Annotated in this window: 195 protein-coding genes and 2 pseudogenes (2 of these 197 running past the window's edge); 114 read left to right on the top strand and 83 right to left on the bottom strand. The window is 37.0% G+C overall.

Annotation, left to right across the window (positions count from 1 at the left end):
* The 3 genes from WJM97_RS06990 to WJM97_RS06980 all read left to right on the top strand — a co-directional run.
* Positions 1-1,033, top strand: partial view of a class I fructose-bisphosphate aldolase gene (locus tag WJM97_RS06990; protein ID WP_353932320.1) — the 3' portion only. It extends 50 nt beyond the left edge of the window; only the last 1,033 of its 1,083 coding nucleotides appear in the window; its start codon lies off the left edge, out of view; the stop codon is at positions 1,031-1,033.
* A gap of 255 nt (positions 1,034-1,288) precedes the next feature.
* The gene (locus WJM97_RS06985) at positions 1,289-2,902 is read left to right on the top strand and encodes a hypothetical protein (protein WP_353932319.1); all 1,614 of its coding nucleotides are present in this window, start codon (positions 1,289-1,291) and stop codon (positions 2,900-2,902) included.
* A 216-nt stretch (positions 2,903-3,118) separates the two neighbouring features.
* Positions 3,119-3,418: an RNA-binding protein gene (locus tag WJM97_RS06980; protein ID WP_353932318.1), complete on the top strand. Its 300-nt coding sequence runs from the start codon at positions 3,119-3,121 to the stop codon at positions 3,416-3,418.
* A gap of 72 nt (positions 3,419-3,490) precedes the next feature.
* Here the strand turns inward: WJM97_RS06980 and WJM97_RS06975 are convergent, their stop codons facing one another.
* Positions 3,491-3,892 carry a hypothetical protein gene (locus tag WJM97_RS06975; RefSeq protein ID WP_353933122.1) on the bottom strand — a complete coding sequence of 134 codons (402 nt, stop codon included), beginning with the start codon at positions 3,890-3,892 and terminating at the stop codon, positions 3,491-3,493.
* A gap of 672 nt (positions 3,893-4,564) precedes the next feature.
* Between WJM97_RS06975 and WJM97_RS06970 the strand changes: the two genes are divergently transcribed.
* The gene (locus WJM97_RS06970; RefSeq protein WP_353932317.1) at positions 4,565-5,407 is read left to right on the top strand and encodes a tetratricopeptide repeat protein; all 843 of its coding nucleotides are present in this window, start codon (positions 4,565-4,567) and stop codon (positions 5,405-5,407) included.
* A gap of 26 nt (positions 5,408-5,433) precedes the next feature.
* Here the strand turns inward: WJM97_RS06970 and WJM97_RS06965 are convergent, their stop codons facing one another.
* A complete protein-coding gene (locus WJM97_RS06965) occupies positions 5,434-7,092 on the bottom strand; it encodes a sodium:solute symporter family protein (protein ID WP_353932316.1) in 1,659 nt (552 codons plus the stop codon).
* 9 nt (positions 7,093-7,101) lie between these two features.
* Entirely contained in the window at positions 7,102-7,356 is a 255-nt protein-coding gene (locus tag WJM97_RS06960; protein WP_353932315.1) for a sodium/substrate symporter small subunit, read from the bottom strand.
* A 226-nt stretch (positions 7,357-7,582) separates the two neighbouring features.
* Between WJM97_RS06960 and WJM97_RS06955 the strand changes: the two genes are divergently transcribed.
* Positions 7,583-8,242 carry a DUF2301 domain-containing membrane protein gene (locus WJM97_RS06955; protein WP_353932314.1) on the top strand — a complete coding sequence of 220 codons (660 nt, stop codon included), beginning with the start codon at positions 7,583-7,585 and terminating at the stop codon, positions 8,240-8,242.
* A gap of 44 nt (positions 8,243-8,286) precedes the next feature.
* Positions 8,287-9,432, top strand: coding sequence for a DNA-processing protein DprA (dprA, locus tag WJM97_RS06950; RefSeq protein ID WP_353932313.1), 1,146 nt, complete (start codon positions 8,287-8,289; stop codon positions 9,430-9,432).
* 97 nt (positions 9,433-9,529) lie between these two features.
* Here the strand turns inward: dprA and WJM97_RS06945 are convergent, their stop codons facing one another.
* The 5 genes from WJM97_RS06945 to WJM97_RS06925 all read right to left on the bottom strand — a co-directional run bounded on the left by WJM97_RS06945 (position 9,530) and on the right by WJM97_RS06925 (position 14,695).
* A complete protein-coding gene (locus tag WJM97_RS06945; RefSeq protein WP_353932312.1) occupies positions 9,530-11,026 on the bottom strand; it encodes a serine hydrolase in 1,497 nt (498 codons plus the stop codon).
* A 362-nt stretch (positions 11,027-11,388) separates the two neighbouring features.
* On the bottom strand, positions 11,389-12,120 hold the full coding sequence (locus tag WJM97_RS06940) for an RNA methyltransferase (RefSeq protein ID WP_353932311.1): 732 nt from the start codon (positions 12,118-12,120) through the stop codon (positions 11,389-11,391).
* Positions 12,121-12,145: 25 nt separating this feature from the next.
* Positions 12,146-12,994: an S-formylglutathione hydrolase gene (fghA, locus tag WJM97_RS06935; RefSeq protein ID WP_353932310.1), complete on the bottom strand. Its 849-nt coding sequence runs from the start codon at positions 12,992-12,994 to the stop codon at positions 12,146-12,148.
* A gap of 73 nt (positions 12,995-13,067) precedes the next feature.
* Positions 13,068-13,502 carry a DUF29 domain-containing protein gene (locus WJM97_RS06930; RefSeq protein ID WP_353932309.1) on the bottom strand — a complete coding sequence of 145 codons (435 nt, stop codon included), beginning with the start codon at positions 13,500-13,502 and terminating at the stop codon, positions 13,068-13,070.
* Between the two features lie 83 nt (positions 13,503-13,585).
* The gene (locus WJM97_RS06925) at positions 13,586-14,695 is read right to left on the bottom strand and encodes an S-(hydroxymethyl)glutathione dehydrogenase/class III alcohol dehydrogenase (protein WP_353932308.1); all 1,110 of its coding nucleotides are present in this window, start codon (positions 14,693-14,695) and stop codon (positions 13,586-13,588) included.
* A 341-nt stretch (positions 14,696-15,036) separates the two neighbouring features.
* On the opposite strand from WJM97_RS06925, the gene WJM97_RS06920 reads away from it, so the two are divergent.
* The 3 genes from WJM97_RS06920 (at position 15,037) to WJM97_RS06910 (ending at position 17,230) form a co-directional block, all read left to right on the top strand.
* Positions 15,037-16,320, top strand: coding sequence for a valine--pyruvate transaminase (locus WJM97_RS06920; RefSeq protein ID WP_353933121.1), 1,284 nt, complete (start codon positions 15,037-15,039; stop codon positions 16,318-16,320).
* Positions 16,321-16,325: 5 nt separating this feature from the next.
* Positions 16,326-16,979, top strand: a complete 654-nt coding sequence (gene rimM, locus WJM97_RS06915) for a ribosome maturation factor RimM (protein WP_353932307.1) — start codon at positions 16,326-16,328, stop codon at positions 16,977-16,979.
* 110 nt (positions 16,980-17,089) lie between these two features.
* Positions 17,090-17,230 carry a hypothetical protein gene (locus tag WJM97_RS06910; RefSeq protein WP_353932306.1) on the top strand — a complete coding sequence of 47 codons (141 nt, stop codon included), beginning with the start codon at positions 17,090-17,092 and terminating at the stop codon, positions 17,228-17,230.
* 20 nt (positions 17,231-17,250) lie between these two features.
* On the opposite strand, the gene WJM97_RS06905 is transcribed toward WJM97_RS06910, so the two are convergent.
* A complete protein-coding gene (locus tag WJM97_RS06905; RefSeq protein ID WP_353932305.1) occupies positions 17,251-17,991 on the bottom strand; it encodes a dienelactone hydrolase family protein in 741 nt (246 codons plus the stop codon).
* A gap of 264 nt (positions 17,992-18,255) precedes the next feature.
* Here WJM97_RS06905 and WJM97_RS06900 point away from each other — a divergent pair, with 264 nt between their 5' ends.
* The 5 genes from WJM97_RS06900 (at position 18,256) to cysH (ending at position 22,689) form a co-directional block, all read left to right on the top strand.
* Positions 18,256-18,525: a hypothetical protein gene (locus WJM97_RS06900; RefSeq protein ID WP_353932304.1), complete on the top strand. Its 270-nt coding sequence runs from the start codon at positions 18,256-18,258 to the stop codon at positions 18,523-18,525.
* The gene (locus WJM97_RS06895; RefSeq protein ID WP_353932303.1) at positions 18,522-18,701 is read left to right on the top strand and encodes a type II toxin-antitoxin system HicA family toxin; all 180 of its coding nucleotides are present in this window, start codon (positions 18,522-18,524) and stop codon (positions 18,699-18,701) included. The genes WJM97_RS06900 and WJM97_RS06895 overlap by 4 nt, the downstream gene beginning before the upstream one ends.
* Before the next feature lie 142 nt (positions 18,702-18,843).
* Positions 18,844-21,225, top strand: a complete 2,382-nt coding sequence (locus tag WJM97_RS06890; RefSeq protein ID WP_353932302.1) for a phosphoketolase family protein — start codon at positions 18,844-18,846, stop codon at positions 21,223-21,225.
* Between the two features lie 114 nt (positions 21,226-21,339).
* Positions 21,340-21,858: a DUF29 family protein gene (locus WJM97_RS06885; protein WP_353932301.1), complete on the top strand. Its 519-nt coding sequence runs from the start codon at positions 21,340-21,342 to the stop codon at positions 21,856-21,858.
* A 126-nt stretch (positions 21,859-21,984) separates the two neighbouring features.
* On the top strand, positions 21,985-22,689 hold the full coding sequence (gene cysH / locus WJM97_RS06880; RefSeq protein ID WP_353932300.1) for a phosphoadenosine phosphosulfate reductase: 705 nt from the start codon (positions 21,985-21,987) through the stop codon (positions 22,687-22,689).
* A 440-nt stretch (positions 22,690-23,129) separates the two neighbouring features.
* Here the strand turns inward: cysH and WJM97_RS06875 are convergent, their stop codons facing one another.
* A complete protein-coding gene (locus WJM97_RS06875; RefSeq protein ID WP_353932299.1) occupies positions 23,130-23,372 on the bottom strand; it encodes a GUN4 domain-containing protein in 243 nt (80 codons plus the stop codon).
* A gap of 249 nt (positions 23,373-23,621) precedes the next feature.
* On the opposite strand from WJM97_RS06875, the gene WJM97_RS06870 reads away from it, so the two are divergent.
* Together WJM97_RS06870 and WJM97_RS06865 are read left to right on the top strand one after the other, a co-directional pair.
* Positions 23,622-24,857 carry an exonuclease SbcCD subunit D gene (locus WJM97_RS06870; RefSeq protein ID WP_353932298.1) on the top strand — a complete coding sequence of 412 codons (1,236 nt, stop codon included), beginning with the start codon at positions 23,622-23,624 and terminating at the stop codon, positions 24,855-24,857.
* Between the two features lie 109 nt (positions 24,858-24,966).
* Positions 24,967-25,392, top strand: a complete 426-nt coding sequence (locus tag WJM97_RS06865) for a hypothetical protein (protein ID WP_353932297.1) — start codon at positions 24,967-24,969, stop codon at positions 25,390-25,392.
* 142 nt (positions 25,393-25,534) lie between these two features.
* Here WJM97_RS06865 and fabD read toward each other — a convergent pair whose 3' ends face one another.
* From fabD to WJM97_RS06825, 8 genes are all read right to left on the bottom strand, one after another.
* Entirely contained in the window at positions 25,535-26,416 is an 882-nt protein-coding gene (gene fabD, locus WJM97_RS06860) for an ACP S-malonyltransferase (RefSeq protein ID WP_353932296.1), read from the bottom strand.
* An 81-nt stretch (positions 26,417-26,497) separates the two neighbouring features.
* Complete coding sequence (locus WJM97_RS06855) at positions 26,498-27,499, bottom strand: beta-ketoacyl-ACP synthase III (RefSeq protein ID WP_353932295.1); 1,002 nt, start codon at positions 27,497-27,499, stop codon at positions 26,498-26,500.
* Between the two features lie 126 nt (positions 27,500-27,625).
* Positions 27,626-28,651, bottom strand: coding sequence for a phosphate acyltransferase PlsX (plsX, locus tag WJM97_RS06850; RefSeq protein ID WP_353932294.1), 1,026 nt, complete (start codon positions 28,649-28,651; stop codon positions 27,626-27,628).
* A 131-nt stretch (positions 28,652-28,782) separates the two neighbouring features.
* The gene (gene sppA / locus WJM97_RS06845) at positions 28,783-30,618 is read right to left on the bottom strand and encodes a signal peptide peptidase SppA (protein WP_353932293.1); all 1,836 of its coding nucleotides are present in this window, start codon (positions 30,616-30,618) and stop codon (positions 28,783-28,785) included.
* Between the two features lie 70 nt (positions 30,619-30,688).
* On the bottom strand, positions 30,689-31,738 hold the full coding sequence (gene fni, locus WJM97_RS06840; RefSeq protein ID WP_353932292.1) for a type 2 isopentenyl-diphosphate Delta-isomerase: 1,050 nt from the start codon (positions 31,736-31,738) through the stop codon (positions 30,689-30,691).
* An 86-nt stretch (positions 31,739-31,824) separates the two neighbouring features.
* Complete coding sequence (locus tag WJM97_RS06835; RefSeq protein ID WP_353932291.1) at positions 31,825-32,289, bottom strand: GUN4 domain-containing protein; 465 nt, start codon at positions 32,287-32,289, stop codon at positions 31,825-31,827.
* Between the two features lie 137 nt (positions 32,290-32,426).
* The gene (locus WJM97_RS06830) at positions 32,427-32,924 is read right to left on the bottom strand and encodes a DUF937 domain-containing protein (RefSeq protein WP_353932290.1); all 498 of its coding nucleotides are present in this window, start codon (positions 32,922-32,924) and stop codon (positions 32,427-32,429) included.
* Positions 32,924-34,639: an ATP-binding protein gene (locus WJM97_RS06825; RefSeq protein ID WP_353932289.1), complete on the bottom strand. Its 1,716-nt coding sequence runs from the start codon at positions 34,637-34,639 to the stop codon at positions 32,924-32,926. The genes WJM97_RS06830 and WJM97_RS06825 overlap by 1 nt, the downstream gene beginning before the upstream one ends.
* A gap of 279 nt (positions 34,640-34,918) precedes the next feature.
* Here WJM97_RS06825 and WJM97_RS06820 point away from each other — a divergent pair, with 279 nt between their 5' ends.
* Positions 34,919-36,439: a GTP-binding protein gene (locus WJM97_RS06820; RefSeq protein WP_353932288.1), complete on the top strand. Its 1,521-nt coding sequence runs from the start codon at positions 34,919-34,921 to the stop codon at positions 36,437-36,439.
* Positions 36,440-37,158: 719 nt separating this feature from the next.
* Positions 37,159-38,946, top strand: coding sequence for a serine/threonine-protein kinase (locus tag WJM97_RS06815; RefSeq protein WP_353932287.1), 1,788 nt, complete (start codon positions 37,159-37,161; stop codon positions 38,944-38,946).
* Between the two features lie 21 nt (positions 38,947-38,967).
* Here the strand turns inward: WJM97_RS06815 and WJM97_RS06810 are convergent, their stop codons facing one another.
* Complete coding sequence (locus tag WJM97_RS06810; protein ID WP_353932286.1) at positions 38,968-41,070, bottom strand: tetratricopeptide repeat protein; 2,103 nt, start codon at positions 41,068-41,070, stop codon at positions 38,968-38,970.
* A gap of 102 nt (positions 41,071-41,172) precedes the next feature.
* Here WJM97_RS06810 and WJM97_RS06805 point away from each other — a divergent pair, with 102 nt between their 5' ends.
* Positions 41,173-41,865 carry a rhomboid family intramembrane serine protease gene (locus WJM97_RS06805; protein WP_353932285.1) on the top strand — a complete coding sequence of 231 codons (693 nt, stop codon included), beginning with the start codon at positions 41,173-41,175 and terminating at the stop codon, positions 41,863-41,865.
* Between the two features lie 67 nt (positions 41,866-41,932).
* Positions 41,933-42,718 carry a Uma2 family endonuclease gene (locus WJM97_RS06800; protein ID WP_353932284.1) on the top strand — a complete coding sequence of 262 codons (786 nt, stop codon included), beginning with the start codon at positions 41,933-41,935 and terminating at the stop codon, positions 42,716-42,718.
* 47 nt (positions 42,719-42,765) lie between these two features.
* Here the strand turns inward: WJM97_RS06800 and WJM97_RS06795 are convergent, their stop codons facing one another.
* The 3 genes from WJM97_RS06795 to WJM97_RS06785 form a co-directional block, all read right to left on the bottom strand.
* Positions 42,766-44,646 carry an ABC transporter ATP-binding protein gene (locus WJM97_RS06795; RefSeq protein WP_353932283.1) on the bottom strand — a complete coding sequence of 627 codons (1,881 nt, stop codon included), beginning with the start codon at positions 44,644-44,646 and terminating at the stop codon, positions 42,766-42,768.
* A 28-nt stretch (positions 44,647-44,674) separates the two neighbouring features.
* Entirely contained in the window at positions 44,675-46,027 is a 1,353-nt protein-coding gene (gor, locus tag WJM97_RS06790; protein ID WP_353932282.1) for a glutathione-disulfide reductase, read from the bottom strand.
* 151 nt (positions 46,028-46,178) lie between these two features.
* Positions 46,179-46,709, bottom strand: a complete 531-nt coding sequence (locus WJM97_RS06785; RefSeq protein WP_353932281.1) for a peroxiredoxin — start codon at positions 46,707-46,709, stop codon at positions 46,179-46,181.
* Between the two features lie 165 nt (positions 46,710-46,874).
* Here WJM97_RS06785 and WJM97_RS06780 point away from each other — a divergent pair, with 165 nt between their 5' ends.
* Positions 46,875-47,309: a Fur family transcriptional regulator gene (locus WJM97_RS06780; RefSeq protein ID WP_353932280.1), complete on the top strand. Its 435-nt coding sequence runs from the start codon at positions 46,875-46,877 to the stop codon at positions 47,307-47,309.
* A 176-nt stretch (positions 47,310-47,485) separates the two neighbouring features.
* The gene (locus tag WJM97_RS06775; RefSeq protein WP_353932279.1) at positions 47,486-47,719 is read left to right on the top strand and encodes a hypothetical protein; all 234 of its coding nucleotides are present in this window, start codon (positions 47,486-47,488) and stop codon (positions 47,717-47,719) included.
* A gap of 231 nt (positions 47,720-47,950) precedes the next feature.
* Here WJM97_RS06775 and WJM97_RS06770 read toward each other — a convergent pair whose 3' ends face one another.
* On the bottom strand, positions 47,951-48,358 hold the full coding sequence (locus tag WJM97_RS06770) for a DCC1-like thiol-disulfide oxidoreductase family protein (RefSeq protein WP_353932278.1): 408 nt from the start codon (positions 48,356-48,358) through the stop codon (positions 47,951-47,953).
* A 108-nt stretch (positions 48,359-48,466) separates the two neighbouring features.
* Positions 48,467-49,099, bottom strand: coding sequence for an ATP phosphoribosyltransferase (gene hisG / locus WJM97_RS06765; RefSeq protein ID WP_353932277.1), 633 nt, complete (start codon positions 49,097-49,099; stop codon positions 48,467-48,469).
* A 56-nt stretch (positions 49,100-49,155) separates the two neighbouring features.
* Between hisG and rppA the strand changes: the two genes are divergently transcribed.
* The 3 genes from rppA (at position 49,156) to dusB (ending at position 55,648) form a co-directional block, all read left to right on the top strand.
* A complete protein-coding gene (gene rppA / locus WJM97_RS06760; protein WP_353932276.1) occupies positions 49,156-49,848 on the top strand; it encodes a two-component system response regulator RppA in 693 nt (230 codons plus the stop codon).
* A gap of 531 nt (positions 49,849-50,379) precedes the next feature.
* Positions 50,380-54,561: a response regulator gene (locus tag WJM97_RS06755; protein WP_353932275.1), complete on the top strand. Its 4,182-nt coding sequence runs from the start codon at positions 50,380-50,382 to the stop codon at positions 54,559-54,561.
* 31 nt (positions 54,562-54,592) lie between these two features.
* Complete coding sequence (gene dusB, locus WJM97_RS06750; RefSeq protein WP_353932274.1) at positions 54,593-55,648, top strand: tRNA dihydrouridine synthase DusB; 1,056 nt, start codon at positions 54,593-54,595, stop codon at positions 55,646-55,648.
* A gap of 149 nt (positions 55,649-55,797) precedes the next feature.
* Here dusB and dnaK read toward each other — a convergent pair whose 3' ends face one another.
* Positions 55,798-57,714, bottom strand: coding sequence for a molecular chaperone DnaK (gene dnaK, locus WJM97_RS06745; RefSeq protein WP_353932273.1), 1,917 nt, complete (start codon positions 57,712-57,714; stop codon positions 55,798-55,800).
* 559 nt (positions 57,715-58,273) lie between these two features.
* Here dnaK and WJM97_RS06740 point away from each other — a divergent pair.
* Together WJM97_RS06740 and WJM97_RS06735 are read left to right on the top strand one after the other, a co-directional pair.
* Positions 58,274-58,918, top strand: a complete 645-nt coding sequence (locus tag WJM97_RS06740; RefSeq protein ID WP_353932272.1) for a Uma2 family endonuclease — start codon at positions 58,274-58,276, stop codon at positions 58,916-58,918.
* Positions 58,919-59,116: 198 nt separating this feature from the next.
* Positions 59,117-59,314 carry a hypothetical protein gene (locus WJM97_RS06735; protein WP_353932271.1) on the top strand — a complete coding sequence of 66 codons (198 nt, stop codon included), beginning with the start codon at positions 59,117-59,119 and terminating at the stop codon, positions 59,312-59,314.
* Between the two features lie 139 nt (positions 59,315-59,453).
* Here the strand turns inward: WJM97_RS06735 and WJM97_RS06730 are convergent, their stop codons facing one another.
* Both WJM97_RS06730 and WJM97_RS06725 read right to left on the bottom strand, forming a co-directional pair.
* Entirely contained in the window at positions 59,454-59,672 is a 219-nt protein-coding gene (locus WJM97_RS06730) for a type II toxin-antitoxin system HicA family toxin (RefSeq protein WP_353932270.1), read from the bottom strand.
* A 1-nt stretch (position 59,673) separates the two neighbouring features.
* Positions 59,674-59,919: a type II toxin-antitoxin system HicB family antitoxin gene (locus tag WJM97_RS06725; protein ID WP_096570731.1), complete on the bottom strand. Its 246-nt coding sequence runs from the start codon at positions 59,917-59,919 to the stop codon at positions 59,674-59,676.
* Positions 59,920-60,174: 255 nt separating this feature from the next.
* On the opposite strand from WJM97_RS06725, the gene WJM97_RS06720 reads away from it, so the two are divergent.
* The 3 genes from WJM97_RS06720 (at position 60,175) to WJM97_RS06710 (ending at position 65,708) form a co-directional block, all read left to right on the top strand.
* Positions 60,175-62,580, top strand: coding sequence for a GH116 family glycosyl hydrolase (locus tag WJM97_RS06720; protein WP_353932269.1), 2,406 nt, complete (start codon positions 60,175-60,177; stop codon positions 62,578-62,580).
* A 1,920-nt stretch (positions 62,581-64,500) separates the two neighbouring features.
* Positions 64,501-65,058: a hypothetical protein gene (locus tag WJM97_RS06715; RefSeq protein ID WP_353932268.1), complete on the top strand. Its 558-nt coding sequence runs from the start codon at positions 64,501-64,503 to the stop codon at positions 65,056-65,058.
* A 263-nt stretch (positions 65,059-65,321) separates the two neighbouring features.
* Positions 65,322-65,708, top strand: coding sequence for a HetP family heterocyst commitment protein (locus WJM97_RS06710; protein WP_353932267.1), 387 nt, complete (start codon positions 65,322-65,324; stop codon positions 65,706-65,708).
* A 101-nt stretch (positions 65,709-65,809) separates the two neighbouring features.
* Here WJM97_RS06710 and WJM97_RS06705 read toward each other — a convergent pair whose 3' ends face one another.
* Both WJM97_RS06705 and WJM97_RS06700 read right to left on the bottom strand, forming a co-directional pair.
* Positions 65,810-67,108, bottom strand: coding sequence for an ABC transporter ATP-binding protein (locus WJM97_RS06705; protein ID WP_353932266.1), 1,299 nt, complete (start codon positions 67,106-67,108; stop codon positions 65,810-65,812).
* 96 nt (positions 67,109-67,204) lie between these two features.
* Entirely contained in the window at positions 67,205-68,569 is a 1,365-nt protein-coding gene (locus WJM97_RS06700) for a response regulator (RefSeq protein WP_353932265.1), read from the bottom strand.
* 618 nt (positions 68,570-69,187) lie between these two features.
* On the opposite strand from WJM97_RS06700, the gene WJM97_RS06695 reads away from it, so the two are divergent.
* The 20 genes from WJM97_RS06695 (at position 69,188) to WJM97_RS06600 (ending at position 96,331) form a co-directional block, all read left to right on the top strand.
* Positions 69,188-69,862: a VWA domain-containing protein gene (locus tag WJM97_RS06695; RefSeq protein ID WP_353932264.1), complete on the top strand. Its 675-nt coding sequence runs from the start codon at positions 69,188-69,190 to the stop codon at positions 69,860-69,862.
* Between the two features lie 236 nt (positions 69,863-70,098).
* The gene (locus tag WJM97_RS06690; protein ID WP_353932263.1) at positions 70,099-70,881 is read left to right on the top strand and encodes a PP2C family serine/threonine-protein phosphatase; all 783 of its coding nucleotides are present in this window, start codon (positions 70,099-70,101) and stop codon (positions 70,879-70,881) included.
* Between the two features lie 278 nt (positions 70,882-71,159).
* A complete protein-coding gene (locus tag WJM97_RS06685; protein WP_353932262.1) occupies positions 71,160-73,355 on the top strand; it encodes a tetratricopeptide repeat protein in 2,196 nt (731 codons plus the stop codon).
* 887 nt (positions 73,356-74,242) lie between these two features.
* Entirely contained in the window at positions 74,243-75,019 is a 777-nt protein-coding gene (gene rfbF / locus WJM97_RS06680) for a glucose-1-phosphate cytidylyltransferase (protein WP_353932261.1), read from the top strand.
* Between the two features lie 124 nt (positions 75,020-75,143).
* Positions 75,144-76,355 (top strand): L-2-hydroxyglutarate oxidase, encoded by a 1,212-nt coding sequence (lhgO, locus tag WJM97_RS06675; protein ID WP_353932260.1) that lies wholly within the window; start codon positions 75,144-75,146, stop codon positions 76,353-76,355.
* A gap of 124 nt (positions 76,356-76,479) precedes the next feature.
* Positions 76,480-77,505, top strand: coding sequence for an SDR family oxidoreductase (locus WJM97_RS06670; RefSeq protein ID WP_353932259.1), 1,026 nt, complete (start codon positions 76,480-76,482; stop codon positions 77,503-77,505).
* 144 nt (positions 77,506-77,649) lie between these two features.
* Positions 77,650-78,657, top strand: a complete 1,008-nt coding sequence (locus WJM97_RS06665; RefSeq protein WP_353932258.1) for a glycosyltransferase family 2 protein — start codon at positions 77,650-77,652, stop codon at positions 78,655-78,657.
* 252 nt (positions 78,658-78,909) lie between these two features.
* Complete coding sequence (gene rfbC / locus WJM97_RS06660; RefSeq protein WP_353932257.1) at positions 78,910-79,455, top strand: dTDP-4-dehydrorhamnose 3,5-epimerase; 546 nt, start codon at positions 78,910-78,912, stop codon at positions 79,453-79,455.
* 3 nt (positions 79,456-79,458) lie between these two features.
* Positions 79,459-80,772 carry an SAF domain-containing protein gene (locus WJM97_RS06655; RefSeq protein WP_353932256.1) on the top strand — a complete coding sequence of 438 codons (1,314 nt, stop codon included), beginning with the start codon at positions 79,459-79,461 and terminating at the stop codon, positions 80,770-80,772.
* Positions 80,773-81,144: 372 nt separating this feature from the next.
* Complete coding sequence (locus WJM97_RS06650) at positions 81,145-82,245, top strand: glycosyltransferase (protein ID WP_353932255.1); 1,101 nt, start codon at positions 81,145-81,147, stop codon at positions 82,243-82,245.
* A gap of 234 nt (positions 82,246-82,479) precedes the next feature.
* Positions 82,480-84,702, top strand: a complete 2,223-nt coding sequence (locus WJM97_RS06645; protein ID WP_353932254.1) for a polysaccharide biosynthesis tyrosine autokinase — start codon at positions 82,480-82,482, stop codon at positions 84,700-84,702.
* Between the two features lie 727 nt (positions 84,703-85,429).
* Positions 85,430-86,170, top strand: a complete 741-nt coding sequence (gene hepC, locus WJM97_RS06640) for a heterocyst development glycosyltransferase HepC (protein WP_353932253.1) — start codon at positions 85,430-85,432, stop codon at positions 86,168-86,170.
* A 131-nt stretch (positions 86,171-86,301) separates the two neighbouring features.
* Positions 86,302-87,246, top strand: a complete 945-nt coding sequence (locus WJM97_RS06635; protein ID WP_353932252.1) for a hypothetical protein — start codon at positions 86,302-86,304, stop codon at positions 87,244-87,246.
* 153 nt (positions 87,247-87,399) lie between these two features.
* Positions 87,400-89,229 carry a heterocyst formation ABC transporter subunit HepA gene (gene hepA / locus WJM97_RS06630; RefSeq protein ID WP_353932251.1) on the top strand — a complete coding sequence of 610 codons (1,830 nt, stop codon included), beginning with the start codon at positions 87,400-87,402 and terminating at the stop codon, positions 89,227-89,229.
* 54 nt (positions 89,230-89,283) lie between these two features.
* A complete protein-coding gene (locus WJM97_RS06625) occupies positions 89,284-90,450 on the top strand; it encodes a glycosyltransferase (protein WP_353932250.1) in 1,167 nt (388 codons plus the stop codon).
* 97 nt (positions 90,451-90,547) lie between these two features.
* A complete protein-coding gene (locus tag WJM97_RS06620; RefSeq protein WP_353933120.1) occupies positions 90,548-91,534 on the top strand; it encodes a glycosyltransferase family 2 protein in 987 nt (328 codons plus the stop codon).
* Between the two features lie 51 nt (positions 91,535-91,585).
* Positions 91,586-92,788: a glycosyltransferase family 4 protein gene (locus WJM97_RS06615; protein ID WP_353932249.1), complete on the top strand. Its 1,203-nt coding sequence runs from the start codon at positions 91,586-91,588 to the stop codon at positions 92,786-92,788.
* Positions 92,706-93,653, top strand: a complete 948-nt coding sequence (locus WJM97_RS06610) for a glycosyltransferase (RefSeq protein ID WP_353932248.1) — start codon at positions 92,706-92,708, stop codon at positions 93,651-93,653. The genes WJM97_RS06615 and WJM97_RS06610 overlap by 83 nt, the downstream gene beginning before the upstream one ends.
* Positions 93,654-93,712: 59 nt before the next feature.
* Positions 93,713-95,146, top strand: coding sequence for an O-antigen ligase domain-containing protein (locus tag WJM97_RS06605; protein ID WP_353932247.1), 1,434 nt, complete (start codon positions 93,713-93,715; stop codon positions 95,144-95,146).
* Positions 95,147-95,452: 306 nt separating this feature from the next.
* Positions 95,453-96,331 (top strand): aspartoacylase, encoded by an 879-nt coding sequence (locus WJM97_RS06600; protein WP_353932246.1) that lies wholly within the window; start codon positions 95,453-95,455, stop codon positions 96,329-96,331.
* A 41-nt stretch (positions 96,332-96,372) separates the two neighbouring features.
* On the opposite strand, the gene WJM97_RS06595 is transcribed toward WJM97_RS06600, so the two are convergent.
* From WJM97_RS06595 to WJM97_RS06585, 3 genes are all read right to left on the bottom strand, one after another.
* Entirely contained in the window at positions 96,373-97,485 is a 1,113-nt protein-coding gene (locus WJM97_RS06595; protein WP_353932245.1) for a glycosyltransferase family 4 protein, read from the bottom strand.
* 80 nt (positions 97,486-97,565) lie between these two features.
* The gene (locus WJM97_RS06590; protein ID WP_353932244.1) at positions 97,566-98,345 is read right to left on the bottom strand and encodes a PIG-L family deacetylase; all 780 of its coding nucleotides are present in this window, start codon (positions 98,343-98,345) and stop codon (positions 97,566-97,568) included.
* Between the two features lie 308 nt (positions 98,346-98,653).
* Complete coding sequence (locus WJM97_RS06585; protein ID WP_353932243.1) at positions 98,654-100,864, bottom strand: hypothetical protein; 2,211 nt, start codon at positions 100,862-100,864, stop codon at positions 98,654-98,656.
* Between the two features lie 520 nt (positions 100,865-101,384).
* Between WJM97_RS06585 and WJM97_RS06580 the strand changes: the two genes are divergently transcribed.
* Positions 101,385-102,560 (top strand): glycosyltransferase family 4 protein, encoded by a 1,176-nt coding sequence (locus tag WJM97_RS06580; RefSeq protein WP_353932242.1) that lies wholly within the window; start codon positions 101,385-101,387, stop codon positions 102,558-102,560.
* Between the two features lie 53 nt (positions 102,561-102,613).
* A complete protein-coding gene (locus WJM97_RS06575) occupies positions 102,614-103,762 on the top strand; it encodes a glycosyltransferase (RefSeq protein WP_353932241.1) in 1,149 nt (382 codons plus the stop codon).
* A gap of 5 nt (positions 103,763-103,767) precedes the next feature.
* Here the strand turns inward: WJM97_RS06575 and WJM97_RS06570 are convergent, their stop codons facing one another.
* A complete protein-coding gene (locus WJM97_RS06570) occupies positions 103,768-104,373 on the bottom strand; it encodes a Uma2 family endonuclease (RefSeq protein ID WP_353932240.1) in 606 nt (201 codons plus the stop codon).
* A gap of 86 nt (positions 104,374-104,459) precedes the next feature.
* The gene (gene ileS / locus WJM97_RS06565) at positions 104,460-107,342 is read right to left on the bottom strand and encodes an isoleucine--tRNA ligase (protein ID WP_353932239.1); all 2,883 of its coding nucleotides are present in this window, start codon (positions 107,340-107,342) and stop codon (positions 104,460-104,462) included.
* Positions 107,343-107,507: 165 nt separating this feature from the next.
* On the opposite strand from ileS, the gene WJM97_RS06560 reads away from it, so the two are divergent.
* Together WJM97_RS06560 and WJM97_RS06555 are read left to right on the top strand one after the other, a co-directional pair.
* Positions 107,508-107,762 (top strand): hypothetical protein, encoded by a 255-nt coding sequence (locus WJM97_RS06560; protein ID WP_353932238.1) that lies wholly within the window; start codon positions 107,508-107,510, stop codon positions 107,760-107,762.
* Positions 107,752-108,129, top strand: coding sequence for a type II toxin-antitoxin system RelE/ParE family toxin (locus WJM97_RS06555; protein WP_353932237.1), 378 nt, complete (start codon positions 107,752-107,754; stop codon positions 108,127-108,129). The genes WJM97_RS06560 and WJM97_RS06555 overlap by 11 nt, the downstream gene beginning before the upstream one ends.
* On the opposite strand, the gene WJM97_RS06550 is transcribed toward WJM97_RS06555, so the two are convergent.
* From WJM97_RS06550 to WJM97_RS06525, 6 genes are all read right to left on the bottom strand, one after another.
* Positions 108,041-108,646 (bottom strand): hypothetical protein, encoded by a 606-nt coding sequence (locus tag WJM97_RS06550; protein WP_353932236.1) that lies wholly within the window; start codon positions 108,644-108,646, stop codon positions 108,041-108,043. The two genes, WJM97_RS06555 and WJM97_RS06550, sit on opposite strands and share 89 nt — an antisense overlap.
* A gap of 16 nt (positions 108,647-108,662) precedes the next feature.
* Complete coding sequence (locus WJM97_RS06545; RefSeq protein WP_353932235.1) at positions 108,663-109,586, bottom strand: AAA family ATPase; 924 nt, start codon at positions 109,584-109,586, stop codon at positions 108,663-108,665.
* Between the two features lie 197 nt (positions 109,587-109,783).
* Positions 109,784-110,326: a transposase gene (locus WJM97_RS06540; protein WP_353932234.1), complete on the bottom strand. Its 543-nt coding sequence runs from the start codon at positions 110,324-110,326 to the stop codon at positions 109,784-109,786.
* A gap of 286 nt (positions 110,327-110,612) precedes the next feature.
* Positions 110,613-111,974 carry an NAD(P)/FAD-dependent oxidoreductase gene (locus WJM97_RS06535; RefSeq protein ID WP_353932233.1) on the bottom strand — a complete coding sequence of 454 codons (1,362 nt, stop codon included), beginning with the start codon at positions 111,972-111,974 and terminating at the stop codon, positions 110,613-110,615.
* A gap of 268 nt (positions 111,975-112,242) precedes the next feature.
* Positions 112,243-113,337: a hypothetical protein gene (locus tag WJM97_RS06530; protein WP_353932232.1), complete on the bottom strand. Its 1,095-nt coding sequence runs from the start codon at positions 113,335-113,337 to the stop codon at positions 112,243-112,245.
* Between the two features lie 163 nt (positions 113,338-113,500).
* Positions 113,501-114,262, bottom strand: coding sequence for a Ycf66 family protein (locus WJM97_RS06525; RefSeq protein ID WP_353932231.1), 762 nt, complete (start codon positions 114,260-114,262; stop codon positions 113,501-113,503).
* A 217-nt stretch (positions 114,263-114,479) separates the two neighbouring features.
* Here WJM97_RS06525 and gndA point away from each other — a divergent pair, with 217 nt between their 5' ends.
* A complete protein-coding gene (gndA, locus tag WJM97_RS06520; protein WP_353932230.1) occupies positions 114,480-115,910 on the top strand; it encodes an NADP-dependent phosphogluconate dehydrogenase in 1,431 nt (476 codons plus the stop codon).
* A gap of 232 nt (positions 115,911-116,142) precedes the next feature.
* Here gndA and WJM97_RS06515 read toward each other — a convergent pair whose 3' ends face one another.
* A complete protein-coding gene (locus WJM97_RS06515; protein ID WP_353932229.1) occupies positions 116,143-116,532 on the bottom strand; it encodes an SET domain-containing protein-lysine N-methyltransferase in 390 nt (129 codons plus the stop codon).
* Positions 116,533-116,700: 168 nt separating this feature from the next.
* Here WJM97_RS06515 and WJM97_RS06510 point away from each other — a divergent pair, with 168 nt between their 5' ends.
* Positions 116,701-117,276, top strand: a complete 576-nt coding sequence (locus tag WJM97_RS06510; protein ID WP_353932228.1) for a GNAT family N-acetyltransferase — start codon at positions 116,701-116,703, stop codon at positions 117,274-117,276.
* A gap of 219 nt (positions 117,277-117,495) precedes the next feature.
* On the opposite strand, the gene WJM97_RS06505 is transcribed toward WJM97_RS06510, so the two are convergent.
* Together WJM97_RS06505 and WJM97_RS06500 are read right to left on the bottom strand one after the other, a co-directional pair.
* A complete protein-coding gene (locus WJM97_RS06505; RefSeq protein WP_353932227.1) occupies positions 117,496-118,629 on the bottom strand; it encodes a serine/threonine-protein kinase in 1,134 nt (377 codons plus the stop codon).
* Between the two features lie 144 nt (positions 118,630-118,773).
* Positions 118,774-119,724, bottom strand: a complete 951-nt coding sequence (locus WJM97_RS06500; RefSeq protein WP_353932226.1) for a class I SAM-dependent methyltransferase — start codon at positions 119,722-119,724, stop codon at positions 118,774-118,776.
* A 164-nt stretch (positions 119,725-119,888) separates the two neighbouring features.
* Between WJM97_RS06500 and WJM97_RS06495 the strand changes: the two genes are divergently transcribed.
* Entirely contained in the window at positions 119,889-120,149 is a 261-nt protein-coding gene (locus WJM97_RS06495) for a hypothetical protein (protein ID WP_353932225.1), read from the top strand.
* On the top strand, positions 120,146-120,547 hold the full coding sequence (locus WJM97_RS06490) for a type II toxin-antitoxin system VapC family toxin (protein ID WP_353932224.1): 402 nt from the start codon (positions 120,146-120,148) through the stop codon (positions 120,545-120,547). Before WJM97_RS06495 ends, WJM97_RS06490 begins: the two co-directional genes overlap by 4 nt.
* Positions 120,548-120,634: 87 nt before the next feature.
* Here the strand turns inward: WJM97_RS06490 and WJM97_RS06485 are convergent, their stop codons facing one another.
* The 5 genes from WJM97_RS06485 to WJM97_RS06465 form a co-directional block, all read right to left on the bottom strand.
* On the bottom strand, positions 120,635-121,243 hold the full coding sequence (locus tag WJM97_RS06485; RefSeq protein ID WP_353932223.1) for a transposase: 609 nt from the start codon (positions 121,241-121,243) through the stop codon (positions 120,635-120,637).
* An 88-nt stretch (positions 121,244-121,331) separates the two neighbouring features.
* A complete protein-coding gene (locus WJM97_RS06480; protein WP_353932222.1) occupies positions 121,332-121,793 on the bottom strand; it encodes a hypothetical protein in 462 nt (153 codons plus the stop codon).
* Between the two features lie 3 nt (positions 121,794-121,796).
* Positions 121,797-122,141, bottom strand: coding sequence for a hypothetical protein (locus tag WJM97_RS06475; protein WP_353932221.1), 345 nt, complete (start codon positions 122,139-122,141; stop codon positions 121,797-121,799).
* Between the two features lie 38 nt (positions 122,142-122,179).
* Positions 122,180-122,536: a hypothetical protein gene (locus tag WJM97_RS06470; RefSeq protein WP_353932220.1), complete on the bottom strand. Its 357-nt coding sequence runs from the start codon at positions 122,534-122,536 to the stop codon at positions 122,180-122,182.
* A 232-nt stretch (positions 122,537-122,768) separates the two neighbouring features.
* Complete coding sequence (locus WJM97_RS06465; protein WP_353932219.1) at positions 122,769-122,963, bottom strand: DUF433 domain-containing protein; 195 nt, start codon at positions 122,961-122,963, stop codon at positions 122,769-122,771.
* Positions 122,964-123,129: 166 nt separating this feature from the next.
* Between WJM97_RS06465 and acnB the strand changes: the two genes are divergently transcribed.
* Positions 123,130-125,760: a bifunctional aconitate hydratase 2/2-methylisocitrate dehydratase gene (acnB, locus tag WJM97_RS06460; protein WP_353932218.1), complete on the top strand. Its 2,631-nt coding sequence runs from the start codon at positions 123,130-123,132 to the stop codon at positions 125,758-125,760.
* A 197-nt stretch (positions 125,761-125,957) separates the two neighbouring features.
* Here the strand turns inward: acnB and WJM97_RS06455 are convergent.
* From WJM97_RS06455 to WJM97_RS06440, 4 genes and pseudogenes are all read right to left on the bottom strand, one after another.
* A pseudogene (locus tag WJM97_RS06455) lies at positions 125,958-126,407 on the bottom strand (WD40 repeat domain-containing protein); the annotation flags it as partial.
* Positions 126,408-126,603: 196 nt separating this feature from the next.
* The gene (locus tag WJM97_RS06450) at positions 126,604-127,005 is read right to left on the bottom strand and encodes a hypothetical protein (protein ID WP_353932217.1); all 402 of its coding nucleotides are present in this window, start codon (positions 127,003-127,005) and stop codon (positions 126,604-126,606) included.
* 13 nt (positions 127,006-127,018) lie between these two features.
* A complete protein-coding gene (locus WJM97_RS06445; protein ID WP_353932216.1) occupies positions 127,019-127,213 on the bottom strand; it encodes a hypothetical protein in 195 nt (64 codons plus the stop codon).
* A 107-nt stretch (positions 127,214-127,320) separates the two neighbouring features.
* Positions 127,321-127,476, bottom strand: coding sequence for a hypothetical protein (locus WJM97_RS06440; protein ID WP_353932215.1), 156 nt, complete (start codon positions 127,474-127,476; stop codon positions 127,321-127,323).
* A gap of 45 nt (positions 127,477-127,521) precedes the next feature.
* On the opposite strand from WJM97_RS06440, the gene WJM97_RS06435 reads away from it, so the two are divergent.
* On the top strand, positions 127,522-127,779 hold the full coding sequence (locus WJM97_RS06435) for a hypothetical protein (RefSeq protein ID WP_353932214.1): 258 nt from the start codon (positions 127,522-127,524) through the stop codon (positions 127,777-127,779).
* Positions 127,780-127,927: 148 nt separating this feature from the next.
* Here WJM97_RS06435 and WJM97_RS06430 read toward each other — a convergent pair whose 3' ends face one another.
* From WJM97_RS06430 to WJM97_RS06400, 7 genes are all read right to left on the bottom strand, one after another.
* Positions 127,928-128,320: a hypothetical protein gene (locus WJM97_RS06430; protein WP_353932213.1), complete on the bottom strand. Its 393-nt coding sequence runs from the start codon at positions 128,318-128,320 to the stop codon at positions 127,928-127,930.
* Between the two features lie 173 nt (positions 128,321-128,493).
* Positions 128,494-129,801: an NF041680 family putative transposase gene (locus WJM97_RS06425; RefSeq protein ID WP_353932184.1), complete on the bottom strand. Its 1,308-nt coding sequence runs from the start codon at positions 129,799-129,801 to the stop codon at positions 128,494-128,496.
* A gap of 217 nt (positions 129,802-130,018) precedes the next feature.
* The gene (locus WJM97_RS06420; RefSeq protein WP_353932212.1) at positions 130,019-130,381 is read right to left on the bottom strand and encodes a type II toxin-antitoxin system RelE/ParE family toxin; all 363 of its coding nucleotides are present in this window, start codon (positions 130,379-130,381) and stop codon (positions 130,019-130,021) included.
* On the bottom strand, positions 130,371-130,616 hold the full coding sequence (locus tag WJM97_RS06415) for a hypothetical protein (protein ID WP_353932211.1): 246 nt from the start codon (positions 130,614-130,616) through the stop codon (positions 130,371-130,373). Before WJM97_RS06415 ends, WJM97_RS06420 begins: the two co-directional genes overlap by 11 nt.
* A 154-nt stretch (positions 130,617-130,770) precedes the next feature.
* The gene (locus WJM97_RS06410) at positions 130,771-131,286 is read right to left on the bottom strand and encodes a hypothetical protein (protein ID WP_353932210.1); all 516 of its coding nucleotides are present in this window, start codon (positions 131,284-131,286) and stop codon (positions 130,771-130,773) included.
* Positions 131,287-131,323: 37 nt separating this feature from the next.
* Positions 131,324-131,752 carry a hypothetical protein gene (locus WJM97_RS06405; RefSeq protein ID WP_353932209.1) on the bottom strand — a complete coding sequence of 143 codons (429 nt, stop codon included), beginning with the start codon at positions 131,750-131,752 and terminating at the stop codon, positions 131,324-131,326.
* Positions 131,753-132,050: 298 nt separating this feature from the next.
* Positions 132,051-132,998 (bottom strand): IS630 family transposase, encoded by a 948-nt coding sequence (locus WJM97_RS06400; protein WP_353932208.1) that lies wholly within the window; start codon positions 132,996-132,998, stop codon positions 132,051-132,053.
* 47 nt (positions 132,999-133,045) lie between these two features.
* Between WJM97_RS06400 and WJM97_RS06395 the strand changes: the two genes are divergently transcribed.
* From WJM97_RS06395 to WJM97_RS06275, 25 genes and pseudogenes are all read left to right on the top strand, one after another.
* Positions 133,046-133,357: a transposase gene (locus tag WJM97_RS06395; RefSeq protein WP_353932207.1), complete on the top strand. Its 312-nt coding sequence runs from the start codon at positions 133,046-133,048 to the stop codon at positions 133,355-133,357.
* Positions 133,358-133,596: 239 nt separating this feature from the next.
* The gene (locus WJM97_RS06390; protein WP_353932206.1) at positions 133,597-134,082 is read left to right on the top strand and encodes a WYL domain-containing protein; all 486 of its coding nucleotides are present in this window, start codon (positions 133,597-133,599) and stop codon (positions 134,080-134,082) included.
* 345 nt (positions 134,083-134,427) lie between these two features.
* Positions 134,428-134,511 (top strand): DUF6527 family protein, encoded by an 84-nt coding sequence (locus WJM97_RS06385; RefSeq protein WP_353933119.1) that lies wholly within the window; start codon positions 134,428-134,430, stop codon positions 134,509-134,511.
* A 446-nt stretch (positions 134,512-134,957) separates the two neighbouring features.
* Complete coding sequence (locus WJM97_RS06380; RefSeq protein ID WP_353932205.1) at positions 134,958-136,046, top strand: nucleotidyltransferase; 1,089 nt, start codon at positions 134,958-134,960, stop codon at positions 136,044-136,046.
* 286 nt (positions 136,047-136,332) lie between these two features.
* Positions 136,333-136,521: a hypothetical protein gene (locus WJM97_RS06375; protein WP_353932204.1), complete on the top strand. Its 189-nt coding sequence runs from the start codon at positions 136,333-136,335 to the stop codon at positions 136,519-136,521.
* A complete protein-coding gene (locus WJM97_RS06370; protein WP_353932203.1) occupies positions 136,518-137,972 on the top strand; it encodes an SAVED domain-containing protein in 1,455 nt (484 codons plus the stop codon). The genes WJM97_RS06375 and WJM97_RS06370 overlap by 4 nt, the downstream gene beginning before the upstream one ends.
* Positions 137,973-138,212: 240 nt before the next feature.
* Complete coding sequence (locus WJM97_RS06365) at positions 138,213-138,806, top strand: CHAT domain-containing protein (RefSeq protein ID WP_353932202.1); 594 nt, start codon at positions 138,213-138,215, stop codon at positions 138,804-138,806.
* 2 nt (positions 138,807-138,808) lie between these two features.
* Complete coding sequence (locus WJM97_RS06360; protein WP_353932201.1) at positions 138,809-141,979, top strand: CHAT domain-containing tetratricopeptide repeat protein; 3,171 nt, start codon at positions 138,809-138,811, stop codon at positions 141,977-141,979.
* A 147-nt stretch (positions 141,980-142,126) separates the two neighbouring features.
* Entirely contained in the window at positions 142,127-143,263 is a 1,137-nt protein-coding gene (locus tag WJM97_RS06355) for a GTPase domain-containing protein (RefSeq protein ID WP_353932200.1), read from the top strand.
* A gap of 13 nt (positions 143,264-143,276) precedes the next feature.
* Positions 143,277-146,714, top strand: coding sequence for a CHAT domain-containing protein (locus WJM97_RS06350; protein WP_353932199.1), 3,438 nt, complete (start codon positions 143,277-143,279; stop codon positions 146,712-146,714).
* Positions 146,714-149,812: a CHAT domain-containing tetratricopeptide repeat protein gene (locus tag WJM97_RS06345; RefSeq protein WP_353932198.1), complete on the top strand. Its 3,099-nt coding sequence runs from the start codon at positions 146,714-146,716 to the stop codon at positions 149,810-149,812. Before WJM97_RS06350 ends, WJM97_RS06345 begins: the two co-directional genes overlap by 1 nt.
* Before the next feature lie 276 nt (positions 149,813-150,088).
* Positions 150,089-150,622, top strand: coding sequence for a hypothetical protein (locus WJM97_RS06340; protein ID WP_353932197.1), 534 nt, complete (start codon positions 150,089-150,091; stop codon positions 150,620-150,622).
* A gap of 31 nt (positions 150,623-150,653) precedes the next feature.
* Positions 150,654-152,624, top strand: coding sequence for a CHAT domain-containing protein (locus WJM97_RS06335; protein ID WP_353932196.1), 1,971 nt, complete (start codon positions 150,654-150,656; stop codon positions 152,622-152,624).
* 239 nt (positions 152,625-152,863) lie between these two features.
* Positions 152,864-155,257 carry a serine protease gene (locus tag WJM97_RS06330; protein ID WP_353932195.1) on the top strand — a complete coding sequence of 798 codons (2,394 nt, stop codon included), beginning with the start codon at positions 152,864-152,866 and terminating at the stop codon, positions 155,255-155,257.
* 3 nt (positions 155,258-155,260) lie between these two features.
* The gene (locus WJM97_RS06325) at positions 155,261-156,352 is read left to right on the top strand and encodes a hypothetical protein (protein ID WP_353932194.1); all 1,092 of its coding nucleotides are present in this window, start codon (positions 155,261-155,263) and stop codon (positions 156,350-156,352) included.
* Positions 156,353-156,517: 165 nt separating this feature from the next.
* Positions 156,518-157,480, top strand: a complete 963-nt coding sequence (locus tag WJM97_RS06320) for a hypothetical protein (RefSeq protein ID WP_353932193.1) — start codon at positions 156,518-156,520, stop codon at positions 157,478-157,480.
* Positions 157,481-157,501: 21 nt separating this feature from the next.
* Positions 157,502-158,500, top strand: a complete 999-nt coding sequence (locus WJM97_RS06315; RefSeq protein ID WP_353932192.1) for a MoxR family ATPase — start codon at positions 157,502-157,504, stop codon at positions 158,498-158,500.
* Complete coding sequence (locus tag WJM97_RS06310; RefSeq protein WP_353932191.1) at positions 158,497-159,726, top strand: hypothetical protein; 1,230 nt, start codon at positions 158,497-158,499, stop codon at positions 159,724-159,726. The genes WJM97_RS06315 and WJM97_RS06310 overlap by 4 nt, the downstream gene beginning before the upstream one ends.
* A gap of 11 nt (positions 159,727-159,737) precedes the next feature.
* On the top strand, positions 159,738-162,317 hold the full coding sequence (locus WJM97_RS06305) for a tetratricopeptide repeat protein (RefSeq protein WP_353932190.1): 2,580 nt from the start codon (positions 159,738-159,740) through the stop codon (positions 162,315-162,317).
* A 47-nt stretch (positions 162,318-162,364) separates the two neighbouring features.
* Positions 162,365-163,723, top strand: a complete 1,359-nt coding sequence (locus WJM97_RS06300) for a CHAT domain-containing protein (RefSeq protein ID WP_353932189.1) — start codon at positions 162,365-162,367, stop codon at positions 163,721-163,723.
* 14 nt (positions 163,724-163,737) lie between these two features.
* On the top strand, positions 163,738-164,091 hold the full coding sequence (locus WJM97_RS06295) for a hypothetical protein (RefSeq protein WP_353932188.1): 354 nt from the start codon (positions 163,738-163,740) through the stop codon (positions 164,089-164,091).
* A gap of 228 nt (positions 164,092-164,319) precedes the next feature.
* Positions 164,320-167,376, top strand: coding sequence for a CHAT domain-containing tetratricopeptide repeat protein (locus tag WJM97_RS06290; RefSeq protein WP_353932187.1), 3,057 nt, complete (start codon positions 164,320-164,322; stop codon positions 167,374-167,376).
* Positions 167,377-167,938: 562 nt separating this feature from the next.
* A pseudogene (locus WJM97_RS06285) lies at positions 167,939-168,127 on the top strand (ISNCY family transposase); the annotation flags it as partial.
* 427 nt (positions 168,128-168,554) lie between these two features.
* Positions 168,555-169,367, top strand: coding sequence for a chromosome partitioning protein ParA (locus WJM97_RS06280; RefSeq protein WP_353932186.1), 813 nt, complete (start codon positions 168,555-168,557; stop codon positions 169,365-169,367).
* On the top strand, positions 169,339-169,989 hold the full coding sequence (locus tag WJM97_RS06275) for a hypothetical protein (protein WP_353932185.1): 651 nt from the start codon (positions 169,339-169,341) through the stop codon (positions 169,987-169,989). The genes WJM97_RS06280 and WJM97_RS06275 overlap by 29 nt, the downstream gene beginning before the upstream one ends.
* A 69-nt stretch (positions 169,990-170,058) precedes the next feature.
* Here the strand turns inward: WJM97_RS06275 and WJM97_RS06270 are convergent, their stop codons facing one another.
* Positions 170,059-171,366, bottom strand: a complete 1,308-nt coding sequence (locus WJM97_RS06270; RefSeq protein WP_353932184.1) for an NF041680 family putative transposase — start codon at positions 171,364-171,366, stop codon at positions 170,059-170,061.
* Between the two features lie 138 nt (positions 171,367-171,504).
* On the opposite strand from WJM97_RS06270, the gene WJM97_RS06265 reads away from it, so the two are divergent.
* From WJM97_RS06265 to WJM97_RS06245, 5 genes are all read left to right on the top strand, one after another.
* On the top strand, positions 171,505-172,359 hold the full coding sequence (locus WJM97_RS06265; protein ID WP_353932183.1) for an IS630 family transposase: 855 nt from the start codon (positions 171,505-171,507) through the stop codon (positions 172,357-172,359).
* A 51-nt stretch (positions 172,360-172,410) separates the two neighbouring features.
* Complete coding sequence (locus WJM97_RS06260; RefSeq protein WP_353932182.1) at positions 172,411-172,647, top strand: DUF433 domain-containing protein; 237 nt, start codon at positions 172,411-172,413, stop codon at positions 172,645-172,647.
* The gene (locus tag WJM97_RS06255; protein ID WP_353932181.1) at positions 172,644-172,889 is read left to right on the top strand and encodes a DUF5615 family PIN-like protein; all 246 of its coding nucleotides are present in this window, start codon (positions 172,644-172,646) and stop codon (positions 172,887-172,889) included. Before WJM97_RS06260 ends, WJM97_RS06255 begins: the two co-directional genes overlap by 4 nt.
* Before the next feature lie 71 nt (positions 172,890-172,960).
* Positions 172,961-174,009, top strand: a protein-coding gene (locus WJM97_RS06250) for an IS630 family transposase (RefSeq protein WP_353930221.1) whose coding sequence is annotated in 2 segments (ribosomal slippage) — positions 172,961-173,353 and positions 173,356-174,009 — 1,047 coding nt in all. Because the reading frame shifts where the segments join, the coding sequence is not laid out codon by codon here.
* Between the two features lie 181 nt (positions 174,010-174,190).
* Complete coding sequence (locus WJM97_RS06245) at positions 174,191-174,322, top strand: hypothetical protein (RefSeq protein ID WP_353932180.1); 132 nt, start codon at positions 174,191-174,193, stop codon at positions 174,320-174,322.
* Between the two features lie 69 nt (positions 174,323-174,391).
* Here WJM97_RS06245 and WJM97_RS06240 read toward each other — a convergent pair whose 3' ends face one another.
* The 3 genes from WJM97_RS06240 to WJM97_RS06230 all read right to left on the bottom strand — a co-directional run bounded on the left by WJM97_RS06240 (position 174,392) and on the right by WJM97_RS06230 (position 175,770).
* Entirely contained in the window at positions 174,392-175,027 is a 636-nt protein-coding gene (locus WJM97_RS06240) for a class I SAM-dependent methyltransferase (RefSeq protein ID WP_353932179.1), read from the bottom strand.
* 1 nt (position 175,028) lies between these two features.
* Entirely contained in the window at positions 175,029-175,409 is a 381-nt protein-coding gene (locus tag WJM97_RS06235; protein WP_353932178.1) for a VanZ family protein, read from the bottom strand.
* Positions 175,410-175,509: 100 nt separating this feature from the next.
* On the bottom strand, positions 175,510-175,770 hold the full coding sequence (locus WJM97_RS06230; protein WP_353932177.1) for a hypothetical protein: 261 nt from the start codon (positions 175,768-175,770) through the stop codon (positions 175,510-175,512).
* Positions 175,771-176,018: 248 nt separating this feature from the next.
* Between WJM97_RS06230 and WJM97_RS06225 the strand changes: the two genes are divergently transcribed.
* Complete coding sequence (locus tag WJM97_RS06225; protein WP_353932176.1) at positions 176,019-177,617, top strand: Hsp70 family protein; 1,599 nt, start codon at positions 176,019-176,021, stop codon at positions 177,615-177,617.
* 74 nt (positions 177,618-177,691) lie between these two features.
* On the opposite strand, the gene WJM97_RS06220 is transcribed toward WJM97_RS06225, so the two are convergent.
* From WJM97_RS06220 to WJM97_RS06205, 4 genes are all read right to left on the bottom strand, one after another.
* On the bottom strand, positions 177,692-178,207 hold the full coding sequence (locus tag WJM97_RS06220; protein ID WP_353932175.1) for a L,D-transpeptidase: 516 nt from the start codon (positions 178,205-178,207) through the stop codon (positions 177,692-177,694).
* Between the two features lie 188 nt (positions 178,208-178,395).
* On the bottom strand, positions 178,396-179,028 hold the full coding sequence (locus WJM97_RS06215) for a bifunctional 4-hydroxy-2-oxoglutarate aldolase/2-dehydro-3-deoxy-phosphogluconate aldolase (RefSeq protein WP_353932174.1): 633 nt from the start codon (positions 179,026-179,028) through the stop codon (positions 178,396-178,398).
* 175 nt (positions 179,029-179,203) lie between these two features.
* Complete coding sequence (gene psaI / locus WJM97_RS06210) at positions 179,204-179,344, bottom strand: photosystem I reaction center subunit VIII (RefSeq protein WP_353932173.1); 141 nt, start codon at positions 179,342-179,344, stop codon at positions 179,204-179,206.
* A 97-nt stretch (positions 179,345-179,441) separates the two neighbouring features.
* A complete protein-coding gene (locus tag WJM97_RS06205) occupies positions 179,442-181,850 on the bottom strand; it encodes a hypothetical protein (protein ID WP_353932172.1) in 2,409 nt (802 codons plus the stop codon).
* 526 nt (positions 181,851-182,376) lie between these two features.
* Here WJM97_RS06205 and WJM97_RS06200 point away from each other — a divergent pair.
* The 8 genes from WJM97_RS06200 to WJM97_RS06165 all read left to right on the top strand — a co-directional run bounded on the left by WJM97_RS06200 (position 182,377) and on the right by WJM97_RS06165 (position 188,026).
* On the top strand, positions 182,377-182,856 hold the full coding sequence (locus WJM97_RS06200) for a hypothetical protein (RefSeq protein ID WP_353932171.1): 480 nt from the start codon (positions 182,377-182,379) through the stop codon (positions 182,854-182,856).
* Between the two features lie 129 nt (positions 182,857-182,985).
* On the top strand, positions 182,986-183,651 hold the full coding sequence (locus WJM97_RS06195) for a pentapeptide repeat-containing protein (protein WP_353932170.1): 666 nt from the start codon (positions 182,986-182,988) through the stop codon (positions 183,649-183,651).
* 302 nt (positions 183,652-183,953) lie between these two features.
* Positions 183,954-184,775 (top strand): NAD-dependent epimerase/dehydratase family protein, encoded by an 822-nt coding sequence (locus WJM97_RS06190; RefSeq protein WP_353932169.1) that lies wholly within the window; start codon positions 183,954-183,956, stop codon positions 184,773-184,775.
* Between the two features lie 21 nt (positions 184,776-184,796).
* Complete coding sequence (locus WJM97_RS06185; RefSeq protein WP_353932168.1) at positions 184,797-185,729, top strand: alpha/beta hydrolase; 933 nt, start codon at positions 184,797-184,799, stop codon at positions 185,727-185,729.
* Between the two features lie 61 nt (positions 185,730-185,790).
* Positions 185,791-186,354 carry a Uma2 family endonuclease gene (locus WJM97_RS06180; protein ID WP_353932167.1) on the top strand — a complete coding sequence of 188 codons (564 nt, stop codon included), beginning with the start codon at positions 185,791-185,793 and terminating at the stop codon, positions 186,352-186,354.
* A 37-nt stretch (positions 186,355-186,391) separates the two neighbouring features.
* The gene (locus WJM97_RS06175; RefSeq protein ID WP_353932166.1) at positions 186,392-187,600 is read left to right on the top strand and encodes a DUF4365 domain-containing protein; all 1,209 of its coding nucleotides are present in this window, start codon (positions 186,392-186,394) and stop codon (positions 187,598-187,600) included.
* A gap of 14 nt (positions 187,601-187,614) precedes the next feature.
* Positions 187,615-187,743 carry a hypothetical protein gene (locus WJM97_RS06170; RefSeq protein WP_353932165.1) on the top strand — a complete coding sequence of 43 codons (129 nt, stop codon included), beginning with the start codon at positions 187,615-187,617 and terminating at the stop codon, positions 187,741-187,743.
* Positions 187,718-188,026, top strand: a complete 309-nt coding sequence (locus WJM97_RS06165; RefSeq protein ID WP_353932164.1) for a hypothetical protein — start codon at positions 187,718-187,720, stop codon at positions 188,024-188,026. The genes WJM97_RS06170 and WJM97_RS06165 overlap by 26 nt, the downstream gene beginning before the upstream one ends.
* Before the next feature lie 8 nt (positions 188,027-188,034).
* Here the strand turns inward: WJM97_RS06165 and WJM97_RS06160 are convergent, their stop codons facing one another.
* Both WJM97_RS06160 and WJM97_RS06155 read right to left on the bottom strand, forming a co-directional pair.
* On the bottom strand, positions 188,035-188,325 hold the full coding sequence (locus WJM97_RS06160) for a type II toxin-antitoxin system RelE/ParE family toxin (protein ID WP_353932163.1): 291 nt from the start codon (positions 188,323-188,325) through the stop codon (positions 188,035-188,037).
* Positions 188,322-188,588: a type II toxin-antitoxin system ParD family antitoxin gene (locus WJM97_RS06155; protein ID WP_353932162.1), complete on the bottom strand. Its 267-nt coding sequence runs from the start codon at positions 188,586-188,588 to the stop codon at positions 188,322-188,324. Before WJM97_RS06155 ends, WJM97_RS06160 begins: the two co-directional genes overlap by 4 nt.
* Positions 188,589-188,699: 111 nt before the next feature.
* On the opposite strand from WJM97_RS06155, the gene trmFO reads away from it, so the two are divergent.
* Positions 188,700-190,022 carry an FADH(2)-oxidizing methylenetetrahydrofolate--tRNA-(uracil(54)-C(5))-methyltransferase TrmFO gene (gene trmFO, locus WJM97_RS06150; protein ID WP_353932161.1) on the top strand — a complete coding sequence of 441 codons (1,323 nt, stop codon included), beginning with the start codon at positions 188,700-188,702 and terminating at the stop codon, positions 190,020-190,022.
* Between the two features lie 56 nt (positions 190,023-190,078).
* Here the strand turns inward: trmFO and WJM97_RS06145 are convergent, their stop codons facing one another.
* Positions 190,079-192,556, bottom strand: coding sequence for a vWA domain-containing protein (locus tag WJM97_RS06145; RefSeq protein WP_353932160.1), 2,478 nt, complete (start codon positions 192,554-192,556; stop codon positions 190,079-190,081).
* A gap of 363 nt (positions 192,557-192,919) precedes the next feature.
* Here WJM97_RS06145 and WJM97_RS06140 point away from each other — a divergent pair, with 363 nt between their 5' ends.
* Positions 192,920-193,612 (top strand): hypothetical protein, encoded by a 693-nt coding sequence (locus tag WJM97_RS06140; protein ID WP_353932159.1) that lies wholly within the window; start codon positions 192,920-192,922, stop codon positions 193,610-193,612.
* Between the two features lie 19 nt (positions 193,613-193,631).
* Here the strand turns inward: WJM97_RS06140 and WJM97_RS06135 are convergent, their stop codons facing one another.
* The 5 genes from WJM97_RS06135 to WJM97_RS06115 all read right to left on the bottom strand — a co-directional run bounded on the left by WJM97_RS06135 (position 193,632) and on the right by WJM97_RS06115 (position 207,006).
* Positions 193,632-194,450: a type 1 glutamine amidotransferase gene (locus WJM97_RS06135; RefSeq protein WP_353932158.1), complete on the bottom strand. Its 819-nt coding sequence runs from the start codon at positions 194,448-194,450 to the stop codon at positions 193,632-193,634.
* Between the two features lie 65 nt (positions 194,451-194,515).
* Entirely contained in the window at positions 194,516-197,980 is a 3,465-nt protein-coding gene (locus WJM97_RS06130) for a PAS domain S-box protein (protein WP_353932157.1), read from the bottom strand.
* Positions 197,981-198,401: 421 nt separating this feature from the next.
* Positions 198,402-203,174 carry a diguanylate cyclase gene (locus tag WJM97_RS06125; RefSeq protein WP_353932156.1) on the bottom strand — a complete coding sequence of 1,591 codons (4,773 nt, stop codon included), beginning with the start codon at positions 203,172-203,174 and terminating at the stop codon, positions 198,402-198,404.
* 353 nt (positions 203,175-203,527) lie between these two features.
* On the bottom strand, positions 203,528-204,505 hold the full coding sequence (locus tag WJM97_RS06120) for a hypothetical protein (RefSeq protein WP_353932155.1): 978 nt from the start codon (positions 204,503-204,505) through the stop codon (positions 203,528-203,530).
* 155 nt (positions 204,506-204,660) lie between these two features.
* Entirely contained in the window at positions 204,661-207,006 is a 2,346-nt protein-coding gene (locus WJM97_RS06115) for an ATP-dependent helicase (RefSeq protein ID WP_353932154.1), read from the bottom strand.
* A 247-nt stretch (positions 207,007-207,253) separates the two neighbouring features.
* Here WJM97_RS06115 and WJM97_RS06110 point away from each other — a divergent pair, with 247 nt between their 5' ends.
* Positions 207,254-208,900 (top strand): glycosyltransferase family 39 protein, encoded by a 1,647-nt coding sequence (locus tag WJM97_RS06110; protein ID WP_353932153.1) that lies wholly within the window; start codon positions 207,254-207,256, stop codon positions 208,898-208,900.
* A gap of 45 nt (positions 208,901-208,945) precedes the next feature.
* Here WJM97_RS06110 and WJM97_RS06105 read toward each other — a convergent pair whose 3' ends face one another.
* Complete coding sequence (locus WJM97_RS06105) at positions 208,946-210,031, bottom strand: RuBisCO accumulation factor 1 (RefSeq protein ID WP_353932152.1); 1,086 nt, start codon at positions 210,029-210,031, stop codon at positions 208,946-208,948.
* Positions 210,032-210,296: 265 nt separating this feature from the next.
* Here WJM97_RS06105 and WJM97_RS06100 point away from each other — a divergent pair, with 265 nt between their 5' ends.
* The 3 genes from WJM97_RS06100 (at position 210,297) to WJM97_RS06090 (ending at position 213,261) form a co-directional block, all read left to right on the top strand.
* Complete coding sequence (locus WJM97_RS06100; protein ID WP_353932151.1) at positions 210,297-211,250, top strand: response regulator; 954 nt, start codon at positions 210,297-210,299, stop codon at positions 211,248-211,250.
* Positions 211,251-211,313: 63 nt separating this feature from the next.
* Complete coding sequence (gene ubiE, locus WJM97_RS06095) at positions 211,314-212,006, top strand: bifunctional demethylmenaquinone methyltransferase/2-methoxy-6-polyprenyl-1,4-benzoquinol methylase UbiE (RefSeq protein WP_353933118.1); 693 nt, start codon at positions 211,314-211,316, stop codon at positions 212,004-212,006.
* 19 nt (positions 212,007-212,025) lie between these two features.
* Entirely contained in the window at positions 212,026-213,261 is a 1,236-nt protein-coding gene (locus WJM97_RS06090; RefSeq protein ID WP_353932150.1) for a DUF445 family protein, read from the top strand.
* Positions 213,262-213,637: 376 nt separating this feature from the next.
* Here the strand turns inward: WJM97_RS06090 and WJM97_RS06085 are convergent, their stop codons facing one another.
* Positions 213,638-213,850 (bottom strand): hypothetical protein, encoded by a 213-nt coding sequence (locus tag WJM97_RS06085; RefSeq protein ID WP_353932149.1) that lies wholly within the window; start codon positions 213,848-213,850, stop codon positions 213,638-213,640.
* A 224-nt stretch (positions 213,851-214,074) separates the two neighbouring features.
* Between WJM97_RS06085 and WJM97_RS06080 the strand changes: the two genes are divergently transcribed.
* On the top strand, positions 214,075-215,208 hold the full coding sequence (locus tag WJM97_RS06080; protein ID WP_353932148.1) for an SGNH/GDSL hydrolase family protein: 1,134 nt from the start codon (positions 214,075-214,077) through the stop codon (positions 215,206-215,208).
* A 105-nt stretch (positions 215,209-215,313) separates the two neighbouring features.
* Here WJM97_RS06080 and larE read toward each other — a convergent pair whose 3' ends face one another.
* Both larE and hrmK read right to left on the bottom strand, forming a co-directional pair.
* Positions 215,314-216,144 carry an ATP-dependent sacrificial sulfur transferase LarE gene (gene larE / locus WJM97_RS06075; RefSeq protein ID WP_353932147.1) on the bottom strand — a complete coding sequence of 277 codons (831 nt, stop codon included), beginning with the start codon at positions 216,142-216,144 and terminating at the stop codon, positions 215,314-215,316.
* 130 nt (positions 216,145-216,274) lie between these two features.
* The gene (hrmK, locus tag WJM97_RS06070) at positions 216,275-218,116 is read right to left on the bottom strand and encodes a hybrid histidine kinase/response regulator HrmK (RefSeq protein ID WP_353932146.1); all 1,842 of its coding nucleotides are present in this window, start codon (positions 218,114-218,116) and stop codon (positions 216,275-216,277) included.
* 183 nt (positions 218,117-218,299) lie between these two features.
* Between hrmK and WJM97_RS06065 the strand changes: the two genes are divergently transcribed.
* Positions 218,300-219,166, top strand: a complete 867-nt coding sequence (locus WJM97_RS06065; RefSeq protein WP_353932145.1) for a branched-chain amino acid ABC transporter permease — start codon at positions 218,300-218,302, stop codon at positions 219,164-219,166.
* Between the two features lie 72 nt (positions 219,167-219,238).
* Here WJM97_RS06065 and psaX read toward each other — a convergent pair whose 3' ends face one another.
* Together psaX and lipA are read right to left on the bottom strand one after the other, a co-directional pair.
* On the bottom strand, positions 219,239-219,355 hold the full coding sequence (psaX, locus tag WJM97_RS06060; RefSeq protein ID WP_353932144.1) for a photosystem I protein PsaX: 117 nt from the start codon (positions 219,353-219,355) through the stop codon (positions 219,239-219,241).
* A 123-nt stretch (positions 219,356-219,478) separates the two neighbouring features.
* Positions 219,479-220,375 carry a lipoyl synthase gene (gene lipA / locus WJM97_RS06055; protein WP_353932143.1) on the bottom strand — a complete coding sequence of 299 codons (897 nt, stop codon included), beginning with the start codon at positions 220,373-220,375 and terminating at the stop codon, positions 219,479-219,481.
* A gap of 413 nt (positions 220,376-220,788) precedes the next feature.
* Between lipA and WJM97_RS06050 the strand changes: the two genes are divergently transcribed.
* The 3 genes from WJM97_RS06050 (at position 220,789) to WJM97_RS06040 (ending at position 223,650) form a co-directional block, all read left to right on the top strand.
* Positions 220,789-221,361, top strand: a complete 573-nt coding sequence (locus tag WJM97_RS06050; RefSeq protein ID WP_353932142.1) for a response regulator — start codon at positions 220,789-220,791, stop codon at positions 221,359-221,361.
* A gap of 288 nt (positions 221,362-221,649) precedes the next feature.
* Positions 221,650-222,183, top strand: a complete 534-nt coding sequence (locus tag WJM97_RS06045; RefSeq protein ID WP_353932141.1) for a methanogen output domain 1-containing protein — start codon at positions 221,650-221,652, stop codon at positions 222,181-222,183.
* A gap of 75 nt (positions 222,184-222,258) precedes the next feature.
* Complete coding sequence (locus WJM97_RS06040; protein WP_353932140.1) at positions 222,259-223,650, top strand: ATP-binding protein; 1,392 nt, start codon at positions 222,259-222,261, stop codon at positions 223,648-223,650.
* 55 nt (positions 223,651-223,705) lie between these two features.
* On the opposite strand, the gene WJM97_RS06035 is transcribed toward WJM97_RS06040, so the two are convergent.
* The gene (locus WJM97_RS06035; protein ID WP_353932139.1) at positions 223,706-225,268 is read right to left on the bottom strand and encodes an NAD(P)H-quinone oxidoreductase subunit N; all 1,563 of its coding nucleotides are present in this window, start codon (positions 225,266-225,268) and stop codon (positions 223,706-223,708) included.
* A 241-nt stretch (positions 225,269-225,509) separates the two neighbouring features.
* Positions 225,510-225,806: an RNA-binding protein gene (locus tag WJM97_RS06030; RefSeq protein WP_353932138.1), complete on the bottom strand. Its 297-nt coding sequence runs from the start codon at positions 225,804-225,806 to the stop codon at positions 225,510-225,512.
* Between the two features lie 619 nt (positions 225,807-226,425).
* Between WJM97_RS06030 and topA the strand changes: the two genes are divergently transcribed.
* From topA to WJM97_RS06010, 4 genes are all read left to right on the top strand, one after another.
* Positions 226,426-229,071, top strand: a complete 2,646-nt coding sequence (gene topA, locus WJM97_RS06025) for a type I DNA topoisomerase (protein WP_353932137.1) — start codon at positions 226,426-226,428, stop codon at positions 229,069-229,071.
* A gap of 226 nt (positions 229,072-229,297) precedes the next feature.
* On the top strand, positions 229,298-229,435 hold the full coding sequence (locus WJM97_RS06020; protein WP_353932136.1) for a hypothetical protein: 138 nt from the start codon (positions 229,298-229,300) through the stop codon (positions 229,433-229,435).
* Between the two features lie 26 nt (positions 229,436-229,461).
* Complete coding sequence (gene aroQ, locus WJM97_RS06015; RefSeq protein WP_353932135.1) at positions 229,462-229,914, top strand: type II 3-dehydroquinate dehydratase; 453 nt, start codon at positions 229,462-229,464, stop codon at positions 229,912-229,914.
* Between the two features lie 68 nt (positions 229,915-229,982).
* On the top strand, positions 229,983-230,686 hold the 5' portion of the coding sequence (locus WJM97_RS06010; RefSeq protein WP_353932134.1) for an ADP-ribosylglycohydrolase family protein. Its footprint extends 226 nt past the window's final position; 704 of the gene's 930 nt are visible here — the first part of the coding sequence; its start codon is at positions 229,983-229,985; the stop codon falls past the right edge of the window.

The following is a 230,686-nucleotide window of genomic DNA, read 5'->3' as shown; positions in this document are numbered from 1 at the left end:
AGATGCGGAAGATTTACTGACATACAAAGCTAAAGTATCTGCAAATTTGCTACATTTACCAGGGGCAGATTTTATTGATCGAGTATGGATAAATAGCGATCGCTCTCCGCGTGTAATCAGAAATTTACAACAAATCTATTCTACGGGTAGATTAGCTAACACTGGCTATCTTTCTATTTTGCCAGTTGATCAAGGTGTAGAACATTCCGCTGGTGCATCTTTTGCCACAAATCCGATGTATTTTGACCCAGAAAATATTGTCAAATTAGCAATAGAATCTGGTTGTAATGCTGTGGCGACAACGTTAGGAGTTTTAGGTAGTGTTTCCCGCAAATATGCCCACAAAATCCCCTTAATTGTCAAACTAAATCATAATCAATTATTGACCTATCCCAACTATTTTGATCAGGTGATGTTTGCCGATGTTTGGCAAGCTTGGCATTTGGGTGCAACTGCGGTAGGTGCAACTATTTATTTTGGTTCACCGGCGGCTGATAGACAAATTCAAGAAGTAAGTCAAGCCTTTAAACACGCCCATGAATTAGGTATGGCTACGGTACTTTGGTGTTATTTAAGAAATAGCAATTTTCAGCAAGATCAAGATTATCATTTAGCGGCAGATTTAACTGGACAAGCTAATCATTTAGGGGTGACAATTGAGGCAGATATTATTAAACAGAAGTTACCAAAATGTAATCATGGATATCCAGCCATGAGCAAAATTGCAGAAAATGGTTATGGTAAAACCGATGAGCGAGTTTACAGTGAATTAACAACTCAACACCCCATAGATTTAACCCGTTATCAAGTTTTAAATTGTTATGCTGGTAGAGTAGGATTAATTAATTCTGGTGGTGCTGCTGGTGATAATGATTTTGCAGAAGCGGTGCGAACTGCGGTAATTAATAAACGTGCTGGTGGTAGTGGTTTAATTTCAGGCAGGAAGACTTTTCAGCGTCCTTTTGAAGAAGGTGTAAAATTATTTCATGCTATTCAAGATGTGTATTTATCATCTGATGTGACGGTAGCATAAGTGATATAAGTCAAAACCTAATCCTAAATATCCAAAAGAAGATTATGAAGATTTTGTTGTCAGAATGATAAATTTGAAAAAATCAGTTATCGAATCAATAATAAAATCGGATAAATTTTTCAGATAATAAAAAATAAGTTTTCATGTATGTTTTTGCAATCAATATCATACCCTATAAATTTAAACTTATCTTAACAAGATAAATTAGCCATCATGATAAACTGTTACAGTTTACACTGATAGTCTCATAAAACAATGCTAAACAGAAACACCAGTTTTCTAGTAGGTAACACCAGAGGAGATAATGTCCTCCGCTTCGATGCTGCTACAGGTAACTATTTAGGTGAGTTTATTACCCCTGGAATGGGTGGACTAGATGACCCTGACACCTTACTATTTGGACCCGATGGAAACGGTGACGGTAAAAGCGACCTGTATATAGCTAGTGGTTCAGGAACAGGAATTCCTTTTGTGCTAAGATTTGATGGTCAAACTGGGGAATTTATTGATGTATTTGTGGGAGATGATGCAAATACAGATGAGGATGAAACCGGGGGTTTAATTCGTCCTTATGGTATAGCTTTTGGACCCGATGGAAATTTTTACGTTTCTAGTTTTTTGAGTGATCAAATTCTCAGATATAACGGTGAAACAGGAGAATTTATTGATGTTTTTGCTCAAGGAAATAGTTTACCAGGAGGTTTAAATGGACCGAATGGTTTACTTTTTATTAATGAAGATTTATATGTTACCACCCAAGGTAGTGTAGCTACAGTTAATCCTGATACTGGAGAGGCTGCCGCTGATTTTAGCGCAGGTTTACCCAGTCAAATATTACGGTATGACTCGCTAATAGCAGAAAGTACACCCACAGTTTTTGCAACTCCTGAACCTTCACCAGATAGTTTTGGGTTTGTAAGTTTGCTGGGTTTAGCTATTGGTAAAGATAATGACTTATATGTAAGTGATTTTGCTAATGATATTCGTCGCTATGACTTAGCAACAGCAGAATTAGTAGATACTATTTCTACAAATTATACAACTGATACACCACCCAGTAATAATTTCATAGGTAGTTTAGCTTTTGCACCTAATGGTGATTTATTAACTGTTGGTTTTGATGTCGTTACTGAAGAAGGTGCGGTTCTCAGATATGAGACAGAGGATAGTTCACCTGTTAATCCATTTGAAGTATTAGTTCCTACAGATCCAATTTTAGAACGTACCGTGGGAATAACGTTTTTCCCCACGGAAAGTAAGTTAGTTTTGGGAACTCCGGGAAATGATGAATTAGTTGCTGGTCTTGATTTAGAAGCCGTTGCCGATAAAATATTTACTGGTGCTGGTGATGATGAAGTTGATTTAGCTATTAAGAACTATGCTAGTGATAACCGAGCATTTTTAGGTAGTGGTAATGACATTATATATGTCAATGATAGCGATCGCGTTTTTGGTGGTTCAGGTAATGACACTTTAGATGCTACCGATGCAAAAGGTGGTAGTCGGATGTCAGGTGGTAATGGAAATGATACCTTTTACCTGGGTAGTAATGACCGGGCTTTAGGTGGCGATGGTGATGATACATTCATTGTTCAAACTGGTGGTGGTAATTTAATTGCTGGTGGTGCGGGTGCTGACGAGTTCCAAATAGTCACCGTGGAATTACCAAATGCAGCTAATACAATTTTAGATTTTCAGATGGGTATTGATGTAATTAGTATCGCTGGTGCTGCGGGACTTGGTATTTCTGAGGAAACTTTGGTTTTAAATCAAGTTGGAGGAAATACAGAAATTAGATTTGCAGATACAACCCTAGCCATTCTCAATGGTGTAACTGGTTTAGATGTGAATATGATTAGTCTAAACTAAATTAAGCGAACCAACGGAATTAATTGTTAACATAACTTTATGTAACAGTTTTAGTAACTTTTGTTCGGAAATTTGATTTTTGTGCCATCATGTGAGGTGAGAAGTAATTCGGCGACGGCGTTTGTTTTTAACATTGATAGGTTTTTCCCTTTTTGTATTTACAGACTTTTCTCCGAAATCTAAATCTCTACACTCTTACGATTTTGGAGAAAATCTATGTCAATTTATGTAGGCAACCTCTCTTATGAAGTTACCCAAGATACTCTAACTGCTGTTTTTGCAGAATACGGTACTGTAAAGCGCGTTCAACTACCTACTGACCGTGAAACAGGAAGACTGCGTGGTTTTGGTTTTGTGGAAATGAGTACAGATGATGAAGAAACATCCGCTATTGAGGCACTTGATGGTGCTGAGTGGATGGGACGGGACTTGAAAGTCAACAAGGCTAAACCCAGAGAAGAAAGAAGTGGTGGTGGTGGTAATCGTGGTGGTGGTTTTAATCGTAACCGCTACTAATCTATAAATCCAAGCTTATTTTGAGATCCCCAGCTTTTTCAGGAAGTTGGGGATCTTTGTATTGAGTTCTGATTATGGTTCTTCTGAAACCTGGACAATTAATTTACCTATTTTGTCACCATCAAAAAGTTTGAGAATTGCTGTGGGTGAATTTTCCAAACCTGTAACAATTTCCTGGTGATATTTAATTTTTCTCTCTTGTATCCACGCACTAATATCTTTAAAAGCAAGATCAAATTTCTGCACATAATCAGTGATAATAAAACCCTGTAATAACACTCGCTGCATCAAAATCTGACTAAAATTATAAGGGCCGGTTACGGGTTCTTGAGCATTATAAGTATAAATCAAACCACATAAAGGAATACGTGCATTTAAGTTAACTTGTGTTAAAACAGCATCGAGAACTTTACCACCCACATTTTCAAAATAGATATCAATTCCTTGGGGACAGGATGCAGCTAAAGCGGGAATTAAATCAGTGGTTTTATAATTAATAGCAGCATCAAAACCAAGTTCTTCTGTTAAAAAGAATTAGGTGAAAATTTGGAATTATTAAATGTGGATATTGAAACCACTCAGGTTGTTAGACTGATTGCTAAAAGTCAAGATGATGATGATTAAATAAGCAATTTTTTCTATTTCATTTTTATAATTGTAGCGGGCAAGATGCCCGCACTACAGAATTTACAGCATATTTAATTCTTATGAGGTACAAATCATAATAATGAAACTCTTGTGGGGTGGGCATCTTGCCCGCCAATAGTGTACCTCATTACACCGGAAAGTGCTGTATGTATAGGAGAATTATAAAAATTATCTGATAGATGAAAATAAAGAAGTCAGATTTAAAAATATTGGTAATTTTGCATTTTATAAAAATGTATTTTATGAACATCTGATGATTAAAAAAATGAAGGTGTTGATACATTAGATTTTTAATAACCTAGATAAAATCATAGAAATATTTACGTTAGACATAGAAGCTATGATCACAGGGTGTTGATTTTATTAAACCTGATGCTGGAACTTATAAGGTGAAATAAGTAAAGGTGAATGTTTCAGCAATTAGACAGGTTTGTATTTGACTAAATGTTGATTTTTACCATCATTTACTGTGAGTATAGAAGTAATTTATTATAACCCATGAAAAAGCAGTTATTGACACACCAAAAACAGTTGTTAGGCAGAATAATTCCCGTAGTTGTAATTGCTAGTTTCACTGGAATTTTAACAGTTGGTTGCAATCGCAGTCAGGATGTTTTAGTTACAGAAGTAGGGGTCAGTCCTCCTAATAGAATTACACCTAGAACATCCAAGGCTGGTGAATTTTATATTCAAGGACAAAATCAACACGCTAAGGGTAATTCTCAGGCTGCTATTGCTGCTTATAGTCGTTCAATTAGTCTTAATTCTGAGTATGCACCGGCGTTTAAAAGTCGGGGTTTAGCTTATTTTGATACGGGTAATAAACAGGGAGCGATCGCAGATTATAATCAAGCTTTACGTCTCAATGCTAATGATGCGGAAACTTATAATAATCGGGGTAATGCTTTTGCATCTTTGGGAGATCAACAGGCTGCAATCACAGATTATAATGAGGCTATTCGTTTAGCACCAAGTTATGCGGAAGCGTATAATAATCGCGGAAATGCTCGTTCAGCCCAAGGCGATAAAAACGGGGCGTTAGAGGATTATACTGAGGCGATTAGAATAGATCAAAATTATTCTGTAGCCTATAATAATCGGGGAAATGCTTATTCTGCCCAAGGAGATCAACAAAAGGCGATCGCCGATTATAATCAAGCTATTCGTCTAAATCCAAACTTTGGCCCTGCTTTTAATAACCGAGGAAATGCCTTTGCTGCTGCGGGAGATAAACGCAGTGCGTTACAAGATTTACAAAAGGCAGCAGCTATTTTTGATCGGGAAGGCAATAAAGAATTGTATCAACAAGTTATGAAGAATATTGAGGAACTGGGTAATTAGGTAATTCTTAATTACCCGATTACCTATTAAGATTCTTCTAAATTAGGAGTGCGTAAATCTTCAACTAAAGCTTGAATTTTCGCCGATGGGGGAGGAGTTAAACGGGAAACTGTCAGGGTGAAAATAAAATTAATAATCATCCCTAAAGTACCGATACCTTCAGCGGAAACACCAAAAAACCAAGGTGTCATTCCCATAAATTTGACACCGATAATGTAGAAACTTGTGAAGATTAAACCTGATAACATTCCCGCAATTGCACCTTGGGAATTTGTGCGTTTATCAAAAATTCCTAATACTATGACTGGGAAAAAACTAGCGGCGGCTAAACCAAAGGCAAAAGCTACCACCTGAGATACAAAACCGGGGGGGTTTACACCAAAATAACCAGCGATAACTAAGCCAAATCCAATAACAACTCTTCCTACAAATACGCGTTTTTCTTCTGAAGCCGTTTCATCAAAAATGCGATAATAAAGGTCATGGGCTACAGAACTGGATATTACCAATAATAAACCGGAAGCTGTTGATAATGCGGCGGCTAAACCTCCCGCAGCAACCAAAGCTACTACCCAAGGTGCAAGTTTAGCAACTTCTGGAGTGGAAAGAACAATAATATCTTTGTCAATGTCAATTTCATTCGTATCTTTATTTGGAGTTAACTGCAATTTACCATCATTATTTTTATCTTCAAAAACCAGAAGTTTAGTTTTTTCCCATTTATTTGCCCAGTCTAATTGTCTAACTTCTTCAATTGTACGATTGTGGAGAGAATCAATTAAATTATAACGGGCAAACATGGAAACAGCAGGAGCAGTAGTGTAAAGAATGGCGATAAATAATAATGCCCAACCTGCGGAAAATCGCGCTGCCCGGACATTTTTTACAGTGTAAAAACGGACAATTACATGGGGTAAACCAGCAGTTCCTACCATCAAGGCAATGGTGATGAATAGGACATCCAACATGGTTTTGTTAGCAAAAGGTTTAGTATATTCGGCAAATCCTAAATCTGTTTGAATTAGGTTTAATTTATCTGCGACATCACTAAAGGTAAATGCTAATTGAGGGAAAGGATTGCCGGTGAGAATAAAAGCAATGGCAATGGCAGGAATTAGATAAGCTAAAATTAAAATACAATATTGGGCAGCTTGTGTCCAAGTAATGCCTTTCATCCCTCCCAAGATGGCAAAAAAGCCGACAATAATAATACCAATCCCTACACCAGTATTAATATCAACTTGTAAAAATCGGCTAAATACAATTCCTACACCGCGCATTTGCCCAGCAACGTAAGTTAAAGAAACGAAAATAGCTGCAATTACTGCTACTACACGAGCTATATTTGATTCATAGCGATCTCCTACAAAATCGGGAACTGTATATTTACCAAACTTCCGCAAATATGGGGCTAATAATAAAGCCAATAAAACATAGCCACCAGTCCATCCCATCAAATAAATTGAACCATCATAACCCAAGGTAGAAATTAACCCAGCCATGGAAATAAACGAAGCCGCAGACATCCAATCTGCTGCGGTTGCTGCACCATTAGCAATGGAAGGAATACCCTGGCCAGCAACAAAAAAATCCTTTGTATCCTTTACCCGTGATTGCCAACCAATGTAGATATAAAGTGCAAAAGAAAGCCCTACTATTAAAATTGTCCAAAGTTCAACTGACACAGTTTATCCTCACTTTTTATTATTATATTTTTGGTCTAATTTATCCATTTGGAAAGCATAGATAAAAATTAAAACCACAAACACTAAAATTGATCCTTGTTGCGCCATCCAAAAACCAAAAGGAACACCAAAAAACTGGATTTTATTTAATGTTTCTACCAACAAAATACTAAAAACTAGGGAGACTAAAGCCCAAACAATTAACAGATTTCTGATTAAAGCTGTATTAGCACGCCAATAAGCAAGGCGTTGTTGTTCATCCATTTTTCTGCTCCGGGGTAAACTATAGATAATATCAATCAGTCGTTATTATCTAACCTGACTCTATAGTTTTTTATGTTAAGTTTTTTTAAACCTATTTATTTTAGTGATATTAATACTACTAATAAACCAGGTATAACAACACTGGTTAAGAGAATACCCTGTTTTGTATGCATATATTTATGATTGTTGTATAATATTGATGCAAGTCTATTATCTATTCTTGAATATGACTACACAAACAATACCGGCACCAGAAGTATATCAAGGTCAGTTTGGCGAATTTACCATTACTAAAGATGATCGCACAGGTGTAATTATCTACCGCACAAGTTTAATTATAGCCGCAATTAGCTTTGCCATTGGTAGTAATTTAGCTTTATTTTATGGAGATAACCCCTTAGCAATTCAAGCAATTACCCCTCTTTATACCTGTTTTAGTTTAGCTTTAGGAGTGAGTTTATTCACAATTCACATCTACATGAAAATCCTCCACCAAATCCTCCAACTTTTCTGGATAATTGGTAGTATTTCCGCTTTTATATTTGGACATTTTGACAGTCAACCCTTTGCAATTACCATCTATAACCAACCCCTAACAATATTTGGTATTGGTTTTACCTTTGCAGCATTAACAGGGATTTTCTTTAAAGAAGGTTTTTGTTTTAATCGCTTAGAAACTAAAATTTTAACACCTTTAGTTCCCCTACTTTTATTAGGACATTTAGCAGGAATTTTATCACTGCAAGCAGAACAAGTATTATTAGGAATTTGGGTAATTGCTTTTTTAGTGTTTGCATTACGGAAGACTGTCCAGAATATTCCCGCAGATATTGGTGATAAATCTGTGTTTGATTATTTGGAAAATCAAAGATTGGTACAAGGATAGAAAGCTCACGCAAAGACGCAAAGACGCAAAGGTTTATTTTTTCAATGTCTACAGTAGAAGATCGCAAATACTGGTTATCATGGTCGCAAATTTCAGGAATTGGTCCGATATTACTACAAAGATTACACCAGCATTTTGATAATTTAGAAACAGCTTGGAAAGCTAGTCCTGCGGAATTACGCAAAGTTGAAGGTTTTGGTTTTCAAACTTTAGAAAAGGTAGTACAACAAAGAAGTAAAATAAACCCAGAACAACTACTTGTTCAACATCAACAAATAAACTCACATTTTTGGACACCAGCAGATTCAGAATACCCACAATTATTAAAAGAAATTCCTACACCTCCCCCAATTTTATATTATCGGGGTGAAGTTGACTTACAGGAAAATTCAGGACAAAAACCCTTAGTAGGAATTGTGGGAACTCGTAAACCAACAGAATATGGGATTAAATGGACTCGTCAAATTAGCACTGCTTTAGCAAAAAATGGTTTTACTGTTGTTTCCGGAATGGCCGATGGAATAGATGCAGAAAGTCATACAGCAGCAATGGAAGCAGGAGGTAGAACTATAGCAGTTGTGGGAACAGGTGTAGATGTAATTTATCCCCATAAAAATAAAGATTTATATCAAAAAATTTTAAAATCTGGCATTGTAATTAGTGAATATCCTGCTAAAACTGCACCAAACCGCACCCATTTTCCTCGTCGAAATCGGATTATTGCTGGTTTAAGTCGCGCAATATTAGTCATGGAAGCGGGAACAAAATCAGGTGCTTTAATTACTGCAACCTATGCAAATGAATTTTGTCGGGATGTTTACGCTTTACCCGGAAGAGTTGATGATGAACCATCACAAGGATGTTTAAAATTAATTAGTCAAGGTGCAGGTTTAATTAATCAACAATTAAGTGAATTATTAATTATGTTGGGTGCAATTCCCCAAATAGATGTAGATACTCCAATCGTTAAATCAGTAGTAAAATCTGATCCAGTCCCGCAACCAATTCAACCTAATTTAGAACCAGAATTACAACAGGTAATAAATACTTTAGCTGTTGATGCTTTACCCTTTGATTTTATTGTCCAAAAAACGGGTATGGATGCTGGTTTAGTTTCTAGTTCTTTATTACAGTTAGAATTAATGGGTTTAGTGTCCCAACTCCCTGGAATGAGATATCAGCGGGTATAGGTGACAGGTGACAGGGAACAGGTGACAGGGAAGCGGTTTGATATTCTGTAACTTGTGCGTAAGTCCTAGAGTATTTATTAATTACGAATTACGAATTTTATTGTGGCCGATAGTATTGAGGAGTAACAGGAGTTTGATTAGTACCTATGGGGAGATTTTGCACCAAACCATTTGGTGCTGTGGGGTTCATGACTTGAGGTTGAATAAAAGGTTGAACAGGTGGTTGCAAATTATTTGTTGGTTGACTATTTGTAGGAATACGAGGTGTGACAGCGGTTTGACTAAAGAATTGATAAGCTAATTTAGAAATAGAACTAATTAAAGTTGCTGCTGCGGGATCATTATGGGGACGTTGTACCATGACAGCAGCTATATAACGCTTACCTGTGGGGATATCAACTAAACCTGCATCTGCTAACATTGTGCCAATATCACCAGTTTTGTGGTATGCACGGCCACCTTCTCCTAAACCAGAAGGAAGAAGATTATCTCTCTCTGTACGACGCATAATATCTAACATTAAATCACGCGATCGCATACTCACTAAATTACCTTGATTTACCTTAGCAATTAATTCTCCTAACTCTTTGGGGGATGTGGTGTTTGTACCTTGTAAATCTGGTAAAGGGTTACGAATGGCTGTGTTTATTAATCCCCAACTGCGAAAACGGGTATTCAAAACTTCCTGGCCTCCCAGTCGCTGAATCAGCATATTTGTGGCGGTATTATCACTGATGGTAATCATTTTTGTTGCCACATCTAAGGCTGTGTATTGACTACCTACTTGTTGAGTGCGTAAATTTCCTGAACCCCCTGCCACCATGTCTTGTTCCATAGTCAGCATTTCATCCAGGCGAATTTTACCTGCGTCTACATCCTGGAAGAAAGCAATGAGAATGGGGATTTTAATGGTACTAGCGGCCGGAAAAATAGTGTTACTATTAACATCTACATAAGCTCCTGTATCTAAATCTACCATAAACACCCCTGGGATTAAAGTAGGGTTAGATGTGGCTAAATTTTGAATAGATGTTTTTAACTGTAAAATTTCTTGGGATAGATACAAGCTACCTGGGTTGACGGAACTATTAGCATTAGATTGGCTTATATTAGTCTGAGATGGGGAGGTACTTGTGATGCGACTAGCAGGATCTAAGATTGACAACAGCGTACCCACAATTGCACCTAGTCCAACTCCGACAATTAACATCCTCAGAATATACAATACAGTTCTGGCCATTGGCTTTAACCGTGTTTTCCGGGATGCTTTCCTATTGGTTTTTAAGATTCCCTGTTTGGGAACACGTACGGTTCTTATCCCTGTACCGGGTTTTGATACTGCTGTCCTGGCTTTAGGAATAGGTTTAACTGCTTTGGGTACAACTACTTGAGAATATGATTTTTGTTTGCCAGAGGGGACGGTGGCAGGATTATTACTCAGCTTTGTTAGAGCTACGTTGTCGGGTTTTTTCGCGCTCTGTTGCTGTCTCTGAACGGGTTTTTGTCTTTCCTTGGGAACTTGACGCATCCGGCGACGAAGCTGTACAGGTTGCTGCTTTGAGACAGCTATTAGTTTGTCACTTGATTCTGACACTGCTACTCCTTGTGACCAACTCGACTGTGTTTTTTGTAAGTGTTTAAACTGAAAATTAACTATCAAATCTTAACTATATTATTAATCTTGATGCTTGGTTTTGTTGAACTTTGTTAAATCTATAGATAGTTTTTTTTAAACTCAAATAGGATTCATATACAGCATATTGCAGGTAAATGATTAGTAAATCACAAAGCCTTGTACTTCAAGCGTTCTACCGCTGAAAGCTGTTATAAGCAAGTATTCTAACACGACAGATCAAGAAAAGATGTCCGTAAATTCTTTGTGTTTATGATTTTTATTACTAACCGTGAGGAATTTATGACATAAAAAAGCAACAAAGTCAATTCACAAACAGGATCTTATTTTTGATGATGATTTTCTATTGCCCATTGTACTTGTTTTAAAATCCCTCTGAGCATTCCCACTTCTCCAGTTTTTAGGTGAGCGCGATTATACAAATGGCGGAACTTTTCCATGCGACTTGCTGCTGTGTGGGGATAAAGATAACCTATGGATAATAAAAGAGATTCTAATTCTTGATAATAAGGTTCAATCATATCTAAGGAAGCGGTTTCTGATGTTTGTATATCTTGATTTATGAAATTTTCCGCTATTTGTGATAATTCGTAACAACAAATTGATACGGCTGTGGCTAAATTTAAAGATGAATATTGGGGGTTTGTGGGGATAAATACTAATTTTTGGGCATAGTTGATTTCTTGATTTGTTAATCCTCGATCTTCTCTACCAAATATTAAGGCTACGGGTTTTTCTGGTTCTGCTAATAACCAGGGAAATACTTGACGAGGATTTTCTACAGGTAGTTCTCCATCATAGTCACGGCCAATGGTAGCAATGGCGCGGACGCATCCCTGTAATGCTTGTGGTAATGTATCTACTATCACGGCAGATGCTAATATTTTTTTAGCGCGAACGGCCATGTTTAAGGCTTCAGTAGATGAGCGATCGCATTGAGGATTCACTAATACTAAATCAGATAAGCCAAAGTTTTTCATAACTCTAGCAATAGAGCCTAAATTTAATGGTCCTGCTGGTTCGACTAAGATAATTCTGATGCCAGCTAAACCCATGTTTTTACTCCTGATGATTTAGTAACTATTCTAATCCAAAAGCGATCGCATGATGACGAATATGATCAGCAACAAAGGTAGCAATAAAATAATAACTATGGTCATATCCTGGTTGATAACGGAAGTTTAAAGGTTGATTTACCTTAGCACAGGCGTTGATAAATTCTTCTGGTAATAATTGATGGTTTAAAAATTCATCGGCTGTTCCCTGATCAATGAGAATTGAACTATGATATCCCACTTTTTGCACTAATTCACAGGCATCATAATCACGCCAAGTTTCCTGATTATTACCCAAATACAGACTAAATGCTTTTTTTCCCCAAGCACAATTCATCGGTGTAACAATAGGTGCAAAGGCAGATACTGATTTATAAATATCTGGATTTCTCATTGCACAAATTAATGCCCCATGTCCACCCATTGAATGACCAAAAATGCTTTGTTGATCTGGTTGAGTTGGGAAATTACTGTTAATGACTGTGGGTAATTCTTGGACTATATAACTATACATTTGATAGTGCGATTTCCAAGGTTCTGCTGTTGCATCTACATAAAAACCTGCACCTGTACCAATATCCCATTCATCATTTTCACCAGGAGTACCAGTCAGTCGTGGACTTGTATCTGGTGCAACTATAATTATGCCATATTTAGCTGCCCAATATTGCGCCCCTGCTTTAATCATAAACACATCTTCTCTGCAAGTTAAACCAGAGAGAAAATACAAAACTGGTAATGGTTTTTGTGTAGCTTGTGGTGGTTGATAAACGGAAAACCGCATCTCACATTTACAGAGATTTGAGACATGAGAATAAAAGCCAAGTTTACCATCAAAGGATTTATATTCAGCAATCAAATTAATATCAGTCATGGGCAGTTAATTATGTCATTAAATCATCGTTGGCAGGTTCACCAGGAAAAAAGCGATCGCTGATAATTTCCTCTCAAATATAATTACATTTTTCAGGAAAAGTTGAAAGGGGTAAGTTTGTTTCTCCTGATGCTAAATCCTGACCATTTTCATAAGCTTCATTAATCAATATTTCTATCTGAGATTTTAGACTGGGATTTTCATGTAATAATTTGACAATATCCCGTCTTTGAATCCGAATTGCTGCTAACCAACTACGACTACGTTTACTTGGTTGATATTCCCATTTTAATAAATGTCCAATTAAGATACTTAATCTATTTCTTATTTCTTGTCTTTCCTTTCTCCCCAAAGATTCAATTTCCTCAATTATATTAGATAAATCAAGCTGATTCCATTGTTGATTTTTGAGCAGGTTAGCTTGTTGTTGAGTCCACCCATAAAAATCACTTTCATAGATGTTTTCTCTCAAGTTTGCTGCGTTTGATTGAATTTTAGGTGTTTGCATAATCAAAACCTGCTGTTTAATTCAATTATAATATAGGGTGAGAAGCTGTTGCTAAATTTGCATTGCTTCTCATTTACACAAAATTAAAATGTCACCACACTACGAATTGATTCTCCTTTGTGCATTAAATCCATAGCATCATTAATTTTTTCAATCGGCATGACATGAGTAATTAAATCATCAATATTTATTTTTCCATCCATATACCAATCTACTATTTTTGGGACATCAGTTCGTCCTCTTGCACCACCAAAGGCTGAACCTTTCCAAACTCTCCCAGTCACCAATTGAAAGGGACGAGTGCTAATTTCTTGACCTGCACCAGCGACACCAATGATTACACTTACACCCCAACCTTTATGACAACATTCTAATGCTTGACGCATAACTTTAACATTGCCAATACATTCAAAAGAATAGTCAGCACCACCTTTAGTTAAATCTACTAAATAAGGCACTAAATCACCTGCAATTTCATTGGGATTGACAAAATGTGTCATCCCAAATTTCTCAGCTAAGGCGCGTTTTTTGGGATTAATATCAACTCCTACAATCATATTTGCTCCCACCATTTGTGACCCTTGGATCACATTTAGACCAATGCCACCCAAACCGAAAACTACGACATTTGCACCAGGTTCAACTTTGGCGGTATTAATAACAGCACCGATACCAGTGGTCACGCCACAACCGATGTAGCAAACTTTATCAAATGGGGCATCTTCCCGAATTTTAGCTACAGCAATTTCTGGTAATACCGTATAATTAGCGAAAGTGGAAGTACCCATGTAATGGTGTATCATCTCACCACCGATACTAAATCTACTCGTACCATCGGGCATTACACCTTTGCCTTGGGTAGCGCGAATTGCTTGACAGAGGTTAGTTTTAAAACTTAAACAATAATCACACTGGCGACATTCTGGTGTGTATAAAGGAATTACATGATCTCCGGGTTTAAGGCTTTTGACATCTTTGCCTACTTCCACCACTACCCCAGCACCTTCATGACCTAAAATAGCGGGAAATAAACCTTCTGGGTCTGCACCGGAAAGGGTATAAGCATCTGTATGACAAACCCCACTGGCTTTGATTTCTATTAATACTTCTCCTGCTTGTGGTGCTTGGAGTTGCACTGTTTCAATAGTTAGGGGTTTACCTGCACTATGAGCTACTGCGGCTTTTACTTCCAAAATTTCTCTCTCCTAAGTGAAAGTTATCACCATGAGTTTATCAAAATTCCCATTTTCAAGTTTTCTAATTATGATGAACTCCCATAGTTTTTTTGAGCCATCCCTTGTCAAATTTTTATCTGCATGGTACATTAGTACCAATTACAAGAGAAATCCCCCACCCTCACAAGTGGGGCTTTTATTTATCAGCTTTTATAATTTTTGCAGTTTTAGAAGTCAGAGATTTTGTTAAAATTTCATTCACTGGTTTAAATTGGATAAAAGCGTCAAAAATTATAAATGACGCAACTATCTAGTAATACATCTCTCGATAACTATTTATTTAATTTTTCACAACCATGATGAAACCTGCCCTTACGAAAATCGGCGCTCAAATGTCCAACTTAACTGGAGTGAGAGCGATTATGAAAGATATTAACGAAACACTGAAAGCTAATCAGGGGCAGGAATTATATAATTTAAGTGCCGGCAATCCGCTGATTTTACCAGAGGTAGAACAGTTATGGCGGGACTGTACCGCAGATTTGTTAGCTAGTTCTGAATATGGTGAGGTTGTTTGTCGTTACGGTTCTTCTCAAGGTTATGCACCATTTATTTCGGTGATGGTGAAGGATTTTAATCAGCGTTACGGCTTAAATTTAACGGAACGGAATATTTTAGTTACTGCTGGTAGTCAAACTATTTATTTTTATGCGGCTAATGCTTACGGTGGATATACTGAAGATGGTGATTTAAAGCAAATTGTTTTACCTTTAAGTCCAGATTATACTGGCTATGGCGGGGTAAGTTTATGCCCAGAGGCGTTAATTGCTTATAAACCTACTCTTGATATTGACAGTAATAACCATAGGTTTAAATATCGTCCAGATTTTAGTCAACTGGCTATTAATGACAATACTGGTTGTGTGATTTTCTCTCGTCCTTGTAACCCCACAGGTAATGTTTTAAGTAATGATGAGGTGGAGAAAATCGCGGCTTTAGCTGCACCATTTAATGTCCCTGTGTTGATAGATTCAGCTTATGCACCTCCTTTCCCAGCGTTGAATTTTACGGATATGACACCTGTGTTTGGTGAAAATATTCTCCATTGTATGAGTTTATCAAAGGCGGGATTACCGGGTGAAAGACTGGGAATAGCCATTGGGGATGAAAAACTATTGCAGGTTTTAGAGTGTTTCCAAACTAATTCAGGGATACATTCTTCTCGATATGGTCAGGCGATCGCTGCCCGTGCGATAGAATCAGGTGCATTAGGCAATATCGCTGAAAATGTGATTCGTCCTTTCTACAAGAATAAGTTTGATGTGTTGGAAAGTACATTAGATGCAGCGATGCCTCAGAATGTACCTTGGTTTTTACATCGTGGTGAAGGTGCTATTTTTGGTTGGTTATGGTTGCAAGATTTACCCATGACTGACCGGGAATTTTATCAGGAATTGAAAAAAGTGGGTGTAATTGTTGTCCCTGGTAGTAGTTTCTTCCCTGGTTTGAAAGAAGATTGGGAACATAAACATCAATGTCTGCGTATCAGTTTAACTGGTAGTGATGAGGAAATTACTATCGGTATGCAGCGTTTAGCTCAGGTAGCTGAACGGGTTTATCAAGATGCAGCGGTGAGTGTGTAAGAGAAATGAACAACGAAGTCACAAAGGAAGCGAAGAAGAAGAAGAGGAAGGGTAAGGTGAGTAAAAAATCTTCCCCAGTCACCAGTTCCCAGTCACCAATCACTAATCTTGACGATTGGATGGAGATTGGTAAAATTGTTGCACCTCAAGGTTTGGGTGGGGAGTTGCGGGTTTATCCGAATACGGATTTCCCGGAACGGTTTGTGGAAGCGGGGACTCGGTGGATATTGCGGCCTGGGGAGAAAGAACCGCAACCAGTGGAGTTACTGGGGGGAAGATATCTTGAGGGTAAGAATTTATATGTGATTAGATTGGAGGGAGTTAGCGATCGCACATCTGCGGAAAATATGCGTGATTGTCTGTTGTTTGTACCGATTGGCGATCGCCTACAATTAGCACCAGGTGAATTTCATGTGATGGATTTGATCGGTTTATCAGTCTTTATCCAAGCATCTGGGCAATTAATCGGAACTGTTGTGGATTTAATGCCTTCTGGACATGATTTATTAGAAGTGAAATTGGATGATAATTTTGCTGAAGATAAAGCCGGAAAAACAATTTTAATTCCCTTTGTCATGGAAATTGTGCCAGTTGTGGATTTAGAAAATCGGCGAATTGAAATTACTCCTCCCCCTGGTTTGTTATCTATTAATGATTAAAATCATGTAATCAAAAGTCTTGTGGGGTGGGCATCTTGCCCGCCCAATAATATTTGAATTTATAAGGTGCTAAAATATTGATAAAGTAAACAATTAACTAATTTAAAGTTATGGTTACTCAACCTCTACAAACAACTTCATCAGAGGTCATTTACCCAGACTGCGACGGAAAACCAATGGCTAATAATATAGAACAATTCCGTTGGATATTAGTAATTCAAAAAACAAAAAACAAAATCCCCGATTTTTAATACTTCGGGGATCTATAAAATTAATGCTTAAACTTCCGTTCCAAGAAATCAATTATCTGTTCCCAAGCAGAAGTAGCAGCAACGGGATCATAACGATAACCATCATCTCTCATAAAAGTATGTTCTGCTTCATAAGAGAAAAATTGATGATGGATATGAGAACTTTCCAAAGCATGAATAATAGTGTGTCTATCATGTTCAGAAATATGGGGATCTTGAGTACCAAAAATTAATAACATCTCTCCTTTAATTTCCTCAACTCTGTGAATTGTATCTGCTGTACCTTTACCTAATTTACCGATAGGAATACCTGTAGGATAACAACATACAGAGGCTTCAATTTCACTTTCAAAAGCTGCCCGAAAAGCTAAATGTCCACCGATACAAAAACCTAAAGCACCGATTTTTTCAGCAATAACAGAATCTTCATTTTTTAGCCAATTAATGACAGCGCGAGTATCATTGTCGTATTCAGAAATTAACGTTCTGCGTGCATCATCATTACCGCGCATTCTCCCCAAATCATTAGGTTCAATTACAGCACCAACAGGTTCTATCCGGTGAAAAATTTCCGGTGCTGCAACGACAAAACCAAACCCAGCTAAATAATTAACTAAGCGAATTATCGCATCACCTAATTGATAGATGTCGCTGTAAAAAACAATGCCCGGATATTTACCTTCTCGTTGAGGAGATGCGACATAAACCCGCATTAAACTATCATCAACTCTTAATTCAATATTGCGTTTAATGATTTTCATTTTTCGTTTTTTAATACAGTGTTATTTTGTAATTCTTCAGGTTTGGTAATAATCAGTAAAGTTTGATAAAATCAGAGGATGAGGAATTGGATTTAGATGTAATTTATTTTTCAAAAACAATAATTATTTTAGAGTGTCTGATAATCAACTCTGTAAAACAGCATTATCAATAGTTTGCTAAATTACTCTATGGTTAATACACCATACATATCCTATCTTAATGGAATTACAAGAATTCATTAAGTATCATGAGCATAAATTATCATGAATAGCTTATACTATATAATTAAGTTGTGCATTCTTAAACAAACTATTGATGAGGTAAAAACCATCATGGAAACAATTAAAAAGAAAAAATATACTTATTGGCAAGATGAAGATATGTTTATCGGTTATTTAGAAGAATATCCCGATTATTGGACACAAGGAACTTCACTAGAAGAACTCCAAAACAACTTAGTAGATTTGTATCAGGAATTTAGCAGTAATAATATTCCTGCTATCAGAAAAGTTGCAGAGTTAGAATTATTGTGAAAAGAAAAGACTTAATTAAACAAATAGAAGAAATGGGTTGTATTTTTATTAGACATGGTGGAAAACATGACTGGTATCAAAATCCTATGACTAAAGTATCACAACCCATTCCCAGACATCGAGAAATTAATGAGAACTTAGTTAAACATATTCTGAAAATGCTGCAAAACACTTAACTCCTAGCCTTCTCCCCCTTTCTGCGTGAAATAAAAAAAATCTATAACTTCCCACCCAAAAAACCAATCACAGGTAAGATGACACCAAAACAACAACCCAATACACTGATATTGGTGTAAATACCTCTTACCGGAGTTGAAAATGACCTTAGCCAGCACTCCAAAACAAAAACCTTTAACAGACACAGAATTACAACAGATTAACGCATATTGGCGTGCAGCCAACTATCTCTCAGTTGGACAAATATACCTCCTTGACAACCCCCTACTGAAAGAACCCCTTAAACAAGAACACGTTAAACCAAGACTTTTGGGACATTGGGGAACAACACCAGGACTGAATTTAATTTACGCGCACCTCAACCGGGTGATTAAAAAATACGACCTCAACACCATTTACATTGCAGGCCCCGGACATGGTGGCCCCGGACTTGTAGCTAATACTTACTTAGAAGGAACATATAGCGAATATTACCCCAATATCTCCCAAGATGCCGAAGGGATGCAAAAACTATTTAAGCAATTTTCCTTTCCTGGTGGTATCCCTAGTCACGTAGCCCCAGAAACACCCGGTTCTATCCATGAAGGGGGAGAACTTGGTTATGCTTTAGTTCACGCTTACGGTGCTGTATTTGATAACCCTGACTTAATTGTCGCTGCGGTTGTGGGTGACGGGGAAGCGGAAACCGGACCCCTAGCGACAAGTTGGCATTCTAACAAGTTCCTTAACCCTGTGACAGACGGTGCAGTTTTACCAATTCTGCATTTGAATGGTTATAAAATTGCTAACCCCACCGTATTAGCACGGATACCAGAGGATGAATTAGAAAGTCTATTTATCGGCTATGGTTACAAACCTTACTTTGTGGAAGGTGCTGACCCTGCGGATGTTCACCAACAAATGGCAGCAACTTTAGATACTATCATTGCGGAAATTCAAGGTATCCAACGGGAAGCGCGGGTACATGGGTTTACGAAACGTCCCCAATGGCCAATGATTATTTTACGCACTCCTAAAGGTTGGACTGGCCCCAAGGAAGTAGACGGGAAGAAAACAGAAGACTATTGGCGATCGCACCAAGTCCCCTTTAGTGATATAGCTGGTAAACCGGAACATCTTCGTTTATTAGAAGACTGGTTAAAAAGCTACAAACCCGAAGAACTCTTTGACGAAACCGGAAAACTCATCCCCGAACTTGCAGAACTCGCACCCACAGGTCAGCGTCGGATGGGAGACAACCCCCACGCTAACGGTGGTATTTTGCTGCGGGATTTAATCATGCCAGATTTTTGCAACTATGCAGTAGAAGTACCCAAACCAGGAACAGTCAACGCTGAAGCTACAAGAGTAACTGGTAATTTCCTCCGGGATGTGATGCAAGAAAACCTGGAAAGTAGCAACTTCCGAGTTTTCGGCCCCGATGAAACCGCCTCCAACCGCCTTGGTTCTGTATTAGAAGTCACAGACCGTACCTGGGTAGCAGAAACTCTCCCCGAAGATGACCATTTATCAGTCAATGGTCGGGTGATGGAAATCCTCAGTGAAACCAATTGTCAAGGATGGTTAGAAGGATATTTGCTAACAGGAAGACATGGTTTCTTCTCCTGTTATGAAGCATTTATTCATATCGTTGACTCCATGTTTAACCAACACGCTAAATGGTTAAAAACAACCCGTCATATTCCTTGGAGAAGACCAATAGCATCATTAAATTATCTTCTCACTTCTCATGTTTGGCGACAAGATCATAACGGTTTCTCACACCAAGATCCCGGTTTTATTGATCATGTAATTAACAAAAAAGCTGATGTGATTCGGGTTTATCTTCCACCCGATGCGAACACTTTATTATCTGTCACCGACCACTGTTTAAGAAGTCGCAACTATGTAAATGTGATCGTAGCTGGAAAACAACCAGCATTACAATATTTAGACATGGATGCAGCTATAAAACACTGTACTAAAGGTTTAGGAATTTGGGAATGGGCAAGTAATGATCAAGACGGTGAACCAGATGTGGTTATGGCTTGTGCTGGAGATGTTCCAACTTTGGAAACATTAGCAGCAGTAGATATTTTACGGCAAAATTTCCCAGAATTAAAAGTGCGGGTAGTGAACGTTGTAGACTTGATGACACTACAACCAAAAAGTGAACATCCCCACGGTTTAAGTAGCAAAGATTTTGATATTATCTTCACCGCAGATAAACCAATTATCTTTGCTTTTCATGGTTATCCTTGGTTAATTCACCGTCTCACCTATCGTCATACAAATCACCAAAATCTCCATGTTCGTGGTTATAAAGAAGAAGGTACAACAACCACACCTTTTGATATGGTAGTGATGAATGATTTAGATAGATTCCATTTAGTAATGGATGTAATAGATCGTGTACCAAAATTAGGTTCTAAAGCAGCTTATGTGAAACAAAAATTACAAGATAAATTGATTGAACATAAGCAATACATCCAGAAACACGGTGAAGATATGCCGGAAATTCGAGACTGGAAATGGCCTTATTAAACCATAACAACTAAATAACTTTTAGATTCCCCAATTTGTTGAAAATTAGGGGATCTTTTTTTGAGTTTTTTGTTATATTAATAATAATGAATTTGCAAATTGAGGTTAATAGAGATGACACAGGAATTAGTAGACCTCAGAAATAGTATTTTACAAGGACGTTATCACGATGCTTTAGCAATTGTTGATGAATTAGAGGGGATGAGTAAAAAAGCGATACTACGACAAATTAAATCTTTTCTCAAGGTATTGTTAATACATCTGATTAAAAATCAAATCGAACAAAGATTAACAAATTCTTGGGTTGCTTCCATTCGTAATTCTCTGGTGGAAATTCAAGATATCAATTTAAAAGAAAACAAAAAATCACATTATATAAATCAAAATGAATGGAATAGTTGGTTAACAGAAGAAATTGAATTAGCAATTGCTGACGCTGCTTTAGAAGTTATGAATGGTAAATTTTCCAGAAAGCAACTTTCGCAACTTCTAGATAACCAAAAGTTGATATTAATAGCTACAGAGTTACTTGATTTTACCTATATTTATCAAATCAGAGAATTGCCTGATATGATAGATGAATATGTTGGTAAATTACCCGGTGGTGAAGATTGGAAACTAGGTAAAAAATAAACTCAGTATCTATCAGTGTAGTGATACCCGTACATCACAATTACCTAATTATCGAGAGGAATAGGTGTCTTTATAAGGTAGGATGAATCTTAAAATAAAGTAAACATATTTTATTAGGGAATCATCATGACAGTCGCCGCAGCTTTTGATTTAGATAGCTTAAATAAGCAGTTTGACACCGCTACCCCTACAGAAATTCTCACGTGGTCTGTTGAAAACATACCCACAGGTTTAGTACAAACCAGCGCTTTTAACGTTGATGACATCATCATCACCCATATTCTTTATACTATTCTCAAGCGTTCAGTTCCCGTTATCTTCCTTGATACCTTATATCACTTCCCGGAAACCCTCGAATTAGTTGCTAAAGCTAAAGAAATTTATAACCTAGACTTAAAAACTTACAAAACTCCAGATGTAGACACCCGTGAAGCTTTTACTGCTAAGTATGGGGAAGCATTATGGGATGCAGATATTACCAAATTCCACCAAGTTACCAAAATTGAACCACTCACACGCGGTTTAGATGAACTAAACACAATCGCTTGGATTACAGGTCGTCGTCGTGACCAAGCTGTTACCCGTGCAAATATGCCTGTTTTTGAATTAGATAACCAAGGACGTTTAAAGGTTAATCCTTTAGCAGCTTGGACTCGCAAACAAAGCTGGGCTTATGTTGCAGAACACAAAGTGATTTACAATCCACTACATGACCAAGGATATCCTAGCATTGGTGACGAACCTATTACTACAAAAGTAGGTGAAGGTGAAGACGAACGCGCTGGACGTTGGAGAGGAACCGGTAAAACTGAGTGTGGTATTCACATTTAGTTATCAAAGTAGGGTGTGTTAGCAACAGCGTAACGCACCTTAATTTTATGTCTTATGTCTAATTTTGCATTTGTCTGAATCAGGATGTCCAGGATTATAGGATTTTCAGGATGTGATTGATAAGTTATTTGTGGGGATTTTTGAAATTTAAGTTTCGCGCAAAGACGCTAAGAAGCAAAGACGCTAAGAAGAAATTGTCTGAATCAGGATGTCCAGGATTTGAGGATTTTTAGGATGTTTTTGAATGATGAGTTTCAATGATTATTAACTATCTATAAATTACCATCCTGTTAATCCTTTAATCCTGGTTATCCTGATTCAGACAAAGTAAAACCCAATATCACATTTTTTAAGCGTTGGGTTTCGTTCCTCAACCCAACCTACATTTACTTTAAATGTTACAATCTACAAGTCTCGACGCGAGAGAAGAGCTTCAAACCTTATTTACCATCACTGTATTTTACCCACAATTGGTCAATGGTACGGAAGTCTGCACAGGGAAAATTATCAATACTCTTAACATCTAAATCACCTTTTATTTCCCGCTTCGCAACTGCTAACATGACCCTGTATGTTTCCATATCCGCTTCTTTCCAGTTTTCAGCTTTGAGGTAGTTTTGCAGTTGTCTGTAATCCATTCCGACATCTGATTTTAATTCTATCTCTTGGTTAAAAAAATCCATCTTTCTCTGTGTCCTCTGTAGATGTATGCTTAAATATGTCCGTGATTTTAACATAACCCAAGCATCAAAAATAATGGAACGCAGATAAACGCAGATAAACACAGATAAAAATTAAAACATCTTCCCTCCGTGTCCTCTGTGCCTCTGTGATTCGTTATCATAAAACCTATGTAAAATCTCTCTCAAACTCTCCCCTCTCTGCGTCCTCTGCGTCTCTGCGGTTCGTTAAAAAAAATCCCACTCACCAACATGATTAAAATTCTCCATCTTTCAGATATCCACATAGGAAGCGGTTTCTCCCACGGCCGCATTAACCCCATAACAGGCTTAAATACACGATTAGAGGATTTTGTCAATACCCTATCTTTGTGTATAGATCGCGCCCTATCAGAACCAGTAGATATGGTGATATTTGGTGGTGATGCTTTTCCCGATGCTACCCCACCGCCCTACGTACAAGAAGCCTTTGCTAGTCAATTTCGTCGCCTTGTAGATGCAGATATACCAACGGTTTTGTTAGTTGGTAATCATGATTTACATTCCCAAGGAGTCGGCGGTGCAAGTCTTAATATTTACCGCACTCTCGGCGTTCCTGGTTTTGTCGTCGGTGACACTTTAACTACCCATAGTATTCAAACCCGTAACGGTAAGGTACAAGTAATTACCCTTCCTTGGTTAACTCGTTCCGCGTTGATGACTCGGAAGGAAACCGCAGGTTTATCTATGGGGGAAGTCAACCAAATGTTAACAGAACGCTTAGAAGTAGTATTAGAAGGGGAAATTAGAAAACTTGACCCCGATGTACCTACTATACTTTTAGCCCATTTGATGGCGGATAATGCTATGTTGGGGGCGGAACGTTTGTTAGCTGTGGGTAAGGGTTTTACGTTGCCTTTGTCTTTGTTAACGCGACCTTGTTTTGATTATGTGGCTTTAGGTCATGTTCACTGTCATCAAAATTTGAATAAGTCTAATGACCCACCGGTGATTTATCCTGGGAGTATTGAACGGGTAGATTTTAGTGAGGAGAAGGAAGATAAGGGTTATGTGATGGTGGAGTTGGAGAAAGGTAACGCAGAGTGGGAATTTTGTCCTTTACCTGTGCGTACATTTGGCACTATTGAGGTAGATTTATCTAAGAGTGATGATCCGCAAGGGGTTTTGTTAAAGGCGATAGCCAAGTATAATTTAGAAGATACTGTAGTTCGGTTAATTTATAAATTGCGTTCTGAACAGTTAGATTTAATTGAAAATTCTGTAATTCATAAAGCTTTAAGCACAGCACATACCTATACAATTCAACCAGAATTAGTTAGTCAATTAGCTAAACCCCGAATTCCCGAATTAAATGCTAGTAGTAGTATAGATCCGATGGAAGCGTTAAAGACATACTTAAATAATCGGGACGATTTAAAAGACCTTGCTACACCTATGTTAGAAGCTGCACAAAATTTATTAGCAGATGATGGCATATTACTGAGTTAGAAAATTAGTTAGTAAAGAAGTTCAAAAGTCAGTTATATTTAACATTGCTAACCCCCCACTTTTAGGTGTATAAAAAAATCACACTTGATAATTATTTCAGGGGTTTACTATGTCGAAGTTAATATCTGCAACACTGATAACTGCTGCTTTATTATTCACACCTACTAATAATGCTGATGTGACATTAGCTGGAACTTGTGCATCTCGTTGTGGTCCGCGTCCATTGGAATTTAAACCTGGTCAATACATTCGTGTACAAGTGGTAAACCGCACACCAAGAGTTTTGCAACTGGAGAAATTTCCAGAAATGCGACGGATGTTTTTACATCCAGGGAAAGAATACACTATAGATCAAGCAAATGCTACAGAACCTAATTTTTCAATCATTTTTTGGGATGATACGGGTAGGTCTTTAGACGCAAGTGTTTCTAAACCTAATTTTGGTACTCTGCGTTTAGAATTGCGTCCTAGTGAGAAGTTTCCAGGTTATCGTTCTCTTTATCTTCTCAATGATGGGAAGGTGAATGTATTTTAAACTCAAAGACTTTTTAATACAGCAGTTTTCAAAAATTATGAGGTACACATCTAGGGGACTGTTCGGCCAGCACTATAACGGTTTTATCATTCCAGTTTGTATCCTTCATGAATGAAATCTGCTGTATATCAGAATCTACTTCCTAAGTTGGTAACTCTTCAGTTTTCCTAATATTCTGCAACTCCACATCTTTAACTGTCCGTTTAATTAAACCAGTTAAAACATTACCGGGTCCAATTTCTACTACTTTTGTAATCCCATTTTCTGGTAATTGTAAAGCAATTTCTCGCCAACGGACAGAACCAGTCATTTGTTGAGTTAAACGCTGTTTTAAAATCTCTCCATCAGTAGCAGGAATTGGGTCAACGTTGGAAGCAACAGGTACATTTGCAGTTTGAAAAACCGTAGCATTTAAAATTTCTTGAAATTCCTGAGACGCAGTTTTCATTAAATGGGAATGAAATGCACCAGAAACTTTCAAGGGTACAGCGCGTTTTGCTTTCACTTGTGACATCACAGCTTGTACAGCTTCTGGACTCCCAGAAATTACAACTTGTCCAGGACTATTATCATTAGCTAAAACTACATCAGGAGTGTCAGAAATTACTTGATCTAACTGTTGCCGATCAAAATTCATTAATGCCGCCATCATCCCTCCAGCAGCATTATCCATAATTTCGGCCCGGCGTTTAACTAAGTGTAAACCAGCAGACCATTCAAACACACCTGCTACATACAAAGCAATGTATTCTCCCAAGCTGTGACCAGCAACTAAATCTGGTTTTTCTCCCTTCTCCCGCAATAAGTCGGCGAGAATACTTTCAATTACATATAAACAAGGTTGAGTATAAAGTGTGCGAAATAATCTTTCTTCGTCATTTTGACAAATTTCGCTCACAGACCACCCTAAAATTTCCTCAGCTTGGTCAAATTTGGCTTTGGCAGATGCAATTTCTAATAAATCAATTCCCATGTTTAAGGCCTGAGAACCTTGTCCGGGAAATACCCATGCAGTTTTTGTCATTTGGTAATTGGTAATTGGTAATTGGTAATTGGTGATTAGGGATTGATAAAAATATTTCACCCCCTCTCCCCCTCTCTCCATCTATTTCCCCCATTGAAAAATTGCTGCACCCCAGCTTAGTCCAGCGCCAAAACCGGAGGTGGCAATGATATCATCGGGTTTGATTTTTCCTTGTTTAATTGCCTCATCTAATGCTAGGGGAATGGAAGCTGCGGAGGTGTTGCCGTAATGGGCTACATTACTAATTACTTTATGTTCAGGAATCTTTAACCGATCTGCTACGGCGTTGATAATCCGTTGGTTTGCTTGGTGTAAAATTAACCAGTCTATTTTGTCTACGGTGAGATTTGCCTGAAATAAAGCTTTATCTATAATTTCTGGGACTTTCTGAACGGCAAAGCGATATACTTCTTTTCCATTCATGGAAATGGGGTGATATTTACCTGTAGGTACTTGAATCTCTGGTGTGATCTGTTCTGTTGTGCCTTGATATCCCAGGTTGAGGAAGTGGTTTTGTGTACCATCGCTTTTCAGGGCAAATCCTAACAGGCGATCGCTGCTATTGGCTTGTAAAACTACTGCCCCAGCACCATCACCAAATAATATACAAGTCCGTCTATCTTGCCAATCTACCCAACGAGAGAGGATATCTGCACCGATGAGCAGTACATTCTGATAAGCTCCCGTTCTCAGAAATTGGGCTGCTGTCACTAAACCAAAGACAAATCCAGAACAAGCTGCTGTTAAGTCAAAGGCAACAGCTTTGTATGCACCTATTTCAGCTTGGACTCGACAGGCATTTCCAAATAAGTCATCTGGTGTGGAAGTTGCCAGCAATATTAAGTCTATGTCTTCTGCTTGAATACCAGCAGCAGCGATCGCCTGTTTACTCGCTTCTGTGGCTAATGTAGTCAATGATTCCGGCGGTAATGCTAACTGCCGTTGACTAATTCCTGTTCTTGTGCTAATCCATTCGTCTGATGTTTCTACCAGTTGAGTCAAGGTCTGGTTATCCAGGGCAGTAGCTGGTACTGCCGAACCACTGCCTGTAATTGCTACGCCATGATTAAATAAATTCTGCACTCCTTATCTCCCCAGGTGTCAGTTGTCAGTTTTCAAGAAGCAGTCAGCAGTCAGCAGTCAGCAGTCAGCAAACCTAATTCATGAATGACTAATGACAAATGACTGTGGACTATCCCTTGGAGAAGGCTAATCACTTTCGCTTTGTAGAATTTGATATTGTGACTGTAGTCTTTGTAATACCTGATTGTCTACAGCTTCTTTGGCCATGCGAATAGCACTAAAAATAGAAGGTGCTTGGGAACTACCATGACCGATAAAACAGATTCCGTTTACCCCTAATAATAAAGCTCCTCCATGTTCTGCGTGATCCATACGCTGTTTAACGCGTTTGAGGTTGGGTTTTAAAATTGCTGTCCCAATTTGACCTCGTACACCTTGGGGTAGTTCTTCCCGCAGTATTTGTAGAATTACTCCTCCTACGGCTTCGGCAAATTTTAATAACACGTTACCTACAAAACCATCGCAGACAATCACATCAAAGTCACCTGATAAGACATCACGGCCTTCGGCATTACCGCTAAAGTTAATTTGGGTATTTTCCCTTAGTAATTGGTAGGCTCGCAGGGCTGCTTCGTTACCTTTGGTGTCTTCTTCACCGATATTCAATAATCCTATTTTGGGTTCAGGCATTCCCAATACATATTGACTATAAATTGACCCCATGACCGCAAACTGTTCTAAAAATTTGGGGCGACAGTCTACATTAGCACCAACATCAAGTATTAATACTGGTTGACCTGCTTTAATGGTGGGAAATACTGTCCCAATGGCAGGGCGGTCAATTCCTGGTAGTCTGCCTAAACGTAGCAAAGCTGATGCCATTACCGCCCCGGAATGACCAGCAGAAAATATAGCATCTGCTTGATTATTCTTAACTAAATCCATGGCTATGTTAATGGAAGCCTTACGCTTTTTCCTGACAGCGTTTAAAGGCTCTTCATCCATGGCGATCGCTTCCTCGGCAGGAACAATCTCTAATCCCAACCTATTGATTTTTGGCGGCATAGCAGCTTCAATTTGTTGAGGATCACCTACCAACAGGATTTTGACACCCAATTCTTCTTTCGCTCGCAGTGCGCCAGCGACGATTTCAGCGGGTGCGTAATCCCCTCCCATAGCATCTATTGCTATCCTTACATCAGTCGATCCCATTGCTCCTAGCTCAAAGAAACCTTACAAATTTTATCAGATTGCCATACTCAACAATTAAAATTTATCAAAAAAGCTCTAAAAAAATATTTTCACCTGCTTGATTGAGCCTATACAAGCTTGCTTGTACAAAATTAATCAATCATCAAATTAAAAGGTAAGCGAGCATAAATACCTTGGGGGTCGTCCATTTTCTGTAAGATATCTAGTTCTTGTTGGAATTTATGGAACTCTAGCAGCAATGGGTTAGCTGGTTTAATGGCGGTTTTTTCCACACCTAGCTGGGCTTGAATTTCTTGGAGTTTGCGCCCAAATAAACGTTCTTCTAAGGTTGTCACTTCTGGATATTCTTGTACTTCCCAATCATTACCTAATTTTGCAGCTTTGGCTGCATATTCGATCGCAGCATCAAGACCACCAATTTCATCAACTAAACCGATTTGTTTGGCTGCTGTGCCTGACCATACTCTCCCTTGGGCAATTTCTGCTACCTTTTGTTGTGGTATTTTTCTACCTTGAGCAACTTTACTCAAAAACAGATTGTAGATACGATTAACACTACGTTGATAAAGTGCTAATTCTTGGGGAGATTTGGGACGAGAAACGGTTTGAGTATCTGCAAATTGGGCTGTTTTGACGGTGTCCCAGGTAATGCCATTATTATTGCCTAATTTTTGACCATTGAATAAGATGCCAAATACACCGATAGAACCTGTAATTGTGTTCGGTTCTGCAAAAATGCGGTTAGAGTCACTGGCGATCCAATAACCACCGGAAGCGGCGACATCACCCATGGAAACAATTACTGGTTTACTCTGTTGAGTTAATTTAATTTCCCGTTGCATGATTTCCGAGGCTGTAGCGCTGCCACCGGGGCTATTAATTCTTAAAACTACAGATTTAATGTCTTTATCTTGGCGAATTTTACTAAAGATTGAGGCAAAGCGATCGCCTCCTATTTCTCCATTATCGCCTCTACCATTAACTATTTCTCCTTCGGCATAAACAACGGCAATTTTATTTTCTGAATTACGTTCTACTCCCATTGATTTACCGGAGACTTCTGCATAGTCGGTAATGTCAATTTGTCGAAAGGTTTTGTCGTCTTTGCTGCTATTAGTGATTTTTTTCAGATCGGCAATTACTTGATCTTGATAAGCGACTTTATCCACTAACCCACTAGCTTTAGCTGCGTTGGCTTCTAAAATAGCTTGATTATTGGCGATCGCTTGGATTTTTTGGGGTTGAATTTTCCGGCTTTTACCTACAGATGTACGCCATTCTCCCCAAATATCATCTAATACTTTTTGTGTTTGTTGACGATTTTCTGGGCTAAATTTTTCTAAGGTAAATGTTTCTACTGCTCCCTTAAATTTCCCTACCCGCACCACTTGTACACCAATACCGTATTTTTCTAATGCTCCTGTTAAAAAAAGCGGTTGTGAACTCAAACCATTAATTTCCATCATTCCCACGGGGTTGAGTATCACCTGATCTGCGACGGAACTGAGATAATATTCCCGTTCACTCCAGTCTGTACTATACGCAACTATTTTTTTGCCTGAAGCATGGAATTTATCTAAAGCGCGACGAATTTCTCTCAGGGAAGCATAACCTAAACCGCCAGCTGTTCCTGATTTACTAGCATCTATATAAATACCCACAATCCGGGGATCTCTTTGGGCTTTTTCTATAGTTTCAATGACTTTGCGGAGTGTAATTGTTTCTTCATCTACGCCTGTCAGGGCTTTTTGCAGGAATTCGCTAGAATTAGGTTGACTGTCGGTAATTTTCACGGATAGATCAAAAACCAACATGGATTTATTTTTTACCTGTGAACTGGTATCGCTGGAAGTGGCCGCAGCTATCACTAAAAATAATAAACCCAGAGTGCCAGCACCTGCAAAAATTGTCAGTCCCAATAGGCTACCAATTAAACTAGCAGCAGTTTGTTTAAGAAAGTTAGTCATTAGTAATTAATCATTAGTAATTAGTCATTAGTAAAAAAACTAATGACTAGGAAAAACAATCTATGTTATTTCATTCTATACGCTGTAAGCTGTTAGAGTGCTGTAACTGATCCAAAGTTCTGTTACCAGTACAGAATAATACGGTAGTGATTTCAGCAATTAAGACTTCTGCTAATTGTTGCAGCGCAGTTTCAGATATATCTGCTGCTTTGAGAAAAGGCATGGCTAAACCTGCGATATTTGCACCCAAGGCGATCGCTTTGGCTACATCTAAACCATGACGTAACCCCCCAGAGGCTATTAATGGGACTTCTGGAAACTGGTTTCTGATACTGGTAATACAGTCTGCTGTGGGTATTCCCCAATCAGCAAATGTTCTTCCTAAACGTCTTTGTAAAGGTGTTTCTGCTCTTTCACTTTCCACCAATGCCCAAGATGTCCCACCAGCACCTGCTACATCAATAGCCTGTATTCCTACTGATAGTAGTTTTTCTGCCATTGTCCCAGAAATACCATTACCAACTTCTTTGGCAATTACGGGTACTGGTAATTTACTACATAATTTTTCTATTTTGGCAAATAATCCCCGAAAATTAGTATCACCTCTGGGTTGAATAAATTCTTGTAAGGGGTTGATGTGTAATATCAAAGCATCAGCTTCTAAAATATCAATAATTCGCAGACATTCATCAACCCCACATTGATAATTAAGTTGTACTGCACCTAAATTAGCAAATAAAAGTACATCTGGGGCATATTTACGAATAGCAAAGGTATCAGCAACTTGGGGTTTTTCTAAAGCTACACGCTGAGAACCGACACCCATTGCTAGTTGATATTGTTGGGCAATTTCTGCTAGACGACGGTTAATAATTCCTGCTGGTTCTGTTCCTCCTGTCATGGAAGAAATTAACACAGGTGCATTGAGGTTTTTTCCTAAAAATTTGGTGCTGATATCAATATCAGAGCGATCGCATTCTGGTAAACAACAATGAAGAAAACGATACTTTTCTAATCCTGTTGTTACTTGCTGAAATTGGACATCTTCCTCTAAACAGATGCGGATATGATCAGCTTTACGATCTTGGGTTTGTGTTGGGTTAGTAATAGGAGGTTTCACGAGCAATAACTCCAAGTTGTTATTTTCATTATTGTTGCAAACACGAGAAAAGGAAAGCGATCGCATTTTCAAAAACTAATAAACTATCAACATTCACATTCAATAATTCTTTTTAAAAGTACCCTCCATCCAGCACTAGCAAAACGAGCTAACCAATATCCAGAAAATGTACTAGGAACAAGCCAAGTTATCGGTAAATGACCCACAGGAGCATCATTAGTAAAATTTATTTGCTCACATTTTATCCAATTACCATCATTGCACCAGCCAACTTGTTTAGCTAATAACAAATAGTCTTGATCTAATTCTTTGTAGATATCTGCAATTACATGAAATCCAAACCGTTCATTACTAGCTTCTCTCCACAGCTTATCTATAATTTTTAACTCTGAACAAGGAAATTTTTGTAAATCAGTTGCAGTCATTAACAATTCTTCTCGCTGGTTTGCTCCTGTAATTTCCAGCATGATTTTTCTGGTTTCAATATCTGCTTTCTTCCAAGCTGATTGAGAAAGTAAGTAATCTAGTTTAGTATAGTTGATTTTATACATGATTTTTATATTCCTACAGGATAATACACCCCAATTAAATACTAATATTTTAAATAGATATTTGTAAACATCATAGTTGAAAATTCAGTAGGGGTTTAGCAGTGCTAAACCCTGAAAACTGATCAAGAATTAATTATTTACTTTCCTAAAAAGCGACTAGCTAATTTAATTGCATCAGCAATATCAACATCACCATCACCGTCAGCATCAAGGAATTTATTCAATAATGGATTTCCACCAGATTGTAAGAAATTGAGAACCAAAGGTACTAAACTAGGTAATAATTGTTGAATTAATGCCGGATCTAAACCTGTGCGGTCAGCCGCAATTTGTGCTACTTGTTGTTGAATAACTGGAGAAAACAAAGAGTCTACCGCTTGAGAGTCGGGAGAAGTTCCTGCAAATTGATTTACTAAATTTTCTACCGCTTCAGTTCCTTCATTCGCTTGTTTTGTTTGCAAAGATGAATGTACTTGTTTACCCACCACTGATAAAATAGACTGCATAGTTGAACTATCTGTACCTGTACTATCACTAATCTGCTGAATAGTATTAGCAATACTTACCAGTTTACCTAAACCACCTGGTTGATTAGAATTAGTAACCGAACCGAGAATTTGATCAAAAAGTCCCATTATTTTTTTCCTCCATTAATTGGTAGATAGATGACGAATTCTGTTCCTTGATTTAATTCAGAATTACAACTAATTTTACCTCTATGTTTTTCTACTACAATTTGATGAGTAATTGCTAAACCTAAACCTGTACCAATTTCTCTGGGTTTAGTAGTAAAAAAAGTTTCAAATATCTTAGTTTGATGTTCTGGACTAATTCCCGATCCATTATCTGTAATTCTGATTAATACCCATTTATCCTCAGCGCATTCGGTAATAATGGTGAGTTGTGGTAGAAATTTTGGCTCAGTTTTAGTTTTTTCCTCTAAGGCATCAATAGCATTACTAATGATATTCATAAATACTTGATAGAGTAAACCCATATAGCCATAAATTAAGGGAATCTCTCCATATTTACGAATAACTATAATACTATTTTTAATCCGATTATTTAAAATCAATAATGTACTTTCAATACATGGATGTAAATCTACTAAGTTAATTGTACCTTCATCTAAACGAGAGAAGTTTTTCAAACTGCGGACTATTTCTTTTGTTCTTTCTGTTCCTACTGTCATGGAGTTTAGGATTTTTGGTAAGTCAGTTTCTAGAAATTCTAAGTCAATTTCTTCGGCTACACATTGGACTTTTTCTGGTGGTTCAGGAATTAATTCTTGGTAGGTCTTTAATAAAATTAATAAGTCTTCTACATAGGTTTTTGCGTGTACAATGTTGCCAGAAATAAAGTTAACAGGATTATTAATTTCATGGGCTACACCAGCCAACATTCTGCCTAAGCTGGACATTTTTTCACTTTGAATTAGTTTTGCTTGGGCATCATTTTTTTGTATTTCTAATAATTGTTTTACTTGTTGAATAAGTTGGTTTAAGGCTCTGGCTAATGTCCCTATTTCATCTTCAGTAGTCAGAGGTACTTGCAGTTCAAAGTTAGCTTCCTTGGTAACTCGTTGAGCAATATCTGTAACTGCATTAATAGGGCGAGTAATAATTGTGCTAGTATATACTGATAGAATACTGGCAATTATTACGGATAAACCAATACTGGTAAGAATAATTAACGTTCCTAGTTTTCTAGCTGAATAGTAGTTTAGATCATTTTGCTGTTGAAGTTTATGAATTTTTTCGGTTATTTTCGTGAGAACATGGGAATATTGATAAAAATTTTGTGTAGATTTACTTTGACTAAATTTCCAGATTAATTGTTGAGATATCTTTATATTTTCTGGAGTTGAGTTAAGTAAGGCGATTTGTGTAAGTAGCTGTGTCAGGTCTTGAAAATATGACTTTATTTCTGTATCGTATCTTGTTAATAAAATCTGCAAATTATTATCAGTAGTAACTTCACTCAATTCTTGTAATTGAGAAAATAAAATTCCAATTTTTTGCAAATGTTCTTGCCACTCAGCATTAATGGTGGATGGTAAAGCCTGTTGTTGGGAAAAAATGGAGAATATTTCTTGCTGATGGACTTGAATTTCTAGAATTTCACCTTGTAAACTGCTGAGGATATATGCTTTTTGATTAGTCGAAAGCATTTTTTCTTTAGAAGATTGAAAGTAGAGATCGCCCACTATTAAACCACCCGTTGTTCCCAAAACAGCGATGCCCAAAGATAGTGCATATCCACAAACAATTTTTTGCCGAATACTCAGCCGTTGAAATAAGTTTTGCACCCGCTGTAAATTAGCAGCAATGACATTAGATTTTAAATTCATCGTATAACTCGCCGTTGAACTTTTCCCTGTAGTCAGGTTGAAATTAAAAACAAAGAATTCACCAGCCAGTCATTAACAGTTATCAGTTATCGGTTAACAATTAAAAATTAACAATTGTAATCTTGTTACCGTTAGCTTTTACTGATTCAAGGGAAACATTTTATACAATATCAGTCTGAGTTGATTAAAATCTGTCTATTTGTATTCTAGACAAAAACTCTGGACAGATTAAGATCGAAAAACACCGACCTACTTAATATTCTCTTATTTTTGCTATTTATGCCTTTGTCGCGCATAGTCACACTCATTGTTGGTCTAATTATAATCTTGGGATTAGCCCTGTGGCTGATTGATTCCCTAAATCGGCTGTACTGGCAACTATCCTATTCTCCCCTATTAGGTAATCTGCTGTTGTTACTGTTGATTGTACTTTTAGGAGGATTGATTGCGGCCTTTGTCTATTATGTGTTAGTTCTGCGATCTAGTGAAAGTAAATCTCGTCGCCAACGCCAAAGATTTACTGCTGCCCAAATTCCAGCAGCTAAGTCTGACGCGGCTTCCAGCACTCTCCAAGCTGTACGTCAACAGGTGGCGCAAATTCAAGATGAAGTTACCCGTCAAGCTTTACTCAGTCGCACCAGGGAAATTGAAACCAATTTAGCACGAGGAGAAATTCAAGTGGTGGTGTTTGGTACGGGTAGCGCGGGTAAAACCTCTCTAGTGAATGGGATTATGGGCAGAATTGTCGGCGAGGTAAACGCGCCTATGGGAACAACCCAGGTAGGTGAAACCTATTGTTTACGCTTAAAAGGATTAGAGAGGAAAATTTTAATTACTGATACTCCCGGAATTTTAGAAGCGGGAGTGGCCGGAACAGAAAGAGAACAGTTGGCTAGGGCTTTGGCCACAGAAGCAGATTTATTATTATTTGTTGTAGATAATGATTTACGCAAATCTGAGTATGAACCACTTAAAGGTTTAGCAGAAATTGGTAAGCGATCGCTATTAGTTCTTAATAAAACTGATTTATATACAGAAGATGATCAAGAAGTAATCTTGTCTAAGTTGCGGCAACGGGTACGGGATTTTATTCCTAGTAGTGATGTAATTGCGATCGCTGCCAACCCTCAACCCGCACAATTAGAAACCGGAGAAATTTTCCATCCAGAACCAGAAATTGTCCCCCTATTAAGACGTGTGGCTTCTGTATTAAGGGCTGAAGGTGAAGATTTAGTCGCAGATAATATTCTTTTACAATCTCTCCGTTTAGGAGAAGAGGCTCGTAAATTAATTGATTCCCAACGTCGTCGTCAAGCTGATAAAATAGTGGATAGATATCAATGGATTGGGGCTGGTGTGGTGTCAGTAACCCCTTTACCAGTTGTAGATTTACTAGCCACAGCCGCAGTTAATGCCCAAATGGTAGTCGAGATTGGCAAAGTTTATGGTTGTGATTTGAATATGGAACGGGGGCGGGAGTTAGCCCTATCTTTAGGAAAAACTATTGCTGGTTTAGGTATTGTTAAAGGTGCAGTTGAATTACTCTCCACGGCTTTGCAACTTCATATAGCTACGTTTGTCATCGGCCGTGCTATCCAAGGAGTGACAGCAGCTTATTTAACTCGCATTGCAGGTAAAAGCTTTATTGAATATTTTCGCCATGATCAAGATTGGGGTGATGGGGGAATGACCGAAGTAGTACAGCAACAATTTCAAATCAACCGCCGCGACGAGTTTATGAAAGGATTCATCCAGGAAGCGATCGCCAAAGTCGTTAAACCTCTGACAGATAAAGAATAGTTAAGCTCATCTCCCAAAAGACAGCAATAGTGGATTTTGCAAGCATTGTCACAGTCAGAATAGAGCTTTGTTTTTCCCCATAGCCAAGGACTATCCCTCTGGCTTGTCTCTCATGTATCCTGACGACCACCCAACAATAATTAAACTATCACCAAAGGTACAAGCCGTTAGACCTGATAAATTCTAGATTGGTTAGTGAAATTCATCAGAATTAGTCTATTAAAATTCCTAAATGCATAAAAACCTTGATGTATTTAAATCAGTGCGTATTCTACTAGCAGCACTCGCACAAGATCAAAGACTTTTCACCTTTCCTGAGATCAATAGAATGACTCTAGGTTGTTAACTGAGTAGTTTTACTTACACTCCTAACACCTAAAAATTTTGAGCTTCTAGGACAAAAGCGTTCTTTAAGATACTACTTCTATCCGTGTAAACCTTGAGCCAGAAAACCTTAATATTTAACTAAGTATTCTCTAGTAAATGTATTAAATAGGACTGCTACCTTAACAGACTTGACAGACCAATCAAGCCACAAATCCTTGTGTTTACTGGATTTTATCCTTGCAATTCAACAAAATGATCTGAAAAATTAGAGATTTATTTAACACCTAATAATTTAAAGCCACTAATAATTGTTGCTCGGTATTCCGGAAAATGTCTATGAATCTAGAAAAAGTAGGTAACAACTTATGTAATCTTCTCTCAGTAGGTGACTTATGAATAAACAAACCATCAGACCACTGTTAAATGGACGTTACCAAATTATTCAAAGTCTTGGTGCAGGTGTATTTGGACAAACATACATAGCTGAAGACACTAAAGATGTAGACTATCCAGAAAAACCCAGATATGTTGTTAAACAGCTAAAAATTAATAACTTTCAATCTAATGCTTACTTTGACTATCTGAGACTCCGATTTCTCACAGAAACTGAAACCCTCAAACATCTGGGACAGCATGACCAAATTCCTGAACTCATTAGTTGTTTTGAAGAAAATGAACAATTTTACTTAGTGCAGGAATATATTTCCGGAAAACCCTTATCTTCAGAATTAAAAACTAATCAACAGCAGGGTTATAAATGGAATACCTCCGAAGCAATGAAATTTTTGGAAGATGCTTTAGGTATTCTAGAATTTGTTCATTCTCAAGGTTTTATTCACTGTGATGTCAAACCAGAAAACTTAATCAGACGCAGTTACGATGGGAAATTAGCACTAATTGACTTTGGTTCTATTCAACCAGTTGACTTTAGCACTGATGCGGAACTGCCTATTTCCCAAATTCCTGTGACTTCATTGGGTTACATTCCACCAGAACAATTTTTAGGTCAAACACAACCTAATAGTGATATTTATGCTTTGGGAATGATTGCACTCCAGGGTTTAACAGGTTTAACACCCTTGCAATTAAAAATTGACCCTGGCAATCATGAAATTCCCTGGACTTATGAAAATACACAAATAGATGAATATCTGGCTGTATTTATCAGTCAAATGATTCGCTATAACTACCAAGAAAGATTTCAATCTGCCAGCGAAGCTTTATGGGTATTTAAACACATTACATGGAAACATCAAGCAGTAGGACTATTAACATCAAATATACCTATTAGTGCTAGAAAAACTCCTAAAGATCAAAATAAAAAACTAGACCCATTATTAGCAGGAATGCGATGGGGAATAGCCATAAATTCTGTAGTAGTTGGTTTGGGAGTTTATTCTCTAGTAACTAATTCTCAATCCTATTCAGAAACTGAAAAGCTATCTCAAGCAATTACAGAATATCAAGCGGGAAATCTAGAACAAGCTATTAACTTAGCTAAATCAGTTCCTTCCTACAGTAATGTATATCCAGAAGCACAAGAAACCATCGCCGAATGGCAGAAACAATGGCACGCTGAGACTAAAAATTATTTGGTAGCAGAACAAGCTTTAAAAGAAGGTAATTTGTCGGATGCTGTAAGTGCTGTGGAAAAACTTCCTTTTACTTCCTATTGGCGTGCGAAAAGAGAGAAACTAATCGAAAAAACCATCGAAAAAACACAAGCTCAATTAGCAGCAGAAACAGAAACTTTATTAAATCAAGCCTATGAAAGTGCTGCGAATCAAGACTTTGCTACAGCTTTAAAACACCTGCGTCAAATTCCGCCAGAAACTTCTGCTGGTGCTATTATTCAACAAAAATTGGCTGAATATAATCAAAAAATGCAAATCAGATCCAATTATTTGTTAAACAAGGCTTACCAAAAAGCTTCGGTTAATGACTTTGGCAGTGCAATTAAATTTTTAGAAAAAATCCCTGCAAGTAGTGAGATTTATCCTCAAGTAAAGGTTAAATTACAGGAATACAAAGAAAAACAGCAAATCCGTAATAGTTTAAAAAATAAGCTCAAAGCTATGGTTAAAGTCAATAAATCTATGATTGTTGGTCAAATAGAGTCAAATATGAAATTTTCATATTCGCCTGATTCATTTGATGGAGAAGTAAATATCTCAACCTAATTAATGCTTGATTAAACTTGATTAAAATTTAATACTAGGTAAAATAATCCAGCCCACTTTTTTTGGGTTTAATTTATTTTCTATCTGTTCGCGGGCTTTAATTGCTTGTTGGTAATCGGGATTATATTTAATGGCCTGATTATAGGATTCTAGTGCTTCTTGATATCGTTCTAAACTAACTAAAGCATTGCCTCTACTATACCAACTTTCATAGTGATTTTTCTGATAATTGACTGCTTGGTCATAGGCGGCGATCGCATCTTGATACTTTTTAAGTATATACTGGGAATTACCTAAATTATACCATGCTTGATAGTTATTTTTACTAAAAGAAAGAGATTTTTTGTAAGCCTCAATGGCTTCTACATAACGTTGACTTTGATGTAGTGACCATCCCAAACTATACCAAGCTTGATAATTACGAGAATTATATTTAATCACTTCTTTAAAAGCATCCACAGCTTCAGGATATCTTCTAAATGTTACTAAGATATTACCTCTAGCAAACCAAGATTGATAATGACTAGGTTGATATTGTACTACTTGATTGTATGCTCTTAAAGCATCTTGATAGCGGTTTAAATTGATCAGAGAATTACCTAAATTATATGCGGCTGATATATGATCTGGTTTTAATTCTAAAACTCTTGCATAAGCCACAGCTGCATCATCATACTGTTGAATACTTTGTAAGGATAAACCTTTCTTATACCAATATTCATCATTATCTGGTTGCCATTCAATAGCTTCTTCATAGGATTTGATGGCATTATCATATTGTTTTAAACTTCTAAAAGCATCACCTCTGGCATTCCATACAGAAGTATAATCATCGTGAACTTTGAGGACTTTATCAAAAGCAGAAATTGCTTCTGAATATCGCTCTAATTCAGATAAAGTCAAACCTCTACCTGTCCAGGCTTCTAAATAATCTGGTTGGATTTGAATTGCTTTATCATAGGCTGCTAATGCTTCTTGGTATTTTTTTAATGCAAATAACGCTCTACCTTGTCCATACCAACCTTGAATATAATCTGGTTTAATATTGACCGCTTTTTGATAAATTGCCAGTGCATCTTCGTAGCGATTGAGTTGTAAAAGTGTGTTACCTTGACTATATAAATCTACAGCGTTATTGTTATTAATTTGATTAAAAATATATATTGATGCTGTTGTACCTATAGCTAATAAAAACATTCCTAAAGTTAATTTAATAAATATAGATTTTTTAAATTGTTTTGGTTGTGGTTGAAATTGATTTACTGGGGAGTTGGGACTAACAACTAATGTTCCGCTAGATGGTTTATTTAACTCTTGCAATGCTGTTAATGCTACTGTTGCCGAAGCATATCTTTGTCGAAAATCATAACAAATCATCTGATCTAAAAAGTCGGCAAACTTAGGAGTAATTTTGGCATGATTACGCCAGATAATTTCATTAGTGTCAGCATCTTTATCTAGTTCTAAAGGTGATAAACCAGTAATTGCTTGCATGGCAATAATTCCTAAAGCATAGATATCACTGCTGAATTTTGGACTGCCTTGGGCTTGTTCTCCAGGAATAAAACCGGGTGTACCAATAGCTACAGTAGCTTGAGTTTGTCCTGGAGTCATAATTACTTGGGTAGTAATTTCTTTAACTGCTCCAAAATCAATTAAAATTAATTTATGATCCTGTTTACGCCTTAAAATATTCCGGGGATTTACATCACGATGGATCACCTTTTGTTTATGTACAAAGTCTAATATTTCTAAAATTTCTGTTAATAAATTAATTACTTGTTCTTCACTAAAGATTTTTCCCTCTGAAAGTTCTTGGGATAAATCATGACTAGGAATATATTCTTGGACAAGATAAAATTCGGCTTGTTCTTCAAAGTAAGCTAATAATTGGGGAATACGATCATGTGTCCCTAATTTGTATAATACCTGGGCTTCGGTATCAAATAACCGTCTAGCTATTTCCAAGGTTGCAGCATGATTAGACTGAGGCTTGAGTTTTTTGACAACACACTGAGGAGAACCAGGTAAATGAGTATCAGAAGCAACATAAGTTTCCCCAAAGCCCCCTCCTCCCAAGCGGCTGATAATCTGGTATCTTCCAACAAGTGTATTTCCTATCATCTCGGTTGCTAATTTGAGTGCAATATTAGATTATTACAATCTTGCCACAGGAAACTGAATAATGGTGCAAGATGAGTAAATGATAATTACAAATAAATTCAGATGATTCCTATTAGTGATAACTTTTATAGTTGGAAAAAGCCAATTGTTACTTATTGGTTGATTGGCATTAATATTGCTATATTTTGCGGGGAACTTAATTTAGATATTCATGGTCAATTAGGTAATTTCGTTAATAGTTGGGGGATAATTCCCTTACAAACTAAGATAGCTATAACAAATGCCGTTTTTTATAATTCAGCAGCTTGGATAGTGGTTTTCTGGCGTTTACTTGCCTTACCAATTTCTTTGTTTTTACATAGTAGTTTTAGTCAAATTTTGGGCAATTTACTATTTTTATGGGTGTTTGGTAAAACTGTAGAAAGAAGTTTGGGAAGACAAAGATATTTAATGTTATATTTTGCGGCGGGAATTTTTGCAGGTATGATCCAGATTTTTATGGAATCAAAATTAGCTATACCAGTAGTGGGAGCAAATGGGGCAATCTCGGCAATTTTAGGAGCTTATATTATCAAGTTTCCTAAAGTTAAAATAGATTCAGTTTTACCCTTGATTATCATTTTTATTCCTGTGGAAATTCCTGCTTTTTTATATTTGTTTTGGTGGTTTATCCAGCAGTTATTTTATAGTATTGGCGGTTTAAATATTCCTGGTGGTATAGCTAATCTTGGTTACTGGGGACAGTTTGCAGGTTTAGTAACAGGTGCGGCTTTTATGCGAATGGTAAAAAGGTAATTCGTCATTCCTGAACTCCTTAATTTTGCAGTAATATAAAAGTATTAACAATTCCCACACTAAAGTTATGTCAGAAATTATCATTGCTGAACCTAGTGTGAAACTGCCACCAACTCAGGTAGAACTTCCTTGTGATGATGGTATTCCCATGGAAACACAACGGCATAAATTCCAAATGGATATGCTGATTGATACCCTATGGCCTTGGTTAGAAGCCAGGTCTGATGGTTATGTCAGTGGCAATATGTTTGTTTATTTTAGTTTGGCACAGTTGAAAAACCAAGACTTTAGAGGTCCAGATTTTTTTGCTGTTTTAGGAGTCCCAAAAAAAGAACGTTTATCATGGGTGGTTTGGGAAGAAGGAAAACCACCTGATGTGGTAATTGAGTTACTTTCTGAAACTACCGCATCCGAAGATAAAAACGAGAAAAAGCTGATTTATCAAAATTTGTTGCGTGTTCCTGAATATTTTTGGTTTGACCCTTTTAATCCCGAAGATTGGGCAGGATTCTATCTCAATCGCGGTGTTTATGAACCTATTCAACTTAATTCTAAAAATCAATTAATCAGTCAATCTTTGGGTTTAGCATTAGTGCGTTGGCAAGGCAGTTATAGAGGTGTTGAAACTACCTGGTTACGTTGGATAACTTTAGAAGGGGAATTATTACCTACAGGTCAAGAAATAGCAGATTTAGAACGACAAAAAGCAGAACAGGAAAAGCAACGCGCCGAACAAGCAGAATCACAATTAAGACAAGTTGCCATTAATTTATTAGCGACTGGAATGTCTTTAGAACAGGTTGTTAATTTAACAGGTTTAGCAACTTTTGAAGTAGAAAAACTGATGAATTAAAAGATGTGATTTCCAAAACTGGGAGAAATTTATATTTCTCCCTACTGCTAGATTCCCAACATTTGTAAATTATGCAGTGTTGAATAAAAACCACCTTCTGCTATTAATTGTTCATGACTGCCCTGTTCAATTAATTCGCCCCGCTTTAACACAAAAATTCTGTCTACATTACGAATAGTTGATAAACGGTGAGCGATAATAATGGCTGTTCTTCTAGTTAAAAGTTGATTTAATGCCTGTTGAACTAATGCCTCTGTACCAACATCTAAATTAGCCGTAGCTTCATCTAAAATTAAAATTTGTGGGTTACGAATTGCGGCCCGTGCAAAGGCTAAAAGCTGCTTTTGTCCACTAGAAATATTTGTTCCCCTTGCTCTTAATTCAGTATCATAACCTTGAGGTAATTGATTAATAAAATCAGCTACATTAGTTTTTTCTGCTGCCTGTTCAATTTCTTCCCAACTGTAGCTATCTCCTAGAGTAATATTGCTTTTAACATCACCAGCAAACAGAAAAGCCTCTTGTAAAATTACTGCCATGTAGCGTCTTAGTTCTGCCTGTGCTATCTCTCGAATATCTACACCATCAATTAAAATACGTCCTTGGGTGGGTTCATATAGGCGACATAAAAGGCGAATAACTGAACTTTTACCCGCGCCAGTCGGTCCGACTAAGGCGATTTTTTCCCCTGGATGAATGGTAAAGTCTAAGTCTTTGATTACATAGTCATCATCTTTGTAGGCAAACCAAACATTTTCAAATTTGATTTCTCCTAGTTCTGGTGTCTGGGTGAAATTCTGTGTTTCTAACCCATTGATTATTTCATCTATATACCCAAATTTATTATCTAAAATTGAGAAGCGAGGATTAGCTTTATCCCTGATTTCTATTGGTTCATCTAAAACACCATTTACCCTTTCAATGGCAGTAAAACCAGATTGAATAGTAGTAAATTTCTCAGCGAAATTTTGGAGAGGAATAAATAGTCTCTGGGCGTATAAAACAAATGCTGATAAAATTCCGAAGGTGAGATTGTCTTCTAATAATAATAAACCACCCGCCCACAACACCCCAGCAATGGCAATTAAACCAACCCATTCTAAGGTGGCAGAAACAGCGGAATCATACCAAATGCTAGTATCAAGTTCTTTAATATATTTTTTATTGGTGTTTCTAAATAACTCACTATTAAAATTTTCGCGGCGAAATAGTTGCACTACATCAATACCAACAATGTTTTCTTGTAGTTGGGAATTAATTCGTGATAGTTCTTCTCTAGATTTGTAATTAGCTTTTCTATATTGTTTTTGAAAATAAATTATTAACCAGGCAATCGGTAGTAGGACGGATATTAATAGTAAAGCTATTTGCCATTGGATCGAAAACATAAAACCAATGATGACTAGCATGGAGAATAGATCAGAAAAAATGCCAACAGCCCCAGTTGCAAATACATCTCCTAAACTTTCAACGTCATTTATTAATCTAGTGATTAGTTTACCTATAGGTGTACGTTCAAAAAAATTAACTGCTAAAGATGTGACGTGATGAAATAAATCCACACGAATTGCCGCTGTAATTCTTTGTCCCAATTTTTGGACTAGATAACCTTGATATCCCGTAAGTGCCAATTTAATGATAATTGTCACCAGAAATAATCCCTGAATAATATTTAAACCTTCTATTAAAGAACGATTTTTCAGGAATTCATAAACACCAGGTTCTTGCCGAATTAAAGATACTGCTTGGCCAATTAATAAGGGTTGAACGGAATTAGCTACACCAATAGGTACAAGTAAAAACATTGATAACGCCAGTAATTTACCACTACGACGAGCATAGGGTAATAGGCGTAAAAATAACCGCCAGTCATTACTATTTTGACGGTTGTTTTCTGGGGCTTTTTTTGGTTTTGGATAGATGCTCATGTTATCAGTTATGAGTGATAACTGATTATTATCTCATGGTAACGAACTCTTCGGCTGAACTAGGATGAATACCAACAGTGGCATCAAAGTTAGCTTTTGTTGCACCCATTTTAATGGCGATCGCCACCCCTTGAATAATCTCCGCTGCATTTGTACCTACCATGTGCGCTCCTAACACCTGATCGGTATTTTGATCAACCACTAATTTCATCATGGTTTTTTCTTCTTTCCCCGCTAAAGTGTAATACATAGGGCGGAAACGAGTCCGGTAAATTTTCACCCTATCACCATATTTTTCCTGAGCTTCTGCTTCAGTTAAACCCACGGTTGCCGCTTCTGGCATGGTAAAAATGGCTGTGGGGATATTTTCATAACTCATGGTTCGAGATTTACCACCAAATACAGTATCTGCAAAGGCTCGTCCTTCATTAATTGCTACAGGTGTTAAATTAATATTGTTGGTACAATCTCCCACCGCATAGATATTTTCTTCATCTGTACGGCTGTATTCATTAACAACTATTGATCCATCATGTAGTTTTATTTTGGTATTTTCTAACCCCAAGTTTTGCGTATTTGGTTTACGTCCAAGGGCCGCTAAACTAATCACATCAACCACAACAGTCTCTTCTGTTTCTCCATCTTTGCGGACTGTAACTTTAATCCCTTCTGCATCTTTTTCAATGGCAATTAATTCCACATTATTAATGACATTGATACCATGATTAATCATTCCTTGTTGGATTTCTTTTCGCAAATCATCATCAAAACCACGCAAAATCATATCAGAACGGGTGATTTGGGTAACTTCTGTCCCCAGTCCATTCATAATACAAGCAAATTCTGAACCAATATAACCACCACCCAAAATTACCATCCGCTCTGGTTGTTTTTTGAGGTTAAAAATATCATCAGAAGTGATAGCGTGTTCAATTCCTAAAATATTTGGTTTAATGGGATGACCACCAACGGCAATTAATATTTTATCTGCTGTAACTTGTTTATCACCAACTAAAACAGTATGGGAATCAACTAATGTTCCATAACCACGTAATACTTCTACTTTGGAATTATCAAGCATTTTTTGATAAATTCCATTCAGACGATCTACTTCATTATTAACTGCGGTAATCATCTTTTCCCAATCAAAGGAACTCTCCATACCACTCCAGCCATATCCTTGAGCATCAGTAAATAACTCAGGAAAATTAGCTGCATAAACCATTAATTTTTTAGGAACACAACCACGATTTACGCAAGTTCCACCTAGTCTATCAAATTCTGCAACTCCTACCTTAGCACTATATTGTGCTGCTCTTCTAGCTGTAGCAATTCCACCAGAACCAGCACCAATTACAAATAAGTCGAAATCGTAGGTCATAACAATTTTAGATTTTAGGTTTGGGACTTTAGATATTGTCTTATCTACAAATTATCAAATATTTTGGATGATCAGGATCAGAATTGGAGATGGTAATAGAGATGAAAAAATTAGTCATCTCATCACCTTTTCCCCAATCACCAATTACCAATCACGCACCCTTGAGGTACTTTAACATGGTGTCTGCATCTGATACTTCAAAAGGATCAGTGGGGCAATTATCGCTGTAACCAGGTTCAGTAAAGATTTTTTCGATTTTACCGTTATTTACTACCATTGAGTAACGCCAAGAACGCATTCCAAAGCCCAAGTTAGATTTATCTACTAACATTCCCATTTTACGGGTAAATTCGCCGTTACCATCGGGTAGTAGGAATACGTTCTGAGCGCCTTGTTGTTTACCCCATTGGTACATTACAAAAGCATCATTTACAGAAACGCAAATTACTTCATCAATCCCTAATGCTTTAAATTCTTTATATAGTTCTTCATAGCGGGGTAGGTGGGAAGTCGAACAGGTGGGAGTAAAAGCACCTGGTAATGAAAACACAACTACGCGCTTACCAGCAAATAAATCTACGGTCGTACGATCTTCCCAACGGAATGGGTTTGGTCCACCTATGGACTCATCACGGACACGGGTTTTAAAAACAACGTCAGGTACAGTTTCGATTACAGCCATGTTAACCTCTTTTATTGAATTTCTCATATCTAAGAATAATTCTGATTTAGGAAAAATTCAATAGTTATAAATACTTAAATTTTATAGAAAGATAAAGATACTACTAATTACTGAATAGGATAGAATATAATTAAGAGTAAAAACTCTATAAATACGGAAACAGCTATGCAAAAAGAAGCAAACGCAATTGTTGAAACCTTGAAGTCCAAGGGTTTACGGGTAACACCTCAGCGGTTTGCTGTATATGCCAATTTATTATCACGTACCGATCATCCCACCGTTGAGCAACTATTAACTGACTTAAATAAAGATTTCCCTGTTTCATCACAGGCAACTATATATAGTTCTTTACAAGCACTTAGAGAAGTAGGGCTGGTACGTGAAGTCTTATTACAGGAAGGTGTATCGCGTTATGATGCTAACGTTCAACCCCATCATCATTTTTGTTGTCATCAATGTGGTGCGATTGAAGATATTGCTTGGGAAACATTCCGGTGTGTGGAACTAAAAAATCTGCGTCCTGGTTTACGAGGTGAAACCTATGAGGTGACAGTTCAAGGTTTATGCAATACCTGTGGAGAGGTGACAGGGGAATATTAATAAATCAATACCAGATAGCATATATTTGTGATTTACATCACATATTTACTGCTACTGCTATCAACATAATAGTTGATGACTCTCACAGGTTATAGATTAAGTCAATCACTCAAAAGATATGGATTTCGGGGGATATTAAAGTTATCAAGTTTTGATAAAGTTCAAGGATTACTACCATGCGTCAACTTCAAAATCTTCCCGGAGCTATTTCCGAAATCATTGCTTCTTCTGCTGATGATGGAATTTTAACTTTAGCAGATCGCTATGGGTTAATGGCAGCTATTTTAGATGATTTATTAGAACAAGAAGAAGAAGAAGCAATTAATAGACTGTTAAGACGCGTGGTTAGAGGTCGTATTCAGATGACAGATAAAATTTCTGGCGATCGCTTATCTTCTGATAATTTATGATTATCTCCTATTGTTGTGACATAAAAACAGATCAAACAAAATAATCGAGATAAATTTATAAAGTTTATTATTTAGAGATTATTCAAACAAACCATGAATCAAGACTTAGCTGTAAAATTGGGGGAACTACAAGCGGAAATTTATTGGCTACATGATGATGCCGACAAATTGATAGGATTAGCAATGGTGCCGAGCGCAATGACAAAGGCAATTGCCGCGTCAAAATCTCGACTAAGATTGAGTTTTTGTATTGCAACTACCATCAACACAATAAACAGACTGATAAATTTCCCGTTTACCAAACAGTGTATAACGATGATCGCGGATTTGTTCATAAAATCTATCCCCTAACCACTTCACACCAGGCAAACCACGATAGATATCAACAAAACCCGTAGTTGGTAATAAACGTCCTACTTCCTCAATAGCATCACTACCTTGCCAACGTTGTCTAAAATTCTCATCGCCCAAAATCATACCCTGTTCACAATCTTGGGCAGTAATTCCCCACTTAGACAAAGTTTGCTCATCTTGCATGGGAACATAACTAAATATTTTTCCCTGATCTAAATTTTCTAATAAACGGACTGCATTTACACAAAGATTACATTGACCATCATAAATTATGTAATATCTCATTTTTATCTAATTTAAGAAAGCTAAATTAATTATCAAGGAAATTTTAATAATGACAAGGGTTAAAACTAGAAAAAATTGCCTTTTGTCCCTTGTCTTTTGCCATAACTGCTAAACTTCTGACCTAAGTTTCTCTACCAAACCTTGCAAATTACCCATATTCAAACGATAACTCAAAGGATGGACAATCAACCGCGCCGTACTTTCATACAAAGTGGCAATTTCCACCAAACCATTTTCCCGTAGAGTTTTACCCGTAGAAACTATATCCACAATAGCCTCAGACATCCCCGTAATTGGGCCTAGTTCCACCGAACCATACAAAGGAACTATTTCCACAGGTAAATCTAGACCTTGAAAATATTCTCGCGCACAATTGACATATTTAGAAGCAACTCGGCCATGTGCAGGTAAATCCAACGGTGATTTATAAGCACTAGCAGCCTTCACAGCTACAGACATTCGACAATAGCCAAATTGCAAATCTACTACTTGTGCAACCTGTGGTTTTTTCTCTTTAAGTACATCATAGCCGACCATGCCCAACTGTGCCTGACCATATTCCACATAAACAGGTACATCTTGCGCTCGTACTAATAAACCCTTCGCTTGCCCACGAGCATCAGGAATTTGTAATTGGCGGTTTCCAGAATCTAAAAAGCCGCTAAAATCTAATCCCACCGATTGTAGTAAGCGGATGCTATTTTTAAGTAATTCCCCTTTTGGTAGTGCAACAGTCAGCATTATTTTTTTTGTTATCTTGGTCTTTGCGGTTAATTATATGCTTAGTTATTATCACTATGAGAATTTTATTAGTTGATGACGAAATTGAACTGACGGATCCCCTTGGTCGTGTTTTAACTCGTCAGGGTTACATCGTTGATTTAGCTTATGATGGTAAAAGCGGCAATCAGTTAGCACAAAGCAAAAATTATGACTTGCTAATTTTAGATTGGATGCTACCAGAAAAAACTGGGTTAGAAATTTGTCAGCAAATACGCACCCAAGGCAAAACAACCCCCGTATTGTTTCTGACAGCAAAAGACACTCTAGATGATCGTGTACAGGGTTTAGATGCTGGTGCAGATGATTATTTAGTTAAACCCTTTGAACTGCGAGAGTTACTAGCCAGGGTGCGTGCTTTATTACGTCGTGCAGGTATTGATCATCATAGTAATACTACAGGGCGTTTAGTAGTAGCAGACTTAGAACTAGATGTCGAAAATCAGATAGCCTATCGTCAGGGAAAAATGATTGAGTTATCCCAAAAAGAAAGTAGCTTACTGCAATATTTTATGGAAAACTCTGGACAGTTATTAACACATCATCAAATTATGCAGAATTTGTGGACAAATAGCGAACAGCCAGAAAGTAATGTTATTGCTGCCTTAATTCGCTTATTACGTCGTAAAATCGAAGCTGATAGCCAATCTCAACTTATTCATACAGTTTACGGTAAAGGATATCGTTTCGGATCAACCGTGATTGAGTAATACAAAACTTAACTATCATATTATGTGATATAAATTACAAATTTGGTATATTTTATATAAAGTTAGATACAAAGCCTATCAGCAATTTTTAAAAATTCATTAAAAATTCAGGAGTCGAGAAATTTTAACACTTGCTAGTTTAGCAAGTAGTGATTTTTAGCTTAATCATTAAAAATCTTAATAATAAAAGCAAATAAGCAGTTTATTAATAGTCTTTTCGTAGAGGATTATAAACACGCATAATTTGCTCTTGTAGGATTTCAAGATAAGTTGTAGCAAGTAATCAGGTTAGTTAAGACAGTGACGGATGCTAAAACTCATACAAATAAAAAGGACTTTCAACTCTGTTATCTGCCACAACATAAAAATCATATTATATTAATGATTAATAAATCTAATAAATCTAATAAATCTAATAAATTATATTTTTTTATCTCAACCCAGCACTATCAATAAAATAGTTACAAATAATTACCTTAGATATTAAATCTATGACTTCTGATCAATACCACATCATTGTTTGTTAAATACATGAATATCCAATTTCTTAACAAATTATCTAACTTAGCGGGATTAGCTTTAAAGCAAAAATCTGTGATCCCATTGATAATGTTAATTATTGCTGGCTATCTTGGTAACTATTTTAAAATCACACTATTTTTTGGTGTAGATTTTCTATTTGGTAGTATAGCTGCTTTGATAATTATAGCTATCTATGGATGTTTTTGGGGTACTGTTGCAGCCACTATCATCAGCTTTCATACTTACACACTCTGGACACATCCTTATGCAATTATTATATTTACCTGTGAAGCATTATTTGTAGGCTTACTTTTTAGGAAAAAAAGTCAGAATTTACTTTTACTAGATGGTATTTACTGGATGATATTAGGTACACCATTGGTAATAGTATTTTATGGTGGCATATTAAAAGTAAGTGCTGTCGGGACATTACTGATTTTAGTAAAACAAGCCGTTAATGGTTTTTTTAATGCCTTAGTATGTAGTTTGATCATCAACTATTTACCAGTTAATAAATGGCTGCACATCAACCAACATAAACCAAGAATTTCTTGGCAACAATCCCTATTTAATTTATTGGTTGCCTTTGTGTTTTTTCCGGTATTATTTCTGAATATTAATAACGCCATTCGTTCTGCTAATGCCATTGAAATGGAAGTAGCTAGAGATTTGAATTCCGTATCTCTAGCATTCCAAGACAAAATTAATATCTGGCAAGAAGCCAATATAGCGGTTTTAAAAAATGTTGCCGAAAATGTATCATTAGAAGCTATAAATATCAATAATATCAAGAATGATCAGCTAATAGAAAATACTCAAAGAGTCTTTCCCTTAATTAGTAGACTTTATGTAGTTAATAACAGTGGTAAAGTAGTTTCAGAATATCCGAGAAAAGAAGAAAATCAGTATCTCAACATTTCTCAAAGGTCAGATTTTCAGAAACTCACAAGAGGAGCAAAAACCAGCTATAATATTGTTGATAATCTCAATAACAAAGAGCAGTTATTTTCTACATTAGGTGTACCAATTATTAACAATAATCAATTTATAGGTGCTGTTTTTGGGGAAATCAAATTAGAAGCATTGAGTCAGTTAATTCAAATAAATAATACTAATAATAATAGTAGTAGTAGAAATATCGAAATTAATACTACACTCATAGATGATAAAAATCGGATCATTGCCACTGATAATAATACAGTAGGAAACTCCATTATCTTACAAGAATTTCTCACATATAAAGATAATAAAATTAGAAAAATTGACAATCAAGTAGTTCATTTAATATCTAATAAAACCAATATACCTCAAATTAAAAGATGGGACGCATCTTTATATGCAAAAATAATAGATTTAGATCATATTTTTTATTATCCACTTAAATTAGTAATTGAAACACCAACAAAACCTAATATAGATTATATTCGTAATATTTATATTAAAAATTTATCTCTCCTCGTAATGATAGCAATTATAGCCTTTATTGTTGCTGTTGTTGTTAGTAAAAAACTTGTAGCACCGCTGTTAAATTTAACTCAGGTGACAACTGATATACCAGGAAAGATTTTAGCCAAGCAGGATATTAAAATCAATAATAGTAATATTGCGGAAATAGACTCACTTAGTCATAATTTCAAGTCTATGTTATTGGCATTACAAGAAATGTTTGCAGAAATTAAAACTGCTAATGATTTACTTGAAGAAAGAGTAGAAACCCGGACACAAGAATTATTACTAATTAATAATGAACTAGCATTAGAAGTCAAGCAAAGAAAGAAAGTTGAAGAAACCTTGAGAGAAAGAGAAGAACGTTATGAATTAGCAATTTCTGGTACAAATGATGGTATTTGGGATTGGAACTTAATCACCAATGAAGTTTATTTTTCCCCTGCATGGATGAGAATACTAGGATATGAAAAAGAACCATTACCTGAACATTATTCTACTTGGGCTGATAATGTACATCCAGATGAAAGACAACAAGCACTTAGTGATATTAACAATCACCTAGAAGGAAAAACAGAAGTTTATCAAAATACCCATCGCATGAAACATCATGATGGGTATTATATTTGGATAGCTGCCAAGGGAAAATGTATTTCTGATGAACAAGGGAATCCTTGTCGGTTAGTAGGAACAATTACAGATATTACTGATAAGAAACTAGCAGAAGAACAATTGCAATTAGCCAAAGAACAGGCGGAAATTGCCAATCAAACTAAAAGCGAATTTTTAGCGACTATGAGCCATGAAATTCGCACTCCTATGAATGCAGTTATTGGGATGACAGGATTATTACTAGATACTCCACTCACAGCACAACAGCAAGAATTTGTAGAAATTGTTCGCAATAGTGGAGATTCTATGCTAACTTTAATTAATGATATTCTTGATTTTTCTAAAATTGAATCTGGTAACTTAGAAATAGAAGAGCAAGTATTTAACTTGAGACATTGTATTGAAGAATCCATAGATTTAGTAGCTCCAAAAGCTAGTGAAAAAAGCTTAGAAATAGCTTATTTAATGGATACAAAAATACCAGAATTTATCAGAGGAGATGTCACCAGACTCAGGCAAATTTTAGTTAACTTACTCAGTAATGCAATTAAGTTTACTAATGTTGGTGAAGTTAGTCTTGCTTTGAGCAGTCAAATGACAACATTAGTAGACGTAGAACATATTTCTCAAACTAAATCCCAATTACAGGAAATTAAATTTAGTATCAAAGATACGGGAATAGGTATTCCTGAAAATAAAATGTACAGACTATTTCAACCCTTTAGTCAAGTTGATGCTTCCACAACTCGTCATTATGGTGGTACAGGTTTAGGATTAGTAATTAGTAAGCGACTGACTGAACTAATGGGTGGACACATGTGGGTAGAAAGCAAAGTCGGTCACGGTTCAACTTTTTCATTTACTATTGTTACTACATTTGTTAATAGAAACGAAGATTATCATCAGAATGACTTAATTAATCCACAGGAAATTCTTAGGGAAAAACGATTACTTATAGTTGATGATAACATTATCAATCGCCAAGCATTAATGTTGCAATGTCAGTCTGTGGGCATCAATACCGTATTAGCTGAATCTGGAAAAGAAGCACTTAAATATATTCAGGAACAAAAATTTGATCTGGCTATTCTAGATATGCAAATGCCAGAAATGGATGGTTTGACATTAGCTTCTGAAATTTGCAAACTGCCTCATTGTCAACAATTACCTTTAGTAATGTTAGCGTCAATATGTAACAACCAAAGTCTAGAAAATTTGCATGAATCTAATATAAATGTGGTGGCATTATTAACTAAACCTATTAAAACATCTCATTTAGTAAGTAGTTTGATTAATATTTTTAGTAATCAGGGTGTTTCTAAAACAGATAATACCGCTGATTCCAAACCTTCAAAATTTGATTCCCAAATGGCGGACAAGATACCCTTAAAAATTCTCGTAGCAGAAGATAATGTTGTCAATCAGAAAGTTGCCATTAATATTCTACAACGTCTGGGATACCGTGCTGATATAGCTGCCAATGGTTTAGAAGTATTAACTGCGTTGCGGAGGCAACCCTATGATGTTATATTAATGGACTTACAAATGCCAGAAATGGATGGTTTAACAGCTACCCGTAAAATATGCCAAGAATGGCCATTATCTTCCCGTCCTTGGATTATTGCTATGACAGCTAATGCAATGCAAGGAGATAGAGAAAAATGCCTAGAAGCAGGAATGAATGACTATGCAACAAAGCCAATTCGGATAGAAGAATTAACCAAGGCTTTAAGTAATTGTCAAAAAAATAATAAAATTCATTATGAACTTGTCGAAACCATGTCTAATAATATTCTTGATATAGCAGCTTTGGCAGAACTAAAAGAAATAATTTGTGATAATGATATAGAACAATATAGAGAAATTATTCAATCATATTTAGAAGATACACCAGAACGGTTACAGGTAATTCATAATGCTATTACTCAAGGAAATGCCAAAACTGTACACATAGAAGCTCATGCACTTAAATCTAGTAGTGCCATTGTGGGTGCGAAAACCTTGTCGGAAATTTGCAAACAATTAGAATTTTTGGGACGTGATGAAAATTTAGCAGATGCCACATCATTACTATCCCAAGCTATGACAGAATATAAACAAGTAGATGCAGCCCTACAATTAGAATGTAAGTAATTTACTTGATTGAATTTATTAAAATATTCCTATGATTTCCCTGTCCCCCACACTACAAGCTAGACTTTCCCAACCTTTAAAAATCGGCTCATTGGAAATCAAAAGCCGGGTGTTACAATCACCTTTATCGGGGGTGACAGATTTGGTATTTCGGCGTTTAGTACGTCGTTATGCACCAGAATCAATGATGTATACAGAAATGGTAAATGCGACGGGGTTACATTATGTCAAACAACTACCAAAAATTATGGAGGTAGACCCCAATGAGCGCCCTATTAGTATTCAATTATTTGATTGTCGTCCTGATTTTTTAGCATCAGCAGCAGTAAAAGCAGTGGCAGAAGGTGCAGATACTGTTGATATTAATATGGGTTGTCCAGTTAATAAAATTACTAAAAATGGTGGCGGTTCTTCATTATTAAGACAACCGGAAATAGCAGAAGCAATAGTGCGGGAAGTTGTTAAAGCTGTGGATGTTCCTGTCACAGTCAAAACCCGTATTGGTTGGAGTGATAAAGAAATTACAATTCTTGATTTTGCTAAACGCATGGAAGATGCGGGAGCAAAAATGATTACAGTTCATGGTAGAACCCGCGCTCAAGGTTACAACGGTAACGCTCGGTGGGAATGGATAGCGAAGGTAAAAGAAGTTCTTTCTATCCCTGTAATTGGTAACGGAGATATATTTTCAGTAGAAGCAGCGGTGAGATGTTTAGAAGAAACCGGTGCAGATGGAGTAATGTGTTCTCGCGGAACTTTAGGTTATCCGTTTTTAGTCGGTGAAGTTGACCATTTCTTAAAAACTGGGGAATTATTACCTACACCTACTCCAATGCAAAGAATGGAATGTGCAAGGGAACATCTTTATGCTTTATGGGAATATAAAGGTGATAGAGGTGTACGTCAAGCTCGTAAACACATGACCTGGTATGCAAAAGGTTTCATGGGTGCTGCGGAACTGCGGGGACAATTAAGCGTAGTGGAAACCGTACAACAAGGTTTAGATTTAATTGATAAAGCTATAGAAAAATTATCCTCCGGTTATGAACCAGAGGACGAGGGAGAAAAACAATTTGTAGTAGTCTGAAGCAGGGGGAGCAGGGGGAGCAGGGGGAGCAGGGGGAGCAGGGGAAGAATATTAACTATTGTCTTTTGCCTCTTACCTTATTTCTGTCACCTGTCACCTGTCACCTGTCACCTGTCAACTGTCACCTGTCACCTGTCACCAATCACCTCTTACTTACTTTCAGTTTCAGTGAAATCTGCATCAATTACATCATCACCACCACCGGAAGGAGGTGTAGAACCACCACCAGGAGCTTCAGCACCAGGAGCAGCACCAGCATCACCACCGGCTTGTTGATAGATATTGCTACCTACTGCAAATAAAGCTTGTTGTAATTCAGGTGTGAGTTTTTGGATTTGCTCATCATCTTCCTTAGCAACTGCTTCTTTCAGGTCTTTTACCAAACCTTCAACCTTGGTTTTGTCAGCTTCAGGAACTTTATCACCCAATTCTTCGAGTTGTTTCTCAGCTTGATATGCTAAAGAATCAGCTTGGTTTTTGCGTTCAATTTTTTCCCGCTTTTCTTTATCACTAGAAGCGTTTTTCTCAGCTTCCTGTACCATGCGTTCCACATCATTTTTATCTAAGGTGGAAGCACCAGTAATACTGATTGATTGTTCCTTACCAGTTCCTTTGTCTTTCGCAGTGACGTTGAGAATACCGTTAGCGTCAATATCAAAGGTAACTTCAATTTGAGGTACACCACGAGGTGCGGGAGGAATACCATCTAAACGGAAAGTTCCCAAACTCTTGTTATCGTTACCAAATTCCCGTTCCCCTTGCAGAACATGAATTTCTACATTGGTTTGACCATCAACAGCAGTTGAAAATACTTCTGATTTTTTGGTAGGAATGGTGGTGTTACGAGGAATAATCTTAGTCATCACTCCACCCAAGGTTTCTACACCCAAGGACAGAGGAGTTACGTCTAACAACAAGATACCGGTCACGTCACCAGCAAGTACACCAGCTTGAATAGCAGCACCAACAGCTACCACTTCATCAGGGTTAACGCTTTGGTTAGGGTCTTTACCTAGTACCTTTTTAACTACTTCCTGAACTGCGGGAATACGAGTAGAACCACCAACTAATACGACTTCGTCAATATTGCTCTTGTTTAACTTCGCATCTTTAAGAGCATTTTCTACAGGAATGCGACAACGGTCAATTAAGTCTGAGCAAAGTTCCTCAAACTTAGCACGGGTGAGGGTTGTATCCAGGTGTTTTGGGCCATCCTGGGTAGCAGTGATGAAGGGAAGGTTAATTTCTGCTTGAGTAACGCTAGAAAGTTCGATTTTCGCTTTTTCTGCTGCTTCTGTCAGACGTTGTAAAGCTTGTTTATCTTTGCGGAGGTCAATACCTTCAGTTTGTTTGAATTGTTCTGCTAAAAAGTCAACTATTTTTTTATCAAAGTCATCTCCACCAAGGTGGGTATCACCTGATGTCGCTAATACTTCAAATACACCGTCACCAACTTCTAGTACGGATACGTCGAATGTACCACCACCAAGGTCAAATACGAGGATGGTTTCGTTACTTTTTTTATCAAAACCGTAAGCTAGGGATGCTGCGGTAGGTTCGTTGATAATTCGTAATACTTCAACACCTGCAATTTTACCAGCGTCTTTGGTTGCTTGACGTTGGGAGTCATTGAAGTAAGCAGGAACGGTAATTACTGCTTGGGTAACTGTTTCACCCAGATATTTACTTGCGTCTTCTACTAATTTGCGGAGAACTTTTGCAGATATTTCTTCTGGTGCAAATTGCTTACCAGCACCGGGAGAGTCTAATTTAACGTTTCCACCACTACTGAGAACTTTGTAAGATACTTCAGTGGTTTCCTTGGTAACTTCGTCGTGACGACGACCAATGAAACGTTTTACTGAATAAAAAGTATTTTCTGGGTTCATCACCGCTTGACGTTTAGCGATTTGACCAACTAGGTTATCGCCGTTTTTCGCAAACGCTACTACAGATGGTGTGGTTCTAAAACCTTCAGCGTTAGCAATAACGATGGGTTTACCACCTTCCATTACTGCTACACAGGAGTTAGTTGTACCTAAATCAATTCCTACTACTTTTGCCATTTTCGCTGCTGCTTCCGTATAACTACAAATGAATGGGATTATAAAGGGCTAAATGTTTAAACCAACTAATTTAGATTAAACAGTCAGTCCAGCATGGTTTTGCTGGTTTGGGAGTGAACCTGCAAGCTATGCTGATATATATACTGAACTTGTGTAGTCAGTCCATGAAGGGTGGTTTCCCGAACCTGGGATGGGACGGTTTATTTTAAACTTTGTTTTTAGTTGGTTCATGGATTGAACTATTGTCACTCTGACTAATGTATGAGAATTAATACTTTCAGGAATTGGGGTGAACCGTAATCTCTAAGTCGTATTTGCCGTCAAAGTGGGAAAATATGGATGAGGCTGGGTGATTGGTGGTTGGTAATTTTTAACTTTGAAAGTTACAGCAGAATTCAGGAGTCAGGAGTCAGAAGTAAAACTGGCTTTGTGTATAGGTTTCAATTTTAATTCTGTACCTCATTGATCTGCAATCTGCTGTATATGCAAGTATATAGAATTATGCAAATTATTTTGTATGAATGATATAATCAATCAATAAAACATGAGGTTAATTTATATGCTAACTATCACACCTAACCACACTAATAGTATTGTACTTAATCATATTTCTTGGCATACTTTTGAACAGATTTTATTAGAAACTGGTGATTCTCGTAATAACAGGTTTACTTATAATCAGGGAATTTTAGAAATTATGACTCCATTAATGCCTCATGAACATAATAACCGTTTGTTACAAAATCTCATTATTGTTTTAGTTGAAGCGTTAAATCTCAATGTTAAAAGCACTGGTTCTTTAACTTGTAAACGGGAAGATTTAGCTAGAGGTGTAGAACCTGATTCTAGTTTCTATATTCAAAATGAACCAATTATGAGAAATAAAACCAGTTTAGATTTAACTCAAGACCCCCCACCTGATTTGGTGATAGAAGTTGATTATGCTAGTTCTTCTATTGATAAGTTACCGATTTATTTAGCTTTGGGTGTTCCCGAAGTGTGGCGTTATGATCAACCTGTAATGCAAATTTATAGTTTAGTTGATGGTAAATATATTCCTTGTAATGGTTCACCTACTTTTGCTAATTTACCTTTAAATACAGAAGTTCCTCGGTTTTTAGCTGCTAGTTTAGAAGTGGGTGAAATGGCGATGATTAAGAGTTTTCGTAGTTGGTTAAAAACACAAATATCAGAGAATGTCTGAATCAGGATGTCCAGGGTTTAAGGATTTACAGGATGGTTATTTATAAATTGTCTGTGAATATTTAGATTTTCCCCTCGTTGCCATATAGAGGCTCTGCCTCATGATATTAATATGATATTAAAATAACATCAACACACTACCCAAATCACCCCTGACTGTGCCAAAATGAACATAACTATTTTTAGGCATCTGTAACCGATGGTTTGGCAAAAAGGTGATAAATTACAGGGTGGGAAATACATTATACAGGAAGTCCTGGGACAAGGGGGTTTTGGGATTACTTATAAAGTAGGGAAGCAGTTTTTCATTGTTGCAGGTACATCATTATTAGGAGTATTTTTAGGTTGGTTAGGTTATCAATTCTTCCCCCAATTACATCCTGATATTTGGTTATAGTTACACCTGTATTTAGATTCCCGCATTCTTTGATAAATTAACATTATTCACATTACCTGGGAATAAATTCCCAGTCTAAAAGCCCAAGTCAGTTAAAACTGACTACAATTATTTTTTAGTTCTAATTAACGATATTATTCTATCCTTCTAACCATTCTTCTCTAGAAACTCCAGCTTGTCGTAACAACCGAGATAACAAACCAACACTAATATCACCCTCATGAGGGTTAGGAATAATAACAGTTAAATCACCCCGTCGCATTTGTGGATGTTTACCACCAGCATAAGGTCCTTCAAAACCCAACTCACGCAAACGCTGTACTAACTCATTCCCAGAAACAGGTGTTAATCTAGGCATTTTATACAGATTGTGTAATTTGATTTAAATTAATATCCTCAATCACAGGAATATCTAAACCCAAACGTAAACGCAAAGCCAACCAATCACTTAACGCCTCTCTTAACTCACGCCGACAACCTTCTAAAGTTTTATAATTTGCCCATACACCCTGTAAACCTGGAATTTCACCCCAATAAGTACCATCATCTTCAATAATTTCATAAACCGCCAATTCCATTGCTTTATCAATATAACTTGCCAGCATTATTTACCATTTCCTTTAAATAACAAATATACCTAATTGTATCATAGCCAATAAATAATATTACCATCCATAACCCAACCTAAAAATTATAAATTAACCTTTGCGCCTTAGCGACTTTGCGCGAAACAAAAAACCTGCAACTAAAACCTTAAACCCCTTAGCGACTCTGCGTGAGAAAAAACCAAATCAAACTACTTGAGAAAAACCACATAAACAGCTACCCTAAATTAGCATCAAATCCTCATCCCCAAACCCATGAAACCCCAACCCCAAATACCCCCCTATACCTGGAAACGTCCCATCGGTTTAGGTTGGGAAAAACCCTACACCGTCCGCTATCCCAGCAACCTCGATGATGGTCCATTTCACGGAATGCCATTAGGTGGTTTTGGTGCAGGTTGTATCGGCCGTTCCTCTCGCGGAGACTTCAATTTATGGCACATTGACGGTGGAGAACATATTTTTAAAAACGTTCCCGCTTGTCAATTTAGCATTTTTACATCAGACAAAACCTACGCATTATCTACCCAACCTCCTGAAGATAACACATTACAAACTTGGGCATTTTATCCTACTAATTCCAATGTATCAGAAGAGGCGGGCAAGATGCCCACTCCACAAGAAACAGGAACATATCATGCACTTTATCCCCGCAGTTGGTTTGTATATGAAAATGTTTTTAAACCCCAATTAACCTGTGAACAATTTTCTCCGATTTGGGCTAAGAATTACCAAGAAAGCAGTTACCCAGTAGCCGTTTTTCTCTGGACTGCACATAACCCAACTAACCAACCAATTACTATTAGCATTATGCTAACTTGGGAAAATATGACAGGTTGGTTTACCAATGCTGCAAAATCTCCCGAAGTCAAAATTAGAGATGATGGCAGTCCTGTTTATGAATATCAACCAAAATGGGGAGAAAGTAAAAATAACTATAATTGGTTAGCTGAAGATGATAATTATTTAGGTTGTGTTTTAGGTAGAGTTACTAATAACGAAACTCCCCAAGAAGGTGATGGAACTTGGTGTATTGCAACCACAAAAAATCCCCAAGTTGAATTATTTTATCATTCCCGTTTTAATACTATTGGAAATGGTGAGGAAATTTGGCAGACTTTTAGTAAAGATGGTTCTTTAACTAATTATTTAGATGAAACTCCCGCAGATGAAAATTCTCGTTTAGGTGCTGCGGTTGCGGTACGTTTCACTTTGCAACCAGGGGAAACTTTAGAAATTCCTTTTGTGTTAAGTTGGGATTTTCCGGTCACAGAATTTGCAGAGGGTGTAAACTACTATCGCAGATATACAGACTTTTTTGGTTGTAGTGGTGATAATGCTTGGCAAATTGCGACTAATGCACTGAAAGAATATCATAATTGGCGATCGCAAATTCAAAACTGGCAACAACCAATTTTAGACAGACAAGACTTACCCGACTGGTTGAAAATGTCCTTATTTAACGAACTCTACGACTTAACCAGCGGGGGAACTCTCTGGAGTGCAGCCACCGAAAAAGACCCCATCGGTCAATTTGCAGTGTTAGAATGTCTAGACTACCGTTGGTATGAAAGTTTAGATGTGCGATTATACGGTTCTTTCGGGTTATTAATGTTATACCCAGAACTAGAAAAAGCCGTAATACGTGCATTCGCTAGGGCAATTCCCCAAAGTGATGATAGAACTAGAATTATCGGTTATTATCTCACCATCAATGCCGAAAGTCCCCAAGCTATCCGTAAGGTAGCAGGTGCTACACCCCATGACTTAGGCGCACCCAATGAACACGTTTGGGAAAAAACCAACTATACTGCTTATCAAGATTGCAATTTGTGGAAAGATTTAGGTTGTGATTTTGTATTGCAGGTATACCGCGACTACCTTTTTACTGGTGCAAATGATATTGAATTTCTCGCAAATTGTTGGGACGCAATCGTGCAAACTTTGGATTATGTGAAAGAATTTGATTTAGATGGAGATGGAATACCAGAAAATTCTGGTGCTCCTGATCAAACTTTTGACGATTGGCGGTTAAATGGTGTTAGTGCTTACTGTGGTGGTTTGTGGTTAGCAGCTTTGGAAAGTGCGATCGCAATTTGTGATATTATCAAAGACTACAAAAACACAACCCCGCAAAAATCAATCTATCAAACTTGGTTAAGTCAAGCCAAACCAATCTATCAAGAAAAGCTTTGGAATGGGAAATATTACCGCTTAGATAGTGAAAGTGGTTCTGATGTCGTCATGGCTGACCAACTATGTGGGCAGTTTTACGCTCGCTTACTCAGTTTACCAGATATTGTACCGAGCAATCGCGCCCTTTCTGCTCTCACAACTATATATAATGCTTGTTTTTTGAAATTCCAGGATGGGAAATTTGGTGCTGCGAATGGTGTGCTTCCCGACGGTTCACCGGAAAACCCTAACGCTACTCATCCTCTGGAAGTTTGGACGGGTATTAATTTTGGGTTAGCTGCATTTTTGTTACAGATGGGAATGAAGGATGAAGGTATGCGTTTAACTGAAGCAGTAGTTAGGCAAATTTATGACAACGGTTTACAGTTCCGCACCCCTGAAGCTATCACTGCTACTGGAACTTTCCGCGCTAGTACCTATCTGCGTGCAATGGCTATCTGGGCAGTTTACCTATGTGTTGAATAACATATAAAGGAAAATTACCAGTGGGGAGTCTGTCAGGAATTTCCCCACCTTTTCCCTGGCTGTATTTAATTTTACCAACTGATAGCACATCACAGCTTCAAGAACTTTATTGAAAAATACTTATTTTCTTAATATTTTATGTATAAATATCTTTTATAGTTAACAAATGCATCCATATAAATGTGACTTTATTTTCCGGTTATGTCCGGAATCCTCAGAAAAAATAAGTAATAGTAATAGTTGAAAGTTTCAAACTTCTATACCCATGTCTAAAAATATTCCCTGATTAACCGTTTTAACCAACGAATAATCTATAATCGTAAAATTTTTATCCAAACATGGTTATATGACCAGTGTTTAATAAAACATTAATACCGAAACACCTTATTTTAAATACCTTTTGTCAACTACTCAAGGAGCATAACAAATGAAAATTACGTACATCAGCCCAAAAAATCAAGTTTCTTACCATAGTTTCCTTGATGCTGTTTTCACAAAATTCACTCTCAGGCTTATTACTACAGATTTTTGTAATTGATTTAGTTTCTTAAAACTCAAGCAGCAGAAATGCACTGAATAAAAAAATAAACAACTTAGGTCTATGAAGGGGAAGCAGCAGTAGTTGTGATTGATAGTGTCAGGTTCAAAAGCAGTCGTTTCACTCTTCGATAAATCAGGTTAAATGAGTTTGATTGCTAGGGAACTACATTTTAACGCCTTTGCCGATAAATGGCAAGTAAAAAGTCCAAGAAAAATTTTGATCAATTACTGGTAAAACCTTAAACCCAGTTTACCCATAGACTTACTGATATAATTACTGAATCCTACAAGTATTAATTTTTTTGAACTATCTGCCCAGAGCATATTGATTATGGCAGCTTTAAATTCGTATTTAAGAAGTTGGAGATGATAATTAAATAAATTAGTATCTTCTACAATGGCTTCATAAAAACCACAAAATACCTTTAGGTAATTTTCAAAATAATCTATCAACTTCGATGAAAATCTGAAACACCTGATTATGGTGTTTTTTGGTATCTTAATGTGTGTAAATGATGTGAATAAGACTCTAGAGATAACATAGCATGAAAGAGTATTCACAACCAACTAATAAAACACTCAAATATCCAAAAAAATGCTGTAAAATTATTGCTATGTATTTCCAGTGTCCATGAATATGGTACATTTATAATGATAGGTTAATCAGATATACCAAAATAACATATAACAATATATAATCACTGAACTTTTTTAGAAAAATTGCTTAAAAACAAATATTTATGTTTGATAAAAAGCAATAAAATTTTTACTGCAAAGGAGTTTCAGGGATTAGTTAATAATAGTAAATGCCAATAAAATAAAGATAATATATTTTTTATTCCTTCAAAATAGGGGGTAAGACCCCTCATTCAATTAACAAAAATGGGACAAAAATAAAAGTTGCACAATGCTCAAATGAACATTCTGAGATATTCAGTAAATTTAACTTATAAGACTACCAAAGTGGCAGATGACATTGGCGAAAAAAAATAGTATAAATACGAATGTAGCTTTTGAGATGCCAATGATGAATCATCTTCTTTGTTGAATTGCCAATTATCAAACTTTACGGAAAAGCCCTATTAAATTTAGGCGGAAAGTTATACAATAGTAACCAGGGAAGATCAATAGAGTTAGAGCTTGTGAAATTTTTAGAGGACACAATTGCATCTACTCAACTCGCTAGATTATAGAAAGAAGGTAAGGCATTACCATCCATTCACTAATCAGCAAAAGTCACAGCACAGAAGTAACTAATAGCAGTTGTCTTTACCAGCAGCCAAAGCTACCAAGTTACAAAAAAGCACAACAGGGTCTACATAGCAAAGCAGCACACAGACTTGATTAAAAACAGTCAGGTTTTAAATCACAGGTCAGGTCATGAAACAAATCATCAGGTTAAATGCAGTCGAAACATCAAGCCAACGGAGTGATTTAGGGGTACAAATCTCTGAGTTACATCTTCGTCAGGTATCCATTGGGAAAAGTGATGTACTTGCACCAAGGGAAGATTTATTAGTCCTACCATTAAGTAGTGACATAGCAATTAAGAATAAAACCAACAGGTTGACATCCTTTGAGCATCAATTACTTTCAGCCTTTGCGTCTCTAGTTTGGGGAGATAAGTTAAATTTTTGGGACAAAGTTGTGTGTTGGGTGCATACAGGAAAGATTGCACAAGTCAGTGACACCCAGAGAAAGGAAATCACAACTTGGATGACTAAGACTCTAGAGAAAATAAAAGCTAAAGCAAGAAAAAACCTGAGAGTTTTGGTTTTGAGAGTTTATTTGAAACTGCTCCTCAACCTATATCAAAAGATCCAAGTAGCAGTAAATATGGCTAAAGCTAAAACTTGGCCGGATGATATCTGGACACAGGAAAGACAACAGAGTCATTTTCGGCATAGCTTTTTTGCTACTTGTCATGGAAACTGCTGAAAAGCTAATTAATTTTTGGATGTGTCTGTTGGAAAATTGATCTATTTTTTCAACATTTGCCATTAATCCATTACGAATATATTTCTGTAATTAATTTCACAACTGCATAAATATTAGTAATCTACCAAACCAGAATCACTCAAGTAAATCACCCAAGAGATTTGGTTTTGATACCTGGTATTGCAGTTTGTCAATAGCGATTCAAACGCAAAACTCGATACTAATCGAGTAGTTACCTCATTAAAATAAAACTAACACTCACCATGAATCAAGATATTGCTGGACATAGCGGCTACCCCGATAAAAAAATCAATCCTGAACAATTTGATCAAGTAATAGAAGCAATTCTCGCAGGTAAATATTCCTGGGCTTGTGTGTTAATGCTACGGTTTGTTGGCTATAATCCTTTGCATTACATTCCTTACCGTACTTATAACAGACTACTAAAAGAAAACTCCCGTAATGGTAGAGCTAATACTCAAAAAAATGACAATCTCAAAATTGCTAAATCAGCAACAGAAAAAAGAGCAGATAGTCATTTAGCACCCAGCAGCTTGAGTAAGAAAATTAAAGATATAGCTTATTTAGAAGTTGGTGGTAAGCAAAATAAAGAAGTCCACAATAGCCATAGGGAGAAGAAGTTGGCATAGCCGACAACAATGTTAGTTCATCATCTCACCCGGAGACAGGAGGCAGAATGTAGGAGTGCAGGAGTATATTATTCTTCCCACCTCCCCATCTCTCCATCTCCCTATTCCCCAGCTTTGGGAAATATGGCTAAATTAGTTTCTGGATCAAAAAAGTGTAGTTTTTCAGGGATAAATGATAGCCAAAGTTGTTCACCTATCCCAATCAATCTATCTGGGGGAACTCTTAGTTGTAAAGATTGACCATCGGTATTGGTTAGATCAGGGTCAGATATGCTTACAGATAGAAAACAATCATTTCCTAAATTTTCTACTAAATCTACTTTAACTGGTAAATTTTTGGTAGCGGGGACACTCAGATTTAAGTGTTCTGGACGAATACCTAAAATTACAGTTTGACCATCATATTTTTGTAATGCTTTTCCCCAAATATCTGGGAGAGTAAAGCGAAAATTGGTATGGGTAATTAATAAAGGTGCATGAAATTCTACCGGGATAAAATTCATGGGTGGAGAACCGATAAACTCAGCTACAAATCGGTTGGCAGGATAATTATATAATTCTAAAGGTGGGGCAACTTGCTGGATTTGTCCCCCAGACATAATCGCGATGCGATCGCCCATTGTCATTGCTTCAGTTTGATCATGGGTGACATAAATTGTTGTTGTTCCCAATTGACGCTGGAGTTTAACAATTTGGGTACGGGTTTCTGCTCGCAATTTAGCATCTAAATTAGATAATGGTTCATCCATTAAAAATACTTGCGGATTTCTGGCGATCGCCCGTCCTAATGCTACCCTTTGCCTTTGTCCTCCTGATAACTGTTTGGGTAAACGATTTAACAAAGTTTCAATTTGTAACAATTGGGCGACATTCCATACTTGTTGTTCTATAATCCGTTCTTGTGGAGACAAATAACGCAGTCCTTTAGGTAATTTTTTAGTAATTCCCACCAGGAAATTTTCTCCCCAGCGACGAACTGGATGTGTAGAACCTTTATCTTGATTGCCTAAACGACGACGTAACCCAAAAGCGATATTGTCATAAACCGTCATGTGTGGGTAAAGAGCATAATTTTGAAACACCATAGCGATGTCTCTAGCTTTGGGTGGTAAATCATTAATTAAGCGATACCCTTGGTCAGCTTCGCTATCGCCTACCCAAATATTACCCCCAGTCATTTCCTCTAACCCCGCAATTAAGCGCAGTAAGGTACTTTTACCGCAGCCAGAGGGACCCACCAAGACCATAAATTCACCATCAGCAATAGTTAAATTAATCCGTCTGAGGACATTAATACTATCTGCACCTTCCTGTTCTGATGATGACTTTTGTGTAGTCATACTTTCCCCCTTCCGGGGAGGGAAACTCTTATAAATGTTTTCTAATACAACTTGTGCCACAGGTAGATTACTTTAATAGTCAGTTGTCAGGGAACAGGGAATCGGGAATCGGGAATCGGGAATTTAAAAAAGTTTTTCCCCAGTCCCAGATTAACTTTACGCTAGGTGCATAAAAATCATTTTTAACAATTCTGCACGAGTAAAAGGTTTAGTTAAATAACCAGAAGCTCCTACCATTCTTGCTTTTACCTTATCAACAATGCCCTTACTACCAGTCACAAAAATCACAGGAACTTCCTTAAACATAGAATTATTGCGGATGATTCGACATAACTCATAACCATCAATTCCTGCCATATTCAGATCCAACAAAATCAAATCAGGTTTATGCCTAATGATAGACATGACCGCTTTCACTGGATCATTGATAGTGACTACAGCAACATTTTCATCCTGTAAACAACGACTAATTTCTTTAAGAACAGTAGGACTATCATCTACAGAAATGATTTTGTAAGGCTTTTTGGCAGTTATAGTAGCAGTATTGACGGTTTCCACCTCAGATTGTATGCTATTTGATATTGTTAATTGTGGATTATCTGCTTTAGTTAGAGACTGAGCTTGAACCAGAGGATCTGCTTTCAGACTAGTCTTAGGTACTAAACCTCGCTCCAGAGATTTTCCATTAGTTTTAATAATACTGTCTTGAAAAATTAATGGCATATCATCACAGATGGGAGGTAACTGATCAAATGGAGGATCTGGTTGATGCAAAATAATCGAACCCTGAAGGATATGTGGGTATAAAGTTCTTGATAATTCCACCTCATCCACATTCATAATTACTGCTAAATGACGCAGACTAAAACCCTTCATCCAGGTAGTGAGATTTTTTTGTAGTTCTGGTAATTGCTTGTCATAGAATTTACCATTAATTAATAAGTGTGGACGCTGATAGGGAGAAGATATTTGGGGAGCAAAAGACAGCCAATTTTGTAACCGTTTTTGGCAGCGTTCCATGATATTTTCGGCATCTAGCTTACAAATTCGTGGTAAACTATCAACAGGAGCAGTTAACTCATAAGTGCCTTCCCGAATTAACAAAAAAGATTCGATTACCTCTTTAACTAACTCTTGAATCAGTAATGCTGCTTGGTGGGAAAGCAGATATTTTTCAGTCAGTAGCCAATGAATAGCTTGATATTCTGGTGGTTGGACACCATGATCATCATGAGATTCATTGAAACGAGTTTGCCAATCTGGTTCAAACCTCATGCGTAATTGTACACGCACTTCATTGGTAATCAAAGGCAGTTGTTGACTGAGACGGCGTATATGTCTTTCCAGTCTGTCAAAGGGTTCTACCGAATGAGTAGCATAGATAATTTTGCCTTGTTCCAAATATATTGACCATAAAACCGAGCTTTTTAATACTTGTAAACAAGTAGTATCAGAGGAATTCGTTAACTGTCTTAATAAACGTTCAGGAGATAGTTTGTTAAAAGTACCAGTATTATTCATAATTTTACAGTTTTTCTGAAAAATTGACTTAGAATTGGAAAAGAATAAATTTGGTAATTAGATTAAATATGTATTTATTTTCATATTTATTCATGAACCAATTGATTATGGACAAGTTAATACATATCTATTTTTAGATAGAGTTAATAATCCAGTTTTATTTAGAAAATAATAGTAGGATGTAAAATTGCCGAGAGTTTTTAATGTAATAAAAATTATCTGTTTCCATTGTTACACTGTATCTATTGTTTAAAAAATTGGATTTAAGTGGCATTTATTAAGTAATCAAAGATTAAAAATTTTCCACATAAAATCTTTAAACTTTTATTGATTGTAAATGTATATATTGAATATTGTATTGTCAATTATTCATAGATAAATTAAGGATGGTTTTTGACTAAAAATAAAGAAATATTACCTCTTTGTGTGATTTGCTTGAAATCAACTTTATGGTAATTCAAATTTCCTGAAATAGAGCATTTAAAGAGAATAGCTTGATAGATGAAGTTTCAGTCATCTACAGCCAAATACCATACTTGTAGTCGTACTAGTCTGGCAAACTATATACTTTGAGAACAGGAAATTCAAACGTTGGACTATAACATAACACAAAAGGTTATGCTGGATACACTCAAACTAGATGAAGTAGTAGAATTTGCAGAAAACCCTGAACCCCGCTGCCCCTGTGTATTGTTGCTAGATACATCTGGCTCTATGCAAGGAGAGAGGATAGAGGCTCTAAACCAAGGGCTACTGACTTTCAAGGATGAACTGGTAAAAAATTCATTGGCAGCCAGAAGGGTAGAAGTAGCGATTGTGACTTTTGATAGTCATATTAACGTTGTACAGGATTTTGTGACCGCAGACCAATTCAACCCACCTATCTTAACAGCCCAAGGGCTAACGACAATGGGGGCAGGGATTCATAAATCTTTAGAACTTATTCAAGAACGTAAATCTCAGTATCGTGCTAACGGTATTGCTTACTATCGTCCTTGGGTATTTATGATTACAGATGGTGAGCCGCAAGGTGAACTAGATGATGTTATTGAACAGGCAGTACAACGCTTACAGGGAGATGAGGCAAACAAACGCGTGGCTTTCTTTTCTGTAGGAGTAGAAAATGCGAATATGCACCGTTTAAATCAAATAGCTGTACGTACACCACTCAAACTTAAAGGTTTAAACTTTATTGAAATGTTTGTGTGGTTATCAGCGAGTATGTCCGCAGTCTCCCATTCCCAGGTAGACGAGCAAGTAGCGCTACCACCTATTGGTTGGGGTTCTGTTTAAAAGTTATCAGTTAGCGGTTAGCAGTTATAGCAACCAGCAAGGTGGTTAGGATATCAGCAGGTAGCAGTGTGGTTTATGGATATTATATTTTCACACCAGCTATATTCATTGACAAAAATTTAATCTCCAAAACAACCAACCTTAAACTTTGTCATCATGGGGACGTTTAACACAAACTCTCACCTGTCACCTGTTCTCTATTACCTGTTACCCGCTATAGCTGTGAGAAAAAATTTATGAACACACCAAAACAGATTCCTCAGTGGCGAATAGTAGCCGCTTCCGTATGTGGAACTAGCCATATCAAAAATCAACAGTTATGTCAGGATGCTCACCATTGGCAAATATTACCTAATAATGTGTTAGTGGTTGCAGCAGCTGACGGTGCTGGTTCTGCCAGCTTGGGAAAAGTGGGAGCAATGATTGCTGTAGAAACAGCGATAGAATATATATCTAGCTGGGAAATTACCAATAGTACCCTGGCTGATGATGAATTGCTAGGCGATATACTTGCTCATGCCATGTTAGCGGCCAGAAAAGCGGTAGAAGAAGAAGCAGAGGTATCTAAACATCAAACAGGTGATTTAGCAACTACCTTAATTATTATGATCGCCAGTCCCAAAGTAGTAGCAGTAGCCCAAATTGGCGATGGTGTAGCCGTAGTTAAAGACAGTACAGGTAACCTACAAGCATTAACTATACCTAAAAGCGGTGAGTACATCAACGAAACCACGTTTTTAACGTCACCGGATGCCTTAGCTACAACTCAAACTAAAATTTTGCGTCATAACATAGTTAATCTTGGGGTTCTGACAGATGGACTACAAATGCTGGCTTTAAATATGTTGGTTGGTGAACCTCATAAACCATTCTTTTTTCCCCTGTTTGATTTTGTAGCTCATGCAGAAGATAAAATTGTGGCCAAAGAACAATTAGTGAAATTCCTAAACTCTGAACGTATTACCCAACGCACAGATGATGATTTAACGTTGGTTATAGCCGCATTCAACAACTCATAAAAATGTGGATTGGGTAGAATGTACAGTAATTTTCACAAGTCACGAACTACACATTAGTTAATGGTAAATTCATAAATATCCAAACATCAGGTACAAAGGAAAAAAATTGAGCAATTACTGGTGTGAGTTCAAGATATGAAAACATCTGTAGGGTGCAGACCGCAAGGTTTAGGTTCAGTGTTTTGGCAATTTCCCATTCCGTATAGACCAACTATCTAGTTGTCTGTACCTAAATCTCCCAGTCTTGATCTATAACTACTGTTAACTATAATTAAACTATGCAGGTACTTCGTTCTCTTCCCGATCAGCAACTTCTCGATCTCACAGTCAGTTTAGGACGTGGTGGTGAAGCTTGTGTTTATGCAGTGCCATCTGATGAAAATTTAGTCGCAAAAATCTATCACAAGCCCATATTCACCCATGGTCAGAAACTTCAGGCCATGATTGCCAACCCTCCAGAAAACCCTACAGCCAGCTTAGGGCATATTTCTATTGCTTGGCCACAGGAATTATTAAAAGCAACAGATGGTAGTGATACGATTGTTGGTTTTTTAATGCCTCGCATCCGACAAATGCAGCCAATTATGGATTTTTATAATCCAGGCAACCGTCGTCAAAATAGCCCTTTATTTAATTACCAATATTTATTGCGGACTGCTCGTAATTTAGCAGCAGCTTTTGCCGCTTTGCACACCAGTCAATATTGTATTGGTGATGTGAATGAGTCAAATATTTTAGTTAGTAATACCGCATTAGTGACCTTGGTGGATACCGACTCTTTCCAAGTCCGTGATCCCCAAGAAAATATTTTTTATCGTTGTTCAGTGGGTAAACCTGAATATACACCTCCAGAACTGCAAAATAAAACTTTTGCTGACTATGATCGGGATAGTTCCCATGATTTATTTGGGTTAGCTGTACTGATTTTCCAATTGTTAATGGAAGGTACACACCCATTTTCTGGGATTTTTCAAGGTTTATTTGATCCCCCAACCTACGAAGCCAGAATTGTGGCTGGTCATTTTACCTATAGTCAGAAGCAAAGAGTTCCTTATTTGCCTACTCCCATTGCTCCTGCTTGGGAAATGCTACATCCTAGCTTACAGGAACTGTTTGTACTTTGTTTTGAAGATGGCCATAACAATCCCTATTTACGCCCTACGGCTCAAACCTGGTTATCAGCGCTGACAGAAGCAGAAGAAAGTTTAATTACTTGTAATGCTAACAGCCAACATCTTTACTATAACCATTTGCAAAAGTGTCCTTGGTGCGAACGTGCTGCCCAGTTAGGTGGACGTGATCCTTTTCCATCGTTAGAAGCGATCGCTTCTAGGGAACATCTGCAACCACTGAAAAAGTCAAAAACTCGTCGTCAACAAACGCCTCAAATACGTCAACGAGTTTTTTCACCATCACCCCTACATCATTGGCAACCAGTATTTGTCCAAAATGGGTTTAATTATCAAGCAGCTAAAACTCCAAACAAGACCAGGCTCTACAGCATTTTGTTTGGTATTTTTGGTTTGGGTTTGCTAGGTTATTTAGATTTAATGATCAAATTTACCCGCCCTTTTGTTTCCCAAAACCCTTACACTCAGCAAAGCCTAATTTCTCAAAAGTCTAAACAAATCACTGAAGATGAAAATCTCACTTTTGTAGATTATTATGAACGGGGTAATACTAATTACCAAAATAGAGAATATGAGCAAGCAATTGAGAACTTTAGCAAAGGGATCAAAAAAAATCCTAATTTTTCCAAATTATATATCAATCGCGGCAATGCTCGTTACAATCTCAATGATTATGAAGGAGCATTAGTAGACTATAACCAAGCCTTAAAAATTAATCCTCAAGAAGTAAAAGCCTTTGTCAATCGCGGCAACACATACTATATGTTAGCTGATTATAGTAGCGATCCTGATAAAAAATATGAACAAGCAATTCAAAACTTTGATACTGCCATTAGTCTCAATTATCGTGATACAGAAGCCTATATTAGACGAGGTATTGTTCGTTTTCAAATAGCTAAATACAGCAGTAATTACCAGCAGCAATATCAACAGTCAATTGCTGATTTTACTCAGGCAATTAACTTAAATGCCTCCAAAGCAGAAGCTTACTTTCAGCGTGGTCTTGCCCGTTATCAATTTGCCCAGTATAGCAGTAATTATGCCCAAGAATATCAACAAGCTATTGCTGACTTTAACCGAGCATTAAATATAGATCCTCGTATGGCTAAAGTTTATCTGAAACGGGGTATGGTTCATTATGAACTCGCCCAATATGGGGAAAGTAAAGTTAAAGAAAATCAGGCACAAGCCATTAAAGATTTAGAAAAATCCGCTCAAATTTACTTGGAACAAGAAGATATGGATAATTACCAACAAGCAATCAGCAATATTTGTGTGATTGTGTCCAAGAAATGTGATGCTTTATTCCAAAGTTCAATAATATTTAGAAGACTTAATCCCTAAAGAGGAAGACTAAAAATTAAGAGGTAAGAATTTGTGATGAATCTGTCAATGAATAAATTATCATTCCTAACCTAACCTTGAATAATATCATGTTCATTTGTCCACCCTTAAAGTCGCAGCTATAAGGGTCTTTCTGGTAGTAAAAAAGCTTTTTCACAATGTTTTTTTACACATAATTATCACTAATTTGCCAGACAGAATATTATTTATGCCTGGTATCTTAAATATCATTTCTAGTTTTATTTAAGTAAAAATTTCTTTCCAAGAGGTATATAAAACTATATAGGGCTTGCTGAATAAATCTCAAAACATTACAGGTAAACGATTTTAGCGATTTTGACTTTCAAAAAATGCAAGCTTTGATGAGGTGAGAACTGAAAAACCTTGCATTTAATTCCTGCTTCAAGGAAAAATAGTTCCCATCCAACTCTTGAAACTGTCACCTGTCACCTGTCACCTGTCACCTGTCTCCACGACAAGACTTTATCAGCAAACCCTATATATATTTTTTTATTGTTGCAGTTATTTATGAATATTTTTGTCACATATTTAGCAACAGTTTAAAAATAAAATATTATATTCTTACTAATTCTTTATAATTTATCATCAGATTGCAGCTAAATTATTTTTAGATAGTTTTTAGAGAAAAGCAGGTCAAAATTTTTCTCTATAGTCAGGATTCAGAATATGCTAACTCATTGATTACTGAATCTAGAATGAACAAACTGATAGGTAAGGTATTCATGATTTAAACACAATCTGAGTTGTGAAAAATCTTGCTATGACAAGCATTATAATTTCCGAACCTGGATATTTATTAATTGTGCATCCTCTTCATCCTAAAAAGATAAATAGAAAAATATCAGCCAATATTTGAGGTAAATTGCATGAAAGCGGTTATTTTAGCTGGTGGTCTTGGTACACGTTTAAGTGAAGAAACCAGTATCAGACCTAAACCTATGGTAGAGATCGGAGGTAAACCGATTCTCTGGCATATTATGAAAATATATTCGACTCATGGTATTAATGATTTTATCATTTGTTGTGGATACAAAGGTTACATCATTAAAGAATATTTTGCTAACTACTTCTTACATATGTCAGATGTAACTTTTGATATGAGATTTAACCAGATGAGTATCCATTCTGGATATGCCGAACCCTGGCGTGTTACCTTAATTAATACAGGTGACAATACTATGACGGGTGGACGTTTAAAAAAAGTTAGAGAACACATTGGTAATGAGACATTTTGTTTTACCTATGGTGATGGAGTTAGTAATATTAACATCACAGAACTAATCAAATTTCATAAAGAACAGAAAGGTTTAGCAACACTGAGTGCAGTACAACCCGCAGGAAGATTTGGAGCAATTTCTTTAGGACAAGAACAAACTAAAATTACCAATTTTAGAGAAAAACCAGAGGGTGATGGAGCTTGGATAAATGGTGGTTATTTTGTACTTGAACCAGAAGTTATTAACTTTATTGCTGATGACACTACAGTTTGGGAGAAAGAACCATTAGAAAAGTTAGCAGATATGCAACAACTCTCAGCTTTTAAGCATAATGGATTTTGGCAGCCAATGGATACTTTAAGAGATAAAAACTACTTAGAAGATTTATGGCGTAAAAACCAAGCACCTTGGAAAGTATGGGAATAGTAATTTAAGAATTCAGGAGTCAGAATATTTGATAATCTAGGAATTTATCAAATAGTAATTTTTGAGCCTAAGCTGAATGCTTAGTATAGCAAGTTGAGATTTAATATTTGGAGAAAAATTACTAATGTATGATTTTGCGATTATTGGTGGGGGAATAGTTGGACTCTCTACCGCAATGAATTTAGGATTGCGCTATCCCGATGCCAAGATTTTAGTATTAGAGAAAGAAGGTAAATGGGCATTTCATCAAACAGGTAATAATAGTGGTGTAATTCATTCAGGAATTTATTATAAACCAAATAGTTTTAAAGCTAAGTTTTGCCGCGATGGTAGTCAATCAATGGTTGAGTTCTGCCAAAAACATAATATCGAACATGACATTTGTGGTAAAGTAATTGTGGCCACAAAACCGGAAGAAATACCTCGGTTAGAAAAACTTTATCAAAGAGGTTTAGAAAATCAAATACCAGTACAAAAAATTAGTCCTGAAGAAGTTAAAGAAATTGAACCTCATGTGAGTTGTTTAGCAGGTATTCGAGTATTTTCTACAGGGATTGTTAATTATAAACAAGTCTGTTTAAAATATGCGGAAATAATTACAAAACAAGGTGGAGATTTGCGTCTAAATACCAAAGTTTTGCAAATCTCATCCAGTGGTAAAAACCAGGTATTAGAAACAAATCAGGGCAGTTTTGAAACAAGATTTGTGATTAATTGTGCCGGATTACATAGCGATCGCATTGCAAAATTAGGTAAGGCTAAACCTGAAGCTAAAATCGTTCCCTTCCGGGGAGAATATTACGAATTAACCCCAGAAAAACGCTATTTAGTTAAAACTCTCATTTATCCTGTTCCTAACCCTGATTTTCCATTTTTAGGCGTTCATTTTACCCGCATGATTGATAGTAGCGTTCATGCAGGTCCCAATGCAGTCTTGAGTTTGAAAAGAGAAGGCTACAAAAAAACCGACTTTAACCTCAGAGACTTTGCAGAAGTAATTACCTATCCAGGTTTTTGGAAACTAGCAGCAAAACACGCTGATGAAGGAATTCAAGAAATCATTCGTTCCTTTAGTAAAGCCGCCTTTGTGAGCAGTTTACAAACACTAATTCCCGAAGTGCAAGCAGAAGATTTAGTCCCCACCCATGCAGGAGTCCGCGCTCAAGCATTAAGGAATAATGGTTCGTTGGTAGATGATTTCTTAATCATTCCCGGTGAAAATTCCATTCATGTATGCAATGCACCATCACCTGCTGCTACTTCTTCCTTAGAAATTGGTAAAGCCATAGTTAAGCAAATTCCTCAACAAGCACATTTAAAAAGCTTAGTCGCCTAAACCAAATTTAGAATCAGAATCCCACAAACTCGATGCAAATTAATCCGCATTAATCTGCGGTTAATTATTCATGGACTAAATCTGAAAAATCCAGTAAATTCATCACTACAAACATTTAAAAATCATGAAAATATTAATTACAGGAACAGAAGGATATTTAGGTTCTTTACTACCTCAATTATTAACAGCTAAAGGTCACGAAGTTCTTGGTGTAGATACAGGTTTTTATAAAGTTGGTTGGTTATATAATGGCACAGAAATCACCGCCAAAACCCTCAACAAAGATATTCGTAATATCACACCGGAAGATTTAGAAGGTATGGAAGCAATAGTTCATATGGCTGAACTTTCTAATGATCCCACCGGACAATTATCCCCCAATATTACCTATCAAATTAATCATTTAGGTTCTGTAAGATTAGCGAACTTAGCGAAATCTATGGGAGTACGTCGCTTTGTTTATATGTCTTCCTGTAGTGTTTATGGTGTTGCTAGTGAAGATGATGTCACAGAAGAATCACCTGTTAACCCCCAAACAGCTTATGCTGAATGTAAAACATTAGTAGAAAAAGATATCAAACTATTAGCTGATGATGATTTCTCACCCACATTCATGAGAAATGCTACTGCTTTTGGTGCTTCTCCCAGAATGCGATTTGATATTGTTTTAAATAATTTAGCTGGGTTAGCTTGGACAACCAAAGAAATTAAAATGACCAGCGATGGTACACCCTGGCGGCCATTGGTTCATGCTTTGGATATTTGCAAAGCCATCGTTTGTGCATTAGAAGCACCCAGAGATATTATCCACAATCAAATTTTTAATGTGGGAGATACAAAAAATAATTATCGAGTCAAAGAGATTGCAGAAATTATTGCTGAGACTTTCCCCGGTTGTAAATTAACCTTTGGTGATAATGGTTCAGATAATCGTAGTTATCGAGTCTCTTTTGAAAAGATTAACACTACTCTCCCCGGTTTTAAATGTGATTGGAATGCTCAGAAAGGCGCACAACAATTATATGATTTATTCCGGCAAATTGAGATGACAGAAGATACATTTTTGTTTAGAGGATTTACAAGATTAAAACAATTAGAGTATTTGATCCGTACCCAACAAATTGACAAAGATTTCTTTTGGAATAAATAATAAATTCAGCCTCTAATTCACTTAATAAAAGTAGCAGTTAATAATTTATAATTAATAATCTATGCTGCTACTTTTAATCAGGTATAAATAATTTATGCTCTCACATAAAATTTTCAAAATCATTGGGTTTCTTGATTTTAAGATATGAATAAAATACTGACTATTGCTATTCCTACCTATAATCGTGCAGATTTGCTAGATCAACAATTAGAGTGGTTATTTAAGGCTATTAAAGGTTATGAAAATGATTGTGAAATCCTAGTTTCCGATAATTGTTCTAGTGACCACACTCCAGAAGTAATTAAAAAATGGCAATATATTTTTAATAATGTAACTTTTAAAGTTAATAGAAACAGTGAAAATTTAGGTGTAATGAGAAATATTATTTACTGCCTGAGTTCAGCAACAACAAAATATGTATGGGCAATTGGAGATGATGATCCAATTCAAGATAAAGCTGTTAATTATGTCATAGATAAGATTAAACGACATCAAGATTTATCATTATTATTTCTCAATTTTTCTGGTAAAAATCAAATTACTGGTTCACCAGTCCATCCACCAAAAATAAGTGGTAATCGCTGGTTTGACGCGGATAATGAAAATGGAGAAGGTGATGGAAAAGCAATCTTTGAATACTGCTTTTCTAAAAGTGTTGGGGCAGTTATTTTTTTAACAGCTTCAATCTATAGAACTGACTTAGTAAAACAGGCTTTAAAAATTTGGAAAGATGCTGCCAATAATTGGATATCTTTGGCATATTTAGCTGGTTATTGTGCTGCAAATGGCAAAGTAATTGTCAGTAAAGATATTTATTTAGAATGTATTGTTGGTGTTAGTTATTGGCAGAAAGAGCCAAAATCTGCTCTATTAATGCAATATAAGCACATTCCAGAAGTAATTCTCAAGCTGCAAGAAAATGGATATTCGAAGCGGTTTTCTGGAAATATGATCCTAAATAATTTTCGAGAAGTAAACCTGAGAGTTTTATTGGGTGCTTTTAGAAGATGGCCATTTTCTGCTATTCAGGTAGTAGTTTCCTTCTTGGCTTTAGTGACTACTTCTACTTTTGAAGTTATTTCTAATCCTGAATTTAAAATTGCCGAGTCTAGTCAATTATCCTCACAAATTGCCCGTAGAAGTAAGGAATAATAAATTAGTGAATTTTTTATGTGATCAGCTTGGAAATATATTTTTATTTACATAGCTAATTCATGAAAATATATAGAATTTTGTACTCAATATGATCATGATAACTTCATTAAACCGAATCTATAATTTATCCCTGAATTTATGGGATTAGGTGAGTAAAATATATTTGAGTCTTTATTATTAATGGGTCATGGATAATTATTAAAAATATTTACCATTTCCTATTCTCCGTTCCCTATTTTCTAAAAAAATATGATTTTTACCGAAACAAATCTTCCTGGAGCTTTCATAATTGACTTAGAAGAAAAACCAGATCATCGCGGTTTTTTTGCGCGGACTTTCTGCGCTCAAGAATTTGCAGATCATGGTTTAAAACCAACAGTTGCCCAGTGTAACTTATCTTTTAATCATCAAAAAGGGACATTGCGGGGAATGCACTATCAAGTTTTACCAGCCGCAGAAACAAAATTAATTCGTTGCACTCAAGGGGCAATTTATGACGTAATTGTGGATATGCGTCCTGATTCTCCAACTTATTTATCCCATATTGGCGTGGAATTAACTGCGGAAAATCGCCGTGCTTTATATGTACCAGAAATGTTTGCTCACGGCTATCAAGCCTTAACAGATGGAGCAGAAGTTGTTTATCAAGTAGGGGAATTTTACACCCCTGGATATGAACGTGGTTTACGTTATAACGATCCCCTATTAGATATTTCTTGGCCTTTAACTGTAACTGAAATGTCTGAAAAAGATCGGAATTGGGAATTACTAGAATCTAGTTTAGTAGGAGTATAAATAATGATTATTATTGATCAAGCATTACAAGCCCGTGCTGCATTAGGTCAACCTGTAAAAGTAGCCATGATTGGTGCTGGTTTTATGGGTCGAGGTATTGCCAATCAGATTATTAATTCTGTCCCTGGGATGGAATTAGTAGCTATTTCTAACCGTCATCTTGATGGTGCAAAAAGAGCGTATTTAGAAGCAGGAATTGAGGATGTTAAAGTAGTTTCTAGTGTATTGGATTTAGAAAATGCTTTGATTCAAAATCAATATGCAATTACAGAAGATGCCATGTTGCTATGTGAAGCAGATGGTATTGATGCAATCATTGAAGTTACAGGCACAATTGAATATGCTGCTCATTTAGTGATGAGAGCGATCGCCCATGAAAAGCATATTATTCTCATGAATGCAGAATTAGATGGCACAATTGGACCCATTCTCAAAGTTCATGCTAACCGTGCCGGAGTGATTTTAACTGCTTGTGATGGTGATCAACCAGGGGTAGAAATGAACCTTTATCGCTTTGTGAAAAGCATTGGTTTAACCCCCTTATTGTGTGGAAATATTAAAGGTTTACAAGACCCCTATCGTAACCCCACAACTCAAGCTGGTTTTGCCCAAAAGTGGGGTCAAAATCCCGCTATGGTGACAAGTTTTGCAGATGGCACAAAAATTTCTTTTGAACAAGCAATTGTTGCCAATGGTACAGGAATGAAGGTGGCAAAAAGAGGAATGTTAGGCTACGAATACACAGGTCATGTAGATGAAATGACCAAAATGTATGATGTAGATCAACTCAAAGAATTAGGTGGAATTGTTGATTATGTAGTGGGTACAAAACCAGGGCCAGGAGTGTTTGTTTTTGCTACCCATGAAGATCCCAAACAAAGGCATTATTTAAACCTTTATAAATTGGGAGAAGGACCACTTTATAGTTTCTATACTCCCTATCACCTTTGCCATTTTGAAGTTCCCCTTTCTGTAGCCCGTGCAGTATTATTTCATGATGCTGTATTATCTCCTTTAGATGGTCCAGTAGTTGATGTTGTCGCTACTGCCAAAATTGATCTTAAAGCTGGAGAAACATTAGACGGCATTGGTTATTACATGACCTATGGACAATGTGAAAATTCAGACATTGTTCAGCAAGAAAATTTACTGCCAATGGGAATAGCCGAAGGATGTCGTTTAAAAAGAGATATTCCTAAAGATCAAGTTCTTACCTACGATGATGTGGAATTACCCACAGGTAGACTTTGTGACAAACTCCGCCATGAGCAAACAATTTATTTTGCATCATCTAAGACTTTAGTAATGGCGAAATAAAGTAAAAAATCACAATTCATGTCATAAAATTAGCCTCCTATTTTAGGGGGCTAGAAATTCTTGAGAATCAATTGGTCAGCCAGAGTATATTTTTGTTCAATACGAGCAAATAAATCAGAATTTAGTTGTTATTCTATTTGCACCTCTAATTCACAATTAGAAAATGTCATTGAATCTATAATTTTGAAACCGGATAGTAATTGCATCATCATTACAATTACACCCTTGTCAAAATCAACGACAAAATATAACTATCTAAAGAAGGGTTTAGTACAGAAATAATACTGCTATAACCAGAGAAATTATTAGTATCTGTAAACCCTCAAGCAACGATTTATAGCGTGGTCAACATTATCATATAAAGTATTAGCCATGAAAATTGCTCTCGTCCATGATTATTTAACCCAGCGTGGTGGGGCAGAGCGAGTCTTTGAATTGCTTTGTAAACGCTACCCTGAAGCCGATATTTTCACATCTTTATATGATCCACAAAAAACCATTGATTTAGGCGATCGCATAGTCAACACAACTTTTTTACAAAATATTCCCGGTGCAGCTAAATATTTTCGTTTGATAGCTCCCTTATACTTTCCTGCATTTCGCGCCTTAAATTTACAAGACTACGATTTAATTATTAGTAGTAGTACCAGTTTTGCCAAAGCAGTCAGAAAAAATTCCCAGGCACGTCATATTTGTTTCTGCCATAATGTTACTCGATTTTTGTGGGATACGCAAACATATTTACGAGAATATGGAGATTATCGCTACTTTGCTCCATTAATTGAAAAAATATTTCAAATGATGAGAAATGTAGACCTCAAATATTCTCAAGAACCAGATATTTACATTGCTAATTCCAGTATAGTTGCCCGTCGTATTCAGAAAATTTATGGTAAACAAGCAATAGTAATTAACTATCCAATTGATACCAGTAACTTTATCTTTTCAGATATAAAACAAGAATACTACTTGGCATCTGCTCGGATGATAAGTTATAAACGTCTTGATATCATCGTCGAGGCTTTTAACTGGTTAGGGTGGCATTTATTAATATCAGGTGACGGGCCAGAACTAGAACGGTTAAAATCTAAGGCATTGCCAAATATAGAATTCTTAGGTCACGTGAGCGATAGTCAACGTAAAGACTTATTTTCTAGAGCTAAGTCAATTATTGTTGCTGCCTTAGAAGACTATGGATTAGTTCCAGTAGAAGCAAATGCTAGTGGAACTCCAGTAATTGCCTATGGAGCCGGTGGAGTATTAGATACTCAAATACCTGGTCAAACAGGAGTATTTTTTAAAAGGCAAACTCCCGATTCTTTACAAGCTGCATTACTAGAAGCGACGGGAATATCTTGGAATTACGAAAATATTCGTAATCATGCTGTCAATAATTTTTCAGAACAAGCATTTTTTAACAAAGTGGAAAAAATTATTGTGCCAGCATCTGATATAAATCACTCCTTCATTTAACTGAAAAATTCATGTAGTGGAGTAGGAATAAAAGGTCAGGATTCAGAATCCAGAATCCAGAATCCAGAATGCAAACGAGATCAAACTTTAAGTATGACATTAGATTTTTTGATAAAATCTCATTTTGTTCATTCCTGATCCAGATGATTCTATTAATTCTTGAATTCTGATCCTATAGCTGAATAGCTTTACCAACAAACTACGCATAGCGTTTTCCAGATAAGGATAATAAACGTGGTTCAAACAAGTCTAAACCCCCATATACATCCAGTAGCTGAAGAGCCAGGATATGGACAAATGTTTGCAGTATTTGTCCGTAGATTTCCCTGGGTTTTATTAGTATTACTCAGTTCTACTGCATTGGCTGGCATCATTACTTTAAACACTAAACCCACCTTTCAAAGTACGATGCAATTGTTAGTAGAACCTAACTATGAAGGGAAACAAGAAAAAGATACCCTAGATACTCAGTTTACTGATTCTAACGTTGTGATCGATACAGCAACACAGCTAAATTTAATGCGGAGTTCTGGACTACTGCAAAAAGCCGTTGATCAACTCAAATCTGAATATCCCGACATTACTGTGAGGGAAATGAAAAAATCTTTAGTCTTGACTCAAATTAAGAATAAAGAAGAAGTAGTTACGAAAATTTTTCAAGTTGATTATAGTGATAGCGATCCAGAAAAGACTCAAAAAGTTCTGGCTGCCATTCAGAAAGTTTATCTTGAATACAACAAACAACAACAAGATACACGCTTAAAAAAAGGTTTACAAGTCATTAGAGAACAGCTAAGAAAAGCTAGTGATGAAGTCAACGCATCAGAAGCGAATTTGCAAAGATTCCGTAGACAACAAAATTTAATTGATCCAGAGTTACAGGCAAAAGCAATTGAAGAATCTTTAAATAATATTCAGAAAGAAAGACAAACCACTCGTTCTGAATATGAAGAAGCTTTAGCCAAGCAAAAATCTCTGCAAGCACAACTGAATCGTTCTCCTCAAAATGCCTTAGTTTCTTCTCGTCTCAGCCAGTCTACGCGCTATCAAGGCTTACTGAATGAAATTCAAAAAACAGAGCTGGCTTTGGCACAAGAAAGGTTACGTTTTACTGATGACACTCCCAGCGTACAACAGCTAAATGAACAGTTACAAAGTCAAAAACAACTGTTGCAAAAAGAAGTTAGTAGAACATTAGGGAAAAAATCTAGTAACGTATTTAGTTTTGGGGATAATCTGCTTGAACAAGGACAGCTTGGGGAAATTGATCTTAACCTCACTGGTGAGTTAGTAGAAACCCAAACTAATATAGTTTCTTTAAGCGCTCGTGACCAGACCTTAGCAGAAAAAGAAAGAGAACTAAGAACTCAACTCAAACGTTTTCCTTCCCTTTTAGCTTATTACAATCGTATTCTGCCCCAATTAGAATTTAGTCGGGAAAGAGTGGAACAATTGTTAAGAGCAGAGCAGAAACTACGTCAAGAACTTTCCAAAGGTGGATTTAATTGGGAAGTAGTAGAAGAACCACAACAGGGAATCAAATTAGGCCCCAATATGAAGCAAAATCTTTTATTGGGTGGAGTAGTAGGATTAATGTTAGGTGGTATTGCTGCCTTCATTCGAGAAGCATCTGATGATTCAGTCCACACTACCGCTGAATTAGAAAAACAATTTGCCTTACCTTTGTTAGGAACAACACCAAAATTACCACCTGCTAAACCGAAAGAATCAATCATTAAATTACCTTTTGGTAAACCAGAAGTGCTTGCACCTTGGACAATTCAAGTTTTGCAATCTCCACCCCGTTGGGAATCCTTGGATTTGATTTATAAAAATATCGAACTTCTGAATGGAGTAGCTGATTTAAAATCTTTAATGGTGACATCAGCATTACCAGATGAAGGTAAATCAGCCTTGACTTTAGGTTTAGCTATGAGTGCGGCTCGATTACACAAAAAGGTATTATTAATTGATGCCAATTTGCGCGATCCTAACTTACATAAACAGCTAAATCTACCCAATGAACAAGGTTTATCAACCCTATTAGCTAGTGATGTTACTATTCCTAATCAAATAGGAATTCAATATTCAGGTTCAGCTTACATTGACATTTTAACCGCTGGACCAATACCTGTAGATCCGGCTCATCTTTTAAGTTCTCCCCGGATGATTGAATTGATCAACGCATTTGAAGAAAACTATGATTTAGTTCTCATAGATGCTCCTTCAGTTCTGGGTATGGTAGATGCAATTCTCACAGCTTCATCCTGTCGTAGTGTGGTGATGGTAGCCAGCATTGGCAAAGTCACACGCAACAATTTAGCCCAAGCTACAGCTATGTTGAGTAAGTTAAATTTAATTGGGGTCGTAGCCAATGGAGTCTCTAATTCTGACAGTGCTTATGTACCGTATGTGAAACAACAGCAATTGGTACTACAACAAATTGTGGAAAAATGAATCAATTGCCAATTTTTGAAAACATCCAGTGAATTTAGTTTGAGTGAGGTAAATTAGAGGCGGGCAAGATGCCCGCACCACAAAATTTTTACGCTTCATATTTGTAACTTAATTTACCTAAAATCTGGTGTAATTTAGATGGTAACACCAGTATTTAACTGTAAAAATAACAAACTAAAAAAGGGTAAAGTGAAAACGTCAATCATTTTACTCTTTTAATTTTTACTAAATAAATTCATAAAATACTATAAAATAGTATTCTCTCACAATAATTAAATTTGTATGTTTATTTTATTACCAAAATTAGGTTATATTTTAAATGTATTTGTTAATAATATAAGCTGAAATATAAAAACTTAACACAATACTTAAAGAGCAGGTATTTACTTAAAGAACTATTAAAGAATTTCATTAGTCATCATTTAAAATCTGTAATTCTTATATTCTAGAAATTAAGGACATAAATAATATTAGAGCATTTCTTGATAGCTACATAAAAATTAGTAGCTGTAATTCAATTAATGTATCAATACGTTACAGGATAAATTGACCTTTACATCTGAGCAGAGACAACACCAATCACCATAACTCTGCATCCTTTTGAATTGCTGCTTGCTTAATTATTCCCACTGATTTCTGTATATCTTCATACTTACAGAAATGCACAAATCAACCTGAATTTTTATTTTCAGATCAGTCATTAGCTATCGTCTAAATTTTCAGACTTATGACAATTTCAATTGTACCTAACTTACAAGAACACAACACTATTTCCCAGCAGCCCCAAAATTTTCATCCTCAAAACTTTACACTCTACTGGCGCAGAGGTCAACTTTTAGTAAAGTCTTCTAAAAATGCACAAATACCATATTTACCTTTAGAAAATAAACAATTATTAATTGAGTGTTTACAACATTCTCCCATTAATTTAGTAACCATAGATCCAAAACTAGGTGATGCTGCACTAAAGTTTTGGCTTGATGCCTGTCAAAAGGCAAATAAACCCATATATATTAGTCCATCTGCTAGAAATAATCGCCCAAAATCAAGTAACAAATTTTTCAAATTTATCCAACCAGTAATTCATCCCATATTGGCATTAATTTTACTAATCTTGGTAAGTCCTTTAATGTTGATATTGACGCTAATGATATTATCAAACGGTTCAATATCTTTGTTTTCTTATCAATGGCAAATCGGGGAGAGAGGGAAAATTTTTCCTATGATTAATTTTTGTACAACTGGAAAACATAATCAATCCACATTATTAGGATTATGGATGTCTAAATATCATCTAAATCACCTACCTAGACTATTTAATATCTTGCGTGGGGAAATGAAATTAATTGGATCTAATAACCTCTGTTTAGAAGATGTAATTAAATTTAGTTCGACAACAGAAAGCATTCCAGTGAATGGCATAAATCAAGTGATAAAATCCTGGCATATCAAAGCTAAATTATCATAGCTAAAAATCAACACATACTAGGATGAAAATATATTTATCCTAGTATATTTTTTTGATTAAGGCTTTAATTATTTCCTGTTTTGATAATTTTAACTGGGAATTATGTACCTAATTTTAAAATCATTAATGTCATGCGTACAGCAATTTGTACTGTTTTTGAAAAAGACTACCACTACGGAGTGGGAGCATTAGTAAACTCCCTATATCAGAAAGGTTTTAGAGGGGTATTTTGGGCAGGATATCGTGGTAATTTACCACCTTGGGCTAGAGATATTCAAGTAAAAAATGAGTATCAAGAATTCTCCATAGCCGAAGATTGTGTAATTAGATTTGTACAGATCAAAACTTGGAAACATTTAGGTTTTTATAAACCTGATTTTATGTCTCTATTATGGGAAAAATACTGCCCGGATGTTGATGCTTTATTTTATTTCGATCCTGATATTGTCAATAAGTGTCGGTGGGATTTTTATGAAAATTGGGTAAGTCGAGGCATTGCACTTTGTGGTGATTCTTGGTATTTAGTTCCGGCAAATCATCCTAAACGTTTAGCATGGAAAGAATTCGCTGAAAATAATGGTTTTGTGTGTGAGCGTGAATTAAATTATCACTATAACAGTGGGTTTATTGGTGTCCATAAAAGCTGTAAATCTATCCTGACACTTTGGCAGAAATTAGAAGAAATAGGGGAAATAGCAGGATATACAAATTTAGAAGATTTGTATGCTGATAATTCCTTTCACAATTCCCCATATCTTTATGGAGATCAGACATATTTAAATTTAGCATTAATGCTAACAAAATGCCCTTTAACAACCGTTGGGCCTGATGGCATGGATTTTATTCCTGGTGGAACTATCATGTCTCATGCCACTGTACCTCATGTTAAACCCTGGCGTAAAAAATTGATGCTCAGTGCTTTAGAAGGTAATCCTCCTACTATTACTGATAAATTATATTGGCAACATAGCCAAGCACCAATTCAACTTTATTCAAAAGCAAAGTTAATTGGGCAAAAATTAGAAATTATGTTTGGATCTGCTGTTGGACGTTTTATTCGTCGTTCTCCAATGTAAGTAAATCAAATTACCTGTAATTGAAGAATTCAGAATATAAAATTAAATGGGAATTACCAAATTATGACTTTAATTTAAGTTTCCATATTCTGAACCTTCATCTTTTTATCAGGACTACTAGATTGAGTTTTTTAATTAACCTAACTGCCGCTTATGTATCTCAAATTTTCTCGATTAATATTAAAGATTTTCAAAACTACCAACTTTTGGAAAAATAATCATTTAATTATCCGAGAATTTAAACACTTTCGGTTAATAGCTGTTTTAGCTATAGTTTTTTCTGTTTTAGCCGCTAGTTTTGAAGGTTTTGGTTTAGGTTTTTTATTAGTCTTCCTACAAAGCTTAACTACTCCTAATGCTGAACCAGTGAAAACAGGAATTGACTGGTTTGATATTTTGATTTTAGGTGTTAATAAATCAACGCTAGAGCGCTTATATAGAGTATCGGCTCTGATTGTTATCACTACTTGTATGCGAGCAGTATTTAACTATGTAAGTTCTTTTTGCGTACAAAATAGTGAGGTCAATTTAGTACATCATCTCCGTAAAAGTATCTTTGAACAGTTAGCGGCTCAAAATCTGAGTTATTTTGGCAAAAAAAGTTCTGGAGAATTAATTAATACTCTCACCAATGAAATGGAGAGAATTAGACAAATTGTTGGGGGTATATCTTTTTTAACCACCAGAGGTTTAACTCTGATAGTTTATTCGGTTTCTTTATTTGTTTTATCCTGGCAACTCTCAATAGTTTCGATTTTATTATTTAGTCTTTTAGCGGTAGGATTATCAACCTTAAACAAAAAGATTAGAGAACGTAGTTTTGCTATTACTAAAACTAATGATAATTTTACCGCTAGGGCATTAGAGTTTATCGAAGGTATCCGTACAGTTCATGCCTATTCTACTCAAGAATTTGAACAGCAAAGATATTATCAAGCCAGTGGCAATATAGTAAAGGCTTGGAAGAGAGTTTATTGGGTTTCCTTATCTGTTAGGCCTTTAGCTGAGAGTTTATCTACTTTAATTCTGATTACGATGATTTGTGTGGCACTGGTAACAGGATTAATGGAAGTTTCGACTTTATTAACTTTCTTCTTTGTATTGTTTCGACTTGTGCCAATGACTCAAGATTTAAATGGAGTCATAGCTTTTTTAAGTACCCAAGCTGGTGCTGTAGAAAATATAAAAGATTTGCTCAAAACCGAAGATAAAACCTATTTTCAAAATGGTCATCTTCAATTTGCAGGCTTAAAGCGAGTTATAGATATTATCGCTGTTAATTTTGGTTATGAGCCTAATCATCTTGTCCTCAAGGATATTACCTTAACAATTGAAAAAGGGAAAATGGTTGCTTTAGTTGGTGCATCTGGGGGTGGTAAAACTACACTTGCAGATTTAATTGCTAGATTTTATGAGCCAAGAGATGGAAAAATTCTCATAGATGGGGTAAATTTGAAAAAGTTTGATATTAGCTCTCTCCGTCGGAGAATGGCGATAGTTAGCCAAAAAACTTTTATCTTCAATACCTCCATTCGCAACAACATTTCCTATGGCACATTAGCAGCAACTGAGGCAGAAATTATAGAAGCTGCACGCCTGGCAAATGCTCTAGAATTTATTGACAAATTACCTCAAGGTTTGGATACCATCATTGGTGCTGATGGTGTGCAATTATCTGGAGGACAACAACAAAGAATTGCTATTGCTCGGGCATTGGTAAGAGATCCAGAAATTCTAATTTTAGATGAACCAACCAGTGCTTTAGATGCAATTACAGAACAGGTAATTCAAGAGTTGTTAGATAAATTTACCGTCGGCAAAACAGTAATTGTCATTGCCCATCGTCTTTCTACAATTGCTAAAGCAGATAAGGTTGTTGTTTTGGAACAAGGGCAAGTTGTAGAGCAGGGAACATATCAAGATTTATTAGAACAGCGTGGTAAATTTTGGCAATATTATCAAGTCCAAAATGAAGTCAGATAAAAACAAACTTGGTGTACTACTAAATAATCTTCAACCATCAAAATAGACAATAGTATGATTAGTGATCAATTAGCTAATTTTAATGACCGAATCTATTTTTTCTGTTTACCTAGAACAGATGTTGAGGGAGGTGATCAGTTTCAACATTTGTTTATTTGTTTAGCAGAAGGTTTGCGAGAACTAGGCATATCATTTTTTTCCAATATTAATTATTGGCAAGAATCACCAAATACTCAGGAATATCTGTTTCGTCATTCTCCAGATATAACTCCTAATGATTGTTCAATAGTAGTATTTAGTCATAACTGGTTCAATAGTAATCATGCTCTGCCTAAAAATTTATTTCACAAGCAGCGCAAATATTTAACTGTTTACTTGGATGGTAATGATAATGATCAAGACTATAATCAATACCCTGAGTATAAACAGTTTGATTTTATTTTCAGAACTCATTACAATCGGCACTTAAAATATCCAAAAAACTTCTATCCCTGGAATTTTGGACTAAGCAATCGCATCTTGCAAGAATTGATAGAACTACCAAACTTTCAGGATAGGAAAAAACAGATTTTAATAAATTTCCGACACTGGAAAACAGGTCATCCAGTGAGAAATATTAGCTCTAGCTTATTAATGCCAAAAATCAGTAAGTTGTTGGAAATTAATAATAGTGTTGATAATAAAGCTAACTATTCTCAAGAGCCATATCATTTTTTACATTGGCAACAGACTGGTGCAAGGCACTATCCCAGTTACTACCAACGGTTAAAAAATTCGGCGGCTTGTGCTTGTTTTGGTGGTTTTTTTGTACCTTCTTGGCCTAATAATTCTGGCAGTTTAGTTAATCGTAATCTCCAAAGAGTTTTAACTAAGTTGAGGTTAAAGTCAAATACTGTTATTCAGTGGGATAGTTGGCGGTTATGGGAGTCTTTGGCGGCTGGATGTGCTACTTTCCATGTAGATTTTGATAAATATGGTGTTTATTTACCTACAATGCCTGAAAATTGGCGACATTATATTGGCATAGATTTAGATCATCTTCCAGCAGCAGTAGATAGAATAGCCGATGATCCAGAAATTCTGGAAAGAATTGCTTTAGAAGGTCGTAAGTGGGCAATTGAAAATTATAGTCCCGTGCCAACAGCATTACGGTTTTTAGAGACAATTTATCAACAAAAGCTTACCCATAAAACTGAAGTTAATAGTTTGTTGAATGTATGATAATTTCTTGCCATCATGGCATTTTATAAATTATCTATTTTTCTATGATTCAGGGAATCTGCATCACAAAAATTATCTGATATAGCGAGTTGTGATGATGTCTATCAATGCTAATTTATCTGAACCACTGGTAAGTGTTATTATTCCTACTTATAACCGCCCAGAATATCTCAAACAGGCAATTTATAGTGCAGTTAATCAGACTTATCAAAACCTAGAAATTATTGTTTCTGATAATTGCAGTTCTACAAATCCTCAACATTTGATAGAATCTTTTGCTGATCCACGAATTAAATTTTGGCAACATCCAGAAAATGTGGGAATGCTCAAAAATCAGATGAATGCCTTTCAAATGGCTAGGGGTAAATATGTCGCCAGTCTCCATGATGATGATATGTGGTCTCAAAATTTTTTAGCTAAACTAATCCCCCATTTGGAAGCAAATTCTAATTTAATTCTGGCTTTTTCTGATCAATATATTATTGACAGTAAGGGTAAAATTGATGCTTCTACAACTGAGGAATTCTCGCGGTTTTATAAACGTAATCAGTTAGCTTCTGGAGTTTATGAAGATTTCCAAAAAATTGGCTTAGTTGATAAAAGTATACCCACAGCTTCAGCTTGTGTAATTCGTAATGGTTTAATTGACTGGGATGGTGTTCCTTCAGAAGTTGGGGGAATGTGGGATTTATATATTACTTACTTGTGTTGTATTACCGGGTATGGTTTATATTATGATTCAGAAAAATTAACCTATTATCGTAACCATGAGCAAACCGACACTAATATGAGTGGTAGACGCAATATCAAAACCAAAATTCGTAATGCTAAAAGTGCCATTTTCTGTTATCAAATTTTTATGAATAATCCACAGATACGGAAGTTTCATCCACATTTTAGAAAACTTTGGTTAGAAGCACATACAACTTTAGGTATTGGCTTAATGCGCGATCAAAAAAATCTTGATGCCCGTTCTTTATTTTGGCAAGCACTACAAGAACAAAAGTTTAATTTACGGACTTTAGCAGCATTACTGCTTAGTTTTATACCCACTAAGTTAACTAATAAATTACTGGGTACTTGATAATTAATTATTTGACAAGTATTTTATTAATTTACAAGGGAGATTTGATAGATGAAAATCTGTATTGTTACTCACAAAATCAAAAAAGGTGATGGTCAAGGGCGAGTAAATTATGAGGTGGCTTTAGAAGCAATCCGTCGCGGTTATCACTTAACACTGTTAGCTAGTGAAGTAGCACCTGAGTTAAAAGAAAATAGTTTAGTCAATTGGATTCCCATTTCTATAGATGGATATCCTACAGAATTTCTGCGGAATATTATCTTTGCTCAAAAAAGTGGTAACTGGTTAAATAAATATCGTCATAAATTTGATGTAATTAAAGTGAACGGGGCAATTACTAGAGGTGCTACTGATGTAAATGCTGTACATTTTGTTCATAGTTCTTGGTGGAAATCCCCTGTACATATTTCCCGTGAACATAAGAATTTATATGGTTTATATCAGTGGTTATATACTGCCATTAATTCCTATTGGGAAAAACGGGCTTTTTCTCAGACTAAAGTAGTAGTTGCTGTATCAAATAGAGTAGCAAATGAATTAGTTGACATTGGTGTTCCTCGTGATAAAATTCATGTTATTGCTAATGGTGTTGACTTAAAAGAATTTTCTCCAGGTGTCGCTTCTCGTCAACAATTAGGTTTACCAGAAAATGTTACTTTAGCTATGTTTGCGGGAGATATTCGGATCTCTCGAAAAAACTTAGATACCGTACTTCATGCTTTGGTAAAAGTTCCCGATTTACATTTAGCAGTTGTTGGTGAAACTAAAGATAGTCCCTATCCTCAAAAGGTTGAAAAATTAAAATTAAGTGATCGGGTTCATTTTTTAGGTTATCGCCGTGATATGCCAAAACTTCATCAGGCATCAGATTTTTTTGTGTTTCCTTCCCGTTATGAACCCTTTGGATTAGTAGTAATTGAAGCAATGGCTTGCGGTTTACCGGTAATTACTGCCAGAACTACTGGTGCTGCGGATTTAATCACTCCAGCTTGTGGAATTGTTTTACCTGAATGTGACGATGTTGATGCTTTAGCTGATGCTTTGAAATTATTAAATGGCGATCGCACCCTACGTCAACAAATGGGTAAAGTGGCTCGTACTATTTCTGAACAACATAGCTGGATAAATATGGCACAAACCTATATCAATTTATTTGAAGAGTTAAGCAAAAATGAGGAACACAGTTCTCATCCCCACCTATCGCCGTCCTCAAGATTTATCACGCTGTCTGTTAGCTCTACAAGCTCAAACTAAACCCGTTGATCAAGTAATTGTCACAGTCAGAGATACCGATGAAGCAACTTGGCAATTTTTAAACGGCTTTCATCCTCATAACTTACCCTTACAAATTGTCACAGTTACTCAACCAGGAGTAGTAGCGGCGCTCAATGCTGGACTAGCAGCGGTGAAGGGAGATATAGTTTCCATCACTGATGATGATGCTGCTCCCCATATTGACTGGCTAGAAAAAATTACTGCTCATTTTCTCAGCGATAGTTGCATAGGTGCAGTGGGTGGCCGTGATTGGGTATATCAAGGTGAAAAAATAGAGGATGGTTCTTCTACCTTAGTAGGGCGTTTACAGTGGTTTGGGCGAGTAATTGGCAATCATCATTTAGGAGTAGGAAAACCCCGCGAAGTTGATATTCTCAAGGGCGTAAATATGAGTTTTCGCACCCAAGCCATAGATAAATTAAAGTTTGATCAAAGAATGCGTGGTACTGGCGCACAAGTTCACTTTGAAATGGCATTTACCCTAACTCTCAAACGCAGCGGTTGGAAAATTATTTATGATCCTAATGTAGCAGTAGATCATTATCCAGCCCAACGGTTTGATGAAGATCAACGCCAAAGTTTTAATGATATTGCCTTTACTAATTTAGTTCATAATGAAACTTTAGCTTTGTTAGAGCATCTCTCATTTTTCCAGCGCATAATCTTTATATTCTGGGCGATATTTATAGGCACAAGAGAAAGTTTTGGCATAATTCAATGGCTGAGATTATTCCCCAATCAAGGCACAATTGCCACCAAAAAATTACAAGCATCATTACAGGGACGTTGGCAAGGATGGCAAACATACAGCAAGGAACAGGGAACAGGTTTAAAACTCTCTTAGTGTACAGATTTTGAGATTAATTAAAAAACCATTACCCATTACCCATTACCTAAAATAGTATGTTTTATAAACAAATACTTTTCAATAGTTTTTTACAATCTACCTATTCTCCAAAAGACCGAGCCGCACAAGCTTGGATAGTAATTGTGGGATTTATTTTACTCACAGTAACTTGTTATTTTGGTGGTGGTGCTTCCTTATTACGTCTGATCTTTCCTGCTACGTCTTTGTTAGTAGGAGTATTTTTATATTTACGTCATCCCATTCTTTATATTGGCTTTACTTGGTGGATTTGGTTTCTGACACCATTACTAGCTCGTTTAGTTGATTACCGCATTGGTTGGGACCCCACACGTCAGATTCTCCTTGCTCCTTATTTGGTAGTTTTTATTACTATTGCCTCTTTTATGAAACACCTTCCTAGTGCTGTTAATAAAGGAGGATTACCTTTTGTTTTAGCTGCCATAGGAGTGGTTTATGGTTGTTTTGTAGGGTTAATTTTTAATCAGCCAATCCCAGTTATTCGTGGTTTTTTAGATTGGATGAGTCCGATTATTTTCGCCTTTCATTTATTTATGAATTGGCGAGACTATCCCAGTTATCGCCAGCATTTTCAGCGTGTATTTATCTGGTCAGTATTAATTTTAGGAGCTTATGGAATCTGTCAATTTGTTATTGCTCCTGAGTGGGATAAATACTGGCTAATAGAATCAAAGATGTTCACCAGTGCCGGAGATCCCGTACCTTTTGGCATCCGAGTTTGGAGTACACTACACTCACCTGGACCCTTTGGTACTGTTATGCAAACAGGTCTACTATTATTATTTAGTAGTTCTGGCCCTTTAATTTTTCCAGCTTCAGCCGTTGGTTATTTATCATTTTTACTTTCCCAGGTGCGGACAAGTTGGGGTGGTTGGTTGTTGGGGATAATTCTAATTTTAACTTCAGTCAAAGCCCAGATTCAAATGCGCTTAATTATGATCATCTTAGTGATGACTATGTGCGTAATTCCCTTAACAACAATTGAACCTATTTCTGAAGTTGTGACCACTCGCTTAGAAAGTTTTTCTAATCTTGAAGAAGATGGTAGTTTCAAGGATAGATCAAAAACCTATAATCGTAATCTTAATTTAGCCCTTTCTACTGGTCTTGGTAATGGTTTAGGGAATATCTGGAAAGTGAATGAAGAAACGGGACAAATTGAAGTTGTGGTTATTGATAGTGGCATTTTAGATATATTTTTTACTCTGGGTTGGTTTGGTGCAATACCTTACGTGGGTGGTTTAATATTAATGCTAATTAGTGTAAGTAGCTACACTGAAGGTAAGTTTGATAGCTTTGTAAGTGCGGCTCGTGCTATTGGGATTAGTTCCTGCGCTCAGTTGATTATTTATAGTGGAATGTTAAGCGTGTCAGGTATGATTATGTGGGGATTTTTAGCTATGGCTATGGCAGCACATAAATATTATCGTCATCAAGGAATGAGAATGTAATATTATCTCCTTGGGAACACTAATCATATCCTCGATGTTAATGTCACCAAAAAAGTTTGTAATTAGTAATTAGTCAGCGATAATTGATGTATCTGTTCAGAATTTAGTACAGCATAGAAAACTAGATTTATTTTATAAATCACAAAAATCTCGATTTCTTAGTGAATTCGGGATTTTCAAGCATAATAAGATATAATTATTTTTAAGTTTTATTCACAAAATGATTTTAATTAAATAATTGATGTTTTGCACAATTAATGATATTTTAATCTGGTTTTGTCTAAGTTTTTTCTAGATGAGGGAATCATGAATCAAATTAACCAGGTAGCAATTGTTGGCGGCAGTCATGGTAATGAATTAATCGGCGTTTATCTGGTCAAAAAGTTTCAAAAATATCCAGATTTAATTAAAAGAACTGGCTATAAAACCGTATCTTTACTGGGTAATCCTCAAGCTATTAATGCGGGCAGAAGATACATTGACAGAGATTTAAACCGTTGTTTTACAGGCACTAATTTACCAGATGGCGAAACTTCTATTTATGAAGAAATAAGAGCTAGGGAAATTCAAACAATTTTACAACCCCAAGGTCAAGCATCTGTAGATGTGATTATTGATTTACATACTACTACTGCCAATATGGGGTTATGTATTATTCTTGGTAATATGCACCCTATTTTACTTAATTTAGCTGCTCATTTGAGTACCATTAATCCTTTAGTCAAAGTCTATATCCATGAGCAACCAAGAAATAGCGGTTTTCTTCGCTCATTGAGTGAATTGGGTTTTGCAATAGAAGTGGGTGCTGTAGCTCAAGGTATTTTAGATGCGGAACTATTTCAACATACGGAGCAAATTATTTATGCAGCATTAGATTATTTGGAACAGTTTAACCAAGGTAAAATTAACGAAAATATAAATACACTAACACTTTATAAATCTATTAGTACAGTTGATTATCCTAGAGATGAAAATGGAGAAATTCAAGCTATGATTCATCCCCAATTGCAATTTAGAGATTATCAACCGCTGCATCCTGGTAATCCTCTATTTCTGACTTTTGATGATCAAGAGATTTTATATGAGGGAGAATCTACAGTTTATCCTATTTTTATTAATGAAGCGGCTTATTATGAAAAAGGGATTGCAATGTATTTTAGTCAGAAACAGGTAATTGATATATAGTAAAGAGTAAATCTGGTAGATGTATCTGTATTTAATTATGATTATTTACCTATTACTAATTCTCTGGTTTGCATAGGTGTAATGACGTTATATTTTCTGCTGAATTCGTGGTAAACATCTAAAGTTTCGTCACTAACTCGTTGAACGCTAAATCTTTCTAAATTTTGTTGAGCGCGAATTTTCCATGTTTGTAATTGTTGAGGATTATTGAGTAATTCTGTCAAAGTATTAGCTAAAGTTTGACTATCTTTAGGTGGTACTAAAATCCCGGCTTGACGATGATCTAAAGTTTCAGGAATACCATCTACATCACTGGCAATAATTGCACAACCGGCTTCTCTTGCTTCTGTCAGAACTAAACCAAATGATTCACAGTGGGAAGCGAGAACAAAGATGTCTGTTGATAACATATACCGTTGGGGTTCTGGTTGAAAACCCTCAAAATGGATATTTTGGCTGAGGTTGCCAAGGTTTTTAACTATGCTTTCAAATACAGAACGATCTGGTCCATCTCCTACTAGATAAAGATGGGCTTGGGGAAAGTTTTTATTAATGATTTGGAAGGCTTCAATTAATTCAATAATGCCTTTACGGGTGTACATTCCTGCTACAGTAGTTATGGCTGGATGATGTAGTTTTATGGGTTGATAATCTTGGATGTTTTTATGTCGAGGACTGCCTAACGTTCCGTTAGCAACTACACGCAATTTTTGGGCGGGAATACCACGACGAATCATAGAATCTGCAACTGCATGACTAACAGCAATTACCCGATCTGCTAATCCCATTAAAACGGCACTACGTTGAAATTCATTATGTACGGTGGCAACTAAATTATAGTGATAATTATTTCTAAAAACTCCTGCTAGTACAACCCCTGTCATCATGTGGGTATGAACAATATCTGGCTGAAATTCTTTGATAATTTGCTGATATGTCCAAGCTACTTTGATCATGTTTAACGGTGTACGGGATTGGTTTAATTTAAAGTGTTTAATCCCATGATTTCCTAATAGTTGTTCATATTCTCCACCGGAAGAAGCAAAGGCGACATCCAGACCTTTTTTTGCTTGTAAACAAGCTAAATCTACGGCAACATTGACAATGCCATTACCAATTTTTTGAACGTGGTTAGTAATGTGTAGAATTCGCATTTCTTTTTTCTCAGTAACAATTTATTTTAAAATTTATACACTAAAGATATATGAAACTGACATTATTTATAGCAAGTAAATTACTTACTATTAAAAAATATCTCTTCTGCACCTAAAAAGCGTTTAATAAAGCCAACTGGCAAGGCTTGTGTTTGAGAAGCATAGGTAGCGATCGCTTGTTTTTTCTTTGCTTGAACTGAGGTAATTGATAAGCGATATGCGGCGGCAATATCTTTTAATTTTAACATAATAAATAATGGCGCTCTCCAGAATACCCAAATAGGATATTGTAGGAGTTCTACCTTGATTTCTGATTGAGCGATCGCCTCTTTAACTAAGTAAAATGTAGCTTCATGATCTCTATGACAATCTTTATGATGAGGTACATAAACTTCTCCTGGTTGATATTGTTTTAATAGTTCAGAAATATGATTAATAAGTTTTTGCTTTTCCACTGGATTTAAATTTGCTAAACTTCCATCTTGCTGATCTAGAAAATAAATTTCTGAAGGCTGCACACCTAAGATATCTAAAGCTTTTAATGATTCTTCCCTACGAATTTTAATAATTTGATTTTGTAGATTCTGATCTACACCATGTGAACCTCTGCCATCAGTTAAAAATGTAATAACTACATTTATTCCTTGTTCCCGTTTCTGGGCTATCATTCCACCACAGCCAAAAGTTTCATCATCTTGATGAGGAGAAAAAACCATTGCTGATCTATTACTAAACTCCCAAGGTTGACTTCCCCAGCGTAAAATAAATTGAGAAAGCAAATGACAATGAAGATTTTGAATTCTATGTAATAAATGAAGAGGAATGACTGTTTGTAATTTCATCAAAATTGCTTTTTGCATATTTCCTGATCAACATACCTGTAGTGTTTTGAAAATGTTACAGCTTGTAGACTAAAAATATCTTATAGCCATTGCTGTAATTAATTATCATCATAATTATCTGGGAGCTTTAATATTTATTTTTTTGGTAAAATACCTCTAATAATATGAAGATTATTGTTGCATTTCAAATCAAATCTAAAATTAGATAATCAGTCTATTTCACAAATAAAAAGAGTAAAGGTATTTATTTTTTGCCCTTACTCTGAGAAAGATATACAAATATTATGCAATTTTTAAAAACCTACTTGTATAAATTTCAAGTATGATTAAATTGGTAAACGATAAACCAGCACTTTACCTTTTAAATTTTCCTCTACAAATACTAAATATTCACCATTAGCACGACGAAAAGCACGAATACCATAGGGAATATCAACCCAACCACTTTCTTGGCCGACTTCTACACCGGGAGCAAACTTATATACGAGTTTTCCTGTGGTGGCTTTATAAACATAAACCTCCGCAGTTTTTACTGTGACTGCAAATACATAATCCCCTGCTACACTCATAGCTGCGGTCATAATTTCTCGTTTACCAGTAGTGTCATAAGGAACTACAGTTCGCCATTTAGGAGTACGATTTCCTTGACTCCAATTATCAAATCTAGCAATTTCTGAGCCGATAACTTTAGCATCATCACCAATGGAAGGATGATCAAAAGTAAAACCTGATAAATACATCGTATCTGTGTCCGGAAAATATTCAATTCTTCGCAAATCTCTAAAGATGCTAGGAGTCTTTTCTTTTTCCATAGAACGATAGGTATAAATGGGATTTCCTTTGTTATCTAATCCCTGGAAAGGATAATGACGAATCCCATCTTCAGTTCTCAAAGTTTTCCAAACATCACCTTTATTATCTACCCACCAACCCCCTATATAGGGATAATCTTTACTGCTTTCATATTCATTTTGCTCAAATCCACCATTACCATTTTTATCTCGCCATATCCATTCACCTTGAGTTGGTTGATATGGTGGCCAATTACCATTTATCGCCTTACCTTGCTCATTTGTACCTACAAACAATCCCGCAGGAATAGCAATTTTACCATCTGTTTTTGGTTGAAAACGATAAATTTGTAATTTGCTCCCAAACATATCTGTTAAAAATAAAAATGGGCGACCTTGAATACGACGGAAAAAAGTCCCATCAGCTATTATATGTAAACGAGGATCTTGAGGATATTTAAAAGGATTGAGTGTGTAGGCTTTATAAGTCCATTGTTTACCTGCTGGTTTACTATAATCCATCAAATATTGTTCATGTTTTGTGAAAAGATTGACACCATCACTTTCAGGATCAGTATCAGCATTATCCATAAATGTTAAACCCAGAAGTTGCCATTCTAGTTTTCCAGATGAAGAGAATTTTCTTAAATCTGTTCCTGATGTATTAAAGCCATTATTATTAATGTATAAATTGCCTTTTTGATCTGCCCCAACTGCTGTAATTCCGTATAATTTTAACTTGTCTACTTCCCCAGGGATACCGCTGTAAATACCGTTTTCAACACCAAAAGTTCGTACTTTCACTGGTCTATTTTTGATATTATAAATTAGTACCTGTTGGCGGATACCATTTTCTGCTACTAATAATTTATCTTTTTGATAGAGAGAAATAGCTGTAGGATCAACAATGTCTACAATTGCTTGGGGTAATTTTTTACCACTTTGATCATAATGGGATACTTTGCCATCTTTATAACCTTTTTTATTTTCGATAATCCATAAAGTCCCAGATGAATCAATAACTATTCCACCAGGATTATTAACATAAAAACTACCTAGTTTTGTCATTGTTTCTGTATTAAATACAAGAACACTATTAGCATCTGCGTTACTAACAAATAATTTATTACCTGTAGTTGCTAACCCAGTAACTTCACTTTTTTCACTGATAATTAACATACTTTTATCCCAGCCATTTCCATTAGGAAAAGGTACAGGTTTTCCTGCTAAATTATAACGTCTCACAGAGTACCAAGTTTTACCATCAGGAGGATAACCTTTTTGATTACTCATTCCTCCCTGACTCATAGCAAGATAAATATATTTACTATTAGCTGTTACCGCTTTTCCTCCTAAACGATGCCAACCATGGGTATCTTCTAAAGAAGCAATGATTTTTCCATCCTGATATATTCCTGCTTCTGTTCCTGCTTCATCCCATTTACTATTGGTGTAAATTTTACCGTTTTCGGTTACATACATTCCCTCAATATTGTTTTGTACCCGTAATTTTCCCTTCCCAATGGTGTTACCAACCCAAGAAGTTTGATAAGTTAATTTCGGTGCTGTAGCAGTTTTTGTTTCTGTTGTAGCCTGATTCATAGCCATTCCTATAAATGTGACTACTAAAGCACAGGTGAAACCAAGTAAAATTTTGAACACTATTTTCTTACGCCAATATCTATTTTGTACTAACTTATTAATTAGTTGATCAGATTTTTTGGCAAGTCTCTGAAGTGGTGACATAAATCTATATTTCTATTTTTTCTATCTAATAGCTATAATTAAACTGCACAAATACTTGTGATGATTATTAGTCATCCATAAATTAACAAATATGAATATCGAATGTCACGCAATTTTACCAAAGCTTTATCTAAAAAATATATCTTTCATATTTAACTATTCAGGTTCACAGATATTTTATAAAGCTGGAAATTTGCTTTTTATCGAGTTGATTATGATACATAGAGAATCTAATTTTAATCCTGAAGATGGATTTCAATATTGATTGAAACAGAAATAATAAGTAAATATATGTTCATTTAAAGTAAAATATATTATGAGTATAAAATATCTCAGCTAAAAATGATTGTTAAAATATTTGCTTTTGTACACCAGTAAAATGACCGTATATAAAAACTAGAATTTAAAACCTTACTGATTTATGATTTTTTAGCTGAATTCAAAAATTAGTTATTTAATTTTTCAGCATCATTAAGCAGTCCAATAATTTTGATTATGTATAAGATGAGGAGATAGTTCAGTGGAAGAAAAACACAAAAAATTACCATCAAATCCGGCATCTATCCTGACGGTAGGTACAGGTTGGTTTCCTAAAACACCAGGAGGTTTGGAAAGATATATTTATGAACTTACTAATAAATTAGCTCTGAATAATGATAGGGTAGAATTATGTGGTGTTGATTTACCTGAAGGACAAAATACACTAATTAAACTAAATAATTTAGCATCTCCAGATAGTCCTATTTGGCAAAGATTATGGAAGATTAGAAATAACTTTCAGAAAATTAAATTAGAACAAATAGACGCTATTAATCTACATTTTGCATTATATAGCTTTCCGATTTTAGATTTGTTGCCTAAACACGTACCAATTACCTTTAATTTTCATGGGCCTTGGGCTTGTGAAAGTCAAGAGGAAGTAGTCAATAAAAAGTTAAGTCTTTGGATCAAAAAGCAGTTTATAGAACAAAATACTTATAATAGATGCGATCGCTTTATTGTTCTCAGTCAAGCTTTTGGTAATATTTTACATCAACAATATCAAGTCCCTTGGAATAAAATTTATCTAATTCCCGGTGGTGTAGATATTAATCATTTTAATAATAATTTATCTCGGATGCAAGCTAGAAAAAACTTAAATTGGCCAACTGATAAATACACATTATTTACATCCCGTCGTTTGGTTCATCGTGTGGGAATTGATAAATTATTGGTAGCAATAGCTAAAATTAAAACCATAATTCCTGATATTTGGTTAGCTATTGCTGGTCGTGGACATATCCAAAATTTACTAGAAGCACAAGTTAAAGAATTAGGACTAGAAAATAATGTTAAATTCTTAGGTTTTCTCCCAGATGAACAATTACCAATTGCCTACCAAGCCGCTGATTTAACTGTAATGCCTAGTCAATCTTTTGAAGGTTTTGGATTAGCAATTGTAGAATCTTTAGCGTCTGGTACTCCAGTTTTATGTACACCTGTGGGGGGAATGCCAGAGATTTTACAAAGATTTTCACCAGATTTAATTACTAAATCTATTACCGTTGATAGTATTGCTGATAAATTAGAACAAATAGGATTAGGTAAAATCCCCTTACCCACTAGAGAAGAATGTCGTAATTATGCAGTTAAAAATTATGATTGGAATCATATTTCTCAACAGGTAAGACGGGTACTTTTGGCTATAAAAGATTGATTTTTGAACGCGGATGGACGCAGATAAACGCAGATTGAATCATAGGATTATTTATGAAGTTTTTGTTTTTGGATCAGAGTGGTAAACTTGGTGGTGCTGAGTTGTGCTTATTAGATATTGTTAAACCTTATGCTAATAGTTGTTTGGTTGGTTTGTTTGCAGATGGTGATTTTAGAAAGTTACTAGAAACAAATCATATTCCGGTGGAGGTTTTAACAACTCAAGGAATTAAAGTTAATAAACAAAGTGGTTTATTTTCAGCGTTAGCTAGTTTGGGACAAATTACACCTTTAATTTATCGAGTAGTTCAACTCGCCAGGAAATATGATGTAATTTATGCTAATACTCAAAAAGCTTTAGTTGTCGGTGCAATAGCAAGTTTATTTTCTCGTCGTCCGCTAGTTTATCATTTACATGATATTCTCTCTTTAGAACATTTTAGTAAAACTAATTTGCGAGTTGCTATGACTTTAATTAATAACTTTGCATCTTTAGTTATTGCTAATTCCCAAGCTAGTAAAACTGCATTTATCGAAGCTGGAGGAAACCCGAATATAATTGAAGTTGTTTATAATGGTTTTGAAGCAGATAATTATCAAGTTGATGAATTTGAAGTTATCAAAATCAGGGAAGAATTAGGGATAAATGATAAATTTGTGGTGGGACATTTTAGCCGTCTTTCTCCTTGGAAGGGACAACATATTTTAATTGATGCTTTGGTTAAATGTCCTGAAAATGTAAATGTGATTTTGGTGGGTGATGCTTTATTTGGTGAAGATGAATATGTGCAGGAGTTACATCAAAAGGTGTCTGCATTAGGTTTAGAAAAACGGGTGAAATTTTTAGGTTTTCGTGATGATATTCCTCTATTAATGTCAGCTTGTAATTTAGTTGCACATACTTCTATCGCACCTGAACCTTTCGGAAGGGTAATTGTGGAAGCAATGCTATGTGGTAAAGCTGTGGTTGCTGCTAAGGCTGGGGGTGCTGTAGAATTAGTTGAAGATGGTATGAATGGTTTTTTAGTTACACCGAATAATCCGCAAGAATTAGCGCAAGTTATTAATAATTGTGTTGATGAAAAGGTTAGTATTTTAGATATCGGTTTTTATGGAAGATTAGATGCTAGTCAGCGGTTTAATGTAAATAATATTAATCAGCAAATTCAAAATTTACTCAAATCTTTTGCTATTAATAAATAGAGATATTACCAAATATCGTTTAATTCTAAAATGAATCCTAGCAAAATATCTTCACCGTTTAATATTGCAGGGTGATCTAATTCTTCTACATTTTGATTAGGCCGATAAATATATACTTTCTGTTGTTTTCTGTCAATTAACCAAGCTAATTTCACACCATTTTCTATATATTCTGCCATTTTTTCTTGTAATGGTTTTAAACTATCACTGGGAGAACGTAATTCAATTACAAAATCAGGTGCAATAGGAGCAAATTTTTCTTGTTGTTGGGGTGTTAAACTTTGCCAACGTTCTTTTTTTATCCAAGCAACATCAGGAGAACGTACAGCACCATTGGGTAAGGTAAAACCAGCACTAGAAGCAAAACCTACACCTGTACCATCTTGTTTTATCCAATCACCTAATTTACCAATTAAATTAAAATTACGTTGACCTGTTTCTGAATCAGTAGGTAACATAATTAATAAGTCTCTAAATTGGTTGCGTTCTATTCTTAAATCACGATTTAATTGACAAATATGAAAAAATTGCTCATCAGTTATAATGATGCTTGGTGGTATCTTTAGAACTATTGGTAAAGTTTCTGTAACTGTGGGTGTTTGTATTTTCATAGTTTTGATGTATATATTCTTTTTAATAGAAAAATCTGAATCTTTTGTAAGGATTTAGCATTGCTAAACCCCTACATTATATGATATTAAAACTCTCCAGCTAGTGCGGGAACACAACGTTCACACAATAATGGATGTTCTTCTGATTCTCCTACATGAGTGGAATAATTCCAACAGCGATCGCATTTTTCACCGTCTGCTTTTACTACTCCAATTGTCCAATCTTCTGTGGTTGCTGTATATTTCACTTCAGCAGCTTTTGCGGTAGCTACAATTTCTACCTGAGATGCTAGGAATAAATACCGCAACTCATCAATATTATTACCCTTTTCAGGATTGAAAGCTTGAATAGCTTCACGTAACTGTTTATGGGGAATATTTATTAACACCTTCGCTTCCAAAGATGAACCAATCATTTTTTCTATCCGCGCTTGTTCCATCACTTTATTAACATCAGTGCGGAGTGAACGCAGACTATTCCAAAATTCTGCTTCTATTTCGTCTTTTTCCCACTCATCATCAACCTGTACCCAACCAGCTTCAAACACTGATTTAGATGATGTTTGATAGGGGATAAATTGCCAGATATCTTCCGCAGTATGACACAAAACGGGTGCGATCGCTCTAGCTAAATTCTCCAGTGCAATTTGCAAAACAGTTTGACAACTGCGACGACGGAAACTATCAGCAGCACTGATATATAATCTATCCTTCGCAACATCTAAATAAAAGTTTGACAAATCCACAACACAGAAATTCTGTACTGTTTGAAAAAAGCGGAAAAACTGGAAGTTTTCAAAAGCAGTTGTCACCTCATTAAATACCTCACGGATACGGTGCAACATATACTTATCTAAATCTGGTAAATCTTCAAAAGCAACCGCATCTTTTTGAGGATCAAAATCATGCAAACTACCTAATAAAAACCGGGAAGTATTGCGGATTTTATTTCTCACATCAGCTAATTGTTTAATGATGTTATTTCCTAACCGCACATCCCCAGAATAATCAACGGAAGAAACCCACAAACGCAACACATCCGCACCATAAGCAGGTTCTTGTTTTTGGTTTTTACCACCATTAATAATCACATTTGGATCAACCACATTTCCCAACGACTTACTCATTTTTCGTCCATTTTCATCCAAAACGAAACCATGAGTTAAAACCGTTTTATAAGGTGCAATTCCATTCACCGCAACGCTAGTTAATAAAGAAGATTGAAACCATCCCCGATGTTGATCAGAACCTTCCAAATACATATCCACAGGATAACCTAATTCTGGTCTTTGCTTCGCAACAGCAGCCCAAGACGAACCAGAATCAAACCACACATCCATAGTATCTGTACCCCTGCGGTACTTTTTACCATTACTGCGGTAAGGTTCGGGTAACAATTCCTCAACCGACAACTCCCACCAAGCATCAGAACCCTTCTCTGCAATGATAGCTTGAACGTGGTTAATGGTATCTGCATTCAGCAACGCTTCCCCAGTTTCCTCATCATAGAAAACAGGAATAGGAACACCCCAAGTTCGCTGACGAGAGATACACCAGTCAGAACGTTCTGCAACCATCGGTGTAATTCTATTCTTACCTTGTTCGGGAATCCAATCCACAGAAGCGATCGCCTTTAAAGCATCTTCCCTAAATCCTGCCACAGAAGCGAACCATTGTTCAGTAGCGCGGAAAATAGTCGGTTTCTTAGTTCTCCAATCATAGGGATACTTATGTTCATAAGCTTCCTCCTTCAACAAAGAACCCGCTTCCGTCAACGCATCAATAATCGCTTGATTACCGTCACCCAAAACATTCAAGCCAGCAAACTTACCAGCTTCATCCGTAAAATTACCAGCATCATCTACAGGTGCAAGAATTGGCAAACCATAACGCTGTCCAACAATATAATCCTCCTGACCATGACCAGGAGCAGTATGTACCAACCCAGTACCAGAATCAGTAGTGATATAATCGCCACCAACCACCACCGGACTTTCACGGTCAAACAGCGGATGACGGTAAACGCAGTGTTCCAAATCCTGACCAGAGAATTTTGCCTTCACGGTCAACTCAGCATCCAAAACCCCAGCCAACCGTTCCACCAAATCAGCCGCAACTATTAGATACTTGCATTCTCTCCGCGTCTCTGCGTCTCTGCGTGCCACCTCAACAACCGCATAATTTAACGCCCCATTCACAGCCACCGCCAAATTACCGGGTATCGTCCAGGGAGTAGTTGTCCACACAGCCACGCCCAAATCAGGTAATAATGGCTCTAAAATTGATTTTATTTTGTCGGAGACCTTCACTACCGGGAAAGCGGCGTAAATACTCCTAGAAACGTGACCTTCAGGATATTCTAACTCAGCTTCTGCTAAAGCAGTCCGAGAACTAGGACTCCAGTGTACAGGCTTCAAACCGCGATAGATGTAACCTTTTAAGAACATTTGCCCAAATACGCCAATTTGCGCGGCTTCGTATTCCGGTTGTAAGGTTAAATAAGGATTTTCCCAATCACCCCACACACCATAGCGTTTAAAACTTTCCCGTTGTTCATTAACAGTTTTAAGTGCGAATTCTTGCGCTTTTTGACGTAACTGTATGGGTGTGAGGTTTTGCCGTTCTGCGGATTTCATGTTTTGCAGAACTTTTAACTCAATTGGTAATCCGTGACAATCCCATCCTGCAACGTAGCGAACTTTACGCCCGCGTAGGAGTTTGTAACGGTTAATAATATCTTTGAGAATCTTATTTAAAGCATGACCAATATGCAACTGACCGTTAGCGTAGGGTGGTCCGTCGTGCAGTATAAATATTTCGCCTGGGTTTTCTTGAGAGAGGCGAGAATAAATGTTATTTTCTGCCCAGAATTGTTGGATTTCGGGTTCGCGTTTAATTGCGTTTGCCCGCATATCGAATTTAGTTTTGGGGAGGTTAACGGTATCTTTGTATTGTCCGGGTTCAGTCACGGTTTCATGCCTAAGATATGTTTGCAGTTATTTGATCAATTATAGGAGGTGGGATGAGGTAGGTGTACTGGAGTTTTAGATTTTTTAGTTTCACGCAAAGGCGCAAAGGAGCAAAGGCAGAAAGGAAGATATAATTTTGATATGAAGTAACTTAGAAGAAACATCATGACATTAACCTTAAACTTACCACCAGAATTAGAACAGTATTTAACACAGGAAGCACAACAGCAAGGACTTTCTGTGGAAACTTATGCACTGCAACTTATTCAAAAATCTATTTTCCAATTAGAGAACAATTTATCTTTTGAAGAAACACCCACAGAAATTGTCATTGAAGGTATTCATCAGGGAATAAAAGAAGCATTAAGTGGGCAAACTATACCCCTTTCACAAATGTGGGAAGGAATAGATGCAGAATAATAATGAACCACTACCAAGGGAAATTGCTCTTACTCCTCGTTTTCAAAGAGATTTAAGAGAACTGGCTAAACGCTATCGTTCTATTCGTAGTGATATTCAACCTTTAATTGATCAACTACAAGCAGGTGAAATTCCTGGAGATAGAATTGCTGGAATTAAATATCAAGTTTTCAAAGTTCGTATTAAAAATAGTAACATTCAAAAAGGAAAGAGTGGAGGATATAGGGTGATTTATTATTTAAAAACTGCTCAAGGAATTATCCTCACTACGATTTATTCTAAGTCTGATCTGACAGATGTGAATAATGAAATAATTGAACAAGCAATAGCTCAATATGAAGAAGGAAATACAATTCCAGATCAATAAAAATACAAAATTTAACTACTTGAGTAAATTTTTCATTTTCATCTAAAAATTCATCCTCTAGTTTTGGTCTTCTTCTTTTTTCAATAAACTGTATTGTTAACCGATAACCTATTGTTGCAGAAACAATACTTTCTCTCAGTTCTTGTAGATTTTGTTTTTGTGTCGAGATTTTCAAAAATTTTGCAAAAGACTCTAGAGATTTTTTTGTAGGGAAAGACGATTTTAAAAAGTCTAATCCCTCTTCTTTTGAATTTAACTGATCTAATCTTTGTGAAAGTTGAGTATAGTCTAAATTTTCATTTTGATGATTTTTATCAATATCAATAGGTTTGCGAGATGAAATATCTTTCTTTTTAACAGCTTTTGGATAGAAACAATTTACCCTAAGTTGAGCGTTACCTTGCAAAATATCATTTTTTTGCTCATCATTAAATTTTATCCATTGTTTTCTGAATAATTCAATTACTTCCTTTGGAATATCATTGTGATTTTCGTTGTTAACTTGATAATTATCCATAGTATTTTCTATCAATCTAATTAATCAAATATTCAAATTCATCTACCATTTCTTTAAGTTCTTGAGCAATATCTGATGATGAAGCCGCACTTAAAACAACAGGAATTCCCTTTTCCGAAGCCATTGCAAATGTAGTTTGATTTTCTCTAATAAAAGCATCAAATATCTTTAATTTTTGTTCTTTTACAACATTATTCATATATCTTTGATGAGCATTAATCGGTTGCCCAGTATGAACTTTTACCATTGTAAATACTACTCCAATAATTTTAGGATCAATCACTGAAATGTTAGCTTGTTTTGTATAGTAATTATAATCTTCGACAAACTCCTTAACACTTTTCTTTAAATAGGATATTCCTAATGTTGATAAATGGTCTGGTCTTGATGGTATTAAGATGTAATTACTAGCTGCTATAGATGTTTTAGTGACAATGTTGAAATTGGGAGGGCAGTCAATTAAAACAAAGTCATACTGTGATTTTAATTTTTCTAATCCTTGAGAAATTGAACTAAAACAATTTAAGTATCTTGATGCTTGTTCATGTCTGTCAATTCCTCCTGCCAAGATACCAGCAAGTTTCATGTCAATGTTAATTAATTCTAAGTGAGAAGCAATTAAATGTAATGAACCTTTTCCACCCTGTTCTTGTATTTTTTTATTAATTTTACTTATCTTCACCCTCACGTCACCAAATGATTTGGGGTTGGGAATAGACCTTATTAATGAATCAAAAAATGTTTTTAATGTCAATTCTTTTCCTTCAAACCAGTTAAATTGATCGGAAGAATTAAAAAAAGAAAATGTTAAACTGCACTGAGGATCAGCATCAATTAATAACACTCTATATCCTCTACACGCTAATTCCGTTCCCAGATTAGCGGTGATAGTGGTTTTACCAACGCCACCCTTATAGTTAATAATAGATACTACTTTCATACTGAAATCAAGCTGATTTTTGGAAAAGAGATATAGTTAGGTATTAAAACCCATATCGAAATTATACCACTAAGCGTCCGCACATGACAAATGTAGGTTGGGTTGAGGTACGTTCACGAAGTGTGGCGAAGCCATAACCCAACACCAATTATTTATATTTTGATGTTAATGTTGGGTTTCATTTCATTCAACCCAACCTACTCGTTATCAATATTATCATCAAAAATAATATCCTCACTTGCACCCCACATTATGTCATAAATACCTTGACGCACAGCACGATGAAAACTGGAATATTCCCAATCTTTTGGAGCTTTTACTAAACCATGTTTTACCGGATTATAATGAATATATTTAACGTGATTTTGAAAATCTATTTCATCTCTAATTAAATGTTCCCAAAAACGATGTTGCCATACTGCACGTTGTTTTTTATTTTGTCTAGATAAAGATATATTTTCTGGTACAATAGTTTCACATTTACGACTAAAATAACTTTTAATTAAACGCCAACGAGTTGAAAAATTATGATCATGTTCTGGCAATGTCCAAATACAATGGAGATGATCAGGTAAAATAACAATGGCATCTATAATAAATGGATGTTTTTGCATTACATAACTAAAAGCATCTCTTAATAAAGAAACATTTTTTGGGAAACATAATATTTTTTGTCTTTTTTCTGTTACCACTGTAAAAAAGTATGTTCCTCCTTCCACCCTAGCGCGGCGATATTGCATAATGTAAATAACCTTTGAGTAAAGTGATATTTGATGATATTTATTTTACCCCGTAGGTTGGGTTAAGCGAAGCGCAACCCAACATTAATTATGATATAGCACACCCAACATGAATTATAATATCTTGGTTGGTGGTGTTGGGTTTCACTTCGTTCTACCCAAATTACAGACTTTTAAAAAACATCATTAAACCCACCATCTCACACTAATTGGATTTAGTGTTTATCAGGATGATGGGCTTTTTAATAGACCTCAATGTACTGGTAATAGCGACAAATCAACAATCCTAAACCTTGACTGTCTGCTTGGTTTCTGGCGATTCGTATGGAGTATTTGTGTCAACGTCTGGTGTTTCCAAAAAAGCTTCTCTACCTGTAATTAATCGAGAACGACGATTCCGGGTAAGATAATTCCAAGCCCATTGAATGATAACTACAATCTTAGTATCAAACTCAATTAAGAAATAGATGTGAATCAGTAACCAGAATACCCAAGCAAGGAAACCTGTGAGTTTTAAGAAACCTAAATCTACAACTGCTAAATTTTGTCCAATCATTGCCAAACTACCCACATCACTGTAGTGGAATTTGGGCAAACTACGGCCTTGCATACGCAGTTGAATTAGTCCAGCTACATATTCACCTTGTTGTTTAGCTACGGGTGCTACACCGGGTAAAGGTTGACCAGTTTGATGAGAGAAATTAGCTAAATCTCCAATTACGAAAATGTTTTTATAGCCATTAACGGTTAGGTCTGGTTCTACCATGACTCTACCCACGCGATCGCATTCTACACCTGTTTTTTCTGCTAATACTTTCGCCATTGGGGAAGCTTGTACACCAGCAGCCCATAAAATGGTTTTTGCACGCAATTCTTGTACTTGATCGCTTTTTTTGAAGGTGACAATATCGTTAGCAATGTCTGTGACTCTGGTTTGAGTTTGGATCAATACTCCTAACTTTTGCAACGCTTCTGCTGCTGCTTGGGATAACTCTGGGGACATAAAGGGGAGAATACGCTCGCCACCTTGTAATAGTAAAATCTTCGCCTCTGAGGTGTTTATATGGCGGAAATCTTCTCTCAAAGTTTTATAGGCTAATTCGGCGATCGCTCCCGCTAATTCTACCCCTGTTGGACCACCACCCACAATCACAAAAGTCAACAAAGCACGACGTTTTTCCGGATCAGTTTCTTTTTCTGCTGCTTCAAATGCTGAAAATATCTTACGACGCATTTCAATGGCATCTTCTACAGTCTTTAAACCAGGAGCAAATTCTTTCCAGTTATCTTTACCAAAATAAGAATGGTTAGCACCAGTAGCCACAACTAATGTATCGTAAGGTACTATTTGATCATTCAAAATTACTTGTTGAGTTGTTGGATTAATATCTTTTACTTCTCCCAGCAACACTCTTGTATTCTTGCTTTTTCTGAACACAGATCGTAATGGTGAAGAAATATCCGCAGGTGATAAAGTACCTGTGGCAACTTGATATAAAAGTGGCTGAAATAAGTGAAAGTTCCGTTTATCAATCAGAGTAACATTTACATTCGCACCAGCAAGAGCTTTTGCTGTGTACAGTCCACCAAAGCCACCACCAATGATGACAACCTCACGTGGTCGATTCTTCTCTAGTGAAACTACCATAAGAAATATTCCCTTTTGTTAAGAGCCGTGTAATGTTTCTTAACAAATATGTAACAGAATCATAAGCTCGTTTGCCGTCTGTTCAATAACACTTGAAAAAATACTAAAAGTAGCCAAAATTACGAATTTGCAATTCTTAATTTGTAATTCCCCCCTCCTCAGAAATTGTACCTTCTAAATTAGGAATCATAGTCAGGGTTTGCTAAAACAAAAAAAGTATTTTATTCAGTCATAGAAAGTTCTAGAAATCATCCTATTACAACATCAATTAATCCAATAATTCAGCCGAAAACATAGAAGACAACATCTGAAAATAAGGCATTAATATATTAACTTGTTGAGTGTTGAGACGATCTTGGATTTCAAACCTCAGTAAATATAACATTTGACGCACTATATCCCATTTAACTTGTAAAGTTGGATAGAGCATCACACACAAAGGAAATAACTCTTCTTGAATAGCAGAAACATTACCTTCTAAAACACATACCCATAAATAAACTTGGAACATTTCCACATCACGGATGCTAGAAGTTCTAACTAATTCATCACTTAACATCCCAGACATAGTTTCATATCTAGGGAAAAGCTCAACAATTTTTTTAGTAATTGTCTGGGCAATTTCTGTACTAACTGGTAATAGCTTTTGTACCACCGATATAGTTGGAGAATTATAATCATGTTTTGCTGCTGCTAAATAAGCACGCTGTAAAGGCATATACAAATGGTCATCAATTACCTTAAAGTATGCACCTACTAGCGATCGCTCAAAACTATTTAGCGATTCTATCAGCATTTGTCCAGTGTAATGAAACTGCATACTCACAAAACCAATCGCTCTGGGATCAATGTTTGTATATTTTTTTCTGACTGCTCCTATATCTGCACCAATCACCCTTGCTAACTCTTGAGGAGCTATCTGTTCAGTTTCCAGCTTTAAATCTTCTAGAGATATCAAATCATCAGTTTGAACAAATTTTGTCAATAAATCAAGAGGCCTACTGGCTCCGGATAGGGTATAGACATCTAGGGCTTTTTGGTAAATTTGAAAACAATCTTGGGAAATCTCCCAAGGATTGATGACATTAAAATCTATACGGTGTTGAATAATGGGACCAGCAAGTAGATCCTCGGTTTTATTCCATGCTTTTACACTGATACTCCGTAAAGATGCCATGATTGTTGCCGCCGTTTTCTGTCGTCCAGAGACAGATATTATCTCTGACAAACTGAGAGGCGTTGAGTTTTCCTGAGTATCAGTATTAACTAGGAGATTCTGCAAATACTTTTTAGCCCATTGTTGAGCTAAAGGTTCAATAGATATTCTACTTTCTGCACCTGATAACGATTTTGTATCTGACACTGGTTTTAAATCATTGCCTGAATTGTATGTAATAAAAATTATACATCTTTTTCCGGAAACTTTAGACAAATTTTAAGATTTTTTCATACAAAGTGCTTACATAAAAATGCTGAAAGGAACTGAACAATAGATGATGTTTATTATTTCCAGTTCCTTCCAGTACCTAACTTCCAGACTCTGAATTTGGTGGTAATTTTTCTGATGGTATATCTGCTGGAATATTAGGCGTATTATCTGAGACAACTTGATCCTGTGGAGGACTGGGTGGTGTGAGTTCTTCCTTCACCTCAGTTGTGGGAATTTCCGTTTCCTCCACAGTTTGAGGAGAATTTTCCGGTGGTTGTTCAGTCACAGGAAATTGAATATCAGGTGTAACTTCCTCCGGAACCTCAGTTGAGGGAATTTCCATTTCCTCCACAGTTTGAGGAGAATTTTCCGGTGGTTGTTCAGTCACAGCAGTAGTTTGATCAAGAACTTCCTCAACAGGTTTTTCTGTGGTGGCGACTGGTTTCTTCGTCAGAGTTTGTTGTACCTTACCTTTGACACCACTGAACACACCACCAAGCGCAGCTGGTAATTGTTTGAGCCTTTCCAGCACAGATAACCTAGATGCCTGTTCTTGGATACTCACCTTAACTGACTCAGAACTAGGAATAGGAGTTTGTTGTACCTCCGGTGTCAGTTGACGACGTAAAGACAGAGTTTGTCCACCAAACCAAACCAAAAGCGCCACACTAGCTATATGTCCCAGCAACAGACCTCCGGTAATTCGTGGTGCAAAAATCCACAGTACCAAAGCGTAGAACATCCCCACACCACTCCAGATAAAATCATTCTTGCGGTGGATTTCCGGGAAAAAAAAAGCTGCTAGGTAAATAGCTAAACTACCAAGCCCCACTACAAACGCTAGGAGATAGGCCAGCATTTTTTCGACTCCTTACTGTTGTGTCAATATTTCCATTTTGCAAATTTTGTGACTGAATTGTTGACTTCGATACAAATTAAAACCGTATTAGTTATGGTTTTCTGTTTTTAACATCAACTCTTAATGTCTTCTTTAGGAGTGAACCCAAAATCTCGGTTTACCCTTATAGATGAAAGGATCTGCAAGAGTTAGCCAAAACCAAAAGAAGATTTGAACTATGACATTACAAAGCTTTGGTGTGATTGGATTAGCCGTAATGGGCGAGAATATCGCTCTTAACGTTGAGCGTAATGGCTTCCCAATTGCAGTTTACAACCGCTCTCGTGAAAAAACCGATGCCTTCATGGCCAACCGTGCTGGAGGACGGAATGTTGTTGCAGCATTTACCTTAGAAGAATTTGTCGCTTCATTAGAACGTCCTCGCAAAATCTTGGTAATGGTGCAAGCTGGTAAACCAGTTGATGCAGTAATTGCCCAGTTAAAACCATTATTACAAGAAGGTGACATCATCATTGATGGTGGTAACTCTTGGTTTGAAGATACAGAAAGACGCACTCAGGAATTAGAACCCACCGGTTTACGCTACATCGGTATGGGTGTGAGTGGTGGTGAAGAAGGCGCGTTAAACGGACCTTCCCTCATGCCTGGTGGTACAAAAAGTTCCTATGAGTACCTTTCCCCCATCTTTAACAAAATCGCTGCTCAGGTTGATGATGGCCCCTGTGTAACCTACATTGGACCCGGTGGTTCTGGTCACTATGTAAAAATGGTTCACAACGGGATTGAGTACGGCGATATGCAGTTAATTGCAGAAGCCTATGATTTACTCAAAAATGTTGGTGGTTTAAATCCTGCACAGTTACATGAAGTATTTTCTGAGTGGAATAAAACCGACGAACTCAATTCATTTTTGATTGAGATTACCGCTAATATTTTCCCCTACGTTGACCCTGATACCAAAATTCCCTTAGTTGACTTAATTGTTGATGCTGCGGGACAAAAAGGTACTGGTCGTTGGACTGTACAAACTGCTTTAGAATTAGGCGTTGCTATTCCTACAATTACTGCGGCTGTAAATTCTCGAATTATCTCTTCTATTCGAGATGAACGGATTGCGGCTTCTAAACAATTAACTGGCCCTGTTCCTACTCAGTTTAAGGATACAAAGACTTTTGTGAACATGGTGCGTGATGCACTTTATTGTTCTAAAATCTGTTCCTATGCCCAAGGTATGGCGTTAATTTCTACCGCTTCTACAACCTACAATTGGGGTTTAAATTTGGGTGAAATGGCTCGAATTTGGAAAGGTGGTTGTATTATTCGTGCTGGTTTCTTGAACAAAATTAAGAAAGCTTTTGACGAAAATCCTGGCTTACCTAACTTGTTGTTAGCACCTGAATTTAAGCAAACAATTCTGGATAGACAAGCTGCTTGGCGGGAAGTAATTGTCACTGCTGCGAAGATGGGAATTCCTGTTCCTGCTTTTAGTGCTTCTTTGGATTATTTCGACAGCTACCGCAGAGAACGTTTACCTCAAAACTTGACTCAAGCACAACGGGATTACTTTGGCGCTCACACCTACAAACGGATTGATAAGGAAGGAACTTTCCACACTGAGTGGGTTCCCATTGCTGAAGCTAAGAAGTAAGTTGTTTTTAGTTAGTTAAGATTGATTTTAGGGGCGGTTTTACCGCCCTTATTTTTTAATGAATGCAGATGATTTGATCAGTTTACTCACAAGTATTTCCCTGTTTATCTACAATTACTAAACAATCATTATTCACCTAAGTAAGCATTTTATAAAAAGCAGGGGCTTAATTACCATTTTCATCTAAAATTCATCTTAACATGAATTCCATCTTAATCAGTTAAAAACTAAGTTATAGAAATCCTTTTTTATCAACATATTCATCAATATTGGTATAAAATAAAGTAATTTCTTCGCCTTTTCTGATATCTTTTTGCGCGATCAAATGTGACCAAATGCCAATTTCGTTTTCAACCCAGTCTATAAAGGAATTAGGTTCTCTATTATGATTACACAGAGAAGCTAAACCAAATACTAAATATGCGTTGGACTCTTTGCTTCCTTTATATTCCGATGGCTGTACAAACAAATATTTGAAGACTTCTATCTTCGGTTGAACACTTTTTCTGATTTCCGATGGAATTATGCTGACGGCAGCTATTTCTAGTAATGTTCCTTTAGAAATATCTTGCGTAGCTATAATTCCACGCCCCTTATTGGGTATTATATTTACTTGTATCATCTACTTATTTTTTATTCAGAATTTGAGTTTGTAACAATTCACGGTAGAGTGTACTATATAATAAATGATTCAGTCAAGAACTATTTTTTCACGGGATTTACACAACTGGCATCGCTCACCGTAGATATATTTGTGGTTATGTAATTCCTAATTTCAGCGCGTAACAATATGTTAAAAAGTATCCTCTTAGAACAAGAATATAAGCCCACAGGGGCAAAGATTTTTTTGGCTACCATACAAGAATATAGCCATATACAACACTTAATTAAACTAGCTCAAGACTCAAGATTAATAGATTTATTGGGCTGGAATACATTTTTTGAAATTCATGAAATAGAAAAATTTATAGCTGCTATTTCATCTCATGCTTTACCTTACTGTCGAGATAGTGAACCTTTAGTATTTGGAATTTACTTAACTCTGGATGATTTTCCCATCGGATATGTGGTTTTAAAAGGGATGAATGTGGATCTACTGGCTGCTGAAGTAGGGGTAGTAATTCTAGATTCAAGATACAGAAACAAAGGATATGGAAGATTAGGATTACAACGGATAGTAAATTATGCCTTTAATGAATTACAACTGAAAACTATTGGATCGTCAATTTTACTATCTAACAAAACTTCAATTAATATGTGTAAAAAAACAGGATTTATTATTAAGGAAACTATGTATAAATCCTGGACTATGCCGAATGGAGATTTAGCAGATATGGTATTAATGGAGTTGAGTAAAGTAACATAACATAAATATCCTGTAGTGCTGCAAAATGGAAGCATTCAGCTAGTCCTGATGGTACAATTTTGGTAAGTGGTGATATGGAAGGTAATACAGCAGCTTTCAAATGCTTTCCAGCTAAAGATTGTGGGTTTAGTTTTGTACCTCACTTTACCCAACTCTGTTGTAATTATTTGCAAATTTTAGGTTTGTATGAAAAGATGAATATCCGGTATCAGTAATTTATTAACTTTCTGAAAATTTAGCTCTCATTTCTTCTAGTTCTTGATCTATGACATCATTATTGTTATTAGTAACATTAGAATTAGATGTTGGTGATTTTGGGTTTTGTGGTTGCTGTTTACCTCCTGTAAATTGTGTTTTTACTGCTTGTAATTCTTTGTTTATCTGATCAGATTGACCAGGATTTTGAGAAGTAGGAATATTTTGTTTAACGGGTTGATTAATAATTGTTGGTGGAATCACTACGGGAGTTTGTGGATTTAAACTTTGTAAATCTTTCAAAACTTCTTCCGTTGTTTGATAACGACTACTAGGAATAGTTTGTACCATTTTATCAATAACTACCCCTAATTCATTACTCACAAGAGTTTTTAAAAACTGTCTCCACACCCAAGCTGCATGATGAGTATCATAACTCTCAAAGGGTGAACGACCAGTTAACAAATTAATGCAAGTTACCCCTAAACTATAGATATCACTGGCAAAAATTGCCCTTCCTCGCATCTGTTCTGGTGCAACATATTCAGGACTGCCGATACTTGTTCCTGTTCTATTTAAAGCTTGTCCTGCGGTTGATTTCGCTGCCCCAAAATCAACTATTACCAGTTTATTATCGCTATTTCTCCTAATAATATTTTCGGGTTTAATATCCCTATGAATTACCTGTTTACTATGACAAAATTGTAATACACTTAATAAATCATGCAATAATTCTTTAATTTGATTTTCATTAAAAGTACCTTTATTTAATAACTCATGGGCTAAATTTTGCCCATTTATAAATTCTTGTACCAAATATTGTCTATCATCTTGTGTACAATAAGCTAAAAGACTGGGAATTTGCGGATGTTCTCCCAATTCATCTAACTGTACAGCTTCCTGATTAAATAACTCTATTGCTTTTTGTACTGTGTTTGTACCCTGTGCTTGGGGGTAAAATTGCTTAATGACACAGGGAGGTTTTGAGGGTTTATCCTCATCCACTGCTAAAAATGTTCTCCCAAAACCACCTTGGCCGATGGGTTGGATAGCGCGGTAACGTTCTTTTAGAAGTAGTTTAGTACCGCAAGTTATACAGAATTTGACATCATCAGGGTTTTCTGGTTGTAAACAGTGGGGGTTAAGACAGTAACTCATAAATATTACACTTTCACTTATACTTATTGTGCCTTGTATTTTGCTAAATAGTAATTGTTAAGATTGTTAAAGAATATTAGATTGAAATAAAACCATTTTTTGTGTAGGGTGCATTAATGAAATTTAACGCACCTTTTAGGTTAATTAATTGTGTTTTTGAGCTACAATAGTACGATGTCTGGGGTCACTAGGAACGGTGATTAAAACATTAAAACCTAGCGATTTTAAACACCCTTCAATGTCAAACAGATAGTAGTCATCACTCCAAGGTTCTGTACTTTTCATTAAGGTGAATAATACTGGAGGTAAGTTCTGAATTACAGGTGATTTAGGGTTATTATCTACAATAGCAAAACAACCACCAGGACGGAGTAAACGTAATGCTTCTTGGAAGATTTCTTTACTTGCAAAACCGGGAAGTTCATGGGTGACAAATTGCAGAGTTATTAAGTCAAAAGACTCACTGGGTAATTCTGTTTTCTCCGCTTGCGCGTGCAACCATTGGGATATTTCTTTGTAAGTGTCTAATTCTTGCGCTACAGTCAACATATAGGGAGATAAATCTAAACCGACTGTACGCACGGGATGATTTTGTTTTTGTTGATAAAAACGATGCAGAGATAAGGTAGAAATTCCTACAGAACAACCGATATCGAGGATATCATTAATATCTTGGGTGGTGTATTTAGCGAGAACTTCGTGAAAACTGGATCTTAATCTGCGGTGTGCGGTTTCCCAAGTGATATTTTCTTTTGGCCACACCCGCAAGGCCATAGAATAGGTTGCACTGGGTACTTCAAATGCTGCTTTCCAACACATATTTCCTTGATCATAAGCATGGAAGGGAACGTTATAATAATCAGGATAGGTTACTTTAGGATTTGTATTTTCTTGCAGCTTGTTTTTGATTTCTGAAGCTTCTAGTTTTTGGTAATTTTTACGCCAAGCAACACCGTTTTTTTCGGCGGTTTTAATAAGTACCTGTCTTGCTTGTTGTTTCATCAAGCTGTAGATGGGTTTGGTATTAATTAATAGGTTGACGAATTTGGAAAGTAAGGTTTCTCCAGCCCAATCTGGTTTAATTTTTGCAGTCATTGGTAAGATAGGTGTAGAGGTTTTTTGTTTATTTATATTGTATATGAGATTATTGATTTCTTTTGTCAGAATCAGGATGTCCAGGATTTTAGGATTTATAGGATGTAATTGATATATAATAATATATGGTATGTTATGATGTAGTTACCTTGTTTAGAAAATTTATGGAAACAATAACTATAAACTCTCATGTTGGACAAGATGGAATATTACATTTAGATATTCCTGTTAATATTAGTAATGCTGATTTAACAGTTACTATTATTGTTAAACCTAGTGATAATTCTCAACAGGAAAATAAGCCTAAAGGAAAAGGTTGGCCTGCTAATTTTTTTGAAGAAACTTCAGGTTGTTTAAAAGATACTCCTCTAGTTATTGATTCTGAAGGTGTTTTTGAGGATTTAGAGGATTTTAAATTATCATGAAATATTTGTTGGATACGAATGTATGTATTAAATATTTGAATGAAGATTTAGTTATTAGAAGAAAGTTAGAAGATACTAATTTAGAAGATATTGTAGTTTGTTCTGTGGTGAAGTTAGAGTTATTTTATGGAGCAATGAGAAGTGATAAGCCTGATCAAGTTTGGGCAAAGGTAAAGCGATTTTTAGAGGTGTTTGTTTCTTTACCTTTAGATGATATTTCGGCTTTGAATGCGGGTAAAATTCGCGCTCAATTAGCTAATTTTGGTACTCCTATTGGATATAATGATTTATTAATCGCTTCTATTGCTTTGTCTCATGATTTAATTTTAGTGACCCATAATACTAGGGAATTTATCAGAGTTGAAGGTTTAAAATTAGAAGATTGGGAAATTGAATGATTGTCAGAATTAGGATGTCCAGGATTTAAGGATTTATAGGATGGGGTTATTTTAAATTAATAAATATTCAGTAAGAGATCGTACTAATTACCATTTAGAAGGATTATTAGGATGTAATTGATCATTTTCCCAAGATAAAGGATTATTTTCGACGTATTCTCTAATTCTTGCTAAAGATTCATCATTTCTAATAATATGATCATAATAATTGCGTTGCCAAACGGGATTTTGAGGTGTATTACGAATCATATTAATTTTCTTGGTTGTTGCTGATTTAAAACCTGCTATTAATGATGATAAAGATTTTGGTTTCATTGATATTTTTAGTGATGATGATTGAATTTGTTGTAGGGGCGAACGGCCGTTTGCCCCTACATTATTATCCAGAAAATCTACATTATTTTTAATAAAATCTCTGTTTATTTCCTGATTAATAATAACAATTCCATGAAAATGATTAGGCATGATTACAAAATTATCCAACTCAATTTCTTTTCTAATTTCTGCTGATTTTAACCATTCTTCTTTTATTAATTCACCAAAATTATTTAATATCATTTGACTATTTATAATATTTCCAAATAAACATTCACGTTGATAACAACAAATTGTAATGAAATAAAGACCAGATTGAGAATAATCATAGCCTTTAAGACGAATTGATTGACGTTTATGTATATTGGGATTATAGGTCATAAAATTTAATCTTAGATATATTTTTCATGTAATATTTTATATTGTAGGGGTGAACGGCCGTTCACCCCTACCCAACCATTAAACAATGTTAAAAACTGGCCATAAATAAAATCCTTTTGTTAAACAAATCCAATAATTTTTGATAATCTTGACTAATTTTCACATTATTTTTTAGTGATGTACTTTTATTTTCACCAGAAAGACATTTCTGAGTTTTATCAACTATAATTTTCTCTAAGGTTGACCATAATTCTTCATTTACAAATGACAATGTATTAGTTTTTGGATCAAAAATATGCTGATATTTCTTATCCAAGTCTGCATCTATTTTTTCTAGTTCGGATAAAGTAATATTACATAAATAATCTAACTCAACATTATCAAAATATTTGTCTACGTATTCTTGAGACTTTGTTTCTGTACCTTGAAATAATTCTTTTAAGCATTTATAAATGCTGTTTGTATTAAAAGGATTAGTTTCACCATTAAATTCTGATAGAAACATCTCAGAAAATATTTTGATAGTGAAAAATTGAATCTCTTGTGGCATTTTTTATCCTTTCCATACTTGTTTAATATAATCAACAAGTGACTGCATATCACTTAATTTTGATAAGTTTTGGATTAATCGTTGTACTTGTTCTCTATCATAATAACCAATATCAACCTGACCTTGATAGGCTTGTTTAAATCTCTCTAGCTCTTGTCTAGCTGTATTAGTTATTACATTTATAGGAAAAACATAATAATAGCCACTAGGTTTTCCTTCTCTTTCCCATCTTTTTTCAACACTTCTAATTGCTGATTTTAGATAACTTAAATCAATCTCACCACTGGGATCGTAAGAAGATTTACATTCCCAGATATAGTTTCCTTGTTTAAAGACTTTCGATTCCATATTCAATCTTTCTTTAAATGATTACTGAACAATAACATTTATGCAATTTTTCTGTAATGAGCATTAACAGTATAAGCATTACCTGTTTTACTTACTCTTGTATGTTCTTTAATTACTGTAATTTTCCCATCTAATAAATCTTTGATTAAGTTATTAGCTCTTGGTGAAAGAATCACAAAATCTGCACCTGGTTCATTATCACGCAGATTATCTTCATAATCCTCTCCTGGTATCATGCCAAAGTCGTCCATCAAATCCTTGACTAGAGACTTAAAACTAGCATCTACGATTTTTCCTTTTTCGGTAGCTTTAAGATTGTTGAAATCAGGAATATATTGTAATGCTTGATAAAAGGCATTTTTGACTTGTGTGATAGAGTCTTTTAAGTTCCACATAGATTTTGACTACAAATCAATTGATGTATTACTGTCAGCAAATTACACTAGAGCAATAGTATAAAGCAATCATCGTTAATAACTCTTAATGTTTTTCAGGGACTGCTATAACCAGGGCGAACGGCCGTTCGCCCCTACGTTTTAACTATACAAAGCCAGAATACCAGTATTTTGATTTTCCATAATAGATAAAATAATTTCATGGTTATTTTTTATCATTAATTCTATTATTTTAGTTGTACAGATAATTTAAACAAGCTAAAATATCTTCCTTAGTTAAATAAGGAAAATCAGCTAATATTTCTTCAACAGTCATTCCTGATGCTAAATAGGAAAGAACATCATAAACCGTAATTCTCATACCTCTAATACAAGGTTGTCCACTTCTCTTTGCTGGTTCTATGGTAATAATATTTTTGTATGACATAATTAACTCCTGATAAACATTATTACTTACCTAATGTAAACTTTACTGTTCAGATTATAAACGATAAACTGTTATTGATAACCAATTTAGTCCATTAGTAACTCCTGTAACAATTCCCTTACAATAAAATAAAGAAAACAAGATATTACAGGAGAAAAACTAAACTATGCTGCAAGAATATCGTCAACACGTTGCCGAACGCGCCCAATTAGGTATTCCCCCCTTACCATTAAACGCACAACAAACATCAGCATTGTGTGAATTACTGAAAAATCCCCCCCCAGGTGAAGAAGAGGTACTGTTAAATTTATTACGCGATCGCATTCCCCCTGGAGTAGATGAAGCAGCTTATGTAAAAGCCGGTTTCCTCACTGCAATTGCCAAAGGAGAAATTACCAGTCCCTTAGTTTCTCCTGTAGATGCAGTGGAATTACTGGGAACAATGGTAGGCGGTTACAACGTACAATCATTAATTGATTTACTGCAAGTTTCCAGCAGTGATAATTCTGATACTTCTGAACCACCTTTAGTTATGGGTGGCCAAGGAAAAGAACCCATCGCCGCTTATGCAGCAACCGCACTCAGCAAAATTCTGTTAGTTTATGATGCGTTTCACGATGTTTTAGAACTTGCCAAAACCAACCCCTACGCTAAAAGAGTGGTAGAATCTTGGGCAGAAGCAGAATGGTTTACTTCCCGTCCCACACTCCCCGAAACTATCACCGTCACGGTTTTCAAAGTTCCCGGAGAAACCAACACCGACGACTTATCACCCGCAACCCACGCTACCACCCGTCCTGATATTCCCCTGCACGCCTTAGCAATGTTAGAAACCCGGCAAGTGGGAAGTTTAGAAACCATTGCAGACTTAAAGAAAAAAGGACATCCCGTTGCTTATGTTGGTGATGTGGTGGGTACAGGTTCATCTCGTAAGTCTGCAATCAATTCCGTATTATGGCATTTAGGAAATGATATTCCCTTTGTTCCCAACAAGCGCGCCGGTGGTTATATTTTAGGTAGTGCGATCGCACCTATCTTTTTTAACACCGCTGAAGATGCAGGTGCATTACCCATCGAATGCGATGTCAGCAACATGGAAACCGGCGATGTGATCACCATCCATCCCTACAAAGGCGAAATTACCAACGCTGCGGGAGAAGTGATTTCCGCCTTCAAACTCAAACCAGAAACCATTTTTGACGAAGTTCGCGCCGGTGGACGTATTCCCCTCTTAGTAGGACGTACCCTCACCGACAAAACCCGCGAAGCACTTGGTTTAGCACCCAGTGATTTATTTATCCGTCCTCAAGCTCCCACCGATACCGGAAAAGGCTACACACTGGCGCAGAAAATGGTCGGGAAGGCGTGCGGATTGCCTGGTGTACGTCCGGGGACATCTTGTGAACCAATCATGACTACAGTGGGTTCTCAGGACACTACAGGCCCCATGACCAGAGACGAGTTAAAAGAACTGGCTTGTTTAGGTTTCAGTGCAGACTTAGTAATGCAGAGTTTCTGCCACACCGCCGCATATCCCAAACCTGTGGACATCAAAACCCACCAAGAATTACCCGACTTTTTTGCCCAACGTGGTGGTGTAGCCTTGCGTCCTGGTGATGGTATCATTCACTCCTGGTTAAACCGGATGTTGTTACCCGACACCGTGGGAACAGGTGGAGACTCCCACACCCGCTTTCCTTTGGGAATATCCTTTCCTGCGGGTTCTGGTTTAGTTGCGTTTGCTGGTGCATTGGGTGTGATGCCTTTAGATATGCCAGAATCCGTGTTAGTGAGATTCAAAGGAGAATTGCAACCAGGAATAACTTTGAGAGATATTGTTAACGCTATTCCTTATGTTGCCATCCAAAAAGGTTTATTAACCGTCGAGAAACAGAACAAGAAAAATGTTTTCTCTGGCAAGATTTTGGAAATTGAAGGTTTACCAAATTTAAAAGTTGAGCAAGCTTTTGAATTAACCGATGCTTCCGCCGAACGTTCTTGTGCTGGTTGTACAATTAAGTTGAGTGAAGAAACAATTTCTGAATATCTGCGTTCTAATATTGCCCTGTTAAAAAATATGGTAGCACGGGGATATTCTGATGCGCGAACCATCATGAGAAGGGTGGCAAAAATGGAGGAATGGTTAGCCAACCCACAGTTAATGTCAGCCGATGCAGATGCGGAATATGCAGAAGTAATTGAAATTGATTTAAACGAAATCAAAGAACCAATTGTAGCTGCACCAAATGACCCTGATAATGTTAAGTTATTATCGGAAGTTGCTAATGATCCAGTGCAGGAAGTTTTTGTTGGTTCTTGTATGACAAATATCGGACATTATCGGGCAACTGCGAAGGTTTTGGAAGGTGCAGGAGAGGTAAAAGCAAGGTTATGGATCGCACCTCCTACAAGAATGGATGAACACCAATTAAAAGTGGAAGGTGTGTATGATGTTTTCGTAGGTGCAAAAGCGAGAACGGAGATTCCTGGATGCAGTTTGTGTATGGGAAATCAGGCGCGAGTTGATGATAATACAACGGTGTTTTCTACCTCTACTCGTAACTTCAATAATCGCATGGGTAAAGGCGCACAAGTTTATTTAGGTTCGGCGGAATTAGCAGCAGTTTGTGCTTTGTTAGGAAGACTTCCTAATGTGCAGGAATATTTGGATATTGTGGGTGAGAAAATCCATCCTTTTGCTGATAATTTGTATCGTTATTTGAACTTTGATCAAATTGTTGGTTTTGAGGATGAGGGGAGGGTGATTAGTAAGGAGGATCAGGCGGCTTTGGTATAGTTTAAGTTAGGGTGGGTCTGAATGGACTCACCTGAAATATACAGTAAAATATTGTGGAACAGGCATCCTGCCTGTTAGTCAAGTGAAATTAATCATTTTATAGATTTAGCTGTTAACTTTTTCCAGGGTTGATTTTGGGATTTTTACAGGTTTGATTTTAACACTTTCACAGGCTAGAAGCCTGTACCACAGCAAAGCTAAAAACCCACAGGAATATGCCACAATTTGATAGTACCATCACCACTACCACTAGCAAGGATTTTACCATCGGGACTAAAGGCTACAGACAGAACACAATCAGAATGACCTGTAAGAGTTAATTTGAGTCGACCACTTGTCCAATCCCACAATTTAATAGTATTAATACCACCACTAGCAAGGGTTTTACCATCGGGACTAAAGGCTACAGATTGAACGTAAGAATGACCTGTAAGAGTTGATTTGAGTTGACCACTTTTCCCATCCCACAATTTAATAGTATTATCATCACTACCACTAGCAAGGGTTTTACCATCGGGACTAAAGGCTACAGATTGAACGTAATCAGAATGACCTGTAAGAGTTAATTTGAGTTGACCACTTTTCCCATCCCACAATTTAATAGTATTATCATTACTACCACTAGCGAGTATCTGACTGTCGGGAGCATCCCAATTTTGCAAAAATAACCGCAGCAACACCAGAAACTCTCTTCTTCCTTCTTACCTACCCTGCGGGAACACCTCCGGTGAACGTGTCCTTCGCTCCTACCCTGCGGGAACACCTACTCTATCCCTATGGTCCCGTAAGGGATACGAGAACAGCTTCGCTGAACGGTGAACGTGGTTCATTCATTTCGCGTCTTTACCTCGCAAAAATAAACTTACACATTTGGGATGCTCCCTGACTGTCCGGGCTAAATGTTAAAGACCAAACACCTTTAAAATGTCCAGACATGATATTTATGATCTTCATATTAGACATCCCCGAAAAAGAATCTGAGAGTCTTAGTCTTACTATCTCTAGGTCTAGGTGAAGACCTAAATACGGGAAAGGTCTATTGTTTATATCTAGTAATTTTATTGTGCCATCATTATAGTAACTATAAGCAAGGGTTTGTCCATCGGGACTAAAAGCCATAGAACGAATATGATCAGAATTATCTCTAAAGGTATATTGTAAACATCCACTACCAATATCCCAAAATTTAATAGTTTTGTCATCACTACCACTAGCAAGAATTTGACCATCTGGGGAAAATGCCACGCAAAAAATAGCGTCAGAATGACCTGTAAGAGTCAGATGCTGGAAATTGATGATTCCAAACATCATCTAAAACTTCACAGGGGCGATCACTGCCCATGCTATAACGCTGAATCTCATCAGTATTCAGATGTTGATCTGTTAAGTTTACTTGCTCATGATGATGAATCAGATCATGCCAATAGCCTATTAAATCAAGATGATGATCCATAGATTTTTGTAATATCAATAGTTGTAACAACTATTATATTCAAGTTCGCCATTTTAGGTAGTTTGGGGTGCGTTAGCGGTAGCTTACCGAAGGTATCGCTGTTTGGTTTAGGTAGGATGAATTGCGATCGCTGTTTGATGTAGGTAGGATGAAGTGCGATCGCATTTCTCCAACATACTAAACCGACCTAACCTAACCCCCCAACCTCCTTCCCTTGCTAGGAGATGTGTCGAGGGAGAGGTCAGTATGTTGTATATTGGCAATTAATGTAAAATAAAAACAGCTATAATATTAAAGAGATTTCAATTATGCCAGAAAATCAAGAACCAAACGATAAAGATTATGAAATATCTCGCCAATTAAGAAGTCTTAATAGACGAGTTGAACGTCTTGAAGATACTCAATTGACAGGTAGAGAATTAAATAGAGGATTTGATAAGATTTACGAAGAAATTGATCATCTGGAAGATAAATTTGATCTTCTTCAGTCAGAATTTAACACATTTCGTAATGAAATTAATCAAAAACTAGATACCATCTTAAAACATATCACCGGAATTAATTAAGGCGTTAGCGTTCGCGTAGCGTCTCGTAGAGATAGCTTACCAAAGGTATTGTTATTTCAAGCATAACATTGCCGCAACGGCAAGGTGATGGTTGAAAATAGCAACGGCAAGATGATGGTTGAAAAATAGTTGTAATTAAATCTTTAGCTCAACAATCATTCAAGCTAGGTGAAACAGAAAAATGAGATTGTGCTTGCTGTAACATAGTACGAACCTGTTTGTATCTCAGATATCCAGGCTTAGTCATTAGTTTAGATACACGAGCTTCCGAAGGGTAGACACCATCATGATAAAGCTTGGCACAAATCTGCTGAACTTCTCGACAAGACTGCGCTAAATTTTCTAGAAATAATCCTCGACGATAACTAAGATAATTAGCAGAAATAGCCTGACATAAATCAGGAAAATGCTGGAAAATAGTACGTCTGTCATATCCTAGACATTGAGCAACTTCCCTCATACTTGGTGGTATTTGGCTACTTTCCAGCACACCTATTAAAAAATCTTGTACTTGCTCAGAATCAAACAACTTTGGAGACACCCTTGGTTGACTCTCCTTGCCTTTGAAATTGGTAGGAATTATTCTGAATAGAATGACTAATATCATTTAAAGTCAGGAAATCTAATAACTGGAGTTTAGACTAAGCTATGAAAAATGACCCAGCAGGGCTGAGTTAATCAGAGACTTAGCGAAACTATGAATAATCTTAGGTATTAAACAGCAACAGAAGGTTCTTTAGGTGGACGTGATACTGTTTTTTTAACAATGGGACAGGGGTTTTTACGGTGACGCTGTTTTCCTGGTTTCCAACCAGGAGACTTTCCGCGAGGTTTGGGTGCAGAGGTAGGAGTACCAATAGCGGCAAAAACTCCACCCATAGCTTGAGCAACCCTTCCAGGGGTCAAATTACCCTGAGACTTCTGCCAAGGTAGAGGATTGTCAGTAACCATATCACGGGCTAACCACAATTCCCAAGTCATCAACGGCATGAGGTCACTCCATCGCTCACATTGCTTAGGAGTACCAAAGTTTGGGACGGTCCAATGTAGACGCTGCTTCAAAAAGCGATACCAATGGTCAATCGTAAAGCGACGTAAGTACAGAGACCAAACTTCCTCTAATGGTGGCATTTCTTCTCCTACCCAAGCCAACCATAAAGGTTTGGATGCCCTCATGTTACCTTGCGCGTCCAGACGTTCAACCCTAATCAGTAACATTGGTCTTGTAGCAGCTTGACGAAAGTGTAAATCTTTCCATAAGCTCACACGCACTCGTCCTAATTTTGGGTCATTCACTTCCAAAACAGATGTGGCTTGGGTCAATGTTGTTGGCTCATTCAGTTTAAATTTATCACCATGTTTTTTGGGTCGCCCCTTACCAGAATAAGCTCCTGGTTCACCCCATAAACACAGATTTGAACGCAACCGAACCAGAATATCTGCGGGAATATTCGCAGTTTTTAAGACAAAAGGCGCACATCCATATTCACTATCCCACACAGAAATTGGTCTAACAGGCAAATATTTACATACCTGTTTTAATTGCCAAATTGCTTTTGAGATAGGACTTTCAGAACTTGTGATTCTTTCATGTCTTAAAGGTAATGCCCAACTCCCCTCATTTTCCGGTATCCAGGCTATTGTGCTATATCCCTGTCCTACAGTTATTGGTTTGTTTCCTGCTATGGATGTGCCACTATGTTCATAAGTTCTTTCTTCTAGTTTAACTGCATCTGGTCGTGACCAGTTCGTATGATCTCCTGCCAATAGAGGTCGCTTCACGGTTGGTATCTGTTCAATATATAGCTGCATCAATTTTTGTCGCTGTGGTCTGCTATCTTGTAGTGCTTCATAGATGCTTGGCCACTTACGTCTAAATACTGGTGATAAGGACAAGTCTGCTAGGCAATAAATATTTCTCGTTAGCAATATCGCATCTGTCAATTCAAAAGTTGCATCTTTAGCTCTGCCTAAATATTGGTAGGCTGCTTGACGAAATTCTTTTAAGGAAGTACGTTTCATATTGGCGAGTAAGAGTAGGTGATTCTTCTCTTAGCTTCTGCCAAAAGGGGGACTGTATTCAATCAGACTCCCTTTTTTTTCTTGAACATCACCGATTTAGTCTAAACTCCAGTACAAAGGTATCGCTGTTTTTAGGGATGATGGAAGAGCGATCGCCTTTTTGATGTAAGTAGGATGAGGTGCGTTAGCGGTAGCTTACCGTAGGTATCGCTCTATATTATTCTTCCTCAAAACACTCATTTAAAATTGAATTAATCTCATTAACTGTAATATCTAGTTGTTCCGATTTACTGTAAATTGTTAATAATAAAATACTTTTTTCTGATTCAAGTAAATAAATCAATCTATATCCAGCACTTTTACCTTTTTTGATATTACTATTTTTAACTCTAACTTTATATATATAAAGTTCTAAACCAAATCCAGTCAATCTATCTCCTAAAATATTTCCCTGTTGTAATTCTAAAATCAATGGTTGAATATCAGAACGAATATTCCGATATTTTTTAGCTAAATATTTTAAATTTCTTTTATATTCAGGAGTTAAATCAATATTAATTAAATCGGAATTATTCTGCATCAATACCTTCCCACATTTGTGCTAATGGTATTCTTTTCCCTGCTTTTGCTTCTTGTAAAGCTCGTTTTAAACTAGCTTTAATTTCCTCTACAGGAGTATCATCAGTATCAAATTCATTTTCTTCTGATACTAAAAGAATTACTTTAACTCGACTAGGGGTATCAATATCTAAATTCTCATCTAACAGTAATTGTTTTTTATCATTCAGTGTTGCCATTACTTCAAAAGCTTTCATTATTTTACCTCAACTTAATTTTAGGATGATCATAGCACAACTGATAATTAAAATGGCGATACCTTCGGTGAGCTTCGCTATCGCGTTAGCACAGCGTCTCGTAGAGATAACTCACCGTAGGTATTACTCTTTTGGGGAGTTTGAGGTGCGATCGCTATACTAAAACTTGAACATCACTAAAAGCAGGTTTAATAAACTCCTCCTTATCCTCCAAACTAACATAACCCAAATTAACAGCCATATCCATCAATTCAGTTAAAAACCGCCTCAACTCATCCACAACTTGCTGTTTATTTAACATCACTAATCTTTCCTCAGTTGAATAACCAACCTCCCTTAAATAACACTTAATTTCCTTACCAATAGGTACAAATTTAACAATGATCCAATAACTTTCAGCAAAGTCTAAACGAATAGTTTTACCCCTTTGTAAATCTCCTATATGTTCAGCTAATCTCTCCTCTAATAACATACAAATATCTGGATCAAAAAACACATTAAATTTTGTTTCTCCTATTTCTACAATCACTTTGTGATCATATTCATAACAGAACATTCTTAACCCTAATTCAAACTGAGATAATTCTCCCAAAGGATCATCAGGAGGATCAGCAAAATTTTCTAAATTGCGTTCTGCTAATCTGATTTTAAATTGCTCAACTTTATTCATTATAATTACCCCTTAATTTTATTAAGTTTATTGAATTTTATTTAGGCTTTACTATCGGATAAGAATATTTAATTGTACCATCTGGATTTCTCCCAATTAGAGCATAAATTACATTTTCTGTCACACTGCCATCAGTATGATATACTCTACCAATGGGACGATTAAATTTAATAGTATAATTTCCATAATACTTGGAAATTAACTTTTCCAATGTCAACCAATCTTGATCATTTAACCATTGTCCTTGATCTTGATTCTTACTAGATGCTCTACCCTGTAAATTACTAGGTTTTAACTTTGCACCATGATGACGGATAATATGATCATAAGCCTTAGTTGATTTGGGATTATCCCATTGCGGTTCGCTTCCTGTACCTCTCCACTCACAACCACTACCCACTTCGACTGTATCGTCAATAATATCATATTCAACAATCTCTATATATTCTAGCTCATCAGACGACAATCTATTTAACCTCCTGAAAAATCAAGACAAAGTGATCATAAACTAAAATTGTCTTCAGAAACTAACACAGCAGAAATACCATATCACCAGAATTAATTAAGGCGATAGCAAAGCTTACCGAAGGTATCGCTTTTTGGTGTAGGTAGGTAGTATGAAGTGCGTTAGCGATAGCTTACCGAAGGTATCGCCTTTTTGATGTAGTTAGAATGAAGTTCGTTAGCGAAGCGCACCGCACCGAAGTTATCGCTTAGTTCCTATTTTCATAAACCTAAAAAATCAGATACAGCACTTCCGGCTGTTATGAGGTACAGTAGCAGCAACTAGCAAACCAGTTTCTTAAATGTTGAGGATTTATTAAGTCGAGTGCAACTGAGATTAGCTTATCAACCATTTCTGTTGTGGTTGGAGTAAAGCTACGTAAGAAAGATTTGAGTTGTGACCACCATAATTCAATTGGATTAAAATCAGGAGAGTATGAGGATAAACAAAGAACTGAAGCACCAACAGCTTCAATCATTGACACAATTGAATCTCGTTTATGTGCGGATAAATTATCCATTACTACCACTGCTCCCGACCATAACTGTGGCACTAAAAACTTTTCAACAAATACTTCAAAAGCGTTGCCATCCATTGAATCATTCATTGTCATTAATGCAACTACTTTTTTAATACTAATAGCTCCAATTACTGTAACCTTTGAGCCTCGATAAAAGGGTTTGACAGAGTAAGCTCTTGCTCCTAGTTGTGAGCGGGCATGAGTCCTCGTTAAGCCAAGTAGGATACCAGTTTCGTCCAGAAATACTAAATTTTCTGGCTCTATATTTTTGACCTGATCCCAATAATCTAATCTTAAATTCAGAACTCTTTCTGTTCCTGCTTGGGTACTCCGCGTTGTTTTTTTTTTACGATTTAATCCTAATTTCTGTAATGCAGAACACATTGCACTTCGACCTACCCAATTACCAGTTTTATCTGCAAATAATTCACACAATTCTATCAATGTTGCATCCGAATTTGCTTCAACCAATTCTCTTAAATCTATGTCCGCATTTGTCAGATGACTAAATTGTGGTTTTCCTCGCTTCTTGGGTTGTAAATCTCCATCAATTTTTTGTTGTTTTACCAGCTTTTGTACTAAACTTTTTGACACAGAAAATATATTAGCTACTTTCCTGATTGATATGTTTTTTTGAATATGGGCAGCAACTATTTTTTCTCGAAGATCCAGAGAGTATGATTTCATTTAAAAGCATTTGTATTTTAATCTAGTGTACCTCATTACAGCCGGAAGTGCTGTATTGTTATGCACCACTATATATATTCTGTGGCAAACATCTATTAGCAGCCAAATTAAGACCATCAAACGTAGACCCAGCAGCAGGAGCATTATCAGAATTACAGAGAGTCATTAAACAAAGTTTAGTTAAAACTGAATTACAGAATGCACAAGTTGGTACTATCCGTACCAAGTTGTTGAAGTTAGGAGCTTTGATTAAGATAACAACCAGACGAGTTTTAATTGCGATTAATAGTTCTTGTCCCTACAAGGATATTTATGCGACTGCTTACCGTTGTTTGCAGTTGTTACCCAATCCTGGTTAATTCTTTGGCGGCAATTATCACGCTCATTTCTAGTTTTTATTAGGGTTAAAAAACTTGTTTTTTCTTAACTCTGTTTTTTGATGTCTAAGTTCACTAAAATAATTTTTATATCCGTATATACCAAGACATTTATATGATATATTTGACGACTTTTGTTGAATTTATACGGTGACATTTATTTTTTATCATCGCCGCGCTTCATGTATCAAATAAATGCCACTTGCTGTGGCTTTTCATCAATGATTTTTTCTTCTTGTGAGAAATCCGGGTTAGCTACTTCAAGGTTGGATAGGTTTACCGAACACTTTAAGTTGCTTGGCTCTAAAGGACGGAAATTAACAGAACAATGGCAAAGCCTCAAAGTCGCACATGAACTACTGGAGAATGGCTGGGGATTATATTTAGGTAAACAAGAAGAACAAAGTTTAGAGCGACAGGGTAAATTAGATTTTATTAACGTAACCGTGCGCTTCTTCCCTGATGTTATGGTGTTTATTCAAGAGGGTGAAAAACGCCATAAAAGCCAGAAAATTTCTTTTGGAGCCAAAACTCCAGATGGAAAACCAAGCTATCTTGATTACAGTCTCAAACTTCCACCGCGATCGCTGACGGAATTTAGCCGTTGGGTTTATCGCTTTATGGGTAGCGCCCAATTCCTTACACCGAAGGAATTGGTGGAAAAACACAAGCAAGCTGCTCAGGAATTGCTTGCTCGTTATCTTTGAATTATTGGCATCTCCTTTCTTTTCTAGCCCTAATTGATTAAATACTTGGTTAGAGCGATCGCAAAGGACACTAAGCGGTTAATTTCAGCGGCTAACTTTCAAAAGGTTCAAGAATTGGTGAAAGGAGAGTTGGCTCAAGTTCTTGCTGACGGTGTTGTTCCACAGCCTTTCTCACAATGGCCTTAGTGGTGCAGAAAACTTTTGGAAGTCTCAAGAAGAGAAGACAGTGACACGGGAGAACTCAATTTGCTGCTATATGTGCGTTCGTTGATTACAACTGTACCAACCAGATTCAGAATATGTGGATTTGTCAAAACAACAGATGCAAATTTCTCATAGCCTTCTATTAAACAGCTTAATGATTGCCACTGCCACTTTTGGGTGCGTCAAGGAATTGTTGAATGGTGCACTGATTCAGGACAGAAATAAACCTTATAGTCTCGTTTAGCAGAAAAATCCACTTCTTACTTACTCCTGGGTAAGCAATATTCCCATTGCATAAATTATTTACGGAGCAACAACTCTATGACGAAGTGTACATGAATTGAGAGGGGAGCGATCGCTCCCCTTACTTTGAGTTAATCACCAGACTGAACGATAAACCGTAAAATTACTACTAATTTTAGTTCGGTTTTTACTACAAGTACAATTGTTCTTTTTAATCAAATATGATTAAAATACAATGTAATAAAGTGCTACACAATAACCTATTGTAAGTCAATATCCGCTAAATTCAGATGAATTTGGTTACGAACTATAGGTAATACCAGTGAGTTTTTTCTGGAAGATAAATATTAATGGTGGTGGCATATGAAAAGAAATTACCATAGCACTGCGCTATGAATAACCCAATTCAGTAAAGGTAAAAAATATAGATGTTTCCGTTGATTACACACTTTGAAGAACTGCTCAAGAACATTCAACCTCCTAAAGAACGCCTTGATGCAGCACGCGATTTGCCACCCTTAGTCCGTGAGTACATCGCCAAAAGTAAAGATTTTCCCACTGTCTACCCTCACTCTCGACTTGCAGGCTCATACGCCCAAAAAATGGCAGTAGGTGATGTTAAAGACGTAGATACCCTAATACGTGTCCCTGGTGATCCAAAGGCAAATGAACCAGAGGCTAAACGATTAATTCAAGACATGAAAAAGTTGCTTGATGGCTTGCCAAAAGCTTTGGGCTTTGAAGGATATGCAGAAACGGAAATAGAGGTAGAGCGGGCACGCCGATCTGTCCATGTCTACTTCAAAGGCAAAGACTTCCACCTAGACTTTGTTCCTTGCATTGCACCAGATGGATTCGAGAGTGTGCTTTACGTTCCAGATCGAGGATTCAATAAGTGGATTGCATCGCACCCCATCGGGTATCTCAACTTACTCAATGAGCTACAGGAAAAACACGACCACAAAGTTAAACCACTTGGTAAGCTTCTGAAGCACTTCCGTGATTGCCAAATGAAAAGCCGCAAACCCAAGAGTTACTGGCTTGGCGCTCTGCTAGTTTATCATATCCAAAAGAACACTTTAGACATGACACAGCCATTGGCAGTCCTATTTTACGAGTTTTTGGATGCTATTTACCGCCAATACGATCACCTGCTATATACTAGCAATGTTGCCACCCCAAACCTCCCTGATCCGATCCTTGGTCATAACATCTCTTGGAACTGGAGCCGCACCCACTTTGAAACTTTCATGAGACGGATTAATGAGGGACGAAATTGGGCAGATAAAGCTTTAGAGACTGATGATCGGGAGAAGGCGATTAAATACTGGCAAAAAATCTTTGGAGAAGAATATTTTCCATCAGAGGTAGAAACCGCTGCGTCTCAATTGGCTAAAGCGGGTTTACCTGGCAAATCTTACGTCAGCTCTACTGGTTTAATTCTGCCCAGCCAACCTGCTTCTGGTTTATACACTTCAACCATTGCAACCAAGTTTCATGGGATTGACCAAGGCTGAATATTCTCAACTGAAACCCACTATCAACCTGGGGCTGCAAAACCTGCACATATTGCACCGATTTCCTGGGTTCGCTTACAGGCGAGAGCATGGGGTAGCTGTATGGCGAGGCACGCTTCACCCCCGTCAGTTTTCCCCAAAATATCGAGTAGCAATCCGCTACAAACTCAGCTCTTACCCAACCGTTAATGTCATATCTCCCACTCTGGCATCACGACCTCCCCATGTTTGGAAAGACGGAACTTTATGCCTCTACTACCCCAAAGAAAAACCGTGGCAGAAAGATATGCTGCTTGCAAAGACTATCATCCCGTGGACTGCATTATGGTTATATTACTATGAACTGTGGCTAGATACTGGAAAATGGCTCGGACCATCATCACACGCCTCAGATTCAAAACTCCAAAGTTGGAGTTCCAATCCCGTTGAAGGGTATTCTATTTTGGAAAAACCGACTGAGCAGCAAACCGCATGACAGAGAGTGAACATTTGACTCCCTCACTTCTAGAACCACAGTCTCGTGGTGGTGATATTGCTGAAGGTGGCTTTTCCTTTCAGGAGCAAGTCATGCTTGCTCGCATTCCTGCTTGGCTAGATCAGGATGGCTTCACAGCTATGATCCGGGAAGGAATTGGAGATGTAGAGGCAAAGTTTTTTGTACCAAGTCGTGGGTTTGCGATAGAGTTTCTTGAAGTTAAAGACCATACACTCCAACCATCTAAGTTTTTAAATGAAATTAAACGGTTCCGAGAAGTAGATGCTGGTAGTCCAAACACCTATCAGCAGTTTATACTTGTAGCAGCAGGAGTTTCCAGAGACTTAGAGCCTTTGGTAAATGGATTGCGCCGCGTTCGTAATCCTCAAGATTTTTATGAAGAAAACTCTACAGTCAAAGGAAATTCTTTCAAAGAGTATGCCAGCCTAGTCAAAAAAATTGGAGGCACAGAACAAGATGCCTTGTTCATTTTTGAAAAGGTGATAGTAGAGGCAGATTGGAACACTGCAAAATCTCACGGCGAAGCTCTTTTTAAGCAGTCTTTGGCTGACAATCTGAGTGAATATGAAGATTTATCTTTTAGAACTTTTGATAATATTTATAATCACTTAGGCACATTTATACGACAGCGCAAGAATCAAAATATTACCCGCAAAGAGTTAGAGACAAAACTACGGGAAAAAATTCCTCCCAATCAACTACCAGCCCTTAGTCCCATCTTGATTTACACAGCCATTGCCTCTGAAAATAACCCAGAGCATCATGGATTGTGTTTCGATTGGGCCCCTTTTTCTGGTGGTGAAACTCGTGCGATTGCCCCATCCCAACAGTGGAATCGCTTACTCATTGAACTACAGGATACTCGAAGCTGGATTGAAAAGTATAGAAATACTAAGCGAATCAGGCTTGCTGGCAATCGTCGTCTGGCAGCATGTCTTGCAATAGGATCTGTCTTCTCAGCTGTTAGGGGCTACGCAATTGAAATGGAATACCGTGAAGAGGTATGGGCAACAGATGCTCATCCCACTCAAGAAACCCCCGTTTATCCTTTGGCTCATCAGATGATAGGCGGAACAGGAACCCGTTTGGTTGTTAGCATAGGTATTCTTCGAGATATTATTCCTGAAGTGGAAGCCAATCTAGAGAAGTATGGACTCACAGGTGAGCCACTGCTTCACATTAGAGGAGAGCAGCCTATTACTTCCCCACAACATGCCAACAATGCCGTTGGAAGCATTAAAAAATTAATTGTTGATACATTAGTATCCCTAGGTGGTAAAGAAATCCATTTATTTTTTGCTGGGCCTGCTCATCTCGCTCTTTTTCTGGGACATCGCTTGGATGCTACAGCACCAATTACTTGCTACGCATGGGTATCTAATGGTCAATACTCTAAAACATTCCAACTCTTCTCAGGAATTTCCAGCTAAATTTGCTGAAGCCGGGGCAACGCATCTAAATATTGATGGGCAGAACCAAGAAAGAGTGGTGGAGACATAACCGTAAGCTACTGGAAGCAATTATCATAAAGATACCGGAAATCACATTTACCACTGAGTGCGACTGTTAATATAAATCTACGTCGTCGTTTTCATAATTTACCGGATGATGCCCAGTCTTTTCGGGAACCTTTTCACTGGGCAGGGTTTTGCGCTATAGGTCAGTAATGGATGAAGAACACCAAAAAAAAAGCCTATTTAACTTTAATTAACTCCTTGCTCAACTCTTCCAGCAGCCAAGTAAATTCGATTTTGAATGCTAACCATATAAATCCATTGGAATCATCTCTAGTCTTGGCTAATAGACAACGCATCACTCTAGCTGATATTACTAGTTGTACTATGCGAGATTGCTTTTTGGTAACGCTCTCTGCTTGTGAAAGTGGCTTGACAGATATAAATAAAGTTACGGATGATTATGTAGGGCTACCTAGTGGCTTCCTGATTTCAGGGGTCAAAACAGTAGTAAGTAGTCTTTGGTTGGTGAATGACCTTTCGACTGCTTTACTGATGATTAGGTTCTATGAAAATCTCATAAATTCACAATCAACAAGTCCCCAATCAGTATCTATTGCTCTCAATCAAGCCCAACTTTGGCTGCGGGATGCAACTAAAATACAGTTAGAGGAGTGGATTACAGAATATCAGTTAAATTCAAATCCGACACTCAGGAATCAGCTACGCCGTCGGTTTCATAATATGCCAGATGACGAGCAACCGTTCCATTCACCTTTTTATTGGGCAGCATTTTGTGCAATTGGTTAGTGATGAGTGAGCTAAATTCGGCAGAGGATGGAAGTAACAATACTTCTGTATCTCCTAACCCCCAAGACTATGTTGACTTCATAGTAGCAGCCTTACTTGTCACAGATGACGGCAGCGATTTGGAAAGGGTTTACTCGCTGTTACAGAAAAATTTGAATAAGTTAGATAACGCTTTCGTCAATATATTGCGTTATTGGTCAGCAAATACTTGGTCTGTGGTTCAACCAGAACAGGCGTTAGTCATTGCAGTAGCGATTGTTAATTTTAGTAATCTAATTCGTAGTTTTCCCTACGGTAACATCGCTATCAATTTGGAAATAGCGATCGCAGGCTGCGAGGTTGTCGCCCCAATCTTAACCCATGAGGCATTTCCAGAGTTTTGGGCAACAACTCAAAATATGCTGGGTGCAGTTTACCGCATTCGGATCGCAGGCGATCGCACCCAAAACTTAGAACAGGCGATCGCTTGCTATCAAAATGCTTTACAAGTCCGTACCCAGACAGCTTTCCCCGAATTGTGGGCAGAAACCCAAAATAACCTCGGTAATGCGTACAATGAACGAATTCTTGGTGAGCGAGCAAAGAATGTAGAAATAGCGATTACCTGCTTCCAAGCAGCGTTAAAAGTTCGCACCCGCACTGCATTTCCGGTGGAATGGGCAACAACCCAGAATAATCTGGGTATTGGTTACTACAATCGACTCAATGGCGATCGCGCTGAAAATCTAGAGCAAGCAATTATTTGTTATCAAAACGCCTTACAAATTCGTACTCAGACAGATTTTCCCGAAAAATGGGCAGAAACCCAAAACAACCTTGCCAACGCTTACGGTGAACGGATAAAGGGCGACAGGGCAGAAAATATTGAAGCTGCAATTACCGCCTTTCAAGCAGCATTACATATCTACACTCGCTCCAGCTATCCCCAGGATTGGGCGATGATCCAAAACAACTTGGGAGAAGCTTATCGTGACCGAATTAATGGCAACCCTACAGAAAATTTGTTAACAGCAATCTCTGCCTATGAAGCAGCGTTACAAATCTATACTCGCTCCAACTTTCCCCAACAGTGGGCTATTGTGCAGAATAATCAGGGGATTGCTTACTACAGCCTTCAAGATGGCGATCGCACTCTTAATTTAGAACGGGCAATTTCTTGTTATCATAACGCTTTACAAGTTCGCACTCAGACAGATTTTCCGGAAAATTGGGCTGAAACCCAAAATAATCTCGGTAATGCTTACAGCGAGAGAATATCTGGTAGTCGAGAAGAAAACCTAGACTTAGCAATCAGCGCCTATCAAGAAGCATTGCAAGTCCATACCCGCGAAGCATTTTCTAAGGAATGGGCAAAAACTCACAATAATTTAGCCTTAGTTTACCGCGATCGAGGACAGAGTTTCGAGGCAATTACACATTTGCATTCAGCCTTGGAAGTCTACACCCCCACTACCTTTCCGGTTGAGTGTCTTGTTTGCGGACGCAATTTTGGCAATATAGCTTATACAATTAAAGACTGGGATAGGGCGATTGAAGGCTACAGTGTGGCAATCGAAGCTGTAGAACAAAGTCGCAGCTGGGTGAACACCGACAAACGCCGACAGGAAGTTTTGGGAGCAGCAATTGATGTCTACGCCAAGATAGTGCAAGTTCATATCAATACTGCTCAATGCAACCGTGCTTTAGAATACGTCGAGCGTAGTAAAACCCGCAATCTTGTCGAACTACTGGCTAACAAAAACCTTTACCCAAAAAGCGATTTATATCCAAGGTCAGAAAATTATCAAAAAATATGTAACCAAATTGACCAATTGAGACAGACAATCCCTGCAAAACAAAGGCAATTAGAGATAATTCTCGCAAGTCGGGAGTCAGAAGCGAAAAATAACGCTTACCAGCAATTGCAAAATGAGTTAAATCAATTGCAAAAACAGCGAGATAATATCCTTGCAGACATCAACAAAGTAGACTCCAATTTCAAATTCACCCAACAAGTTGAAACCATCCCATTTAATCATGTTCAATCTCTCATTGACGAGCGTAGCGCTATCATTGAGTGGTATATTACCGACGAAAAGATTCTTACTTTTATCATCACTCGCCACAGTCCCCAACCTGAAGTTATCCAATCCTCTGCTGAAGATTTAAGTACCTTATTAAAACGTGTCAGTGCATATCTGCGTCTTTATTACCGCAAAGATCACAAAAAATGGTGGCGCAATCAGTTAGAGTCTCGCTTGCAAAATATCGCTGAAATTTTGCATATAGATGAAATAATTTCCAATATACCAGCAGAGTGCGATCGCCTAATTCTCATACCCCATCGTTTCTTGCATTTATTACCACTTCACGCCTTACCATTAGGGAATAAGCAACTAGAGAATGAGCAGAGAAAACAAAATTGTCTGTTGGATAAGTTTCCCAGAGGTGTAGGATATGCTCCTAGCTGCCAATTACTGCAACTAAGCCAAAACCAACAACGTCCTAATTTTACTCAACTGTTTGCTATCCAAAACCCGACAGGTGATTTAAGCTACACTAATTTAGAAGTTGAAACCATCGGCTCATTCTTTGCTGAAACTCAAGTTTTAGTTAAACAAAAAGCGACTAAAGCAGCTTTAAATGGCAATAATAATTTTAAATCAGCCCACTGTTGCCATTTTTCTTGTCATGCTGATTTCAACTTAGCATCACCTTTAGAATCAGCATTAATTTTGGCAAATAATGAACGGCTTACCTTAGCAGAAATATTTGCTCTAACTCTAAATCAATGCCGTTTAATTACCCTATCTGCCTGTGAAACTGGCATCGCAGATCCTACCAGTATTAGTGATGAATATATTAGTTTACCTAGTGGCTTCCTTTATGCAGGAACTCCGAGTGTGGTAAGTAGTCTGTGGACAGTAAATGACCTATCAACAGCTTTATTAATGGTTAAGTTTTATCAAAATTTAGGTGCAGGTGTTTCAGTAGCAGTCAGTTTAAATCAAGCCCAACTGTGGCTGCGAGATGTGACTAAAATACACTTAGAGGAGTGGATTACAGAGCATCAATTAAAGTTAGATTTTACACTCAGGATGCAGCTACGCCGTCGGTTTCAGAATATGCCAGACGATGCTCAACCATTTCAATCGCCTTTTTATTGGGCAGCATTTTGTGCAATAGGAAATTAATTCGAGGATTATTCATGAATATGTGATACAATCGACACACTGTAATTACCTGATTTTGATTATCTAATACTGGCTTTAGCCTTGGAATTGAGTCTTCTTCAGGAAGTAGTGAACTAACTTGCTGTCAATTAACTGTGAGTAACCATTATGACAAATTTGAGAGAGAATGTTGACGATTTTGTACAAGAGATAAAAAGTCTCAACATTCTAGTGATGGGTAAGATAGGTGTGGGGAAAAGTACTCTTATAAATGCTATTTTCGGAGAAGAAACAGCAAAAACAGGAGCCGGATTTCCAGTTACACAATATTTTGAAAAGTATTTAATTGAAGAAGAAGGATCTATCCCCATTGTTCTGTATGACTCTGCTGGTTGCGAATTAGGTAGGGAGGATAGTTTTATAGATGACACTAGCAAGTTCTTAGATGGTCAACTAGGAAAGGGGGCTGAGGAACAAATACACGTAGCCTGGTATTTAGTGAGTGCCCCGTCTGCTAGATTTGAGCCTTTTGAAGCAGTAATAATTAATAAGTTATATGAGCAGCGTATTCCTGTAATCATTGTTCTGTCGCAGTGCGATCGCGCTGCAAGAAAGGAAATAGATGGCATAATAGGAGCAATTGATAGCCTTGATTTCAAGAAAGTTTATAACATCATAGAAGTTTCGGCTTCACCTTTAGAGCAACTGAAACTTGAGCCTTTTGGTCTAAATGAACTAGTAAAGAGAACTACTGAACTATTACCCAAAGTGTTAGGTGATGCCTTTATTGCTAGACAGGTTGTTGATGTAAAAGCTAAACGCTTTGTGGCTCTGGGATATATAGTTACATCTGCAATTGCATGTTTCAGTACGGGTTTTGTCCCGTTTTGGTTTACGACTCCTGCTGCTGCTTTAATTGCTCAAACAGTTCTGTGGAACGAGATAGCTGCCTTGTACCAATTTAATAAGATTAAAGGCATGACAAGTCTCTGGACACAAATCACGACATCAAAAGAGGCTTTAGTGACTCTTGCCGCGACTACAATTGCTGATTTCTTCGTTTTTGATCCGATTACTTCTAGTTTTGCGGGAGGTACAGCAGCAACATTTGTCGTCATTGTTGGTTTCGCATTAACTAAAACTTTTGAGGAACTTGCGATGGAAGAGTTGGATGGGGTGAGTATGGAAGAGATTGAGAATTTGCTACAAGTGATCTTCAAAAAGAACTTCGATAAGTATAAGAGTATACGAATTAGAGAGAAGAAAGATGTGGATAAACTTAGAGACGACTTTTTGAATAGTTAAGGTTCTCATCAATATGAATAAGCAACACAATAAAAGTCATCTAAATTTAATCAAAAAATTAATTAATTGTGCCGATAAAAGAGAAATAAATGAAATTATACGGAATAATTTTGATGACATTAATGTTAATTTTTTAAGGATGTTACAACAAGAAGGAGTAAGATTGCAGGAGGAAGATAATAATGATAAGGGAAATTTACTAAAAGATATAGTTAGACAGTTGGCTGAGTTTTTAGGTATAGAAAAGGACGAGTTAAGGATTGCCGAAATTGAGTCCAGTAAATTACCTTTAAAAATAGAAAGCAACAAAAACTCTAATGTTAAAAGTATAAACTCTATTGATAAAGATGATTTAATTAATCGTAATGATAGGCAACTAGCATTTCTCAATGAGGTCTTACAGATATTACAAAAAATAATAAAAGACCAGAGAAATCCGCAAGAAATATATCCTTTTTTGCAGAACAATATTAATCATTTCAATGAAAATTTTATCCAAACTATAAATAATTGTGCAAATATTTATTTAGTACGAAAATCAGGAAATAATGCTCAAGAATTTGCAGCATTAATAGTGGAATTAGGTATTTTAATTAATCAATTTCCTTTAGGAGATAAAGCAATTAATTTAGAGATTGGAATTGCTTGCTACCAAGCAGCTTTACAAGTTTACCAGCGAGATCAATTTCCTCAAGAATGGGCAGCTATTCAAGATAATCTGTCAATTAACTATAGAAATAGAATAAAAGGAAATAAAGCTGATAATTTAGAAAAAGCAATCTTAGCTTGTGAAAACGCTCTACAAATTTGGAGAAAAAATTCACAAAGTTGGGCAAACACGCTAATGAATCTGGGAAATATTTATTGTAATAGAATAAAAGGAAATAAAACTGATAATATTGAGCAAGCAATTGTAGCTTATGATAATGCGTTACAAATACTTACAAAAAAAGTATTTCCGCGAGAATGGGCAGATATTCAAGACAATCTTGCTAATGCATATCAAACAAGAATCAAAGGAGATGAAGCTGATAACCTAGAGAAAGCAATTGAATGTTATCATAAGGCACTGGAAGTTCGTACCTTCGATTCTTTGTTATTAAAATGGGCAGAAACTCATAATAATCTAGGAAATACTTATGGTCGTAGAATAAAAGGGGATAAAGCTAATAACATAGAGAAAGCAATTGAATGCTATCACAATACTCTCCAAATTATTACTCAAGAGGAATTTCCTCAAACTTGGGCAGAGCTTCAAAATAATATAGTTAGAATTTATAATATAAGAATAAAAGGAAATAAAGCTGATAATTTAGAAAAAGCAATCTCAGCTTGTGAAAACGCTCTACAAGTATTTACGCAAAAGGCATTTCCTCAAGATTGGGCAATTACTCAAACAAATTTAGGAAGTACTTACAATAGCAGAATAAAAGGGGATAAAGCTGATAATTTAGAAAAAGCCATTTTAGCTTTTGAAAATGCTTTGCAAATAATTACAAAAGAAACATTGCCTCAAAATTGGTCAATTACTCATAATAGTCTTGCTATAGCTTATAGTAAAAGAATAAAAGGAGATAGAACTGATAATTTAGAAAAAGCGATCCAATCTTTTCGTAATTCTTTACAAGTTGAAACTCCTGACAATTTTCCCATCCAATGCTTAATACATAGTAGTAATCTAGGTAATTTAGGCTTCAAAGAAGGTAACTGGAAACTAGCGATAGAAGGTTACAGTAATGCTATTGAAGCATTAGAAAACACTCGCAGTGAAACGATGTCCGAAATTCGCCGTCAAGAAACTATGGCAGAAGCAATAGGAGTTTATCAAAATATTGTCCAATCTCTCGTTAACTTGGGTCAAATAGATAAAGCCATAGAATATGCGGAACGGAGTAAAAACCGTAATTTAGTTGAGCTTTTAGCTAACCGTGATTTATACCCTAAAGGAGACATTTCTCAAACTGTTATCATCGAATTGGATAAGCTTCGTAAAGAAATTGTTAAAGAAGAAAAACAACTCGCTACCAAAGAAATGAGTGATAATTTGGCTATATTGACGGCGGAAGGAAGACAACAACAATATCAACCCCAAATACCAAACCGCAGCAGGCTCAATCAACTCAAACAACAGTTAGAAGAATTAATTACCAGTCATATTACTCCCATAGATCCAACTTTTAGCCTTACCCAAAAAGTTGAACCCATTTCGTTTAACGATATTAAAACCCTAACTTCTGAGAATAAAGCCATTATTCAGTGGTACATTACCAACGATAAAATTCTTACTTTTATTATTGCTGCTGATAGTGAGCAGCCAATTATTAAACAATTTCCTTCTGAAGACAGACAGGCTTTAATTGAAGAGATAAATAACTATCTCAATCTCTACCGTACCGAAGCTAAACAAGAGTGGCAAAATCAACTGGAATCTATATTAGAGAATTTCGCTCAATATCTTCATTTAAATGAAATAATTTCCGAGCTTCCTCAAAAATGTAATAGCCTAATTTTAATTCCCCACCTTTTTATACATCTATTGCCTATTCATGCTTTGAAAGCAACCAGAAAACAAAAAGACGAAACAATTTTTACTGGATACTTATTAGACTTATTCCCTAATCAAATTAGTTATGCTCCAAGTTGTCAATTATTACAAATAGTTAAAAGCCAAGAACGAGACAATTTTAATAACCTATTCGGCATCCAAAACCCCACAGATGATTTGCAATATACTGACATCGAAGTTGATACCATTCGTCAGCTATTTAAACCTAATGACAAAGTTTTAGTTAAAGATCATGCCACCAAGGAAAATCTAAATCAGCAAAATCTTAATCAAACTAGCTATAGCCACTTTTCTTCTCATGGCTATTTTAACTTCCAAGAACCCCTTAAATCTGCCTTGATTCTCGCTAATTCTAATACACAAATACAAGAAAATGTAAACCAAGATTCAAAAAATTTTACTCGTTCACCTCAAAATCAAATCCTAGATTTAGAAAAATGTCTAACATTAGGAGAAATCTTTAACCTAGACTTAAGAAATTGTTACCTTGTTACTCTTTCTGCTTGCGAAACAGGATTAACTGACTTGGGTAATGTTAGTGATGAATATATTTCTCTACCCAGTGGCTTTTTATTTGCAGGATGTACTAATGTCGTTAGTAGTTTATGGGCTGTAAATGACCTTTCTACTGCTTTTTTAATGATTAAGTTCTATCAAAATCATAAGCAAGAAAACTTACCTGTTACAAAAGCTTTAAATGAAGCTCAAAAATGGCTCAGAGATGTAAGTAAATTGGAATTACAAACCTGGATTGAGGAAAACCAGTTACCATTAAAACCAGCGATTAGAATGAATCTGCGTCGTCGTCTGTACAAGTTGAAAGATGATGTTAAACCTTTTAAATCACCTTTCTACTGGGCGGCATTTTGTGCGATCGGTCAATAATGAACGAACAAAATCAAGAAATTTATAGGAAATTAATTGAGGCACTGCTCCAATGTAGTAGTAGCCAGGAAATCAATGAGATTTTGAATAGCAGTCAGCATTTGCTCAATGCTGAGTTATTGCAGATTATGCAACAGGTAAGCGAGGAATTAGCAGAAAAAGGTAACGAAAATGCTGCTAATTTTTTAAAAGATGTTGTCTGTCAACTATCTGAAGTATTGGGATTATCATCAACCACCACTTTTTCTCAACTCCAAAACCCTAACTCTCAACTTGACTTACTCTTGCAGTTATTGCAAGCAATCCACTACAGCAACAACAACCCGAAAGTTTTGTACTCGCTGTTACAAGATAACTTAGACCTACTTAATGATAACTTTGCCAGTGTTTTGCAAAATTGGGCAACTACTACCTTGCTAAGTATAGTACCAGAACAAGCCCAGAAGTTGAGCGCAGATATAGTCAATTTCAGTATTCTCATCCGTAAGTTTCCCCTAGGGAATCAAGCCAGTAACATAGAAGTTGCGATAGCAGGGTATCAAGTTGCTGCTACGGTATTTACCAGGGAAGCTTTTCCTCAAGAATGGGCTTCAATACAAAACAATCTGGGGATTGCCTATCGTAACCGTATCAGAGGAGAAAAAGCAGAGAATTTAGAACAAGCGATTGGCTATTATTTGGCTGCCTTGAGGGTATGTACTTGTGAACTGTGTCCCTATGACTGGAGTATGACCCAACAAAATTTAGGTATTGTCTATCAAAATCGCATTCGGGGAGAACAAGCAGAAAACATAGAAGCAGCAATTCACTGCTTTGAAGCGGCATTAAAAGTACGTACTCGCCAAGCCTTTCCTCAAGACTGGGCGATGACTCAACACAATCTGGGAATTGCCTACAGTAGTCGCATTCGGGGGGAGAAATCGGAAAATTTAGAAGCAGCCATTCATTGTTTTCAGACTGCCTTGGAAGTACGCACCCGCGAAGTCAATTCCCAAGAGTGGGCAATGACTCAGAACAATTTGGGAATTGCTTACTACGAACGTATTGAGGGAGAACAGGCAGAGAATTTGGAAGCAGCAATTCGCTGTTTTCAGGCCGCCTTGGAAGTATACACTCGCGAAGACTCAGCCTACAAATGGGCTATGCTGCACAACAATTTGGGCAATGCCTATAGTAATCGTATTTGTGGGGAAAAGGCAGAGAACCTAGAAACAGCTATTCGTTGTTTCACAGCTGCCTTGGAAATACGCACCCGTAGACTTTTTTCACAGGAATGGGCTACAACCCAGAACAATCTGGGCGATACCTACCGCAAACGCATTAATGGGGAAAAGCTAGAGAACTTAGAAATCGCAATTCGACATTTAAAGGCAGCCTTAGAGGTACGTACTCGCGAAGCTCTTCCTATATTATATGTAGAAACTCAATTCAATCTCGGTCTTGCCTATCAAGATGCTGGACAGTTTAGTGATGCTTACAATGCTTTTACGGCTGCTATTGATATTTTAGAGTCTTTGCGAGGGGAGATAGTCTTTGGTTCTGCAAAAGAAGAAGACAAACAAAAACTAGCTGAAAAATGGAACAAGGTCTATGAATTTGCAATAGAAGTTTGCCTGGAGTTGGAGAACCCTACCAAAGCAATAGAATATGTCGAGCGCAGCAAAACTCGCAACTTGGTAGAACTTATCCTCAGTCGCGACCTCCAGGCTATTTTCCCCAGAGAAATCGTTAGACAATTGGAACAACTCCAAGACGAAATCTCTACCAGTCAGTACCAATTGCAAAATGCTATAGCTCAAGCAAGCACTGCTCTGACAAAACATCTTTCACAGCTAAGGCTGCAACGCAATAAACTGCAAAACCAATACCTCCCCGTTGGTTCAGGGTTTAAATTTGACCAATTTAGGGTAACTTTGGATCGGCGTACTGCTATTGTCCAGTTGTATGTTGCCAGAAACAAGTTTCTTGTTTTTATTTTCACCTGTCAAACCCAACAGCCTATTGTTTGGCAATCCGAGCCAAAAGACTTAAAAAAATTGATGTATTGGGTAGCTGCATATATGGGAGCTTACTATGAGAAAAAATCCCATTGGCAGCGCCGCTTAAGTACCCGTCTCCATTTACTAGGTAAGATTCTGCACCTTGAGGAAATTATTAAGCTGATTCCCGATAGTTGTGAGAGGCTAATTTTAATTCCCCATCAGTATTTACATTTATTTCCCCTTCATGCGTTGCCAGTTACAGAGAAATCTAGTCTCCTTGATTTATTTCCTCAAGGGGTGAATTATGCTCCTAGCTGCCAAATGCTCCAACTTGCTCAGATGAGAAAACTTCCTGACTTCACAAGCTTCTTTGCTGTTCAAAACCCTACAAAAGACCTCGGCTATACCAATCTTGAAGTAGAAACAATTCAACGTTATTTTAGTACAACCAATGTTCTCAAAGAAGGGATGGCAACCAGAGAAGCGATTGATGATATTTCCTTTACTACTGCCCACTGCACCCACTTTAGCTGTCATGGCTATTTTCATCCAAACCAGCCTCGCCAATCTAGCCTTATCCTCACAGATGCATATCTTGACACGGCATCCACTGAAACTAACTCAGAACAGTACCTCACTTTGCCAGATGGAAAACTGCTGGATTTGGATAAATGCCTGACTTTGGAGAAAATATTCACTCTCAACTTAAACCAATCTCCCCTAGTCACTCTATCTGCTTGCGAAACTGGATTGATTGATTTCCGCAATATCAGCGATGAATACATTGGTTTACCCAGTGGTTTTCTTTATGCAGGTGCTTCTAGTGTCGTTAGTTCTCTTTGGACAGTTAATGACTTATCTACAGCTTTTTTAATGATTCAGTTTTATCAAAATCTGCAAACCACGCAGTCAGTTGCAGTTGCTCTCAACCAAGCTCAACTCTGGCTCAGAAATCTTACCAAGAAGGAATTGGAAACATGGATGGTTCAAAGCCAGTTAAATTTAGCTCCAGCAGTTAAGATGAGTTTAAATCGTCGATTACATAAAATATCTGATGATGCTCAACCCTTTAAATCGCCTTTCCATTGGGCAGCATTTTGTGCGATTGGGCAATGACAAATTCAATGGAGAAAAAACATTAGTAGTTGTGGAAAAAGGAGGAGCAGTGACAAAAGAACAACGTCAAAAAGCATATCTAAATCTAATACAGCACTTTTGGGGTAAATGAGGTACACCAATTTTATAAGGTAGTTTTAAAACTTGGAGTTCAACCAATGACTGTACCTCACCAACCTCGAATCTGCTGTATATCAATTACTGACCTGCCCTGATGGTCAATAACCAGAAATTTTGCTAGCAAATGCGGCGTTTTGTGTGATTGGACAATAAATAATGGAATTTTTTGAAAAAGCAACCAATTTTCTTAGAGATATTCTCGTTGATGCTGCTCACAAAGATTTAGTAGCAGCAATTAGCACACCGGAAACAGCAACTACTCCAGAAGAAGCCTTTTTAGTTGAGGCTTTACAAGTTTGTATGAGGAGTTTTGGCAATCCACAGGTCATTTACCCATTCTTTCAGGAAAACCTGGAGTTACTGAATGAAAACTTTGCAAGCTGGCTGCGTACCTGGACAAATACTATTTGTTCAAGGGCAACTTTTTCTCAAGCAACACGAATTTCAGCTGCTGTTTCAACTTTCAGTACTGTACTTCAAGAGTTTCCTGTTGGTAGTAAAGCCAGTAATCTCGAAATTGCTATTGCTGGCTATGAAGCGACTGCTCAAATGATGTCTCATGAACTTTTTATAGGTCCTTGGGGAGAATCTCAACACAATCTAGCAGTTGCCTATTGCAATAGGGTACGCGGAGATAAAGCTGAGAATATTGAAACAGCGATCACTTGTTGTGAAAAGGGCAATGATTAATAACAATCTAGCATGTGCTTATGCCAACCTTGTGAATGATAATCCACAACAGTATTTTCCAGCGGCAGTCCAACATGGACAACAAGCACTACAGATATACAGTCGGGAAGTGAATCCTTATGGCTACATCAATATACAGTTAAATCTAGGACTTGCCTATCAAGCAGTAAATCAATTTCAAAGTGCTTATAACGCTTTTGCAGAAGCAATTTCCACTGTAGAGTTTCTGCGAGTAGTAATTACTTCGGGGGATCGTGCTAAACAGAAATGGGGAGCAAAATGGAATGACCTTTATCAAAAAATTGTAGAAGTTTGTCTGGCACTAGCTGATAGTAAGCCTCAGTATGCAGCTTTGGCACTTGAGTATATCGAGCGTAACAAGGTGCGAGTCCTGTTTGAGTTACTTGCCAAACGTGATCAATTACCCCCAGAACTTCCCAACAATATTCAGCAGCAATGGCAGGAGCTACAGCGAGATATTTCGGCTGAGCAGCGACGGCTAGATTTAGCTCAAAGAACTTCTTCAAGTATTAACATCATCTTTACCGAAGATGAGCCTGACTTGAAAAAATTGCTGTCTAGCCCTACTCTAGATTACAGTTATCTTAATCAGCTTCAGGGAAAACTGGACGAGCTAATTGCTAATCATATTCAACCTTTAATTTCTACTTTCAATCCATCTCAGGCTGTTGACTTCATCACCTTCAATCAAATCAGATCGCTGATTGATGAAAATACTGCAATTATAGAATGGTACGTGACTCCAGAGCAGGTTAGGGTTTTCATCATTACCCATGCGACCATCTATCCTACCGTTCGGGAATACCCCATCAACTGGGACTCTCCTTTGACAGAAATAGCAGAGGGATTGCCTCCTCGCATGGCTGAATATCTCCAACAACTAGGAGAGCAAGAATGCACAAACACTGACACTAAAAATCCCTCGCTAGTAGAAACATACTTCCATTACCTGACAACTTACGCACAGGATAAAGAACAGTGGCAAAAGCAACTTCCTAGCACACTCCAACAATTTGCCCAGCTACTACATCTAGATGAAATCCTTCAATCTATTCCTAAAACCTGTAACCAACTGATTCTAGTTCCTCATCGTATTCTTCACCTATTGCCACTTCATGCTTTAACGTTAGCAGATGGCTCTTGCTTGCTAGACCACTTTTCTCAAGGAGTGCGCTATGCGCCCAGTTGTCAGCTACTTCAGCTCACACAACAGCAACAACGACCAAACTTTAGTGACCTGCTTGGTATACAAAACCCAACTCATGATTTGAGTTACTCAGATGTAGAAGTCTTAGCAATACAAAAATACTTCACACGCAACGACATTTTGGAAAAAGAGCAAGCAAAGAAATCTAATCTTTCTCTCCAACAATTTAAGTCTGCTCACTGTCTTCACTTCTCCTGCCACAGTTCTTTTAACTTCACTGAACCACTTAAATCCGTACTTGTTTTAGCAGGCGGTTTTTTGGATAGCAAATCTGCAACTATTGAAACAACGGTGCAAACTCTAGAGGAAAAAAAATTGGATTTAGCTAATTGCCTAACACTAGAGGATATCTTCAAGCTCAATCTACAGAAATGTCGCTTGGTGACTCTATCTGCTTGCGAGACAGGAATAACAGACATGACTAATGTCAGCGATGAATATATTGGCTTACCTAGTGGTTTCCTCTACGCAGGTAGTCCTAATGTCGTCAGTTCCCTGTGGACGGTAAATGACTTATCCACGGCCTTTTTAATGACTCGATTTTACCAGAATCTGCAAAACTTCCAGTCAGTCGCAGTTGCTCTTAACCAAGCCCAACCCTGGCTTCGAGATATCACCAGAAAGGAACTGGAAACATGGATTGAAGAAAACCAGTTACCTATGAGTCCAGCAGTTAGAATGAATCTGCGTCGTCGTCTTCATAAAATGTCTGATGATGCTCAACCCTTTAAATCGCCTTTTTACTGGGCAGCATTCTGTGCGATTGGTAAATAATGAAACAACAAACTCTAAAATCTTGCATTTTTTTAATTTCAAATCGCCTCAAATCCTTTACCTGCAATGTTTTCATATTTATTCAGCAAGCCATACTTAACGGCAAGCTCCGCTAACAGCAAGTTCTAATTATAATTCTTCAGTACAAAAGTTTTTGTATATTTACAGTCATGAATCAGATATCAATAAATATCAATTTCAATATACACCTAAAATTATCTGTATCATCTGCCCAAATCATGAACGAAATCCCCAAGAATTTCGGACTACATCGTCCTAGTCTTACCCTTTATGCTTTCCATTTACGAAACAGCATAAACCAAGGGGAAGAACCGACTGTAGCAGAAGCACCAATTTTATGGGAACAGTTAGTTGATTTGGGTGATAAGTTCCACATTACAAAATTAAAAACCCTGCCAAACCAACTTATTTGCTATCAAAATAATCAATATTTTCCACAAATAGAAGATTCTTTTGGAATTGAATATACCAATCTTTTACATAATCAAGAACAAAGTTTAAACTTTCAGTTAATTCCTCAAACTAGAGGGTTAGAACTTCAAGGTTTACTTTGCCCTTTTCGATTACATGATACTTATGCAATTGATTTAACTCTGTATTCTCAAGATACGTTCAGCATATCTCAATTAAGTAATCTTAATTACAATAATCTGCTACTACCTCCAAAAATTCAAGCTTCTTTGGGTCAAACATTATTACTTTTTGGGCAACCAATAGAAGCACAAGACAACTATCAAGATTTAGCTAATGCTTTTGTTACACAAATACTTTCAGAAAGAAATTCAACTGAGTTAATTAGTACAGGTTATCTGCTAGGCAATCCAATTTTTGAATATGAAAGCGCGCACACAGACCCTGCTCAAAAACTGCATATTTTAGTTTGGTTTAAATGCCAAGATATGAACCAAAACTGCATGGATAAAGTAGCTGAAATTCTACTATATCTGCTGTGGTGTAGGCATAAAATTCAGTATGTTTATTATCAATCACGGTGGTGCGATCGCAAAGCCAAAAAACTTTACGGTAAATTACAAAATTACGAACGACGCTTTCATCAAATTACTCAAACTGCAAATCAGCGATCGCAGTTAAGGCAGTTGCAGGTAGACTTATCGAACATAGGCTTGGAGTATGCTCGCTACTTGGGGGAACTGGCAGATCACGAAAATACTATAGCTATAAATGAAAAAAATTACAGAAATAAGCTAGAAAAATTGGAGTCTTTACCGGAGACTAACTTAGGTTTATGGCATCAGTTTTTACGTTATAGCCAGAACAAATTGCAGCAACAAATTCAAACAGACTTGAGATTTTTAGAACGAGGACGCGATCGCCTCCAACATCTCAAAGCTACTGTCCAAGAAAGCATTGCCACTGCACCCGTTGAGAATCAATCCAGGTTTGGGGGTAACTCATGGGTGCAACCTGCTGTCACAAGTTTCCCTCAGAATTTATACTATCATGAGCATGTAGCTGTAACAAATGATATGCCTGGGATTCCTGAAAATATATATCCTCGACTATGGAGAACTTTGTCGAATTGCGATCAGTTTAGGACTAATGACCGACTAATCGATTTTTTTGATTCCAACGACCTGCTCAAAGCGTGGTGTAATAATTTGCCAGAGACTAATAGTCGAGATGAACGAGCGCAGAGAGTAATTGCTTACTTAGATGATGAATATCGTAATGATACTAAAGAAAATGTGTTAATGATACTGCTGCATTTATTAAAGAAGCAGATAGATCCGGTAAAAGAGTTGCATCAGACTTTATCTGAACTAATACAAGAACTTGAACCTATACTTGCACCTAAGTCTAATAGTAAATCTAATCTCGTAGTTTTACACAATAATCCTAGCCTAAATGATTTACGTAAAGCAGAAGCCAACCCCAAAGGTGAGCCGATGTTTTACATTGCAGGAGATGAGAAACTGCTGAATTGCGCTCGTGCAGTTGCTCGTGTGACTGTCCCCAAAATTGTCAATGGGAAAATGAAGAAAATACCTACAGGTACGGGGTGGCTGGTTACTTCTGAACTGGCATTAACTTGTTGGCATGTTATTGAAGCCAGAGACCCCAAAAGGGAGCCACCAATTAGTGCATCTGACCTGCAAAAGCAAATAGCCAATAGCGTATTCACTTTTGACTTTACCCAAGCAGGTGTTGGGATTGAATATGGCTTGGTGCAGATGGAACACGACAATCTGGAATTAGATTATGCTGTTGTGCGGTTGCGCGATCGCCAGGATTCTCCTCTGCAACGCCGGAGATTTCTCGGATTGGATGCAGACATAGATTTCAAACTAGTGACGCAACTATATGTAATTCAGCATCCCAAAGGACAGCCACAGCAGCGTTCTGGTGGATTTTACAAGTCTGATTTGGATAGCAACCGTATTCTCCATAGCGCCCCTACTGAAGAAGGAACATCAGGCGCACCTGTATTGAATGTAACCAACTTTCAGGTAGTGGCACTGCACAACGGCGAAAACGAAACTCAAAAATTGCGGGAAGCCACGAAAATTCAAGCTATCTTGAGTGATTTACAGCACAATCGTCCTAAACTGTACAATGAAATCATAGCCGCACAAAGCCAAAATCAGGAGTAAATCATGCCAACAGGTGCTAGTCAACCTTTTTACCTACAAGACCAACCTTCCCCTCAATTCAACTTAGAATTAGACAATAGTTACTTTTTGGTAAAGTTACACGATGCTCAGACATTTTTTCAAGCGAACTTCTTGGGTAAGGCTGATTTAGTGACATTTAGTTCTTCTGTAACAAGCTCCTTTCAACCCAATTCTCCAACCCAAAGCCTACATCAAATATCTACGATTCAAAGAAACACTCCTTGTCGTTTGGGTCTTAGCACTAATTTAACTGAATGGCTTCCTGCCAGGTCTAGTGATTCATTGCGGATTAATATCAAATATACGGTATTGCAGGGGAAACCCATACAGAAATTCGTAGATCATATCAAACAGGCCGATTGGGTAGCGAAGTTGTCATTACGACCAGATTGGGCTGTAGCTGTCAAGGTTACTGATATTGTTGGCAGATTATTGAGTTATCTAGCGCAGGAAGGGAGCCAACAAAACCCATTTACCTTAGTCATGGATTTCAACGTAGCGGATTTAAAAACTGGCTACTATCTTGTCTACGGTTCCCATAGTGATGAAGATTGGCCTTCACCTCAATTTCTGCAAATTGATGCAGATAAACGCTTAAGAGATAAAAGTAGCGGAAGTTCGCTTTCTCGTCTTTCTTATGCCGTCATTCAAGTATTAGGAATTAAGAGATTGAGCCAGGAAGAGTTCCGCGATGAACCTTGGTGGCTACTATTGCAAACAGTCAAAGAACATATACTTGACTCTGTTCTTACTACTGAACTAGAACGCCGACAAAAAATAGGTGAATGGCTTTTCGTTCTCAGACGTGTAAAAGAATTAGCTCTCAAGCGGCACGAGTTTTTATTATCAGAAATACAAGAAATTATTGCTGCTGCTCAAATAGAGGTAGAAACCAAATTACAACCAAGTATCACAGCAGAAGCGGCTGGTATTGGTGATGAATTACCTGATGATTTGCAGGATCTATTGGGTGTGGAGACTGAAGGAGAACTGCAAGAGTTAGTGAGAGATTATCAGGATGCCTTGGAGATATCCCAGCAATTGCTGGAGCAGTATAAACTGTTGGGAGATTGATTGGTGGAACTACCATCTGATCTGTATTCGCAATGCCATACAGTTTTTAAGAATTGTCCGCAATTTAAAAGTTATGAAAGTCTTTGTGCATTTTGCGAAGCACAGCAAGAGTTTTGTTTTTTAGTAGACGAGCTAGTAGAAGAAAAAAGTCGATTATATCTAGTGATGAATAATCTATCTATACTTCTCAAAAGTAAACATGCACTGTATGGTTGGATATTTCCCAGGTTTGTGCAATCCTTACGAGATAATTGTCATCCAGATAATGCCAGATGGGGCGACATTAATGATTTATGTGTCAAAATTGAAAAAATCATAGTTCAATCTCAAGCATTAGATACACAATTTTTTCTAGATAAGCAAAAACTTTTTCACTCGATTCTCGATATTGACTTTGACGAGCAGGAAGATAAAGTAATAACAGCTCTAGACTGGCAAAATTTTCCTCACAAAACAGCAGCTTTTTTAGTTCATGGTAATCATCAATTTGGGCAATTCCCTTTGGTTACTCGACTGTTGCAATTACAAGAGTTAAAGAATGGGGAACGCAGAGAAATTTTTGTTAAACTTAGCAACCTGAAGAACATTGATTGCGTGTGGGAGGAAGTGGCTCGAAGGTTTGTTCATGGCAACCAGCCTACTGGGTTATCGCCAGAACAAATAAAGGAGAAAATTTTTCAAGCGTTGCAATCTCAAAATTTAATTTTTATATTTTATGAAGTCTATCAAAGTGATAGATTGAGTTTTTTGGATGAATTAATTCAAGATTTTTGGCAACCTATTGTAGAAAAAGCTAATCACAAAGAAACATATTTGGTAATGTTTTTAATTGATAATAAAGGAGGAGTCTGTAAATCAGGGGTTTCTTTGGCTGAGGAAGTTAATCACCCAAAATACCCCAAAATTCCCTTAAGCTTACCCCCCAGCACACAATTTCCCCGTACAAAGATAGCTAGTTGGCTGCGAGTAGCAGTTAGAGACAAGGTAGTACCTGAAAGTTTATGTGTTGATATATTACTGACAGATTCTCAAGAAGGTGTTCCTGAGCTTGTTTACGAAAGAATTTGTCAGTACTGTAATACCAGTTGGGAAAGAGAGTTAGCACATAAGTTGATTCAGGTGTTCTAGTTGGAAAGGAAAATTAACACAATGGTTGATTCAGTAATACCCTGCATTTATACAGGTAAATCCGAATTTGATGGGCGTGAGCCTTATATACCCGCGCCTGAGTTGATTGAAGCAGTAAATCTGACAATTTTTTTACAAAAACGTCCTTTGTTGCTCAAAGGAGAACCGGGTTGTGGTAAAACTCGCTTGGCTCGTGCTGTGGCTGATGAACTAAAATTACCTTATGAGTCTTGGTATATCCAATCTACAACTAGGGCAAAAGATGGTTTTTACACTTACGATGCGATCGCTCGTCTTCAGGATGCCCAATTAGCACAGCATGATGAGCAGAAACGCTCAAAAGTGAATGACCCTAACAATTATATCAGGCTGGGGCCGTTGGGTCGTGCCTTCCTCTTTTCTCTGGATAAATCGCAGCGCCAAGAACTTGGTTTGTTAGGTTGTGAGTTTCAGAAGTCTTTGGAACAATCTCAGTACAACTTCTCAGAAAAACCACAACGCTGTGTAGTTCTGATTGATGAAATTGATAAAGCTGATATTGATTTTCCCAATGACTTACTTCAAGCATTAGATGAGGGGAGATTTCTTATTCAGGAAACGGGAGGAGAGATAAAAGCCAATTCAAAGTATTTGCCAATTATATTTATTACTAGCAATGATGAGAAAGATTTACCTGATGCTTTCCTACGTCGTTGCTTATTCCACTATATTAAATTTCCTCAAGAATCTGAACTAATCAACATTATTAACGCCCACTTCCCGAAATCACAACCAGCAGTTATAGGAGCAGCTGTTAGACGCTTTCAACTACTGCGAAACAAGATGGAAGAAAATATTGGTAAAACTGGTAAAAAAGTCAGTACCAGTGAGTTAATTGACTGGTTTACAATCTTGCGAGAATATCCTGAAGATGAGGCTTTGAGTAAACTCGAAGGAGAACTTCCATTTGCTGGAGTTTTATTAAAGTATTGGAAGGATTATCGGGACTACTTGCTTCCGTCACAGGAGGAACAAAAATGAATCCCGTTGAAATTCCTTTACTCAATGCTTTGTTAATTTTATTTAATAAATTGCGGTCATACGGTTTTCCCTTGGGTGTTGAAGATTATATGTTGGCACTACAGGCGTTGCAAGCAGGATTTGGTATGGGCGATCGCCAAACATTAGAGCGATTGTGCTGTACACTATGGACAAAATCTGAGCAAGAAGCCCGTTTACTCAATCGGCTTTTTGATGAAGTGCTATTAGCTCAACCCCAAACTCATATAAATCAATCTTCCACTACCGAACCAGTAAAGCCTGCGGTCGAAACAGCTAAAAAAACCGAAACACCTCAAGCTGTAAATTCATTAACAAAGCAAGAAGAAACTGTCGGTTCTTCTACATCAACATCAACACCTATTTCCGAAGAACCTAATCAGCCACCACTTGAAAATCAACCAACTCAACCTCAAAAACCCGTTACTGAAGCAAGTTCAACTGCTGATATAGTGCAAGAAATTGAACCAGAACAGGTAATTCAAGCACTTCGCAGCAATCAGCCTAGTACCTTTGAAACAAGTTACTACCCCACAGATTTATCAGCACAATACCTACCAGTAACCAGTAGAGAGATGAAGCAAGGTTGGCGTTTTTTACGTCGCCGCGTGCGCGAAGGTACATTGAAGGAGTTAGATATAGCAGGTACGGTAGAAAAAAATTGTCGTTACGGGATTTTACCTGAACCAGTGATGATGCCACGCTATACCAATCAAGTTAAACTGGTCTTACTGGTCGATCAAGGTGGCTCAATGGTGCCTTTTCATCATCTCTCCCGTCAATTAATAGATAAAGCTGAACGGGGTGGAAACATTAAGCAAACCAGTGTTTATTACTTCCAGAACTATCCTGAAAAATATCTTTTTATTGACCCAACTAGACTGGAAGCTCAACGAATTACAAATTTTCTAAAATCTATTGATAAAAAAACATCCGTACTAATTGTTAGCGATGCTGGTGCTGCGCGAGGTAACTATAATCCAGAACGAGTTGAGTATACGCAAAAGTTTGTTGAGCAACTTCAGCAATCAGTAAATTATTATGCTTGGTTAAATCCCATGCCCAACGATAGTTGGCAGTATACCACTGCTGATAAAATTGCTCGTTTTGTGCCAATGTTTGAAATGAGTCGTGAGGGACTGAGTGCAGCTATTAATATTTTACGCGGTCGCTACGTTTACTGGGAGCATCCCTACCAGTGGATGTAATGATAGTTATTATGAGTGAAGCTAGAACAACAAATTTGGACATAGCTATGGAGCGAATCTTAGGATTTGCCCAAAAATTTGATCAAGCGCACTTTGATTTAGCTTGTCATGCAGCATTTCCACAGACACTCACACCAGACTTACTTTACCAAATTTGGCTGCGCTTTGTACCCCAAGCTCCCTGGACAGCAGTTGCTCGCATACTTCTGTCTCGTTTGTGTCGTGAGGTCGGTTATGAACTTTACGAAATGGATGTTGCTGTACGAAATCTGTTGCTAACAGAACTTAAAGAAGATGAGCGTTTTGGCAAGCAACAATTAGATAAATTAGCCGAGTTTTATACTGATTATTTAAAACAGCAGTTTGCCAGGGAAGAAGGACAGGAAGAAGATTTAACCCAGCCTCAATATTGGATAGGACTTGCTTCTACTAAGTCAAAACATCTGAATCGTGAATTAGCAAAAGCTATTGAGTCGAGGTTGCAACAGAAAAATTGGAAAGAACTGTTTCGTTTAGCGTCATTTATAGAAGCTGTTCCAGAAGCATTGGTGGAATTTGAAGCACCACTGATTACTTATGTTCGTGGAATGTTGAGTTACACTACTGGGGATTTAGAGGGTGCGGCGGAAGAATTTAGCAAGCTCCCAAGGCGGGAACGTCAGGTTGAGATTGTGGGAGTAAATTTATCAATTCCTGATGAAGTTCCTTTAGTTGAAGTAGAATTAGCTTTCTTGCAAAGATTGTTGCAAATTATTTCGGAAAGTAAGGGTGATGCACAAGTAGTTTACCCATTTTTGGCAGCGAATTCAGAAAAACTGAATCTACATTTAGCAGAAGTATTGCGGCTTTGGGCAACAAATATCTTGACAAAAGCGCAGTCAGATGCAGCACAATTACTAGCTACAGATGTCAGTAATTTTAGCCATTTGATTAGTCAGTTTCCCTTGGGTAACAAAGCAATAAATATAGAGATTGCTATTACTGGTTATGAAATAGTGCTGACAGTTTTTACCCGTGAGGAGTCTCCTAGAAATTGGGCAGGTATACAGGCACTTTTAGGGAATGCTTATAGAGATAGAATTAAGGGGAACAGAGCGGAGAATCTAGAACAGGCAATTGCCTATTTCTTGGCTGCACTCCAAATCTTCACCCGCGATCATTTTCCTCAAGATTGGGCTTTGATGCAAATTAGTTTAGCAGAAGCCTACATTAATAGGATTAGAGGAGATAAAACTGAGAATTTAGAACAGGCAATTGCATCTTGTTTAGATGCACTTCAAGTCCTGACTCTCACTGACTTTCCTCTTGATTGGGCAGGTACACAAATTAACTTAGGAATTGCTTACATTAATAGAATTAAGGGAGATAAAGCTGAAAATATCGAATATGCTATCGCTGCTTTTACTCAGGCTTTAGAAGTGAGAACCCGTATTGATTTTCCTGTTGAATGGGCTGCTACGCAAAATGCTTTAGGAACTGCTTACATTAACAGAATTAAGGGAGATAAAGCTGAAAATATCGAATATGCTATTGCTGCTTTTACTCAGGCTTTAGAAGTGAGAACCCGTCATGATTTTCCTATAGATTGGGCAAACGCGCAAAATAATCTGGGTAATGCCTACCGTGACAGAATTAGGGGAGATAAAGCCGAAAATTTGGAAATGGCGATCTACTCCTGTCAAAATGCTTTACAGGTTTATACTCGTGAAGCATTTCCAATAAACTGGGCAGTAACTATGAACAATCTAGGTTTTGCCTATCGTGATCGTATTGTCGGCGATCACTCAGAAAACTTAGAACAAGCTATTAGTTGTTTTGATGCTGCTTTCCAAGTGTACTCCCTTCATGATTTTCCCGTAGATTGGGCAAATACTCAAAATAATCTTGGGATTGCTTACCGCGATCGCATTCGAGGAGAACGTGCAGATAATATAAAAAGAGCTATTAATTGCTTTGAGAATGCTTTACAGGTTTACACTCGGATATCATTTCCTCAACAATGGGCAGAAAACCAGAAAAATTTAGGGACTACCTACTCAGAACTGATAGGAGGCGATCGCACCAATAATATAGAAAGAGCTATCAACTGTTTTCAAAATGCTTTGCAGGTTTATACTTCTACTTCTTTTCCCCAAAAGCATTTAGAAACTCTATTCAACCTTGCTATTGCATATCAAGATAATAGCCAGTTAAATAGTAGCTACGATGCTTTTGCTAATATAATTGATAGCTTGGAATCATTTCAAGGTAGTACATTTAATAGATGGGAAGTTAAAGGAAAAAAACAAGATTTGACTGAAATATTAACCCAAGCTTGTCAAAGCATGGTTGAAGTATGCTTGAAATTAGGTTATATCGACAAAGCTATTGAATACGTTGAGAGAAGTAAAGTACGTAATTTGGTAAAACTCATTGCCAACTGCAATCTCCACCCAAAAGGTAATATTCCAGACTCTATCCTGAATGAGTTACAACGCTTGCGTTTGGAAATTTCAACAAAGCAGCTACAGCTTGAGTCTTTGAATAAAAATATATCAACTTTAGTCAACATTCGAGCAGAAGATGGAGTAAGCAATCGGGATAGTTACTGAATGGAGAAAGAAGCTATACAAAATCAACATAAAAAAGGGTGAAATATATGGCACCAGGTTCTAAGAGAGTTCCTAGTAATCTAACAAAGAGTGAAATCAAGGAATTAATAAAAAATGCAATTGTTGAAAATTCAATTACTCCAAGTAGTCGGGATATATTCATTCAACTACAACAGCAGATAATTCAACTACAGCAACAGCTAGATGAATTAATTACTCTTGAAATTTTACCAATCGATCCAAATTTCAATCTTACTCAATCCATTGAACATATAAATTTTGCTCAAATTAAATCTCTTATCACTGATGAAAGAACTGCTATTCTAGAATGGCATCTACAAGATGATAATTTTCAGACTTTCATTATTACTGCACAATCTGATCTTCCTTTAGTTATACAAGCTTCTGTTAAGGATAATTTAGCGTTAGTTGAATTGATTCAAGAGTATTTTCAAGACTATCAGAAAAATCAAGAACAGTGGCGAGTAGAATTCTTGCTAAGACTTAATAAGTTGGCTCAGATACTACATCTTGACGAAATCCTAAACAACTTGCCTACAACTTGTGACCAATTAATTTTGATTCCTCATCGCTTCCTCCACTGCCTCCCTCTTCATGCCCTTCCCTTTGCTGATGGATCATGTCTCCTTGATAGGTTTCCTGAAGGTATCCGCTATGTTCCTAGTTGCAGGATAGTACAAATGATTCAATCTAGGCAACGCACGGAGTTTAGCAACTTTTTTGCTATTCAAAATCCTAACGGAAACTTACCTTATACCAATGTTGAAGTAGAAAATATAAAGCGATACTTTCCTAATACAAATATTTTAACTAAAGCTGATGCAAGAAAAGATTTACTGAATAATCAAACACTTAACTCTGTTCATTGTTTGCATTTCTCTGGTGATAGTGATTTTAAGATTGATTCACCTCTAGAATCCTGTCTTTTTTTTGCTGACGAACCTGTCACTTTGGAAGAAATTTTTAAGCTTAACTTAAGCAAATGTCGTTTAGTTACTCTTTCGGCTTCTGAAACAGCCCTAATTGATTGGACAAATAGTAGTGATGAGTATATTGGCTTTCCTGGTGCTTTTTTATGTGCAGGTAGCACTAGTGTCGTGGGTAGTCTTTGGGGGGTTAACGACTTATCTACGGCTTTATTGATGATTAAGTTTTATCAAAATCTACAAATGAAAACTACTATAGCAGTTGCCCTAAATCAAGCCCAAATATGGCTTCGAGATATCACCAAAAAGGAACTATTACAATGGATTGACGCAAACCAAATACCTTTAAATGCAACAATTAAAATGATTCTACGTCGTGGTCTTCATAAATTTCCAGATGATATCCAGCCATTCCATAACCCTTTGTATTGGGCTGCCTTCTGTGCGATTGGTCAATGAATAGGAGTTAAAAAATGTCACCTTACGAAGAAAATATTTTAACTTTTGTATACATATTACAAACCCAACCTGAGCTATTAACGGTAGAAGACCGTACCGATGTACTAGAATTGCTTGCAACCCTCCCAGATGATGTGGAGGAAATATCAAATGCGATCGCCCTCTGGTACGAAACCCGTCCGCAAATTCTAGATGCTATCCTCAAGGTACCAGTTGAAGATTTAGACAGTTTACGAGCTGCGGGTGGTAATAGGACTCCTATCACTGGTGCAGAAAGTAAGGAAATGATTGAAAACTCAGTAACTCAAAGTCGTCAATCAAGCCAGCCAGATACTTCTTCATCTCAACCCAAAAAACAATCAAATTAAGCATTATTGAAACTATTTTTGGTGCATTTTGCTTGTTACAGAAAGCTTTTCAAGGAAATAAATGTATTGGTAGTAAATAATACTCAAATGTAAACAAGCCGTCCAGAAAATATATTAGTTTAACTGGTTCAGCTACGCGATCGCTCCCTCAACAACAGAACATCACACAAAAACCGTCACCACCCCCTAAAAACGATGCAAAAACAGATTTGAGTAGACTCAAACAACATGGACGCACAACGCCACCAAGCCTATCTGGACTTAACCGAAGAACTACTCCGTTGCGACAGCACTCGTGCGCCGGAGATTTTGCAGGCTAGGCGAGAATTTGTTGATACTGGCTGGGTGGAATGGTTAGAACAAGCAGCCATTCGGCAGGAAGAACAGGGTAACTTGCAGGGAGCCAATCAGATTTACAATCTACGTGATTATGCGGCTATCTTAGTTAATTTGGAAACTGTAAAAATAACTGCGCCTTTCTGGAACGAGCTTTGGCAAGCAATTTTACAGAGCAACTGCAATTCCCAGGTGATTGAACCTCTGCTCAGAGCCAATTTAGACAAGCTCACTGATGCTTTTGCTCAAATCTTGCCTAGCTTGGCAGCTAATTTGTTCTCAACTATACCACCAGAAGGATGGACTACAATTGCTGGATTGTTCGTCAACTTCAGCAATCTCATGTTTCACTTTCCCTTAGGCATTAGGGCGAACAACCTGGAAATTGCTATTGCAGGTTACAACATTGCACTAGATATATTTACACAAGACGAGTTGCCACAACAGTGGGCGATTGTGCAAAACAGTCTTGGTGCAGTCTACAATAATCGCCTTCGTGGAGAACGAGCAGAGAATTTAGAGCAGGCGATCGCCCACTACCAAAATGCCCTACAAGTCTATACCCAAGATTCTTTAAGAGAGGAGTGGGCAATGCTCCAAAACAACTTGGGTACTGCTTACAGTAGCAGAATTTTGGGCGACCGAGCGCAAAACCTAGAGCAGGCAATTCTCTGCCACCAAAATTCCCTGCAAGTATACACCGAGGATGACTATCCTGTAGACTGGGCCAGAGCGCAGCATAACCTGGGAATAGCATATCGTGGACGTATTCAGGGAGAGCCGGATGCCAATTTAGAGCAAGCAATTGCTTGTTTTCACAAGAGTCTGCTAGTGCGTACCCGTAGTGTATTGCCGACGGAATGGGCAGAGACGCAGAAAAATTTGGGAGTGGTTTACTGCGATCGCCAACAGGGAAATAAAGCCAGGAACTTGGAACGCGCTATTAACTATTTGCAGAATGCTCTCCAAATGTACACTCAAACAGAGTTTCCAGAAAAATGGGCAGAGACGCAGAAGAACCTGGGAGTAGTTTACTGGCAACGCCTGGAGGGAGAGAAGGCAGAAAATATTGAACGAGCGATCGCTTGTTACCAAAACGCCCTCCAAGTCTATACCAAAGCTGAGTTTCCAGAAACTTGGGCAGAAACGCAAAATGCCTTAGCTGTTACTTGGCGACAACGCATACTCGGCGAACATCATCAAAATTTGGAACAGGCAATTAACTGCTGTCAGGAAGCATTACAGGTACGCACTCAGGCTGCCTTTCCCATGTACCACACGGAAACACAACTAAATTTGGGTTTGACTTACTGGGATATGCACCAACTGCACCTAGCCTACTCTGCTTTTGTAGCAGCAGTTGATACAGTGGAGTTTTTGCGGAGTGAAATAGTCTCTGGGGATATTGCTAAACGTAAGCTAGCTGAGGAATGGCATCAGCTTTATATCAACATAGTGGAGGTTTCCCTAGAACTGGCTGTTAATGAACCGCAATATCTTAGCAAGGCAATTACTTACGTTGAACGTAGCAAAACGCGCCAGTTGGTAGAGCTACTTCTCAGCCGTGACAATCACAGTATCTTTCCTCCAGACATTGCTAGTCAACTGCAACAGCTTCAGGATGAAATTAACCAGGGACAGCAGTGCATCCAGTCGGGAACATCTGCTAACTCTACTGTTCTAGCTCAAAAGCTGCAAAAATTGCGACAGCAGCGCAACACATTACAAGACAGTTACTTGGCTGTTGGTTCTCGCTTCGATTTAGCCCCCTTCCTAGCAAGTCTTGATGATCGCACTGCTGTAATTGAGTGGTTCATTGCTGACGGTCAAATTTTTACATTCGTTGTAACTCCCAATACTGGTTCTTCTCCTGCGCCTAACAGTGAAACTGAAGCCAATTCTTTTCTTTGTGTAGAAGAAAACCAGCAACGGATTACAGTTTGGCGGTCTACTCCAGAAGACCTGCAAGACCTAACAAATTGGCTGGAGGCATACCTAAAAGATTACTACCAGGATAAAGGCTCTTGGCGAACTCAACTGATGCCGCGTCTAGAGGAACTTGCTAGGAATTTGTACTTCGACAGGCTCCTCTCCCAGTTACCGCAAGGGTGCAACCAGCTAATTTTGATTCCCCATCGGTTTTTGCATATATTACCACTTCATGCTTTGCCTGTATTTGATACTACCCTCATTGATAGATTTAGCCGTGGAATCCGCTATGCCCCTAGTTGCCAGCTGCTGCAATTAGCTCAAACCCGCCAAAGACCCAACTTTAAACATCTGTTCGCCATCCAAAATCCCACAAATGACCTTTCCTATGCTGCCATCGAAGTCGAAGTAATTAGGGATAAATTTGAGATAGCAACAGTTTTCCAACAGTCAGCAGCAACTAAAGCTGCTATCAGTAACAGTCTGTTGCAAGGCATTCACTGTGTCCACTTTGCATGCCACGGCATATTTGACTTGGTATCTCCACTAAACTCAGCATTGCAGTTGGCAGATGGGCCGTTGACTTTGGCAGAAATCTTGAACTTAGACTTGCAGCAAACTCGCCTTGTTACTCTTTCTGCCTGCGAAACGGGTTTGACTGACCCCTCCAGCCTCAGTGATGAGTATATCGGTTTACCCAGTGGTTTTCTATACGCGGGTACTCCTAGTTTAGTGAGTTCGCTTTGGACAGTGAATGACTTGTCAACATCATTTTTAATGCTCCAGTTCTACCACAATCTCCGGAACGGTTCTTCTGTAGGTACAGCTCTTAATCTAGCCCAGTTGTGGCTGCGGGATGTGACAAAAATGGAATTAGAAAAATGGGTTATACAAACCCAGTTGCCCTTACCTCCGGCAGTGAGGATGGCACTACGTCGTCTTCTGCATAAGCTACAGGATGATAGTAAACCTTTTTGTGACCCTTTTCATTGGGCTGGGTTTTGTGCGGTGGGGGTGTAGTTTTAGCTAAGTTATTGCTCTTTCATCATTGCCTATCCTACAAATTATCTTGTAATTGAGTTAAAAAACAATAAAAGGCATTGCTGAACTGAAGTGTGAAATTGAAAAATCAATAATTTAAAACTCTTACTCTTTGCGACTCTGCGCCTCTGCGTGAAACAAAATCATACTCTTAATCAGCAACGCCCAATAAAAATATTGATATAGGGCTACTATTTGATTTTTGAACAAGATGTAAACCGTAAACCTTATGGAATCAACGATTGAATCTCAGTATAATGAACAAGAATCAAACCGGATTCCTATAGTTTATACTAAAAACGGATAAATACTAGACTTTTGCCCAGGCAAAAATCCTTGTATATCAATATTTTGAGCAATTTTAAGAGTAAAGCTCCAACTCGTTTTTAGTAGTATATCTAAGAGGGTGTTTGAAAAGTCCTGCTGAACGTAGCGCAGCGTAGTGAGGCATCTCTGGGTAATCACTCAAACCCTTGATTTTTCGTTCAGTTTTACTCCGATTAAAATGGCAAATTATACCTTTCTAAATTTTCAAACATCCTCTAAAACGAGAAATCAATTTGGTCGTCAAAGAAGAGAAAAAGCTTACTCTAAATTGATTCTTCCTACGAAAGTAAGCTGTAAACAAACTCAGAAAGTCAAGTTAATAATTGAGAATTTAAAGTCGCTAGAGGAAGGGAGGCTACTGCAAAAAATTGAAATCTTTCTCCCACCTATAGAACAAGTCATTTAACAAACTCAAAGAACAATATTAATATGAAGATGCATAGAATAAAATATAAAAAATAATTGTAGCGTGCTTCCCGTTTACGTAGTGTCTCCGACAGGAGAAGGGTACGCAGATAGACACAGATAAGAATGGATTAATCAAGGGATTTCACAATTATGTGCAGCCTCACATAAAATTGGTATAAACTCCAGTAAAATACATCAAAAAGCATACGATTTTACATCAAATGATAGTTTATAAATGGGTAAATAACCTGTAAAAATACAACTGACACATTTCATAAACTTGCAAATTTAATTTGCAGGTAGTTAATCATAGTTAAATTTAGATAAAAAGCTTTTTATCTTTTTTATTACTTACCAGAATATCTTCAATATTGAAGCAAATCATTGCTTAATTTATGACTAGAAAAAGGAAGCACCCCATAGTGAATGAAAATGAACAGATACCAGCAAATGAAGAAACCACAGAAAATCAACAGTTTAAAACAACTGAACAAACAGGAAGAATAGTAATTATCACAGGAGATAAAGGAGGTGTAGGTAAATCCACATTTGCAAGAGGATTACTACATTTATATATCAACAAACAGTTAAAGTATTTAGCTTATGACTCAGATCATCGCAATGCCCAATTGTATAGACATTACGACTCAGCACAACCTGGAGTCAAGCTACTTGATATTTTTACAAGGGGTGGTGCAGATGACTTACTAATAGACTTAGAAAAAGAACTTACCCCACTGGTATTAGTAGATTTACCAGCCCAGTCAGGTCTATTTTTTGAGAATTTTGAGAAAGACTTGGGGGTATTTGATGCTGTCAAAGGCTTAGGATACAGAGTCACAATGGTGAGTGTACTATCTAGGGTAAAAGATTCAGTGAATATATTACGAATTCTTCACAAATACTGTGGCGATCGCGTTGATTATGTAGTTGTGAAAAATCTATTCCACGGTGAAGCTGATAAGTTTGAACGATACGACAGTTCTGATACTCGCACTAAACTTTTAGATGCTGGTGCAGTGGAAATTAAAATGCCAGATTTATTTTTCAAACCCTATGACTATATTGATGAAAAAAACTTAACTTTTGGTCAAGTTCTAGAAGATAAAGAAGCCAACATTGTCATTAAGTCTCGTGTTTCAGCTTGGTTGAAAGAATTTGAGCAAAGCGTATTGAATGCTAATGAATTATTGGGGATAAAAGAAAATGCAGTCATCACAGATCAAACCGCATAGCCAAAATAATCCAGGGTTTATCCCCAATCATAAACGACTAGTAATGACAGTTGGTGATGCTAGGGTGGGTAAATCAACAACAGCACGTTTGTTGATAGAGATTTATCTAGAATCGCAACTAAATCTCAGAGTTTACTACAGTGGTAATCGCAATAAGTTATATGCTTATCAGCTATTATTACCTATTGCTCAATTGCCCTTAACACCAGGTGGTGCAGACCAATTATTAATTGATTTAGAGACTTTTTCTGATGTGCAAGTAGCTTTGAGTGATTTACCCGGACAAAGTTTTGAAGAATTTCGACAATTTGCCGAAGAAGTAATGCTTTGGGATGCAATTGCTCAATTAGGTTATCGTATAACCTTTGTACATCCAATTTCTTATCGGAGAGATTGTACAGATTATCTACAAGAGCTTTTTAATTGTTATGGAAATAAAGCAGACTACATCATTATCAAAAATCTGTATTTTGGTGACGAATTTCCTTACTATGATGGTTCTGATATCCAACAGCGTATCCAAGCAAGTGGAAACAATGAGTTATATTTGGGAAAGTTATGGAGAGATACTTATGAATTATTAGAATCTCTGGATTCACCTTATAACTGGAGTTTAGACTAAGCTATGAAAAATGACCCAGCAGGGCTGAGTTAATCAGAGACTTAGCGAAACTATGAATAATCTTAGGTATTAAACAGCAACAGAAGGTTCTTTAGGTGGACGTGATACTGTTTTTTTAACAATGGGACAGGGGTTTTTACGGTGACGCTGTTTTCCTGGTTTCCAACCAGGAGACTTTCCGCGAGGTTTGGGTGCAGAGGTAGGAGTACCAATAGCGGCAAAAACTCCACCCATAGCTTGAGCAACCCTTCCAGGGGTCAAATTACCCTGAGACTTCTGCCAAGGTAGAGGATTGTCAGTAACCATATCACGGGCTAACCACAATTCCCAAGTCATCAACGGCATGAGGTCACTCCATCGCTCACATTGCTTAGGAGTACCAAAGTTTGGGACGGTCCAATGTAGACGCTGCTTCAAAAAGCGATACCAATGGTCAATCGTAAAGCGACGTAAGTACAGAGACCAAACTTCCTCTAATGGTGGCATTTCTTCTCCTACCCAAGCCAACCATAAAGGTTTGGATGCCCTCATGTTACCTTGCGCGTCCAGACGTTCAACCCTAATCAGTAACATTGGTCTTGTAGCAGCTTGACGAAAGTGTAAATCTTTCCATAAGCTCACACGCACTCGTCCTAATTTTGGGTCATTCACTTCCAAAACAGATGTGGCTTGGGTCAATGTTGTTGGCTCATTCAGTTTAAATTTATCACCATGTTTTTTGGGTCGCCCCTTACCAGAATAAGCTCCTGGTTCACCCCATAAACACAGATTTGAACGCAACCGAACCAGAATATCTGCGGGAATATTCGCAGTTTTTAAGACAAAAGGCGCACATCCATATTCACTATCCCACACAGAAATTGGTCTAACAGGCAAATATTTACATACCTGTTTTAATTGCCAAATTGCTTTTGAGATAGGACTTTCAGAACTTGTGATTCTTTCATGTCTTAAAGGTAATGCCCAACTCCCCTCATTTTCCGGTATCCAGGCTATTGTGCTATATCCCTGTCCTACAGTTATTGGTTTGTTTCCTGCTATGGATGTGCCACTATGTTCATAAGTTCTTTCTTCTAGTTTAACTGCATCTGGTCGTGACCAGTTCGTATGATCTCCTGCCAATAGAGGTCGCTTCACGGTTGGTATCTGTTCAATATATAGCTGCATCAATTTTTGTCGCTGTGGTCTGCTATCTTGTAGTGCTTCATAGATGCTTGGCCACTTACGTCTAAATACTGGTGATAAGGACAAGTCTGCTAGGCAATAAATATTTCTCGTTAGCAATATCGCATCTGTCAATTCAAAAGTTGCATCTTTAGCTCTGCCTAAATATTGGTAGGCTGCTTGACGAAATTCTTTTAAGGAAGTACGTTTCATATTGGCGAGTAAGAGTAGGTGATTCTTCTCTTAGCTTCTGCCAAAAGGGGGACTGTATTCAATCAGACTCCCTTTTTTTTCTTGAACATCACCGATTTAGTCTAAACTCCAGTCAGGAAAGTAGCTAATATATTTTCTGTGTCAAAAAGTTTAGTACAAAAGCTGGTAAAACAACAAAAAATTGATGGAGATTTACAACCCAAGAAGCGAGGAAAACCACAATTTAGTCATCTGACAAATGCGGACATAGATTTAAGAGAATTGGTTGAAGCAAATTCGGATGCAACATTGATAGAATTGTGTGAATTATTTGCAGATAAAACTGGTAATTGGGTAGGTCGAAGTGCAATGTGTTCTGCATTACAGAAATTAGGATTAAATCGTAAAAAAAAAACAACGCGGAGTACCCAAGCAGGAACAGAAAGAGTTCTGAATTTAAGATTAGATTATTGGGATCAGGTCAAAAATATAGAGCCAGAAAATTTAGTATTTCTGGACGAAACTGGTATCCTACTTGGCTTAACGAGGACTCATGCCCGCTCACAACTAGGAGCAAGAGCTTACTCTGTCAAACCCTTTTATCGAGGCTCAAAGGTTACAGTAATTGGAGCTATTAGTATTAAAAAAGTAGTTGCATTAATGACAATGAATGATTCAATGGATGGCAACGCTTTTGAAGTATTTGTTGAAAAGTTTTTAGTGCCACAGTTATGGTCGGGAGCAGTGGTAGTAATGGATAATTTATCCGCACATAAACGAGATTCAATTGTGTCAATGATTGAAGCTGTTGGTGCTTCAGTTCTTTGTTTATCCTCATACTCTCCTGATTTTAATCCAATTGAATTATGGTGGTCACAACTCAAATCTTTCTTACGTAGCTTTACTCCAACCACAACAGAAATGGTTGATAAGCTAATCTCAGTTGCACTCGACTTAATAAATCCTCAACATTTAAGAAACTGGTTTGCTAGTTGCTGCTACTGTACCTCATAACAGCCGGAAGTGCTGTATAATTAATTCACTATCAACATAACATCTAATATCATGAATAACCTGCTATTAAATAGAATAACAATCAACCATGATATTTGTCATGGTAAACCATGTATTCGGGGATTACGCTATCCAGTGGAAATGATCTTAGAACTTTTGAGTTCAGGAATGTCCATTGATGATATTTTAGAAGACTATGATGATTTAGAATACGAAGATATTTTAGCAGTTCTCAACTTTGCTACTCGACTCACTCAAGTTAAAAGTATTCTCCAAATAGTTTCATGAAATTCTTAATTGATGCTCAATTACCAATGCGAATTGCACATTTATTAGAGAAATTGGGTTATGATGTTATACATACTAAAAATCTTCCTTTACAAAATGCAACTCCAGATTCAGACATTAACAAATTATCAATCCTAGAACAGAGAATTGTGATTACTAAAGATAAAGATTTTTTAGATTCTTTTTTAATCAAACAAGAGCCTTACAAGTTACTATTAATAACAACAGGCAATATTAAGTAGGTAAACAAAAAAAATTAAAGGTGTGTAAAGATAAGTAAATACGGAAAAACATATATTAGGGTGATGTAAATATGGGGTCAAGGTTAAGGATATTCCTGACAAAAAAACAAGATAGAGAGTTGTTTGACCTGAGAACAGCGAAAGTACCGCAGAAAGTAAAAGATAGAGCTGAAGTAATCAGATTAAATGCAGATGGTTGGTATGTGGAAAAAATAGCGGCTCACTTTGATTGGGGAGAGCAAACAGTAAGAGTCGTGTTGAATAAGTGGGAAAAAGAAGGAATAGAAGGACTCCATGAGTTACCAGGTCGAGGGAGAAAGCCAAAATTGGTGGAAGCTGACATTGAATATTTAGAAAAATGCTTGAAAGAAGAAGCACAAACTTATAACAGTAAGCAATTAGCAGAAAAACTGGATAAAGAGCGTGGGATAAAAGTAAGTACCAACACAATCAGACGGGGACTAAAAAAAAAGGGGTGATTTGGAAGCGGATAAGAATAAGTCATCAAGCAAAACAAGATCCAGTGACTCGTGCAAATAAACAAGCAGATATGGATATGTTAGAACTGGCTGCGGCTAGTGGAGAAATAGACCTAAAATATTTGGATGAATCAGGATTTTCAGCTTGGAGTGATTCAGGTTATACATACTATCAAAAAGGAGAACAAAAAAAGCTCGAACAAACAAAAAGACGTGGACGCAGAATCAGTATTATTGGGCTATTTCAGCCATTAATTAGCTTTATTTATGGTCTAGTAATTGGAGGAGTTAAGCGCAGTTCTTACATCAAAATGATGGAACAAGAGGCGCAAGAAGCATCTGAAAGTAAACGAATGAGAGTCATAGTTCAAGATAATGGACGAATACATTGTTGTAAAGAAGTTCAGGCATTATGGACAAAGTGGGAACAAATGGGTTTATATATGTTTTTCCTTCCTAAATATTGCTCGGAAATGAATCCAATTGAATTAGAATGGCAACATCTTAAACGAGATGAAATTGCTGGAAAAATGTTTGAGGATGAATTAGAACTAGCGTATGCAGTTATGGATGGTGTTGAAACCAGAGGTAAAAAAGGAAAACACCGGACAGAACGTACTAAATTTAACAAAGCCAATTAGGTTAACTTTTCTTTACATACCTTTAAATTTTTCTGTTAACCTACTTAGTAATAAACAGCTTGAACAACTTTTTCTCCAAAATATTACCCAAATAGTCGAATTATTTATAAATCATGATTTCTTGGAAATGACTAGAGATAGTTTGATTATTCATTAGCGATCGCTGTTTGATGTATGTAGGATGAAGTGCGATCGCCAAAAGGGTAAAATACTTTCAGAATTATTAGTAAGTTCAATTCATTTACATTCTCACTGTGATGAAGATTGGCAAAATTTGATTTCTGATGAGTTGGAAACTTTAGCAGATGATTAAAGTAGTAAATCTTAGGAAATTTTGCTTGATTAGAGTTTTTAGCGATCGCCTAACAAAAAAAATCAAATATTAACCAGCTTTCACCCCTATCAACAAAGCCAATTCCAACCATTTCCAATAACAATCAACATCACTAAAACCAATCTTTCTCAACCATTGTAACTGTGTTTCTACATCCAACAACTTATTAGAAGGATCATCATTTTCCGGTAAAGTACCAATCTCCTTTAAAAACTTTTCATGTAATGACTGTGTAGGTGAAGCAACGTGTTCTAAATTGCAAAAAATACCACCTGGATTTAAGTTTTTAAAAATTTCTCTATATAAAGAAAATTTCCGTTCATCACCTAAATGATGAATTGCAAAACTAGAAACTACTGCATCAAATAAACCTAAATCTGGTAAAGGTTGATCTAAATTGTGGTTTATGATTTCTACATTTTTATCATCAGCAAAGCGAGTTTTTACCGCTGATAACATTGTTGGTGAAAAATCAATTGCGACACTTTGCATCTGGGGACGATCTATTTTTAAAAGTTCAAGTAAGCGTCCGTCTCCTGTTCCTAAATCCAGAATACGTTTAACATTCTTAGGAACTTGTTCTAATAAAACTCCTTCCCCTTCCGTGCGATGAGGTATTTTATCAGCTTTACCTAAATAACTTAAAGCGTGTTCAGAAGATGTCCAAAGATTAATATTATTCATGTTATTTATTGTTTGATGCAGGAAATATTTCCGCTAATATTGTAAATGAAATAATACCACAAATATCAGCAGCTAAATCAACCCAATCTGCATTACGATAAGGTACATAAGATTGGATCATCTCATCAACTATACAAAACAAAAAAACTATCAATGGTGCAAGTGGTACGGGGATATTTAATATTCTAAACTTGCGTTTTCTTAATGCTTGATGACTAAAATAAGCTGCAAGTCCTAATAATAAAAAATGTAAAACTGTATCATAATAGGGAAATCTTGATATTTCTGTGGGGATAATTTGCAGATATGCAGCGATGAAGATAGAAAATAAAATTCCCAAATAAACCCAAAAAGCAAAAACCCAACGTTGATGTGTTGTCATTTTGATAATTCTTAAATGGTGTTATTATGAATAACAGGAATATCAAAGATAATTCCGTAGGTTATTTATCTGTTTATTGGGAATTTTGAATAACTAAAATTTAAGCGTGTAAATTAGCTTGTTCCTGTAACCAAGGATCTACTGGTTGTCCATCTTTGCGTTGCAGTTCTATTTCTATTGCTATTACTTCCTTTGAACCAGGAGGTGCGGGTTTTTGATGGAAAATAACATCATATTCTAAAGGGTTTTGATTATGTTCTTTTAACCAGTCTTGGACTTTGGTTAATGCAAAGAATGATTGTCCATCTCTGAACATTGTGGTAATTTGCATTTGTAGGGTGTGGGGGTTGGTGCGTGCCATTTTTTAACTCCTTCTATATTTGTTACTGACTTAACTACGTTTTTATATTTAAACTATTTCTGCTACTTATTACACTCGTGTCTGTACTACACAATGAAGTGCGAAATGTGAGATCAAAATTGTGAGAAATCTGGGTTTAACCCTTTGACCAATTTAATCTCACAAAAGTTGCTACTTTTTTGATAATTTAAGGATATATTAATTTTACTTACGTATTTTCATCCTGGTGCATAATCCTTAAATCAGATATGGCGATAGCGATTGATTTTGGTACTAGCAACACAGTAATTACCCGCTGGAACTCTGTCACCCAGCAACCGGAAACCTTGACTTTACCGGGTTTATCTCTACAGCAAAGTCTTAATCCTCCCTTGATTCCTAGCTTAGTTTATGTGGAAGCAGCTAGTCAGAATCAAGTGGTAGTTGGCCAGCAAGTACGCGATCGGGGCTTAGATTTTCAAGGTGATAAGAGATTTTTCCGTGGTTTTAAACGAGGAATAGGGGCAGACATTCAGGGTTTTTTACCGGAATTAGATGGGGAAATCATCACTTTTGAAAAAGTTGGCAACTGGTTTTTAAGTAGGATAGTTGAAGAATTAGTATTAACAGAAGGCGGTTTAGATTCTTTGGTGTTAACTGTACCAGTGGACAGTTTTGAAGCCTATCGTCACTGGTTAGGTAATGTACTTCAAACACTGCCTGTAGAACAAGTACGAATGTTAGATGAACCTACAGCCGCAGCTTTGGGTTATGGTTTAACAGCACAAGATAATCTTTTAGTCATAGATTTTGGTGGTGGGACTTTAGATTTATCTTTGGTGAGTTTATACCAAAAAGCAGAAACTAATAATAAACCAGTCGGATTTTTATTAAAATGGGGAAAAAAATCCTTAGCTGAAGATTCCCAACAAAAGGTAAAAACAGCCCGTGTTTTAGCAAAAGCAGGGCAAAATTTAGGTGGTACAGATATTGATAATTGGATAGTTGATTATTTTGTCAAAACTCAAGGTTTATCGGTGAATTCTATTATTACTAGGTTAGCCGAACGGTTGAAAATTCAGTTGTCTAGCCAACAACAAGCGAGTGAAGTTTATTTTAATGATCAAACTTTTGAAAGTTATGAATTGGATCTAAATCGGCAAACTTTAGAAAATATCCTCAAAGATAATGGATTTTTTGAGAAGCTGCATGAAGCGATGATGACTTTGCTACAACAAGCCCGTCGTCAAAGTATAGACTTAGATGATATTAATGCGGTTTTGTTGGTGGGTGGATCTGTACAATTACCCGCAGTGCAAACATGGATACAACAATATTTTGAACCGGAAAAAATTCGTTGTGAACGTCCTTTTGAAGCGATCGCCCAAGGTGCGCTACAAATTACCCAAGGTTTAGAAATTAAAGACTATTTGTATCATAGCTATGGAGTACGTTACTGGGATCGTCGTCACCAACGTCACAGTTGGCAACCAATTATTAAAGCCGGTCAAGCTTATCCCATGAGTAAACCAGTGGAAATAATTTTGGGTGCTTCTCAAGAAAATCAACCTAGTGTAGAGTTAATTATCGGCGAATTAGGGGCAGAAACCGGAGCTACAGAAGTTTATTTTGATGGCGATCGCTTGGTAACTCGCAAGTTACAATCTTCAACTACCACCGTTAAACCCCTGAATGATCATCAAGGAGCAAGAAATATTGCCCAACTTACACCCCCAGGTTTTCCAGGTAGCGATCGCATTAAGGTCATGTTTCAAGTTGATGAACAGCGTTTTTTAAGAATTACTGTTGAGGATTTATTAACTAATAATACCTTGGTAGATAATCAACTGGTAGCACAATTGAGTTAAGCATTGAGCTATCAGCGGTCAGCTTTTTCAAGCCTATCTCACAAACAGACTTTGGAGATTACCGCTGAAATATTCTACTTTTTGACAACAATAGGAGTTCCCACAGCCGCCCATTCAAATACCCATTTAGCATGATTCGGTGCCAGATTTACACAACCATGACTAACAGGTGTGCCAAATCTTTTATGCCAATATGCTCCATGAATGGCATAACCACGATGGTAATACATTGTATGAGGAACATTGGCAACATTATAACCAGGCCCGCGCATCCGCGTTTTTCTGTGTTTAGTTTGAACTTTAAAAGTACCAACCAATGTTGGTGTAGAACGTTTCCCAGAAGAAATTTTCACTGCATATACGGGTTTGTTACCTTCCCAAGCAATTAAATTCTGCTCTGATAGGTCAACTTGAATCCAACGTTGATCAGATTTTTTCAGTGTTTGAATGGCTGTAGCTATTTTATTTTTAGTAGAATTTGCTAATACTTGTTCAGATGATGGGAAACTCAAGATACTTACGGAAATCATTGCCCCCGTAAGTAACATTTTTAAAGAATGTCCCCAGCGAGTATCGCTATTACTTGTCATGGTAAACACACTCCTTTTTTGGTAATGAGTAATGAGTAATGGATAATCAAGTTTCCCCTACTCCCTGCTTTCCTGATTTTTGACTATCACTTTTGATCACAGTGGACAAGGCGGGACATTGATGACAAAACTCAGATCCTAAAAAGCTTGTCAGACTGTCACCTGTCACCTGCCATATGTTTTACTTACTAATTTAACCGATGTATCAGATTTTTAGCTTGCTTGGCGATCGCACCCCAATTTTCCGCTAATATCCATTGTTTCGGGAATAATTCCCCACTCAAGCCTACACCCACTGCTCCCACTTGTAAAAAATCTTTAGCATTTTCTATGGTTACACCACCTGTAGGAATGAGGGGAATATGACCAAGGGGTGCTTGTAAACTTTGGATATAACTGACACCACCTACTGCTTGAATGGGAAATACTTTGACACAACTTGCACCCTGACTCCAAGCACTAACAATTTCGGTAGGTGTAAGTGCGCCAGGTATAATTGGGATATTTTTCGAGACGGCAACTTTGATCATTTCTGTGTCAGTGTGAGGACTAAAAATAAACTGCGCTCCAGCTGCGATCGCCTCTTTTAACTGTTGAACATTAAACAGTGTTCCCGTGCCAATCATACAATCAGGTAACTGACTCCGCAGTTTGGCAATTAATTCCTCTGGGCGATCGCTATTCCAAGTAATTTCTATTAAACCCATTCCCCCATCAGCTACTGCTAAAGCCATTTTTTCACCCCATACCATTTTGGGAGACCGAATTACGGCGATCGCTCGATTTTGTTGTAATTTTAATAACCAATCTTGATTAGACATGATCAGGAATAGGAGTTGAGGATAGCTAGGATTCAGGATTTCTATCAGCAAGAATTGATTTACTTAAACCTCTTACCTATTACCTCTTACCTATTACATAAGTTTAATTAAGTTAAATAGCTTATATATTGATATAGGTAACAGGTAAAAAAATTACCCATTACCCATAACCTAATTAGGCGATATCTTCACGTTCAATGTAGGAAAACAAGAACGCAAAAACCACTGCTGGTAATACTAAACCAGTCAAAGGCACGAAGATAGAAGGCAAAAATGAAGAATATGCCAAAATAGAGGGCAGAAATGAACCTGACATAGTAACGAGTCCTCTAGAGTCAAAATACAATTCACTTAGGAGCTTACTGCAAAAATTCCACTATTTTTGGAAATTCTCACGATTTTTAACACAGAGTTCACAAACCCAGCACTTCATCAACTTCAATTGTAGATAAATCCGGGGGGATAACAGTCTTTACCATTGTAACTTTATGGCTTTCCTGCTGGCTATTCACATCCAGTGCGATCGCCCCCACAAGCATTTCCACACAGCCCATAGGAACGAGAATTTGAGTAGTAGCTTCCCAATTTCCCCAAGGGGTAATATGCAAATCTGGAAGTAGGTGGGGTCCATCTAATAACCCACGAGTTTGATAATCTTCAACCCATAATTTAATCACAATCGTTGATGATACTACGGGCATTTCTAAACGCACTTTAATGAGCTTACCAGCTAGTAATTCTCCGCTAGGTAAGAATAGTTGTGGTGTAGGTAAAAATTCCCAATCTTGGGAGGATAAATTCTCTAATTCAGCTGCTGCTGGTTGCTTTTCATCCTCATCAATTGATGTCAGATACACATCATCGAGAACAATTTCTTCCGATAACCAAGCAGGTGTAGGTATATTTTGGGGTGGTTTTGGTGTGGGGGTAGTTTCAGTCGTATCCAGTCGGAGATGTTCTGGTATCTCTAACAAAGATGATGTTTCTGCATCTAAATCATCCAAATCATCCAAATCATCCAAATCATCAGTATCCAATCGGAGATGTTCTGGTATCTCTAGCAAAGATGATGTTTCTGCATCTAAATCATCTACTGTTGGATCATCTCCTGCTGGTGCAACTGTGATATTTTCATCATCTTGATTTTGGTCTTGGTATATCAATTCTATCCCTTCATCTAACAAATATCCTTGTTTTGCCATCCATTTTTGAATTAAAGGGGAAGTTTCTGGATAACTGATTTGTAAAGATTCATCGGTTGCTAATTTAGGAATTTCTGCCACAGTATTTTCTGTCAATTCCAGATCAGCAGTTTCTGGATATTGATCACTGAGAGACAGTTGTGGAGTAGTTTCCAGTATTGATAATGGAGTTTCTGGTTCTGGTTCTGACTTTAAACGTTTTAAGAAAGGAAAGGAAGTTTTAACTTGTCTAATGACTAACTTTTCGAGATTGATAGGGCGGACTTGATCGGGTTTTCTGACCTCATCCATAGATTTTAATGGATTTACACCAGCAGAATTACCAGAAATCATTCTTTTATGAATTCGGGGTAATTTAGGTAGTTGAGGTGATATCTTCTCTGAGAAAATAACTGATTGAATTCGCGGTGGTAGTGTGATATTCTCCACAGGTTTTAAAATCCGAAACTGTGCTAATTTGGGAGTTTTCACCAAATTAAAAAGTTCTAAACCCAAGGGAACTGGCTCTGATGCTTGTAAATTCTCCTCTGATTGAGAGTGATGATCAGTTAATAATTCTGGTTTACTTAGTGCTTGTGAAGTAATAGTTAGTAATTCAGTCACATCTGCGGTAATACTGAAAGGATGATTGCCTAAAAGTGTGACTTCACCACCTGGAGTTATTGTGCCATATATATTAATACTGCCTAAAATTAACTTGGATTCACAATCATGGGGAATATGAATATTACTACTAAACGAGAAGGGAAATATTTGATCTGCTAAGGTTTGTTTGGATGTAGTTAGAATTGCTGATTCTAGGGGCGATCGCAATTCCGTCACTATTTGTAGTTGATAAATATTAATTACTGATAATCTTTCATCTGTCAGATTTTCTATGTTTGCCGATATCACCTCACCCTTTATTTGCAAGGATGTTCCCCATTTGGCAATGTAAGTATTTTTTTCTAGAGATAATTGTAGTGGTAATGATGGAGGTATTACTGGTGATATATCCTGATCTGATGGATCTTCATCCCAAGATTCTGAAGAGGGTAAAGCTAAATCTAGTAAATTTTGGACAATTTGTTCTGCTGTCTCACCTTTTAACAAAACTGGGTTAACAGGTTGATGGATCAAAATATCTGCTGAAATGGGTGATAAGGTATCAGTATCATCAAATTCATGATCTGAAGTCACGGTAGGGGACATTTCATCTGTTCCCATTGCTGATGACTCAAAGTTATAATCGGAATCATCGCTACCACCTAAGAGTAATTGCTCATTGACTCGAGAGGATAAAACATTTAGAAGTAAAGTCTGTTGCCAGGATTCCCCTAACATATCCGTCATCAAATCACCAGAACATCGTATTTCCCAAATACCCAGTGTGAGATCAGTAAAGGGAATCACCGCCATCAACCCATTGGCATCTGTACGCCGTAAACGTTTGAAAGTACGCCGTTTGGGCGGAAATTCTTGAATTGAGGCATGAGTTATCCGCACTTCTACATCTGTATTCAGAAGGGGTGAACGAGCTAAAATTCTATACTTACCTGGGGAAATTTTGAGAGTTGGTGATTCTAGGCTTTGCCAAGAGCGATCGCCCTGCTTCTGTATCAGAAATTGCCAGTGTTCCATCTTTAGTAATACCCAAGCCAAGGAGTAACTGAGTCATATTTTTTCATTACAGCATATTGCAGATCAATGATGTACAAATAATAATCAAAAATCATTACCAATCAAGGGTTTGATTGCTGTTAGCGAGCTTAACCTATGACTCCTACGTCGTCACGCCAGCTATAGACAGAAGCTGAAAGCTGCTGTAACTTGTTTATCAGTTTAACTTAGTAATGCTTTTTCACTATTGTTTGTTAAATTTTTGTTGTATTTGTCTTGACTGACTTTAGGTAATTTTACTAAAGTTGTAGATAATTAATTAATGAAAAACAGGTAAAAAATTAAAAATTAATCCTCTATTTACACTCACTTAACGAAAGTAGCTCCATTCCCAGATAATGAACTGCAAAAAACATGATCGGATTTTAGAGTATGTATCTCAAGAGGTAAAAGGTACAGAGTTTAAGATTGAGCTACCTTGTAAAAACCAGATACCTATAGTTTAATTTTTTGTAGAATTCATGTGGTAATCGGTTGTAATTTAACTATGAATAAATCCCCAGTTTTCTCTACAACTTTAAACTTTCAAGACCATTACCCCTGTCCTATTTGTCGAATAGGAACAATTTCTACAATGCCTTTGATGGAGGCTATGTCCTGTGATTTTTGCCACGAAATTTTTACTATTAATTTAGAATCCCAAGAAATTAAAATGCCTTCTCGACAACCCCCTCTAGTATGGCGTTGGAATGGCTGGAAGTGGAATCAAGCCCAGTTAGAAGGTGTAGAATTGGGGTGGGGTTACATATTGGCAGCAATAGCTTTTATTATCTTTCCTACCAGTTTAATTGCTATCGGTGCTTATTATTTTCCACCACGTCCTGATGTACCTCTCTCCTGGATACCGTATATTTGGACAATACTAACATTTTTGTTACATTTATCAATTATAATTTGGATTTTCATTGAAGTTTATCAAATTCCCATTCAGGCATATTGGCGAGCCATAATTCAACCGAGAAATTAGGTAGTGGGTGAATTAGTGATCTGATTCTGATTTTGGCCTGCTACCACTAATAACTGCCACCTATACTGAAGATGACAATATCACCCATAATAAAGGAATTAATTATTTGATTTCCCCCCATATATCATTATGAGCGAACTGGAGCAGTATTATAGAATATTAGAATTAGAGCCTGGGGCAACACTAGAGGAAGTTAACCAGGCTTACAAAGATTTGGTATTTGTTTGGCATCCTGATCGCTTACCCAAAGATAATGATCGCTTACAACAAAAAGCCCAAGACAAACTCAAAGCTTTTAATGAAGCGCGAGACAAGCTCCGATCTTTAACAAATAAGCCTCAAACTGTTGGTTATTCTAGACCTAATCAATCAAAAAGACCACCTAATTACTATCAACAAAAACAAACAAACTATAACAAACCTGCTCAAAATCCTGATTTAAGTGGTAAAGATTTTAGTCGAGCTAATTTAAGTAACCGAGACTTATCAGGTAGAAACCTAAGTTATGCTAATCTCAGCGGTTCTAATTTAAGTGATACTTTTATGCACAAGGTCAACCTCAGAGGTGCAGACTTGTCAGAAGCGAATTTATTTAGGGCTAATTTGTTATTAGCAGATTTAAGAGAAGCTAATTTACGTTCGACTAATTTAATTGGTGCGGATCTCAGTGGTGCTGACTTACGAGGTGCTGACTTAACGGGTGCTAGAATTCGATCAGGTGAGCGTTTGTTAGTGAAATTAATAGGTGCTAACTTAACAGGTGCTATTATGCCTGATGGAGAAATTCATCAGTAAATAACACCGAGTTAATAAAAATATAAAAAACAGAGTTAACTTACGTGCTGTATGGGAGACTGAGTGGGATTTCTGAGAAGATTAATTCCTGAAAAGAGTATCTTATGTAACAGAAAATTACAGATGTGCTGCTGGAAGCTACTAGATAGGTAGTTTAAAATATTCTCAGAGAGGAGCGTGAATTTTAAGTTTTAAATTTGTATGTGAAACTAGCAACAGTCTATTAGTTCTAAACATTGGCAATTAACAATTTTGCCAATGAGGATGGAAAAAGTAATTTATTTTTTTTTGTTTAAATTGTCATGAATATAGCAATAATTGGATGTGGTTATGTTGGTTATGCAGTTTCTCAATATTGGCAACATAAAGACTTTGTAATTACTGCAACTACAACTAGCAATGAAAGAGTACCTGAACTACAAACAGTTGCTCAAAAGGTAATAGTTGCTAAAGGAAATGATCCAGAATCATTAAAAGCAATATTACAAAATCAAGATATTGTTTTATTGAGTGTGGGTGCAAAAAGTCGAGATGAATATGAAAAGACTTATTTAGAAACAGCCAAAACTTTAGTTTCTGTCCTCAAGTATTTTCCTAATATTCATCAATTGATATACACAGGAAGTTACTCTATTTATGGTGATAGGAATGGTGTTTGGGTAGATGAAGAAACACCACCGGCACCAGCTGATGTTAATACTCATATTCTCAGAAAGACAGAGGATATTTTATTATCAGCAGATAATGAAAACCTGCGAGTTTGTATTTTCCGGTTAGGAGGAATTTACGGACCAGGTAGAGAACTGGTAAAAATTTTTGGTAGAGCTGCGGGTACAACTCGTCCCGGAAAAGGGGAAGATACCACAAATTGGGTACATTTAGATGATATTGTTGGAGCTATAGAATTTGCACGTTATCATCGCTTACAAGGGATTTATAATTTAGTTGATGATAGCCATTTAACTAGCAAAGAATTAATCAGTAATGTACTAACAGGTAATAATTTACCTGATGTGATTTGGGATGAAACCAATAAAAGTAATCGTCCTCATAATGCTTGGGTTTCTAATCAAAAGCTTAAAGATGCAGGATATGAATTTATCCATCCGCAGATTATTTTTTAGTTGTGATTAAAAGTTAGGAATATGCAAACTCCAAATTTAGTTGACTCTTCTACAAATACATCCTCTAAAACTCAGTTTTATAATTGGGAAAACTATCATTGTGCTTATGAAATACATCAACCAATAAATTCTACTGCTTCAGATATTCCCATCCTATTAATTCATCCTATAGGTGTGGGATTGTCAAGGCAATTTTGGCAGAGATTTTGTCGTGAATGGTACAAGACTAATCATGACAATATCATTTATAATCCTGATTTATTGGGATGTGGTGAAAGTGATACACCAAGGAAAGCTTACAAACCTTTAGATTGGGCAAAACAGTTACAATATTTTTTACAAACCGTAGTCAAAAAACCTGTAATTGTGATCTCACAAGGTGCTTTATCACCAGTAGCAATTGAACTATTTAAACTAGAACCAAATTTAATTAATGGCTTAATCTTTTCTGGTCCAACCGCTTGGAGTGTGACTACTAAAAATGCTCCTCAATGGCAACAAAAATTACTGTGGTCTGTTTTTAGTTCACCTATAGGAAATTGGTTTTTTAGGTATGCAAGAACTCGCAAATTCTTATCTTCTTTTTCTAAAAATCAGCTATTTGCATCTAGTGAAGCAGTAGATGAAGAATGGTTAGATACTTTATCTGCGGATGCTGAAAATATGGGTGGACGCTATGCTGTGTTTTCCTTTTTAGCGAGATTTTGGCAACGGGATTATAGTGGTGATATTGCAGCTATTCATAAACCAACATTAATAGTTTTGGGAGAAACAGCATCAGCGATTAGTAAAGAAGGGAAAACAGAAACACCCGATGAAAGAATGGCTGATTATTTAACTTGTTTACCTCAAGGAAGGGGGGTGAAAATTAAAGGGAGAAATGTTTTACCTTATGAATCAACTGTTGATTTTGTCGGTGCTATATCTTCATTTGTGAAGGAATTAAGTGGTTGAAAATCTTTGTAGGAGTCCACCTGGGTGAACTATTTTTGTTTATTCATAGAGATCAGTAAAAATGGTACAATTACTACAAAAAACTATTACATTAGATGAGTTTCTACAACTACCAGAAACGAAACCTGCTAGTGAGTATATTGATGATCAAATTATTCAAAAACCAATACCACAAGGAAAACATAGTATAATTCAAGGTGAACTTGTACCTGCGATTAATGTTATTGTTAAACCTAAAAAAATAGCTCGTGCATTTCCTGAATTACGTTGTACCTTTGGTGGACGTTCAATTATACCTGATATTACCGTTTTTGTTTGGAGTAGAATTCCGCGTGATGAAAATGGAGAAGTTTCCAACACATTTACGATTTCTCCAGATTGGACAATTGAAATTTTATCACCTGATCAAAATCAGACAAAGGTAACTAAAAATATTCTCCATTGTTTAAAATATGGTAGTCAAATGGGTTGGTTAATTGATCCTAGTGAAAAGACTATTTTTGTTTATCATGCAAATCAGCAAATTGAGGTTTTTGATGAATCAGATATGTTAATTCCTGTACCTGCTTTTGCTGGTGATTTAAAGTTGACAGTTGGTGAGTTGTTTGGGTGGTTGTTAGAGTGAATTGGTATAATAAATTTTTGTTTCAAAGGAAATATATATGAATGTATGGGGATCTGACCAACAAGGTGATCAGGGTGTATACGGTGTAGGGCTAAAAGTTACAGAATTAGGTTGGATATATAGACCTCAACCTTTAAGAGATATAGGTATTGATGCTCAAATCGAAGTCGTGGAGAATAATAAAAGTACGGCTGAACTCATAGCTTTACAAATTAAGTCCGGTGATAGCTGGTTTAAAGAAACGAATGAACAAGGTATTGTTTTTAGGGGTGATATTCAACATTTAGAATACTGGCAAAACTATCCACTACCTATTATTGTCGTACTTTACGATAGTACAAATCATATTGCCTATTGGCAAGTAGTAAATACAGATACAGTTATAAATACTGGGAAAGGTTGGAAATTGATTATTCCTTTTAATCAGAAACTTGATAAAAACTCTGAAACTACCTTGAAAGAAATTTGTAAATCAATATTTTATTCAGAAATTTTTGAGATCCTAAGTGTTAAAAATGTTAGTCACGCTAAAGCAAAACGATATACAGCTAATATATTAGTCTACGGTCAGCGTTCTAAAGCTGATATCATTAGTGTCATAAGACAAGTAACTAAAGATTTAACTAGCCCTAAATACTACATTGCTAATAGTCCAGCACAAGTTATTTATCTTTTTCTTTATATCGGACTTGAGGATGTAAAGATAGCAAACTGGATTTGTCACAGTCAATGGATAGATGAAAAATTAGAATCACACTTTAGACCAATGCTAATTGAAGGATTTAATATTGGAGATGGTATTATTGCTGAATGGTCAAAGAAATATGAAGATTGGTCTAATTGGTTCAAAAAGGATATAACAACAAAACAAAAATTTCTCGAAAAGACTAGACCTATTATTTATCAAATCAAGAAGACAGTAGAAGAAATTTCTCAATTAGTTTTGTACTACGATAATACAAATATTAATTATGAAGATTTTATAAGGAAAATGGGGAATTTTGAAATCGAATTATCAGCATTATATCACCAATCAATAGATATAGGTAATCCCACTTTAGAATGCAAAGATTTTGCTCAAAGATTTTATAATGTCATGGCATATGCACATAATATTACCATACCATTTTCAGAACAAGGATTAAAAACATGGAACGAAAATAATAGCTACCACATAATCAAAGACTCAATAAAAGACTATGAGCGTGAAATATTAAGATTAGAATATGAACTTGAAAAACTATAGGAATCCTTAAAAATATGCCTAGTGAAACTGTCACCCTACAAATACCCGAAATTATCTATCAACGGTTAGTCAATACCGCTCATGCTACTCAACGTCCTTTAGAAGAAGTCATGCTTCATGCTTCATGCTTTACAAGTCGGTAGTCCACCAGCATGGGATGATGTACCAGAGGAATTTCAAGCCGAACTTGCAGCTTTAGATAAATTAGATAATAATACTCTCTGGCAAATTTTTCATAGTCAGAAAACAGGAGCAGATATGGAAGAAGATAATAACTTATTAGAGAAAAATTCTAGTAGTATATTGACAGAAACCGAAAGATTAAATTTAATATCTCTCCGACACGAAGCTGATCTTTTTATGTTACGTAAAGCCCAAGCCGCAGTTTTACTTCGTTGGCGAGGATATAGTTTACCAAATCCTTAAATCTCGGATTAAGAAAACAAAGATTCAATATTACGATATCCATTAACTACTCGAACAATTTCTACCTCATCTTCAATCAAGCGATAGAAAATAATATAGGGATTTACAGATATCCCTCGTAATTCTGGTAATAATTCAGCATAAATACGTCCCATATTAGGGAATTGTACTAATACTTGACATTTTTGTTCGATAGTATTTAAAAACTGATTTGCAGATTCTAAATTGAACCCTGATAAATAATCACAAATTTCATTGATATCTTCAATTGCCTGATCTGTTAAACTGTAATTACTCATTGCAAAGATTCACCTTTTCTAGAAAGTTTTTCTCGCAATTTAGCAAAAGCAACTTCACCATCAGTCAATTGTCCCCTATTAGCTTGTTCAATACCAACAGCCACTTTTTTACGGGTTTCTTCTAACCATTGTTCATAATGTTTATCTCTTTCGTCTAATAACTGCAAAGCTGCTACAATGACTTGATATGCATTTTCATATTTACCACTTTGCAATTTGGCTTGAATTAACTGTTCCTGTTCTGCTTCAAGGCTAATATTCATAGTCATAAATACCAAAATTGATGAATTTAACAACTTGAGGATTAAGCATCTAAAATTCTGATCTGCTCTTAATTGTTATTATAACCAAACCAAGTAATTAAAAAAACAACTATGACACAAGAACCAATACACGTAATAGGCGGCGGACTTGCAGGAACAGAAGCAGCATGGCAAATAGCCCAAGCCGGCGTGCCTGTAATTCTTCACGAGATGCGCCCTAAACGCTTCAGCCCTGCCCATCATAGCGAAAATTTGGCAGAATTGGTCTGTAGCAACTCTTTCGGGGCTATGGCCAGTGACCGCGCTGCCGGTCTATTACACGAAGAACTCCGTCGTCTTGGTTCTATCATCATTTCTAAAGCAGATGAACACGCAGTTCCCGCTGGTGGTGCATTAGCCGTTGATAGAGGAGTTTTTGGGGAAGACTTAACCCAAACTTTAGCCAATCATCCATTAATTGATTTTCGCAGAGAAGAAGTAAAAGAAATTCCTGAAGGTATTGTAGTCTTAGCTTCTGGCCCTTTAACAAGTCCCGATTTATCCACAGATTTACAGCGATTTACCGGGATGGAATATCTTAACTTTTTTGATGCTGCTAGTCCCATAATTGTTGGTGATTCTATTAATAAAGATATTGCTTTTATGGCTTCCCGTTATGACAAAGGTGAAGCAGCTTATCTTAATTGTCCCATGAATAAAGAGCAGTATTTACAATTTTACTCAGCACTTTGTCAAGCTGAACAAACAGAATTAAAGGACTTTGAAAAGGAAACTGCCAAATTTTTTGAAGCCTGTTTACCAATAGAAGAAATGGCACGCAGAGGGGAAGATACTATGCGATATGGACCCCTCAAACCAGTGGGTTTATCTGATAGTAGAACCGGAGAACGTAACTATGCAGTTGTACAATTAAGACAGGAAGATAAAGCCGGTCAACTTTGGAATATGGTCGGGTTTCAAACTAATTTGCGTTGGGGTGAACAAAAACGAGTTTTTAGAATGATTCCCGGTTTAGAAAATGCCGAATTTGTCAGACTAGGAGTCATGCACCGCAACACATTTTTAAATGCACCCCAATTAATGTCTGCAAGTTTGCAATTTAAACAACGTCCAAATTTATTAGCAGCGGGACAATTAATTGGAACAGAAGGTTATACCGCTGCATCTGCGGGAGGTTGGTTAGCGGGAACAAATGCAGCGAGAATAGCTTTAGGAAAAGAGCCTTTAATATTACCAAATAATACGATGATGGGGTCATTATTTGATTTTATCAGTTCCGCTGCACCAAAATATTTTCAACCAATGGCTCCTAATTTTGGCATTATCCCCGATTTGGGTGTGAAAATTAAAAGTAAACCGGAAAAATATGGACGTTATCGAGATCGTTCTTTGGCAGATTTAGCAACTTGGAAAGCGGAAAATTTAGCTAATTAAAAACTGCATTAGTAAGGATTTAGCATTGCTAAACCCCTACAAAATACCCTAATTACTTACACAGCAACTGGTGTTTTACTGTAATATTCAGTTTCTGCATAGACGCTAATTACAGTATCACCAACTACAAAAAATGTTCCTTCCTGTTCACTTTTAGCAAACTGTAAATGAGGATATTTACTACCCAATTCATCCGCAGTCATCGCTTGAGCATTCATTTCATCTGGTAACAACCCAGTCGCACCAATATAAAATACTAAAGGTGAAATTTTCTCTCGATAAACTTGTTCTGTGTAACTGTCTAATTTTTCTTTTGCTGTTGTCATAGCGTTGATAATTTCCTGTTTATCCACAGGTGTACCAGCGTGTTTTGCTTGTAATAATAAAGCTAAACTACCAGCACCAACTAAGTTTAAAATTTCGGCAACTTTACGAGTTGTTTCTATTCCCAGAAAATCATCAAAAATACCTTTCATCAAATCATCTGCTTTTGTCACTTTCGTTCTTGATGATAAGGTTTTAGCACGAAAAGTAATATTTTCGTTTAACCCCAATGCAAAGGTAGGTTTTTTAAAAATTTCTCCGGTTTCTCCATCAAATACTTCATATCTTTTATCCAGAAATGAATTAGCAGAAGATAATTTACTCAAGTTGAGAATTTCTGTCCCACCAATATCAATTTTATAACTCACTCTGGAATCAACTGTACCATTAGATAAGGCTACTTTCAAATCTGTATATTCGTTAGTTGTGGGAAAATTCAGATACAAACTTTTAGACAGATAATGTTTCTTTAATTCCTCTATTTGTGCGGGAATAAAGACATCTGACTCTTCCCTTAAATGTGCAGCAAAAATACTAGATAAGGTCTTAATTTCTGCTAGTTGAGTAAATAAACCCTCCACGCTGCTGTAATTTCCTGCAAAACTAACTAGCGGTAAATCTGCTAATTCTAAGGTATATTCTTTTTGGTAATCGAATTCTCCCCCATCAATAACTCCTACTTCTTCTAAAGCTTCAAAGGCTTTTTTACTACTAATTTTTACCTTTAAATTTTTAACATTAATCTCTCCATCACTGACAATTGTGTAATTATTAAAGGTCATTAAATCATTTAATAACACACCCGCAACTTCGGTAATTGGGGTTTTTTCTGCTGCTGTTATCAGTTGGACTTTCCGCCTTAATAACATATTAATAGTAGCGGTATTACGGTTAATATCAAAACTGCCCATCTGCACATAATCACCTGGTTCAAGATATTCTATTTCTAACCAAGGTGTGATTAATTCTTTATTTTCTCCCCTTGTCCCATTAACTCGTTTAATACCTTTTCTTTGGTAATTTGCTTGGAGATGTTTGAGGTTAATAATGATATGTTGCCGATGTTGGGATAAAATATCAATCAGTTCTAAAACTGAAATTTTATTGTTAACTTTTACATGATCTAATATTTCATGTTCGGCTAAAATATGAGGGTAAAAAAGGGCAATTTCTAAATCTTGGGTAAAGTTAGCAATGTCTTCATTGGTTAAGGCTTTTGCGTGTCTTGATGTTAAAGTTGCATTAAAGGTACTCGCAAGAGCATATTTGGCAGTATTCAGGTTTCCATCTGCTAAATTGGCTTTCGCAAAAAGGTAAACTGAGGTATCATTTTGGGCAATGGGAACATCTTTTAATTGCTCATAAGCTGCTTTGGTAATTTGCTTATATTTGTAAATGAATCCTTCATCTTCTGGTTTTAAACCAAAGACTTTGAACGTTTGATTTGTACCGTTAATTTTTTGGGCTGTGGGAGAAAAGAAGATTTGATAACTATAGTCACTAGCTAAGGGTTCTTCTATGACTATTCCGGTGGCTTCTTTTAACACATTTCCTGTGTTATAAAGGGCATCATATACTTCTTTGATGTTGCCAGCTTGCAAACAAGTACCAGATACAGAATTAGCAATTTTGGCTAGGAATTTAAAGTCAGAATAGGGAGAATAGGCAATGGTGTTTACAAAAACAGATATTTTTTGCAATTCATGACAAATTACTTCTATGGCTTTAGATTCTGAATTAAAGCTGCTATCATTAGCATAACCATCACTGTGTAAGGTAATTGCTGTCAGTTCTTCATTTTGAATTAATTCTTGGGCTAATTTTAAAGATTGGGAAATACAAGTTGCTCCAGTTACGTGAATTGCCTTAATTTCTGCGATGTAAGATGAATCTGGCTTCATTAATTCCTGAATGGGAACGCGTTGAAAATGACAGGTTACATCACCTTTTGAAGAGTAGGAAATCAGGGTAATAACTAAGTCTGAATTACTGTATTCATCTAGGGTCAAAAGTTTGATTAATGTTTCTTTTAAAGGCTCAAGATCATAATACATTGAACCAGAACGATCTATAATGATGATGCTATGAGCTACCATTTTTTTAGGAATAGCATCGGGTTTAATTTCTAGCTTGACTTGTTCAGTTAAATAAAAAGCTTTTTCCTTACCTGCGAGATTATAAACAGCAAACTTGGTTTTTTGACTTGTCATAATTTTGCGAATGGTAGTTTTACACGGAATCCTGTCCAGGATAAATCAATTGATACTAGACTGATTTAATGTTGTAATATGTTGTAAAGATTATGATGTTGAAATCAACACTGAGAAAACCTCTGATTTCTGCTGAGTAAATATATAGTACATAAATACTATAAAGATGTCAAGGTAAGCTTAAAAAGCTTGATATTTCTTCATTTTCCCGTTGACAGCAACTTTATTTACACTTTAATGGCTATTTTGGTTTTGTCTATGTGCGGTTAGGTAAGTTATGTATTATTCTAGAGGCTAATCTCCGGGATAGCTTTACTCTGATAGTAGACTTTGTTAATCTAAAGACTTAATTTTTATACCAAAATGCAGATGAGAACAACTACGGCAAATACGCACAGTAAGCCATCTACTCCCAGGTATTCCCCCTCTGTTCCTGTTTATGTGTATAGGGAGTTAGTGGCGGAGTTACAAGCGGTACAAGCTAGGTTAGATGCAGTTACGGGTCAAAATCATCAACTATCTCAAGAAAATCAACAATTGCGCCAAGAATTCAACAGTGTTGTTGAGTCTTGCTTGGAATTGCAAAAGCGACTGGAGTCTTCTAAACCAGGTTCTCAATCTCATCCACGGAATCAAAACAAGGTACAAAACATACCCAGTTATCAACCTATGCCCAGGGTTAATACGGAGGTAAAAAATCCCCATCCCACCTCTCCATCTCCTGCATCCCCAAGTGTAAACCGCACTAATCCAGTCAATAAACCCACAAATAAACCAACAGGAAAATCAGCACCTCCACCACGGAAACCAACTTCTAAACCACCGCAGAAAAGCAAGCGTGAACCTGTTTCTGTCCCTATGATGGATATGAATTTTCCCTCTTCAGAAACTGTGTATATTGAGGAACAGGGGGTAGGCTATTATATTTCTACGGAGTCTGATACAAAGGGTTTGAGTGGTTGGTGGTTGTTGTTGACAATTGTGTTAATTATGATTACTGGTTTTAGTGCTGGTTATTTGGTTATACGGCCTTTATTACAAAGTCAAAGCAAATAATAGCTGAAATATTGCTTCATTAAACTTTTGTATTAGCAATATTTGGTAAATTAACTTTTAACTTTTTAAACATTGCTTCTCTGCCTTGAGTTGCTAGGGTATCATCTAAAGTTGTGAGTTTAATTTCTTGTTGATATTTCAATCTTAAAGCTGTTTGAATTAACCAGTCGGCGACAAAAGGATTTTTTGGTAGTAATGGCCCGTGGGAATATGTGGCGATCGCATTCTGATAAAATGCTCCTTCTGTACCATCTTCACCGTTATTACCTAAACCATAAACCACACGTCCCAAAGCTTCTACTTTCCCTAATTTTGTCCTTCCACCGTGATTTTCAAAACCGACTAAATAGGGTTTTGTGCCGATCATTGCTTCTAGTTCTTGTGCTAAACGGGAAGCTGTCACTTCAATGACTAAATTACCAATACAGCGTTTAGTATTTTCCCCTGGATGAATAGAAACTAAATCTAAAATTCCTAAACCTTCGATTCTTTGGCCAAATGCTGGTTCATAATAATTCCCTAAAAGTTGGGGAGAACCACAGGTAAAAACTCCCGGTGTCCCATTTTCAATTTTATCCCGCATCGCCTCAGCTTTTGCACCTTGTAAGTCACGCATGACTATTTCCTGCTGACGATCCTGCGCTCCTCCACCGACAATTACATCTACTGATTTGATCTCATCGGCGGTAGAATTTTGGTCTAGGGGTAATACTGTGACATTATATCCCCGCCATTGGGCGCGACGTTCTATAGTAATGACATTACCGCGATCGCCATAGGTACTCATCAATTTGGGATACAACCAACCAATGGTAATTGACATCTCTCCAGAATTCATAAATCCTCGCCTTAACAGTTAAAATTAATTGCGTTTGATTGTATCTTCAATCCGGTTAATATTAGTTAACAGTTACCAATTACCTGATTCAAGTTCATCAATAATTCATTAGCGTTGTAAGGCTTCAACAAAACTGCTTCTACCTTGATTTCGGCTGATTTTGGTAATAAATCTATGCTAGATGAACCACTACAAGCAATGACTTTTACATCGGGGTTAATTTTCTGCAAAGTGCGAATCGCAGTGACACCATCCATTTCTGGCATCATCATATCAATTAAAACCAAGCTAATATCGTGTTTGTGTTCTTTATAAATGTCGATCGCCTCAAAGCCATTACTAGCAGTCAAAACCCGATAATTATTATTCTCTAAGATGATTTTATTCAGATCGATAATTTGCGGTTCATCATCTACTATTAAAATTAACTCTCCTTGACCTGGAGAAATATCTAACTCCTCTAAAGTAGGAAGTTCAGGAGATTCTACCGATGGTAAGAAAACTTTAAATGTACTCCCTTTACCAACTTGGCTAGAAACTGTGACAAAACCATTATGATTAGTGATAATTTCTTGTACAGTTGACAACCCAAATCCTGTACCATGACCAACTTCTTTGGTCGTAAAAAATCGCTCAAAAATCCGATCTAATATTTCTGCAGGTATGCCCACACCCGTATCTGCAACAGTAATCACAATATAATGACCTTCTTTAGCTTCAATGTGCATTCGGCTATATGCTTCATCAATAAACATATTTTCTGCCACAATTTTCAGTATTCCCCCTTCTGCCATAGCATCACGGGCATTAACGACTAGGTTCATTAATACCTGATGTAATTGGGTCGAATCACCAAAAACTGTACCTAAATGTTCAGGTATTTGGGTAGTAAATTCAATAGATTTGGGAAATGTCCGTTTGGCAAAGTTGAGAATTTCCGTAATCAGGTGTTTAACTTGTACTGTTGTTCTTTCTCCTTTTAATCCCCGCGTAAAAGATAACACTTGTTTCACTAAATAAGAACCTCTCCTAGCATTATTCTCGATAATATTTAGCATCTGTAAATGACGTTCTGTATCTTGGGCAAATTTACCTTTTAGTAGTTGGGCCGAGATTAAAATTGGTGACAAGATATTATTTAAGTCGTGGGCAATACCTCCTGCTAAAGTACCAATACTTTCTACTCTTTGGTTACGATAAAATTGTTCTTCTAATTCTTTTTTCTTGGTAATATCAGTATCTACAATCAGAATAGATTTTGGCTGTCCATCATTATCTAACATTAATGACCAACGACTTTCAACTATTATGTCCTGACCACATTTAGTTTGTTTCCGTAATTCACCATGCCAAGTTCCTAACTTAACTACATCTTTGAGAGCAACAACTTCTTGTCTTGGTGAAATTTTCTCATTCCCATAGAGCAGATCATGTAGATTACTACCGATGGCCTCATCTTTACTCCAACCATAAATTTTTTCTGCACCTTTATTCCAGAATACAATTTCTGTTTGGAAATCCCTGACAAAAATAGCATCAGTCGCAATATCTAACAATTCTGCTTGTTCATGTAGCTTTTGTTCTTTATGCTTGCGATCTGATATATCCATACTTGTGCCAATGATCTTGAGTGGCTCACCTTCTTGGTTGTAAAGGGTTTTTCCCGTACTACTTAACCAATGTATGCTGTCATCCGGCCAAACTACCCGATATTCTATAGTGAATTCTTCTCCTTTTTCTATAGAATTGCTGATAGCTTGACGCAGAATATGATGATCTTCAGGATAGATTAATTTAAAGAATTCTTCATGGGGTGGACATAAACTACCTTCCAGTAATCCATACAGGGGTCCTATACTATCTGACCAAATACATTTGTGCGGATTATTTACTTTTTTTTCCCAGATACCTATCTGGGCAGTTTCTATGGCTATATTCAATCGGGACTCACTTTCCCGGAAAGATTGTTCAGCCAATTTTCGCTCAGTAATATCTTCAGCAATACCACCAAAGTATAATATCTCTCCTTGTTCGTTTTTAATCGGAAAGCATCTAACCCACAGCCATTTTACTGATTGATGAGGATGTACAATTCGATATTCTAAATTTGCACCTTCATCATTTTGATGGTACTTTTCTATGGTCGCTAAAGTTTGATCTCTATCTTCTGGATGAATGGCTTCTATCCAAGATATGGGATTTTCCACCAGACTTTGACAAGAACGACCCCAAATTTTTTCATAAGCTGGATTTACATAGAGGATTTCACTACAATCTTTTGTACAAATCCAAATGTGCGCCTGGATGTTTTCCCCAAATTGACGAAATATACCCTCACTTTTTATTATTGCTGCTTCTGTCTCTTGATGTTCTTGAATTTCTTGTTGTAATGCTTGATTAGTAATACGTAATTCTTCTGTAGCTTTGCGTAGTGCTGTCTCGGTTTGTTTGTTTTTACTAATATCAGATATTAACCAACTCCAACCAGTATGTTGACCTTGAGTATTGTAGATGCTAGTCACTCTCACACTGGCAGGAAAAATTTTTCCTTGTCGTGGTTGTAGGTAAATTTCCCATTCTTGAATTTGTTGAGTATCAGCTAGTTGAGATATAAAATCCTCATGTTCTTTTTGAGTTATAAAAATTTGTAATGGCTTACCTACCAGATACTTCTGATCTACAGATAGTAGGGTTGATGCTGCTTGGTTTGCTTCTTCAATGATCCCTAATTTGCTGGTGATTAAATAACCATAGGGTGTCAATTCAAACAAATTATAGTAACGCTGACGTTCTAAGTCTGCAATCTGACTTGCTACTAATATTTGTTCGTTTTGTTGGCATATTTCTTCTTCAACAACTTGTAGTTCTTCTATTGTTTGCTCAAGTTCTTCTGTAACTTTTATTTCTTTTATTTCTTGTATTTCTTCTCCGACCTGTTTTTTTTGTAAGCTATTACCAATCTGATCGGCATTAATTTCTCGTTGCTGGTTTTGCAGATGTGTGTGCTGGGATGTAAACGGTTGGGGATTTTTTCCCTGGTTGTATTCTAGGAAACTTCCAAGCGCACTACATAATTCTACTAAGTTTAATTCTTGTAAAAGTGCAGATTCAGTTACTATTCCTACCAGGTTTTCTCGATCATCTACAATTGGTAAATGATGAATTTCGTAATGTCTGAAAATTGATAAGGCTTGATAGCAATCAAGTAATTCTGACTCTTTTATGGTGATGGGTTGCTGTACCATTACTTCAGCTATTTTTATCTTTGATATATCTCTGCCTGAAGCTATTAATCTAATTACATCTCTAGCTGTAAATATACCTAACAGCTTTCTTTGTTCTACAACGCAAACACAACCAGTGGCTTTTTGTTGGTCTTGAATTTTTGGTAATGATTCTAACGTTTTGAATATTTTTAAGCTATGGTTTTCTTCTTGATCCATCAACATAATAGCTTCTATGGCACAGCTATCAGAGCTAATCGTTAAAGGATGATGATTAACGAGTTTATGTAAATTTGGCAGAGTCATCAGCTGATCATTTAATTGCATAGGTGATAACAATGTGAATTATTTTACTGAATATTAAGGAAAGGTCACGAAAGGTTTTACTTGTAAGGGTTCAGGAGTCAGAATGTTGGCGAAATCAGTGAGCTATTTTTGTATGTTTTTGGCTAAGTTATGGCAGTAGACAAGGCGGTTAGGACATTAACTAAAATTTAGACAATGAAAGGCTTTTAGCTCTGTTACCTGTCACCTACTATAAATTGTCAATTTGGATATACGGGTTAATCCTATATTATCTCCTAAAATGTCCACTAATTAACAATAAATCAGATTTTGAATCGGAGAAAGTGATTGATTTTTGGCGGTATCACCTCTTCTTGCTGGCACATTTTTTAGACTTTAATTGTACTCGAACAAATAAGTATCTGCGATTTTAAAAGCACAATTAATAACTCAGATGAGAAATTAAATGTAAACAATCACGCCCCTGGGCTTTGGCTTGATACAGTGCTTCGTCAGCAGTGGCTATTAAACAGCTAGGAGTGAAACTAGCAGCGGGAATAATACTGGCAACTCCTAAACTGAGGGTGACATGATCATTCACACCAGATTTTTCATGGGGAATTTGTAAGGCTTGCACTTCAGCGCGGATGCGTTCTGCTAGTTGCATAGCCCCGGTAGCGGAGGTATTTGGCAGGACAAGGACAAACTCTTCCCCACCATAACGTGCGACTAAATCACCAGGACGATTTCCGGCTTTGTGAATAGCATTAGCAACTTGGCGTAAACAATCATCTCCCGCTGGATGACCATATCTATCATTGTAAAGTTTGAAAAAGTCTATATCACACAAGATAATTGATAGAGGTGTTTGTCTAGTTGCCATCTGCTGCCAAACTTGCTGGAAGTATTCATCAAATCGGCGACGGTTGGAAATTTGGGTTAAACCATCAATTGTGGCTTGACGTTGTACTTGTTGATATAATTCTGATTGTTTGATGGCGATCGCTACCTGTGTGGCCAACTGAGTCAACAAATTAATTTCCAGTTCTCGCCAATGACGTGGACTAGTGCAATGATGGGCAATTAACAAACCCCATAACTTTTCTCCTTGAATAATTGGCACTACTAAGTTAGCTCTGACCTGAAATTCTGCTAGTAAATCTAAGTGACATTTACCTATACCCGCAGTGTAAATATCGTCAATTGCTCTGACTCTTCCTTGACGATACTGAGACACATACACTTTTCTAAAACATGGTTCGTCAATCAAACTATAGATAATTGATTGAATTCCCTCTGCAACGGATTCCATTGCCACTACACCAGTCCAGTCTTCCTTAAAGCGGTAAATAATTACTCGGTCTGTTTGCAGAAATTGCCTTACTTCCTTCACAGTTGTATTCATAATCTCATCGAGATCCAAAGACTGAAGGATGCGTTGAGTAATATTGGCAACTAACCTTTCCCGTTGATTCTGTTGTTGGAGTAGTTCTTCAGTTTGTTTATATTCTATACAACGGCTAATATCATCGGCAATGATAGCTAATTGATTTGTAGCCTTGGAGGTAAGTTTTTGGCGGCTAAATACTGTCATAACTCCAATTACGGAATTATCTATGATTAACGGGTAGCCAGCGAAAGCTTGTAACCGTTCTCGTTTTACCCATTCTCTATCAATTAAATCTACTTCATTTAGTAATTGATTACTCTGAAATAGTTGACAATTTTTAGCAATCCAATTGATCTGAAACTCACTGATAGGGAGGGAATAAGATAAATCATCCGTATAGATAGATAAGGCAGAACTAGCTTCTAAATCCATAGTTTCCCTAACTGGATTTTTGATCCAAATTCCTGCAAAGGCAATATCTAAATGTTGAGTTAAGGTATTTGTACAACTTTGCAACAGTAGTAATAACTTTTTATGTTGACCAATAATATTAGCAATGTTTGAACTTAATTGTGCTAGGTTAACTCTTTCAACTAATTCTTTTTCTTTTTGTTTATATAGAGTTAATGTTTCTGCCAGTTTTTCTTGTACCTGACTGAGTTTATTCGGCTGATGTAACTGTTTTTTAAAATCTAGCTCTTCGATTTGATTGCGGTAAAGTTCTAAAGTTGTGATTACTTGTACTGCGAGAATTTTTAATGTTTCTTCCTGTTCTGGGGTTAATTTTCTGGGTACATAGTCAGCAACACAAAGAGTACCCAAAGCAAAACCCTCTCTTGTCACTAAGGGCGCACCTGCATAAAAACGTAATTTAGGATAGGATGTAACTAAGGGATTATCTGCAAATTGTGGATCTATTAAAGTATCAGGAACAATTAATAAATCATTTTGACAGATGGTATGGGAGCAAAAGGCGATCGCTCTGGGAGTTTCATTAATAGTCAATCCTTGTTTGGATTTAAACCACTGTCTTTCTTTATCTATAATACTGATAAAAGCAATGGGAGTTTCACATAATCGGGCTAATAACCGAGTCAAATTATCAAAATTGGTATCGGCGGGAGTATCAAGAATTTGATATTTATCGAGTGCTATTAACCTTTCTGCTTCATTACTAGGAATGGGTTGAGTTTGATCAGATTTAATATTTTTACCCAGAATACTTTGAGCTTTTTGGGGAGATTTCTCTAATAAAAATTTAGTGGCATTTTCCCCATTCAGAGGTTTACTTAATAAATATCCTTGGACAATATCACAGTTAGCTAAACGGAGAAATTCTAGTTGATCTAAACTTTCTACTCCTTCTGCTACTAAGGTTAAATTCAATCCATGACCCAAGGAAATTACAGAGTTGATAATTGCAGAGTTACTGGAACTTTTGTTCAAGTTACTAACGAAGGATTTATCTATTTTTAAACTACTCAGAGGAAAATACATTAACAAGCTCAGGGATGAATAACCTGTCCCAAAGTCGTCCATAGAAATGTGAATTCCTAAAGCTTGTAGTTCTCGCAAGGCAGAAACAGTAAAATCTACATCTTGCATTAATAAACTTTCAGTTATTTCCAGTTCTAAATATTGGGGTTCTAGTTGGGTTTCTTGTAATATCTTAGTGATTGTTTGCACTAAGTTGGTTTGTTGGAATTGACGGGCGGAAAGGTTAACTGCTACTCGTAAGGGTGGCAGTCCAGCTAATTGCCATTGACGATTTTGAGTACAAGCTGTACGTAATACCCATTCACCAATGTCACAGATCAATCCTGTTTCTTCTGCTAAGGGGATAAATTGAGCCGGGGAAATCAGCCCCATGTCTGGATGATGCCACCGCACTAAGGCTTCCATGCCGACAATTTGACCTGTTTTTAGGTCTATTTGTGGTTGGTAGTGGAGGAGTAATTCCTTTCTACTCAGAGCTTTGTAAAGGTTGTTACCTAGTACCAATCGCTCAAAGGAGGTGGAATTCATGGTAGCTGTGTATAACAGATAGTTATTTTTTCCCTGTTGTTTGGCACGGTTGAGGGTGGTGTCTGCGTGTTTAAGGAGGGTTTCAGCTTCTTCCCCATCGTAGGGTGCTAGGGCAATACCGATACTGGCGGTGATGTGTAGTTCTTGGGTGTCTATGTAAAAGGGTTGGGCAATGACATCTAACAGTTGTTGGGCCATTTTGGTGGCATCATCAGTGCAATTAATTTGTGGTAGCAGTAGGGTAAATTCGTCATCTCCCCACCGGGCGACTGTGTCTTTTTCTCCTAAGCAGTTTTTGATTCTTTCGGCTACGGTTTGCAAGAGGCGATCGCCAACTACGTGACCTAAATTATCATTGATGGCTTTGAACCGATCTAAATCTAAACACATTACTGCCAGCACTCCCCCCCGTTGCTGAATATTCACTAAGGATAAGGCCAGCAGTTCATCAAATAAGAGCCGATTTGGTAAGCCTGTGAGTATATCATTGGAGATATGATGGCGCAGCAAGTTTTCTACCCGTTGCTGCATGATGGCAATATACAAATGTAGTCCAAAGGCTTGGGCTAGTTTGATTTCGTTTTGATGCCAAGATTGAGCTTGTCCGGTTTTGATTTCTCGCCAAGCCTGAAAAGATTCACGGGGGAGCAAGTTCCGATTATCGGGGTTGGAACGTCCTGCCCATAGGGTTTCTGTTTCAATTTCTGGGCGGAAAACTGTCAGGCAGCCTAAATACTGCTGTTGATATTGTAGGGGGATAATCAGTAAGGATTTGATCAGGGTATTGTCAAAGAAACTAGCTAGGGATTTAAGTTGGTTATCTTGTTGAAAGTCGGCGATTGTGTAACAGTAAACTGCGCGGGTTTGATGAATGGAATATTCAGTTTTTTCTCCAGTTCTCATTACTTCTGAGGGTTGACGGTGACTTAAAGCTAGTACGCCTTGCCATCCCATTAAACGTTGCCAAATTTTGTTTTCTTCAATCAGGTTATTTTGGGGTTGTTCTCCGCAGGTGTATATCTGTGCTGGGCGTTTTGCCATGTCAGCGGTAATGTATAGTCTCGCGCCGTTACCTTCCAAGGCAGTCACAATGTGTTGCAGTATGGATTGGTGAGTATCTTCTTGATCTAGTGAAGAACCCAGCCAGTTTTTAATTTTGCTAATTGCTAATTCTTGTTGTGCCTGTTGTTGAGCTTGTATAAATAGGTGATTTTGAGCGATCGCTATTAGTAATTGATCTACTAAAAGTTGGACTATCTGCAATTCCTGTCCTGTAAAAGGTCGAGGTTGAGTGTGATGGGCTACCATCAAACCCCACAGGTGATTATGGTATAAAATTGGGATGGCTAGGGAAGCGGCCACACCCATGGTTTTCAGATATTGCAGATGACAAGTATCTACGGCTGTATAGCGAATCTCTTGTTGATTGTTACTTTCCGGTGTTCCTGGTGACTTGATGCGGCTGAGAGTCTTTTTTCCAGATGCTACGTCTACGATGATCCGCTGACGAGATTGGACAAACATTTCTCTGGCTTGGGGAGGAATATCTCCAGCGGGAAAGTGTAATCCTAATAATGATGGTAGGCGATCGCCATTGATTGACTCGGCTATTACTTCCCCACTACCATCACTATCAAAGCGGTAAATTTTAACTCTATCTATATTTAAAAATGTACGTATTTCTGCGACGGTAGCCGCCAAAATATCTGATAAATCTGAAGTTTGAGAAATACGATCAGTGATATGACTGAGTAGGTTTCCTGGATAGACTGTTTGCTGAGAAAGTAATTTATTTTCCATAGCATTCTTTCCACCCAATCACTCTTCATACTTTACTATTTCTTAATTATTGTCTATTTATGAGGAATTAGTGGTTAATGTAACGAAAAATTAATGCTTTTCTAGTCAAAATCCAGGAGTTTTACAGTCAGTTTTTTACCTGATTTCTGCATTCTTGACAAATTATGTATGTTTTAGCACCCGACGAGCTAATTTAACGTAGGTTTTTACCGTGGTGGAAGACAGAGATACTTATGCAGCAATCAATACTCTGACACTAGGACTCGGTACGGTAGGGCATAACGGAACTTACGCTACAGGAGATTTGCTCTCATAGGCGGTTGGTGCAAATCTCCTCTCTAAGTTGTAAATTGTCAATTCTGCAAATTAGCTACAACCTTGGGATCTAAAACAAGACGTGAACCACTTTTATCAACATGATAAGTCCAGAACTCTCGTTGTACCTTAACTACAACTTCCCAACCCTCAATCGGATCATATTGTTGGGTACAGACTTCACCAAAATTAAACACACAGGAATTACTAAAAGTTTTTTGTACACTACGCACAACTTTGATACCTAAAGTTTCTAAACGAGTACGTTGATAAGCATCACTGAGAATTTTTTCAGTAATTCTTTTTGGTAATTCAGCGCCTTCAACAGCTTTTATTTTGGGATCAAGAACCATTTGTGAACCCGACTTATTCACATGATAAGTCCAAGATTCTGTTCTTACCCTAATAACTACTTCCCAGCCTTCTACAGGTTTGTAGATTTTGGTACAAACTTCACCAAATTTAAACTCACAGGAATTACCAAATACTTTTTGAGTAGAACGCACAAGAGTAATATCGGATTTATCTACACCTGCACGTTTAGCTGCATCATTAAAAACTTTGTTAGCTATATTTCTAGGTAATTGAGAAACGTTAAAAAAACTAATTTTGGGATCAATAACAATTTCCGATGCTTGATTAACATGATAATTCCAAGATTGTCCTTTGACCTTAACAACTACTATCCAACCCTGAATAGGATTAAATTCCTGAGTACAGAACTCCCCAAACTTAAACCGACAAAGATTACTAAAAGTTGTCGGAGTAACTTGAGAAATTTTTACATCTGTGATTTTCTCACCAGAACGCACAGCAGCATCCTTTAATATTTTACTAGTAAGATTTCTGGACAGCAGATTTTGATTTTGGGCTACAATTGTCTGTCCTGTTTTGGGAATAGCTACAGATGTATTATTGTTAATAATATTTATCCCACCAGTTAACAAACCAGTCAAAGCTAGGGTAAAAACTATTGATTTTGATAATTTACTGTGAGTTTTGAGATTGGATAACATAATCTTTTTTCTGTCTAATCTATAAAAGCTATACATATTGATCTACTGTTTTTATCACGATTTTGTTCCCGAATCTACTAATAATTAAATTTAGATATAACCTGAGAGTCGAGAAAATAGAAAAACTGATGTAGTTTTTGCGCTCGCTGGTACTCTTACATCCTATGTTCTAAAAACTTCTTTTTTAAAGCTATAAAAGCAGGACAAGGGTCAGCATCTTGGACATTATTCGGTTTACTCCAAGTAAAAGGTGCTTGTTTAGCCGCAGACATCCATAATAACTTTTTTGCCCTGGTCATGGCAACATAAAGTAAACGATATTCTTCTGCCATTTTTAAATATTTTGCATCCTCCGCAGCTTGGTTAACATTGGGTATATTTTCTCCGTTTTTATGGAGTGCAGCCCGAATTTGAGCGCGGGCAACTTCTGGTAAAATAAAATCGCCTAAAAATTTACCTTGAGGAGGAAGCCAAAATCTCCCAGGAATTAAATTTTCATGCAAAAAAGGCAAAAATACATAATCCCAATCTAAGCCTTTAGCTTTGTGCATGGTGATAATTGTTAATTGACCTTTTTTAGTATATTGTGCTTCTACATTTTCTGGATCAACTGGTTCAAACCTTTCAGAATTAACAATTTCACTTAAAGCTTTTAACATTGCATCCATGGAATTATTGCCAATCAGTTGTATATTTACCCTCTCAGCTAATTTATCCGCTGTCGCTAATTCTGTTTGGTCATATTTTAAAGTTAAAGCTAAAAAAGAAATTATATGATAAGTGGGTAATTCTAACTTAGCACGTAACAAACTACGACATAAATGGGCAGCGGTTTGTACTATTTCTGATTGGGGTTTGGTTAAAGGACTAGGATATAAAAATTCTTCTGGTACAATGGCTAAAGTGTTAATATCTTGAGTGGGAATTAACCTCCGTTTAACTAATACATTTAAAGTTGCTTTTAAGTAATCAGGTGAATGGGGGCGATCGCAAAATTGCAATAATGATAAAATCTCTTGAGGAACATGAGAACGTCTTTCTTGTTCTCCCACATCATAGAGTTTAATCTTATTTTCTTGAAATATCGGTTTTAAAGCTTCAGCTAACCATCTACCTTGGCGATTTTCCCTTACTAACACAGCACCACAAGCTTCTGAATTATCCTGAAATAACTCAATAACTCGCTGGGAAATTAACTCAACAGTATGCTTAATATCACTTGGTGTATATAATTCTAAACCTTTACCGACTGCTGGCGGATTTGCATTTTCTTGAGGATCATTAACATTAACAAGCTGAATTTTTTGTTCTAAAAATGGTTTTTCTCTATATTTATTTTTAGCTAACCATTGACTTAACCCTTGACTATTTATCCACTCTAAAGCAAAATTAGCCGCATCAATAATAATCCGACTACTACGACCAGCTTGATTCATAGTAGCTAGTCTTTGATCATTTTCACAGCTTTTACAAAACTCACGAAAATAAATCGGATCAGCAGGAGTAAAAGTAGAGTTAATTGCTTGATTTGGATCACCAACTCTGACTAAATTAAGTATTGATTGATCATCGGTTGCTAATGTTTCTAAAAGTTGTGTTTGAAGTTGACTAGAATCCTGAGCTTCATCTTCAAAAACTGCAAAAATTTTGTTTTTCTCATTCCTGAGAGTTTCCTTATTTTCTAATACCTTCAATGCAGCCAAAATCATATCATCATAATCATAAAAATCCTCTAAATACATAATTTTTTGGTACTCTTCATACAGTCCTGCTGACATACGTAAAATCTGATAATTATTCTGGGTTTTCTCACTCCATTCATATAATTTCGATGGTAATATTCCTGAACTTTTAGCTTCATGAATTACCGTATAAGCTAAATCTGGTAATATTTCCGTTCTTAGCACTGACTGACGACGTAATTTTTCTGTTTCTTCCCCATCAAACTGTTGACCTTCTAACAATCTGTGATACATTTCTGGATGTTTATTTATCCATTCTTCCACTGCTAAACGAATAAAACGATGACTTTGGTTAGGAGTAATTAATGTGGCATTTTCTAACTGTAATCCCGATAAATCAGGATAACGACGGGCAATATCAAAAGCTAAACCATGTAAGGTATAAACATCAAAACCTGTTTGTGGTAAAGATAATTCTTTTAATTCCTTGCGGATTTTAGCTTTTAAATTAGCAGCAGCGGAACGAGTAAAAGTAACAACAACTAACTGACGAAAATTTTTATTATCTGTATTTTCAGCAAGAATATATTGACGTGCTATAGCTATAGCAGCAGCAGCGGCCATCCCCGTAGATTTACCAGCACCAGGAACAGCAGATACAGCAAGTGGGCCTGTTTCCCAGTCGGCCATCTGGGTTTGTCCAGGTCGCAATTTATCCCGAATTTTGTTAATGTTTTCCCATAACCTAGTTATAGATGATGCTGTAGTCTCCGCTGTTTCTAGATGAGCTTCTGTATCTGTAAAGTTATCTTTTGACATAATTCCAGGTTCTAATTTTATCTTTTATTTTGACGATGGTGTAAAAATGTACAATATTGATTTATGATTTATTTGCATTTATATTTTGACATTTTCTCAACCAGATTTCTAAGATGTGAGGCTAAAGTAAACCATAAAATTCATCCAACCATCTGCGTTTATCTGCGGTTATTTTTTCTCTATGACCTATACACAAATTACGGAATTATGAACCACTCCACACATAGAATAACAAGATAAATACTTCATGAAAAATTATCAAACTTACATCTATTTAACTGCTGTGATTCTCTTGGGAACTGTACTACGATTTTGGCATTTAGATTTAAAATCACTCTGGTTAGATGAAATCATTACCGCTATTTTTAGCTTGGGTAGAAATTACAGTGATATACCTTTAGATGTTGTTTTTCCAATCCAACAATTACCAGAAATTTTTACTTGGCAGCCTGGAGTTAGTTGTTCAGAAATTGCTGAAAATTTGGCTAATGATTCTACCCATCCACCATTGTTTTTCTGTGGAATGTATGGGTGGTTAGGATGGTTAAATTCATGGGATATAAATTGGGTGATAAAATTGCGGTTTCTCCCTGCTTTATTTGGTGTAACTTCTATCATAGCAATGTACAGTGTTAATAGTATTGCCTTTTCTAGTAAATCTGGAATTATGGCAGCATTATTAATGGCTTTATCACCTTTTGCTGTTTATCTATCCCAAGAAGCAAGGCACTATACATTACCTATGCTTTTAATTATTTTATCATTATTTTTCCTGATTAAAATTCAACAAGATATCTTTTTAAATCATGATTCTCGATTTCGATTTTGGTTATTATGGGCAGTTATTAATAGTATTGGGCTTTATATTCACTATTTTTTTACTCTCTCTCTCAATGCGGAAATTTTTACTCTGTTATTACTAATTTACCGAGTTAGAGAAAAAATCATTAATTTCCCAAAAGTTTGTTTATATTTCATTCTTTCAATTAGCACTATTATTATTGCTTTCATTCCCTGGGTACTAATCATATTTAGCCATCTTCGTAAATCAGAAACCAACTGGTTACCATCTCCTCAACACGTTGAACCGATTTATCAAACTTTACTCAACTGGGTATTAATGATTATTACTCTCCCAGTGGAAAACCAAACTTTAATTATTCAAGTTATTTCTGGTTTTTTAATGGTGACATTTACCCTCTGGATGGGATACAAAGTTTTTAAAAATCTGGTTTCTTTATGGTTTAATCATACAACACATTTTTCTATCTTCACGTTTAGTAGTTTCATCTTTTTTGTCTTATTGCAATTCTTTGTTATTGCCTATTTTTTAGGTAAAGATATTACGATTGTTCCTCGTTATAGTTTTGTTTATTATCCTAGTTTCTGCGCTCTCTTCGCAGTTGGGTTGGAAAAACTAAAAGTTTCCAAATATATATTTTTAAGTGTTGGCATAATTAGTTGTATTTTTGTAGTGAACAATCTCACATTTCAAAAACCATTTTTCCCAGATCAAGTTGCTAGAAATATGAATTTAGAACCTGATATACCGTTAATGTTAGTTATAAAATATGATAATTATCAAGATGTAGCTGGAGGTTTAAGTTTTGCTGTAGCTTTAGAAAATGAAAGAAGTCATAATCAACAAAATCAAGATAGTTTAGCTTTTATAGATAATTCTTTTGATTTATCTAATCTTGATCAGAAACTGGCTAACTTTTCTACCCCCAACAAATCTCAATTTAATTTATGGTTTATTGGTTCAAGTATCAGAAGAGAAAACTTTGCTCCAGAGTTTGCTATAACTGCAAAAACTATGTGCAATATAGACACTAACCACTACCACCGCACTGGCCGCTTTCCCTATCAATTATATCGGTGTAATTATAGGTGACAGGTGAAAGTTTTTATTAATTACCTTTTCCCCAATCACCAAACATTACTCATCAATTTGCCAAGCATCTTTAGTAAATTCTTCATCGAGAACCTTCTTAGGACGTAAAATAATAATTATTTTCCCTAACAAAGTGTTTTCTGGTGCAGTTTCAAACCATTGAAAATCAACTTCTCCAGAATTATCAAATGCAAAATAACTGGAAGCATCCCAATCTGTTTGAGCGCGATCTATTACTACTAAAACTGGTTCTATTCGAGTTTGGGTAGGACTGGGAAAAATATCACTACTGGCAATAATTACTACTGGATCTTCTGATGCTCTTAATATTTGCCAACCAGGTAAAGATACCAATGCTTGTTCCCCAGCAAATTTGACTATTTTAAATGGTTCAACTTCCGTAATTATGGGTACACTTTGAACAGCTTGGGGTGTTAGCGGTAATTCTCCCACCACAGGTACGATTCTGGGCAATTCTTCGTCTGATTCTAGGCGGAAAAAGGGCAGAAGTGGAGCAGGACGTTGGGGAACTACGGTAAAATCTGTTAATAGTTGTTCTATTTGTTTCCTAGCTGTGGGGGAATTTACAAAGCGCAAACCCTTAGCAATTAAGCGTGATCTCTCTTGTAAATCAGAGTTTTGTCTAGCTAATTTCCAAACTTGATAAGCTACTGCATCCCCTGGATGGTTGGTAAAACCTTGGGGGGGAGTAGAAAACCGAGAAAAATCTTTAATTGCTTTAGCAACTTCCCGCGCTTCGTCTACATCTAGTTTATGGTAAAAAATCAAATCAGCAGCGGTAGCTCGGTCTTCTTGAGTTAGTAACCGCAGTTCATAGAGAATATCACTAGCTCTTTGACCATAATATGCCAGGGTATCTGCTGATGCACCAAACTTTTCTAAAGAACTGTAAACCTGAGCGCCAACAATTACCTGATTTTGTTGAATTGGCTCAAATCCAGTCGCTTCAAAGATTTCCTGGGGGTTATAAGCGCTTTTTTGTAGTTGGGCGATCGCATGACCCCATTCCACCCAATTACCTTGTTTTTGTCTAAGTTTGACTAATAGTTCCTGTGCGGTATCATTAGTAGCATTCTCAGTATCTTGAGTGTTAGATGGTAGTTCAGTCATAATCGGAAGTGCAAGCTTAAATTTAATATGGTGATTAGTAAATTTTTAACAATTGATTTTATCTACTGGTAGCATTAGCTTAAATTTGCCTACCATATCAATCAAGGTGTAACTAAAATATGTTACAGCTTAATCTGAACAGCAAGTATTATTTTCATCTCTCACTATCTGCATAATTAATAGTGAAAGTCTCAATCTCAATATTATGTTCAGCATTACTCGGTATGGAATATAACAAAAGTGTCAAGAGCAGATAAAAGAACTTATGGATAACCAAAATTTAGAAATTGAACAAGTACGTTCTCAGTTAAGTAGTCGAACTCGTGCCAAAAAAATGAAAATTTTAGTCGTTGATGATGAGCCAGATAACCTTGATCTACTCTATCGTACCTTTCGTCGTGACTTTAATGTCCTCAAAGCAGAAAGTGGTGTCACAGCTTTAGAACTTTTGGAGGAAGAGGGAGAGGTAGCGGTAATTATCTCCGATCAAAGAATGCCGGAAATGAAAGGAACGGAATTTCTCAGCCGGACTTTACCCCAATTTCCCGATACAGTCAGAATTATCCTCACAGGTTTTACTGATATTGAAGATTTAGTAGAAGCTATTAATGCTGGTCAAGTTTTTAAGTACATTACCAAACCTTGGGACTCTGGAGAACTCAAGGAAGTGGTACAAAGAGCGGCAGCAACCTATGATTTGCTTAAACAAAGGACAGAAGAATTACGCCGTGCTAATAGTCAAATGCAACTTTTGACTGTTTTGGTGGAAGTTACCCAAGCAGCTTCTAGTTCCGAAGACATTCTTGCTCCCATCGCTAAAGCCTTTAGTAAAAGTTTCCATACAGATGGCTGTATTGTCCAACTTATGGCAAGCAATAGTCTAATTGAAACCCAAGGTATTTACAGTAAAGCTAGTGTTGTAGAAAACTGGCTATCAGAAGATCCATTAGCAACAGCAGCGATCGCCACAGGTCAAATTCAATCCTCTTTAAATATACCTCAAGACCCTAATCTTAATACCCTTGGTCACTACCTAGCAGCTGGAGTCCAAGCCCATTTAGTGATCCCGATTATTTATCGAAAAAAAATGTTAGGAGTATTATCACTACAGTGGCAACAACCTTGTAATTTAAGGGAAGATGAGCTGAAACTTATTCATTTGTCTGTACAGTTAGTAGCGATCGCCCTTTCCAGTAGCCAGATCACAAATAACAGATAAAAACTAAAAACTAACAATTGACAAACAAAAATCCAAAATCGAATGACCAATAACCCACCACCCATCAATCAAGAAGTCCGTGAAATTTTTAACCGCATTGCCCCAGTTTACGACCAACTCAACGATTGGTTAAGTCTGGGACAACACCGCATCTGGAAAGAAATGACAGTCAAATGGAGTGCGGCTAAACCAGGAGATACTTGTTTAGATTTGTGTTGTGGTAGTGGTGATTTAACTTTTCAACTAGCCCGTCGTGTAGGACATACAGGAACAGTTTATGGTGTAGACTTCTCCTGTAACTTACTCGCCGCTGCCCAAGAACGCAGTCAAAAATATTACCCCCAACCCCCGATCACTTGGATAGAAGCTGATGTCCTCAAATTACCCTTTGAAGACAACCAATTTGATGCCATCACCATGGGTTATGGTCTCAGAAATGTTAAAGATATTCCTCTTAGTCTCCAAGAAATTTATCGCGTCCTTAAACCCGGAAAAAAAGCAGCTATTTTAGATTTCCATCGTCCTAGTAACCAAATTTTCCGCACGTTTCAGCAGTGGTATTTAGATCATCTCGTCGTTCCCCTAGCCACTAATTTAGGTGTAAAAGACGAATATGCTTATATTAGCCCCAGTCTCGACCGCTTCCCTAGTGGTAAAAAACAAGTCGAGATATCACAACAAGCAGGTTTTGTCAACATCACACACTACCCCATTTCTAACGGTATGATGGGAGTGTTAGTAGTTCATAAATCGTAACCCTCTAATCCAAAATACTGTGGATTGGTCACATCTCTGGCTTTATGTATCGCCCCCAATTTTGGGTGGAATTATCGGCTATTTCACCAATGATATAGCCATCAAAATGCTATTTCGCCCTTATCGCTCTATTTATGTATTTGGGCGCAGAGTACCTTTTACTCCCGGATTGATTCCCCGTAATCAGGAACGGTTAGCAAAAAATATTTCTAATACTATTATGGGGTCTTTGTTAACCCCAGAAGAACTACAAAAACTGGCCAAGCGACTTTTAGAAACAGAACGGGTGCAAAGTGCTATTCTCTGGCTATTGCAACTAGCAATTGAGCAAGTTCAGGGAGATACAAACCAAAAAAGTATCAAAGTTGTCGCCAGTATTTTGCGAGATTTATTAGGAGAATCTTTACCCCGTCTCCTCAAAGTTTTGGCACGACAAGAAAATTTTTTAGAAGCGCAAATTAACCAGATTTTTGACCAAGTATTATTAGAATTTCAACTCACTGAGGAACAGGCTAAACGGTTAGCTGACTGGTTGTTAGAAGCAGGTTTACCACCAGATGTTCTCAGACAAGCTGTAGTAGATTTTTTGACAGATAAGACAATTCAAACTATTGACGACAACCTGAGAGAAAAAACTAGCGGTACTTATTGGGTTGTAGCGAATTTATTCGGTGTACGCAATACTTTGACCCGATTAAGAACCTTTTGCTTAGATGAAAAAGAGGCCACTAATGAAAGATTGCGGGAACTCATCCAAGACTTGCAAATGCGCGATCGCCTCAAAAAGCTGTTCCAAGATTTATCTTTCCAAAATTTACCAGTTGGTACAGTTCGTCAACTCAGGAAAACCACCAGAGAAAGTGTGCGTAATTACCTACAAACCAGTGGTGGCAATTTGTTACAGGAATTAACTGAGTCAGCGGACTGGGAAAATATTTCAGTATTATTGCTAAATCGCTTACAAAGTTCTCCAGTAGTTAATACTTCTTTGGAAGTGGTATCCCAAGAGTTAGCCCTAATTTTAGAAAAGTATCTGGAAAGAGATTTAGAAGCTATAGTTGCCCAAATCATCCCCATTCTCTCCATAGATCAGGTGATTGTTGACAGAGTAAAATCTACCTCCCCCGCTGATCTAGAAGCTGCCATAGAAGGAATTGTCAAAAATGAACTACAAGCAATTGTTACTCTAGGGGGTATTTTAGGTTTTGTGGTGGGAACATTTCAGGTAGGACTATTATTATTGAATAAATTTTAATTAAGGAGACAGAAGAGGGATAGTTAATAAAAAAACATAGCTGATTTACGGTTACGTAAATCAGCGTTAGTTGAGATTTATTTAGTTTGTTATCCTCAGAGTTTACCTGAGTTATTTATTCAGTTTTTAACCAATGAAGGGGCATTCTAAAGAATTTATCTTTAGCCCCTTCCCTAATTTCAAAAGAATAGGTTTTGTTGATGTTACTCAACAAAGCCACCTGGTGTCTTTTGAATTCTAAGAGGTCAAATTGACGAGCAATTGTTGTTAACTAAGCTCAAAGTCAATAGATGAGAAGCTGGTTTTTACTACTGTTGTGGGTACAGTTAATTTGGCTGTACTTGAGACCAGATAGCAGCAACTTCTCAAACCGATTTTAGATATCACCATTGACTTGCATTTGATGCACTTGATCAGCCAATTCTTGACGACCTTGATCATCTAGCTTATCAATTGCCAACATCCCCATGAGGATAACCTCTTTCAATGTCAAACGGGTAGAATGTGCCTGTTTTTGCACAATCTCTTTGATTACTGGACTGACTCCAATTGCGGTACTAGCTCTAGCCACGTAATTAAAAGGAAACATTAACGACTTCGCATAAATCTTAGCACTTTTAACGACGTTATTGTATACAGAATAAAATTTAATATTTTTTTATTTAATGTTATTTTTTATACTGCAAGTAAGTATAAGCCCATCCTTTAGAGAGATTTTTATACACTCATAAGGAAAGTAAAATTTTCCTGAATTCAGCTAAATCAGGCTGTCATAAGGAAAAGCAGTGAATACTTACAAGGACATCAAAAACGATGCAAGAACCATATCTGTTGGCTGCGAGCTTGTTAACGGGATTAGCAATACCAACATCTGCTTTGCCAAAAGTGCCAAATATCCGCCCAGAAAATACGGACTTTTTGGGAGATTTAAAACAGCGTTCACAACTGCCAGTCGGTGAAAAAATCATTCCAAAAGTTGACATTTCTTTACCAGAATTCAGTAGTCGAAATTTTTCCAAACCAGAAAATTCTCTTTTAGCAGTAACTCCGAAGAATACATCCTGGCCAGAATTTAGTCAATCAGTTCTCTCTCCATCAAAAACTGCCCCAACCCAGGAGAATAAAAATAGTTCAAATCTGGACATATTACTGGCACAATTGGCAAATGATACCCAGCCAAAAGCCGGAAAAACATCATCAAACCTCAGTTATCAAACCAATCAGTTAATTCCTGTCTCTGGAAGTCAATTGTACTATCTCCGATTGGCATCCCTAAAAACCGGTCAAATATACACTCGTTTGGACAACGATGATTTACAGCCTTTATGGAAGTCAGCCAAAAAACAAAAGTTAACTTATCAAGATTGGAAAAAGTTATTAGCGATGGAAGCCAGAGCAATGTCTCAAGGACAAGGTACAAATAGGTTGAGTATCTTGGTAGGAGACTCATTAAGCTTGTGGTTTCCCAAAGAAAAACTACCTACTGGTAAACTGTGGCTCAATCAAGGAATATCAGGAGATAATTCCACCGGACTGGTAAAAAGATTAACGGCTTTTTCCACAACTAGACCGGAAGTTGTTTATGTGATGATTGGCATTAATGACTTACTCAAGGGTACGAGTGACCAAACTATTTTAATTAACTATCGGCGGATGCTTCGCAGCTTACGATATAATCACCCCAAAAGTCAGATCATAGTCCAGTCAATTTTACCTGTTCGTCGTCCTCAAGTCTCTAATCAACGTATCCGTCATCTCAACGCCCAGATAGCCTTAATTGCCAAACAGGAACAGGCTAGTTATCTAAATATTCACAACTGGTTTACAGATTTTGATGGTGGCTTACGTCCAGAATTAAGTACCGATGGGCTGCATTTATCACCAGCAGGATATGATGTCTGGCGAGCAGCCCTAGAGCAGATAGAATATATTGTTGCTCAACGCTAGTACCGCTTCGCAGAATTCAAAAGTCAAAACTAATAGATCGTCAGCTTTTCAGAGATATTGAATTTGCACATGAACGAATCTTCAAATCTGTCACCTGTCACCTGTTTAGTTTTTGGTGCCTACAACTTCCCGATTTAAAACTTGGTTTAATTTACCACTGCGATAACCTTCTAAATCCAAAGTCACGTAGATAAATCCTAAATTTTGAAATGTTGTTACAAGGTTGGGTAAATCTGTCTTGCTCACAAAATCTGCAATTTTTTCTGGTGGTAGTTCAATTCTGGCCGTGTCTGCTTCTGAACGTACCCGTAAATTATCCCACCCCAGATTTCTTAAATAAATTTCTGCTCTACCCACTCGCTGTAATTTGGCTATGGTAATCTCTTCACCGTAGGGAAAGCGAGAACTTAAACAAGGTTGGGCGGGTTTATCCCACCAAGGTAAACCGAGTTGTTGGGAAAGTTGCCGAACTTCGGCTTTGGTAATCCCAATTTCTGCTAAGGGCGATCGCGCACCTCTTTCTTTTGCAGCTTGTATTCCAGGGCGATAGTCTTGCAAATCGTCTGCATTTACCCCATCTACCACGTAAGGATATCCTAACTCTAAAGCCAAGGGCTTGAGTGTGTCGTGTAATTCACTTTTACAAAAATAGCAGCGGTTAACAGGGTTAGATGTATAGTTGGGATTTTCCATCTCATGGGTATCAACTATTTTATGAGCTATACCGATAGTTGCGGCTTGTGCTGTTGCATCTGCTAATTCTTCTGGTAGTAGGGAAGGAGAAACCGCCGTTACAGCTAAAGCGCGATCGCCCAACACATCGAATCCAATTTTCGCTATCAAGGTACTATCAACACCGCCAGAATAAGCGATCAAGGCCTGCTCCATTTCTGTAAATAAAGCTGTTAATTTTTCTAATTTTTCTGCCAACATCATTCTGCTTAAATCCCATCATGCCGATCCATCTAATATTTTAAGCAACTTTGGGGGTTAAAGTCCCCTGCTTTTACAAGCAACGGGTTTTGCGTTGGGCTAAAATCCCCGTTGTAAAACATAATTCTAAATTCTAAATTCTGCTGTATTTAGCTACTATCCCCCCCAAAATTTCTAAATCTATGGGTTTAGAAATATAATCATCAAAACCAGCCGCTAAACAAGTTTCTCTATCTCCTTTCATCGCCATTGCTGTTTGGGCAACTATATGAATATTTTGATATTGGGGATGTTTTCTGAGTTGTTCTACTAAACTCAAACCATTTTCATCTGGTAGAATCACATCCATTAGTATTACTGCTGGATTTATCTGTGGTAAAATATCCCACATTGCTGTGGCATTTTTAACACAAGTCACATGATAACCTAATCTACCTAGATAAATTCGTATTAATTCAGCATTAGCTAAATCATCTTCTACTAACACAATTTCTCGTAAGGAACTGGGAATATAATTACAGGATGGATTGCCATAAACATTGCTTTTTCGTTGCTGTAATTCTAAGTCTTGCTGGGCTTTTGCCTCTATTGCTTCTATAACTTTTCCCGCAGGTTGGAGGGGAAGAATAATAGTAAACTCAGAACCTTGATTTACTTCTGACTCTAACTCTAAATAACCACCATGAATCTGGGCTAATTGTTGTGTCACCATTAATCCTAAACCAGTCCCTTCATTGCTATCAGCACCAGGATCAATAATTTGACTATAGGGACGAAATAGTAAAGATTGGTTTTCTTGGGAAATGCCAATACCAGTATCCCAAACTGTAAACTTCAAATATAAATTTTGGGTTTCTACTCTTAAACCAACACTCCCCGATTTGGTAAATTTAACAGCATTAAATAATAGGTTTAACAGCATTTGCTTGAGTCGCAAAGGATCAGCTAATAAATTGGTAACATCATCGCTGATTTCTAGACATAGTTTCAATCCTTTGTTTGCAGCTTTTTCTTTAACTAAAGCTAAAACATTCTTACATAATATCGGGACATCAATGATTTCCCATTGTACTTCTAGTTGGTTAGCTTCTATTTTAGAAAGATCCAAAATATCATTAATTAGCTCTAGTAAATGTTTACCGCTGGATTGGATAATATGTAAATATTCTTGATGGCGTTGTCTCTCTGGTTCATAACCTTGTGCTAACAATAAATGAGTAAATCCAATAATAGAACTCAGAGGTGTGCGAATCTCATGACTGGTGTTAGCTAAAAACTGATTTTTAAGTTGATTGGTGCGTTCTAATTCCTGATTAAAATTAGCTAACTGTTGACAACGTTGTTGCCAAAATTGGATTTGCCGTAATTGTGCTAATGCTGTATTAAAATATTCGACTGTTCTGTGAATAAATTGCGATCGCACTTCATTAAATGAACACTGATAGTCAACGCAATGAGAGTTTATCTCTGGTTGAGCAATAATCAACCACGTCATGATATTGCTAGAATTATCGCCTAAACGCCACGCAGTTGCAGGTTCTTGATTCTCCATCTCCTGCAAATCTTCTAATTTGATCACAGCGTGTAATTTTAACCCAGGCTTTTTACTTGGTTTGGATTTTGCTAATGGATTGGTTTTCTCCGTTGTTGGTAGACTACAAAGGTAAGAAATCTTGCCTACTAGCTCCTGTGGTTGACATTGGGCAATACCTACGACATACTCGATTAAACCTAGCTTACCGTTATTTAAAGCCTTGGCAACTTCGTTAACTACAGTTTGCATAATTTCTACTTCCGTAGAAATAATTTGTTGTAGAGTATTAACAGATACAAGTAAATCATTGAGGCGACTCTGCAACTGATTCAAGCTACTCTCCAACCACAAGTGATCCTGTAGTTGCTGGTTTGTTTGCAAAAGTTGTGACATTCCATCTATTTGGGTGTTGTGTTCTGGTAAGCTTGAAGACTGCTGCATGGCCAAATGTACCGCCAAATAAATTAAGCTGGCAGGAAATTATAAACTATATTTTATGTATATTAACGGATAAATCTTTTTAAATTGTACAACATAACTGATAGTGTCAATTATAACGCTTAATTAACCAGTTATTTTATTAAATTACACAATTATGTTTTTTCTTCACAAAAACTACAAACGATGGATATACAGCTAATTCAACTAATTATTAACGGTATTGCCGTAGGTAGTATTATTGCTCTGGCAGCAGTAGGACTAACACTCACTTATGGAATTTTACGGTTATCTAACTTTGCTCACGGTGATTTTCTCACCTTGGGTGCTTACCTAACTTTCCTTGTAAATGGCTCAGATGTGAACATTTGGCTATCTATGATTTTAGCCGCAGCCGGAACTGTTACCGCAATGTTACTGACCGAAATATTACTGTGGTCACGAATGAGGTCAATACGTGCTGCCTCCACAACGCTGATCATCATCTCCATTGGACTAGCGTTATTTCTGCGGAATGGGATTATTTTCATCTGGGGAGGCAAAAACCAAAACTATGATCTGCCTGTCATCCCTGCCTTAGAATTTGGAGAATTAAGAGTACCGCAAAATCAATTATTGGTATTAGGTTTAGCCGTATTGGTAATTGTTGCCTTGCATTACCTATTACAAAACACCAAAATTGGTAAAGCTATGCGTGCAGTGGCCGATGATCTAGACTTAGCCAGAGTTTCTGGTATTAACGTTGATAGAGTAATTCTCTGGACTTGGGTAATTGCTGGTACTTTAACTTCTTTAGGCGGAAGTATGTATGGTTTAATTACCGCTGTACGCCCCAATATGGGCTGGTTTTTGATTTTGCCCTTATTTGCGTCTGTAATTGTGGGCGGTATCGGCAACCCCTACGGTGCGATCATCGCAGCTTTGATCATCGGCATTTGCCAAGAAGTTAGTACCCCTTGGCTGGGTTCTCAATACAAACAGGGTGTTGCCTTATTCATCATGATTTTAGTGCTGCTCATCCGCCCCAAAGGTTTATTTAAAGGCACAATTTAAGCAGTCAGCAATCAGCAGTCAGCCTCACGAAATGAAAAAGCTGAACGCTGATAGCTGAACGCTGATAGCTAATTATTGAATGACCTGAAAATAATAAGCTGCAACTAAAAAGTTAACAGCCAACAGTAGCAAGGCCCAACTAGCGCGGAAAACATAGGAAGGTTTAGCAGCTTTACCTTTAGAAGTCATAATTTTGATTCTCCTGATTTGATGACTTTTTAACAAATAGCAAAGATAAGCACCAATTTGCCAGAATCTTTAAAAATGTTTGTGGTTAGTGGGTATTGAGTAGGTCAATTGAGCCGATACAATCTAATCTTCCCCAGCATGATAGGAACTACGAACCAAGGGACCGGAACGAACATGACTAAAGCCCATGTCCTCAGCTATCTTGCCCAGTTCCTCAAATTCCGCTGGTGTCCAGTATTTTTGCACTGGTAGATGTTCTAAAGAAGGACGCATATATTGACCAAGGGTGAGGCGATCGCATTCTACAGCCCGCAGATCCTGCATTGTTTCAATAATTTCTGCTTGAGTTTCTCCATGTCCCAGCATTAAACCCGATTTAGTCATCACACTGGCATCAATTTCTTTAACCATTGCCAAAACTGCCAATGAGCGTTCGTATTTTGCTCCCCGTCGTACTGGGCCTGTTAACCGCTTTACAGTCTCCACATTATGGTTATAACAGGCAGGTTTAGCATTGACAATCATAGCTATCCTTAGCTTTTGACCACTTTCACCCACACCTGCACCACCCCAAAAATCTGGGGTCAGGACTTCTATCAGTGTTTCTGGGTTTAGTTGACGAATTGTCTCCATTGTCTGGACAAAATGACCCGCACCCCCATCAGCTAAATCATCACGAGCTACAGAAGTCAATACTACATAGCGTAATCCCAACAGCTTTACCGACTCTGCCACCTTGTATGGTTCTTCCTCATCAACAGCCATTGGTGCATGACCTTTATCTACCTGACAAAAAGCACAAGACCTTGTGCAAGTCGGACCCATAAGTAAAAACGTAGCTGTTTTCTGGGAATAACATTCTCCCCGGTTGGGACAGCGGCCTTCTTCACAAATCGTATGAATTTGGCGTTGCTTAATGATACGTTGTACAGTAGAAATTTCACTGGCTTTACCAATCGAACGACGTAACCAACTAGGCATAGCCGCAATTTCCGATCTCAGTTCTTGTGAAGTAGTCATAAGCTGTTGATTAAATCATTTTTCATTAACAATAGTTAAGTAAAACAATTAACACAATTTCATTGACACTGGTTTTGGTGAATGTTAGTGTATATTTTAACTATGCCTAAATTTACGGAATTTAACATACAGCACTTCCCTGTGTAATGAGGTATAAGTATTAATCACAAATCCTCCTACTAAAAGGGTTAGTTTGATGTGAATGGTAGTTTAAATATTTTAATCAGAGTAACCCAAAAGCTTTTAGCTCAGGGATAGAGAGTGTTGTATTACACCCTATCGGGATTACTCCCTGTAAAAAAACAGCATGATATAAATGTCCATGCTTTTTGGAACTATATAGTGGGAGAATTCTTAATATCAATCGGCTCACTAGCCATCTAAACTTATAGTCTTTAGTAGAGTAATCAGTCGTGGCCAACAAAATTCTAGTTATTGATGACACCGCAGTTGTCAGAGTAAAAGTAAGAGAAATGCTACCTCCAGGCAACTTTGAAGTATTGGAAGCAAAAGATGGTGTAGAAGGATATGACCTGATCCTCAAGGAAAAAATCAACTTAATTATGTTAGATTTTATACTTCCTAAAATGAGTGGTTGGGAAGTATTCCAAAAAATTCAAGCACAACCAGAGCTAAAAAAAATTCCTTTAGTGATCATGTCTGGTCGTAAGGAAGAAGTAACAGAAAAAATTCCCGAACCATTTGAATATTTTGAATTTCTCAACAAACCCTTTGACCAAAGGCAATTAATAACTGCAATTAAGTCATCCATGGCCAAGGCGGCTAAAAAACCTCGTCCAGAGGCGAGCAAAACGGCAGCAGCAACAGCAACAACAGAAGTAGTAGGAGCAGCATCGGCAGAAGGGGCTTCCTTAGCGGAAATTCAAGCACTAAATGCCAAAATTGCCAAAATGCAAGCAGAAATTGATGGTTTAAAGAAACAGCTTGCTCAGGTTGTGACATTCATTAAACAAAAAATCAAGTAGTTTGAATTTTTGGCTCTATTGTTTTTGCAATTCCCAATACCGCCATCAATAAAAACCATAGAGATAGACAGAACCTGCCATTTTTCATTAATAAGAAGAGAATGGCAGGATTTTTTAAGTGGGGGTAAAAAGACAAAATCTGAGCTTTAAAACTTAACATTGAATTATTCAACTGCTGTATTTTTTCGGTTTCCTAAGAGCTTGTAGGTAATGCAAAATAGTTAGGAATCAGATCAACCAGAAAAAGATAAAGATGTCAAAAGTTATCAGCTAACGATTTATGAACCTATGAACCAAAAAATCACACAATCATTAGATAAGATTGAGATTCCCTTAGAACGGGATGTATTTCTACGTACCCTAATCAGAGAACTATCAGGTACACTCCAAGACATTGTAGGGTTGGAAGAAGCTTCTGGTTTTATCAGCGTAGTTGGTCAAAGCATGGGCAGACAGATAAATCAAGATTATAAATCAGCCTTAGAAGTAAAAAAACTGAGCCGTGAACAAGTAAAAGAGGTTTTAGTAGACTTAAAAAAAAGAATTCAGGGTAGTTTTTATGTGATCGAAGAAAGTCAAGACAAAATTGTCTTTGGCAATCATCATTGCCCATTTGCAGAAAAAGTCATAGACCGTCCAGCTATGTGTATGATGACTTCAAACGTATTCGGGACTATTGCAGCGGATAATTTAGGATACGCTAAAGTAGAGTTACAAGAGACTATAGCCAGAGGTGCAGATGGGTGTAAAATTGTAGTATATCTAAAAACCACTTCCGAATCAGAAGAAACAACAGGTAGGGAATATTTCCAAGGTTTATAATGGTATGAGTATGAAAACTATTAAAAACTGTTTGAAGACAATGCTGTCTCACTCTTAATATTGAATAATAACAGCATGACTCCTGAACAATTTATTGAATTTGCCAGAGTTTTGCCAGAACCTTTACTTTTACTAAATAGTCAGGGAAAAATACTGGCAATTAATCAACCAGTAACAGATATACTGGGATTTACCCGTCAAGAACTGCTAAAAAAAACCATTTTAGAATTGGTAACAGAGCCACCTAGTAAAATTTCAACTTATCTCAAAGCCTGTGCTTCCAGTCGGACAATGGTTTTAGGTTCATTAAATTTACATCATAGCAATGGTAATTCATTAGCTTGTCGTTCTCAAGGGGCAGTAGTTAAACCTTGGTCAGATGAATCTTTAGCTCTAATTTTGCTGCGACTAGAAGAGAGAAAAAACTCCAATGTTAACTTTATTTTACTCAACAAAAAAATAGAAGAATTAGGACAAGAAATTCAAAGACGAAAACAAGCCGAAGAAGCACTATCGAAAGTTAATCATGAACTAGAAAGCAGAGTTGAGGAAAGGACGACCGCTTTAATGGAAACATTAAATGAGTTGCAACGTACCCAAGCTCAATTAATTCAATCTGAGAAAATGTCTAGTTTAGGTCAAATAGTTGCTGGTGTTGCTCACGAAATTAATAACCCTGTTAATTTTATTAATGGTAATATTCCACATCTTGAACAATATATTAAAACTTTACTGAATTTTGTAGAAAAATATCGTGAATATTATCCTGATACTGCTCCAGAATTACAATATTTAAGAAAAATTATGCATATAGATTTCATAGTAGAAGATATCAATAAAATTCTCACTTCTATGAAATTCGGTACACACCGTATTCAGTCAATTGTCAAATTGTTACGTAACTTTTCTAGACTTGATGAAGCTGAAAGCAAAAAAGTTGATATCCATGAAGGTATTGATAGCACTTTAATGATGTTGTCACACCGCTTGCAAGGTAGACATTATCAATATCCAGAAATTCATGTGATTAAAGAATATGGTGAATTACCAAAGATAACTTGTTATCCTTCTAAACTTAATCAGGTATTTATGAATATAATTAATAATTCTATTGATGCTATAGAGGATTTAGTAATTAGTGGTCATTGGTTAAAATCAAGATTACAAAAGACTGGAAATGTAACTGAGAAAATCCAACCACCGACAATTTGTATTACCACTAAATTAATTGATAATAATTGGATAGAGATAAATATTATAGATAATGGTTTGGGAATTGAGCCAGAATTACAAAATCAGATATTTAATCCTTTTTTTACTACGAAACCTGTGGGTAAAGGTACAGGACTGGGTTTAGCAATTAGTTATCAAGTGATAGTAGAAGAACATGATGGTTATTTGACTTGTCAGTCTATACCCCAGAAAGAGACTAAATTTACTATCAAAATTCCAGTTGATAATAGGTAAAGGTAATTGAAAAATTTATAAAATTATTATCAATTACCTATTACCAAAGACTCACCTACAATTTTTCTGCTGGTTCAGGGATAACTAAACTAGCTTGTGTGCTTGTCACTTTTGCTGATTGTAAGATAGGAGTATTAGCTACTGAATTGTTAGCTAAAGTAAATAATGGATTTGACAAAATCCCAGAGATAGTTGTAGCAATCAAAGTTACTATCAACCCAACTTGTAAAGGTCTTAAACCTGGTAAATCCCAACTTACTTGGGGATAGTTTTTCACTACATCAGACATTTCTTGAGGTTCTTTAACTACCATCATCTTCACTACACGAATGTAGTAGTAGATAGAAATAACGCTAGTTACCAAACCTAGCAATACTAACCAGTAAAGGCCAGCTTGCCAACCTGCCCAAAATAGGTAAATCTTCCCAAAAAACCCAGCTAGTGGGGGAATACCACCCAAGGATAAAAGAGAGAGACTTAAAGCTAGTGTGAGTAGTGGGTCTTTTTGATACAAACCTGAGTATTCAGTGATTTGATCTGTACCTGTGCGTAGAGAAAAGAGAATTACACAGGTAAAACCGCACAGGTTCATAAATAGGTAAACTAGCAAGTAGAATATCATGCTAGAGTAACCTGCATCTGTACCAGCAATTAAACCAATCATCACAAAGCCAGCTTGGGCAATGGATGAATAGGCTAACATCCGTTTCATGCTGGTTTGAGCTAGGGCAACAACGTTACCCAAAATCATACTCAAGACTGCAAGGGCAGTAAAAACAAATCTCCATTCGTCAGCGACGATGGGGAAAACTACCGTTAATAGGCGAATTGCCAGGGCAAAACCTGCGGCTTTAGAACCAACGGATAAAAAGGCAATCACTGGGGTAGGAGCGCCTTCATAAACGTCTGGTGTCCATTGGTGGAAGGGTGCGGCGGAGATTTTGAAACCGATCCCAGCAATGACAAAAACCAGGGCAATGACTAAACCTAGAGATTGACCAACATTAGCGGTAGCAATACCTTGAGCGATCGCAGTTAATTCTGTTTGTCCACCGGATAAACCGTAAAGTAGTGAGACACCGTACAAAAACACCGCTGTACTAGAAGCACCAATTAGTAGGTATTTCAGAGCCGCTTCATTAGAACGGGGATCACGCTTGGTATAACCAGTTAACAAATAGGAGGAGATACTCAAGGTTTCTAGAGAGATGAAGATCATCACCAACTCACTAGCACCGGAGACAAACATTCCTCCCAAAGTAGCTGTAAGTAAAATGGCAATGAATTCTGCCAAAGCAGTACCACTTTGCTCTACATAGCGAATAGACATCAAAATTGTCATCACCGCAGACAGAGCGATAATACCGCGAAAGACAATACTGAGGTCATCAGCGTTAAAACCACCAGTAAAGCCGATGGGATTAGTTGAATCCCATTGCAAACAGAGGGCGGCGATCGCAGCAAGTAAACCAGCGATCGCAACATATCCAATCCAACGTGAAGATGTCCGCCCCAAAATCAAATCAACAATCAAAACCCCCAAGAGGGTGATAATGATAATTCCCTCTGGCAAAATCGTTCCAGCATTTAGCTGAGATGCAATATTAGCAAAATCCATGAGATATATAGGTTTTGGCAATTAGAGATTAAGGCTAACTGAGTTAATTCTATCTATACTTGAGTGCTTGCACAAAATAATAGGACTTATATAGCCGGTGACAGGTGACAATCTGAGCTTTGTCAGCAGTTAATGTCCTAACTGCTTTTTGCCTTCTGTCTTCAAAAACAAACAGTCCAGTAAATTACTGAACTGTCAACCTTGAGATAATTTTACCTGGGCAGTTACATAACTTTTAATATTACTGGGAGTAGCCAGAACTACTTTTACCCCAGCTACCACGATTGCCTCTATCCTCACGTGGTCTAGCTTTATTTACTTTCATGGCACGTCCCATCCATTCAGCACCATCTAAAGCGTCAATAGCCGCTTGTTCTTGGGTATCCGATTCCATTTCCACAAAGCCAAAACCCCGTAAGCGACCAGTTTCCCTGTCTGTGGGTAGTTGAACTCGTGTGACAGTACCGTATTCAGCAAATACTTGTGTTAGGTCTTCTGATGTTACCTGGTAGGATAAGTTACCTACGTAAATTGACATGAAACTCTCCAAACTCCATTGATGCAGAGACGTTGATCCGTCGAGCAGCTTGAAATTATTGCTAACAACAAGAACTTAATCGTCGAACTTAACTTCTCAAATTTTTCCCCATGTTAACATAACTGCCAGATAGACATAGGCAAATTTAGCGTTTGTATTCTAATTTCTTTACCTTTATCAACTTTTTGTAATTTTTCTGCTGCTGACTGATAAAATCACCAAATTTATGACTGCTTGGTGCAAGTCAAGTCAACAACAAAAGTATTTGAGCGATCATGAGTCGCCAATTATAGGATAGATAGGTTAAAAAATGGAAATAACTAACAATTATAGCAGGTGACAGGGAACAGGTGACAGAGCTAGAAGTCTTGCAGTGTCTAAGTTTTAGTTCTGCTTAATGTCCTAACTGCCTTGTCCATTGCCATAACTAACAGTCTAACGCTTGTCCAATTCTCCAAAGCAAGACTTGACATGAAGTTGAGAGATTTTTTTCCCCTTTGGGAAACTTTGTGTCAGGATAAAATCACTGCCAAGAGGTGACATTTAATCTTGACATTTCGCCAAAATTATCTCAACTTGACTGTTTAGCTTCACAGCTATTCTTTTTTGTGAAATTTCCATGTCAACTATCGTCATTGTCGAATCTCCGACCAAAGCTCGTACCATTCGCAACTACCTACCAAAAGACTATCGGGTAGAAGCATCCATGGGTCATGTCCGTGACCTACCCCAGTCAGCTAGTGAAATTCCCGCTGCTGTCAAAGGGGAAAAATGGGCGCAGCTGGGGGTAAATATAGAAGCCGACTTTGAACCGGTGTATGTTGTCCCCAAAGACAAAAAGAAAATTGTTAGCCAACTCAAGGAAGCTCTAAAAAATGCGGATGAATTAATCTTAGCGACTGATGAAGACAGGGAAGGTGAAAGTATTAGCTGGCACTTGTACCAGTTATTGAAACCCAAAGTACCAACTAAGCGGATGGTGTTTCATGAAATTACCCAGGAAGCGATTAAAAAAGCTCTGGCAAACTGTCGCACCATTGATGAGAAACTGGTACGCGCCCAAGAAACCCGACGCATTTTAGACCGACTGGTAGGATATACCCTATCGCCGCTGTTGTGGAAAAAAATCGCCTGGGGACTGTCCGCGGGACGTGTCCAGTCTGTAGCCGTGAGGCTGTTGGTATCTAAAGAACGTCAACGTCGGGCTTTCCATGAAGGTAGTTATTGGGATTTAAAAGCCAGTTTATTACAGGGGAAAAGCCCTTTTAGCTCTCAGTTAGTGACGCTAGGAGGGACGAAAGTTGCCACAGGTAGTGATTTCGATGCCGCCACGGGAGAAATAACTGCTGGACGTAATGTGGTGTTATTAAATGAGGAGCAAGCTTTAGCACTCAAGGAACGGATCACAGGTAAAACCTGGACTGTTGCCGATATAGAAGAGCGTTCAGTCACTCGCAAACCTTCTCCCCCGTTTACTACTTCTACATTGCAGCAGGAGTCTAACCGTAAACTGAGACTATCAGCACGGGATACAATGCGAGTTGCCCAAAGTCTGTACGAGCAAGGTTATATTACCTATATGCGGACAGATTCTGTACATTTGTCAGATCAAGCAATCACCGCTGCTCGCAGTTGTGTAGAGCAAAAGTACGGTAAAGAATATCTCAGTCCTCAGCCCCGACAGTACACTACTAAATCTAAAGGCGCGCAAGAGGCACACGAAGCGATTCGTCCTGCTGGTAGCAGTTTCCGCACTCCCCAAGAAACGGGTTTAAGTGGGCGGGAATTTTCTGTCTATGATTTGATTTGGAAGCGAACAGTTGCCTGTCAAATGGCTGACTCTCGCCAAACCCAAATTGCTGTCCAGTTGCAGGTGGAAGATGCAGGTTTTCGTTCCTCTGGTAAGCGGATAGATTTTCCTGGATATCTCCGCGCTTATGTGGAAGGTTCGGATGATCCCGAAGCAGCATTAGAAGACCAAGAGGTAATCTTACCAGCCTTAAAAGTTGGAGATCATCCCAGTTGTAAAGAATTAGAAGCGGTGGGACATGAAACCCAGCCACCAGCTAGATACTCAGAAGCTAGTTTGGTGAAAACCCTAGAAAGTGAAGGTATTGGTCGTCCTAGTACCTACGCCAGCATTATTGGCACGATCATTGACAAGGGTTATGCTCAGTTAGTGAATAATGCTTTAATTCCGACTTTTACAGCCTTTGCTGTTACCGACTTACTGGAAAAACATTTTCCCGATATCGTCGATCCTAGCTTTACGTCGAAAATGGAGCAAACCTTAGATGAAATTGCTACGGGTGAAGCAAAATGGCTACCTTATCTCCAGAAATTTTATTTGGGAGAACAGGGTTTAGAAACTTTAGTCAGGGAACAAGAAAGTAAAATTGATGCGACTAAAGCGAGAACTATAGAACTAGAAAATTTAGATGCTAAAGTCCGCATTGGTAAATATGGCCCTTTTATTGAAGTAGAAAATGGTGAAGGTGTGGTGACAGCTTCTATTCCTAAAGACCTGACACCGGCTGACCTTGACCCCAAACAGGTAGAATTTCTCCTCCGACAAAAAACTGCTGGACCAGATCAAGTAGGGCGGCATCCTGAAACCGGTGAACCCATTTATGTGAAGATAGGTACTTATGGCCCCTATGTCCAGTTGGGTGATAAAACCGATGAAAACCCCAAACCTAAGCAAGCTTCTCTTCCTAAAGGGATAACTCCAGAAAATGTGACTTTGGAGATGGCTGTGGGACTGTTATCTTTACCGCGACATTTGGGTGAACATCCACACACGGGAGCAAAAATTAAAGCTAGTTTGGGTAGATTTGGACCTTATGTGGTTCATGACCAAGGTAAGGATGGCAAAGATTACCGTTCTTTAAAAGCTACCGATGATGTATTGACAATTTCCTTAGCACGTGCTTTGGAATTGTTGGCAGAACCAAAAAAAGGTAGGGGTAGTAGTAAGTCGAAAGCAGCTTTACGGGAACTGGGTAATCATCCCGAAGATGAAGCTCCGGTGAATATTTACGATGGACCCTATGGACTTTATATTAAGCACAACAAAACTAATGTTGGTTTGCCTGAAGGACAAACCGTAGAAACCATAACTTTGTCTATGGCTTTAGAATTACTGGCAGCTAAAGCTTCTACTAAGTCCACACGCAAAACCACTAAATCAAAGACTGATAAAACTAAGTCCACGACTACGAAATCATCAAGTACTAGAGGGAAGAAAAAAGAAGAAGCAAATTAGGATCAAGGGAGACGGGAAATTACGAAATTTTACTTCTTACCCTTTCCCTGATCCTTGTGATAATCTAATAAGTAGGGAAGGACACAAAACCAAATTTTTTGTTGGTTTATGTCTGAAAAAACAGGAATCTATCAGCCTGATTAGAAACTAAAAATCTAATAATTTAGACAGTTTCTATAATCCTGTTAGTTGAAATTGAGGTAGTATCTCAGGAGCGTTCAGTTCAATGGACTATATAGATAAGGTACTGGAAAAGCTGAAAGAATTAGCGCGGAAGCTAGTTGAAGCATTGCTGGGACCAGAAGCTGAACCGGAACCGGAACTGATTCCGATTCCTGTCAATGACCGTTCCCGTCGCCGCTAATAAACTCAAGGTATGAGGAAATCATCTTGTTACCTCTAAGTTTGCTTGTACTGCATGGACCAAACCTCAATTTACTAGGACAGCGAGAGCCGGGTATTTACGGTTCTCTGACCTTAGAGGATATTAACCGCCTGTTAATGGCGGAAGCTCTCCGATTGGAGGTGAAAGTTGCCACTTTGCAGTCAAATCATGAAGGAGTTTTATTAGATGCGATCCATGGGTCGTTAGGTCAACACCAAGGAATAGTCATTAATGCAGGAGCATATACCCATACCAGTGTGGCTCTCAGGGATGCGATCGCGGCTGTGAATTTACCTACTGTAGAAGTTCATTTGAGCAATATTTACCGCCGAGAAGATTTTCGTCATCACTCTTATATAGCTCCAGCCGTGGTTGGACAAATCAGTGGCTTTGGTGTGCAAAGTTATTTGTTAGGTTTACAAGCATTAGTACATCATCTCAAAAAGGATCAAGTTTAACTGTCCTGGTGATTTTGGCTTTTGGCGTAAATTCTTAGCAAAATCTAACATCTAAAATCCAAAATTGTATGCGTTATTCTCTCGTAAATCGAGTTAGAGGTACTTTCCTGGGATCATTACTGGGAGAAAGGTTAGCTACTCAGGATTTTTGTGATTTAGAAGAAATTGCGGTTCTGGGTAGCAAAAGTCTAATTAGGTTGGGGAGATTAGACATAGATGATTGGCTGCATTTTTACCAGGAAGTATCTGTTAATTCAGAAACGGGGGATATTGCCAAACTAAAAATAGTGTTAGCTACCTTACCATTGGTGGTTTTTTTTCACGAAAATACTCATAAACTAAAACACAATTTGTTAGAAGTATTGCAAATTTGGGATACTGAGCCAGTTGTTAAAGATGTAGCTTTGGTCTTAGGATATGCGATCGCTAAATCTTTGACAGAAACACTAAACCCTGTCAAGCTCATTTCCCAAATTGTTTCTTTTTTAGGAGAAACGACAACTGCCATACCACAGAAGTTATTAAAAGTCAAAATTTTAATAGAAGAAGGAGCGGGATTAGAACAGGCACAAACAGAATTTTCTGCACCGGAGTTGAGTAATAATCTAGCTTTGGCCTTGTATTGTTTTTTGAGTAGCTTAGAAGATTTTCGATTGACAGTGATACGATCTCAGCAGAATCTTGGTAAACCAGACTCTGGCTATTTCCATTCACAAATTACTGGGGTATTAGCTGGGGCATTATCCGGGGCATATAATGGAACAGCCGGGAT

The organism is Okeanomitos corallinicola TIOX110, assembly GCF_038050375.1.
Classification (GTDB): Bacteria; Cyanobacteriota; Cyanobacteriia; order Cyanobacteriales; family Nostocaceae; genus Okeanomitos; species Okeanomitos corallinicola.
Note: the sequence above shows the minus strand (reverse complement) of the source record. Positions and strands in the feature narration are given on the sequence as shown.

What these genes read in the sequence shown, in the direction of transcription:
- WJM97_RS06635 (WP_353932252.1), top strand. Translation starts at nt 86,302, where the DNA reads ATGCGTACAGCAATTTGTACTGTTTTTGAAAAAGACTACCACTACGGA.
- WJM97_RS06775 (WP_353932279.1), top strand. Translation starts at nt 47,486, where the DNA reads ATGCGTCAACTTCAAAATCTTCCCGGAGCTATTTCCGAAATCATTGCT.
- WJM97_RS06470 (WP_353932220.1), bottom strand. Translation starts at nt 122,536, where the DNA reads ATGTGGAACTTAAAAGACTCTATCACACAAGTCAAAAATGCCTTTTAT.
- WJM97_RS06570 (WP_353932240.1), bottom strand. Translation starts at nt 104,373, where the DNA reads ATGAAAATACAAACACCCACAGTTACAGAAACTTTACCAATAGTTCTA.
- WJM97_RS06610 (WP_353932248.1), top strand. Translation starts at nt 92,706, where the DNA reads ATGAGGAACACAGTTCTCATCCCCACCTATCGCCGTCCTCAAGATTTA.
- WJM97_RS06715 (WP_353932268.1), top strand. Translation starts at nt 64,501, where the DNA reads ATGAAACAAATCATCAGGTTAAATGCAGTCGAAACATCAAGCCAACGG.
- WJM97_RS06515 (WP_353932229.1), bottom strand. Translation starts at nt 116,532, where the DNA reads ATGATACAAGTAAATATAATACCCAATAAGGGGCGTGGAATTATAGCT.
- WJM97_RS06305 (WP_353932190.1), top strand. Translation starts at nt 159,738, where the DNA reads ATGAGTGAAGCTAGAACAACAAATTTGGACATAGCTATGGAGCGAATC.
- WJM97_RS06605 (WP_353932247.1), top strand. Translation starts at nt 93,713, where the DNA reads ATGTTTTATAAACAAATACTTTTCAATAGTTTTTTACAATCTACCTAT.
- WJM97_RS06495 (WP_353932225.1), top strand. Translation starts at nt 119,889, where the DNA reads ATGGAAACAATAACTATAAACTCTCATGTTGGACAAGATGGAATATTA.
- WJM97_RS06380 (WP_353932205.1), top strand. Translation starts at nt 134,958, where the DNA reads ATGTTTCCGTTGATTACACACTTTGAAGAACTGCTCAAGAACATTCAA.
- rimM (WP_353932307.1), top strand. Translation starts at nt 16,326, where the DNA reads ATGAACAACGAAGTCACAAAGGAAGCGAAGAAGAAGAAGAGGAAGGGT.
- WJM97_RS06810 (WP_353932286.1), bottom strand. Translation starts at nt 41,070, where the DNA reads ATGATAGGAAATACACTTGTTGGAAGATACCAGATTATCAGCCGCTTG.
- WJM97_RS06130 (WP_353932157.1), bottom strand. Translation starts at nt 197,980, where the DNA reads ATGACTCTGCCAAATTTACATAAACTCGTTAATCATCATCCTTTAACG.
- WJM97_RS06585 (WP_353932243.1), bottom strand. Translation starts at nt 100,864, where the DNA reads ATGTCACCACTTCAGAGACTTGCCAAAAAATCTGATCAACTAATTAAT.
- WJM97_RS06550 (WP_353932236.1), bottom strand. Translation starts at nt 108,646, where the DNA reads ATGGATAATTATCAAGTTAACAACGAAAATCACAATGATATTCCAAAG.
- WJM97_RS06310 (WP_353932191.1), top strand. Translation starts at nt 158,497, where the DNA reads ATGAATCCCGTTGAAATTCCTTTACTCAATGCTTTGTTAATTTTATTT.
- WJM97_RS06120 (WP_353932155.1), bottom strand. Translation starts at nt 204,505, where the DNA reads ATGTTATCCAATCTCAAAACTCACAGTAAATTATCAAAATCAATAGTT.
- lipA (WP_353932143.1), bottom strand. Translation starts at nt 220,375, where the DNA reads ATGACTACTTCACAAGAACTGAGATCGGAAATTGCGGCTATGCCTAGT.
- WJM97_RS06785 (WP_353932281.1), bottom strand. Translation starts at nt 46,709, where the DNA reads ATGGCTGTAATCGAAACTGTACCTGACGTTGTTTTTAAAACCCGTGTC.
- WJM97_RS06505 (WP_353932227.1), bottom strand. Translation starts at nt 118,629, where the DNA reads ATGAGTTACTGTCTTAACCCCCACTGTTTACAACCAGAAAACCCTGAT.
- WJM97_RS06035 (WP_353932139.1), bottom strand. Translation starts at nt 225,268, where the DNA reads ATGGATTTTGCTAATATTGCATCTCAGCTAAATGCTGGAACGATTTTG.
- WJM97_RS06410 (WP_353932210.1), bottom strand. Translation starts at nt 131,286, where the DNA reads ATGAATAAAGTTGAGCAATTTAAAATCAGATTAGCAGAACGCAATTTA.
- WJM97_RS06870 (WP_353932298.1), top strand. Translation starts at nt 23,622, where the DNA reads ATGATTAAAATTCTCCATCTTTCAGATATCCACATAGGAAGCGGTTTC.
- cysH (WP_353932300.1), top strand. Translation starts at nt 21,985, where the DNA reads ATGACAGTCGCCGCAGCTTTTGATTTAGATAGCTTAAATAAGCAGTTT.
- WJM97_RS06655 (WP_353932256.1), top strand. Translation starts at nt 79,459, where the DNA reads ATGATTATTATTGATCAAGCATTACAAGCCCGTGCTGCATTAGGTCAA.
- WJM97_RS06490 (WP_353932224.1), top strand. Translation starts at nt 120,146, where the DNA reads ATGAAATATTTGTTGGATACGAATGTATGTATTAAATATTTGAATGAA.
- WJM97_RS06080 (WP_353932148.1), top strand. Translation starts at nt 214,075, where the DNA reads ATGCAAGAACCATATCTGTTGGCTGCGAGCTTGTTAACGGGATTAGCA.
- gndA (WP_353932230.1), top strand. Translation starts at nt 114,480, where the DNA reads ATGACATTACAAAGCTTTGGTGTGATTGGATTAGCCGTAATGGGCGAG.
- WJM97_RS06420 (WP_353932212.1), bottom strand. Translation starts at nt 130,381, where the DNA reads ATGCAGAATAATTCCGATTTAATTAATATTGATTTAACTCCTGAATAT.
- WJM97_RS06595 (WP_353932245.1), bottom strand. Translation starts at nt 97,485, where the DNA reads ATGCGAATTCTACACATTACTAACCACGTTCAAAAAATTGGTAATGGC.
- WJM97_RS06535 (WP_353932233.1), bottom strand. Translation starts at nt 111,974, where the DNA reads ATGGTAGTTTCACTAGAGAAGAATCGACCACGTGAGGTTGTCATCATT.
- WJM97_RS06685 (WP_353932262.1), top strand. Translation starts at nt 71,160, where the DNA reads ATGCAGGTACTTCGTTCTCTTCCCGATCAGCAACTTCTCGATCTCACA.
- larE (WP_353932147.1), bottom strand. Translation starts at nt 216,144, where the DNA reads ATGATGTTGGCAGAAAAATTAGAAAAATTAACAGCTTTATTTACAGAA.
- WJM97_RS06375 (WP_353932204.1), top strand. Translation starts at nt 136,333, where the DNA reads ATGCTGCTTGCAAAGACTATCATCCCGTGGACTGCATTATGGTTATAT.
- WJM97_RS06435 (WP_353932214.1), top strand. Translation starts at nt 127,522, where the DNA reads ATGCCAGAAAATCAAGAACCAAACGATAAAGATTATGAAATATCTCGC.
- WJM97_RS06700 (WP_353932265.1), bottom strand. Translation starts at nt 68,569, where the DNA reads ATGAATAATACTGGTACTTTTAACAAACTATCTCCTGAACGTTTATTA.
- WJM97_RS06425 (WP_353932184.1), bottom strand. Translation starts at nt 129,801, where the DNA reads ATGAAACGTACTTCCTTAAAAGAATTTCGTCAAGCAGCCTACCAATAT.
- lhgO (WP_353932260.1), top strand. Translation starts at nt 75,144, where the DNA reads ATGTATGATTTTGCGATTATTGGTGGGGGAATAGTTGGACTCTCTACC.
- WJM97_RS06325 (WP_353932194.1), top strand. Translation starts at nt 155,261, where the DNA reads ATGCCAACAGGTGCTAGTCAACCTTTTTACCTACAAGACCAACCTTCC.
- WJM97_RS06755 (WP_353932275.1), top strand. Translation starts at nt 50,380, where the DNA reads ATGAATATCCAATTTCTTAACAAATTATCTAACTTAGCGGGATTAGCT.
- WJM97_RS06465 (WP_353932219.1), bottom strand. Translation starts at nt 122,963, where the DNA reads ATGTCATACAAAAATATTATTACCATAGAACCAGCAAAGAGAAGTGGA.
- WJM97_RS06390 (WP_353932206.1), top strand. Translation starts at nt 133,597, where the DNA reads ATGATTTTTTCTTCTTGTGAGAAATCCGGGTTAGCTACTTCAAGGTTG.
- WJM97_RS06940 (WP_353932311.1), bottom strand. Translation starts at nt 12,120, where the DNA reads ATGGGTTTAGCTGGCATCAGAATTATCTTAGTCGAACCAGCAGGACCA.
- WJM97_RS06190 (WP_353932169.1), top strand. Translation starts at nt 183,954, where the DNA reads ATGAATATAGCAATAATTGGATGTGGTTATGTTGGTTATGCAGTTTCT.
- WJM97_RS06220 (WP_353932175.1), bottom strand. Translation starts at nt 178,207, where the DNA reads ATGACAAGTAATAGCGATACTCGCTGGGGACATTCTTTAAAAATGTTA.
- WJM97_RS06140 (WP_353932159.1), top strand. Translation starts at nt 192,920, where the DNA reads ATGCAGATGAGAACAACTACGGCAAATACGCACAGTAAGCCATCTACT.
- WJM97_RS06290 (WP_353932187.1), top strand. Translation starts at nt 164,320, where the DNA reads ATGGACGCACAACGCCACCAAGCCTATCTGGACTTAACCGAAGAACTA.
- WJM97_RS06295 (WP_353932188.1), top strand. Translation starts at nt 163,738, where the DNA reads ATGTCACCTTACGAAGAAAATATTTTAACTTTTGTATACATATTACAA.
- WJM97_RS06830 (WP_353932290.1), bottom strand. Translation starts at nt 32,924, where the DNA reads ATGGGACTTTTTGATCAAATTCTCGGTTCGGTTACTAATTCTAATCAA.
- WJM97_RS06805 (WP_353932285.1), top strand. Translation starts at nt 41,173, where the DNA reads ATGATTCCTATTAGTGATAACTTTTATAGTTGGAAAAAGCCAATTGTT.
- hrmK (WP_353932146.1), bottom strand. Translation starts at nt 218,116, where the DNA reads ATGCAGCAGTCTTCAAGCTTACCAGAACACAACACCCAAATAGATGGA.
- WJM97_RS06740 (WP_353932272.1), top strand. Translation starts at nt 58,274, where the DNA reads ATGCTAACTATCACACCTAACCACACTAATAGTATTGTACTTAATCAT.
- WJM97_RS06970 (WP_353932317.1), top strand. Translation starts at nt 4,565, where the DNA reads ATGAAAAAGCAGTTATTGACACACCAAAAACAGTTGTTAGGCAGAATA.
- rfbF (WP_353932261.1), top strand. Translation starts at nt 74,243, where the DNA reads ATGAAAGCGGTTATTTTAGCTGGTGGTCTTGGTACACGTTTAAGTGAA.
- WJM97_RS06400 (WP_353932208.1), bottom strand. Translation starts at nt 132,998, where the DNA reads ATGAAATCATACTCTCTGGATCTTCGAGAAAAAATAGTTGCTGCCCAT.
- WJM97_RS06040 (WP_353932140.1), top strand. Translation starts at nt 222,259, where the DNA reads ATGACTCCTGAACAATTTATTGAATTTGCCAGAGTTTTGCCAGAACCT.
- psaI (WP_353932173.1), bottom strand. Translation starts at nt 179,344, where the DNA reads ATGTCAGGTTCATTTCTGCCCTCTATTTTGGCATATTCTTCATTTTTG.
- WJM97_RS06695 (WP_353932264.1), top strand. Translation starts at nt 69,188, where the DNA reads ATGCTGGATACACTCAAACTAGATGAAGTAGTAGAATTTGCAGAAAAC.
- WJM97_RS06720 (WP_353932269.1), top strand. Translation starts at nt 60,175, where the DNA reads ATGAAACCCCAACCCCAAATACCCCCCTATACCTGGAAACGTCCCATC.
- WJM97_RS06820 (WP_353932288.1), top strand. Translation starts at nt 34,919, where the DNA reads ATGCCTTTGTCGCGCATAGTCACACTCATTGTTGGTCTAATTATAATC.
- WJM97_RS06900 (WP_353932304.1), top strand. Translation starts at nt 18,256, where the DNA reads ATGAATAGCTTATACTATATAATTAAGTTGTGCATTCTTAAACAAACT.
- WJM97_RS06300 (WP_353932189.1), top strand. Translation starts at nt 162,365, where the DNA reads ATGGCACCAGGTTCTAAGAGAGTTCCTAGTAATCTAACAAAGAGTGAA.
- WJM97_RS06835 (WP_353932291.1), bottom strand. Translation starts at nt 32,289, where the DNA reads ATGTATAAAATCAACTATACTAAACTAGATTACTTACTTTCTCAATCA.
- WJM97_RS06105 (WP_353932152.1), bottom strand. Translation starts at nt 210,031, where the DNA reads ATGACTGAACTACCATCTAACACTCAAGATACTGAGAATGCTACTAAT.
- WJM97_RS06165 (WP_353932164.1), top strand. Translation starts at nt 187,718, where the DNA reads ATGCTTCATGCTTTACAAGTCGGTAGTCCACCAGCATGGGATGATGTA.
- WJM97_RS06730 (WP_353932270.1), bottom strand. Translation starts at nt 59,672, where the DNA reads ATGCCTAGATTAACACCTGTTTCTGGGAATGAGTTAGTACAGCGTTTG.
- WJM97_RS06825 (WP_353932289.1), bottom strand. Translation starts at nt 34,639, where the DNA reads ATGAATTTAAAATCTAATGTCATTGCTGCTAATTTACAGCGGGTGCAA.
- WJM97_RS06725 (WP_096570731.1), bottom strand. Translation starts at nt 59,919, where the DNA reads ATGCTGGCAAGTTATATTGATAAAGCAATGGAATTGGCGGTTTATGAA.
- WJM97_RS06615 (WP_353932249.1), top strand. Translation starts at nt 91,586, where the DNA reads ATGAAAATCTGTATTGTTACTCACAAAATCAAAAAAGGTGATGGTCAA.
- WJM97_RS06110 (WP_353932153.1), top strand. Translation starts at nt 207,254, where the DNA reads ATGAAAAATTATCAAACTTACATCTATTTAACTGCTGTGATTCTCTTG.
- fabD (WP_353932296.1), bottom strand. Translation starts at nt 26,416, where the DNA reads ATGACAAAAACTGCATGGGTATTTCCCGGACAAGGTTCTCAGGCCTTA.
- WJM97_RS06260 (WP_353932182.1), top strand. Translation starts at nt 172,411, where the DNA reads ATGAATAACCTGCTATTAAATAGAATAACAATCAACCATGATATTTGT.
- WJM97_RS06920 (WP_353933121.1), top strand. Translation starts at nt 15,037, where the DNA reads ATGAAACCTGCCCTTACGAAAATCGGCGCTCAAATGTCCAACTTAACT.
- trmFO (WP_353932161.1), top strand. Translation starts at nt 188,700, where the DNA reads ATGACACAAGAACCAATACACGTAATAGGCGGCGGACTTGCAGGAACA.
- dprA (WP_353932313.1), top strand. Translation starts at nt 8,287, where the DNA reads ATGTCTACAGTAGAAGATCGCAAATACTGGTTATCATGGTCGCAAATT.
- WJM97_RS06500 (WP_353932226.1), bottom strand. Translation starts at nt 119,724, where the DNA reads ATGACTGCAAAAATTAAACCAGATTGGGCTGGAGAAACCTTACTTTCC.
- WJM97_RS06245 (WP_353932180.1), top strand. Translation starts at nt 174,191, where the DNA reads ATGAAGTGCGATCGCCAAAAGGGTAAAATACTTTCAGAATTATTAGTA.
- WJM97_RS06155 (WP_353932162.1), bottom strand. Translation starts at nt 188,588, where the DNA reads ATGAATATTAGCCTTGAAGCAGAACAGGAACAGTTAATTCAAGCCAAA.
- WJM97_RS06625 (WP_353932250.1), top strand. Translation starts at nt 89,284, where the DNA reads ATGATTAGTGATCAATTAGCTAATTTTAATGACCGAATCTATTTTTTC.
- WJM97_RS06135 (WP_353932158.1), bottom strand. Translation starts at nt 194,450, where the DNA reads ATGAATTCTGGAGAGATGTCAATTACCATTGGTTGGTTGTATCCCAAA.
- hepA (WP_353932251.1), top strand. Translation starts at nt 87,400, where the DNA reads ATGTATCTCAAATTTTCTCGATTAATATTAAAGATTTTCAAAACTACC.
- sppA (WP_353932293.1), bottom strand. Translation starts at nt 30,618, where the DNA reads ATGACTAACTTTCTTAAACAAACTGCTGCTAGTTTAATTGGTAGCCTA.
- WJM97_RS06225 (WP_353932176.1), top strand. Translation starts at nt 176,019, where the DNA reads ATGGCGATAGCGATTGATTTTGGTACTAGCAACACAGTAATTACCCGC.
- WJM97_RS06320 (WP_353932193.1), top strand. Translation starts at nt 156,518, where the DNA reads ATGAATAATCTATCTATACTTCTCAAAAGTAAACATGCACTGTATGGT.
- WJM97_RS06795 (WP_353932283.1), bottom strand. Translation starts at nt 44,646, where the DNA reads ATGAGCATCTATCCAAAACCAAAAAAAGCCCCAGAAAACAACCGTCAA.
- WJM97_RS06905 (WP_353932305.1), bottom strand. Translation starts at nt 17,991, where the DNA reads ATGAAAATCATTAAACGCAATATTGAATTAAGAGTTGATGATAGTTTA.
- WJM97_RS06770 (WP_353932278.1), bottom strand. Translation starts at nt 48,358, where the DNA reads ATGAGATATTACATAATTTATGATGGTCAATGTAATCTTTGTGTAAAT.
- WJM97_RS06160 (WP_353932163.1), bottom strand. Translation starts at nt 188,325, where the DNA reads ATGAGTAATTACAGTTTAACAGATCAGGCAATTGAAGATATCAATGAA.
- WJM97_RS06690 (WP_353932263.1), top strand. Translation starts at nt 70,099, where the DNA reads ATGAACACACCAAAACAGATTCCTCAGTGGCGAATAGTAGCCGCTTCC.
- WJM97_RS06445 (WP_353932216.1), bottom strand. Translation starts at nt 127,213, where the DNA reads ATGGATCATCATCTTGATTTAATAGGCTATTGGCATGATCTGATTCAT.
- WJM97_RS06710 (WP_353932267.1), top strand. Translation starts at nt 65,322, where the DNA reads ATGAATCAAGATATTGCTGGACATAGCGGCTACCCCGATAAAAAAATC.
- WJM97_RS06415 (WP_353932211.1), bottom strand. Translation starts at nt 130,616, where the DNA reads ATGAAAGCTTTTGAAGTAATGGCAACACTGAATGATAAAAAACAATTA.
- WJM97_RS06170 (WP_353932165.1), top strand. Translation starts at nt 187,615, where the DNA reads ATGCCTAGTGAAACTGTCACCCTACAAATACCCGAAATTATCTATCAA.
- WJM97_RS06275 (WP_353932185.1), top strand. Translation starts at nt 169,339, where the DNA reads ATGCAGTCATCACAGATCAAACCGCATAGCCAAAATAATCCAGGGTTT.
- WJM97_RS06145 (WP_353932160.1), bottom strand. Translation starts at nt 192,556, where the DNA reads ATGACAAGTCAAAAAACCAAGTTTGCTGTTTATAATCTCGCAGGTAAG.
- WJM97_RS06560 (WP_353932238.1), top strand. Translation starts at nt 107,508, where the DNA reads ATGACATTAACCTTAAACTTACCACCAGAATTAGAACAGTATTTAACA.
- WJM97_RS06360 (WP_353932201.1), top strand. Translation starts at nt 138,809, where the DNA reads ATGAGTGAGCTAAATTCGGCAGAGGATGGAAGTAACAATACTTCTGTA.
- gor (WP_353932282.1), bottom strand. Translation starts at nt 46,027, where the DNA reads ATGACCTACGATTTCGACTTATTTGTAATTGGTGCTGGTTCTGGTGGA.
- WJM97_RS06100 (WP_353932151.1), top strand. Translation starts at nt 210,297, where the DNA reads ATGGATAACCAAAATTTAGAAATTGAACAAGTACGTTCTCAGTTAAGT.
- WJM97_RS06020 (WP_353932136.1), top strand. Translation starts at nt 229,298, where the DNA reads ATGGACTATATAGATAAGGTACTGGAAAAGCTGAAAGAATTAGCGCGG.
- WJM97_RS06985 (WP_353932319.1), top strand. Translation starts at nt 1,289, where the DNA reads ATGCTAAACAGAAACACCAGTTTTCTAGTAGGTAACACCAGAGGAGAT.
- WJM97_RS06085 (WP_353932149.1), bottom strand. Translation starts at nt 213,850, where the DNA reads ATGTTTCCTTTTAATTACGTGGCTAGAGCTAGTACCGCAATTGGAGTC.
- WJM97_RS06330 (WP_353932195.1), top strand. Translation starts at nt 152,864, where the DNA reads ATGAACGAAATCCCCAAGAATTTCGGACTACATCGTCCTAGTCTTACC.
- rfbC (WP_353932257.1), top strand. Translation starts at nt 78,910, where the DNA reads ATGATTTTTACCGAAACAAATCTTCCTGGAGCTTTCATAATTGACTTA.
- WJM97_RS06370 (WP_353932203.1), top strand. Translation starts at nt 136,518, where the DNA reads ATGACAGAGAGTGAACATTTGACTCCCTCACTTCTAGAACCACAGTCT.
- WJM97_RS06510 (WP_353932228.1), top strand. Translation starts at nt 116,701, where the DNA reads ATGTTAAAAAGTATCCTCTTAGAACAAGAATATAAGCCCACAGGGGCA.
- psaX (WP_353932144.1), bottom strand. Translation starts at nt 219,355, where the DNA reads ATGACTTCTAAAGGTAAAGCTGCTAAACCTTCCTATGTTTTCCGCGCT.
- WJM97_RS06590 (WP_353932244.1), bottom strand. Translation starts at nt 98,345, where the DNA reads ATGCAAAAAGCAATTTTGATGAAATTACAAACAGTCATTCCTCTTCAT.
- WJM97_RS06650 (WP_353932255.1), top strand. Translation starts at nt 81,145, where the DNA reads ATGAAAATTGCTCTCGTCCATGATTATTTAACCCAGCGTGGTGGGGCA.
- WJM97_RS06175 (WP_353932166.1), top strand. Translation starts at nt 186,392, where the DNA reads ATGAATGTATGGGGATCTGACCAACAAGGTGATCAGGGTGTATACGGT.
- WJM97_RS06315 (WP_353932192.1), top strand. Translation starts at nt 157,502, where the DNA reads ATGGTTGATTCAGTAATACCCTGCATTTATACAGGTAAATCCGAATTT.
- WJM97_RS06115 (WP_353932154.1), bottom strand. Translation starts at nt 207,006, where the DNA reads ATGTCAAAAGATAACTTTACAGATACAGAAGCTCATCTAGAAACAGCG.
- WJM97_RS06180 (WP_353932167.1), top strand. Translation starts at nt 185,791, where the DNA reads ATGGTACAATTACTACAAAAAACTATTACATTAGATGAGTTTCTACAA.
- WJM97_RS06525 (WP_353932231.1), bottom strand. Translation starts at nt 114,262, where the DNA reads ATGCTGGCCTATCTCCTAGCGTTTGTAGTGGGGCTTGGTAGTTTAGCT.
- WJM97_RS06240 (WP_353932179.1), bottom strand. Translation starts at nt 175,027, where the DNA reads ATGAATAATATTAATCTTTGGACATCTTCTGAACACGCTTTAAGTTAT.
- hisG (WP_353932277.1), bottom strand. Translation starts at nt 49,099, where the DNA reads ATGCTGACTGTTGCACTACCAAAAGGGGAATTACTTAAAAATAGCATC.
- WJM97_RS06980 (WP_353932318.1), top strand. Translation starts at nt 3,119, where the DNA reads ATGTCAATTTATGTAGGCAACCTCTCTTATGAAGTTACCCAAGATACT.
- WJM97_RS06475 (WP_353932221.1), bottom strand. Translation starts at nt 122,141, where the DNA reads ATGGAATCGAAAGTCTTTAAACAAGGAAACTATATCTGGGAATGTAAA.
- WJM97_RS06875 (WP_353932299.1), bottom strand. Translation starts at nt 23,372, where the DNA reads ATGGATTTTTTTAACCAAGAGATAGAATTAAAATCAGATGTCGGAATG.
- WJM97_RS06350 (WP_353932199.1), top strand. Translation starts at nt 143,277, where the DNA reads ATGAATAAGCAACACAATAAAAGTCATCTAAATTTAATCAAAAAATTA.
- WJM97_RS06540 (WP_353932234.1), bottom strand. Translation starts at nt 110,326, where the DNA reads ATGCAATATCGCCGCGCTAGGGTGGAAGGAGGAACATACTTTTTTACA.
- WJM97_RS06885 (WP_353932301.1), top strand. Translation starts at nt 21,340, where the DNA reads ATGACACAGGAATTAGTAGACCTCAGAAATAGTATTTTACAAGGACGT.
- WJM97_RS06800 (WP_353932284.1), top strand. Translation starts at nt 41,933, where the DNA reads ATGTCAGAAATTATCATTGCTGAACCTAGTGTGAAACTGCCACCAACT.
- rppA (WP_353932276.1), top strand. Translation starts at nt 49,156, where the DNA reads ATGAGAATTTTATTAGTTGATGACGAAATTGAACTGACGGATCCCCTT.
- WJM97_RS06030 (WP_353932138.1), bottom strand. Translation starts at nt 225,806, where the DNA reads ATGTCAATTTACGTAGGTAACTTATCCTACCAGGTAACATCAGAAGAC.
- WJM97_RS06955 (WP_353932314.1), top strand. Translation starts at nt 7,583, where the DNA reads ATGACTACACAAACAATACCGGCACCAGAAGTATATCAAGGTCAGTTT.
- WJM97_RS06185 (WP_353932168.1), top strand. Translation starts at nt 184,797, where the DNA reads ATGCAAACTCCAAATTTAGTTGACTCTTCTACAAATACATCCTCTAAA.
- WJM97_RS06345 (WP_353932198.1), top strand. Translation starts at nt 146,714, where the DNA reads ATGAACGAACAAAATCAAGAAATTTATAGGAAATTAATTGAGGCACTG.
- WJM97_RS06125 (WP_353932156.1), bottom strand. Translation starts at nt 203,174, where the DNA reads ATGGAAAATAAATTACTTTCTCAGCAAACAGTCTATCCAGGAAACCTA.
- hepC (WP_353932253.1), top strand. Translation starts at nt 85,430, where the DNA reads ATGACAATTTCAATTGTACCTAACTTACAAGAACACAACACTATTTCC.
- WJM97_RS06665 (WP_353932258.1), top strand. Translation starts at nt 77,650, where the DNA reads ATGAATAAAATACTGACTATTGCTATTCCTACCTATAATCGTGCAGAT.
- WJM97_RS06735 (WP_353932271.1), top strand. Translation starts at nt 59,117, where the DNA reads ATGGTTTGGCAAAAAGGTGATAAATTACAGGGTGGGAAATACATTATA.
- WJM97_RS06215 (WP_353932174.1), bottom strand. Translation starts at nt 179,028, where the DNA reads ATGTCTAATCAAGATTGGTTATTAAAATTACAACAAAATCGAGCGATC.
- WJM97_RS06200 (WP_353932171.1), top strand. Translation starts at nt 182,377, where the DNA reads ATGAATAAATCCCCAGTTTTCTCTACAACTTTAAACTTTCAAGACCAT.
- WJM97_RS06485 (WP_353932223.1), bottom strand. Translation starts at nt 121,243, where the DNA reads ATGACCTATAATCCCAATATACATAAACGTCAATCAATTCGTCTTAAA.
- WJM97_RS06355 (WP_353932200.1), top strand. Translation starts at nt 142,127, where the DNA reads ATGACAAATTTGAGAGAGAATGTTGACGATTTTGTACAAGAGATAAAA.
- WJM97_RS06230 (WP_353932177.1), bottom strand. Translation starts at nt 175,770, where the DNA reads ATGGCACGCACCAACCCCCACACCCTACAAATGCAAATTACCACAATG.
- WJM97_RS06255 (WP_353932181.1), top strand. Translation starts at nt 172,644, where the DNA reads ATGAAATTCTTAATTGATGCTCAATTACCAATGCGAATTGCACATTTA.
- WJM97_RS06620 (WP_353933120.1), top strand. Translation starts at nt 90,548, where the DNA reads ATGTCTATCAATGCTAATTTATCTGAACCACTGGTAAGTGTTATTATT.
- WJM97_RS06205 (WP_353932172.1), bottom strand. Translation starts at nt 181,850, where the DNA reads ATGGAACACTGGCAATTTCTGATACAGAAGCAGGGCGATCGCTCTTGG.
- WJM97_RS06930 (WP_353932309.1), bottom strand. Translation starts at nt 13,502, where the DNA reads ATGCAAACACCTAAAATTCAATCAAACGCAGCAAACTTGAGAGAAAAC.
- WJM97_RS06865 (WP_353932297.1), top strand. Translation starts at nt 24,967, where the DNA reads ATGTCGAAGTTAATATCTGCAACACTGATAACTGCTGCTTTATTATTC.
- WJM97_RS06195 (WP_353932170.1), top strand. Translation starts at nt 182,986, where the DNA reads ATGAGCGAACTGGAGCAGTATTATAGAATATTAGAATTAGAGCCTGGG.
- dnaK (WP_353932273.1), bottom strand. Translation starts at nt 57,714, where the DNA reads ATGGCAAAAGTAGTAGGAATTGATTTAGGTACAACTAACTCCTGTGTA.
- acnB (WP_353932218.1), top strand. Translation starts at nt 123,130, where the DNA reads ATGCTGCAAGAATATCGTCAACACGTTGCCGAACGCGCCCAATTAGGT.
- WJM97_RS06910 (WP_353932306.1), top strand. Translation starts at nt 17,090, where the DNA reads ATGGTTACTCAACCTCTACAAACAACTTCATCAGAGGTCATTTACCCA.
- WJM97_RS06670 (WP_353932259.1), top strand. Translation starts at nt 76,480, where the DNA reads ATGAAAATATTAATTACAGGAACAGAAGGATATTTAGGTTCTTTACTA.
- plsX (WP_353932294.1), bottom strand. Translation starts at nt 28,651, where the DNA reads ATGGGATCGACTGATGTAAGGATAGCAATAGATGCTATGGGAGGGGAT.
- WJM97_RS06600 (WP_353932246.1), top strand. Translation starts at nt 95,453, where the DNA reads ATGAATCAAATTAACCAGGTAGCAATTGTTGGCGGCAGTCATGGTAAT.
- WJM97_RS06575 (WP_353932241.1), top strand. Translation starts at nt 102,614, where the DNA reads ATGAAGTTTTTGTTTTTGGATCAGAGTGGTAAACTTGGTGGTGCTGAG.
- WJM97_RS06960 (WP_353932315.1), bottom strand. Translation starts at nt 7,356, where the DNA reads ATGGATGAACAACAACGCCTTGCTTATTGGCGTGCTAATACAGCTTTA.
- dusB (WP_353932274.1), top strand. Translation starts at nt 54,593, where the DNA reads ATGATTTCCCTGTCCCCCACACTACAAGCTAGACTTTCCCAACCTTTA.
- WJM97_RS06365 (WP_353932202.1), top strand. Translation starts at nt 138,213, where the DNA reads ATGAAGAACACCAAAAAAAAAGCCTATTTAACTTTAATTAACTCCTTG.
- WJM97_RS06235 (WP_353932178.1), bottom strand. Translation starts at nt 175,409, where the DNA reads ATGACAACACATCAACGTTGGGTTTTTGCTTTTTGGGTTTATTTGGGA.
- WJM97_RS06065 (WP_353932145.1), top strand. Translation starts at nt 218,300, where the DNA reads ATGGATATACAGCTAATTCAACTAATTATTAACGGTATTGCCGTAGGT.
- WJM97_RS06480 (WP_353932222.1), bottom strand. Translation starts at nt 121,793, where the DNA reads ATGCCACAAGAGATTCAATTTTTCACTATCAAAATATTTTCTGAGATG.
- topA (WP_353932137.1), top strand. Translation starts at nt 226,426, where the DNA reads ATGTCAACTATCGTCATTGTCGAATCTCCGACCAAAGCTCGTACCATT.
- WJM97_RS06545 (WP_353932235.1), bottom strand. Translation starts at nt 109,586, where the DNA reads ATGAAAGTAGTATCTATTATTAACTATAAGGGTGGCGTTGGTAAAACC.
- WJM97_RS06780 (WP_353932280.1), top strand. Translation starts at nt 46,875, where the DNA reads ATGCAAAAAGAAGCAAACGCAATTGTTGAAACCTTGAAGTCCAAGGGT.
- WJM97_RS06815 (WP_353932287.1), top strand. Translation starts at nt 37,159, where the DNA reads ATGAATAAACAAACCATCAGACCACTGTTAAATGGACGTTACCAAATT.
- WJM97_RS06045 (WP_353932141.1), top strand. Translation starts at nt 221,650, where the DNA reads ATGAACCAAAAAATCACACAATCATTAGATAAGATTGAGATTCCCTTA.
- WJM97_RS06340 (WP_353932197.1), top strand. Translation starts at nt 150,089, where the DNA reads ATGGAATTTTTTGAAAAAGCAACCAATTTTCTTAGAGATATTCTCGTT.
- WJM97_RS06890 (WP_353932302.1), top strand. Translation starts at nt 18,844, where the DNA reads ATGACCTTAGCCAGCACTCCAAAACAAAAACCTTTAACAGACACAGAA.
- WJM97_RS06270 (WP_353932184.1), bottom strand. Translation starts at nt 171,366, where the DNA reads ATGAAACGTACTTCCTTAAAAGAATTTCGTCAAGCAGCCTACCAATAT.
- WJM97_RS06555 (WP_353932237.1), top strand. Translation starts at nt 107,752, where the DNA reads ATGCAGAATAATAATGAACCACTACCAAGGGAAATTGCTCTTACTCCT.
- fghA (WP_353932310.1), bottom strand. Translation starts at nt 12,994, where the DNA reads ATGACTGATATTAATTTGATTGCTGAATATAAATCCTTTGATGGTAAA.